The organism is Priestia sp. 40 (genome assembly GCF_049368575.1).
GTDB classification, from domain to species: Bacteria; Bacillota; Bacilli; order Bacillales; family Bacillaceae_H; genus Priestia; species Priestia zanthoxyli.
In genome coordinates this window covers 1-230686 of record NZ_JBMPZA010000017.1, presented here as the reverse complement: position 1 = coordinate 230686, position 230686 = coordinate 1, and the positions used below count along the sequence as shown (strand labels likewise).

The 230686-nt window shown below is 38.2% G+C and carries 227 protein-coding genes, 1 other RNA gene, 5 pseudogenes and 2 riboswitches (1 of these 235 cut by a window edge); of the genes and pseudogenes, 174 read left to right on the top strand and 59 right to left on the bottom strand.

What is annotated here, in order from left to right:
• Window positions 1-609: the 5' portion of a mechanosensitive ion channel family protein gene (locus ACO1DI_RS20900; protein ID WP_014461007.1), read on the bottom strand. It extends 255 nt beyond the left edge of the window; only the first 609 of its 864 coding nucleotides appear in the window; its start codon is at window positions 607-609; its stop codon lies beyond the left edge, outside the window.
• 356 nt (window positions 610-965) lie between these two features.
• Here ACO1DI_RS20900 and ACO1DI_RS20895 point away from each other — a divergent pair, with 356 nt between their 5' ends.
• The 7 genes from ACO1DI_RS20895 to ACO1DI_RS20865 all read left to right on the top strand — a co-directional run bounded on the left by ACO1DI_RS20895 (window position 966) and on the right by ACO1DI_RS20865 (window position 7903).
• The gene (locus tag ACO1DI_RS20895; protein WP_014461006.1) at window positions 966-1514 is read left to right on the top strand and encodes a peroxiredoxin; all 549 of its coding nucleotides are present in this window, start codon (window positions 966-968) and stop codon (window positions 1512-1514) included.
• A gap of 101 nt (window positions 1515-1615) precedes the next feature.
• The gene (locus ACO1DI_RS20890; protein ID WP_014461005.1) at window positions 1616-2062 is read left to right on the top strand and encodes a TlpA family protein disulfide reductase; all 447 of its coding nucleotides are present in this window, start codon (window positions 1616-1618) and stop codon (window positions 2060-2062) included.
• A 187-nt stretch (window positions 2063-2249) separates the two neighbouring features.
• On the top strand, window positions 2250-3146 hold the full coding sequence (gene gnd / locus ACO1DI_RS20885) for a phosphogluconate dehydrogenase (NAD(+)-dependent, decarboxylating) (protein ID WP_014461004.1): 897 nt from the start codon (window positions 2250-2252) through the stop codon (window positions 3144-3146).
• 129 nt (window positions 3147-3275) lie between these two features.
• Window positions 3276-3425: a hypothetical protein gene (locus ACO1DI_RS20880; RefSeq protein WP_423145601.1), complete on the top strand. Its 150-nt coding sequence runs from the start codon at window positions 3276-3278 to the stop codon at window positions 3423-3425.
• Window positions 3426-3533: 108 nt separating this feature from the next.
• Window positions 3534-5270 (top strand): ABC transporter ATP-binding protein, encoded by a 1737-nt coding sequence (locus tag ACO1DI_RS20875; RefSeq protein WP_423145588.1) that lies wholly within the window; start codon window positions 3534-3536, stop codon window positions 5268-5270.
• A gap of 15 nt (window positions 5271-5285) precedes the next feature.
• Window positions 5286-7091, top strand: a complete 1806-nt coding sequence (locus ACO1DI_RS20870; protein WP_371905475.1) for an ABC transporter ATP-binding protein — start codon at window positions 5286-5288, stop codon at window positions 7089-7091.
• 149 nt (window positions 7092-7240) lie between these two features.
• Entirely contained in the window at window positions 7241-7903 is a 663-nt protein-coding gene (locus ACO1DI_RS20865; protein ID WP_014461001.1) for a potassium channel family protein, read from the top strand.
• A 42-nt stretch (window positions 7904-7945) separates the two neighbouring features.
• Here the strand turns inward: ACO1DI_RS20865 and rnjA are convergent, their stop codons facing one another.
• The gene (gene rnjA / locus ACO1DI_RS20860; protein WP_013056048.1) at window positions 7946-9613 is read right to left on the bottom strand and encodes a ribonuclease J1; all 1668 of its coding nucleotides are present in this window, start codon (window positions 9611-9613) and stop codon (window positions 7946-7948) included.
• A 5-nt stretch (window positions 9614-9618) separates the two neighbouring features.
• A complete protein-coding gene (locus ACO1DI_RS20855; RefSeq protein ID WP_013082289.1) occupies window positions 9619-9828 on the bottom strand; it encodes a DNA-dependent RNA polymerase subunit epsilon in 210 nt (69 codons plus the stop codon).
• A gap of 549 nt (window positions 9829-10377) precedes the next feature.
• Between ACO1DI_RS20855 and ACO1DI_RS20850 the strand changes: the two genes are divergently transcribed.
• Window positions 10378-11160 (top strand): Cof-type HAD-IIB family hydrolase, encoded by a 783-nt coding sequence (locus tag ACO1DI_RS20850; RefSeq protein ID WP_042992243.1) that lies wholly within the window; start codon window positions 10378-10380, stop codon window positions 11158-11160.
• A gap of 29 nt (window positions 11161-11189) precedes the next feature.
• Here ACO1DI_RS20850 and def read toward each other — a convergent pair whose 3' ends face one another.
• Window positions 11190-11744, bottom strand: a complete 555-nt coding sequence (gene def / locus ACO1DI_RS20845) for a peptide deformylase (protein ID WP_013056051.1) — start codon at window positions 11742-11744, stop codon at window positions 11190-11192.
• A gap of 174 nt (window positions 11745-11918) precedes the next feature.
• Window positions 11919-12029 carry a YjcZ family sporulation protein gene (locus ACO1DI_RS20840; protein ID WP_016763434.1) on the bottom strand — a complete coding sequence of 37 codons (111 nt, stop codon included), beginning with the start codon at window positions 12027-12029 and terminating at the stop codon, window positions 11919-11921.
• A gap of 169 nt (window positions 12030-12198) precedes the next feature.
• Between ACO1DI_RS20840 and ACO1DI_RS20835 the strand changes: the two genes are divergently transcribed.
• The 6 genes from ACO1DI_RS20835 to ACO1DI_RS20810 all read left to right on the top strand — a co-directional run bounded on the left by ACO1DI_RS20835 (window position 12199) and on the right by ACO1DI_RS20810 (window position 18844).
• On the top strand, window positions 12199-12864 hold the full coding sequence (locus tag ACO1DI_RS20835; RefSeq protein ID WP_182421722.1) for a YkyA family protein: 666 nt from the start codon (window positions 12199-12201) through the stop codon (window positions 12862-12864).
• Window positions 12865-13444: 580 nt separating this feature from the next.
• The gene (gene pdhA, locus ACO1DI_RS20830; RefSeq protein WP_013056054.1) at window positions 13445-14560 is read left to right on the top strand and encodes a pyruvate dehydrogenase (acetyl-transferring) E1 component subunit alpha; all 1116 of its coding nucleotides are present in this window, start codon (window positions 13445-13447) and stop codon (window positions 14558-14560) included.
• Window positions 14561-14563: 3 nt separating this feature from the next.
• Window positions 14564-15541 (top strand): alpha-ketoacid dehydrogenase subunit beta, encoded by a 978-nt coding sequence (locus tag ACO1DI_RS20825; protein ID WP_013056055.1) that lies wholly within the window; start codon window positions 14564-14566, stop codon window positions 15539-15541.
• Between the two features lie 102 nt (window positions 15542-15643).
• A complete protein-coding gene (locus tag ACO1DI_RS20820) occupies window positions 15644-16945 on the top strand; it encodes a dihydrolipoamide acetyltransferase family protein (RefSeq protein ID WP_099330765.1) in 1302 nt (433 codons plus the stop codon).
• A 3-nt stretch (window positions 16946-16948) separates the two neighbouring features.
• Window positions 16949-18361 carry a dihydrolipoyl dehydrogenase gene (gene lpdA / locus ACO1DI_RS20815; RefSeq protein WP_013082295.1) on the top strand — a complete coding sequence of 471 codons (1413 nt, stop codon included), beginning with the start codon at window positions 16949-16951 and terminating at the stop codon, window positions 18359-18361.
• Window positions 18362-18601: 240 nt separating this feature from the next.
• Complete coding sequence (locus ACO1DI_RS20810; protein WP_014460997.1) at window positions 18602-18844, top strand: hypothetical protein; 243 nt, start codon at window positions 18602-18604, stop codon at window positions 18842-18844.
• Window positions 18845-18887: 43 nt separating this feature from the next.
• Here ACO1DI_RS20810 and ACO1DI_RS20805 read toward each other — a convergent pair whose 3' ends face one another.
• A complete protein-coding gene (locus tag ACO1DI_RS20805; RefSeq protein WP_115653368.1) occupies window positions 18888-20408 on the bottom strand; it encodes a glycine betaine uptake BCCT transporter in 1521 nt (506 codons plus the stop codon).
• Window positions 20409-20801: 393 nt separating this feature from the next.
• Between ACO1DI_RS20805 and ACO1DI_RS20800 the strand changes: the two genes are divergently transcribed.
• Window positions 20802-20927 (top strand): GapA-binding peptide SR1P, encoded by a 126-nt coding sequence (locus tag ACO1DI_RS20800; protein WP_013056059.1) that lies wholly within the window; start codon window positions 20802-20804, stop codon window positions 20925-20927.
• Between the two features lie 37 nt (window positions 20928-20964).
• Here ACO1DI_RS20800 and ACO1DI_RS20795 read toward each other — a convergent pair whose 3' ends face one another.
• Window positions 20965-22440, bottom strand: a complete 1476-nt coding sequence (locus tag ACO1DI_RS20795) for an aminotransferase class I/II-fold pyridoxal phosphate-dependent enzyme (protein WP_028414107.1) — start codon at window positions 22438-22440, stop codon at window positions 20965-20967.
• A gap of 531 nt (window positions 22441-22971) precedes the next feature.
• Here ACO1DI_RS20795 and ACO1DI_RS20790 point away from each other — a divergent pair.
• Complete coding sequence (locus ACO1DI_RS20790; RefSeq protein ID WP_014460994.1) at window positions 22972-23241, top strand: UPF0223 family protein; 270 nt, start codon at window positions 22972-22974, stop codon at window positions 23239-23241.
• Between the two features lie 48 nt (window positions 23242-23289).
• Here the strand turns inward: ACO1DI_RS20790 and ACO1DI_RS20785 are convergent, their stop codons facing one another.
• Complete coding sequence (locus ACO1DI_RS20785; RefSeq protein ID WP_014460993.1) at window positions 23290-23925, bottom strand: YktB family protein; 636 nt, start codon at window positions 23923-23925, stop codon at window positions 23290-23292.
• Between the two features lie 267 nt (window positions 23926-24192).
• Between ACO1DI_RS20785 and ACO1DI_RS20780 the strand changes: the two genes are divergently transcribed.
• Window positions 24193-24378: a hypothetical protein gene (locus ACO1DI_RS20780; protein WP_013056063.1), complete on the top strand. Its 186-nt coding sequence runs from the start codon at window positions 24193-24195 to the stop codon at window positions 24376-24378.
• Between the two features lie 195 nt (window positions 24379-24573).
• On the top strand, window positions 24574-25380 hold the full coding sequence (locus ACO1DI_RS20775; protein ID WP_014460992.1) for an inositol monophosphatase family protein: 807 nt from the start codon (window positions 24574-24576) through the stop codon (window positions 25378-25380).
• Window positions 25381-25488: 108 nt separating this feature from the next.
• On the opposite strand, the gene ACO1DI_RS20770 is transcribed toward ACO1DI_RS20775, so the two are convergent.
• Window positions 25489-25674, bottom strand: coding sequence for a YlaF family protein (locus ACO1DI_RS20770; protein ID WP_014460991.1), 186 nt, complete (start codon window positions 25672-25674; stop codon window positions 25489-25491).
• 113 nt (window positions 25675-25787) lie between these two features.
• Here ACO1DI_RS20770 and typA point away from each other — a divergent pair, with 113 nt between their 5' ends.
• Both typA and ACO1DI_RS20760 read left to right on the top strand, forming a co-directional pair.
• Complete coding sequence (typA, locus tag ACO1DI_RS20765; protein ID WP_423145587.1) at window positions 25788-27626, top strand: translational GTPase TypA; 1839 nt, start codon at window positions 25788-25790, stop codon at window positions 27624-27626.
• A 160-nt stretch (window positions 27627-27786) separates the two neighbouring features.
• Window positions 27787-28104, top strand: coding sequence for a YlaH-like family protein (locus tag ACO1DI_RS20760; RefSeq protein ID WP_013056067.1), 318 nt, complete (start codon window positions 27787-27789; stop codon window positions 28102-28104).
• Window positions 28105-28130: 26 nt separating this feature from the next.
• On the opposite strand, the gene ACO1DI_RS20755 is transcribed toward ACO1DI_RS20760, so the two are convergent.
• Both ACO1DI_RS20755 and ACO1DI_RS20750 read right to left on the bottom strand, forming a co-directional pair.
• Entirely contained in the window at window positions 28131-28565 is a 435-nt protein-coding gene (locus ACO1DI_RS20755) for a hypothetical protein (protein ID WP_423145586.1), read from the bottom strand.
• A gap of 1 nt (window position 28566) precedes the next feature.
• Complete coding sequence (locus ACO1DI_RS20750; protein WP_013056069.1) at window positions 28567-28767, bottom strand: YlaI family protein; 201 nt, start codon at window positions 28765-28767, stop codon at window positions 28567-28569.
• Window positions 28768-28952: 185 nt separating this feature from the next.
• On the opposite strand from ACO1DI_RS20750, the gene ACO1DI_RS20745 reads away from it, so the two are divergent.
• Window positions 28953-29408, top strand: coding sequence for a pyridoxamine 5'-phosphate oxidase family protein (locus ACO1DI_RS20745; protein WP_042992242.1), 456 nt, complete (start codon window positions 28953-28955; stop codon window positions 29406-29408).
• 26 nt (window positions 29409-29434) lie between these two features.
• Here ACO1DI_RS20745 and ACO1DI_RS20740 read toward each other — a convergent pair whose 3' ends face one another.
• A complete protein-coding gene (locus ACO1DI_RS20740) occupies window positions 29435-30034 on the bottom strand; it encodes a YhcN/YlaJ family sporulation lipoprotein (protein ID WP_013056071.1) in 600 nt (199 codons plus the stop codon).
• A gap of 216 nt (window positions 30035-30250) precedes the next feature.
• Between ACO1DI_RS20740 and ACO1DI_RS20735 the strand changes: the two genes are divergently transcribed.
• Window positions 30251-31579: a PhoH family protein gene (locus ACO1DI_RS20735; RefSeq protein ID WP_013056072.1), complete on the top strand. Its 1329-nt coding sequence runs from the start codon at window positions 30251-30253 to the stop codon at window positions 31577-31579.
• 37 nt (window positions 31580-31616) lie between these two features.
• On the opposite strand, the gene ACO1DI_RS20730 is transcribed toward ACO1DI_RS20735, so the two are convergent.
• Entirely contained in the window at window positions 31617-32117 is a 501-nt protein-coding gene (locus ACO1DI_RS20730; protein ID WP_014460988.1) for a hypothetical protein, read from the bottom strand.
• Between the two features lie 281 nt (window positions 32118-32398).
• Here ACO1DI_RS20730 and ACO1DI_RS20725 point away from each other — a divergent pair, with 281 nt between their 5' ends.
• The 3 genes from ACO1DI_RS20725 (at window position 32399) to pyc (ending at window position 37582) form a co-directional block, all read left to right on the top strand.
• The gene (locus tag ACO1DI_RS20725; protein WP_370506486.1) at window positions 32399-32665 is read left to right on the top strand and encodes a YlaN family protein; all 267 of its coding nucleotides are present in this window, start codon (window positions 32399-32401) and stop codon (window positions 32663-32665) included.
• Between the two features lie 143 nt (window positions 32666-32808).
• Window positions 32809-33999, top strand: coding sequence for an FtsW/RodA/SpoVE family cell cycle protein (locus ACO1DI_RS20720; protein ID WP_423145585.1), 1191 nt, complete (start codon window positions 32809-32811; stop codon window positions 33997-33999).
• A 133-nt stretch (window positions 34000-34132) separates the two neighbouring features.
• Window positions 34133-37582, top strand: coding sequence for a pyruvate carboxylase (pyc, locus tag ACO1DI_RS20715; protein ID WP_371905476.1), 3450 nt, complete (start codon window positions 34133-34135; stop codon window positions 37580-37582).
• A 39-nt stretch (window positions 37583-37621) separates the two neighbouring features.
• Here pyc and ACO1DI_RS20710 read toward each other — a convergent pair whose 3' ends face one another.
• Window positions 37622-38524 carry a COX15/CtaA family protein gene (locus tag ACO1DI_RS20710; RefSeq protein WP_116073409.1) on the bottom strand — a complete coding sequence of 301 codons (903 nt, stop codon included), beginning with the start codon at window positions 38522-38524 and terminating at the stop codon, window positions 37622-37624.
• A 504-nt stretch (window positions 38525-39028) separates the two neighbouring features.
• Between ACO1DI_RS20710 and cyoE the strand changes: the two genes are divergently transcribed.
• From cyoE to ctaG, 6 genes are all read left to right on the top strand, one after another.
• The gene (gene cyoE / locus ACO1DI_RS20705) at window positions 39029-39967 is read left to right on the top strand and encodes a heme o synthase (protein ID WP_014460983.1); all 939 of its coding nucleotides are present in this window, start codon (window positions 39029-39031) and stop codon (window positions 39965-39967) included.
• A 137-nt stretch (window positions 39968-40104) separates the two neighbouring features.
• Window positions 40105-41160: a cytochrome c oxidase subunit II gene (coxB, locus tag ACO1DI_RS20700; protein WP_013056079.1), complete on the top strand. Its 1056-nt coding sequence runs from the start codon at window positions 40105-40107 to the stop codon at window positions 41158-41160.
• Between the two features lie 34 nt (window positions 41161-41194).
• A complete protein-coding gene (gene ctaD / locus ACO1DI_RS20695; protein WP_013082312.1) occupies window positions 41195-43060 on the top strand; it encodes a cytochrome c oxidase subunit I in 1866 nt (621 codons plus the stop codon).
• Window positions 43060-43680 carry a cytochrome c oxidase subunit III gene (gene ctaE, locus ACO1DI_RS20690; protein WP_013056081.1) on the top strand — a complete coding sequence of 207 codons (621 nt, stop codon included), beginning with the start codon at window positions 43060-43062 and terminating at the stop codon, window positions 43678-43680. Before ctaD ends, ctaE begins: the two co-directional genes overlap by 1 nt.
• Before the next feature lie 4 nt (window positions 43681-43684).
• Window positions 43685-44017 (top strand): cytochrome c oxidase subunit IVB, encoded by a 333-nt coding sequence (gene ctaF / locus ACO1DI_RS20685; RefSeq protein ID WP_014460982.1) that lies wholly within the window; start codon window positions 43685-43687, stop codon window positions 44015-44017.
• A gap of 57 nt (window positions 44018-44074) precedes the next feature.
• A complete protein-coding gene (gene ctaG / locus ACO1DI_RS20680; protein ID WP_080564795.1) occupies window positions 44075-45013 on the top strand; it encodes a cytochrome c oxidase assembly factor CtaG in 939 nt (312 codons plus the stop codon).
• A gap of 36 nt (window positions 45014-45049) precedes the next feature.
• Here the strand turns inward: ctaG and ACO1DI_RS20675 are convergent, their stop codons facing one another.
• On the bottom strand, window positions 45050-45409 hold the full coding sequence (locus ACO1DI_RS20675; RefSeq protein WP_013056084.1) for a YugN family protein: 360 nt from the start codon (window positions 45407-45409) through the stop codon (window positions 45050-45052).
• 185 nt (window positions 45410-45594) lie between these two features.
• Between ACO1DI_RS20675 and ACO1DI_RS20670 the strand changes: the two genes are divergently transcribed.
• From ACO1DI_RS20670 to ACO1DI_RS20655, 4 genes are all read left to right on the top strand, one after another.
• Entirely contained in the window at window positions 45595-46014 is a 420-nt protein-coding gene (locus tag ACO1DI_RS20670) for a CBS domain-containing protein (protein ID WP_013056085.1), read from the top strand.
• A 190-nt stretch (window positions 46015-46204) separates the two neighbouring features.
• Window positions 46205-47221: a CAP domain-containing protein gene (locus ACO1DI_RS20665; RefSeq protein WP_226701090.1), complete on the top strand. Its 1017-nt coding sequence runs from the start codon at window positions 46205-46207 to the stop codon at window positions 47219-47221.
• 84 nt (window positions 47222-47305) lie between these two features.
• The gene (locus ACO1DI_RS20660) at window positions 47306-48082 is read left to right on the top strand and encodes a sporulation protein YpjB (RefSeq protein WP_116737325.1); all 777 of its coding nucleotides are present in this window, start codon (window positions 47306-47308) and stop codon (window positions 48080-48082) included.
• Between the two features lie 64 nt (window positions 48083-48146).
• On the top strand, window positions 48147-48824 hold the full coding sequence (locus ACO1DI_RS20655; protein WP_014460978.1) for a zinc metallopeptidase: 678 nt from the start codon (window positions 48147-48149) through the stop codon (window positions 48822-48824).
• A gap of 30 nt (window positions 48825-48854) precedes the next feature.
• Here the strand turns inward: ACO1DI_RS20655 and ACO1DI_RS20650 are convergent, their stop codons facing one another.
• Entirely contained in the window at window positions 48855-49721 is an 867-nt protein-coding gene (locus ACO1DI_RS20650) for a YitT family protein (protein ID WP_013082317.1), read from the bottom strand.
• A gap of 312 nt (window positions 49722-50033) precedes the next feature.
• On the opposite strand from ACO1DI_RS20650, the gene ACO1DI_RS20645 reads away from it, so the two are divergent.
• From ACO1DI_RS20645 to ACO1DI_RS20555, 19 genes are all read left to right on the top strand, one after another.
• Window positions 50034-50363, top strand: coding sequence for a nucleotide pyrophosphohydrolase (locus tag ACO1DI_RS20645; protein ID WP_013056090.1), 330 nt, complete (start codon window positions 50034-50036; stop codon window positions 50361-50363).
• Window positions 50364-50376: 13 nt separating this feature from the next.
• The gene (dapB, locus tag ACO1DI_RS20640) at window positions 50377-51177 is read left to right on the top strand and encodes a 4-hydroxy-tetrahydrodipicolinate reductase (protein WP_013056091.1); all 801 of its coding nucleotides are present in this window, start codon (window positions 50377-50379) and stop codon (window positions 51175-51177) included.
• 12 nt (window positions 51178-51189) lie between these two features.
• Window positions 51190-51588 (top strand): methylglyoxal synthase, encoded by a 399-nt coding sequence (gene mgsA, locus ACO1DI_RS20635; protein ID WP_013056092.1) that lies wholly within the window; start codon window positions 51190-51192, stop codon window positions 51586-51588.
• A gap of 10 nt (window positions 51589-51598) precedes the next feature.
• The gene (gene bshB1, locus ACO1DI_RS20630) at window positions 51599-52309 is read left to right on the top strand and encodes a bacillithiol biosynthesis deacetylase BshB1 (protein WP_371905477.1); all 711 of its coding nucleotides are present in this window, start codon (window positions 51599-51601) and stop codon (window positions 52307-52309) included.
• Window positions 52310-53437, top strand: coding sequence for an N-acetyl-alpha-D-glucosaminyl L-malate synthase BshA (bshA, locus tag ACO1DI_RS20625; RefSeq protein WP_013056094.1), 1128 nt, complete (start codon window positions 52310-52312; stop codon window positions 53435-53437). It begins immediately after the preceding gene.
• 15 nt (window positions 53438-53452) lie between these two features.
• A complete protein-coding gene (locus ACO1DI_RS20620) occupies window positions 53453-54646 on the top strand; it encodes a CCA tRNA nucleotidyltransferase (protein ID WP_014460976.1) in 1194 nt (397 codons plus the stop codon).
• A complete protein-coding gene (locus ACO1DI_RS20615; RefSeq protein WP_013056096.1) occupies window positions 54631-55620 on the top strand; it encodes a bifunctional biotin--[acetyl-CoA-carboxylase] synthetase/biotin operon repressor in 990 nt (329 codons plus the stop codon). Before ACO1DI_RS20620 ends, ACO1DI_RS20615 begins: the two co-directional genes overlap by 16 nt.
• Before the next feature lie 272 nt (window positions 55621-55892).
• Window positions 55893-56726: a 3-methyl-2-oxobutanoate hydroxymethyltransferase gene (panB, locus tag ACO1DI_RS20610; protein ID WP_014460974.1), complete on the top strand. Its 834-nt coding sequence runs from the start codon at window positions 55893-55895 to the stop codon at window positions 56724-56726.
• A gap of 1 nt (window position 56727) precedes the next feature.
• A complete protein-coding gene (gene panC, locus ACO1DI_RS20605; RefSeq protein WP_014460973.1) occupies window positions 56728-57585 on the top strand; it encodes a pantoate--beta-alanine ligase in 858 nt (285 codons plus the stop codon).
• On the top strand, window positions 57586-57969 hold the full coding sequence (panD, locus tag ACO1DI_RS20600) for an aspartate 1-decarboxylase (protein WP_014460972.1): 384 nt from the start codon (window positions 57586-57588) through the stop codon (window positions 57967-57969).
• Between the two features lie 202 nt (window positions 57970-58171).
• Window positions 58172-60973, top strand: coding sequence for an ATP-dependent DNA helicase DinG (dinG, locus tag ACO1DI_RS20595; RefSeq protein ID WP_014460971.1), 2802 nt, complete (start codon window positions 58172-58174; stop codon window positions 60971-60973).
• An 89-nt stretch (window positions 60974-61062) separates the two neighbouring features.
• Complete coding sequence (locus tag ACO1DI_RS20590; RefSeq protein ID WP_226701093.1) at window positions 61063-61860, top strand: hydrolase; 798 nt, start codon at window positions 61063-61065, stop codon at window positions 61858-61860.
• A gap of 188 nt (window positions 61861-62048) precedes the next feature.
• Window positions 62049-62219 (top strand): YpmA family protein, encoded by a 171-nt coding sequence (locus ACO1DI_RS20585; protein ID WP_013056102.1) that lies wholly within the window; start codon window positions 62049-62051, stop codon window positions 62217-62219.
• Between the two features lie 11 nt (window positions 62220-62230).
• Window positions 62231-62719, top strand: coding sequence for a DUF5590 domain-containing protein (locus ACO1DI_RS20580; protein ID WP_013056103.1), 489 nt, complete (start codon window positions 62231-62233; stop codon window positions 62717-62719).
• A gap of 133 nt (window positions 62720-62852) precedes the next feature.
• Window positions 62853-64037: a pyridoxal phosphate-dependent aminotransferase gene (locus ACO1DI_RS20575; protein WP_014460969.1), complete on the top strand. Its 1185-nt coding sequence runs from the start codon at window positions 62853-62855 to the stop codon at window positions 64035-64037.
• A 154-nt stretch (window positions 64038-64191) separates the two neighbouring features.
• Window positions 64192-65484, top strand: a complete 1293-nt coding sequence (gene asnS, locus ACO1DI_RS20570; protein WP_042992237.1) for an asparagine--tRNA ligase — start codon at window positions 64192-64194, stop codon at window positions 65482-65484.
• Window positions 65485-65819: 335 nt separating this feature from the next.
• Window positions 65820-66527, top strand: coding sequence for a DnaD domain-containing protein (locus ACO1DI_RS20565; RefSeq protein ID WP_115653375.1), 708 nt, complete (start codon window positions 65820-65822; stop codon window positions 66525-66527).
• A gap of 140 nt (window positions 66528-66667) precedes the next feature.
• Window positions 66668-67339, top strand: coding sequence for an endonuclease III (nth, locus tag ACO1DI_RS20560; RefSeq protein ID WP_014460966.1), 672 nt, complete (start codon window positions 66668-66670; stop codon window positions 67337-67339).
• A complete protein-coding gene (locus ACO1DI_RS20555; RefSeq protein WP_115653376.1) occupies window positions 67326-67826 on the top strand; it encodes a YpoC family protein in 501 nt (166 codons plus the stop codon). The genes nth and ACO1DI_RS20555 overlap by 14 nt, the downstream gene beginning before the upstream one ends.
• A gap of 35 nt (window positions 67827-67861) precedes the next feature.
• On the opposite strand, the gene ACO1DI_RS20550 is transcribed toward ACO1DI_RS20555, so the two are convergent.
• The gene (locus ACO1DI_RS20550) at window positions 67862-70684 is read right to left on the bottom strand and encodes a transglycosylase domain-containing protein (protein ID WP_140450323.1); all 2823 of its coding nucleotides are present in this window, start codon (window positions 70682-70684) and stop codon (window positions 67862-67864) included.
• A gap of 63 nt (window positions 70685-70747) precedes the next feature.
• Complete coding sequence (recU, locus tag ACO1DI_RS20545) at window positions 70748-71347, bottom strand: Holliday junction resolvase RecU (RefSeq protein ID WP_014460963.1); 600 nt, start codon at window positions 71345-71347, stop codon at window positions 70748-70750.
• A gap of 73 nt (window positions 71348-71420) precedes the next feature.
• Here recU and ACO1DI_RS20540 point away from each other — a divergent pair, with 73 nt between their 5' ends.
• On the top strand, window positions 71421-72416 hold the full coding sequence (locus ACO1DI_RS20540) for a DUF2515 family protein (RefSeq protein ID WP_209368603.1): 996 nt from the start codon (window positions 71421-71423) through the stop codon (window positions 72414-72416).
• 11 nt (window positions 72417-72427) lie between these two features.
• Here the strand turns inward: ACO1DI_RS20540 and ACO1DI_RS20535 are convergent, their stop codons facing one another.
• A complete protein-coding gene (locus ACO1DI_RS20535; protein WP_016763465.1) occupies window positions 72428-72529 on the bottom strand; it encodes a hypothetical protein in 102 nt (33 codons plus the stop codon).
• A gap of 227 nt (window positions 72530-72756) precedes the next feature.
• Here ACO1DI_RS20535 and ACO1DI_RS20530 point away from each other — a divergent pair, with 227 nt between their 5' ends.
• From ACO1DI_RS20530 to ACO1DI_RS20520, 3 genes and pseudogenes are all read left to right on the top strand, one after another.
• Window positions 72757-73011: a hypothetical protein gene (locus tag ACO1DI_RS20530; protein WP_014460961.1), complete on the top strand. Its 255-nt coding sequence runs from the start codon at window positions 72757-72759 to the stop codon at window positions 73009-73011.
• Window positions 73012-73056: 45 nt separating this feature from the next.
• Window positions 73057-73407: a YppE family protein gene (locus tag ACO1DI_RS20525; protein ID WP_013056113.1), complete on the top strand. Its 351-nt coding sequence runs from the start codon at window positions 73057-73059 to the stop codon at window positions 73405-73407.
• Window positions 73408-73575: 168 nt separating this feature from the next.
• Window positions 73576-73833 (top strand): annotated as a pseudogene (locus ACO1DI_RS20520) (hypothetical protein).
• On the opposite strand, the gene ACO1DI_RS20515 reads toward ACO1DI_RS20520, so the two are convergent.
• Both ACO1DI_RS20515 and ACO1DI_RS20510 read right to left on the bottom strand, forming a co-directional pair.
• Window positions 73805-73975 carry a hypothetical protein gene (locus ACO1DI_RS20515; protein ID WP_013056114.1) on the bottom strand — a complete coding sequence of 57 codons (171 nt, stop codon included), beginning with the start codon at window positions 73973-73975 and terminating at the stop codon, window positions 73805-73807. The pseudogene ACO1DI_RS20520 and the gene ACO1DI_RS20515 overlap by 29 nt on opposite strands.
• 125 nt (window positions 73976-74100) lie before the next feature.
• Entirely contained in the window at window positions 74101-74295 is a 195-nt protein-coding gene (locus tag ACO1DI_RS20510; protein WP_013056115.1) for a YppF family protein, read from the bottom strand.
• A gap of 230 nt (window positions 74296-74525) precedes the next feature.
• On the opposite strand from ACO1DI_RS20510, the gene ACO1DI_RS20505 reads away from it, so the two are divergent.
• Window positions 74526-74939 (top strand): YppG family protein, encoded by a 414-nt coding sequence (locus tag ACO1DI_RS20505; protein ID WP_028414073.1) that lies wholly within the window; start codon window positions 74526-74528, stop codon window positions 74937-74939.
• 28 nt (window positions 74940-74967) lie between these two features.
• Here ACO1DI_RS20505 and ACO1DI_RS20500 read toward each other — a convergent pair whose 3' ends face one another.
• Both ACO1DI_RS20500 and ACO1DI_RS20495 read right to left on the bottom strand, forming a co-directional pair.
• The gene (locus ACO1DI_RS20500; protein ID WP_014460958.1) at window positions 74968-75117 is read right to left on the bottom strand and encodes a hypothetical protein; all 150 of its coding nucleotides are present in this window, start codon (window positions 75115-75117) and stop codon (window positions 74968-74970) included.
• Between the two features lie 146 nt (window positions 75118-75263).
• Window positions 75264-75677, bottom strand: coding sequence for a CotG/ExsB N-terminal domain-containing protein (locus tag ACO1DI_RS20495; protein ID WP_243557190.1), 414 nt, complete (start codon window positions 75675-75677; stop codon window positions 75264-75266).
• Between the two features lie 168 nt (window positions 75678-75845).
• On the opposite strand from ACO1DI_RS20495, the gene ACO1DI_RS20490 reads away from it, so the two are divergent.
• From ACO1DI_RS20490 to ACO1DI_RS20465, 6 genes are all read left to right on the top strand, one after another.
• Window positions 75846-76934 carry a CotH kinase family protein gene (locus ACO1DI_RS20490; protein ID WP_243557539.1) on the top strand — a complete coding sequence of 363 codons (1089 nt, stop codon included), beginning with the start codon at window positions 75846-75848 and terminating at the stop codon, window positions 76932-76934.
• Between the two features lie 229 nt (window positions 76935-77163).
• Window positions 77164-77871 carry a hypothetical protein gene (locus tag ACO1DI_RS20485; protein WP_423145599.1) on the top strand — a complete coding sequence of 236 codons (708 nt, stop codon included), beginning with the start codon at window positions 77164-77166 and terminating at the stop codon, window positions 77869-77871.
• 136 nt (window positions 77872-78007) lie between these two features.
• Window positions 78008-78313, top strand: coding sequence for a hypothetical protein (locus tag ACO1DI_RS20480; protein ID WP_423145584.1), 306 nt, complete (start codon window positions 78008-78010; stop codon window positions 78311-78313).
• Between the two features lie 41 nt (window positions 78314-78354).
• Complete coding sequence (locus tag ACO1DI_RS20475; RefSeq protein WP_243557186.1) at window positions 78355-79017, top strand: DUF2642 domain-containing protein; 663 nt, start codon at window positions 78355-78357, stop codon at window positions 79015-79017.
• Between the two features lie 166 nt (window positions 79018-79183).
• Window positions 79184-79301: riboswitch (SAM riboswitch) on the top strand.
• A 70-nt stretch (window positions 79302-79371) separates the two neighbouring features.
• Window positions 79372-80517: a trans-sulfuration enzyme family protein gene (locus tag ACO1DI_RS20470; protein ID WP_014460953.1), complete on the top strand. Its 1146-nt coding sequence runs from the start codon at window positions 79372-79374 to the stop codon at window positions 80515-80517.
• Complete coding sequence (locus ACO1DI_RS20465) at window positions 80501-81682, top strand: trans-sulfuration enzyme family protein (RefSeq protein WP_014460952.1); 1182 nt, start codon at window positions 80501-80503, stop codon at window positions 81680-81682. Before ACO1DI_RS20470 ends, ACO1DI_RS20465 begins: the two co-directional genes overlap by 17 nt.
• Before the next feature lie 35 nt (window positions 81683-81717).
• On the opposite strand, the gene ACO1DI_RS20460 is transcribed toward ACO1DI_RS20465, so the two are convergent.
• The 4 genes from ACO1DI_RS20460 to ACO1DI_RS20445 all read right to left on the bottom strand — a co-directional run bounded on the left by ACO1DI_RS20460 (window position 81718) and on the right by ACO1DI_RS20445 (window position 85206).
• The gene (locus tag ACO1DI_RS20460; RefSeq protein WP_243557183.1) at window positions 81718-81984 is read right to left on the bottom strand and encodes a hypothetical protein; all 267 of its coding nucleotides are present in this window, start codon (window positions 81982-81984) and stop codon (window positions 81718-81720) included.
• 62 nt (window positions 81985-82046) lie between these two features.
• A complete protein-coding gene (locus tag ACO1DI_RS20455; protein ID WP_014460950.1) occupies window positions 82047-82706 on the bottom strand; it encodes an SIMPL domain-containing protein in 660 nt (219 codons plus the stop codon).
• A gap of 183 nt (window positions 82707-82889) precedes the next feature.
• Window positions 82890-84368 (bottom strand): sodium/proline symporter PutP, encoded by a 1479-nt coding sequence (gene putP / locus ACO1DI_RS20450; protein WP_042992235.1) that lies wholly within the window; start codon window positions 84366-84368, stop codon window positions 82890-82892.
• Window positions 84369-84660: 292 nt separating this feature from the next.
• Window positions 84661-85206, bottom strand: coding sequence for a YhcN/YlaJ family sporulation lipoprotein (locus ACO1DI_RS20445; protein WP_014460948.1), 546 nt, complete (start codon window positions 85204-85206; stop codon window positions 84661-84663).
• Window positions 85207-85317: 111 nt separating this feature from the next.
• Between ACO1DI_RS20445 and ACO1DI_RS20440 the strand changes: the two genes are divergently transcribed.
• Entirely contained in the window at window positions 85318-85485 is a 168-nt protein-coding gene (locus tag ACO1DI_RS20440) for a hypothetical protein (RefSeq protein ID WP_243557181.1), read from the top strand.
• Between the two features lie 291 nt (window positions 85486-85776).
• Entirely contained in the window at window positions 85777-85980 is a 204-nt protein-coding gene (locus ACO1DI_RS20435; RefSeq protein ID WP_013056130.1) for a cold-shock protein, read from the top strand.
• 387 nt (window positions 85981-86367) lie between these two features.
• Here ACO1DI_RS20435 and ACO1DI_RS20430 read toward each other — a convergent pair whose 3' ends face one another.
• The 3 genes from ACO1DI_RS20430 to ACO1DI_RS20420 form a co-directional block, all read right to left on the bottom strand.
• The gene (locus ACO1DI_RS20430; RefSeq protein WP_423145583.1) at window positions 86368-86742 is read right to left on the bottom strand and encodes a DUF6509 family protein; all 375 of its coding nucleotides are present in this window, start codon (window positions 86740-86742) and stop codon (window positions 86368-86370) included.
• A 97-nt stretch (window positions 86743-86839) separates the two neighbouring features.
• Entirely contained in the window at window positions 86840-88315 is a 1476-nt protein-coding gene (locus ACO1DI_RS20425; RefSeq protein WP_423145582.1) for a diguanylate cyclase domain-containing protein, read from the bottom strand.
• A 185-nt stretch (window positions 88316-88500) separates the two neighbouring features.
• Complete coding sequence (locus tag ACO1DI_RS20420) at window positions 88501-88752, bottom strand: hypothetical protein (RefSeq protein ID WP_013056134.1); 252 nt, start codon at window positions 88750-88752, stop codon at window positions 88501-88503.
• A 121-nt stretch (window positions 88753-88873) separates the two neighbouring features.
• Here ACO1DI_RS20420 and ACO1DI_RS20415 point away from each other — a divergent pair, with 121 nt between their 5' ends.
• The 13 genes from ACO1DI_RS20415 (at window position 88874) to ACO1DI_RS20355 (ending at window position 101684) form a co-directional block, all read left to right on the top strand.
• Window positions 88874-91144, top strand: a complete 2271-nt coding sequence (locus tag ACO1DI_RS20415) for a DEAD/DEAH box helicase (protein WP_042992234.1) — start codon at window positions 88874-88876, stop codon at window positions 91142-91144.
• Window positions 91145-91148: 4 nt separating this feature from the next.
• Window positions 91149-92399, top strand: a complete 1251-nt coding sequence (locus ACO1DI_RS20410) for a ribonuclease H-like domain-containing protein (protein ID WP_182421180.1) — start codon at window positions 91149-91151, stop codon at window positions 92397-92399.
• A 346-nt stretch (window positions 92400-92745) separates the two neighbouring features.
• On the top strand, window positions 92746-93243 hold the full coding sequence (locus ACO1DI_RS20405; RefSeq protein WP_182421179.1) for a spore coat protein: 498 nt from the start codon (window positions 92746-92748) through the stop codon (window positions 93241-93243).
• Window positions 93244-93306: 63 nt separating this feature from the next.
• Window positions 93307-93858 (top strand): DUF1273 domain-containing protein, encoded by a 552-nt coding sequence (locus ACO1DI_RS20400; RefSeq protein ID WP_243557177.1) that lies wholly within the window; start codon window positions 93307-93309, stop codon window positions 93856-93858.
• Window positions 93859-93962: 104 nt separating this feature from the next.
• Window positions 93963-94295 (top strand): cell division regulator GpsB, encoded by a 333-nt coding sequence (gene gpsB, locus ACO1DI_RS20395; protein WP_013056140.1) that lies wholly within the window; start codon window positions 93963-93965, stop codon window positions 94293-94295.
• Window positions 94296-94358: 63 nt separating this feature from the next.
• Window positions 94359-94747: RNase P RNA component class B (rnpB, locus tag ACO1DI_RS20390), an RNA gene on the top strand.
• A 248-nt stretch (window positions 94748-94995) separates the two neighbouring features.
• Window positions 94996-95340, top strand: coding sequence for a hypothetical protein (locus tag ACO1DI_RS20385; protein ID WP_014460940.1), 345 nt, complete (start codon window positions 94996-94998; stop codon window positions 95338-95340).
• 36 nt (window positions 95341-95376) lie between these two features.
• Entirely contained in the window at window positions 95377-96003 is a 627-nt protein-coding gene (locus tag ACO1DI_RS20380; protein ID WP_013056142.1) for a PspA/IM30 family protein, read from the top strand.
• Between the two features lie 135 nt (window positions 96004-96138).
• A complete protein-coding gene (gene liaF, locus ACO1DI_RS20375; RefSeq protein WP_221779496.1) occupies window positions 96139-96867 on the top strand; it encodes a cell wall-active antibiotics response protein LiaF in 729 nt (242 codons plus the stop codon).
• The gene (locus ACO1DI_RS20370) at window positions 96864-97910 is read left to right on the top strand and encodes a sensor histidine kinase (RefSeq protein WP_116737266.1); all 1047 of its coding nucleotides are present in this window, start codon (window positions 96864-96866) and stop codon (window positions 97908-97910) included. Before liaF ends, ACO1DI_RS20370 begins: the two co-directional genes overlap by 4 nt.
• The gene (locus ACO1DI_RS20365; protein ID WP_014460936.1) at window positions 97903-98529 is read left to right on the top strand and encodes a response regulator; all 627 of its coding nucleotides are present in this window, start codon (window positions 97903-97905) and stop codon (window positions 98527-98529) included. Before ACO1DI_RS20370 ends, ACO1DI_RS20365 begins: the two co-directional genes overlap by 8 nt.
• 132 nt (window positions 98530-98661) lie before the next feature.
• Window positions 98662-100329 carry a glycoside hydrolase family 13 protein gene (locus ACO1DI_RS20360; RefSeq protein WP_371905480.1) on the top strand — a complete coding sequence of 556 codons (1668 nt, stop codon included), beginning with the start codon at window positions 98662-98664 and terminating at the stop codon, window positions 100327-100329.
• 209 nt (window positions 100330-100538) lie between these two features.
• Window positions 100539-101684 (top strand): THUMP domain-containing class I SAM-dependent RNA methyltransferase, encoded by a 1146-nt coding sequence (locus ACO1DI_RS20355; protein WP_014460934.1) that lies wholly within the window; start codon window positions 100539-100541, stop codon window positions 101682-101684.
• 41 nt (window positions 101685-101725) lie between these two features.
• Here ACO1DI_RS20355 and ACO1DI_RS20350 read toward each other — a convergent pair whose 3' ends face one another.
• Entirely contained in the window at window positions 101726-101854 is a 129-nt protein-coding gene (locus ACO1DI_RS20350; protein ID WP_013056148.1) for a hypothetical protein, read from the bottom strand.
• Between the two features lie 159 nt (window positions 101855-102013).
• Between ACO1DI_RS20350 and ACO1DI_RS20345 the strand changes: the two genes are divergently transcribed.
• Window positions 102014-102508 carry a hypothetical protein gene (locus tag ACO1DI_RS20345; protein WP_014460933.1) on the top strand — a complete coding sequence of 165 codons (495 nt, stop codon included), beginning with the start codon at window positions 102014-102016 and terminating at the stop codon, window positions 102506-102508.
• A gap of 34 nt (window positions 102509-102542) precedes the next feature.
• Here ACO1DI_RS20345 and ACO1DI_RS20340 read toward each other — a convergent pair whose 3' ends face one another.
• The 4 genes from ACO1DI_RS20340 to ACO1DI_RS20325 are packed head-to-tail and all read right to left on the bottom strand — an operon-like array spanning window position 102543 to window position 106682.
• Complete coding sequence (locus tag ACO1DI_RS20340; RefSeq protein WP_371905481.1) at window positions 102543-103355, bottom strand: carbohydrate ABC transporter permease; 813 nt, start codon at window positions 103353-103355, stop codon at window positions 102543-102545.
• Window positions 103356-103369: 14 nt separating this feature from the next.
• On the bottom strand, window positions 103370-104323 hold the full coding sequence (locus tag ACO1DI_RS20335; protein WP_423145581.1) for a carbohydrate ABC transporter permease: 954 nt from the start codon (window positions 104321-104323) through the stop codon (window positions 103370-103372).
• Window positions 104307-105554, bottom strand: coding sequence for an ABC transporter substrate-binding protein (locus tag ACO1DI_RS20330; RefSeq protein WP_116737262.1), 1248 nt, complete (start codon window positions 105552-105554; stop codon window positions 104307-104309). Before ACO1DI_RS20330 ends, ACO1DI_RS20335 begins: the two co-directional genes overlap by 17 nt.
• Window positions 105555-105590: 36 nt before the next feature.
• Complete coding sequence (locus ACO1DI_RS20325) at window positions 105591-106682, bottom strand: ABC transporter ATP-binding protein (protein ID WP_116737261.1); 1092 nt, start codon at window positions 106680-106682, stop codon at window positions 105591-105593.
• A 331-nt stretch (window positions 106683-107013) separates the two neighbouring features.
• On the opposite strand from ACO1DI_RS20325, the gene ACO1DI_RS20320 reads away from it, so the two are divergent.
• The 5 genes from ACO1DI_RS20320 to ACO1DI_RS20300 all read left to right on the top strand — a co-directional run bounded on the left by ACO1DI_RS20320 (window position 107014) and on the right by ACO1DI_RS20300 (window position 113206).
• On the top strand, window positions 107014-107193 hold the full coding sequence (locus tag ACO1DI_RS20320) for a hypothetical protein (protein ID WP_013056154.1): 180 nt from the start codon (window positions 107014-107016) through the stop codon (window positions 107191-107193).
• A 224-nt stretch (window positions 107194-107417) separates the two neighbouring features.
• Entirely contained in the window at window positions 107418-109355 is a 1938-nt protein-coding gene (locus tag ACO1DI_RS20315) for an ATP-dependent DNA helicase (RefSeq protein WP_182421177.1), read from the top strand.
• Between the two features lie 125 nt (window positions 109356-109480).
• On the top strand, window positions 109481-110998 hold the full coding sequence (locus ACO1DI_RS20310) for a carboxypeptidase M32 (RefSeq protein ID WP_371905482.1): 1518 nt from the start codon (window positions 109481-109483) through the stop codon (window positions 110996-110998).
• A gap of 97 nt (window positions 110999-111095) precedes the next feature.
• Window positions 111096-111197: riboswitch (purine riboswitch) on the top strand.
• Window positions 111198-111300: 103 nt separating this feature from the next.
• Window positions 111301-111894 carry a xanthine phosphoribosyltransferase gene (locus ACO1DI_RS20305; protein WP_115653390.1) on the top strand — a complete coding sequence of 198 codons (594 nt, stop codon included), beginning with the start codon at window positions 111301-111303 and terminating at the stop codon, window positions 111892-111894.
• Between the two features lies 1 nt (window position 111895).
• Window positions 111896-113206, top strand: coding sequence for a nucleobase:cation symporter-2 family protein (locus ACO1DI_RS20300; protein ID WP_209368629.1), 1311 nt, complete (start codon window positions 111896-111898; stop codon window positions 113204-113206).
• A 107-nt stretch (window positions 113207-113313) separates the two neighbouring features.
• Here the strand turns inward: ACO1DI_RS20300 and ACO1DI_RS20295 are convergent.
• Window positions 113314-114173: pseudogene (locus ACO1DI_RS20295) on the bottom strand (LysR family transcriptional regulator).
• 130 nt (window positions 114174-114303) lie between these two features.
• Between ACO1DI_RS20295 and ACO1DI_RS20290 the strand changes: the two are divergent.
• The 10 genes from ACO1DI_RS20290 to ACO1DI_RS20245 all read left to right on the top strand — a co-directional run bounded on the left by ACO1DI_RS20290 (window position 114304) and on the right by ACO1DI_RS20245 (window position 124917).
• Window positions 114304-115728, top strand: coding sequence for an NAD-dependent succinate-semialdehyde dehydrogenase (locus tag ACO1DI_RS20290; protein WP_140451004.1), 1425 nt, complete (start codon window positions 114304-114306; stop codon window positions 115726-115728).
• 390 nt (window positions 115729-116118) lie between these two features.
• Window positions 116119-116661 (top strand): GNAT family N-acetyltransferase, encoded by a 543-nt coding sequence (locus tag ACO1DI_RS20285; RefSeq protein WP_013056162.1) that lies wholly within the window; start codon window positions 116119-116121, stop codon window positions 116659-116661.
• Between the two features lie 223 nt (window positions 116662-116884).
• Window positions 116885-117970 (top strand): type III polyketide synthase, encoded by a 1086-nt coding sequence (locus ACO1DI_RS20280; protein ID WP_014460919.1) that lies wholly within the window; start codon window positions 116885-116887, stop codon window positions 117968-117970.
• A gap of 5 nt (window positions 117971-117975) precedes the next feature.
• A complete protein-coding gene (locus tag ACO1DI_RS20275) occupies window positions 117976-118533 on the top strand; it encodes an isoprenylcysteine carboxyl methyltransferase family protein (protein ID WP_226555803.1) in 558 nt (185 codons plus the stop codon).
• Between the two features lie 384 nt (window positions 118534-118917).
• Window positions 118918-122535 carry a dynamin family protein gene (locus ACO1DI_RS20270; RefSeq protein ID WP_371905483.1) on the top strand — a complete coding sequence of 1206 codons (3618 nt, stop codon included), beginning with the start codon at window positions 118918-118920 and terminating at the stop codon, window positions 122533-122535.
• Window positions 122536-122540: 5 nt separating this feature from the next.
• On the top strand, window positions 122541-123314 hold the full coding sequence (locus ACO1DI_RS20265; protein WP_014460916.1) for a nucleotidyltransferase domain-containing protein: 774 nt from the start codon (window positions 122541-122543) through the stop codon (window positions 123312-123314).
• The gene (locus ACO1DI_RS20260; RefSeq protein WP_013082381.1) at window positions 123311-123568 is read left to right on the top strand and encodes a DUF2533 family protein; all 258 of its coding nucleotides are present in this window, start codon (window positions 123311-123313) and stop codon (window positions 123566-123568) included. Before ACO1DI_RS20265 ends, ACO1DI_RS20260 begins: the two co-directional genes overlap by 4 nt.
• A 105-nt stretch (window positions 123569-123673) precedes the next feature.
• On the top strand, window positions 123674-123988 hold the full coding sequence (locus ACO1DI_RS20255) for a hypothetical protein (protein WP_013056168.1): 315 nt from the start codon (window positions 123674-123676) through the stop codon (window positions 123986-123988).
• Between the two features lie 130 nt (window positions 123989-124118).
• The gene (locus ACO1DI_RS20250) at window positions 124119-124580 is read left to right on the top strand and encodes a divergent PAP2 family protein (protein WP_013056169.1); all 462 of its coding nucleotides are present in this window, start codon (window positions 124119-124121) and stop codon (window positions 124578-124580) included.
• Window positions 124581-124641: 61 nt separating this feature from the next.
• A complete protein-coding gene (locus ACO1DI_RS20245; protein WP_014460914.1) occupies window positions 124642-124917 on the top strand; it encodes a DUF6123 family protein in 276 nt (91 codons plus the stop codon).
• A gap of 6 nt (window positions 124918-124923) precedes the next feature.
• Here the strand turns inward: ACO1DI_RS20245 and ACO1DI_RS20240 are convergent, their stop codons facing one another.
• A complete protein-coding gene (locus ACO1DI_RS20240) occupies window positions 124924-125322 on the bottom strand; it encodes a reverse transcriptase-like protein (RefSeq protein ID WP_033578453.1) in 399 nt (132 codons plus the stop codon).
• 219 nt (window positions 125323-125541) lie between these two features.
• On the opposite strand from ACO1DI_RS20240, the gene ACO1DI_RS20235 reads away from it, so the two are divergent.
• The 3 genes from ACO1DI_RS20235 to ACO1DI_RS20225 are packed head-to-tail and all read left to right on the top strand — an operon-like array spanning window position 125542 to window position 126736.
• Window positions 125542-126195 (top strand): ribonuclease H family protein, encoded by a 654-nt coding sequence (locus tag ACO1DI_RS20235; protein WP_423145598.1) that lies wholly within the window; start codon window positions 125542-125544, stop codon window positions 126193-126195.
• A gap of 29 nt (window positions 126196-126224) precedes the next feature.
• Entirely contained in the window at window positions 126225-126407 is a 183-nt protein-coding gene (locus tag ACO1DI_RS20230) for a zinc-finger domain-containing protein (RefSeq protein WP_013056173.1), read from the top strand.
• 56 nt (window positions 126408-126463) lie between these two features.
• On the top strand, window positions 126464-126736 hold the full coding sequence (locus ACO1DI_RS20225; RefSeq protein WP_014460911.1) for a DUF2564 family protein: 273 nt from the start codon (window positions 126464-126466) through the stop codon (window positions 126734-126736).
• 59 nt (window positions 126737-126795) lie between these two features.
• Here ACO1DI_RS20225 and cspD read toward each other — a convergent pair whose 3' ends face one another.
• Window positions 126796-126999, bottom strand: a complete 204-nt coding sequence (gene cspD / locus ACO1DI_RS20220; RefSeq protein ID WP_209368631.1) for a cold-shock protein CspD — start codon at window positions 126997-126999, stop codon at window positions 126796-126798.
• 277 nt (window positions 127000-127276) lie between these two features.
• On the opposite strand from cspD, the gene ACO1DI_RS20215 reads away from it, so the two are divergent.
• The 3 genes from ACO1DI_RS20215 to ACO1DI_RS20205 all read left to right on the top strand — a co-directional run bounded on the left by ACO1DI_RS20215 (window position 127277) and on the right by ACO1DI_RS20205 (window position 133481).
• Window positions 127277-127564 carry a hypothetical protein gene (locus tag ACO1DI_RS20215; protein ID WP_013056176.1) on the top strand — a complete coding sequence of 96 codons (288 nt, stop codon included), beginning with the start codon at window positions 127277-127279 and terminating at the stop codon, window positions 127562-127564.
• A 302-nt stretch (window positions 127565-127866) separates the two neighbouring features.
• Window positions 127867-129108 (top strand): MFS transporter, encoded by a 1242-nt coding sequence (locus ACO1DI_RS20210; RefSeq protein WP_115653393.1) that lies wholly within the window; start codon window positions 127867-127869, stop codon window positions 129106-129108.
• A 167-nt stretch (window positions 129109-129275) separates the two neighbouring features.
• On the top strand, window positions 129276-133481 hold the full coding sequence (locus tag ACO1DI_RS20205) for a tetratricopeptide repeat protein (RefSeq protein WP_226555800.1): 4206 nt from the start codon (window positions 129276-129278) through the stop codon (window positions 133479-133481).
• A gap of 31 nt (window positions 133482-133512) precedes the next feature.
• Here ACO1DI_RS20205 and ACO1DI_RS20200 read toward each other — a convergent pair whose 3' ends face one another.
• Window positions 133513-134808 carry a purine/pyrimidine permease gene (locus ACO1DI_RS20200; protein ID WP_115653395.1) on the bottom strand — a complete coding sequence of 432 codons (1296 nt, stop codon included), beginning with the start codon at window positions 134806-134808 and terminating at the stop codon, window positions 133513-133515.
• Between the two features lie 252 nt (window positions 134809-135060).
• Between ACO1DI_RS20200 and ACO1DI_RS20195 the strand changes: the two genes are divergently transcribed.
• The 12 genes from ACO1DI_RS20195 (at window position 135061) to ACO1DI_RS20140 (ending at window position 148590) form a co-directional block, all read left to right on the top strand.
• Window positions 135061-135885, top strand: coding sequence for a M55 family metallopeptidase (locus ACO1DI_RS20195; protein ID WP_371905485.1), 825 nt, complete (start codon window positions 135061-135063; stop codon window positions 135883-135885).
• A 14-nt stretch (window positions 135886-135899) separates the two neighbouring features.
• A complete protein-coding gene (locus ACO1DI_RS20190; RefSeq protein ID WP_014460904.1) occupies window positions 135900-136829 on the top strand; it encodes an ABC transporter permease in 930 nt (309 codons plus the stop codon).
• Window position 136830: 1 nt separating this feature from the next.
• On the top strand, window positions 136831-137769 hold the full coding sequence (locus ACO1DI_RS20185; protein WP_115653396.1) for an ABC transporter permease: 939 nt from the start codon (window positions 136831-136833) through the stop codon (window positions 137767-137769).
• A 4-nt stretch (window positions 137770-137773) separates the two neighbouring features.
• Window positions 137774-138772 (top strand): ABC transporter ATP-binding protein, encoded by a 999-nt coding sequence (locus ACO1DI_RS20180; protein ID WP_155017147.1) that lies wholly within the window; start codon window positions 137774-137776, stop codon window positions 138770-138772.
• 23 nt (window positions 138773-138795) lie between these two features.
• On the top strand, window positions 138796-140439 hold the full coding sequence (locus tag ACO1DI_RS20175) for a peptide ABC transporter substrate-binding protein (protein WP_182421173.1): 1644 nt from the start codon (window positions 138796-138798) through the stop codon (window positions 140437-140439).
• 88 nt (window positions 140440-140527) lie between these two features.
• Window positions 140528-141472 carry a S66 peptidase family protein gene (locus ACO1DI_RS20170; RefSeq protein WP_014460900.1) on the top strand — a complete coding sequence of 315 codons (945 nt, stop codon included), beginning with the start codon at window positions 140528-140530 and terminating at the stop codon, window positions 141470-141472.
• Between the two features lie 31 nt (window positions 141473-141503).
• On the top strand, window positions 141504-142409 hold the full coding sequence (locus ACO1DI_RS20165; RefSeq protein ID WP_014460899.1) for a C40 family peptidase: 906 nt from the start codon (window positions 141504-141506) through the stop codon (window positions 142407-142409).
• Between the two features lie 12 nt (window positions 142410-142421).
• Window positions 142422-143429, top strand: coding sequence for an ABC transporter ATP-binding protein (locus ACO1DI_RS20160; RefSeq protein ID WP_014460898.1), 1008 nt, complete (start codon window positions 142422-142424; stop codon window positions 143427-143429).
• Window positions 143429-144205, top strand: coding sequence for a serine hydrolase (locus tag ACO1DI_RS20155; RefSeq protein WP_423145580.1), 777 nt, complete (start codon window positions 143429-143431; stop codon window positions 144203-144205). The genes ACO1DI_RS20160 and ACO1DI_RS20155 overlap by 1 nt, the downstream gene beginning before the upstream one ends.
• Before the next feature lie 341 nt (window positions 144206-144546).
• Complete coding sequence (locus tag ACO1DI_RS20150; RefSeq protein ID WP_013056190.1) at window positions 144547-145098, top strand: hypothetical protein; 552 nt, start codon at window positions 144547-144549, stop codon at window positions 145096-145098.
• A 109-nt stretch (window positions 145099-145207) separates the two neighbouring features.
• Window positions 145208-145735, top strand: a complete 528-nt coding sequence (locus tag ACO1DI_RS20145; RefSeq protein ID WP_014460896.1) for a GNAT family N-acetyltransferase — start codon at window positions 145208-145210, stop codon at window positions 145733-145735.
• Window positions 145736-145821: 86 nt separating this feature from the next.
• Complete coding sequence (locus tag ACO1DI_RS20140) at window positions 145822-148590, top strand: bifunctional diguanylate cyclase/phosphodiesterase (protein WP_182421172.1); 2769 nt, start codon at window positions 145822-145824, stop codon at window positions 148588-148590.
• A gap of 38 nt (window positions 148591-148628) precedes the next feature.
• On the opposite strand, the gene ACO1DI_RS20135 is transcribed toward ACO1DI_RS20140, so the two are convergent.
• Window positions 148629-149465, bottom strand: a complete 837-nt coding sequence (locus ACO1DI_RS20135) for a TIGR03943 family putative permease subunit (protein ID WP_209368642.1) — start codon at window positions 149463-149465, stop codon at window positions 148629-148631.
• A 16-nt stretch (window positions 149466-149481) separates the two neighbouring features.
• Window positions 149482-150351, bottom strand: a complete 870-nt coding sequence (locus ACO1DI_RS20130) for a permease (RefSeq protein ID WP_423145579.1) — start codon at window positions 150349-150351, stop codon at window positions 149482-149484.
• A 259-nt stretch (window positions 150352-150610) separates the two neighbouring features.
• Here ACO1DI_RS20130 and ACO1DI_RS20125 point away from each other — a divergent pair, with 259 nt between their 5' ends.
• The 4 genes from ACO1DI_RS20125 (at window position 150611) to ACO1DI_RS20110 (ending at window position 154440) form a co-directional block, all read left to right on the top strand.
• Entirely contained in the window at window positions 150611-151561 is a 951-nt protein-coding gene (locus ACO1DI_RS20125) for an ABC transporter substrate-binding protein (RefSeq protein ID WP_182421170.1), read from the top strand.
• Window positions 151562-151651: 90 nt separating this feature from the next.
• A complete protein-coding gene (locus ACO1DI_RS20120) occupies window positions 151652-152659 on the top strand; it encodes a FecCD family ABC transporter permease (protein WP_014460890.1) in 1008 nt (335 codons plus the stop codon).
• Complete coding sequence (locus ACO1DI_RS20115) at window positions 152656-153636, top strand: FecCD family ABC transporter permease (RefSeq protein ID WP_014460889.1); 981 nt, start codon at window positions 152656-152658, stop codon at window positions 153634-153636. Before ACO1DI_RS20120 ends, ACO1DI_RS20115 begins: the two co-directional genes overlap by 4 nt.
• Before the next feature lie 18 nt (window positions 153637-153654).
• Entirely contained in the window at window positions 153655-154440 is a 786-nt protein-coding gene (locus ACO1DI_RS20110; RefSeq protein WP_028414009.1) for an ABC transporter ATP-binding protein, read from the top strand.
• 29 nt (window positions 154441-154469) lie between these two features.
• On the opposite strand, the gene ACO1DI_RS20105 is transcribed toward ACO1DI_RS20110, so the two are convergent.
• On the bottom strand, window positions 154470-154769 hold the full coding sequence (locus ACO1DI_RS20105; protein WP_014460887.1) for a hypothetical protein: 300 nt from the start codon (window positions 154767-154769) through the stop codon (window positions 154470-154472).
• Between the two features lie 88 nt (window positions 154770-154857).
• Window positions 154858-155409, bottom strand: a complete 552-nt coding sequence (locus ACO1DI_RS20100; RefSeq protein WP_115653404.1) for a TVP38/TMEM64 family protein — start codon at window positions 155407-155409, stop codon at window positions 154858-154860.
• A gap of 494 nt (window positions 155410-155903) precedes the next feature.
• Here ACO1DI_RS20100 and ACO1DI_RS20095 point away from each other — a divergent pair, with 494 nt between their 5' ends.
• The 3 genes from ACO1DI_RS20095 (at window position 155904) to ACO1DI_RS20085 (ending at window position 157084) form a co-directional block, all read left to right on the top strand.
• Window positions 155904-156221 carry a hypothetical protein gene (locus ACO1DI_RS20095; RefSeq protein WP_182421169.1) on the top strand — a complete coding sequence of 106 codons (318 nt, stop codon included), beginning with the start codon at window positions 155904-155906 and terminating at the stop codon, window positions 156219-156221.
• A 29-nt stretch (window positions 156222-156250) separates the two neighbouring features.
• A complete protein-coding gene (locus ACO1DI_RS20090; RefSeq protein WP_182421168.1) occupies window positions 156251-156433 on the top strand; it encodes a hypothetical protein in 183 nt (60 codons plus the stop codon).
• Between the two features lie 126 nt (window positions 156434-156559).
• Window positions 156560-157084, top strand: a complete 525-nt coding sequence (locus ACO1DI_RS20085; protein WP_182421167.1) for a cupin domain-containing protein — start codon at window positions 156560-156562, stop codon at window positions 157082-157084.
• 33 nt (window positions 157085-157117) lie between these two features.
• Here ACO1DI_RS20085 and ACO1DI_RS20080 read toward each other — a convergent pair whose 3' ends face one another.
• From ACO1DI_RS20080 to ACO1DI_RS20070, 3 genes are all read right to left on the bottom strand, one after another.
• Entirely contained in the window at window positions 157118-157720 is a 603-nt protein-coding gene (locus ACO1DI_RS20080; protein WP_013056197.1) for a response regulator transcription factor, read from the bottom strand.
• Window positions 157717-158859, bottom strand: a complete 1143-nt coding sequence (locus ACO1DI_RS20075; protein WP_014460883.1) for a sensor histidine kinase — start codon at window positions 158857-158859, stop codon at window positions 157717-157719. Before ACO1DI_RS20075 ends, ACO1DI_RS20080 begins: the two co-directional genes overlap by 4 nt.
• 117 nt (window positions 158860-158976) lie before the next feature.
• Window positions 158977-160020, bottom strand: a complete 1044-nt coding sequence (locus ACO1DI_RS20070) for a fatty acid desaturase (RefSeq protein WP_140450541.1) — start codon at window positions 160018-160020, stop codon at window positions 158977-158979.
• A 222-nt stretch (window positions 160021-160242) separates the two neighbouring features.
• Between ACO1DI_RS20070 and ACO1DI_RS20065 the strand changes: the two genes are divergently transcribed.
• The 9 genes from ACO1DI_RS20065 to ACO1DI_RS20025 all read left to right on the top strand — a co-directional run bounded on the left by ACO1DI_RS20065 (window position 160243) and on the right by ACO1DI_RS20025 (window position 169732).
• Window positions 160243-160638, top strand: coding sequence for a DUF2809 domain-containing protein (locus tag ACO1DI_RS20065; protein WP_014460881.1), 396 nt, complete (start codon window positions 160243-160245; stop codon window positions 160636-160638).
• Between the two features lie 156 nt (window positions 160639-160794).
• Window positions 160795-161349 (top strand): hypothetical protein, encoded by a 555-nt coding sequence (locus ACO1DI_RS20060; protein WP_014460880.1) that lies wholly within the window; start codon window positions 160795-160797, stop codon window positions 161347-161349.
• A gap of 262 nt (window positions 161350-161611) precedes the next feature.
• Window positions 161612-163114, top strand: coding sequence for a cardiolipin synthase (gene cls, locus ACO1DI_RS20055; RefSeq protein WP_115653408.1), 1503 nt, complete (start codon window positions 161612-161614; stop codon window positions 163112-163114).
• 35 nt (window positions 163115-163149) lie between these two features.
• On the top strand, window positions 163150-164004 hold the full coding sequence (locus ACO1DI_RS20050) for a DUF1206 domain-containing protein (RefSeq protein ID WP_014460878.1): 855 nt from the start codon (window positions 163150-163152) through the stop codon (window positions 164002-164004).
• Window positions 164005-164089: 85 nt separating this feature from the next.
• On the top strand, window positions 164090-164311 hold the full coding sequence (locus tag ACO1DI_RS20045; protein WP_014460877.1) for a spore germination protein: 222 nt from the start codon (window positions 164090-164092) through the stop codon (window positions 164309-164311).
• 244 nt (window positions 164312-164555) lie between these two features.
• Window positions 164556-165974, top strand: a complete 1419-nt coding sequence (locus tag ACO1DI_RS20040; RefSeq protein ID WP_423145578.1) for a LysM peptidoglycan-binding domain-containing protein — start codon at window positions 164556-164558, stop codon at window positions 165972-165974.
• Window positions 165975-166261: 287 nt separating this feature from the next.
• Entirely contained in the window at window positions 166262-167464 is a 1203-nt protein-coding gene (locus ACO1DI_RS20035) for a macrolide family glycosyltransferase (RefSeq protein WP_014460875.1), read from the top strand.
• Between the two features lie 44 nt (window positions 167465-167508).
• Window positions 167509-168417, top strand: a complete 909-nt coding sequence (gene galU, locus ACO1DI_RS20030; protein ID WP_208732560.1) for a UTP--glucose-1-phosphate uridylyltransferase GalU — start codon at window positions 167509-167511, stop codon at window positions 168415-168417.
• 100 nt (window positions 168418-168517) lie between these two features.
• Complete coding sequence (locus ACO1DI_RS20025; protein WP_182421163.1) at window positions 168518-169732, top strand: sugar efflux transporter; 1215 nt, start codon at window positions 168518-168520, stop codon at window positions 169730-169732.
• 31 nt (window positions 169733-169763) lie between these two features.
• On the opposite strand, the gene ACO1DI_RS20020 is transcribed toward ACO1DI_RS20025, so the two are convergent.
• Complete coding sequence (locus tag ACO1DI_RS20020) at window positions 169764-169895, bottom strand: hypothetical protein (RefSeq protein ID WP_423145600.1); 132 nt, start codon at window positions 169893-169895, stop codon at window positions 169764-169766.
• Between the two features lie 116 nt (window positions 169896-170011).
• Window positions 170012-171236 (bottom strand): annotated as a pseudogene (locus ACO1DI_RS20015) (MFS transporter).
• Between the two features lie 419 nt (window positions 171237-171655).
• Between ACO1DI_RS20015 and ACO1DI_RS20010 the strand changes: the two are divergent.
• The 6 genes from ACO1DI_RS20010 (at window position 171656) to ACO1DI_RS19985 (ending at window position 177156) form a co-directional block, all read left to right on the top strand.
• Window positions 171656-172027: a thiol-disulfide oxidoreductase DCC family protein gene (locus tag ACO1DI_RS20010; protein WP_014460871.1), complete on the top strand. Its 372-nt coding sequence runs from the start codon at window positions 171656-171658 to the stop codon at window positions 172025-172027.
• 147 nt (window positions 172028-172174) lie between these two features.
• Complete coding sequence (locus tag ACO1DI_RS20005; RefSeq protein ID WP_182421161.1) at window positions 172175-173095, top strand: oxidoreductase; 921 nt, start codon at window positions 172175-172177, stop codon at window positions 173093-173095.
• 180 nt (window positions 173096-173275) lie between these two features.
• A complete protein-coding gene (locus ACO1DI_RS20000) occupies window positions 173276-174256 on the top strand; it encodes a DUF3231 family protein (protein WP_423145577.1) in 981 nt (326 codons plus the stop codon).
• A 200-nt stretch (window positions 174257-174456) separates the two neighbouring features.
• Window positions 174457-175197 (top strand): DsbA family oxidoreductase, encoded by a 741-nt coding sequence (locus ACO1DI_RS19995; protein ID WP_116737187.1) that lies wholly within the window; start codon window positions 174457-174459, stop codon window positions 175195-175197.
• 199 nt (window positions 175198-175396) lie between these two features.
• Window positions 175397-176356 (top strand): S8 family peptidase, encoded by a 960-nt coding sequence (locus ACO1DI_RS19990; RefSeq protein WP_116737185.1) that lies wholly within the window; start codon window positions 175397-175399, stop codon window positions 176354-176356.
• Entirely contained in the window at window positions 176353-177156 is an 804-nt protein-coding gene (locus ACO1DI_RS19985; RefSeq protein WP_014460865.1) for an endonuclease I family protein, read from the top strand. The genes ACO1DI_RS19990 and ACO1DI_RS19985 overlap by 4 nt, the downstream gene beginning before the upstream one ends.
• A 49-nt stretch (window positions 177157-177205) precedes the next feature.
• On the opposite strand, the gene ACO1DI_RS19980 is transcribed toward ACO1DI_RS19985, so the two are convergent.
• Complete coding sequence (locus ACO1DI_RS19980; RefSeq protein WP_014460864.1) at window positions 177206-177667, bottom strand: MarR family winged helix-turn-helix transcriptional regulator; 462 nt, start codon at window positions 177665-177667, stop codon at window positions 177206-177208.
• A gap of 279 nt (window positions 177668-177946) precedes the next feature.
• Here ACO1DI_RS19980 and ACO1DI_RS19975 point away from each other — a divergent pair, with 279 nt between their 5' ends.
• The 4 genes from ACO1DI_RS19975 (at window position 177947) to ACO1DI_RS19960 (ending at window position 180978) form a co-directional block, all read left to right on the top strand.
• Window positions 177947-178585, top strand: a complete 639-nt coding sequence (locus ACO1DI_RS19975) for an HlyD family efflux transporter periplasmic adaptor subunit (protein WP_316909823.1) — start codon at window positions 177947-177949, stop codon at window positions 178583-178585.
• A gap of 33 nt (window positions 178586-178618) precedes the next feature.
• On the top strand, window positions 178619-180244 hold the full coding sequence (locus ACO1DI_RS19970) for a DHA2 family efflux MFS transporter permease subunit (RefSeq protein WP_045291503.1): 1626 nt from the start codon (window positions 178619-178621) through the stop codon (window positions 180242-180244).
• Between the two features lie 62 nt (window positions 180245-180306).
• Entirely contained in the window at window positions 180307-180735 is a 429-nt protein-coding gene (locus tag ACO1DI_RS19965; protein WP_115653416.1) for a MarR family winged helix-turn-helix transcriptional regulator, read from the top strand.
• Window positions 180736-180780: 45 nt separating this feature from the next.
• Window positions 180781-180978, top strand: a complete 198-nt coding sequence (locus ACO1DI_RS19960) for a helix-turn-helix domain-containing protein (protein WP_014460860.1) — start codon at window positions 180781-180783, stop codon at window positions 180976-180978.
• A gap of 25 nt (window positions 180979-181003) precedes the next feature.
• Here the strand turns inward: ACO1DI_RS19960 and ytzI are convergent, their stop codons facing one another.
• Entirely contained in the window at window positions 181004-181141 is a 138-nt protein-coding gene (gene ytzI, locus ACO1DI_RS19955) for a YtzI protein (RefSeq protein ID WP_423145576.1), read from the bottom strand.
• Window positions 181142-181269: 128 nt separating this feature from the next.
• Between ytzI and ACO1DI_RS19950 the strand changes: the two genes are divergently transcribed.
• Window positions 181270-181431 carry a YfhD family protein gene (locus tag ACO1DI_RS19950; protein WP_074894520.1) on the top strand — a complete coding sequence of 54 codons (162 nt, stop codon included), beginning with the start codon at window positions 181270-181272 and terminating at the stop codon, window positions 181429-181431.
• A 38-nt stretch (window positions 181432-181469) separates the two neighbouring features.
• On the opposite strand, the gene ACO1DI_RS19945 is transcribed toward ACO1DI_RS19950, so the two are convergent.
• The 4 genes from ACO1DI_RS19945 to ACO1DI_RS19930 form a co-directional block, all read right to left on the bottom strand.
• Window positions 181470-182477, bottom strand: coding sequence for a FecCD family ABC transporter permease (locus ACO1DI_RS19945; RefSeq protein ID WP_423145575.1), 1008 nt, complete (start codon window positions 182475-182477; stop codon window positions 181470-181472).
• Complete coding sequence (locus ACO1DI_RS19940) at window positions 182474-183484, bottom strand: FecCD family ABC transporter permease (RefSeq protein WP_047751335.1); 1011 nt, start codon at window positions 183482-183484, stop codon at window positions 182474-182476. The genes ACO1DI_RS19945 and ACO1DI_RS19940 overlap by 4 nt, the downstream gene beginning before the upstream one ends.
• 81 nt (window positions 183485-183565) lie before the next feature.
• Complete coding sequence (locus ACO1DI_RS19935; RefSeq protein WP_182421158.1) at window positions 183566-184489, bottom strand: iron-hydroxamate ABC transporter substrate-binding protein; 924 nt, start codon at window positions 184487-184489, stop codon at window positions 183566-183568.
• A complete protein-coding gene (locus ACO1DI_RS19930; RefSeq protein WP_115653420.1) occupies window positions 184490-185284 on the bottom strand; it encodes an ABC transporter ATP-binding protein in 795 nt (264 codons plus the stop codon).
• A 189-nt stretch (window positions 185285-185473) separates the two neighbouring features.
• Here ACO1DI_RS19930 and ACO1DI_RS19925 point away from each other — a divergent pair, with 189 nt between their 5' ends.
• The 6 genes from ACO1DI_RS19925 (at window position 185474) to ACO1DI_RS19900 (ending at window position 191193) form a co-directional block, all read left to right on the top strand.
• Window positions 185474-186523 carry an NAD(P)/FAD-dependent oxidoreductase gene (locus ACO1DI_RS19925; protein WP_115653421.1) on the top strand — a complete coding sequence of 350 codons (1050 nt, stop codon included), beginning with the start codon at window positions 185474-185476 and terminating at the stop codon, window positions 186521-186523.
• A 153-nt stretch (window positions 186524-186676) separates the two neighbouring features.
• Window positions 186677-187864 carry a methionine gamma-lyase gene (gene megL, locus ACO1DI_RS19920; RefSeq protein WP_328575182.1) on the top strand — a complete coding sequence of 396 codons (1188 nt, stop codon included), beginning with the start codon at window positions 186677-186679 and terminating at the stop codon, window positions 187862-187864.
• A 212-nt stretch (window positions 187865-188076) separates the two neighbouring features.
• Window positions 188077-189321: a Bcr/CflA family efflux MFS transporter gene (locus tag ACO1DI_RS19915; RefSeq protein ID WP_115653423.1), complete on the top strand. Its 1245-nt coding sequence runs from the start codon at window positions 188077-188079 to the stop codon at window positions 189319-189321.
• Window positions 189322-189438: 117 nt separating this feature from the next.
• Window positions 189439-190281 carry an aldo/keto reductase gene (locus tag ACO1DI_RS19910; protein ID WP_115653424.1) on the top strand — a complete coding sequence of 281 codons (843 nt, stop codon included), beginning with the start codon at window positions 189439-189441 and terminating at the stop codon, window positions 190279-190281.
• Between the two features lie 139 nt (window positions 190282-190420).
• Window positions 190421-190906, top strand: coding sequence for a PaaI family thioesterase (locus ACO1DI_RS19905; RefSeq protein WP_014460850.1), 486 nt, complete (start codon window positions 190421-190423; stop codon window positions 190904-190906).
• Window positions 190907-190944: 38 nt separating this feature from the next.
• Window positions 190945-191193, top strand: a complete 249-nt coding sequence (locus ACO1DI_RS19900; RefSeq protein WP_013056242.1) for a hypothetical protein — start codon at window positions 190945-190947, stop codon at window positions 191191-191193.
• A gap of 152 nt (window positions 191194-191345) precedes the next feature.
• Here the strand turns inward: ACO1DI_RS19900 and zwf are convergent, their stop codons facing one another.
• On the bottom strand, window positions 191346-192860 hold the full coding sequence (gene zwf, locus ACO1DI_RS19895; protein WP_243557146.1) for a glucose-6-phosphate dehydrogenase: 1515 nt from the start codon (window positions 192858-192860) through the stop codon (window positions 191346-191348).
• A 164-nt stretch (window positions 192861-193024) separates the two neighbouring features.
• Between zwf and ACO1DI_RS19890 the strand changes: the two genes are divergently transcribed.
• The 11 genes and pseudogenes from ACO1DI_RS19890 to ACO1DI_RS19840 all read left to right on the top strand — a co-directional run bounded on the left by ACO1DI_RS19890 (window position 193025) and on the right by ACO1DI_RS19840 (window position 207853).
• Window positions 193025-193390: a winged helix-turn-helix transcriptional regulator gene (locus tag ACO1DI_RS19890; protein ID WP_014460848.1), complete on the top strand. Its 366-nt coding sequence runs from the start codon at window positions 193025-193027 to the stop codon at window positions 193388-193390.
• Between the two features lie 203 nt (window positions 193391-193593).
• The gene (gene hxlA / locus ACO1DI_RS19885) at window positions 193594-194235 is read left to right on the top strand and encodes a 3-hexulose-6-phosphate synthase (RefSeq protein WP_014460847.1); all 642 of its coding nucleotides are present in this window, start codon (window positions 193594-193596) and stop codon (window positions 194233-194235) included.
• Between the two features lie 363 nt (window positions 194236-194598).
• A complete protein-coding gene (locus ACO1DI_RS19880; RefSeq protein WP_042992560.1) occupies window positions 194599-197022 on the top strand; it encodes a GcvT family protein in 2424 nt (807 codons plus the stop codon).
• A 30-nt stretch (window positions 197023-197052) separates the two neighbouring features.
• Entirely contained in the window at window positions 197053-198213 is a 1161-nt protein-coding gene (gene solA / locus ACO1DI_RS19875; protein WP_042992221.1) for an N-methyl-L-tryptophan oxidase, read from the top strand.
• Between the two features lie 66 nt (window positions 198214-198279).
• A complete protein-coding gene (locus ACO1DI_RS19870) occupies window positions 198280-199428 on the top strand; it encodes an aromatic ring-hydroxylating oxygenase subunit alpha (RefSeq protein ID WP_423145574.1) in 1149 nt (382 codons plus the stop codon).
• 81 nt (window positions 199429-199509) lie between these two features.
• Window positions 199510-200763 (top strand): quaternary amine ABC transporter ATP-binding protein, encoded by a 1254-nt coding sequence (locus ACO1DI_RS19865; protein WP_423145573.1) that lies wholly within the window; start codon window positions 199510-199512, stop codon window positions 200761-200763.
• 2 nt (window positions 200764-200765) lie between these two features.
• A complete protein-coding gene (locus ACO1DI_RS19860) occupies window positions 200766-201629 on the top strand; it encodes an ABC transporter permease (RefSeq protein WP_115653430.1) in 864 nt (287 codons plus the stop codon).
• Between the two features lie 21 nt (window positions 201630-201650).
• Window positions 201651-202532 (top strand): glycine betaine ABC transporter substrate-binding protein, encoded by an 882-nt coding sequence (locus ACO1DI_RS19855; RefSeq protein WP_182421149.1) that lies wholly within the window; start codon window positions 201651-201653, stop codon window positions 202530-202532.
• 146 nt (window positions 202533-202678) lie between these two features.
• A pseudogene (locus tag ACO1DI_RS19850) lies at window positions 202679-203729 on the top strand (pyruvate kinase).
• 496 nt (window positions 203730-204225) lie between these two features.
• Complete coding sequence (locus ACO1DI_RS19845; RefSeq protein WP_423145572.1) at window positions 204226-206979, top strand: CHASE3 domain-containing protein; 2754 nt, start codon at window positions 204226-204228, stop codon at window positions 206977-206979.
• Between the two features lie 18 nt (window positions 206980-206997).
• Window positions 206998-207853 (top strand): annotated as a pseudogene (locus ACO1DI_RS19840) (CheR family methyltransferase).
• A 28-nt stretch (window positions 207854-207881) separates the two neighbouring features.
• On the opposite strand, the gene ACO1DI_RS19835 reads toward ACO1DI_RS19840, so the two are convergent.
• Window positions 207882-209024 carry a SpoIIE family protein phosphatase gene (locus ACO1DI_RS19835; RefSeq protein WP_115653435.1) on the bottom strand — a complete coding sequence of 381 codons (1143 nt, stop codon included), beginning with the start codon at window positions 209022-209024 and terminating at the stop codon, window positions 207882-207884.
• A gap of 186 nt (window positions 209025-209210) precedes the next feature.
• Window positions 209211-209825 (bottom strand): LysE family translocator, encoded by a 615-nt coding sequence (locus tag ACO1DI_RS19830; protein WP_014460836.1) that lies wholly within the window; start codon window positions 209823-209825, stop codon window positions 209211-209213.
• A gap of 305 nt (window positions 209826-210130) precedes the next feature.
• Between ACO1DI_RS19830 and ACO1DI_RS19825 the strand changes: the two genes are divergently transcribed.
• The 15 genes from ACO1DI_RS19825 to ACO1DI_RS19755 all read left to right on the top strand — a co-directional run bounded on the left by ACO1DI_RS19825 (window position 210131) and on the right by ACO1DI_RS19755 (window position 229269).
• Window positions 210131-211504 (top strand): amino acid permease, encoded by a 1374-nt coding sequence (locus ACO1DI_RS19825; protein WP_014460835.1) that lies wholly within the window; start codon window positions 210131-210133, stop codon window positions 211502-211504.
• A gap of 172 nt (window positions 211505-211676) precedes the next feature.
• Complete coding sequence (locus ACO1DI_RS19820; RefSeq protein ID WP_014460834.1) at window positions 211677-212369, top strand: Crp/Fnr family transcriptional regulator; 693 nt, start codon at window positions 211677-211679, stop codon at window positions 212367-212369.
• 36 nt (window positions 212370-212405) lie between these two features.
• Window positions 212406-213122 (top strand): YjjG family noncanonical pyrimidine nucleotidase, encoded by a 717-nt coding sequence (locus tag ACO1DI_RS19815; RefSeq protein WP_116737154.1) that lies wholly within the window; start codon window positions 212406-212408, stop codon window positions 213120-213122.
• Between the two features lie 219 nt (window positions 213123-213341).
• The gene (ggt, locus tag ACO1DI_RS19810) at window positions 213342-215030 is read left to right on the top strand and encodes a gamma-glutamyltransferase (protein ID WP_423145571.1); all 1689 of its coding nucleotides are present in this window, start codon (window positions 213342-213344) and stop codon (window positions 215028-215030) included.
• 586 nt (window positions 215031-215616) lie between these two features.
• Complete coding sequence (locus ACO1DI_RS19805) at window positions 215617-217071, top strand: glycoside hydrolase family 68 protein (protein WP_014460830.1); 1455 nt, start codon at window positions 215617-215619, stop codon at window positions 217069-217071.
• 96 nt (window positions 217072-217167) lie between these two features.
• Window positions 217168-218733, top strand: coding sequence for a glycoside hydrolase family 32 protein (locus tag ACO1DI_RS19800; RefSeq protein ID WP_423145570.1), 1566 nt, complete (start codon window positions 217168-217170; stop codon window positions 218731-218733).
• A gap of 107 nt (window positions 218734-218840) precedes the next feature.
• Entirely contained in the window at window positions 218841-219275 is a 435-nt protein-coding gene (locus tag ACO1DI_RS19795; RefSeq protein ID WP_013056263.1) for a ferritin-like domain-containing protein, read from the top strand.
• Between the two features lie 302 nt (window positions 219276-219577).
• A complete protein-coding gene (locus ACO1DI_RS19790) occupies window positions 219578-221038 on the top strand; it encodes an MDR family MFS transporter (protein WP_423145569.1) in 1461 nt (486 codons plus the stop codon).
• A gap of 466 nt (window positions 221039-221504) precedes the next feature.
• Window positions 221505-222695: a glycine C-acetyltransferase gene (locus ACO1DI_RS19785; protein WP_423145568.1), complete on the top strand. Its 1191-nt coding sequence runs from the start codon at window positions 221505-221507 to the stop codon at window positions 222693-222695.
• Window positions 222696-222719: 24 nt separating this feature from the next.
• Window positions 222720-223679 carry an L-threonine 3-dehydrogenase gene (locus ACO1DI_RS19780; protein ID WP_014460826.1) on the top strand — a complete coding sequence of 320 codons (960 nt, stop codon included), beginning with the start codon at window positions 222720-222722 and terminating at the stop codon, window positions 223677-223679.
• 210 nt (window positions 223680-223889) lie between these two features.
• Window positions 223890-224354: a hut operon transcriptional regulator HutP gene (hutP, locus tag ACO1DI_RS19775; RefSeq protein ID WP_115653441.1), complete on the top strand. Its 465-nt coding sequence runs from the start codon at window positions 223890-223892 to the stop codon at window positions 224352-224354.
• Between the two features lie 355 nt (window positions 224355-224709).
• Window positions 224710-225930 (top strand): MFS transporter, encoded by a 1221-nt coding sequence (locus ACO1DI_RS19770; protein ID WP_423145567.1) that lies wholly within the window; start codon window positions 224710-224712, stop codon window positions 225928-225930.
• 267 nt (window positions 225931-226197) lie between these two features.
• Window positions 226198-226863 carry a type 1 glutamine amidotransferase domain-containing protein gene (locus tag ACO1DI_RS19765; protein ID WP_014460823.1) on the top strand — a complete coding sequence of 222 codons (666 nt, stop codon included), beginning with the start codon at window positions 226198-226200 and terminating at the stop codon, window positions 226861-226863.
• Window positions 226864-227067: 204 nt separating this feature from the next.
• On the top strand, window positions 227068-227358 hold the full coding sequence (locus ACO1DI_RS19760) for a putative quinol monooxygenase (protein ID WP_423145566.1): 291 nt from the start codon (window positions 227068-227070) through the stop codon (window positions 227356-227358).
• A 471-nt stretch (window positions 227359-227829) separates the two neighbouring features.
• The gene (locus tag ACO1DI_RS19755) at window positions 227830-229269 is read left to right on the top strand and encodes an aldehyde dehydrogenase family protein (protein WP_226555773.1); all 1440 of its coding nucleotides are present in this window, start codon (window positions 227830-227832) and stop codon (window positions 229267-229269) included.
• A gap of 143 nt (window positions 229270-229412) precedes the next feature.
• Here ACO1DI_RS19755 and ACO1DI_RS19750 read toward each other — a convergent pair whose 3' ends face one another.
• Window positions 229413-229649 (bottom strand): hypothetical protein, encoded by a 237-nt coding sequence (locus ACO1DI_RS19750; protein WP_014460820.1) that lies wholly within the window; start codon window positions 229647-229649, stop codon window positions 229413-229415.
• Between the two features lie 170 nt (window positions 229650-229819).
• Between ACO1DI_RS19750 and ACO1DI_RS19745 the strand changes: the two genes are divergently transcribed.
• Window positions 229820-230446 carry a LysE family transporter gene (locus ACO1DI_RS19745; RefSeq protein WP_014460819.1) on the top strand — a complete coding sequence of 209 codons (627 nt, stop codon included), beginning with the start codon at window positions 229820-229822 and terminating at the stop codon, window positions 230444-230446.
• A 35-nt stretch (window positions 230447-230481) separates the two neighbouring features.
• Here the strand turns inward: ACO1DI_RS19745 and ACO1DI_RS19740 are convergent.
• Window positions 230482-230686 (bottom strand): hypothetical protein (locus tag ACO1DI_RS19740; protein WP_423145565.1); only part of this gene is annotated, 205 nt, incomplete at its 5' end.

Genomic DNA, 230686 nt, shown 5'->3' with positions numbered 1-230686 from the left:
GCATACTTTTTCTAGTACTGAAATAGCTTTGTCAATATCATCATCATACGAAATACCAATATCAATCAACGCGCGCATATTGCCTCGGGAATGATTGCTTAAACTTGTAATTTCACGGTTAGGCACATAGTGTAGAGTTCCGTCAAATCCGCGAATTTGAGTAGTACGAAGACCTACTGATTCGACAATTCCTGAAAAACTTCCGGTTGTTACATAGTCGTCAACATCAAGCTGTTTTTCAAGAAGTAAAAAGAAACCTGTTACAACGTCGCTAACCAGTCCTTGAGCACCGAACCCGATTGCTAGACCCACAACTCCGGCACCAGCTAATAAAGCTGTCGCATGGATATTTACTGCTTCAAGCAGCATGACGACAAAAATAAAAATAAGTACATATGAAAACACATTAACGGTTAAACTTTTGAGTGTGAGCATACGTCCGCGCGTAGTATTTTCACGCTCACTCATTTTTTCAAAGGAACGTTCAATAACTTTTTTACCAATTGCTCGTACCAGTAAAAATACAATGGTAATGGCAATGAGTTTTAACACAATAACTCCAGCATTGGTAAGAAGCTGTTCCCAGTTGATGTCTTGCATCTTAAACATTAGTTGTTCATCCTTCCTATGTTCTGTTTCAATATTAATAAGTGGGAATTTATTCTGTGGAAAAGATTTTGTAAGAGTATGAGCACATTTGTTTATTCCCGATATTAGACATGCTAAACTGAGAAGGTAAATAAATGCAACCCTTTTATAGCATTTTTTTGCTGAAGTCAGGGTTTAATTTGCCCTAAAGGCGGGCATAACAACTATGTTACCATTATAAGATGTTGTTTAAATTCATTCTTAATTAATATTGACTAAAAAAACAATATCCATTATAATGAAAACCGTTATAACAGTACATAAGTGAGAATGTTTTATACATTTTCTCATTTAATAATTATTTGGAGGGATCATGTATGCCAGAACGTATGGTAGGTAAACAAGCTCCACGCTTTGAAATGGAAGCTGTATTATCAAACAAAGAATTCGGTAAAGTTAGCTTAGAAGAAAATATTAAAAATGACAAATGGACAGTATTATTCTTCTATCCAATGGACTTTACATTTGTATGTCCAACAGAAATCACTGCACTTTCTGACCGTTATGATGAGTTTGAAGATCTTGACGCAGAAGTAATCGGTGTTTCTACAGACACAATCCATACACACTTAGCTTGGATCAACACTGATCGTAAAGATAATGGTTTAGGTGATCTTAAATATCCATTAGCAGCTGATACAAATCACGTTGTTTCTCGTGAGTACGGCGTTTTAATTGAAGAAGAAGGTGTAGCACTTCGCGGTTTATTCATCATCAGCCCAGAAGGCGAATTACAATATTCAGTTGTAAACCACAACAATATTGGCCGTGACGTTGATGAAACTTTACGTGTTCTTCAAGCGTTACAAACTGGCGGACTTTGCCCAGCGAACTGGAAACCAGGTCAAGCTACTTTAAACGCGTAAGCACAACGTTTAAAAGGTCTAACGTCCACGTTAGGCCTTTTTTCATCGGATAATAGAGAACGTATAGTTAATAATAGTAAAAACAAGGGAGGCTTTTATTCATGAAATTACGTCAGCCAATGCCTGAGTTAACGGGCGCTACAGAATGGTTAAACGGAGAGGTAACAAAAGAGCAGCTAATCGGCGAAAAGCCAACGCTTATTCATTTTTGGTCAGTAAGCTGTCATCTATGTAAAGAAGCAATGCCTCAAGTAAATGAATTCCGCGACCAATACAAAGATCAATTAAACGTAGTAGCTGTTCATATGCCGCGTTCTGAAGACGATTTAGATTTAGAAAAAATTAAAGAAGTAGCAGCAGAACATGATATTACGCAGCCAATTTTTGTCGACAGTGAGCATAAATTGACGGATGCATTTGAAAATCAATATGTACCGGCATATTATGTATTTGACAAAACAGGTCAGCTACGCCACTTCCAAGCTGGCGGAAGCGGTATGAAAATGCTTGAAAAACGCGTGAATCGTGTATTAGGCGAGAACGAATAAATACAGGCAGTTGTAACAGGTGAAAAGCATTCGATGCTTAGTAGAACTTGCATCGAATGTTTTTCTTTTTTGTGTGTAGGAAGTAACTGATAAAGGAAATATAAAAATGTGGATTTTTTCTTGTGAGTTTACACCATACTAACACTAACAACATGATACGAAACTTACTATTGGAGGTAATTTACATATGAAATTAGGTATGATTGGCTTAGGAAAAATGGGAGCAAACTTAGTATTGAATTTACTAGATCATAACCATTCTGTGGTAGCATTTGATGTGAACAACGAAGCCGTACAGAAAGTATCAGAAAAGGGAGCAGAAGGCGCTTCTTCCATTAAGGAATTAGTAAGCAAATTAGAAAAACCACGCATTGCTTGGGTAATGGTTCCGGCTGGAGAGCTAACAGAAAAAGTAATTTCTGAGCTTCAAGAACTACTTGAAGAAGGAGATATGATCATTGAAGGCGGTAATTCCAAGTATAAAGATTCTGTACGACGTGCTGCAGCTTCTGCTGAAAAAGGAATTCACTACTTTGATGTTGGAACAAGCGGCGGAATGGAAGGTGCCCGAAACGGTGCTTGTATGATGATTGGGGGAGATAAAGAAGCATTTGCTACAATCGAACCTATTTTCCGCGACATCAACGTAGAAAACGGCTATCTTTATTCAGGCGCAGCAGGAAGCGGTCACTTCTTGAAAATGGTTCATAACGGAATTGAGTACGGCATGATGCAAGCAATTGCTGAAGGCTTTGATGTGTTAGAGAAAAGTGAATTTGACTATGACTATGAAGCTGTAGCCCGCGTATGGAACAACGGCTCTGTTATTCGCTCATGGCTAATCGAATTAATGGAACGTGCATTTTCAAAAGATGCAAAACTTGACAGTATTAAAGGCGTTATGCATTCTTCCGGTGAAGGAAAATGGACGGTTGAATCAGCTTTAGATTTACAAGTGCCAACGCCAGTTATTGCTCTATCTTTAATGATGCGCTATCGCTCGCTTGAAGATGATACGTTTACAGGTAAAGTAGTTGCCGCTCTTCGCAATGAGTTCGGCGGACATGCAGTGGAAAAACAATAAAAAAAGAGTCTGGGACAAAAGTATTTTAGACGAAGTGAAAAACGAACCATTGTTCAACATGTTTGATTAGTGGTTCGTTTTTTTGTTTGGGTGAATAGTTTCGTCTATTTAGATCTTTCTAGCAGTTGATTGGAGGGAGTGCAAGAAGAAGACTCCGGCGAAAAGCGAAGTCTTGCACGGAAATCAACTGCGGTATCACAAGCAGTTCAACTGATATATTTCATTTGCTCGTCTTTAGATTGGATTCATTTAATTATATCCCAACCTCTTTTTTTATGACTATTTACCTTTTTTTGAAAAAATATTTAAAAATTATGGTAATTTATTTCGGGAACCGATATATTTAAATATGTGTGCCGCATTTTAGTTAAAGGAAGGACGGGGTATATGGAAACGTTTAAAAAACTAAAAGATTTTTATTTGCCGTACCGAATGTACTTTTTTTATTCTGCTATTTGTTTGTTATTTGTAACCTCCATCACTGTGATTTACCCTATTGTGTTGCAATATACGATTGATCATATCGTGTTAGGAAAACAATATCAGCTAGTCGATAATGTAGCATTTATTTTTATTGGACTGATGATCATCAAGGGAATCTTTACATATATTCAGCAATATTACGGCGACTTATTTGGAATTAAGTCCGTGTATACTCTTCGCAATAAACTTTACCGCAAACTTCAGTATTTACCGTTTTCTTACTATGACAATGCTAAAACAGGGGACTTGATGTCCAGGTTGACAGCTGATGTAGAAGGATTTCGTTTTTTTCTATCTTTTGGCTTCTCAGAATTAATTCGCTTCGTTATTTTACTTACTGCCAGCTTTTCCGTTATGTTCTATTACTCTATTTCACTCACTCTTGTCACAATCTTCCTGCTGCCTTTTTTGGGGGTAGCTGTTTATTGTTTTGATAAACGCGTTCATCCAGCGTTTCGCTTAATTCGTCAATCGTTTGGGGAACTTAATACAAATGTTCAAGAAAATATAAGCGGCATACAAACGGTCAAGTCATTATCAAGAGAGAAATTTCAAACCTCTAAATTTAATGATTCCAACGGAGTTTATAAAAATCGAAACATTGAAACAGCCAATGTTTGGGCAACTTATTTCCCCTTAATGGAGTTTATAGGAAACTTATCTATTGTTGGTCTCCTTGCGTACGGAGGAGCGCTTGTTATGAACGGAAGCGTACGTCCGGGGGAGCTTGTTGCTTTCTTTAGCTTAACCTCTTATTTAATGTGGCCGATTATGAATCTAGGTTTTGTTATCAATATGTTTTCACAATCTAAAGCTTCAGGTGAAAGGCTGCTAGAAATTTTAGAAGAAGAAGAAAAAGTCCATGAGCATTGCGGAAGTTTTTCTATTAATGGAACGGTGGAGTTTCAGCATGTTAGCTTATCCTATCCAAATGAGGATAAAAAATCCCTTGAGAACATATCGTTTTCTGCTTCTAAAGGAAAAGTTGTAGGTTTAATTGGAGCAACTGGAGCCGGCAAAACAAGCTTAACACAGCTGCTCACGAGGTTTTACGAACCGACTTCAGGACAAATTTTAGTTAATCATCGTCCGATTAAAGAGTATCCGCTCCCTGTTCTTCGGAAAGAAATTGGCTTTGTACTTCAAGAAACGTTTTTGTTCTCAAGCAGCATAGGAACCAACATCTCCTATGGCGTGCCGGGTATTTCCAGAGAAGACATTGTTGATGCTGCAAAACGAGCGCAGGCGCATGACTTTATTATGGAACTTCCGGATGGATATGACACGATGCTGGGAGAGAGAGGACTGGGGTTATCAGGCGGACAAAAGCAGCGCATTGCGATTGCACGAGCGCTTATCTTAAACCCTAGTATCTTAGTATTAGATGATGCGACAAGTGCCGTTGATATGAAAACAGAAAGAGAAATTCAATTGGCTTTAAAAGAAGTGATGAAAAATCGTACGACGTTTATTATCGCACACCGCCTTTCTTCTTTGCGACATGCCGATGAAATTTTGGTTTTACATGAAGGTCAAATAAAAGAGAGAGGAAGCCATAAAATGCTCATTCAAAAGCAAGGGATTTATAAAAATATTTATGACATTCAATATGAAAGCAATACGTCGGTGATGAACGTATAACAAGGGAGGAATAGAATGGAAGCCGAAAAAAATAAAGTTGTGCGAGAGCGCTTTTATTATCAAACAGATCAAATCATTGATAAGATGTTTAACTGGAAGCAAATGGCCCGCTTGTTTCGTTATCTTCATCCATATCGAAAAAACTTGCTTCCTTTCTCGTTTCTTATGGTCATTATCACGACGATTATTAGACTCGCTATTCCTATTTTGATAGGTGTCTACACGCTTGATCACGCTGTAAAAGATAAGAATAGCACGCTGCTCATGCAGTTAGTTTTCATAATCTTTAGCTTGTATGTCCTATCTTATATTGCGAATGTCTTTCGAATTAAATGGATGAACCAGCTTGGGCAGCACGTTATATATGATTTAAGAAAACATTTATTTACGCATGTTCAAGGGCTGTCGCACCGGTTTTTTGATACGCGTTCAGGAGGCTCTATTCTTGTAAGGATTATGAATGATATTAATTCTCTTCAAGATTTATTTACCAACGGGGTAGTTAACCTGTTTATGGACCTCTTATTGTTAGTTGGCATTGTGGTTATATTATTTTCTCTCAGTCCTACTTTAACATGTGCTGTTTTAGTCATTTTACCGATTATGTTCTTCATTTCTACAAAGTTGAGAAGAAAAATTCGCCGGTCGTGGCAAGTTGTTCGTATGAAACAGTCCGTATTAAATTCACATTTAAATGAGAGTATTCAAGGCATTCGCGTCACCCAATCATTTGCTCAAGAACAAGAAAACATGCTGTTTTTTGAGCGCATAAACAGTGAAAACTACGAGAGTTGGAGGCAGGCTACTCGAAAAAATGCCATGTTTCGACCGTTTGTAGAACTCACAAATGCTGTCGGAACGGCTATTTTAATTTGGTTCGGTGCTGTACTTATTCAAGATGAACGGCTAACAATTGGTATTTTTGTATCATTTGCTTTTTATCTTGGAATGTTTTGGGAACCGATTTCTCGTTTAGGGCAAGTGTATAATCAATTATTAATGGGAATGGCTTCATCCGAGCGTATTTTTGAATTTTTAGATGAAAAACCTCTCGTCGCAGATTTGGAAACCGCTACGTCTTTAGAGGATATGAAGGGAAAAGTTGAGTTCAAGCACGTTTCATTTTCTTATGATGGGAAGCGGAAAGCTTTAAACAACGTATCAATTGAAATAAAAGAAGGCCAGACGGTTGCTTTAGTGGGGCATACTGGATCTGGAAAAACGTCCATTGCTAATTTAATCACACGTTTTTATGATGTGAACGAAGGGCAGATTTTAATTGATAATATGCCTATTCAAAATATTACGTTAGCGAGTTTACGAGCGCAAATTAGTATTGTGCTGCAAGAAACCTTTATTTTTTCAGGAACCATTATGGAAAACATTCGGTTTGGAAAACCGAATGCTACTGATGATGAAGTGATTAAGGCCGCAGAAGCGGTAGGGGCTGGTGATTTTATAAAGCGTCTGAAAAAAGGCTATGATACGGAAGTAGAAGAGCGAGGAAACGTCTTATCCGTAGGAGAGTGTCAACTGATTTCATTTGCTCGAACGCTGTTGGCTGATCCTCGTATTATCATTTTAGATGAAGCGACAGCAAGCATCGATACAGAAACAGAAGTGAAGATTCAACAAGCGCTTAAAACGCTGTTAAAAAACAGAACTGCCATCATGATTGCTCATCGGTTATCTACTATACGAGAGGCAGATAACATCATTGTATTAGATCACGGAAGCATTATTGAAACAGGCAATCACGGGGAACTAATGCTACAAAAAGGCGTATATTATTACCTTGTCCAAACCCATGCTACAGCTTAAAAAACAGAAGGAGCTGATCCTTCTGTTTTTCTGTGAGAAATAGTAAAGAGATATAAGCGTTGTTAACGGGAAAATGAGGTTGATAAAAAAGAATTGTGGTAAAATAACGGTAGTTCAGATTTTTTCCTGTACATAATGGAGGAATTTAAATGAAAAAAGAATTTGCAGTCATCGGATTAGGTAGATTTGGAGGAAGTATTTGTAAAACATTAAGCGATCAAGGAATGGAAGTTCTGGCGATTGATATTGATGAAGAAAAGGTAAATGAGTATGCTAACGTTGCTTCTCACGCAGTAGTAGGCGATTCAATGGATGAAGGGGTTCTAAAAAGTTTAGGAATTCGTAATTTTGATCATGTTATCGTAGCTATTGGTGATAATATTCAGGCGAGTATTTTGACGACCCTTATTTTAAAAGAGCTGGGCGTTGAAAAAATAACGGTAAAAGCGCAAAATGATTATCATGCCAAAGTATTATCAAAAATTGGCGCCAATTTTATCGTGCATCCCGAACGAGATATGGGACGAAGAATTGCCAATAACATGATTTCAAACAGCGTGCTAGATTATTTAGAGCTATCTGAAGAACACAGCATTGTCGAATTAGTAGCAAGCAAAAAAATGGCTGGCAATACGCTGATTGAGTTAGACATTCGTGCAAAATATGGAATTAACATTGTAGCCATTAAGCGCGATCGAGATATCATCGTCTCTCCTCAAGCGTCCGAAACGATTCAAGAAGGGGACGTGTTGATTGTTATTGGAGCAGATGCAGATATCAACCGCTTCGAAAATAAATTTGCCAGTGCCTAATAAAAAAGAGCGGATGCAATTGCATCCGCTCTTTTTCTTTTATTAAACCTCCATAATGATTGGTAAAATCATTGGACGGCGCTTTGTTTTTTCGTAAAGGAATGGAGCCAATGTGTCTGTGATTTCATTTTTAATTTCAGACCATTGTGACGTACGACGTTCCATTACTTTGTTCAAGTGTTTTGTAATAAGAGATTGTGCATCATTAATTAAGTCGCCAGATTCGCGCATATAAACAAAACCACGAGAGATAATGTCTGGACCAGCAGCGATCTTGAAGTCTTTCATATTGATGCTTACAACCACAATAACAAGACCTTCTTCAGATAAAATGCGGCGGTCACGAAGTACGATATTTCCAATGTCACCAATTCCGCTTCCGTCAATATATACAGAGCCTGAAGGGATTTTGCCGGCTACTGAAGCTTCGCTGTCGCTTAAAGCTAGCACCTCTCCATTATCCATAATGAAGCAGTTTTCTTCAGGAACTCCACAGTCTGTTGCAAGTTTGATGTGCATCTTCTGCATGCGATACTCACCGTGAATTGGCATAAAGTATTTTGGTTTCATCAAACGAAGCATTAATTTTTGCTCTTCCTGTCCGCCGTGTCCAGAAGTATGGATATCGTTTAGAGCACCGTGAATAACCTCTGCTCCTGCACGGAATAGCATATCAATTGTTTTGCTAACACTTACTGTATTTCCTGGAATAGGTGAAGATGAGAATACAACCGTATCTCCAGGGATAATTTGAATTTGGCGGTGAGTACCATTTGCAATTCTAGATAGCGCTGCCATCGGTTCACCTTGGCTGCCTGTACATAAAATAGTCACGCGGTTAGCTGGAATTCGGTTAATTTGAGAAGGCTCAATGAACGTATCTTTTGGACATGAAATATATCCAAGTTGTTGGCCAATCTCAATAGCTGCTTCCATACTGCGTCCGAATACAGCAACTTTACGGTTATGCAATACGGCTGCTTCCACTACTTGCTGTAAGCGGTGAATATTTGAAGCAAACGTTGCAAAAATAATACGGCCGTCTACTTTACGGAAAATGTCATGAATGCTGTCACCTACGCGGCGCTCAGACATCGTAAAGTTAGGAATTTCACTGTTTGTACTGTCTGAAAGCAAGCATAGAACGCCTTCTTTACCGATTTCAGCCATTTTTGTTAAGTTAGCCGGTTCGCCCACTGGTGTAAAATCAAACTTGAAATCTCCTGTATGTACGATTTGTCCGTTTGGTGTTTTTACCACAATTCCGTAAGAATCAGGAATACTGTGAGTTGTGCGGAAGAACGTTACCGATGTTTTGCGGAATTTAATTACGTCATCTTCAGTAATTTCATGAAGCTGAGCTGTACGAAGCAACCCATGCTCGTCTAATTTATTGCGAAGAAGCCCAAGGGCTAATTTCCCTGCATAAATAGGAATGTTTAATTCTCTTAATAAGTAAGGAATTCCGCCGATGTGATCTTCATGACCGTGTGTAACGAAAAGGCCACGGATTTTATCTGCATTTTTTACCAAATAACTGTAGTCAGGAATAACGTAGTCAATTCCTAAAAGCTCATCTTCAGGGAATTTAATTCCTGCATCAATAAGAATAATTTCATCTTGAAACTGTACGGCATACGTATTTTTACCGATTTCGCCTAGTCCACCCAGGGCGAAAACTGCCGTTTGATTATTTTTTACAAATTTCATTTTCATCATATCTCCAATACTTTAAAATCTTCATGCTGTTGTTCATATTCTAGATAGTCTCCAGTCACTGCTTGAACAAACTCAATATTAATTGAACGCGCTTTTAACTTTTGACGAACGTCACGCTCAGAATCTGCGTTCACATACACTGTTTTTGTATTTTCACGTACAGCTACTTCACTCATTTTTTCTTGAAAATAAACTTTAAAAATCATAACAAAAATCTCTCCTTAATTCCGAAATTCAAATAACTTATTTTATTATATTATAAAATGTGTATGTATTTCATGTATTTTCTAAAGAAACTTGCTTTCACTACATTTTAGTCATCTAAATATAACAAGTCAATTAATTATAGAATAATATTAATAGGAAACGGATACAAGACTATATTTTCCGGGCGTATAAAAAATAAGGGCTATTCCATTGTACGATGCAGACACACACTCTGCAAATTTTACAACAGAAAGCCCTAAAAAAATCGATTATGCCATCGTTTTTTTACGCAATAATTCATTCCAGCGTTTTAGCAGCCTTTTTCGAAAATCTTTTAACATGATTTTTCAGCTCCTTTGTTTTTTTGCGATACCTGCCTGTCTCTCTCTGTACTTTTATTATATGATGAAAAGGGAGAGGTTTCTCGTGGTTAAATATGGAAAAAATGTAAATAAGAACGTCCATTTATAGAGAAACGAGCGCTTGTTTGATATAATTGGAAAGGCTTAACAAAGAGATAAAAAATTATAAAAAATAAGGTGATAAACGTGGAACGAAAGATTATTTTTTTTGATATTGATGGAACGTTATTGGATCATGATAAAAAACTGCCTGCTTCTACAAAAAAAGCTGTCCAGCTGTTAAAAGAGCAGGGGCATGAAGTGGCAATTGCAACTGGAAGGGCTCCTTTTATGTTTAAAGATCTGCGTGAAGAGTTGGATATTCAAACATATATTAGCTTTAATGGTCAGTACATTGTTTTAAATGGAGAAGTTCTTTACAAAAACCCGTTAAATAAAGAAGAGCTTCAGGATTTAACGGCTTTTGCTGTTGAGCATGATCATCCTGTCGTATACATGGATCATGAAGATATGAAATCAAACATTGAATTTCATGATTATATCGAATCCAGCATCAGCACGCTGAAAATTGGATTTACCCACCCTCACCACGATCCTGCTTATTTCAAAGGACGTGAAATTTATCAATCCCTCTTATTCTGTACAGCGGGAGAAGAAGCTCCTTATGAAGAAAAATTTAAGAAATTTGACTTTATTCGCTGGCATGAATTTTCAACTGATGTTCTCCCAAAAGGTGGATCAAAAGCGCGAGGAATTGAGACCATGATTGAAAAGCTTGGCTTTGACAAAAAAGATGTATATGCATTCGGAGACGGCTTAAACGATATCGAAATGCTTGAGTTTGTAGGAAATGGCGTAGCGATGGGAAATGCGGAAGAAGTCGTGAAAGAAGTTGCTGATCTTGTTACAAAAGATGTAGCAGAAGATGGTATTCTCCACGGATTAGAGCTAGTAGGATTATTAAAGTAAGAAAAAACGCGAGCGCTAGCTCGCGTTTTTTAGCGTTCATATGGAAAAGCATTTTCAGGTTCTTGAAATGGATTTTCTTTATTGATGTAATCATAAAACATAATTCCGTCTAAATGATCAATTTCGTGCTGAAATACGACAGCAGGAAGGCCTTTTAAACGAATTTTCACTTCTTCGCCTTCAAGCGTTGTGCCTTTTACTGTGATACGTGCATATCGAGGAACAAATCCTGGGATATCTTGATCGACAGACAAGCAGCCTTCACCGCCTGTAAGGTATGTCTTTTCTACTGAGTGGCTAATGATCTTAGGGTTAAATAATGCATAGCTGTATAGCTTGCCTTTTTCATCCGTAACGTGAACCCCAATCATTCGTTTTGATACATTAATTTGAGGAGCGGCAAGCCCGATACCAGATCGCAGGCCATATTTAGCAGCAATCTCAGGATCTTGGCTGTTTTTTACATATTCTAATAAGCTATGTAAAATCTTTTTGTCTTCTTCAGAAGCAGGTAACGGTACTTCTTTTGCTACTTCTCGCAGCGTTGGGTGTCCGTCTTGAATAATATCGTTCATTGTAATCAACTTTCACATCTCCCTAGGCTATTTTATAGGTATAAAGTGTACCAAATCCGTATAAAAAAGTCATTACCTCGACCTTAACCACATAAATGTTTCTACTAATTATATGTATCAAACATATGGAAAAACATGCACAAGAAAAAATAAAAGCGGCCGTTAGCCGCTTTTATTGTATAATTACCAGCCGCCACAGCTGCAGCCGATAATAACTAATAAAATGAACAGTACGATTAATAACACAAAACCTTTATTAGAACCGCCGCAGCCATATCCACCATAACCCAACATAATGTAACCTCCCGTAGTTATCAATCCCAAGGTAAAAAGTAATAAACTCCCTTTTTTTCACGATTGGGTTAGTATAATATATTAAAAGGTGGAAAAAGGGTGTAGATAAATTGCTAATTTCCTACAAAAATTGTATAATGACCCATGAATAAGGGAGGATTTACCAGATATGAAATGCGTCGGAAGATATATAGTTATCGGCATTGCTGCTATGTCACTAGCAGGCTGTGCAGAAGGCTCATCGCCTGAGCTTGAGGTATATAATGGATTAGAAAAAGTGGTAGCACAAGAAAAGCAATTTGCTGATCAGCAAAAACCGTTAGCTGATTTAGAACAGCAAGAAAATGCGATATACGACCAAATTATTGAGCTAGGGATTAAAGATAAAAAGAAAATAAAAAATAAAGCACAAAAAGCGCAGCAGTTATTAGATGAGCGTGAAAATAAATTACAAAAAGAAGAAAAAAGCATCAGCGCTTCGCAAAAACAGTTTGAAGCGACAGAGCCAAAGATCCAAAAGCTAGAGGATGGCAAAGCAAAAGAAGAGGCGCTTGAACTATCTTCGTTAATGAAGAAGCGTTATAAGGCCTACCAATCCTTACATGATGCCTACCTTCATTCCATTGAATTAGATCGTCAGCTATATACGCTCTTTGAAAAAGATAATGTGAAATTAGAGAATCTTGAAACACAAATCGCTTCGATCAATGCTACTTATAAAGAAGTTGAAAAGAAAAAAGAAACGTTTAACACATTAACAGCTGACTATAACAAAGCCAAAGAAGATTTTTATAACAAAACGAAGTTAAAGGTGAAAAATAACGAGGATAAATAAGAAGGCCTGTGAAGTTTACAGGTCTTTTTTTTGGCTGAAAAGGAAGGTTTTCTGAAATAAAGAAAGAGTTTCGACATGATTCAAGTAAAAATTACAAAAGGTTATTGTTTTAAAAAATCGTTTATTTGTGGCAAGATAGGAGATGTGCAGACGTAAAAAAAGAGAAGGTTATTATAAAACATATAATACAGTTTGTGTCTGTGTAATAGTACAGCATGTCTTTTTTATGTGTTTTATTTCACAAACTAAAAAAGCGTAATTTCTTGATGTAAATGCATTGACGAACTGTTTTAGTGTATTGTAAACTAGGTAGCGTAGTAAGTGTTGTATTAATCATTTTTGCAAAATAATTAATACAGTTTAACGAAACGCTCGTTTCGCTTAAACTTTCCTTTTACGTAAATGTTTGCACAGAATTCGCTGGGGAATACATAGAAATGTTAAGGATTAGCGAATTCAAAAAGCTACTCGACAAAATATGACTTTTACTTGTCCATTTGGGACATTCTAAAAGCGTGTATGTTTGTTTGATTAGTAAAATGAATTTATACGGCTTAAATGAAAGGAAGAGGTGACTTAGATGGCTGCTAAAACTAAAAAGGCTATTATTGATGTATCAAAGCAACTTGATAAAATCGCTGAGCAGTACCAAACGTTCCAAATTCTTAATGAAGAGGGCGAAGTAGTAAATAAATCAGCGTTGCCAGATTTATCTGACGAAAAATTAAAAGAGTTAATGACTCGCATGGTATACACACGTATTCTTGATCAACGTTCAATTTCATTGAACCGTCAAGGTCGTTTAGGTTTCTATGCACCAACTGCTGGGCAAGAAGCTTCTCAAATCGCTTCACATTTCGCATTAGAAAAAGAAGACTTCATTTTACCTGGGTACCGTGATGTGCCTCAGTTAATTTGGCATGGTCTTCCACTATATCAAGCGTTCTTATTCTCTCGTGGTCATTTCCACGGTAACCAAGCGCCAGAAGGTGTAGATGTACTTTCTCCACAAATCATCATCGGTGCACAAATCGTGCAAACTGCTGGTGTGGCACTAGGTCTTAAAAAGCGCGGTAAAAAAGCAGTAGCAATCACTTATACAGGTGACGGCGGAGCTTCACAAGGTGACTTCTACGAAGGTATGAACTTCGCAGGTGCATTCAAAGCTCCAGCAATCTTTGTTGTACAAAACAACCGCTTTGCAATTTCAACACCAGTTGAAAAGCAATCTGCAGCACGTACAATCGCTCAAAAAGCAGCGGCTGTTGGTATCCCAGGCGTTCAAGTAGACGGTATGGATGCACTAGCAGTATACGTTGCAGTAAGCGAAGCTCGTGAGCGTGCAGTAAACGGTGAAGGTCCAACTTTAATTGAAACATTAACTTACCGTTATGGTCCACATACAATGGCTGGTGACGATCCAACTCGTTATCGTACAGCTGAGCTTGACACTGAGTGGGAAAAGAAAGATCCACTTGTTCGCTTCCGTAAATTCTTAGAAGCTAAAGGCATCTGGAATGAAGAAGAAGAAAACAAAGTAATCGAGCAAGCTAAAGAAGATATCAAACAAGCTATTAAGAAGGCTGACGATTATCCAAAACAAAAAGTTACAGATTTAATGGAAATCATGTACGAAACTATGCCTTCAAACTTACAAGAGCAATATGAAATCTACAAAGAGAAGGAGTCGAAGTAAGCCATGGCGCAAATGACAATGATTCAAGCGATTACTGATGCGTTACGCACAGAAATGAAAAACGACGAAAACGTATTAGTTTTTGGTGAAGACGTTGGCGTAAACGGTGGAGTATTCCGTGCGACTGAAGGTCTTCAACAAGAATTCGGCGAAGATCGCGTATTCGATACGCCATTAGCTGAATCTGGTATCGGTGGTCTTGCTGTGGGTCTATCGACTCAAGGTTTCCGTCCGGTTCCTGAAATTCAATTCTTTGGTTTCGTATACGAAGTACTTGATTCTGTATCAGGTCAAGCTGCACGTATGCGCTACCGTTCTGGCGGCCGCTGGAATGCACCAATCACATTCCGTTCACCATTTGGTGGAGGCGTTCATACACCAGAACTTCACGCTGATAGCTTAGAAGGTATCGTAGCATCTCAACCTGGTCTAAAAGTTGTAATTCCTTCAACTCCATACGATGCAAAAGGTCTTTTAATTTCATCAATCCGTGATAACGATCCGGTTGTATACTTAGAGCACATGAAGCTTTACCGTTCATTCCGTCAAGAAGTACCTGAAGAATCATACACAATTGACTTAGGTACAGCTGATGTGAAACGTGAAGGTACAGACGTAACGCTTATCGCTTACGGTGCAATGGTACACTCATCATTAAAAGCAGCTGAAGAACTAGAAAAAGAAGGTATCTCTGCTGAAGTAGTGGACTTACGTACAGTTCAACCTTTAGATATCGATACAATTCTTGCATCAGTTGAAAAAACTGGTCGCGTAGTAGTAGTTCAAGAAGCTCAAAAACAAGCTGGTATCGCAGCTAACGTTGTAGCTGAAATTAACGATCGTGCAATCTTAAGCTTAGAAGCACCAGTATTACGTGTAACAGCACCGGATACTGTGTTCCCATTCTCTCAAGCTGAGGGCGTATGGTTACCAGACCACAAAGATATCGTTGAAACAGCTAAGAAAGTACTTGAATTTTAATTAGCATTTTACTGTGATAGAAATCAGCTTTGTGCTGATTTCTGTCTTAGATAAAATAAACACTAACAAATTGAACGCAACTAACTAGGAGGGTGAAGACACGTGGCATTTGAATTTAAACTGCCGGATATCGGTGAAGGTATCCACGAAGGTGAAATTGTAAAATGGTTCGTAAAAGCTGGAGATGAAATTGATGAGGATGATGTACTAGCAGAAGTACAAAATGACAAAGCTGTTGTTGAAATCCCATCTCCTGTAAAAGGTAAAGTATTAGAAGTAAAAGTTGACGAAGGTACAGTAGCTACTGTAGGACAAGTTATCGTTACTTTTGATGCTCCTGGATACGAAGACTTAAAATTCAAAGGTGACGATCATGATGATGCACCAGCAGAAGAAGCTAAAGAAGAAGCTTCAACTCAAGAAGTGACTGAAGAAGCAACAGCTCCTGCAGCACAAGCTGATGTTGATCCTAACCGTAAAGTAATTGCTATGCCTTCAGTGCGCAAATATGCTCGTGAAAAAGGTATAGACATTAAAGCTGTTCCTGGTTCAGGTAAAAACGGACGTATTGTTAAAGATGACATCGATAGCTTCTTATCTGGTGGTTCTACAGCTACAGCAACTGCTGAAGCTCCAGCTAAAGAGGAAACTGCTTCAGCTGAACCAAAAGCAGCAGCAGCACAAGCTATTCCTGAAGGCGACCTACCAGAAACTCGCGAGAAAATGAGCGGTATCCGTCGTGCAATCGCAAAAGCTATGGTTAACTCTAAACACACTGCTCCACACGTAACATTAATGGATGAAATCGATGTAACAGCTCTTGTTGCTCATCGTAAAAAATTCAAAACAGTTGCAGCAGATCAAGGTATTAAATTAACATTCTTACCTTACGTGGTAAAAGCGTTAACTTCAGCACTTAAGAAGTTCCCAGCTCTTAACACTTCAATTGATGATTCTACAGATGAAGTAATTCAAAAACATTACTACAACATCGGTATCGCTGCTGACACTGAAAAAGGTCTTTTAGTACCAGTTGTGAAAAATGCTGATCGTAAATCTGTATTCGAAATTTCGGATCAAATTAACGACCTTGCTGGAAAAGCACGTGATGGTAAATTAGCTCCTGCTGAAATGAAAGGCGCTTCTTGTACAATCACAAATATCGGTTCTGCTGGTGGACAATGGTTTACTCCAGTTATCAACCATCCAGAAGTTGCAATTCTAGGTATCGGACGTATCGCTGAAAAACCAGTTGTACGCGACGGTGAAATTGTAATTGCTCCAGTATTAGCATTATCACTAAGCTTTGACCACCGTATTATCGATGGCGCAACAGCTCAAAACGCTCTTAACCAAATCAAGCGTTTATTAAATGATCCAGAATTATTATTAATGGAGGCGTAATAAATGGTAGTAGGAGATTTCCCAATCGAAACTGATACTCTTGTCATTGGTGCTGGCCCTGGTGGCTATGTTGCAGCAATTCGTGCAGCTCAATTAGGTCAAAAAGTTACAATCGTAGAAAAAGGTAATCTTGGAGGCGTATGCTTAAACGTTGGTTGTATTCCTTCAAAAGCATTAATCGCTGCAGGTCACCGTTTTGAACACGCTAAACATTCTGAAGACATGGGGATTATCGCTGAGAATGTAACAGTTGATTTCTCTAAAGTTCAAGAATTCAAAAACGGCGTTGTAAACAAACTTACTGGCGGTGTTGAAGGCCTTCTTAAAGGTAACAAAGTTGACATCGTAAAAGGTGAAGCTTACTTCGTTGACAGCGAAACTGTACGTGTAATGGATGAAAATTCTGCACAAACGTACAAATTCAAAAATGCTATCCTTGCAACTGGTTCTCGTCCAATCGAGATCCCTGGATTCAAATTCTCTGAGCGCGTAATCAACTCTACAGGTGCATTAGCGCTTAAAGAAGTTCCTAAAAAATTAGTTGTAATCGGCGGAGGTTACATCGGTACTGAGCTTGGTACTGCTTTTGCTAACTTCGGTACAGAAGTTACATTTGTAGAAGCTGCTGATGAAATCTTAGCTGGTTTTGAAAAACAAATGAGTTCACTTGTTAAACGTAACCTTAAGAAAAAAGGAAACGTTGAAATCTATACAAAAGCAATGGCTAAAGGTGTTGAAGAAACTGCTGACGGCGTACAAGTTACGTTTGAAGTAGGCGGAGAGTCAAAAGTGATCGATGCTGACTACGTATTAGTTACTGTAGGCCGTCGTCCTAACACTGATGAGCTTGGTCTTGAGCAAGTTGGCGTTAAAATGACTGACCGTGGTCTTATCGAAATCGATAACCAAACTCGTACATCTGTAAGCAACATCTTTGCAATTGGTGATATCGTAACTGGACCACCACTTGCACACAAAGCTTCTTACGAAGGTAAAATCGCAGCTGAAGTAATCGCGGGCGAACCTGCTGAAATTGACTACTTAGGAATTCCAGCAGTTGTATTCTCTGAGCCTGAGCTTGCATCTGTAGGTTATACTGAAGCACAAGCGAAAGAAGAAGGATTAGCTGTTAAAGCTTCTAAATTCCCATTTGCTGCTAACGGACGTGCGCTTGCACTTAACGCTGCAGAAGGCTTCTTAAAGCTTATCACTCGTAAAGAAGACGGAGTAGTTGTTGGTGCTCAAATCGCTGGACCTAGCGCATCTGACATGATCGCTGAGCTTGGTCTTGCTATCGAAGCTGGCGTAACAGCTGAAGATATCGCATTAACAATTCACGCTCACCCAACATTAGGTGAAATCACAATGGAAGCTGCTGAAGTAGCTATTGGAAGCCCAATTCACATTGTAAAATAATGAAAAAGCTGATGCATATGCATCAGCTTTTTTTTTGAAGAAAACAGTTTTCATAAAGTATCAGATGCTTGTCAGACAGTTTTTGTTGCTAATGGGTATACTCCTTTAGAAGAAACGTGTAAAAAGCGCTGAGGCAGTCTTAAATGAGCTCTAGATGCATACATATGAAGTGGGACGTGCTTTCCTTATAGATAAAAAATTGCTCTTTTGGATAACGAATGAAAAGGCGGCGAAGGAGCTATGAAGACGTATTTCGTTTGGAGCTTACACATTGTTATTTGGATGGGGTATTCACTGGTTGAATTGTTATCAAAACGTGATCAATTGACATCTAAAATTATTTTATTTTTAGTATTTGCTTATTTAGCTTACGGTATAGCAGAAATGAACGTTAAATCTAAAAGACTGGCACTTATGATGACAGGCACAACGTCAGCTGTCTGCTTGACATGTTATCAACTAATTTTATTTTGCATGGCATAACATAAAAAAAGGGTTCGCTTATATAAGCAAACCCTTTTTTATGTTACACAGATTTTTTTTCTTTTTTCAATGCAGCTTCTTCTTTAAATGCCTTCATTAATGAGAAGACCGTTAGCACCAGAACAATTGAGAATGGAAGTGCTGCTATAATCGCAGCTGTTTGGAGCGCATCCAAACCACCTGTCCAAAGCAGAATAATTGCTGTTAACGATTGAATTAAGCCCCATGTAAGTTTAATAGAGCCTGAAGGATTTAAATCACCATTTGTTGTCTGCATTCCTAAAACAAATGTAGCTGAGTCAGCTGATGTAATGAAGAATGTAGCAATTAAGCAAATAGCGACAATGGACATGAACGTACCAAATGGAAACTGTTCAAGTACATAGAATAAAGCAACTTCTGTTCCCTTATTGTTGATAACATCCATAACAGGAAGATCCTTAAAAAAGTCTAAGTAGACCCCAGAACCTCCGAATACAGCAAACCATAATCCACCAAATACGGTCGGAACAGCTAGTACACCAATTAAAAATTCTCGAATAGTTCTACCTCGTGAAATACGAGCAATGAACGTACCAACGAACGGTGCCCAAGCGATCCACCATGCCCAGTAGAAAATTGTCCAATCTTGAACCCAGGTGCTGTTATCAAACGGGCTCAATCGAAAACTCATCGACGGCAAGTTTTGAATGTAGCTTCCAATTGTTGTAACGAATAAGTCCATAATGAAGTTGGTTGGACCTGCAAATAACAAGAATAGCATTAACAGAATAGCTAAAACGATATTAATGTTACTCAAATACTTAATACCTTTGTTCAGACCCGTCTGTGCTGACAGCATGAACAAGAACGTCACGATAATAATAACAATTAATTGAGTCGTGAAATTATTATCAATACTTGGCGACAAGTAAGAGGCTCCACCGGTAATTTGAATAGCGCCCAGTCCTAGAGATGTTGCCACCCCAAAAACAGTTGCAAATACGGCGATGACGTTTATGGTCGTTCCAAGAGGTCCATCAACACGTTTTCCTAATAGTGGACGTAAAATATTACTGATTATGAACGGGTAACCTTTTCTAAATTGAAAATATGCAAGGGCCAATGCAAGAACGGAATAAATAGCCCAAGGATGTAAACCCCAGTGGAAAAACGAATAACGTAGAGCTGCACGAGCTGATTCTGCTGTACCGCCTTCACCAGAAGGTGGAGTATGAAAATGATTGATTGGTTCTGAAACACCCCAGAATACAAGTCCAATTCCCATACCAGCACTAAATAACATGGCAAACCACGAGACATAGCCATACTGAGGCTTTTCGTCAGGTTTACCTAGTTTAATGTTTCCGTACTTTGAAAAAATTAAGTACAGCGTAAAAACTAAGAATAATGTAGCTGCTAATAAGTAATACCAGCCAAATTTCTCGATGATAAAACTATGTATTGCCGATGTGACAGGTGTAAGCGCTGCGCTTCCTAGCACAGATTCCGGAATAACACCCCATACGATAAATACTGCAGCAATAATAACCGAAATGATAAAAACGGGAGTTAGTTTTTTCATCGATTATCACTCCTTTCCTATTCTATTTTACATAACATAGTTTCTCATATAACCTTTTTAGCTATACATGAAACCACATGGTTATACATTCTAGTAAAGTTTGTATGAAATGTCTACCCTATTAGTAAGAAAAAACATCAAGAGCCCAAATTCTTATTTTTCGTAATTATTTTAAAGTGCTGAAATAGATTTGAAATTAGACATTGTTTTTTCATATAAATAGAGATGATGCTATGCGTTCAGCTTTTTGAAAACAAACATAATATTTATGAGAAAAATATTTTTAATGTGACATACTAATTAGTTGTTGACATATTTAATGTGACATAATAATATAATATCAAGAGTTGTAAAACGCTTACAAAAAAAGATGGTTAAAGGGGAGTTTACAAAATGGGAACAATCGTATGTCAAACATGTAACTGCACAATTGATCATTTCGAAGATGAGAAAGTGACGCGATTATACTCAACATGTAAAAGCGGAGAATGTCAAAAAGCAGATGAAGACTTAGATTAATTTAATAAAAAAAAGGTGCGGAACTTCGCACCTTTTTTTATTGAATTGCTTTATGTTCTTTAATGACACGAAATGTTTTTAATTCAAAATCTTCCGGACCTTGCACTGGTAAACCTGCCTCTAAGTTTGTTTCAATGTAGGTTAAATTTTCCTCAGTGATGATTTCCCCAGGAATAAAAATAGGAATACCAGGAGGATAGACCATCACAAATTCTGCAATAATACGACCTGCCGACTCATGAAAAGGTACCACTTCGGTTTCCGCGTAAAAAGCATCACGAGGTGTTAAAGCCAATACAGGAATATCAGGTAATAAAATAGCCGGTTTTGCCGTTGTCTCAGAAAGATTATGGAACTTTGCAGATAACTCACGCAGAGCTGTGACCAGACGTGAAAGATCTTCTTCTGTATCTCCAGGCGTGATAATGCATAGAATATTATAAAGGTCAGACATTTCAACTTCGATATTATGAGCTTCACGCATCCATTTTTCTACGTCATAGCCCGTAATTCCTAAATCTGAAACAGAAATAATTAATTTAGTAGGGTCTAAATCATACGTAGCTTTTGTGCCTAAAATTTCTCTGCCTATACATCGGATGTGCTCAATTGTATTAATTTCTTTTCGTGCTTTTTCAGCAAGAGAAATTGCACGTTCAGCCAGCTCTTTTCCTTCTGTTGCTAAACGTTTTCGTGCAACATCTAAAGAAGCCAGCAGCAGATAAGATGTTGATGTTGTTGTCAGCATGCTTAAAATAGACTGTACACGTTTTGGAGAAATTAAGCCTTCGCGTATGTTTAGAATTGAACTTTGCGTCATAGAGCCGCCTAATTTATGCACGCTTGTTGCTGCCATATCTGCACCGGCCTGCATAGCAGACAGAGGCAAATCATCATGGAAGTGAATATGAACGCCGTGAGCTTCATCAACAAGTACAGGTACTTGATACGAGTGGGCAATTTCTACGATTTTACGAAGGTCTCCCGAAATTCCAAAATAAGTTGGATTGATAACAAGCACTGCTTTTGCTTCAGGATGCTGCTTTAAGGCTTTTTCTACAGAGTCCGATGTAATACCGTGAGAAATGCCAAGATTTTCGTCAATTTCAGGGTGAATAAAAATAGGCGTAGCTCCTGAAAAAACAATCGCACTCATAACAGATTTATGCACGTTTCTAGGAACGATAATTTTATCTCCAGGCCCACATGTCGCCATAACCATTGCCATAATTGCTCCGCTCGTTCCTTGAACAGAGAAAAAAGTATGGTCAGCACCAAATGCTTCTGCAGCTAAATCCTGCGCTTGTTTGATAATGCCTTTTGGTTGGTGAAGGTCATCAAGAGGACCGATATTAATTAAATCAATGGATAAAGCATCATCGCCAATAAATGAGCGGAATTCAGGATCCATTCCATTTCCTTTTTTATGTCCAGGGATATGGAATTGTGTTGGGTTTTTCTTAGCGTGATTAACCAATCCAGTAAATAATGGAGTTGAAAATTGAGAAGACAACTTTGCTATACACCTCTTTTATTATAAATTGTCAGTCCCTCTAAGCAAAGCTTAGAGGGACTTTGATTGTTTTTTATCAAATTACAGCATTCAATTTTATATACCAAAAACTAGTGGCTGTTGAATTCTGCATATTAAAATATCAGATCTTTTTTCCTATAAAAGAAATTCAACAGAAATTCTACTCGGCAGTTTTCTTGATTTTAACCATTATATAAATGAATGAAACGTGTATGTTTACTACTGCTTGATAATATAAATACAATTTTTAGTTAAAAAAATACAAGTAATTGTAAACTGCTTATTACTCATTATTTTATAGTTCTTTATGTTTTGAAAATCCCCATAAAACAAAAGAATTATAGCACTTATTAACCCATTTGCAAAGATATTTTAAAGAGAAAATAAAAAGAAAAAAAAGGAGAAATTCTTTTATGTGAAAAGAGAATAAATTTTGTGTACATTATAGATTGTGATAAAGTTAAGAATATAGATATACATAGATTGAAGAAATAAATGGAGTGATGAGAAGTGGAATATCAATACCCTATCTCCCTTGATTGGAGTACAGAAGAAATTATTGATGTAGTGAAATTTTTTGAAAGCATTGAACGTGCTTATGAAAAAGGTATTGAGCGTGATAACCTAATGGCAGTCTATCGCCGATTTAAAGAAATTGTGCCAAGTAAAGCAGAAGAAAAAACAATCTGTAACGATTTTGAAGACCAAAGCAAATACTCTTCTTATCGAACGATTCAAAAAGCAAAGGCTGCTTCTTCTGGAGACATTATAAAAATGTAAAAAATGGAGCCAAGCTTGGCTCCATTTTTTTATATCAATTCGTTAAAATTATGCATATGCTTTTTTAGTTAGTTCATATAATGGAGTTACCGTATGAAATGTTTGTTCAATACGAGCTATCCATTCTTCGCCGTTCATTGCAATCGCTTCTTCTTTTGGAATGGTAATGCCGCATAGGATCTCAGCTTTTTTAACCGTCTCTAGACGTTCAAACAAACTCTCTAAGTCTTCAGAAGATAAGTCGCCCATTTTTTCACTATCAGGTTTTGTATGATCTTTCGACCAAACAAACGAGGCTGGGATATCTTGACGAATCTCCTCAATGTTTTGTTTTAGCAGCTTTCCAAATTGCTCTTTAATAGGTGATTCGTAAATGACGGCGAACCACACAAAGACGTGTGTTTCCCAAAGGCCAATTTGAAAATGAGGGAGCTTTTTATACCCGCGTTTACTGTTAGCAAAGGCTACCCACGTATCTGCTGGCGGGTTAACTGTTCTTCGTGCATGTTTGGCAATGTGTACGAACATTTCATCTCCACAAAGTGAAGAAAGAGTAGGAGCAAAATGATTGCTCAATTGTTCAAATTTTGGACGTATCGTTGTCTTGATGGCTTCCATACGCGCATCAAGCCCCTCGATACGGAATACGTTAAAGTCATCTTGTGAAAATCCTGAGAATGCCATGTGAAACCTCCGTTTTTTAGTGAATATGTATAGCTGCTGTGCATCTATGCAAGTAAGTATGATTTACGCGAAGATTCTACCACATGAAAAGCATAAACACCAATTAATTCGCATATGCTTGTCAAAACGTGTCTATCATTTTTTTATAGGTAATCACACAATTTAGTTACATGAGATTAGGTTTCGACATAGACTATATCAATCAAAATATCTGAAAATTTAGTTTTCTATAAGCGGGTTCAATAATTTGAGAGGGGTGTTTGAAACATGAAACAAGTGGTGAATATGTATAAGAAGAATGATGGACAAAAAAGATTAGGTGTAATTCGTTTGGAGTTAGATTACGAGTTAGCGACGTTATATGAAGCCATGATGGAGAATAATGAGGAACAAAAACAAAAATGCAAGCGAAAGCTCGAGAAACTTCGTGAAGAAATGATATCTCTTCAGTAGCAGATACGGGAATAAAATAGAACAAATAAGGGTAAACTGTAAAAAAGGATTAAACTGAATGAGCAGATTCATAAGTGGTAACAGAGCACGTGGGAGAAGAAGCGGTAGTTCTTCTCCCACGTGCTCTGTTAATTGACATCTTGCAGAGGTTTTTTTAAGCTTAAATAAGAGACGTATTTTTGAGGGGGAATTGAGATGACGCAACGCTGGAAAGAAATTGATACATACGTTAAAGAGTGGCTAAAAGAAGCTGGACAAAAAATTCAACAGTCGTTTAGTAAAGAACTTCTCATTCAAACGAAATCGAATCCAAATGATTTAGTAACAAATATGGATAAAGAAATTGAACAGTTTTTTATCTCAAAAATCAATGAAACCTTTCCGGAACATCATATTCTCGGAGAAGAAGGATATGGGGAAGAGCTTGAATCAGAAGAAGGAACGATTTGGATTATCGATCCCATCGACGGTACGATGAACTTTGTTCATCAGCAGCGAAATTTTGCTATTTCCATCGGTATATTCGAAAATGGTGTAGGACAAGCAGGTTATATTTATGATGTTATTCATAATGAGCTGTATCATGCTTTAAAAGGACAGGGCGCGTTTATGAATGACATCCAATTGCCGAAACTTGAACCTGTACCAGTTGAAGAAGCTATTATTAGCTTAAATGCAACATGGGTGACTGAGAACCGCCGTATTGATCCTTCCGTATTAAGTCCACTTGTACGTAAAGTAAGAGGGACCCGTTCATATGGATCCGCAGCTATTGAGCTTGCTTACGTAGCTGCTGGACGCTTGGATGGATACATTACTTTACGTTTGGCCCCATGGGACTTTGCTGCCGGTAAAGTATTGATTGAGGAAGTTGGAGGAGTTATGACGGATTTAGAAGGAAAGCCGTTAGAGATTCTTGAAAAAAGCAGTGTATTTGTAAGCAAACCAACATTACATGACGAAATCTTTCGTACGTATCTTGAAGGAAAGTGGAATAAATAAGATAGAAGTGAAGGCTTACGTGTAGTTAAAGAATTTTGTGATGAAAAAACGTCATGAACCATTTTGATGTTGCAAATGGCCATGACGCTTTCAATCATCGCAAAAAAATTACAGCTGCCCTTTTTCTCGCATTTTTTTCTTAGTCGTAAAGCCAAGGCCCATTACAACAATTAAAGCTGCGATAGCTAAAATGACCCCGAGAGCGCTTCCTTCTCCGATAAATACGCCAATTGACATAATTGCCGCAGTTGCGATGAATGCATATAAAACAAATACCCACTTAATGTTTCTCATGTTGATTCCTCCCATTTGTAACGGATATTTATAGTGTACAACAAAATCATTCTGCAATTCTAGAGTTAGTGTGATATAATAGCTTAGTTATTACAAGCATAGGAGTGAAATGCGTGAACATTCGTAAAGATTTACGTAATATTGCCATTATTGCCCATGTAGACCATGGGAAAACAACGTTAGTAGATAAATTATTACATCAGTCCGGAACTTTCCGTACTAATGAGCATGTTGAAGAACGTGCGATGGATTCAAATGACCTTGAGCGTGAGCGTGGAATTACAATTTTAGCGAAAAACACAGCTATTAATTATAAAGATACGCGTATCAACATTATGGATACGCCAGGACATGCTGACTTCGGTGGAGAAGTTGAGCGTATTATGAAAATGGTAGACGGTGTTCTACTTGTAGTAGACGCATATGAAGGATGTATGCCTCAAACTCGCTTTGTATTGAAAAAAGCATTAGAGCAAAACTTAACGCCGATTGTTGTTGTTAACAAAATTGACCGTGACTTTGCTCGCCCAACTGAAGTAGTTGATGAAGTAATTGACTTATTTATTGAGCTAGGTGCAAGCGAGGAACAAATTGAGTTCCCTGTTGTTTATGCTTCAGCAATCAACGGAACAGCTAGCACGAACCCTGAAAAGCAAGATGAGAACATGTCATCTCTATTTGACTCAATCATTGAGCACATTCCAGCACCAGTAGACAATAGCGACGAACCACTTCAATTCCAAGTGGCAATGCTTGACTACAATGACTATCTTGGTCGTATCGGTGTAGGTCGCGTATTCCGTGGAACAATGAAAGTAGGCCAGCAAGTTGCATTAATGAAGCTTGATGGTACGGTAAAACAATTCCGCGTAACAAAATTATTCGGTTTCCTAGGCTTAAAGCGTGTTGAAATTGAAGAAGCAAAAGCAGGAGACCTGATCGCTGTATCAGGAATGGAAGACATCAACGTAGGTGAAACCGTATGTCCGTTTGACCACCAAGATGCACTGCCAATTTTACGTATTGATGAACCTACTTTACAAATGACGTTCTTAGTAAACAATTCACCGTTTGCTGGTCGTGAAGGTAAATTTGTTACATCTCGTAAAATTGAAGAGCGCTTAATGTCTGAACTTGAGACGGATGTAAGTTTACGCGTGGAAAATACTGATTCACCGGATGTATGGGTTGTTTCAGGACGTGGAGAACTTCATTTATCTATTTTAATTGAAAATATGCGTCGCGAAGGATATGAGATTCAAGTATCAAAACCTGAAGTAATCGTTCGTGAAATTGATGGCGTTCGCTGTGAGCCAGTTGAACGTGTTCAAATCGACGTACCTGAAGAACATACTGGTTCTATTATGGAATCAATGGGTGCTCGTAAAGGTGAAATGGTTGATATGATTAACAACGGCAGTGGTCAAGTTCGTCTGATCTTTATGGTTCCTGCACGTGGTTTAATCGGTTATACAACTGAGTTCTTATCGTTAACTCGTGGTTTCGGTATCATTAACCATTCATTTGATAGCTACCAACCAATGCAGCAAGGTCAAGTTGGAGGTTGCCGTCAAGGTGTGCTTGTTTCTATGGAAAGCGGTAAATCATCTACTTATGGAATCCAAGGTGTAGAAGACCGCGGTACAATTTTCGTTGAGCCAGGTACAGAAGTATACGAAGGTATGATTGTAGGAGAACACACTCGTGAAAATGATATCGTTGTTAACATCTGTAAAATGAAGCAAATGACGAATATGCGTTCTGCTAATAAAGATCAAACAACAGGTATGAAAAAACCTCGTATTATGTCTTTAGAACAATCACTTGAATATTTAAACGAAGATGAATATTGTGAAATCACACCAGAATCTATTCGTCTACGTAAAAAAATTCTTGATAAAAATGAACGTGAAAAAGCAGCGAAAAAGAAAAAATACGCTGACACGAAATAATAAAAAAAGTAAGTCGTTAGCTCTATTTGCTAGCGGCTTGTTTTTTATCAATTATATCAGAATTTTCTATTTATTGAAAGCGTTTTATAAAGAAGGGATTTGGAAAGGAAAAAGGTGGCTTATATCGAATAATGTAAAGTAAGGAATAGGGGGAAGAATTATGGATGTAAAAGAACACCTTTCATTTTTTGCTGCTTTGTATCAAGTAGATGAACATGCAAAAATAGGAATGTGGCTGTTATACTTTACTATTTTAGGGCTATCTGTTCTCGTGTACAAACTCGGGTTTGCAAAGAAGCTGCCGCTTTTAAAATCTGTGGTTATTTACCTATTTTTAGCTTTTGGATGTACGATCTTAACGTTTTTAGGCATTTTTTTACCTGTAGCTGAAGGGCTTGTGGTTGCAGCGCTTGTATTAATTATTTATAAGATACGGCTGTATCAGGCTAAAAAACAAAACTCCACGTTGGGCTCATAAAAGACTACATAAAGAGACGCTTGTAGCTACAAGCGTCTCTTTAATATGATATAGGCGAAGACAAGAGCGGCTGCGAAAATTAAATGGCCCGCTGTCCAATAAAAAATCGCTACTGCATCATCCACCGCAGGCGTAGGCTTGAGCGCAAGCAGCGTTAACGGAAAATACAAAGGAATGGTTGGAAGTGTTAACAAAAAGGAACACAATACGATTTTTCGAATAGACATATTATTTAATTTACTTACTATGTAAACAAAAATGATTCCAATTGCAACGGCAATGAGCAAATGAAAAACAAACTCTACCCATTCAGGCCATTGAATAGGGCCAATGATAGGAATAAAATCAACATTTAATAAAAGGGTATAAACTTGTTTGCCGGTTAGCCATTCTATCCATTTTAAACACAACCCAAGGATAATCCCGCTTAACATGCCGATACTTATTCCTAATCGGAGCACCTTACCAATCCTCCTCTGTCTTTTTCGACTCATATAGCTTAAAGTTACCAGTAGCTATGCGTTCTTTTGTTCGTTTTTCAATCCGTTCAGAACATTCATTGCACATATATGTATGGATAGGACGGTTGCGCAGTCGTTTTGCCACGAGCGTTTCATCCTCAATTGTTTCAATTTTATCGCACATGACACATTGTACTCTCATTTCTATCACCTCAACTTCTCTATACATCATTCTAGCCGAAAATTCTTGTTTTATAAAGTTTTTTTGCGGTGCTATCTCTCAGTAGAAAAGGAACGATAGGAAAACATTCCTAAAGAAGCAGGTAATTTTGCTTGTTAGCTCGAAGATAGTAACTAGTAAGTACATAAACAGTAGGAGGGATGAAAATGGCCAACGAAGTCGAGACTCAATTAGTAGATGCATTATACGATGAGCTACAGACAGAGAGATTTGCAACCATTTCAACTATTGATTTTGAAACAAACGGTCCAAATGTTAGTGCCATTTCGTGGTTAGTAGCTCCGACTAAACAAAAAATTCGATTTGCCGTAGATGTCAAATCGAGGATTGTAGAAAACATTAAACATACGAATAAAGCAGTGGTAAATATTCTTGCTAATGAATCATGCTACTCCATCAGCGGAATAACTGAGGTAGTGCAAGAAAAGTTAGAAGGAGTAGCTTTAAAGCTGACGCTAATTGAACTAGATATTAATGAAGTAAGAGATGTCATGTTTTATGGCTCTAAGATTTCAGTAAATCCTTCATATGAAAAGACCTATGATCCAGTAGCAGCTGCTAAACTCGATAAGCAAGTAATTGAAGCGATAAAAAAAGCTTAGCAGCAGCCTGCCGCTAAGCGACTTTCTTATTCATTTTTTTGAAGATGATTATTAGATTGTTTTTCCTGCTCATTCTTTAAGTTTTGCTCTTGTTTATTATTTAATTTTTGATTGTTAGTATCTGTTGAACTAGGGTTTCGACGGATTTCTTCTGCAAATTCAGGCATCACTCGGTTTACAATGGCTGCTAATTCATCTAAAAATCCTGTAACCGGCCGACCTTTGCGAATTTCATTTCCAATTTGTTTTAGCCGAGCGACCGTATCAGGATCTGCAATAACAACAGAATTAGCACCGTATGGATCAGCTTTCAGACCTTCGGCAACTGTGTATTTGATTGAACTTACTTCTGAACGATCAATATCTTTACCGACGTCAATCCCTACGATTGCATACTTGCCGAGCACAATGGCAGTAGCATCATTTACATTCGGAACGCTTGAAGCCAGTTCAACTAAATGCGCTGATATTTCATTAGCAGTACGCTTGTGAGAGCGTTCAGGAGATGAATTTTTGACCTGTACAATTCGATCTGTTTTTTGCCCCTCTTCAACGTCTGCTTGGTTATTGTTGCAGCCGGTTAGTGTAATAAAACATAAGCTAATGGATAGAAAAAATTTGTTCATGTGGGAGACTCCTCCTTATGAATGACTCATTTTTTGTAGTAATTTGTATTTAGTTTCTAATAGTTCTTCTATCTTTATACACGTGTTCATATATTTAAAGAAAATGGTCCGTCCATTTAAGGTCACTTCACACATGTGCGTTACATAGTATATAAATGGATGGGTGCCTTGTTTCACTCCTTACAGGAAAAACAATCGGAGTAGGAGGCTGAATTATTGGGAAAAATTTATGTATTAGATACGAATGTTTTATTACAAGATCCGCATTCAATTTTTTCATTTGATGATAACGAAGTGGTGATTCCGGCCGTTGTGCTAGAAGAAGTTGACTCCAAGAAAAGAAATATGGATGAAGTCGGACGAAATGCAAGGCAGGTATCCAAACTCATTGATAACTTGAGACAACATGGAAAGTTATATGAGAAAATCCCTTTAGAAAATGGGGGCCATTTGCGAATTGAACTCAATCATCGCTCTTTTCAACAGCTTCAAGAAATCTTTGTGGAAAAAACAAATGATAATCGAATTTTAGCTGTTGCTAAAAATCTATCTCTTGAAGAGGAAACAAAAGAAGATGGACGTGAAGTGATACTAGTGAGTAAAGATGTGTTGGTACGTGTGAAGGCCGACGCAATCGGCTTAAGAGCAGAAGATTTTTTAAGTGATCGAGTAGTGGAATTCAATAGTATTTATACAGGCTTTTCAGAAGTCTATATTGCAAAAGAACTGCTGAGTCAATTTTACGAAAAAGGAGAGCTGCTAACGTCTCAAATCGCGAACCACTCCTTTTTTGCAAATCAATTCTTAGTGATGAAAGATGCATTTGGGGGATCCGGATCAGCCATCGGCATTGTCGATCAAACAACAACGAAAGTAAAAAAGCTTTTATTTGAATATGATCATATCTGGGGAATTAAACCTCGAAATGTTCAGCAAATTATGGCTTTAGAACTTCTTCTTAGAGACGACGTTCAACTGGTCACGTTAATTGGAAAGGCAGGTACGGGTAAAACGCTGCTTGCTTTAGCTTCAGGACTTATGCAGACGGAAGATCTAGGGTGTTTTAAAAAGCTACTTGTAGCTCGTCCAATTGTTCCTTTAGGGAAAGATATTGGATTCTTACCAGGAGAAAAGCAGGAGAAGCTTCGTCCATGGATGCAGCCAATTTATGATAACCTAGAGTACTTATTCAACACTAAAAAACCTGGAGAACTGGATGCGATTCTAGCGGGGCTCAGTTCAATAGAAGTGGAAGCCTTGACGTATATAAGAGGCCGAAGCATTCCCGAGCAGTTCATTATTATTGATGAAGCGCAAAATTTAACGAAGCATGAAATTAAAACAATTTTAACAAGGGTAGGGGAAAAGAGTAAAATTGTCCTTATGGGAGATCCGGCTCAAATTGATCATCCTTATTTAGATGAGTATAACAACGGATTAACGTACGTAGTTGAAAAGTTTAAAGAGCAAAAAGTATCGGGCCACGTTCGGTTAATCAAAGGAGAGCGCTCCGGGCTAGCACAATTAGCAGCTGATATTCTTTAAAAAAAGTGGGGTTCCTTTTGGAACCCCACTTTTTTTATTATGTAACGATGATTTCTTCCACATATTTAATAGGGTTATTTCGGTTAGATCCGTCAGGTAAATAGACATAGATAGGCCCGTCTTCTCTAAGAGGCTTTCCATCTTGGCTGAAACCAAAGATTAGTTTTTGCGCTTCTTCTAATGAAAAAGAAATCAGCGCGTCTTTTGTTTTAAATGAAACGTTGGTAGCGTCTTCAGTAGGTGAAGCGTTTGCTAGAAAAGGTGCAAATAAAATGCCAAATGTTCCATTTACTAGCTCCTGTTTTTTGAATTTCTTTTCGGTTTTTAACGTAGGAGGAAAGACGGCTCCTTCTTGAATTTCACGGTCCCAATGCTTCGAAACAGCCTTTGTGTACGCTTCTGTCTCGTCTTTTTGCTCCGGTGGATGTTCAAAGAAAACGTCCATATCGAGCTTGCGGTCATCGAAAATCCACACGCTTGGGTCGAGTGTCAGCGTATATTTTACTTTTCCTTTTAACATAATAATTGAATTCATCATAAATGCCCCCTTGCTAAAAGTATAAGCGCTTTCTACTTATTTGTCACTTTGATGAAAAAATTTAGTTGAGAGTGATTCTCGTATGCTATAATGTAAGAGTCAACGAAAGTGCGAAATTTCCTACATCTATGGTAACGATTTTGAGAAAGTAACAGTATAAAAAAGACGGCCAGCCTCACGGACATGTTTATCCTTGCTTTTTTGGAGCATAGCCTTTAAAATTGAGAGATAGATTAGGTAATCGCTCGCGAACGGAGGGATTGAGTTTGACGCCTGAGACAATGATAGATCATCGTGAAAAAGCGTATGCGTTGTTAAAAGCTGATGCAGATAAGATTTTGCAATTAATTCAAGTTCAAATGGATAACTTAACAATGCCACAATGTCCTCTTTATGAAGAGGTTTTAGATACACAAATGTTTGGTTTATCAAGAGAAATTGATTTTGCAGTTCGTCTTGGTTTAATTGATGAACGTGTTGGAAAAACATTGCTAGACCGCCTCGAGCGTGAACTTTCTGCACTGCATGAAGCGTTTACAAAAAAATAAAAATCACGCGATCGAAACTCAAACTATATACAAACGTAGTTTGAGTTTTTTATTACAGGTGGTTGAAATTTCCTAATTTACTCAAATTTGTACATAAAAGATGAAACGAAACAGAAACACGTCATTTTTAAAGGAAGAGGGTTATGGTAAAAAAAATATTTAGGCATTTTGACTATTCAATTGTAATTCCAGTGCTGCTTCTTTGTGCGGTTGGACTAGTTATGGTTTACAGTTCAAGTATGATTGTAAGTATTACAAGATATCATACGTCAAGTGATTTCTTTTACAACAGACAAAAAATGTGGCTTGCTTTTACGCTTGTATTGTTCATTTTAACAATGCTAACACCTTACAAGCTGTATCCTAAAATACTGCCTTATGCGATTCTGGGCATTTTTGTACTGCTTTTGCTTGTGTTTGTAATGGGGCATACGAGTAACAATGCGCAGAGTTGGCTGCAGCTTGGCGGAGCAAACATGCAGCCGGCTGAGTATGCCAAGCTTGTTGTCATTCTATACTTATCGTATGTTTTATCTAAAAGGCAAGAGTATATTGACAACATCAAAAAAGCTTTTTTTGGACCTATGGGTCTTGTATTTCTAATATTAGGCTTTGTAGCGATTCAGCCTGACCTTGGAACGGGATCAATTATTTTTGCTATTGCCGTTACCATTATGCTATGTTCGGGAATCTCTAAAAAAACCTTCTTCCGCATGCTAGCGCTAGGTATCATTTTGCTGACGGTCATTATTACCATTGGTTTTTTTACAGGTCAGTTTACTGCCAATCGAATTGGCCGTTTTACCGGTGCATCAGATCCGTTTGCTAATGCTCAAGGAACCGGTTATCAGTTGGTTAATTCATATTTAGCAATAGGTACAGGAGGCTTAAAAGGCCTTGGTTTAGGAGAAAGTGTACAAAAGTATGGTTATCTTCCCGAGCCCCATACCGATTTTATTATGGCTATTATTGCAGAAGAATTAGGATTCTTTGGAGTTATGCTCGTGCTGGGCCTTTTAGGCCTCTTAATTTTCAGGATTTTAATGCTGGCTAAAAAATCTCAGGATCCGTTTGCTAGCATGATTTGTATTGGAGTAGCGAGTATGATAGGTATTCAAACAGGCATTAACCTTGGAGGGCTTACGGGACTCATTCCGATTACCGGCGTCACGCTTCCGTTTATCAGTTACGGAGGGTCTTCGCTACTAACGCTGATGGTATCTATGGGAATTATTGTAAATATTTCGTTTTTCGTAAATTATCAAAATAAAAAACAGAAAAATACGGAAAATATTGTGCTACATCCGAACAATACATCAACAACAAGCGATTGATTTTCGTAAAAAAATTGTGTAAAAAAAGCAAAAATTTATTGGAATTTTATTATTTTCCATTGATTTTTGCTTTTCTTTTATACAATTTTGCTATATATTGAAGTTTATACGAAATTGAGAGGAGATTAGCAACATGAGTTTTGTAACTAAAAAAATCAAAAAAGTATTAGTAGCAAACCGAGGAGAAATTGCGATTCGTGTATTTCGAGCATGTACTGAACTGAATATTCGGACTGTTGCAATTTATTCGAAGGAAGACGCAGGTTCTTATCACCGTTACAAAGCGGATGAAGCCTATTTAGTAGGAGCGGAGAAAAAGCCGATTGATGCTTATTTAGATATAGAAGGCATCATTGACATTGCTAAGTCTCATGATGTAGATGCTATTCACCCTGGCTATGGTTTTTTGTCAGAAAATATCCAATTTGCAAAACGTTGCGAAGAAGAAGGCATTATTTTCATTGGCCCAAAATCCAAGCATCTTGATATGTTTGGCGATAAAGTAAAAGCACGTCATCAGGCTATTCAAGCAGATATTCCCGTTATTCCTGGTACGGATGGTCCTATTGATTCAATTGACGAAGCAAAAGAATTTGCTAATCAGCATGGATATCCTCTAATGATCAAAGCAGCTTTGGGCGGAGGGGGTCGAGGCATGCGTATCGTTCGCGATGCAGACAGCCTGAATGAATCTTATGATCGTGCCAAATCAGAAGCAAAAGCGGCTTTTGGTAATGATGAAGTGTACGTCGAGAAACTAGTTGAAAATCCAAAACATATTGAAGTGCAAATTTTAGGTGATGAACAAGGAAATGTTGTGCACCTTTACGAACGCGACTGTTCAGTGCAGCGTCGTCACCAAAAAGTAGTAGAAGTAGCACCAAGTGTTTCTATAGATGAAGACTTACGTCTCCGCATTTGTGAAGCAGCTGTGCAGCTGATGGAAAAAGTGCAGTACATAAATGCTGGTACAGTAGAATTTTTAGTATCAGGAAACGATTTTTATTTTATTGAAGTAAATCCACGTGTTCAAGTAGAGCACACAATTACTGAAATGATTACAGGTATTGATATCGTTCAATCGCAAATTTTAATTGCAGACGGTTACGCACTTCACAGCAAGGAAGTGTCTATTCCTGCACAAGATCAAATTCACGTACATGGATATGCAATTCAATCTCGTGTAACGACAGAAGACCCGTTAAATAACTTTATGCCGGATACGGGTAAGATTATGGCTTATCGTTCTGGTGGCGGTTTTGGCGTACGTTTAGATACGGGAAACAGCTTCCAAGGTGCTGTGATTACGCCGTATTATGATTCACTGTTAGTAAAAGTAACAACGTGGGCTTTAACATTCGATCAAGCCGCATCAAAAATGGTCCGGAACTTAAAAGAGTTTCGTATTCGTGGAATTAAAACCAATATTCCGTTTCTTGAAAATGTAGTAAAGCATGATAAGTTCTTAACAGGCGCTTATGATACATCCTTTATTGATACAACGCCTGAACTTTTTGTCTTCCCTAAGCGAAAAGACCGAGGAACTAAAATGCTTACATACATTGGGAATGTTACGGTAAACGGATTCCCGGGTGTATCGGAAAAGAAAAAGCCGATCTTTACGAAACCGCGTGTTCCTAATGTCGATATAAAACAACCAATTCCAAACGGAACAAAGCAGATTTTAGATGAAAAAGGCGCTGAAGGGCTAGTAAATTGGGTGAAAGAACGCAAGGAAGTGCTATTAACGGATACAACTTTCCGTGATGGCCATCAGTCTCTTTTAGCAACGCGTATTCGTACAAACGACTTAAAACAAGTAGCTAACCCAACTGCACGCTTGCTTCCAGATTTATTTTCTATGGAAATGTGGGGAGGAGCAACGTTTGATGTCGCTTATCGATTCTTAAAAGAAGATCCGTGGGATCGCTTGCTTACTTTACGTCAACAAGCGCCAAACGTTCTTTTCCAAATGCTTCTTCGCGCGTCAAATGCGGTTGGATATAAAAACTATCCTGATAATGTAATTAAGGAATTTGTTGAAAAATCAGCTTATGCAGGTATTGATGTTTTCCGTATCTTCGACAGCTTAAACTGGGTGCAAGGAATGACTCTTGCAATTGACTCTGTTCGTCAAACAGGAAAGATTGCAGAAGCAGCGATGTGTTATACAGGTGATATTTTAGATCCGACGCGCCGTAAGTATGATTTGGATTACTACAAGAACTTAGCAAAAGAGCTTGAGCAGTCTGGAGCACATATTCTGGGCATCAAAGATATGGCGGGTCTTTTAAAACCACAGGCAGCTTATGATTTAGTATCGGCTCTAAAAGAAACGGTTGATATTCCAATCCACCTTCATACGCATGATACAAGCGGAAACGGTGTATACACGTATGCAAAAGCAATTGAAGCAGGTGTAGACATTGTAGACGTAGCCGTAAGCTCAATGGCAGGCTTAACGTCTCAGCCAAGTGCTAACTCTCTTTATTACGCATTAGAAGGTGCGGATCGCAGACCAAATCTGGATATTAAAAATCTAGAAGAGCTTTCTTACTATTGGGAAGACGTGCGAAAATATTACCAAGACTTTGAAAGCGGCATGAACGCTCCTCATACGGAAGTGTACGAGCATGAAATGCCAGGCGGTCAATATAGCAACTTACAGCAACAAGCAAAAGCAGTTGGTTTAGGAAACCGCTGGGATGAAGTAAAAGATATGTATTCACGCGTGAATTTGTTATTTGGTGATATTGTAAAAGTTACGCCATCATCAAAAGTAGTTGGAGATATGGCATTGTTTATGGTTCAAAACAACTTGACAGAAGAAACGCTGTTTGAGCGCGGTGAAACGCTTGACTTCCCGGATTCAGTTATTGAATTGTTTGCAGGGTATTTAGGGCAGCCTCACGGGGGATTCCCTAAAGAGCTTCAGCGCATTATTTTAAAAGGCAGAAAACCTATTACAGTTCGTCCTGGAGAACTGTTAGAAGATGTCGATTTCGATGCAGTGAAAGAAAAGCTGTTTAAAGACTTAAATCGTCAAGTAACGAGTTTTGATGCCATTGCTTATGCGCTATATCCAAAAGTATTTATGGATTATCACAAAGCAGTCGAACAATACGGGGACATTTCTGTTCTTGATACACCGACTTTCCTATACGGCATGCGCTTAGGAGAAGAGGTGGAAATTGAGATTGAAAAAGGAAAAACCTTAATTGTTCGTCTTGTATCCATTGGAGAACCGCAGGCAGACGGTACGCGAACGGTATACTTTGAATTGAACGGTCAGCCTCGTGAAGTCGTGATTAAAGACGAAAGTGTCAAAACAACTGTTACGGCAAAACAAAAAGCTGACCAAGGAAATCCGGCCCACATCGGCGCTTCAATGCCTGGAACCGTTATTCGAGTAGTAGTAGAAAAAGGCGATAAAGTCTCAAAAGGTGATCACTTAATGATCACAGAAGCAATGAAAATGGAAACAACCGTGCAAGCACCATTTGACGGCGTGATTAAACAAGTACACGTGTCGAATGGAGATGGCATCCAGCCGGGAGATTTATTAATTGAATTAGAAGGCTAATCAAAAAAGGTACGAGCTCTGAGCTCGTACCTTTTTTGATTAATTATGTGTATGACGCGTTGCAAGTAAGGTTAAGTAGCTTAATACACCGAATAGGAAAGAGATAATTAAAGAATGAGCAAGCGCGAGCTCTAGCTGCAGACGTGTGACGACAACAAGCATACCCGAAACCGCCTGAAAAATAACTAGAATGAGAGCAGCTAACCATCCGTAAAAAATATTTTTTTGATGGCGATAATATTTAACTGCATGAATAAAGGCAGCTAAAATCCATACAAACGTTAAAACAGCAGCGAATCGATGTCCCATTTGAATCCACTGATTCAAATCAACAGGTAGCCAACCGTTTCCGTTTGAACAAAATGGGACGTCTGGACAAGCTAAGCTAGCTTCTTTATGGCGAACAAGCGCACCCGTGTACACAACGGCATATGTGTACAAGATAACCCCGTAAATATGTTTTTTCATTTTAGAGCCTAGCTGTATATTAGTTGCATCGAGCTTTTGATCCACTTCAAAGATAATAAGTGTTAACAGCAGCACAGAAGCAAACGAAATAAGAGAAATACCAAAATGAAGAGCAAGCACTGCATCTGATTGCCCCCACATAACGGCAGCGGCCCCAATTAATGCTTGCAGTACTAGGAAGAAAAAAGAGATAAACGCTAAAGGTCTAACTTCTTTTATATGTCCTAGTGAAATCCATGCCCATACGCATAAAGCGAGCACAAGAAAGCCCGACACGCCAGAAACTAAACGGTGGCTTAATTCAACAACGGTTTCAAATGTTAAAGGGTCAGGAATGAGCTGTCCATTACACAAAGGCCAAGAATCTCCGCACCCGTCTGCTGAACCAGTTTTCGTCACAAGGGCACCGCCAAGTAGAATAAGCAACATGGCCATGCTCGTCACAACGGATAAAAATTTTAATCCAAGTCGCACAATAATCACCATCCTAAAAGCAAAGTAAGTAATATAACGAGCTAAACAATTTATCCTAATCTTTTTGTATATTAAACATAAATTTCATTTATTCTCCATAAACTTGATTGAATTTGTTATAATGGTAGAAAGTGTAAGGTTTGTTCATAAGTTTGACTCTGCAGATATGTAAAAGGTACCGTACAGAAAACTATTTTACTTGCACAAATATCTTTTAACAAGTGACAGGGACATGCATTTAGCTCATGACAAAAAAAATCCATATTTTTTTCATAAATTCTTCACAAAGTAACGGCAAAATATGGTTTAATAAACATGAGAAATAGATATTTCTCTACTATTTTATCGTTTACATGTGAAGCTTTTAAGTAGCTTTGGTGAAAGGAATATGACTTCTTTGTGAACAAAGAGGAGATTTTTGTAAAAATATGTTGAAAACGCCTTCATTTATAGACTCTTTATTTACTAGATAAAAGTCTGTGGATGAGCAAAGGAGGAAGCGCCATGGAAGATTCAAAAATGGTGGAAGATTCAACGCTTTCTGCATCGCCTAACACAGCTCATGTAAGCGAAAATAGTTCCATTTGGTCAGATTTTTTAGCTACGATTAAAATCGGAATAGTCAACTCAAATTTCATCACCACCTTTACTGGTTTTTGGCTAGCTCTTTTCTTCAACGAACAACACTTCTTAGAAAACCTGGATAAAGCATTTTTTACTTTAATAGGTTCTTCACTTATCATCGCCGGTTCATGCAGTTTGAACAATTACATAGATCGTGACATTGACCCTCTAATGGAACGAACAAAGGGACGACCTACAGTGACAGGGAGTTTTACACCTTTGACGGTCCTTGGGATTGGAATCGGTTTGACGTTAACCGGCTTGCTTATGCTACTAGTTGTTTCTTCCGTAGCCGCTCTCATCGGATTAGCAGGAATACTTACATATGTAGTTCTTTACACCATGTGGTCCAAAAGACTATACACAATTAATACAGTAATCGGAAGTATATCAGGCGCTGTCCCGCCTTTAATTGGATGGGCCGCTATCGATCCCAATTTACACGTAGTGGCTTGGGTGTTATTTTTAATCATGTTTATTTGGCAGCCGCCTCATTTTCTAGCTCTTGCGATGCGAAGATGTGAAGAATACCGAGCAGCGGGGATCCCTATGTTGCCTGTTGTACATGGTTTTGAACTTACAAAACGACAGATTCTCATTTGGATTGCTTGTTTGTTGCCATTACCTCTTTATTTATACGAATTAGGCACTCCATTTCTAATTTTGGCCACTGTTTTAAACATAGGATGGCTATTTTTAGGATTTGCTCAATACAATAAACAAGAAGACACAAAGTGGGCTAGCATGATGTTTGTCTACTCACTAAACTATTTAACTATTTTATTTGTCTCAATGATTGTCGCAACGCTTTTTGCCTAGATAAAATCTTTCACTGAATGCGACACTGCACAAGGGGGATTTCTTCTACATGTAGAATTCATTATAGAAGGAATAAGTTTTATGCTCAAGAGGGCATAGATGAAATCACGTCAATGAAAGAGAGGTTGGGGAATGGTATGAAAAAATGGCGATTGAACTTTCGTGTTTTGTCGTTATTTACGCTGCTTGCATTCGTGTTATCGGCCTGTGGAAAACCGTTTTTGTCAACACTTAAGCCTGCAGGTGAGGTAGCTGAAGAACAATATTCGCTTATGCTGCTTAGTACAGCCATCATGGTTTTAGTTATTATTGTTGTCACCATTATCTTTATATTTGTTATTCTGCGCTTTCGTCGTCGCAAGGGCGAAGAAAACGTGATTCCAAAGCAAGTAGAGGGGAGCAGAAAGTTAGAAATTATATGGACAGTGATTCCTATCTTGCTGCTGATTATTTTGACTGTTCCAACGGTCATCTCAACATTTAAGCTAGCGGACGTAAAAGGAATGAAGGACAAAGATGCTGTCGTAGTAAATGTGCGTGCTAACTTGTACTGGTGGGAATTTGAGTATCCTAATCAAAAAATTATTACATCGCAAGATCTAGTTGTTCCAACGGATAAAAAAGTCTACTTTAATATTAAAGCTTCTGACGTCAAGCACTCATTCTGGATTCCTTCAGTTGGAGGAAAGCTCGATGCTAACACAGAAAATGATAATAAATTCTGGCTAGTGTTTGATTCTAAAAAATCGAAGGAAGCTAACGGGGTTTTCTACGGAAAATGTGCTGAGCTTTGCGGTCCATCTCATTCTCTTATGGACTTTAAAGTACGGGCTGTATCAAGCGGTGAATTTGATACGTGGGCAAAAGATTTGAAAAAGGCAAAGCCTGACGTAGAAACAGCATCCGCAAAAGCTGGTCAAGAGGTCTTTAATGAAAGCTGTATCGGATGTCATGCTGTTGACGTCAAAGACAATCGTCCAGAGCAAGCTCGTCAAGCACCAAACTTAGCCGGTTTTTCTGAACGTGAGCGTGTAGCTGGAGTGCTTCCTCACAACAAGGAAAATATCAAAAAATGGTTAAAAGACCCTGAAAAAGTTAAGCCGGGTAATAAGATGAGTGGTACATATCCTGACTTAACAGATGAACAAGTGAATGAGCTAGCAGACTATTTAATGAGTTTAAAAGAAAAATAAACGTCCAGTCGTTTTTAAAAGGGGAGGTTTAGCGATGAGTACACTCAGTCAAAAGAAGGGTGTAGGTGGAACAATTTGGGACTTTATGACAACCGTTGACCATAAGAAAATCGCCATTCTTTATTTAATTGCCGGCGGTATCTTTTTTCTAGTCGGAGGAGTGGAAGCACTATTTATACGTATTCAGCTGGCTATACCAAGCAATGACTTTGTCAGTGCAGGAACGTATAATGAAATTTTAACAATGCATGGAACAACGATGATTTTCTTAGCCGCCATGCCGCTTCTTTTTGCCATGATGAATGCAGTTGTTCCGCTGCAAATCGGAGCTCGAGATGTAGCATTTCCATTTTTAAATTTGTTAGGTTTTTGGTTGTTTGCCTTTGGGGGACTCTTTTTAAATCTAAGCTGGTTTTTAGGAGGAGCACCTGATGCAGGTTGGACATCATATGCTTCGCTGTCTATTGCATCGCCTGGTCACGGAATTGATTTTTATGCGATAGGTTTGCAGATTTCCGGAGCCGGGACATTGATTTCAGGTATCAACTTTCTCGTAACAATCATTAATATGAGGGCACCAGGTATGACTTATATGCGTATGCCGCTGTTTACGTGGACGACGTTTGTTGCATCAGCTCTTATTTTGTTTGCGTTTCCAGCACTGACGGTTGGATTGTTTTTAATGATTTTTGACCGCTTGTTCGGTGGAAACTTTTTTGACGCCACAATGGGTGGAAACACCATTATCTGGGAACATCTTTTCTGGATATTCGGTCATCCGGAAGTATATATTTTAATTCTTCCAGCGTTTGGTGTTTTCTCGGAAATTTTACCTACTTTTTCAAGAAAGAGATTATTCGGATACTCGTCGATGGTTTTTGCTACCGTATTAATCGGATTTTTAGGGTTCATGGTGTGGGCTCACCACATGTTTACAACCGGACTTGGGCCGATTGCAAATGCCATTTTTGCTGTCGCTACGATGGCCATCGCCGTTCCAACTGGAATTAAGATTTTTAACTGGCTGTTTACGCTTTGGGGAGGAAGTATTGAATTTACGTCTCCGATGCTGTATGCGGTCGCCTTTATTCCATCATTTGTTATCGGGGGAGTAACAGGAGTTATGGCAGCTGTAGCACCTGCAGATTATCAATTTCAAGATTCTTATTTTATCGTTGCTCACTTCCATTACGTTATCGTAGGCGGTGTCGTATACGCTATATTAGCAGGTGTCACATACTGGTGGCCAAAAATGTTTGGGAAGATGTTAGATGAAAAGTTAAGTAAAGCAACGTTCTGGCTCTTTTTAATTGGTTTCCACTTAACGTTCTTTATTCAGCATTTCTTAGGTCTAATGGGGATGCCTCGCCGCGTATGGACGTTCTTGCCTAATCAAGGTCTCGACCTTGGGAATGCAATCAGTTCATCAGGAGCTGCTTTCATGGCGGTTGCTACGCTCATTTTACTTGTTAATATTATAAAAACAACTGCCAAAGGACAAAAGGTAGGAGGAGACCCTTGGGGAGACGGACGTACATTAGAATGGGCTATTTCATCTCCGCCTCCAGAGTATAACTTTAAACAAACGCCCCTTGTACGCGGGTTAGATGCATATTGGATTGAAAAAATGGCAGGAAATAAAGAAATGACGCCAGCCGAACCTCTTGGTGATATTCATATGCCAAACTCGTCGTTTATTCCATTTATGATATCGCTTGGAATGTTTATTGCAGGGATTGGCTTTTTGTATCGAAATGATCACGCGTGGGGAGATATTGTAGGGATTATCGGAATGATCGTCATGTTTTTATCAATGTTCTTCCGTTCATGGATTGATGATCACGGCTTTCATATTCACAAAGAAGACTTAGTTGATGATGACAAGGAGGCGAAGATGTAATGGAGACTGAACAAAAGCTAACTGCTGAAACTTTCCCTGCTTCGCCTGAAAAAGCAACGCTTGAAGGGAAAAATAAATTTACTGGCTTTTGGCTCTTTTTAGGCGGAGAGACGGTTTTGTTTGCTTCACTTTTTGCTACCTATTTAGCTTTACGTAATTCAACGATGTCAGGACCTAAGCCAGAAGAATTGTTTGATATTAAGCTTGTTTTTGCAGCCACAATGATTTTATTAACAAGTTCACTAACCAGCGTATATGCTATGTATCATATGAAAAATTTTGAATTTAAAAAGATGCAGCTATGGTTAGGCGTTACGTGGCTTTTAGGTTTAGCGTTTTTAGGGCTAGAAATTTATGAGTTCAGGCATTATGTTCATGAAGGACATACGTTTACAAGCAGCGCATTCGGTTCTTCTTTCTACGCGCTGGTTGGGACACACGGAGCTCACGTAACGTTCGGATTGCTTTGGATTGGTTCTTTGATGATTCGAAATGCGAAGCGGGGGCTAAACTTATATAACGCTCCTAAATATTATGTCGCAAGTTTATATTGGCACTTTATCGATGTTGTGTGGGTCTTTATTTTCACAGTTGTATATTTAATGGGAATGGTGGGATAAGCTGATGACGACAAATCAATCAAACTCAGATAACCCAAGGCTCAATTTAGAGTATCGTAAAAAAAGAAACGCAGAAGATATGAAGATGCAAGTTATCTCTTTTGCGATGATGTTGTTTTTAACACTAATTGCTTTTTTTGCGGTTTATCAAGAGTTTAGCGGATGGTACATTATGCCGGTGATTGTGCTCTTGGCGGTTGTTCAAGTCATCTTTCAACTTTATTATTTCATGCATATGAACCACAAAGGACATACCATACCAGCATTTTTCTTGTATTCAGGCGTATTGGTAGCTCTTTTAACCATTTTAGCTTTTGTAACCATTATTTGGTGGTAAAGAAAAGGGCTGGCATGCGCCAGTCCTTTTCATCATCTGTAGAAGGAGGAATAGATGTTGATTAACAATTTGCAGATGTTTGGTTTTGAAGCACTTTGGAGTCCTTACTATTTTTTAACCATTTGTCTGGTGACCGTCTTATATTTTTTCATCGTTGGTAGATGGAGAGGGAATTTTATAGGAGCGGTGGCCGTAGAGAGAAAAACAAAAGCGTATTTTGTTATCAGCATGGTTCTTTTATATATATGTAAAGGAGGACCTGTAGATTTACTAGGGCATTTTATGTTTAGTGCTCATATGACGCAAATGGCAATTGTTTACTTGGTGATTCCTCCGCTTTTTATTTTAGGAATTCCGCCGTGGTTAGCTCGTTCTGTTATTTATGTAAGAGGGGTTAAACCTGTTTTTAAATTTTTTACAAAGCCCTTAATTGCTCTACTATTATTTAATGGGTTATTTTCTTTGTATCATATTCCGCTGCTTTTTGATGTTATTAAAACGGATATGACGCTCCACGGAATCGTGAGTGTTGTATTATTTATCGCTGCTTTTTGTATGTGGTGGCCACTCGTTAATCAGCTAGAAGAAGAACAAACGCTAAGTTCTTTAAAAAAGCTTGGATACATTTTTGCAGATGGCGTACTCCTTACTCCAGCGTGCGCGCTGATTATTTTTGCAAATCATTCTTTGTATGCGACGTATACAGACTCAAGCGCTTGGGTACAAGCTCTTTCCCTTTGTGTACCGCCTTCTATGATTGCAAGTTTGGGGCAGCTTGCTCCCGAGATGTTTAATACGCTGCCGCCCGTGGAAGATCAGCAGCTAGGCGGCGTCATTATGAAGATCATTCAAGAAATTGTGTATGGAACGGTTTTAGGCTTTATTTTTTTTCAGTGGGCTCGAAAAGAACGAGAGAAAGATACGTACATGCCTGATTTTACTGAGCCTCAAGATATAAAACCAAAGGAATTTCCGTCTACTCCTCCTTTGAATTAAAAAAAGCGCAGTCTGATTACTGCGCTTTTTCTAATTCTATAGCTGAACGGTTTCAAGCTGTGATTTGATTTGTGTTAATATCTTTTCACACTGTTCTACAAGGGATGGCGGAAAATATTCGCCGTCTCCATATTCTACACCGTGAGGATAATAATGTTTGCCTAGTAGAGGTGTCATAAGATGAATAACAGCATGCCTGCCCCCTACGTCGCCTGAAATAGCATGTCCTTGGACTCGCAAATAGAAGGTATCTCGCTGAAACTCGAATTTTCGATCGTACGTGACGCGTTCATAATCCCATTGTCCGGCGCGGACCAGACCAAATTGATGCATAATCTCATCTAATAAATCTAAATCAACCTTTAATGAATCAAATTTTGCATATTCAAATTTCATATGAACTCCCTCCCAAAACAGATATACCCCAATTAAATCATAAGCTGAATGGATAAAACTTGCAATATCTAATAAGGAAAAATGTAAACGTTATCTATTTTTATTTAAACGTTTTAAATGCGAAAGTTTACTAAAAAGTTGGTCACACTATAAAACGAGCACACGATGTAAAGGAGGATAAAACAATGAAAACTGTACAAGAGGTAATGACAGCTGATACGGAAACATGCACCACGCTTGATAACGTATATGAAGTAGCAGTGAAAATGAAGGAATGGAATGTAGGAGCAATTCCAATTGTTGATAGAGATCAGCTAGTAGGAATGATTACAGATCGAGACTTAGTTATAAAAGGCATTGCAGAAAAGAAGCCGAATTCAAGTAAAGTAACGGATGTTATGAGTGAAGAGCTTATAACTATTACAGCGGAAGCCTCTGTAGAAGAAGCTTCTAAGCTTATGGCTCAACATCAAATCCGTCGTCTTCCCGTTGTGGAAAATCAAAAGTTAGTAGGGATTGTATCGCTAGGTGATTTATCAACGTTTCGCTATGCAAATGAACGTGCAGGAGAAGCGCTCTCAGACATTTCACAACAAACGCATTAAAAAGCGAAAGCCAACTGTTTGCAGTATATTCGTAAATAGTTGGCTTTTTCTTTTGTTTCCTCCATACCGATAGCTATTTTTTTTTGAATGCATGTATAATAGAGATAAAAATAAGTTAAACAGGTAAAGAAAACAGGTGTAAGGAGAGGAAGAAAAGCTGAAAAAAGTTATTTTTATTCTCGTATTAATAGTGGCATTTGTATACGCGGAGGATTATTTACCTCAGCTAGAGAAATATCTAACGGGTCAAAATACTGAGCAAAACCAAACGGATTCCAAAAGTCAGCCCACCCAAGAAGTGGCTTCTTATGAAAAACAAAGTGAAAATATGATGAGGCTCATTGGAGATCATTCAGAACAGTTAATTGGAATGCTTGGAGAGCCGGATCGTATTGATTCTTCTGCATATGGCTATGACTGGTGGATTTACAAAAAGAATCGTCAAACGTATGCGCAGGTAGGAGTAGAAAATAATCAAGTCGTATCTGTATACGTCATTGGCTCAAAAACCAATACAGATCCTTTTGAGATTGGTGAGAAGCGAGAGGAAGTAGAAAAAAGAGTTTCACTTTCATCCGAACTCACGCTTCAAAAAGGCGGAAATGAATACCGATTTCGTCTGAGTGAAGAGGATATGAAAATGCGTCCCATTATTAAATATGGAGATGTATACGTCCAACTATATTTTGATCAGTTCCTTAATACAATCTCAAGTATTCGAATTATGGACATGGACACGCTATTAAAACAGCGTCCGTACGAAATTGTTTACCGCGGCGAGCTTCCCACAGCTCCGTCATTGACATCGGAGGAATGGAAAAGTGTCCAAGAAGGAGAAGAGCAGCAAATTATTGATATTACAAATGTAATTCGAGACCGGTTTCAGCTGTCGCCTTTAGCTTGGGACGAAGCCACTGCCGGAGTAGCTTATTTACACAGCAAAGAAATGAGCGACTTAAACTATTTCTCTCACGTTTCACCAGCACAAGGCGATTTAGGCAACCGTCTGCAAAAAGGTGATGTAGTATACCGTATCGCGGGCGAAAATATTGCCTCGAATTATCAGGATGGAATCGCTGCGGTTGAAGGGTGGCTTAATAGTGAGGGACATCGTAAGGCTTTACTCAATAAAGAGTTTACGCGTCTTGGTGTAGGTGTATATGAGAAATATTATACGCAAAACTTTATCACTCCGATGAATGAATAGTAAGATTAAAACTTCCTTTTGAAAATAGGTCTACTCTTGTCCTCTTTCTCATAAGTTTTAGTAGAGGTTAGAGGAGGGACGAGAATGAAAGGAAGAATAGTAGGAATATTGCTCGTACTTTTCTTTGCATATACGACTACTGTACATGCAGCTGAAGGGCAGTGGGAAAAGCTTGATAACTTATCTGATCAAACGCTATCGCTTGTAGAGCAAAAGGAGTATAAAGCAGCCCAACATTTGTTCAGAAATTTTTCGAATGAATTTACCAGTCTCAATACAGCTTCTTTGGGCGTATCGGCCGAAGATATACGTATTTTAACTCTTTGTTATGAACAGGTAGAAAGGTCTCTTTTATCTTCTGATTCCAGTGATGAAGAACGTCTTCAAAAAGCTACTCAATTTCGATTATTAGTCGATGCGCTGCACAGCAAGCATCAGCCTATGTGGACTGAACTCGAAGGCAGTATGCTAGCAACATTTAAAGAGATGCGAAATGAAGCGGTAAAAGGAGAACAAGCGGCTTATGAAGCGCAGCTTAAGCAATTTTTAAAGGAATATGATATGATCTTACCGAGCGCACAGGTAGACGTGTCGTCTCCCTACGTACAGCGTGTGAGCGCGGACGTTCACTTTTTACAAAGTGAAGGAACGCTAAGTGAGATTAACGATGAGCAGTTTAACCAAATGGAACAAAACTTAAAAGATTTTTTTGAACAAGTAAAAGAAAATCGTACAGACCCGTCTTTTATTTGGGTTACAATCACCACTGGAAGTATTATTATTGCTACACTTTTTTATGTAGGAGCGCGAAAATATTTCGCTGACCAGAAAAGAAAGTCAGCTAGAGGGCGTAATGATTGACGTAAAAGCGCAGAATTGTCTAAAATAAAAGAGTAGTCAAACACATAATGAAAGGTGTGGGTAAATGAGCTTTTTGATTTATTTTCTCATTATTATCCTTGTGCCAATTTGGGCACAGTTTAAGGTGAGAAGTGCTTACAAAAAATATTCAAAAGTAAGCAACTCATCAGGAATGACAGGCGCAGAAGTAGCAAGAAAAATTTTGGATGAAAACGGCTTGTACAACGTTCACGTAGAGCCTGTAGGCGGATTTTTATCGGATCACTACGATCCTCGCTCAAAAGTTATTCGTTTATCAGAAGACAACTATTACGGAACGTCTGTCGCAGGCGCTGCCGTTGCGGCTCACGAAGTGGGACACGCGATTCAAGACAAAGAAAACTATTCGTTTTTACGTCTTCGCCACTCGCTTGTACCGGTGGCAAGCCTTGGATCAAACGCTTCTTGGATTTTAATTATGATTGGAATTATCGCGTCGATTAAGCCGTTGCTATTGTTAGGTATTATCTTCATGGCAGCAGCGGTCGTATTCCAAGTTGTAACACTGCCTGTTGAATTTAACGCTTCAAGCCGAGCGATGACGCAAATTGTCTCAGTCGGTGCGATTCGAAATGACGAAGAGCGCGAGACGCGCAAAGTGCTTAACGCAGCGGCTTTAACATACGTAGCAGCCGCAGCAGTAGCAGTTCTTGAGTTGGTTCGTTTAATCATGATTTATACAGGAATGAATAACGACGACTAATAAAAAAAATACCGCATTAGCGGTATTTTTTTATCTTTCAAGCGGTTTTTTATTTTCATCAAGGGTAAATCCTTCGCCTAAGACATCATGAACATCCGTAACTGCAACGAATGCGTGTGGATCTACAGAAGTAATAACTTGCTTTAAACGGAAAATTTCATTTTTACTAACTACGCAGTATAGCACGTTGGTATCTTGCTTAGAAAAAGAACCTTGGCCTTTTAAAATCGTCACGCCTCGATCCATTTCTTTCATAATTTTATCCGATATGGCTTCGTTATGATTTGAAATGATCGTTGCTCCTTTGGCGGCATACGCGCCGTCTTGCATAAAGTCAATAACCCGTGCAGCGACAAAGACTGCAACAAGTGTGTACATAGCTTCTCGATAGGATAAATAAATGAGAGATGCACTAATCACAATAAAGTCAAAAAGAAACATCGTTTTCCCCATATTCCACCCGATATATTTTTGAACAACACGTGCGATGATATCGACTCCTCCTGTTGTTCCTCCAAACCTGAAAATAATACCAAGACCCACTCCAATAAAAACACCGGCAAAAAGAGCTGCTAGAGTCATATCATGACGCAGGGGCATATTCACCGGGAAGCGCTGGAATATCCATAAAAATAGCGATAAGCTGACGACTCCGAGCATGGTATAAATAAAGGCTGTTCTCCCTAATAGTTTCCACCCTACAAAAAACAAAGGAATATTTAACACTAAGTTAGAATAAGAGGGATCAATGTTAAATAAGAAAAATAAAAGCAGGGTAATGCCCGTGAATCCACCTTCAGCTAAATTGTTTTGCATGTTAAAATTAACAAGTCCAAACGCAAATATGGCAGCACCAAGCAGTATAAAAATAATATTTTTTAATCTGAGACCTTTCATACTTACAAACCTCCTATGACCGTTTTTGCACTACCTTATCATAAAGGAATATATTTCATTTCGTAAATAACTATCGAAAAGATTTTTGAAAATAGTAAAAAGTGATGATGTTTCTTCTAGTGCTATGTATTAGTAGTATCCTCAATTCGTAAAATATAGACAGATTTTTGAGAATTAAGGGAAACGTGAGGAATATTGCGAAAGAGCATCTGACAAAGGCTTGATAAGAAGAAGTAATTACACTAAATAATTTGAAGTAAAGATGTTATAATAGTAAGCTGAGTGTACTTCTAAAAGAGGTGAAATAAAAAGATGTCAAAAAAAACGATGGAGCAAATGCAGCAAGAAGTTGATGCATATATTAGCCAATTTAAAGAAGGATATTTTAGTCCTCTTGCTATGCTTGCGCGAATGTCGGAAGAAGTGGGCGAATTATCGCGCGAAATTAACCACTATTATGGTGAAAAGCCGAAGAAAACGACTGAAGCAGAACGTACGGTCGAAGAAGAAATGGGCGACATTTTATTTGTATTAATTTGCTTTGCAAATTCATTAAATATTGATTTACAAGAAGCGCATGATCGCGTTATGAATAAATTTAATACGCGTGACAAAGATCGCTGGACGAAAAAAGAAGACTAAGGAGAGAAAAAGAATGGACAAAATTCGAATTGTACTTGCAGGACCAAGAGGTCGTATGGGAAAAGAAGCTGTATTATTAATAGAAGAAACAGAGCATTTTGAATTAGTAGCAGCGGTAGATCGTATCAATGAAGGAAAATACATAAGTGATATTGAAGGAATGCCAAATGTACAAGCGCCAATCTACACGGATATTGAAAAATGTTTTCAAGACGTTAAGGCAGATGTTTTAGTTGATTTGACAACACCTGAAATTGGGCGCGTTCATACTAAAACAGCTCTAACCTATGGAGTAAGACCTGTTGTAGGAACAACTGGCTTTTCAGAAGAAGATTTAAAAGAATTAAAGCAGCTTGCTGAAGAGAAGGAACTTGGCTGTATCATTGCACCTAATTTTGCGATTGGCGCTATTTTAATGATGAAGTTTTCACAAATGGCAGCTAAATACTTTGATGATGTTGAGATTATTGAAATGCATCACGATCAAAAGTTAGATGCACCATCAGGAACAGGCTTAAAAACAGCGGAGCTTATCAGTGAAGTTCGTGAAGCAAAAAAACAAGGACATCCTGAAGAAAAAGAATTACTAGAGGGCGCACGCGGTGCAGATTATGAAGGGATCCGCCTACATAGCGTACGTTTGCCAGGACTGATTGCTCACCAAGAAGTGATGTTCGGAGGATTTGGACAAACATTAAAAATCCGTCATGATTCATACAACCGTGCTTCTTTTATGTCAGGTGTGAAGCTAGCTGTTGACACAGTTATGAACGTAGACACACTTGTATATGGGTTAGAAAATATTATTGACTAAGGAGCGAGAAAAATGAAAATCGCCTTAATTGCACATGATAAAAAGAAAAATGATATGGTACAATTCACAACAGCCTATCAAGCGATTTTACAGGAACATTCGCTGTTCGCAACAGGAACAACAGGAACACGTATTTCAGAAGCAACAGGTTTGAAGGTTCACCGCTTTCAATCAGGACCGCTTGGAGGAGATCAGGAGATAGGAGCTTTAATTGCTCAAAATGAAATGGATATGGTTATTTTTTTCCGCGATCCGTTAACAGCTCAGCCTCATGAACCTGATATTTCAGCTCTGATGCGTCTATGTGACGTCTATGCGGTACCTCTTGCAACGAATATGGGAACAGCAGAGATTTTAATTCATGGACTTGAACGAGGCGATTTGCATTGGCGTTCAATTATAAAAAAATAGGGTGAAGATAATGAAAGAAACAATAGATATCCTTGCCTTTGGTGCTCATGCCGATGATGTAGAAATCGGCATGGGTGGAACCATTGCAAGAATGAGTGAACAAGGTTTGAAGGTAGTTATTTGCGATTTGACGCAAGCTGAACTCTCTTCAAATGGAACGGTTGAAATTCGAAAACAAGAAGCGTCCAAAGCGGCTGATGTCTTAGGTGTTCATGAGCGAATTCATCTGAATTTGCCAGACAGAGGTTTGGTTTTAAAAGCAGAGTATATAGCTGAAATTGCATCAGTCATTCGCACGTATCAACCAAGGATTATATTTGCTCCTTATTTTGAAGATCGTCATCCTGATCATGGAAATTGTGCAAAGCTTGTAGAAGAGGCCATGTTTTCAGCTGGCGTTAAAAATTACATCGATAGTAAGAAGCAAAAAGCTCATCGTGCTGAGTCCCTTTATTTCTATATGATAAATGGATTTCATAAGCCAGATTTTATCGTAGATGTATCAAGCGCGTTTCAAAAGAAAGTAGCTAGTCTAGAGGCTTATAAAAGTCAATTTATAAAAACAGCAGATACGTTTGATACGCCGCTGGTAAACGGATATATTGAAACGGTAGAGAGCAGAGAGCGATTATTTGGCAAAGAAGTCGGGGTAGCATACGGTGAAGGTTTTTTATCTAAAAAACCGATTTTGATGTACGACGATTTAGTAGGTGGAAAATAAATGAAGTTAAAAATTGGTATTACATGTTATGCTTCCGTTGGAGGTTCAGGAGTGGTAGCAACGGAGCTAGGGAAGCTGCTGGCTGAAAAGGGGCACGAAATTCATTTTATTTCCTCTAGCATGCCTTTTAGATTGACGAAAGTATATCCAAATATTTATTTTCACGAAGTAGATGTAAATCAGTACTCCGTCTTTAAATACCCTCCGTATGATCTTGCTTTATCCAGTAAAATGGCTGAAGTGGCTAAAAGAGAAAAGCTTGATATTATTCATACGCACTATGCAATCCCCCATGCCGTTTGCGGGATTTTAGCTAAACAAATGGTGGAGCACGAAGTGAAAATTGTGACGACTCTTCATGGGACAGATATTACGGTTCTAGGAGAGGATCCATCGTTAAAAGATTTAATTAAATTTGGAATTGAGAAATCAGATGCAGTGACGGCTGTATCTCAGTCACTTGTTGATCAAACTCACCATTTAATTAGTCCAGATAAAGAAATTGAAACGATGTATAATTTTATTGATGAACGAGTTTATCATAAAAAAGAAGTTCAGTATTTGAAAGCGGAGTATGGCATATTAGAAAATGAAAAAGTCGTTATTCATATTTCAAACTTTCGTCAAGTCAAACGAGTTACAGATATAGTCAAAACATTTGCTATTATTAATAAAAAGCTTCAGTCTAAGCTGCTGCTTGTAGGAGACGGCCCTGAAATGACGGTTGTGTCTCAATTAGTAAGAGAGCTAAATCTTCAAGATTCTGTATTATTTCTTGGGAAACAAGAAAATGTAGCAGAATTATATTCGATTAGCGATTTAAAACTGTTATTATCTGAAAAAGAAAGCTTTGGGCTTGTACTTTTAGAAGCTATGGCTTGTGGTGTTCCATGCATCGGAACAAATATAGGCGGAATTCCTGAAGTAATTGAACACGAAAAAACAGGATATATCTGCGAAGTGGGAGACGTCGAAGAGGCAGCGAGCAAAGCAATTCAGCTACTTGAAAATGAACAGCTGCATCACCAAATGAGGGAAGCGTCTCTAAGCGCAGTTAATCATAAATTTCATTCAACAGAGATTGTGAGTCAATATGAAAAACTTTATTATAAATTGGTACAGGGTTGAAGAATGGAGGAAGTTATGAAAGAACCGTTCATTCATCCGCTTTATATTATTGAAAAACTGGAGACAGCCGGTTACGAAGCGTATTTTGTTGGAGGAGCGGTCCGGGATCTCATTTTAAATCGGACGATTGGAGATATTGATATTGCTACGTCAGCTAGGCCTGAACAAGTGATGGAACTCTTTCCTAAGACGATTCATGTAGGAATCGAGCATGGTACGGTTGTCGTTGTCCATGAGAACGAGACCTATGAGGTAACCACTTTTCGCTCTGAGGGAGAATATGATGATTTTCGTCGTCCCTCGTCCGTTACGTTTATTTCGTCTCTGATAGAAGATTTGCAGCGTCGCGATTTTACAATTAATGCAATGGCTATGAATGCAAAAGGAGAAATCATTGATCCATTTAATGGAAGAGAAGATTTACGAAACCAGTTAATTCGTACTGTCGGAAATGCTAAAGAACGCTTTCATGAAGATGCTCTTCGTATGATGAGAGCCGTTCGCTTTGTCAGTCAGCTGGCGTTTTCGCTTTCTGATCAAACTAAAAGAGCCATTCAGCAATACGGTGAACTGCTGAGGCATGTTTCTATTGAACGCATTACAGTTGAATTCGAAAAAATGCTGAGCGGAAAGCGTCCGTCTTTAGCATTAGCACTTGTAGCAGATACGGAGCTGTATCGCTACTTGCCCCAATTGAATGTAGATCCGCAAAAATTCCGATCTGTTTGTGCACACGATTGGATGATGCTTCAGAGAGTATCGGAGTCATGGACACTTCTGGTACATCTACTCGACATTCAAGACAAGCAGGCATTTTTTAAAAGCTGGAAATTATCTAATAAGCAAATTAAAGATATTCAGCTTCAGTCTATTGGTCTTCGAGACGTTTTGGAAAATGGATGGTCAAAACGCATCATGTATACAATTGGAGAGCAGGCCAGCGTAAGTGTGAATCGTATTCTACAACTTCTTCGAAGCAATGAGTATATGAATGAACATGAGCTTCTTTACATCTATAGCGAGCTGCCTATTCATTCTTTAAAAGATTTAGATATAAATGGTCAAGATCTTTTAGTTTGGACAGGTAAAAAAGGTGGTCCATGGGTGTCTCAACTGTTAAAAGAAATTGAGGAGAAAGTTCTATACAATGAGTTAAGGAACACGAAATCTTCAATAAGAAAGTGGGTGCAGTCTTGCAGTCAGATATAAGAAGAACGCTGCTTGAAATGTTTACGAACGCAGATGGGGACTATGTGTCCGGCCAAAAGATCAGCGATTTATTAGGCTGTTCAAGAACAGCTGTATGGAAGCATATCGAAGAACTGCGAAAAGACGGCTATGAACTTGAAGCTGTTCGTAAAAAAGGCTATCGCATTGTTGGGAAGCCAAACAAAGTAAGCAGCAACGAGCTTTTATTAGGGCTCCAAACAACAAAAATCGGTCAGTATATTCATTATGAGGAAAGCGTGCATTCTACTCAAAAAATTGCTCATCGAATTGCTCAAGAAGGAGCTAAAGAAGGAACGGTCGTAGTTGCTGAAGAGCAAACGGCAGGGAGAGGAAGACTTGATAGAGCGTGGTATTCCCCAAAATATACTGGTGCCTGGATGAGTATTATACTGCGTCCTTCTATCCCTCCGCAGCAGGCTCCTCAGCTGACTCTACTATCAGCAGTGGCTGTCGTACAGGCCATTCAAGAAGTGACGAACCTTTCTCCAGACATTAAATGGCCTAATGATGTTTTATTAAACGGGAAGAAGCTAGTTGGGATTTTAACAGAAATGCAGGCAGATTTTGACCGGATTCATTCGGTCATCATTGGGATCGGCATCAATGTGAATCAGCAGGAAACGGATTTTAATGAACAAATCAAACACATTGCCACATCTTTACGTATTGAAAAAGGTGAAGAAATTAATCGTGCAGCTTTGATGCAAGCGTTTTTCTTAAAGTTAGAAACCCTTTATGAAGAATACTTAAAAAATGGCTTTGGTTTAATTAAAGTTCTTTGGGAAACTTATGCAATCAGTATTGGCAAGCGAATTATAGCGCGCACGATGACAGCCAACATTGAAGGCTTTGCAAAAGGTATAACAGATGAAGGCGTTTTATTGATTGAAGATGATGAAGGAGTTATACACCGAATCCATTCTGCAGATATTGAGCTCTCTGCTAAAAAATAGTAGAAAAATAAAGAAATTTTTATTATAATACGAGTATCAAGGTAGTATCGCAAGAACTTCACTTGATACTCGTTTGTTTATTTTTAATACGACAATAAATCTGCCTTGATCCATTAAGGACTAGGACAGAGGGATGACGCGTAGGTAAGCACATTAGGTAAAGTGTGCTTTTTATAGATGAAGTCTGTCAAAGTCCTTCTTCCTTTTATAGGTAGAAGGGCTTTTTGTGTGCAGACGTGCGCTCATCTCCTCTGAGAAGGAGGAGAAAGTTAGTGAAAACAAAATTAGATTTTTTACGTATGAAACAAAACAATGAACCAATTGTGATGCTGACTGCGTACGATTATCCGTCAGCTAAGTACGCTGAGGAAGCAGGCGTAGACATGATTTTAGTAGGCGATTCTCTAGGAATGGTCGTTTTAGGATATGACTCTACGATTCCTGTAACGGTAGATGATATGATTCATCATACAAAAGCGGTTAAAAGAGGAGCTGCTGATACATTTATCGTCACCGACATGCCATTTATGTCCTATCACGTGTCGAAAGAAGACACGATGAGAAATGCTGCTCGCATTATGCAGGAAAGCGGAGCTCATGCTTTAAAAGTAGAAGGAGCAAACGATGTTCTCTATACAATTTCAGAATTGACGCAAGCTGGTATTCCGGTTGTTGCACATCTCGGGTTAACACCTCAGTCTGTCGGTGTTCTGGGCGGTTATAAAGTGCAAGGGAAAGAAGCGAAAGAAGCAAAACAGCTAATCCAAGACGCGATCAAGTGTGAGCAGGCGGGAGCTATTGCTGTTGTATTAGAGTGTGTTCCTAAACAAGTAGCAAAACAAGTAGCTGAACGCTTAAGCATTCCTACAATCGGAATCGGAGCAGGAGCTGACACGGATGGTCAAGTACTTGTATACCACGATGTATTAACGTACGGTGTAGAGCGTGTGCCCAAATTTGTTCAGTCATTTGCGAAAATAAATGAGCCTATTTCACAAGGGCTTTCACAGTATGTAAGTGAAGTGAAAAAAAGAGAGTTTCCGAAAGAAGCACATACTTTTTCAATGAAAGAAGAGCAGTTAACGGCACTGTACGGAGGGAAATAAGATGAAAGTCATTACAACAATTAAAGACATGCAGCAGGAGATGAAAAAAGAAAAGCAGCTTGGACATTCAATTGGATTTGTCCCGACGATGGGCTATTTGCATGAAGGCCACGCTACTTTGCTTGGAGCAGCTCGCACAGAAAATGAAGTAGTGGTGCTAAGTATTTTTGTGAACCCGACTCAATTTGGACCAAATGAAGATTTTGATACGTATCCAAGAGATTTTGAACGCGACGAGCGCGTGGCAAAAGAAGCTAACGTCGACTATTTATTTTATCCTTCAGTAGAGGAAATGTATAAGTCAAGCCGTTCAGTTGCTATAACCGTGACAGATCGTGTAGACGTATTGTGTGGACAGAAGCGCCTCGGTCATTTTGATGGAGTAGCCACGGTACTAACAAAGCTTTTTCACATTGTAACCCCAGATCGTGCATACTTTGGTAAAAAAGATGCGCAGCAAGTTGCTGTAGTAGATGGCTTAATTGAAGACTTTAATTTCCCCGTGGAGCTTAGAGCAGTAGACACGGTGAGAGAAGCAGACGGATTAGCTAAAAGTTCTCGTAACGTATATTTAACAGATAAAGAAAGAGAAGAGGCACCTGTTTTATTTAAGAGTTTACAAACCGCTCTGCAGCTTCTTGAAAGCGGAGAGAAGCATGTAGAAATCCTTAAACAGACCATTCGAAAAGAAATTGAGCAACATACGAGCGGTAAAGTGGATTATATCGATGTTTATACGTATCCAGAGCTAAAAACGATTAAGCAAGCCGCTGGCAAAATCATTATTGCTTTAGCTGTTCAATTCTCTAAAGCCCGTTTAATTGATAATGTAATTGTAGACGTACAGGGGGATAACTAAATGTTTCGCACGATGATGAATGCCAAAATACACAGAGCACATGTAACTGAAGCCAACTTAAATTATGTTGGGAGCATCACCATTGATCAAGATATCATTGACGCAGTGGGAATCGCAGCAAATGAAAAAGTCCAAATTGTAAACAATAATAACGGAGCTCGCTTGGAAACGTACGTGATTCCCGGCGAACGCGGGAGCGGTGTAGTTTGTTTAAATGGGGCTGCTGCAAGACTCGTGCAGCCTGGAGATATCATCATCATTATCTCTTATGCGCTCGTAGCAAATGAAGAAGTAGCTCACCATCATCCAACCGTAGCGATTATGAATGAGCAGAATAAAATCCAACAATTGCTTAAACAAGAACCAGCTGGTACAATTCTATAAGAACAGTCCCCCTTTATGAGGGGGATTTTTATTTGAATACATACGCTAGTAAGTGAACGGTATAAACCTCTATACACACTAAAGTAAAACTTCTATGTATGAAAGCCTCTCTGTTTTTCACGAGAAGGAGTTGCGCTTTTAAAGCATATAGAGCAGGCTTTCACTTTATACTATAAAAAGACAGACTTGCGAGGTGTTGACCGTGAATAAACGCTTTGTTGTGGTAGATCTTGAAACGACGGGACATTCTCCAAAACAAGGAGATAAAATGATTCAATTTGCTGCTGTCATAGTAGAAGACGGCAAAATTGTTGAACGTTTTTCTAGTTTTTTAAATCCGGGTATGGATATTCCGCCTTTTATTACACAACTAACTAACATTCAAAATGATATGGTGAAAGATGCGCCTTTATTTGAAGAAATTTCACCTAAAATTATAGAATTGCTAGATGATGCTTATTTTGTTGCACATAATGTGGCATTTGATTTAACTTTTTTACAAGAAGAACTCTATCAGTGCGGAAGGGAGACGCTTTATAATTCAACCGTAGATACCGTCGAACTGGCCCGGATTCTGCTGCCTACAGTTGATGGGTACAAACTTAGCCAATTAGCTGAGTATTTACATATTGAACATGAGAACCCTCATCAAGCAGATAGTGATGCAGAAGTAACGGCACGTATTTTACTGTTACTAATTGAAAAATTAAAAAAGCTACCTCTAACAACCTTAAAGCAGCTGTATGCGCTAAGCTTGCACTTTAAAAGTGAAATTGGAGAACTGATTCAACAAGTTATAGATGATAAAAGTTATGCCGAGGATGATTCTTATGAATTTATACATGGCATTGCGCTAAACAAATATCAGCCGCATTCAGCTAATGAAAAGCAGCACTCTCATACGTACGAAATATTTGAAACTGAAAAGCAAAAGCTATTCCATCAGGCTCTGCCATTGTTTGAAGAACGAAAAGGTCAGTGGGAGATGATGAACTTTGTACAAGAGTGCTTTGCAGGTAATGAGCATGCTTTAATTGAAGCCGGGACTGGTATTGGTAAAACCTACGCTTATTTAGTTCCTGCCGTGTTTTATGCTTCTGTTCATCATCAACCAGTCATTATATCAACTAACACGGTAACGCTTCAGCAGCAAATCATTGAAAAAGATGTGCCCATTCTAGAAAAGATTGTTCCGTTTCCTGTTACAGCAGCTGTTTTAAAAGGAAGAGAACACTACATTAGTATAAGAAAATTTATTCAGCTCTTAAAAGAGCGAAATAATAATTACGATGCGATCCTCACAAAAGCGAAGCTGCTTATTTGGCTGACGGAAACGGAAACGGGCGACAGCGATGAAATAAACCTGCCTTCTGGCGGCAAACTTTTTTGGGAACAGCTAAATGAAAGCAATCCGTCTCCAAGTGACTTTAAGCATCCTTGGAAACTTTATTCTTTTTATGAACGAGCGCAGAACAGAGCGCAAAATGCCCATATAGTAGTGACAAATCATCGCTTGCTGTTGATGGATGTGATGAGTAATCATGAGCTGCTGCCTGAGTATGAACAGATTATTATTGACGAGGCTCATCACTTAGAAGACATTGCCGGAGAAGAGCTGGGAGAGCGGTTAGATTATTTTGCGGTTCATGCGCTATTAAACCGAATCGGAACTATTCAAGATAAAGGGCTGTTAAAAAAAGTTCATCATACGTTTGTGAAATATAGCATCGAGCTTAACACTGAATTTCTTCAAGACCTGTTTGTGCAGCTTCATTCTGAGTGCGATGACTTATTTCGTTTGATTCATTCTTTTGTCCAAAAAAGAATCGGCAATCAGCAGGGCGAGATTGGAAGAAGCAGCTATCGATATAAAGTGGAAAAAGAGCATGGGCATTACTGGACGGCTATTCAAGAAGCAGCTTCGCGCATTCGTTTTTTAATTCACGATCTTTTTACATGGAATGATGGGGCAAGACATTCCTTTGACGAACTATATGACAAAGTCACAAAAAATGAACAGTCGTCTCTTCATGAATTTCAAACGGCTGTTAAAGGATTTGAGCACATATCTCAGCAAATAGAAAAGCTTTTGTTCAAACAGCAGAGTCATCACGTAACGTGGTTTGAGATTGAACCAAAAGGAGCAGCGAATGCTACGTATATCTATAGTCAGCCTACTTCCATTGCCGATACGCTGGCTGATGAATTTTTCGCCAAGAAACAAAGTGTTATTTTAACATCGGCTACATTGACGGTGAATGGAACATTTGATTATTTAATTCAAGAGCTAGGGTTATATGACTTTCAGCCTGCTCAACTCATTCTCCCTTCCGAGTTTGATTATGAGAAGCAAGCTAGAGTCTATATTCCTCAAGATATGCCTGCTGTTAACGAAGTATCATTATATGAGTATAGCGCTATGATGGCAGAAAGTATTCTTGACGTAGCTAAAGTAACAAATGGTCGTATGCTGGTGCTTTTTACTTCATATGACATGTTGAAAGCTACGTATGGTTATTTAAAAGAGTTAAACGATCTTGAAGAGTTTGTACTGCTCGGCCAAGGAGTCACAACTAGAAATCGTAATAGACTGTTAAAAGACTTCAGCCAGTTTGAGCATTCCATCCTTTTAGGTACAAACAGCCTGTGGGAAGGAATTGATCTGCCAGGAGATTTATTATCATGTCTCGTAATTGTGAGACTTCCTTTTTCATCTCCTAATCAACCTCTGTTGACAGCTAAATTTGAGCAGATGAAAAAAGAAGGGAAAAGTCCTTTTATGAATTATTCACTTCCTCAGGCCGTTATCCGTTTTAAACAAGGGTTTGGGCGGTTAATTCGTTCAAAAAGTGACCGAGGAGCTATATTTATTTTTGATAACCGTATTACGCGAACAGCATATGGATATCATTTCCTTCACTCACTTCCAAAAGTCCAGGTTGTTCAAAAAACGTTTTCGAATATCTTACTGGACTACAAAGAATGGTGGAATGAAAAGACTTGAGCATACGCTTAAGTCTTTTTTTTATGCATACTGTTTCTTCACTTGAGAGACGATAGTAATATACTACGATAAGCAAATGAGGACAGTGTATGATTAAAATATTGATAAGTGCTGTACTGTTTTTTAGTTTTATGAACTGTTCGGCTTCAGCAGCCGTCATTAAAAACGTAGATTTTGGTTTGCAAGCTGATGAAGTAGTGATCACCTTTCTACCTCTTTCAGCTGGAGAAGCGAGTCTGATTCAAGACGGAAGCGGTGAGAACATTTTGATAAATACCGGGAATGCATCTTCCTATCCCGAGCTAAAGAAGTGGTTGAAGCGATATAAAGTGAAAAAAATCAACCAATTAGTGATTACAAAACAGCAAAAGTACTATGATTCAAATGTTCAGCGAGCTGTGAATGATTATCATATAGAGCGCATTATTGTCCCGGCTCAGTACCAGGCGAAATTTCAAACAGAGAAGTGGAAAGAAAATGATTTATTTCAGTTAACAGATAATATACACGTTGATGTCTTGCATGCATCGAAGCAAAAAACAGCGGCTATGGATCTATTATTTACGATTGGAGAACATCGGATTCTATATGCAATGAGCAGCTCAGATGAAATAGAAGAAAAATTTTTACGCATTCCTCTTACCCATGTAGATGTATTGAAAATTCCTAATTTTGGAGAGGGAACGTTTTTTTCGAATACATTTTTGAAGCAATTAGATACACAGCTTGCCGTTGCGTTTACGAAACCAGGCCGTTCCTATTCCCCTCGACTGCTTTCAAATTTAACAGCTGAATGGATTGAATTATATGACGTAAAAGAAGGGAGCGCTTACTCTATTAAAATGTCACTAAAATCCTATGATGTGATGAAATTTTCTGTAAAATAAACAAATTTCCTTTTGCAAAAAGAGGTAAATTCCTTATAATATTATATATGTTTACTTATTTATTCGGTTTTTACGCAAAACGTACGGACGGGATCGATGAGTGAAAAAGATGACGATGGTTTTTGATACCTGTTATAATACGGATATCGTCATTTTTGCGTCGTGATAGACGAGCTAGGAGGTTTACAATGGAAAGTAGGATTGAAGTATTATCAACTGTCCGCGTGGAAAATTCCTCGGATTTATATAAAATTGTTGATAGTTTGAATCGCACGTTGAAAAAGCAAGATTTGATGTTCGGATTAGCGTTAGACGAAGAAGATCAAAGCAAAGCTGTATTTACAATTTATCGTACATAAGTAGGGATTTTATGAAAAAGTTAATTATTGTAGCGGTAGCTGCTGTGCTTTTAATTATCGGGGGCATTTCTTTTAGCATTTATCACTCGTCCGTGAAGGATGTGCAGTCTGCCGAGGAAAAAGCAGCATCCCAAGCAAAAAAAGAATTTAATTTGAAATCTGTCACAAGCACCCAGCCATATTTCGGCAATCATGCATTTTATGTAGTAGAAGGTACAAACCGAAGCAATCAAAAGGTAATTGCTTGGATGCCTAAAAGCAAAAAACAAACAGCAGTTTTAAAGAAAGCAAGCAGCGGGATCACAAAAGAAAAAGCCATTTCCATTGTGAAAAATGATAAAAACCCGCAGGAAATTAAGTCGGTGCGCCTAGGCATTGAAAATAAAAAGCCGCTGTGGGAAGTAACATATGTGGATAAAGATAAGAAACATTTAACATACTATTATCTTGATTTCTCTAGCGGTGAATTTATAAAACGATACAGCTTATCTCAATCGTAAATCGTTTATACCATATGAAATGTCATATGTGTCATAATATAAGATTTTAGCGCTTTATGAAAATGAAGCCAATTTTTTATCTATAATCAGCCCCCGGGCTGATTATAGCTTTAGTTCATAGGGGGAGATTTTAGTGAAGTTAGCAAAACGTGTATCAGCATTAACGCCATCATCAACATTAGCGATTACAGCAAAAGCGAAAGAATTGAAAGCGGCTGGTCATGATGTGATTGGACTTGGAGCAGGGGAACCTGATTTTAATACGCCGCAGCACATTTTAGAAGCGGCTGTCACAGCAATGAATGATGGTCAGACAAAATATACGCCAGCAGGCGGCCTTGCACCATTAAAAGAAGCGGTAATTGAAAAATTCAAACGCGACCAAGGCCTGACGTATTCACCTTCTGAAATTATTGTTTGTACAGGTGCTAAGCACGCACTGTATACGTTATTTCAAGTTCTGTTAGACGAAGGTGACGAAGTGATTATCCCAACTCCTTACTGGGTAAGTTATCCTGAGCAAGTAAAGTTAGCAGAAGGTACACCAGTATTCGTTGAAGGTTCTGAAAATAACGAATTTAAAATCACACCTGAACAATTAGAAGCGGCTATTACTGCTAAAACCAAAGCTGTTATTATCAATTCACCAAGCAACCCAACAGGTATGATTTACACAAGAGAAGAGCTTCAAGCTTTAGGAGAAGTTTGCTTGAAGCACGATATTTTTATCGTATCAGATGAAATTTATGAAAAGCTTGTATATGGTCAAAATGAACATGTATCGATTGCACAGCTTTCACCAGCGTTAAAAGAAAAAACAATTATCATTAACGGTGTTTCTAAGTCACATTCCATGACGGGCTGGCGCATTGGATATGCAGCTGGTGATGCTACAGTTATTAAAGCGATGACAAACCTAGCGAGTCACAGCACGTCAAATCCAACATCTATTGCTCAATATGCAACAATTGCTGCTTACAACGGCACTCAGGAGCCGGTGGAAATGATGCGACAAGCTTTTGAAGAGCGTCTAAACGTGATTCATGAAAAACTGATTAACATTCCAGGGTTCTCATGCTTAAAACCACAGGGTGCTTTCTACTTATTCCCTAATGCAATTGAAGCTGCAAAATTAACTGGCTTTGATACAGTTGATGCTTGGGTAGAAGCTATTTTAGAAGAAGAGAAGGTAGCCCTAGTTCCTGGATCAGGATTCGGTTCACCTGAAAACGTACGTCTTTCTTATGCTACATCACTAGATCTGCTAGAAAAGGCATTGGAACGAATTCAATCATTCATGACTCGTCATATAAAATAAAAAGATTATATTTAAAAACAAAAGAGCCTTTTAGCACAAATCACACGTGTTAGAAGGCTCTTTTTGTTTGTTACTTGTTATTATGTTTGTCGAAATGTATAATAGGATGGCATACATAATTACGAAATGTAAGTTTTTTGGAGGGATATTAATCGTGAAAATTACGATTTCAGAAGCAAGCAAGCATGTAGGAAAAGAAGTAACAATTGGTGCTTGGTTAGCGAATAAACGTTCAAGTGGTAAAATTGCCTTTTTACAGCTGCGCGATGGATCAGGATTCATGCAAGGGGTAGTTGTAAAAGCTGAAGTAGAAGAAGAAACTTTTAAATTAGCTAAATCTATGACGCAAGAATCATCACTATATGTAACAGGTGTGGTACGTGAAGATGAGCGCTCACCGTTTGGCTATGAGTTAACAGTTACAAGCCTTGAAGTTATTCATGAAGCTGTTGATTATCCAATTACGCCAAAAGAACATGGAACAGAGTTCTTAATGGATAACCGTCATTTATGGCTGCGTTCTAAACGTCAACATGCTGTTATGAAGGTTCGTAACGAAATTATTCGTGCAACGTATGAATTCTTTAACGAAAACGGGTTTACAAAAGTAGATCCTCCAATCCTAACAGGAAGTGCTCCTGAAGGAACAACAGAATTATTCCACACGAAATATTTTGACGAAGATGCATACCTTTCTCAAAGTGGACAGCTTTATATGGAAGCAGCAGCAATGGCGCTTGGAAAAGTATTTTCATTCGGTCCAACGTTCCGCGCTGAAAAATCTAAAACACGTCGTCATTTAATTGAGTTTTGGATGATTGAACCAGAAATGGCTTTCTACCAATTCGAAGATAACTTGAAAGTACAGGAAGAATACGTATCTCATGTTGTACAGTCTGTTTTAGCAAACTGTAAGTTAGAGTTAAATGTACTAGGTCGTGATACATCTAAGTTAGAACAAATTAAAGCGCCATTCCCTCGTATTTCGTACGATGATGCTCTTAAATTCTTACATGAAAAAGGATTTACAGACATTCAGTGGGGAGATGACTTTGGAGCACCTCATGAAACGGCTATCGCAGAAAGCTATGACAAGCCGGTATTCATTACGCACTATCCGACGTCATTAAAACCGTTTTATATGCAGCCAGATCCAACAAATGAAGACGTAGTATTATGTGCAGACTTAATTGCACCAGAAGGCTACGGAGAAATCATTGGAGGCTCTGAACGTATTCATGATCAAGAGCTTTTAGCTCAGCGTGTAGAAGAGCACAAATTAGATACTGAAACGTATAAGTGGTATTTAGAGCTTCGTAAGTATGGCTCAGTTCCACATTCAGGATTTGGTTTAGGCCTTGAGCGTACGGTAGCATGGATTAGCGGCGTAGAACACGTTCGTGAAACGATTCCATTCCCACGCTTATTAAACCGTTTATATCCGTAAGGAAGTGAAAAAAGTATTCTGACTCTTGTAGTCAGGATACTTTTTTAGCTTTTTTATAAATCATAAAAAGAAAAGAAAAAAGAGGCTTTTACTTATATCATAAGGAAACAAAGGCAAACATAGAAAAGAGTCTAACTTAAAAGGGAGTTGCAATTCTCGGAAAAATAAGTTAGTGTAATATTCTTGGAAGGAAGTCATCGTTCGTATATATTTTATATGTGCAGAGCAATGGTACGGTTTCAGCGGAAAGTTTTACATAGAAGCTTTTTTAGCTTCGAATAATTATTACTTTGACTATAAACTTCATGATATACTAACTACTGAGGTGTTCGGATATGAAAAAAGAAACGTTAATTGAATGGTTTGAACAAGGCACAGTTTCAATTCCGAAGCTGCTGTTTAATCACTATAGCGATTTGGGAATGAACGAAACGGAATTCATGACGTTAATGCATATTTATGTTTCCATTGAAGGCGGTGAAGGTTTCCCGACACCTAACGAATTGGCGGCAAAAATGAGTATTTCAAGTGCTGTCTGTATGGATACGCTGCGAGCATTAATTCAGCGCGGCTTTTTATCTATTGAGCAAGATCAACAGCAAAACGCCCTTATTTGTGAACGTTATTCATTAAAACCGCTTTGGGAAAAGCTTATTCATCATATGATGCAAGAAACAAGAGAAGTAGAAAAAAGCGAAGAAGAACAAGAAGAGCTTAATTTATATACAATGTTTGAAAAAGAGTTCGGCAGAGCATTGTCTCCGTTTGAATGCGAAACGCTAGCGATGTGGATTGATCAAGATCATCATGATCCCATTATTATTAAAGCGGCACTAAGAGAGTCGGTGATGTCTGGAAAATTAAACTTCCGGTATATTGATCGTATTTTATTTGAATGGAAGAAAAATGGTATTCGGACCATTGATCAAGCCCGCAAGCACAGCCAAAAATTTCGTCAAAATCAACAGCCCAAAAAACTATCTTCTGTTAACCCTTCTCAGTCTACATCAGCCATTCCTTTTTTTAACTGGCTAGAGCAATGACAGAATAAAAAGCTGCTTCAAGATTCAAGTAATTGAATCTTAAAGCAGCTTTTTTAAAAGAATATGGACAAAAGTAGCATTTAACAGGAACCCTATTGTAAAATAGGAGGGAACTACCTGTAAGAAGAAGGAGAACTAGTATGTTAACGTTAAAACAAATCAGACAGTGCCTAGATGCTATGGCGGAAATGTTTCCTGACGCTCACTGTGAGTTAAATCATCGGAATCCCTTTGATTTAGTCATTGCTGTAGCGCTATCTGCTCAGTGCACAGATGCTTTAGTCAACCGCGTAACAGCGGATTTATTCAAGAAATATCAAACGCCTGAAGACTATTTAGCCGTTTCGTTAGAAGAGCTGCAGCAAGATATTAGATCAATCGGCTTATATAGAAATAAAGCTAAAAATATTCAAAAGCTCTGCCGTATGCTCATTGATGAATACGGAGGAGAAGTTCCAAGAGATCGTGATGAGCTGACCAATCTTCCAGGAGTAGGGCGTAAGACGGCTAATGTTGTTGTATCCGTAGCTTTTGGAGTACCGTCAATAGCAGTAGATACGCATGTAGAACGTGTAAGTAAACGCCTTGGGATTTGCAGGTGGAAAGATTCCGTTTTGGAAGTGGAAAAAACGCTGATGAGAAAAATTCCGAAAGATGAATGGTCTGTTACGCATCATCGACTTATCTTTTTTGGACGCTATCACTGTAAAGCACAGTCTCCTCAATGTCATGTCTGCCCGCTTCTTGATCTGTGCCGAGAAGGAAAGAAACGAATGAAAGGAAAAGAGAAGAAGACAGATGTTATCGATTGAAGTGCCGTCACATTTCATATGCGAACCATTCTATTCAAAAGAAGATCGGGTTCTTGAAGTGGATGAAAAAAATGGAAGAAATTATTTTGCTTATGATATTTTATACGATGTACATAAAGAAACGAAAACACCTTGGAGGGATGTTCAAAAGAACATACGGCCATTTTTTGAAAAGTGGGAAACTCAAAGAGAAGAACTGTATACGCTTTTTTCTCAGCGAAAAGCAAAAGAAGCAGCGCCTTGTATGAAACAAGCTGCTGCTATGTATATTAGTTTACTGTTTTGGATTAATGGACAGCCCGTTCGGCGTTTAAATCGGCTGCAAGAAGACATAGCAGACTTAACCTATAAGCCTATTAACTGTGCTGAGAGGCTTCTGTTTTTGCTGCAGCGAGTTTCTTCTTATCAAGCGTATATTCAGCTGACAGAATTATTTAATGAGCTGCGTAAGCAGTATGCAAAAATGCTTATTCTTCACAAGAAATAAAGCCCCTACACGTGTAGGGGCTTTTTACTGCTACGTTAATTTTCAGTTGTTGGCTCTTGCTGTGGTGTAGCAGGTGTTGACGGCGTCGATGGTGTAGCAGGTGTTGATGGTGTTTGACTTCCTGAGTCATTTCCACCGTTGTCTGCTGGAGGAGTTGTTGTGCCTCCGTTATTATTGTTGTTGCCGTTATTACCATTGTTAGCATTACCGCTATCATTATTGTTATTATCGGTATTGCCGCTATTGTTGCCGCCGTTATTGTTACCATTATTGCTGTTTTGGTTATCATCCGGCTGAGTAGATGAATCGTCACCTTGATCAGAGCCGTTGTTTTGATCATTGTTGCTATTGTCTTCATTTTGATTATCGTCCGTTGTTCCGTCATCTTCAGGCTTAGTAGAATCATCTTCGGTAGCTTGATCTGATGAATCAGGGACTTTTACAGAAGAACTAGCGCTTTGGCCCGTATTTGTTGTTACGGTGAAACTATACGTTGCGCCTGGTGCTGGGCTGGAAATTGTTTTTCCACCGGCTCCTGCGCCAGATGCGAGTTGTTCAGAACCGCTAGGAGATGACATTGTGACTGTAAAGGTTGTATCACTGGCTGCATTTGACGCTGACCAGTTAACTGAAATTGCTCCTCCGCTATACGAAGCAGTAATTTTTGGCTTCACATCTTTTTTATTGTCTTTTTTGTCCTCTTTTTTATCTTCTTTCTTTTCTTCTTTTTCTTTTTCTTTCTTCACAAACGTTTGAGATACTTTTGTCGGTGCAGTACCGCGTACAAAGTATTCTTTCGTAATTAAGCTCGAAGGAGTAGAGCCGCTTGGGCGTTTTAAGTCTTTGCTCGTTGGTTTTTCCACGGAACGTTCAACTACGCTGTCCGGCTGCTTGAAACTTCCTTTAGGTTTGCCTTCAGAAATATGAGTAATAACATGCTTAAAGATATTTTTTGCCATGCCTGTTTCATTAGCACTTAAAATATAGCCGTCTTTAGCAGTTTCATAGCCTGTCCATACGGAAATCGTATAGTTTGGCGTAAACCCATTAAACCAAACGTCTTTTTCACCAGCGTCTGGAATATTGTATCGTTGCTTTTCTGCAGCACTAAAGTTCGAAGTTCCTGTTTTACCCGCAATTTCTAGTCCTGGTGTACGAACGGCACGAGCTGTACCATAAGATTCGTTTACAACAGATTTCATCATGTCCGTCATCATAAATGCCGTGTAATCTTGCATTGCGCGTTTTGATTTTGGCGTTAAATCAATTTCTGTTCCATCTGGGAATTTTACCTTCGTCACTGTATGAGGTGCATTGTACATACCTTCATTTGCAAAAGCACTATAGGCTCCAGCCATTTGTAGAGGTGTAACACCCGTACGGAAGCCTCCGATAGAATAAGATTCAGAATAAGCTTCGCCGTCTTCTTCGTCTAATTTTAGCCCAAGGCCCGTAGCAAACTCTTTTGCTTTGTCTGCCCCGGTTGCTTGAAACGCTTTTAAAGCAGGGATGTTCAGTGAGCGTCCTAAAGCTTCACGCGCTGAAACCCACCCTTTATAATTGCGTCCAAAATTTCGGATTGGCGTGCCGTTTGAATAATGATATTCTTCATCTTTTATCGGTTGTCCAGTGGACCACTTTAAGTTCTCAATCGCTGGGCCGTAATCTAAGATCGGCTTAATTGTTGAGCCGGGCTGGCGTCTCATATTTGTTGCAAAGTTTAAGCCGCCTGACACACGATTACGTCCGCCTCCAATTGCTTGAATACCGCCTGTTTCGTTGTCTACAACGACAAGACCTGCTTGGAATTTATCGTTCGGGAAGTTGACTACTTTGTTATTCATCACATCATCCACATAGTCCTGAGCATTAGTGTCAAGCGTTGTATAAATTTCTAAGCCCGCAGAAAATGGATCCGCGTCTGTTTTCTTTTTTACTTCTTCGATTACTTGATCAATAAATACATCGTACTTAGATGTTGATTCAGTTTGTTTAGCTAAGTGAGCCTGTACATCTACTTGTTTTGCTTTATCGGCCTCGGCTTGTGTAATGAAGCCGTTTTTAGCCATTAAGTTTAATACTGTGTTACGGCGTTTAGTAGCATTCTCTGGGTTTGTAACTGGGTTATAAGTAGTTGGCGCTTTTGGTAAGCCTGCCAACATAGCAGCTTCATCAAGAGTTAAATCTTTTACGCTTTTAACTCCGTAAAATTTCTCAGCTGCTCGTTCAATACCGTATACTTCACCTGATGCGAAATATATTTTGTTTAAATACATTTCAAGAATTTGTTGCTTCGAATATTTGCGCTCAAGCTGGTAAGCTAACCACATTTCTTGTACTTTACGTTTAACCGTCTTCTTTGGTGATAAGAATGAATTCTTTACCACTTGCTGAGTAATCGTACTACCGCCCTCAGCACCGAAGCCGTTTTTAAAGTTCGCCATTAATGCTCCGCCAATACGGTAAAAGTCGACGCCGTGATGTTTATAAAAACGAACGTCTTCCGTAGCGATAAATGCGTTTTTGACGACTTGAGGGATTTCATCGTATTGCACATATGTACGTTTTTGAGCTCCAATTTCTTTTACAACTGTCTTTCCATCGTTTGCATATACTTTAGATGAAAAAGAGTTTTTTAATACCGAGTCATCAACTTTTGGAGCATCGCTTATCATAGCAAAAAAAGTTCCCACTCCGGCAATGAGCCCGATGATTCCTATTAGTAAAACTGCGGCGACAATTTTACGAAATAGGCCTCCTTTTTTCTTCTTTTTCGGTTTTCCTTGAGATTTACCTTCTGGTTTGTTGTCATTCATAGCTCTTCGTCGTTCTTCACGAGAGCGATAATTATCTGACATAAAAACTCCTACCTTTCAACGCATTGTAAGAGAATGATTTCCGTAAACATATATATCATACTCTTAAAAGTATAATTTATCTATAGTTTTTATGTAATCGATTCTCGGATGGTAACCAAGTTCGATGAAATGTCCTTTTTTTTCAATATCTGCCTTAGGGATTGATTTTCGTCCATCTTTTTTCATGGCATCCCAATAAGGAAAAAGGAACTGTGCTTCGAACAAGTATATTTCTTGTAAAGTAGAGAACATTAATATAACGAAACAAATCCCGTTTTGTTTCACAATTTGCTTCATATGTTCAATTTGATGTTCATGAAAATTACGCAGTGGAAATGAGGTTTTATTTCTCGTTTCTTTTGCTTCAAAGTCAAGGTGTTTTCCTTTATAGACTCCATTATAGTCTGTAGTAGAAGCCTGTTTAAAATAAGCTTCTTTGATAACAGCGGCACTTCTCTTCGGATAGTCTACTTTTACAATTTGAACAGGGGTTGGTTTTTTGTGAACAATGGCTATTCCTTTTGAAACATAGTATTCGTTTGTTTCGTTTAAATCGTCCTCCAGCGTCATACCACGATTGCTATAGCTAGCTTCTAGCTTTTTAGGGGAAGGACTGCTGGTATTCAATGGCTTATAGGCCTTTCCGTTAGGATAGCGAATCATAACCATCACTCCTTTAGTGTAAATCTATTAAACAAACAAATTCTATTATACCAAATCCTACAAATAAAAATAGATGAAAGAAGATGAAGAGATGTCACTCAATAGTTCGGAACAAGCGCTGTTGACGGCGATTAAAAAAACCACAGACAAGCTGAATATTGATAATATATCAAGAACCCAGGCTTATGCAACTTTTTATCATAGATATCCTGAAGTAAAGTGGGCATTTCTCGCAAGTATGGTATCACGCAATGCAGGGTGGAATATGTGTGATTTGCAAGGAGAACCAATGAAAAAAGCGTTATCAAAGCAAACGCGCGATTTATTATTTTTGACGTATGAAAGAGCAAATTGGCTTATTTTTAAAGATGCCTTCCCGCAATTACTATTGTATGCTGTTTCGCGTAAAAAAAATGTCTCTTACGTTCATTTACTTCCCTATTTAAACGTTTCATCTTTTATCGAAGAGAAGTGGAGACAATTTATGCAGAGGCCTTGTGAACTGCAGCTTATCCATGCGTTAATTGTGAATGAGCAGCATGTTATTCAAAAGCCCGTTATTGAACAGCCTTTTTATCAAGATAGAGTGTTTAAAAGTACGCTGTTTTTTTTTCAAGATATATTCCACTTTAGTTCCGTCCTTTTTCCTACTACAAAAGGGGAATTATACGGTTGTTCTGTTCATGATTTTACAAAAGTAAATAATCGGATTGATTTAGGAAAGAAATTAGCGGCTTTATTATTTCATGAAAAGTATTATCCCTTGTTTTATGAATTTTCTTTGAAAACAAAGCATACGGGTTCGAGATACGATTATGAGCAGTATTATGTGAATGAAACCAGTTGCCGTACACCTGCTCTTCGAATGGTATATCCGGCTATGAAACATCATGAAAAGAAGAGAGAAAAGTGGTTTTTAACGAAAAAAGAGGAACGAAAGCTCATGAAAAAGCCACCTTTTCCAAAGAAGGTTCATTTTACAAAGTGGTATCTCCAAAAGCAAAAGCAGCTGTATATATTAATGAAAGTAGCGCAAGTATTTAATGTAAATAAAAACGGTCACAAGTGACCGTTTTGTTTTTAAGTAGAAGGCTGGTTAGGACCGTTTAACTTTTTAGGATCACCGTAGGTTTTTGTTTCAGGCTTATTTTTAGGCTGTGATTTTTGCTGTTTGTTGGCCATATCTAGGCACCTCCTATCATGTTGTAATAAACGTTCAGCAGCGGCATGTATCTGCTTAGCTGAAATGTCTATACTAGTGTTTTCAATATGCTCACTTTCGATTCACCATAAATGAAAATGTCGAAAACATCTTTCTTTGACGAATAGAAACTAGTTTTGTCATGTGTGAAGGGACAATGAAGAAAAGAGAGAATACGTTATGCAAAGGAAAATTTGGAGGGATGGCGATGAAACAAAGTATGGTTAAAACAAGCGAAATGATGACTTTATTAGATAGCTTACTAGAGCAAGTAGATCTAGTGGATAAAACGATGTCTACATCTATAAATGAAGCATTTACACATTGTGAAGAAACATATATGGAACAAGTTCATCGCATTGACCAATCACTGCAAGAAATTGAAGTAGCTGTGTACGAAAGCATGCCTTCCGAAACAGAATGGAGTAGAACCCGAAGAGAAATGGTTCTTCATACAGTATAAAGATTGTTTATGTTACAATAGTCATCATAGAGGTGACGAGTAACGATGAATGAAGATGTGAAAAAAAGTACGGAGATCATGTTTCAATATAATGAAGTAGCTGTAGAACGATTAGCGTCTATTCAACAGGAAGAAAATTATGAAGTGAAATTTTTTGAAGAAGTAAAGCCTTATGGAGATATTTTCTTCAAAGAACTTGATGAATGGGCTAGTCTCGTAACGGAATGGCTGAAGAAAGAGCGACCAAAATATATTCATGTTAATCAAGTAGAGACGTTAAAAGAAAATTTACAAAACGTTGTACTACAGTCATTTTATCCCGAGACGCGAGAAAAGCGATTTAAAAAGATGTATCACTCAAATAAGTATGTGCTCGAGTCGATATTGAATAATTAATCCCGGCCTTCCGTTAAGATCTACAAGGTGGGGATTTTCTATGTATGAGATGGTAACAAAAGTATTTTACTCGAAGTGAAAAACGAACTATCGATCATTTTTTTTTGATTCGTAGTTCGTTTTTTTGATGATCAGCATAGCTTTCATCTGTTTCGTTCCTTCGAGTAGTTGATTGGAGGGCAAGGCGAAGACTCCTGCGGGAAAAGCGGAACAGATGAGACCCCGCAGGAGCGCAAGCGACGAGGAGGCTCAGCGGCCGCCCGCGGAAAGCGAAGCCTTGCACAGAGATCAACTGCGGTGTTATAAGCGGTTCAGCTCATGTATCCCATTTGTTCGTTTCTAGATTGGATTCATTTTGTTATGTTCCAGCCTCTTTTTATCATGATCAATCAAAAAGTTAATCAAAATCTTTTTGAGATTGGATAGAAACAGCTGGGTGATCTTGTGAAGCGACTGTATCGATATGATAATCAACTTTTTCGGTATGTTTAGAAGCAACGGCGTTATTTGTTTTAGTTACTGCACTTTGTCCCTGCTTTTTATGATCAAAATGTTTTCCACGACTCATGAGATAGACCTCCTTTATTGAATACTATGGTAAAGCTTTTATAGTATAAACAAGTCAAAAAAGAAGTATGTGTCCACTTTATAGGAAACAAAGAAACCACCGATTTCTCGGTGGTAGTAAAAAAATTAATCATCTTGTGCACTAAAATCGGGCTTAGTAGCTCCAATTTGTTCGAGTTCACGTACAGCGGCTTTGTAATTCATAGGAGTTAAAAAACCTTTTAAATACTGCTGCTGAGCAAAATCGAGTAATTCATTACTTGACTGCGGCTCATATTGTTTCACCGCAATAAAAGCTTCTTGAAGTTCGTTCACATACATGTAAATTCCCTCCTAATCCCCATTTGTGCCACTACGTATAGGTAGTATCACTTGTTCTTATCGTACCATATATTTAAATAATCTCGTTTTTTTGAAAAATTTAAACTTTCGACAGAAACCTACATATTTTTGAATGTGTTCTCCAAAAGTACAAGTAGACGAACGTCACCTCTTATTTCTGCATACATACTATATATTATGTAATATTAAAAAGGAGGTATTGATTTTGCATGTATACAAGTAAGCACTATCCGTATTATGAGCAACATCAACCAGAACGTTTTGATTTAAGTCAGGTACATCCATTTCCACAGTATCATCAGCAGCCATGGACGGAAGCTTATATGCCGCAACATCCGTACGCTCAGCAGCAAATGCCTTTTGGCCCTCAGCAAATTCCTTATATGAACGGAATGTACCAACAGCCTATGTACAATAATGCAGGTGCGCCTTTTAATCCATACCCTAAAGGTCAGCAGCAAAAGCCTCAGCCATCTCAATTTCAGTCATTAATGTCTCAGTTTAAATCGAGTGATGGCAATTACGATATGAACAAGATGATGAATACTGCTGGACAGATGATGGGTGCCATGAACCAATTAACATCCTTAGTAAAAGGATTTTCCGGGATTTTCAAAGTATAAGGACTAGAAGGTGTTTTCTAGTCCTTGCTTATTGTTTTTTCTTTTGATTTTTCAAATAGGTTTCTCCAAGAAGTGAAAATACTTCGTTGTAAGTTAATCCAGACTGAGCATTTAAACGTTTGACTTCTTCGACATCTGTTGTTGATGAAGTTGAAATTTGATGTTTGTTTTTTTTCATAAAACCTCTCCTTTTCTATGTAAAATGAATAACGCTCCATCTTAGTATATTTCCAAATGTTCCTCTTCTATAAGTGGAAAAAAACGCCCAAGACACCCATGGTTCTTCGGCGTTTTTTTTTCAATAAAGATGAGTGTTTAGGGAAATTAAGAACGGCGAGAACGACGAGTGCGGCGAGTAGAACGACGAGTGCGGCGAGTAGAACGACGAGTGCGGCGAGTAGAACGACGAGAACGGCGAGTAGAACGACGAGTGCGGCGAGTAGAACGACGAGAACGGCGAGTAGAACGGCGAGAACGGCGAGTAGAACGACGAGTGCGGCGAGTAGAACGGCGAGAACGGCGAGTAGAACGACGAGAGCGACGAGTAGAACGGCGAGTGCCGCGAGAAGAGCGACGAGTACCGCGAGTAGAACGGCGGCTACTGCGGCCAGTGCTACGAGAAGAGCGACGCTTTCTTGTTAGTGGACCAGCAGTTGGCTCTTGAAACATAAAAGATTTCAGTTCTGTACATTCTAGGGCTTCAGCAGCTTCTTTAATTTTTTCAGGTGTAATATGCAATACAAAAACCTCCTTGACAATTGGACTAGGTCTTGCATTAATAGAATACGCGCTAATGCTTGTCCTTGATATGAGTCAAAAGTGGAGTTTGCGCAAATAGTTGATGCTGCGGGGTATCATGGAGAATTTACCCTTCATATACTTTAATAATTGAAGAAAGGTGGTCGAATCATGAATCAAAAAGAAATCCCTCAATACGCTCTGTTTGTAAATGTAAAAGATTTAAAGGAAATGCAAAAAGATATTTGGTCAGAAGAAGCGGTTCAGGCAACGATGAAGTTTAACAAAAAACGCTACGATATTGATTTGCTGCTAAGAGGCTCCCACATTCGAAAGATGAAGAAAAAGTCATATTATATTGAATTTTATTCTCCAAAAATATTTCAGCGCGCCAAAGAAATACACCTAAACGCCGAATACAAAGATCCATCGCTTATGCGCAACAAATTGTCCCTCGATTTTTTCTCCTCTTTAGACGTTTTATCTCCTCACTCTCAGTTTGTCACTCTTAAAATTAATGGGAAAAATGAAGGAATATATCTTCAGCTCGAATCGGTAGATGAACTATTTTTGAAAAAAAGAAATTTAGCGGATGGATCCATATTTTATGCAGTGGACGGAGATGCTAATTTTTCTTTGATGAGCGATTTGGATAAAAGGCCGAAAACAACTTTGTTATCTGGATATGAAAATAAAGCAGTGAGAGAAGGGGATGAGGAAAAATTAGAAAAGTTTATATTTAATCTTAATACGTGGACAAATACAGAATTCGAACAGAATATTGAGAAGTACTTGAACGTCGACCGCTACTTATCTTGGTTAGTCGGTATTATTTGTATGCAGAATTACGACGGTTTTGTCCATAACTATGCCTTCTATCTAAATCATGAAAGCGGGCGCTTTGAACTGATTCCATGGGATTATGATGCAACTTGGGGAAGAGATGTAAATGGAAAAGTAATGGAAGGAGACTATGTCCGCGCACAAGGATTTAATACGCTTACAGCTCGCTTACTGGCGGTGAACAGCATTAAAAAGCGATATATTCAAAAAATGAACAATGTTCTAAATAATCAATTTACAATAGAATACATGAAACCAATCATTTATCAACTGCATGAGTATATTGCTCCTTATGTATTAAAAGATCCTTACGTAAAAGATAACTTGGAGCAATTTTATAAAGAACCCGAATTTATGCTGTCTTTTATAAAAGAACGAACAGCGTATATTAAAAATAACCTTTTGACTCTTTAAAAAGAGATAGATTTATAGGTAATTTATAGGCAACAGTGGATTTTGTTAATAATAGGCAAATGCAGGAAATCAATAGCTGTACATGATACGTATATATACAGTATGAATGACCAATAAGGATAACTAATAAGGAGGAAAAACAATGAGTAACTATTACTACGGCCAAGAACAAGGGCAAAATCAAAATCCGAGCCAAAAATCAAGCCAAAAACGCAGTCGAAATATACAAATGCCTGATAAAGGCTATTCTTCTCACTTCAAACCCCTAAAAGGAAGAGTGGTGACCGTTTATCGTGGAGGACCTGAATCTAAAACGGGTTATTTGGTTGACGTGCAATCAGATTATTTAATCTTAGCAGTAGAAAGCAACAATAACAATAATGGTGAAAATAACAACCAAAACAACCAAAACAACCAAAACAACCAAAACAACCAAAATAATAATCAACAAGAATATACACTTGTATATTATCACTTAGCGCATGTAAAAAGTATTACTGAAGATACTATGTCAAATTCGGCACAAACGTTTACAGGAATTAGTGCAGACTTAGAATTATATCGAGGAAAAACTTTTGCTGGAACTTTATCATTAATGAAAACTAAATATGTGCAGGTTAATCAAGGTGGACCTGAGAAAAAAGCAGGTCAGCTTCTTGATGTCTTAGGTTCATTTGAATCTGCTTATATAGTATTACTCACAGAGGATGACGGTATCATCTATATTAACACTGACCACGTTAAGAGTGTAAGTGAATATCAAAACAACAATGGAGATCAAACTACTCAATCTGTAAATGAACTCTCCGTGAGTCAAGAACCAGAATATATGAAATCCAAGAGTTTCAACGATCTGTTTGCACACCTTTCTCATAAATGGGTATCAATCAATAATGGAGGACCTGAAGCGGTAGAGGGCGTGTTAGTACAAAGTTGAAACGGCACATTTACACTTGTTCAGAACAATCAAGTATTACGCTTACAGCCAAGACACGTTAAAACCATTTGTGTAGGAGCAAAAGGAGCTTTTAAGCAAAACGACAACAATCAAAATAACGAGCAAACAGAAGAAAATGGAGAAACTGAAGCTGCAGAATCTACAGAAGAACGTACAGGAGGCCGTACGGGAGGCCGTACAGGAGGCCGTACAGGAGACCGTACAGGAAGACGTACAGGAGGTCGCACAGGAGACCGCACAGGAGACCGCACAGGAGACCGTACAGGAAGACGTACAGGACGTCGTACAGGAGGTCGCACAGACGATCGCTCTCGAGGACGCCGTACGGGTTCACGCTCTTCAGCACCGGCCGAGAAAGTTATTAAAACGAAAAATTATCGTTGGAAAGCATGATGAAATGGAACATAAAAGGTGCTTATAAAGCACCTTTTCTATCATATAAGAAAAAGGAGGAGAATCAGAATGAGTATGAATAATTATATCAATAAAATTGTAGAGTTAGATATTTCAGGTAAAACGACATTTGTTGGCAGACTTATTGATCTTGGATTAGATATTATGGTTTTGTATAATGGACATGATTATTTGTATATTCCTCTTTTACACATGCATCGTTTGCGGGAAGTATCGGAAGAAGACTATACGGTTTTACGTGAAATAGAAGAGAACTTAATAGAAGAAAGTCAGCGGATTTCTTATCGTAATATTTTACAGCAGGCAAAAGGGAAGTTTATTGAAATTTATGTAACAGGAGGGAAATCATTGCACGGCTATATCACAAGCGTGCTGAATGATTATCTTGTGTTTTATTCTCCAGTGTATAAAAATGTCTTTGTTTCTCTGCATCATTTGAAATGGCTTACCCCTTACAGTAATGAGTTAACCCCTTATTCTTTAAGTGACAAAGAGCTCCCAGTAAGGCCTGCCTCTGCACCTTTTGTCAGAAATTTTGAAGAGCAGCTTAAAAAATATGAAAATCAACTGGTCGTATTAGATTTAGGGGATCAATCAGAAAAGATTGGCGTACTTAAAGAAGTTTCTAATAATATTGTTGAACTGATTACGGCAAATGGAGAAAGTATGTATTGGAAGTTAGCTCACGTAAAATCTGTGCACTTGCCTTAGAAAAAGAGACCTCGCTGTCGTCTCTTTTTTTATGTCCTTATCAGGACAAGTATATTGAATAAACAAATAAGATGATTTAAATTTTTTAGAAAATTATGTTGACAATAAAGAAAATCTTTATTAAAGTTAGTAACAACAAACGTTAACCACCAACAATTATATAGAACTCTTATCAAGAGTGGCGGAGGGACTGGCCCTGCGATGCCCGGCAACCATCAAATGAAACATTCATTTGAACGGTGCTAATTCCTGTGGAACATCAGTATTGTTCTAACAGATGAGAGAAATCGTGTATAAACGAACACTCTTTCATCTGTGAAGAGTGTTTTTATTTTGAGTTAAGGAGAGAAATAGATGAAAATTGAAACTTTATTAGTTCGTTCAGGAGTAGGTCGTGACCCTTCAACAGGTTCTATTACAACACCCATTTACCAAGCATCAACATTTGCTCATCCTGCTTTAGGGCAAAGTACAGGATTTGACTATGCACGTACGGCAAACCCTACTCGTACAGCATTGGAAGAAGCAATTGCTGCTTTAGAAAAAGGAGAGGTAGGAGTAGCATTCGCTTCAGGAATGGCGGGTGTAATGTCAGTTTTAGCACTATTTAAAAACGGAGATCATTTAATTGTATCAGAGGATTTATATGGAGGAACGTACCGAGTACTAAATGAAATCTTTTCAGAGCAAGGAATTACTGTTTCGTACGTCAACACAGCCCATCTCGAGCAAGTAAAAGATGCGCTTCGTCCCAACACGAAAGCTTTATTTATTGAAACACCTACAAATCCAATGATGCACGTGACTGATTTGCCAGAAGCAATTGCGTTAGCTAAACAGCATGATTTGCTTACTATCGTTGACAATACCTTCATGTCCCCTTACTATCAGCGTCCTTTAGAGCTTGGAGCAGATATTGTGATACATAGTGCAAGTAAATACATTGGGGGCCATAATGATGTAGTTGCTGGTCTTGTAGTGGCTCGATGTAGTAGCTTAGGAGAGAAAATTCGTTTTTATCAAAATGCAGCTGGGGCAATCTTAGGTCCACAGGATAGCTGGTTGTTATTACGCGGTGTTAAGACGCTAGCGCTTCGGATGGAAAAGCATAACGAAAACGCACTGAAAATTGCAAATTGGCTTACTGCTCACGATCTCGTGGAAAAAGTGTATTACCCTGGTCTTGAAACACATCCAGGCTATGAAATCATGAAGAAACAAGCAACTGGATTTGGAGGCATGATTTCTTTTGCTGTCTCACACCCTGACATCGTGTCAGTACTTTTAGAAAATGTCAAAGTTATTACATTTGCAGAAAGCTTAGGAGGCGTGGAAAGTTTAATGACATTCCCAGCTCGTCAAACACACGCTGATATTCCGGAAGAAATTAGAAATCGTGTCGGAGTAACAAACTGTTTACTGCGATTATCAGTTGGAATTGAGCACGCAGATGATTTAATTAAAGATTTGAAGGAGGCATTTGATGCATACCAACAATAATAAACATAGATTTGGTACGAACTTAATTCATGCAAATACAGGAATTGACGGTCATTTTGGAGCGGTTAACGTACCTATTTATCAGGTATCTACATTTAACCAAGAAGATGAGACGAACAACGGCCGTTATGACTATTCTCGTTCAGGAAATCCAACTCGTGAGGCTTTAGAAAATACCATTGCTCAGCTAGAAAATGGGTACGCTGGTTTTGCTTTTTCATCAGGTATGGCTGCTATCTCATCGGTGTTATCTATTTTTGAATCAGGGGATGAAATTTTAGTTTCACACGATACGTACGGCGGAACATATCGTGTATTAACACGATTATTTTCAAAGTTTGGTATCAAAACAACTTTTGTTGATACAACGAAGGTTGAGAAAGTAGAAGAAGCTATTACAAAAGATACGAAGGCTATTTATATCGAAAGCCCTTCAAATCCATTTTTACAGGTAACCGATATTAAAGCAGTAGCAAGTTTGGCGAAGGAGCGCAATCTTCTTACAATTGTGGATAACACGTTTTTAACACCTTATCTACAGCAGCCGATTGACCTTGGTGTAAATATTGTGATTCATAGTGCTACAAAATATATCAGCGGCCACAGTGACGTCATTGGCGGTTTAGTTGTAGTAAGCGATGAAAAGCTAGCAGAAGAAGTCAAGTTTGTACAAAATGCTTTTGGTGCTATCTTGGGGCCACAGGATTGTTTTTTACTGCTTCGAGGAATTAAGACATTAAAAGTTCGTTTAGATCAGCAGTTAAAAACAGCACTGCAGTTTGCCAAGTGGCTTGAAGAACAATCACTAGTGAGCCGTGTATACTACCCGGGCTTAAAAAGTCATCCAGACCACAAACTGATTTCAGAACAAGCAAATGGATACGGAGCTATGATTTCCTTCCAAGTACAGGATGAAAAAGTAGCACGACATATTTTGCAAGGAGTCAAATTGGCTTCAATTGGCGTAAGTCTAGGTGCAGTTGAATCCATTCTAACGCATCCTGCAACAATGTCTCATGCAAGTATCCCAAAAGAAGTACGGGAAGAAAAAGGAATTACTGATTCACTTCTTCGCCTTTCAGTAGGGTTAGAGGAATTCGAGGATTTGAAGCAAGACTTTAACGCTGTTTTTCAAAGCTTAGAAGAAAAAGCGTTAATTAAATAAAAAAAGGACTTCCATCAAGGAAGTCCTTTTTCTTGTTATATACAGCTATCTAAAAGGTTTGTGTATAGGGACGCAAGCGCAACTTTTTCATCAGAGGAAAGACTGCTGTTTAGAATTCTTTTTATGCCAAGATGATATTTCACATACGGTGTTTGCCGGACGCGCGGATGAGTCATTTCATCTCTTAAATCTTTCAGAATGGCTTCGCGAAGCTGATCTTCACTTGTCATGGATTGTTTAGAAGCGAACGAACGGTTCAACCATAGGGTTTGATAAGCTGCTAGTAAATGTTCAGAAGTCATTGTGCAAAGAGCTCCTTTAGATTAGTTTCTTCATTATAATAATCTATAGTTTACCATAAGTATTAATACGTGTACGTAACTTTTACAGAAGCAGATACAGTCAAGGACTGAGCTTGAATAGGGGGAGAGGCTGCTAATAACTTAGGCGAGGATCCAGATGACTGATAGACGGGGCCTTCTTCGATTAAAATGGGAGTTTGGTTAATAGGGAGCTGCAGCGTGTTGGCAATGGTAAAGGCCTTTTCTTTAGCGTTAAGCAAAGCTTTACTTATCGCTTCTTGTTCATATTTATCATCATTTGTAACGTGGAATTGAAGATCTTGCGCTACGTTGGCTCCGCTTGAAAACGTAGCGTTATAAACATCGCCAGCTTGTTTTACATCCTGTACTCTTACTCTAAACAAATGCTGTACTTCGTATCCTGTAAGAGTCGATTTTCCATCGCTGTAATCATATTTAGGATTTATGGTGAATGAAGCTGTTTCAATTTGTTGGTCATTGATTCCAAGTTTTTTTATCTCTTGCAGCAGAGTATTTGAAACAGCTGAATTTTCTTTTAAGGCTTCTTGAACGTCTCGGTTTTCAGTGCGCGTTCCAATCGTCATGGAAATTTCATTTGGAATGGCTGAAGCACTTCCTTCACCAATTACTTTAATTTCTCTATTTTGTGTATCTACGCGCATTTGTTGTGTAGGTTCATAAGGGAAATAAGAATGTTGCATACAAAAACCTCCTTTATTAATCTTTAATATATATATGATAAGGAAGAGAGATTAAAAACAAAAAGAGATTGAGATATAACTAAATCAATTCAATCTACGTTCACTATCACAACCAAAAGCTCCGAACGATGAATCGTCCGGAGCTTCCTTCAATTGAAATATGTTTGTCCATCCTCTTTTTGTTTACTTCGATTCTTTTATTAAAATTTCTTTCATTTCAACAAATTGCTGTTGAACATCGCTTGATGGTTTCTTTGTTAGGAAACTTACAATAATGACAGCTAATAAACTTAAAAAGAACCCTGGAATCATTTCGTAAAGAGTATCCTTCAACGGAGTATTTACCCAAATTAATACCGTGACAGCACCTACAATCATTCCTGCAAGTGCTCCCCATCGAGTCATACGCTTCCAGTATAGACTTAGTAAAATAGCAGGACCAAATGCAGAACCAAATCCAGCCCAAGCATATCCGACAAGTCCTAAAATCGTATCACTAGGTTTTAAAGAAAGTAAAATACCAATAATTGCAACACCTAAAACGGCAGCTCTTCCGACTGTTACAAGCTCTTTGTCAGAGGCTTTGCGTCGGAAAAATGTTTTATAAAAATCTTCTGTAACAGAGCTTGCCGTTACAAGCAGCTGAGAAGAAATCGTACTCATAATTGCCGCTAGTAGAGCTGCATATAAAAATCCAGTAATTAACGGGTTAAAAAGTATATCTGCAAATTTAATAAAAATAGTTTCAGGATCTGCTAGTTTCATACCCGTTTTTTCTACATATGCAATTCCAACAAGTCCTGTCAGCATAGCACCAATAATAGAAATAATCATCCAGCTCATTCCAATACGACGTGCGGGTTTTAACTCTTTAACAGAAGAGATAGCCATAAAGCGAACGATAATATGAGGCTGTCCGAAATAGCCAAGTCCCCAGGCCAAGAAAGATATAATACCTAAAACGGTTGTACCTTTAAAAATGTCCAGGTATGCTGGATTAATGTTCTGTACAATATCCATTGTTGTGTTAACGCCTCCAACATTGGTGAAAGCTACAATGGGTACTAAAACTAAGGCAAGAAACATAATAACACCTTGAACAAAATCTGTTAAACTAACAGCTAAAAATCCACCGAAAAGAGTGTAGGCAATAACAACAGATGCTGTTACAAATAAGCCAATTTGATAATTCACACCAAATGCCGATTCGAACAATCGTCCGCCTGATACCATACCAGCTGAAGTGTAAAGAGTGAAGAAAATAAAGATAACAATCGCTGATACTGTTCGAAGAATCTTGGCGTGGTCGCCAAAACGATTTTCAAAAAAGTCTGGAATTGTAATAGAGTCGTTCGCTACTTCCGTATAAGTGCGAAGACGCGGAGCGAGGATTAAATAATTTAAATAAGCACCAATAGATAAACCTACTGCAAGCCATAAACTTGAAAGGCCTGTCACATACATGGATCCTGGAAGCCCCATTAACATCCATCCACTCATATCTGAAGCGCCAGCTGAAAGCGCAGTAACGGCCGGACCTAGTCCGCGTCCGCCTAGCATGTAACCCGATACGTCTTGAGTTGTTTTTGTGTAGGCATACCATCCTATTCCAAGCATTCCTACAAAATAAATGCCCAGTGAAATATAAACACCAATATCCACCAAATCTCCCCTTTATGCATTTTTTATGCATGAAACGAGCACTGCTCGCCATGCAAACATCTTATGGTTTCTAAAACTAACAAACTTTTCCCTTACTATCAACCCACAAAACCGTAAATTACCTAAGTCTAAAATCCCCTAAACCTTTATATTACAGAAATGAAAACGTTTTCAAAATAAAGTAAAATAAAAATATTCAGAAATTTATAAGAGCAATTTTTATGCAATATTTTATGCAAAAAATAAAATAAAAAGAGCATTTCGTAAAATGCTCTTTTGTCATTCATGTATATTAGCGTGAATTCGGGAATACGCGGCGAACCACTTCTGAAAACTCGTCAAACAGTCCAGAGACTGGTTTGCCGGTTTGAAGCTTGTCTACATATCCGTTCATACGGTTTACAAAGTCAGGGTTTGTTGATACAAACACTCGATGAACACTGCCGTCAGCTTTTCTCACTTCATGTGCAATCTTATGCTCCATATCTTTTGTGAGATTACCTTCTTTGTTATCGTCTAATACAGCTGCTACGTAAGCTGTATGATCGGTTACGATTACGTTAGCATCTTTTACGTTTTTTAACGCTACGATACGATCAGCTGCCACATCGGCTACTCTCATTCCGCCGGACTGATTGTACTGTTCTTTTTCATTACGCTGTACGTCTTGCGTATCGTTTACATCATTCATTTTCGTTTTATTGTTTCCATTTTCATATGTGACGTTGCGGACTGTATTATCGTCAATGACGCCATCTTTACCTTGATCTGCTGTGCTGCAGCCGAATAAAGAAAGGGTCGTCATGCAGCCTACAACAAACAAAAACGATTTCTTCATGATAGTATCACTCCTTATAAGTTTTAACCTTTCTTATAATTTGTTAAAAACGTGTGAAGCATACATGAAAAATATAAAAAAGCCTATACTATCGAAAAAGGAGGAATATGTATGAGTGGAATCCAACAAAGCATATTTGTGCTTCATACAAAAGAAGAAAACCATGAAGAAACAACAACGTTTGCGTTAACTTCAGAAGAAGCTAAGCTGTTATTTGAGACCCTGCAAAATAAGCGAAAAGAAATTGTCGACGTCCATATTGATAACATGTTGACGTAAGGAAGATAATATTTTGCAAAACGGCTGAGCCGTATGCTAAGACTAAGAATGGCCCAATATTTGCATTCTACATATAGGTATAGTATAATGTAAACGCAACCAAATTTAATAAATGTAATGAATACTACGTTTGACCATACACTCGAATTAGATTTAGTGAAAATTCACTTGTTATAAAGGAGATCTACTTCGCGTAGGTCTCTTTTATAATATGTGAATTTTTTATTTACGGTATAAATGTAAATATAGAGTAACATATTAAAATTTTTACATTTTTGGAGGTTTTTTTACATGGCTACTACAGGTACAGTAAAATGGTTTAACAGTGAAAAGGGCTTCGGTTTTATCGAAGTACCAGGCGAAAATGACGTATTCGTTCATTTTTCAGCTATCCAATCTGAAGGCTTCAAAACATTAGAAGAAGGCCAAAAAGTTGAATTTGAAATCGTTGAAGGCCAACGTGGACCTCAAGCGGAGAATGTTGTAAAATTATAATTCAACGCTACATATGAAAGCTGCCAACAGGCAGCTTTTTTTTGTGCAAATTCGTTTTATTTGTATGATTAAGAAAATAGATTAAAGTAGGGGAGAAGGAAAGGTATGAATTCATTTCATTGCTGTGCCACATGTCAACATTTTCAAAGCATTAAATTGGATAAGGGAATGAAGTATCAATGCAAAAGACTAGGCTATGACACCCGTCCTTCTTATCAGTTTACATGCTGGGAACCAAAAGAAGTAGTTAAAAAACTAATGGAAAAACGAAGTAGATGAAAGCTATGTTTACCATGACAGAAAAAAACAAGAACTGTTAATCAGTGATTTTGATTAATCGTTCTTGTTTAACTTTAACTAGAATACTTTTGTCCAAGCCTCTTTTAATTATTCCTCGTTATTTGTATCTTCCTCTGAAGGTAAATGTTTCCCACAAAACTCTTTGACAGCTGCTGCTTCTTCTTCTTCAAGGTCGAAGTCTAATACTTTATTTGTTGAAACTTCGTAGAAATGAGTTTGGGCAATAGAAGTGTTATCTTCGCCTTTAATATATACTACGCGTAGTGCAAGGTCGCTGCCGGTATATAGTTCATCCTCTTCTTCTACCTCAATGTATAAATGAAATTCATAGCGTTCACCTAGAAGGAGACCAAATGGATCCTGCAATTGTTCAGCTGTATATTCTTTAATTGTAAACATATGTACGTCCTTTCCGTATATCAGTAAAATACTTGCATCATCTATTATAGTTTTTCTTTGCAAAGAAAGAAAGTGCACGCGTAATTCATGCACGGATTTATTCCTTGATCATTCTATTTAGCGAATCTACTTGATGCGATGGCGCAAGGACTTCGATGATTTACTTAAAGGCGGAAGAAACGCGCGTATGTTTTTGCTTATACATAGCAGCATCTGCTTTTTGAATTAATGTATCTAGGTTGGTGTCGTCTGAAGGCGCACATATAATAAACCCGTAACTCGCAGACAGTGTATATGGCTTATTAAATTCTTTCTTTTTATCTTCTAGCTGTTCATTAATATTTTGCCACAGCTCGTGTACGTATTCTTCCGTTTGTTCAGGAGCAATTAATAAAAACTCGTCACCTCCGTAGCGAAAGAGCGTATCATTCTTGCTAATATAGCCACCAATTGATTCTGCTATTGTTTTAATAAGCCAGTCGCCTTCTCTATGACCGTATTGATCATTTACTAGTTTTAAAGAATTAATATCGATAAAACATAATAGAAAAGATGTATGATTGGTTTTAGCTCTCAGCAGTTCCAGCTGCAGTTTTTCCATTCCGCTTCTTCGATTTAAAATTCCGGTTAGCATATCAGTTGAAGCGTGCAAGCTCAATTCATGCTCAACCGCTTTTAAATCGGTTATATCGGTAATACCGGCGAGTATGCAGCTTTCGCTTTGATACTCTAGTAATTCATAATTGATCATAACCCACTTAGAATCTCCATGTTCACGTGCTTCTAGGATGTAGTTTTTTACATATTTCTCTTGTTGAAGACGTTTTAAAATCTCCTTTCGATCTTCATCGGTAGGGTAGATTATAAATCCATCTATTTGGTCAAGATCTTGAGAAGCAAGATTGTAAAAATGAACAGCTTTATTGTTAATGAGCAGCACTTTGTGGTCGGATAATCTCGTTAATAGTAAAGGATAGGGATTAATTTTGAACAGCGTAAAAAAATTACGTTCGCTTTCTTTTAGCTGTAAATGATTCATATATTCTTTGTGACGGTATGTATAAAGAATGTATGAAATAAGTAAAGCGATAGCAACTGCTGCCGTTGTATTGATCTGCTTTGAAATAAGAGAAAAAGAATCCGGTACATATCGTGACAAGCCGTATAATAAAAAAAGATGGTTAGGAATAAAAATAATGCACAGCTGTTTTAATTTCATAGGACATAAAACAGCTGTGGAAATCAAAAGCATCATATATACGTCTACGCGACCTGTGAAAAGCTGACTGTTAATAGTAGAAAGTGCTGCAGCAAATACGTAATAAAATATATAGCCATATACAATGGTGCTTAAGTAGTTAGCAAACCGCTCTTTTCTCTTACTAACATAATAGAAAAATAAATAAAGAGAAGAGAGAGTAAAACTAGTGAAATGAATACCAATTAGTGTATGTCTAAACTGAGATGTCCCCGCATGTTGAAGTAAAGAAAATCCTATATAAATATAAATAGGGTAGGAAACTACAAGAGCAAGTGAAACTAGCTTGACTCTCTGTTGAAGCATTTCTGCATTCGTTTTATCGAACATTTTACCTTCATTAACTTCTCTTCCTGAAGGAAAACGAAATTTCTTCAAAAAGGAGAAAGGTAAAAGCGAAAGAAGAAATGACATGACCATCATCTCCATATCTTTTTTAGGTATTTTAGCATGTTTGTATAAGAAAAGACATGAATTTTTTAGATGAAAATGTCTGCTTTTCCATCGAGAAAAAGCATTAAGAGTTATATGATTAAAGGTGAGGCCAAAGAGCCTCACCTTTTTTATTGAAGTTTATTCGATTCAGCATGCCGTACAAACATGGTTTCATCTTCTACTAATCCGCAAGCTCCGCACTGAATGCGTTTTTGCGGTCCATTATAAGCAGCGTGAAAGGCATCGAGCGTATCGTTTGTGTATTCTTCTACAACGTCTCCGCTTCTTGGATCCATTTTTACAGGTTTAGCATTTTGTTCAATGATATTAAAGCGCGTTCGGTTTGTTTTGCAGCTAGGGCAAAGATAAGGGCTTCCCATTTTTAACATCTCCTTGAAAAATTTACTGTATTAATACCATGTCCGAATCCACCAAAAACATACAAAAACTTATGGTTTTCTATCGAACGTTCATTCGTTAAAATAGAAGCAGGTGATGAAAATGAGAATACGAAAAAACTTACAAGAAGTAATGGATATCTTACAAACCAATCCATCGTATCAGCAAAATATCGTTCATTGGCATACAATCGAAGAGAAAGAAGCTAAAACTGCGCCATTTCCAGCTTCTTTGCATACGAAACTGCGGCAAGCACTTGAGAACCGAGGAATTGGTTCGCTTTATACGCATCAAAAAACAGCGTTTGATTTGGCGACAGCTAAGAAGAATGTTGTGGCTGTGACGCCGACAGCATCGGGGAAAACATTGTGCTACAACTTGCCGGTACTCCAGAGTATTGTGGAGAATGATCAGGCTAGAGCTCTTTATTTGTTTCCAACAAAAGCGCTTGCCCAAGATCAAAAAAGTGAATTAAATGAAATCATTGAAGAAATGGAAGTACCAATCAATAGCTACACGTATGATGGAGATACTCCGGCAAATATCCGTCAAAAGGTGAGAAAAGCAGGTCATATTGTTATTACGAATCCAGACATGCTTCATTCAGCTATTTTACCTCATCATACTAAATGGGTATCACTGTTTGAAAACCTGAAGTACATTGTGATTGATGAACTTCATACGTACCGCGGTGTTTTTGGAAGCCACGTAGCCAACGTTATACGCCGGTTAAAGCGAATTTGCCGCTACTATGGAAGCAATCCTATCTTTATTTGTACATCAGCGACCATCGCTAACCCAAAAGAACTTGCTGAACATTTAACGGGAGCTCATGTTATGTTAGTAGATAACAACGGAGCGCCTAGCGGTCGCAAGCATTTTATTTTTTATAACCCGCCTATTGTGAATAAACCGTTAAACATTAGAAGAAGTGCTACGCTTGAAGTGCGAAATATTGCAGGAGAGTTTTTGAAAAATAAAATTCAAACGATTGTATTTGCACGAAGCCGAGTACGAGTGGAAATTATTTTAACGTATCTGCAGGAGCTCGTAAAAAACCAGCTTCAAAATAAGTCTATTCAAGGGTACCGCGGAGGATATTTGCCGAAGCAGCGACGCGAAATAGAAAGAGGACTTCGAGAGGGCAGTATTTACGGGGTAGTCAGTACGAATGCTTTAGAGCTAGGAGTGGATATCGGGCAGCTGCAGGTGTGTGTGATGACAGGTTATCCAGGCACGGTTGCAAGTGCTTGGCAGCAAGCAGGACGAGCAGGGAGACGTCATGGAGAAGCCGTCATTGTGATGGTCGCAAGTTCAAGTCCGCTTGATCAGTATATGATTCAGCATCCGGATTACTTTTTTAGCAGAAATCCAGAAACAGCTCGAATTAATCCTGATAATCTTGTTATTTTAGTCGATCATTTAAAATGTGCGTCCTATGAGCTACCGTTTAAGCAGGGAGAAACATTTGATGGGGTAGAAATTGAAGACGTGCTGGAGTTTTTGCAAGAAGAGCGAGTGATTCATTTTAGCGGAGACAAATGGTACTGGATGAATGATTCGTTCCCAGCTCATAATATCAGTCTGCGCTCCGCATCCCAAGAAAATGTTGTCATCATTGATCAATCGGACGTTGCAAATGTGAAAGTAATTGGAGAAATGGATCGCTTTAGTGCCATGACGCTTCTTCATGATGAGGCGATTTACTTGCATCAAGGCATTCAGTATCAAGTAGAATACTTGGACTGGGATGAGAAAAAAGCGTATGTTCGTGAAGTCGATGTAGACTATTTCACCGATGCAAACTTAGCGGTTAACTTAAAGGTTCTAGAAGCTGATAAAGAGCGACTGGAAGGAACATATTCAATCGGTTATGGCGATGTAATGGTCAGCGCCATGGCTACGATATTTAAAAAAATAAAGTTTGAGACGCATGAAAACATAGGGTCAGGTCCCATTTCACTTCCGGAAGAAGAGCTTCATACAAATGCCGTGTGGCTAAGCTTTGAAAAAGAACAGTTTTACGAATCTGAAGAACGATTGGAACAAGCGCTCATTTCTGTGGCAAATGCCCTTCAGTCAATTGCACCGCTTATGGTGATGTGCGATCCGTCTGATTTACATGTAGTTCCTCAGATAAAAGCGGTGCACAACGAACAGCCGACTATCTTCTTATATGATCGATACCCGGGAGGCATTGGGCTAAGTGATAAAGTATACGAACAAATGAATGATGTGCTAAATCAAGCCAATCAATTAATTGTAAATTGTTCTTGCGAAAGCGGCTGTCCCTCTTGTATCGGTATGGAAGCACAGGGAGAACACGCAAAAGGCGATGCGCTCGTGCTGCTACAACAACTGCAAAGTAGGTGAACTCTTGTCTTTTAAAAATAAATTAAACCGTATGAAAAAGCATCTTCATGTTACAGAAGCAAAGCCGCCGGTTGAAAGTAACCCGCAGCCACCTAAAAGCGAGTCTATTCCCTATGAGCAGGAATGGGAGGGAAATCACGCTGTGCCTTACTTTGCCGAAGACAGCTACTGTATGATTAGAGAAGTGGTTTACCCGCTCGACTACAAGCATGGACATTATGAATTTAATGAGCTGAAAAAAGTAGTGGAAGTATGGAATCGGTCTACAGTTGCTCATCCGCTTTCATCAAAAGGCCACACTTATTCAGATTTATTTTTCTTTGATACGGAAACGACAGGGCTTAGTACAGGTACGGGAACGACTATCTTTTTGCTAGGGTATGCAAGGGTGCTAAAAGATTCTGTCGTTTTTCGTCAGCATATATTAACGGAGCCAAGTGGAGAAGTAGCATTTTACGAAAGTTTTTTAAAAGAAGTAGACTATACGACGCTTGTGACTTATAATGGGAAATCTTTCGATTGGCCTCACGTGAAGACTCGCCATACGCTATTGAGAGATCATTTGCCCAAGCTGCCTAAGTTCGGTCACTTTGATTTACTGCATGCGTCAAGAAGGCTGTGGAAACACAAAATGAATTCGGTTAAGCTTGCGAATGTCGAAAAAGAAATACTTGGAATTGAACGAGTTGATGATATTCCAGGTTTTTTAGCTCCCATGATTTATTTTGATTTTATTGAAACGAAAAATCCAAGAGGCTTATTCGACATTATGAAACATAATGAACATGATATTTTATCGCTTATTACCTTATACATTCATTTATCAAAGCATCTCCTTACTAGTGAGGAGTTTACAGAAAAAGAAACATACGAAGTAGCAAGGTGGTATGAGCAATTAGGGGAGAACAAGCACGCTTTCTCTCTTTATCAGGGCGTAGCGGAAAAAGAAAAAGAAGAGCATGAAAAAGCTCAGCTAGCGATGGCTTATCATTATAAAAAAGAGAAGAGTTGGAAAGAGGCAGTGGACATGTTTGAACCCTTGGTTCAAACATGTGAAGGTGACGTCGCTATAGAAGCATTGGTTGAGCTAGCTAAAATTTATGAGCATCGTCTCAAAGATGTTCATCAAGCACTTCTATATACTGAGCTAGCCTCGGAGAAGTGGAATCAACTCAGAGGAATGACTAAAAAAACGTCGAAGGAAGCGCTTGAAAAAAGACTTCTTAGACTAAAAAATAAATCAGCTAAAGCATAGACTTCAGCTGATTTATTTTAAAAAATTCAGAATTATTATTCTTTTGTTTTTGTGGAGGTTTTATATTGTTCTATTTTTCAGTCATTGATAAAATTAGTCAATGTAAGACGTATTCTTACAGCTTAAAAACAGAACTTTGGTGAGATGGAGAGAGGCCTCATGAAAAATGTGATTTTAGTATCATTTTTCGCATTAATTTGTTTAACAGTAATTGTCTTAAGCAGTTTGAAAAATTCGTATAACTCCTTTATGTAGGTCAAAAATAGGTGTTTGTCTTAGTACATGTACACTGCCCTTCACATATTGTAATAGTGTAATAACTAAACAGTGAAAGGGGAAAAAGGATATGTATCCAAGACCAACAAAATGTATGCCACCAATTGTGCATCCAACAAAATGCTGCACGCAGTTTACTTCTCAGGAGGTAGTTGTACCTCACATTCATCCAAGTCATAATACATTGGTGAACCATACAAACGTGAAGCACGTGCATTACTTCCCGCAAACGCAATCTGTTGTAAATGAAACTTCAAACCAACAGTTTTTTGGCGGCGCGCAGCAATATCCAACTCAAGTAGGAGGAGCAGGCTATCCAGGTCAAATGGGAGGCTACCCGGGTCAAGTAGCAGGTGCTGGTTATCCAGGTCAAATGGGAGGCTATCCAGGCCAAGTAGCAGGTGCTGGTTATCCAGGTCAAATGGGAGGCTATCCAGGTCAAGTGGCAGGAGCAGGCTACCCAGGTCAAGTAGCAGGTGCTAGTTATCCGGGACACAAAGGTTGCGGCCAAGGAAGCTGTCATACAAAAGGCGCGCATCAAGGACCTAATTCAGGGTATTTTAGATAATGTACGTTAATAGGAGCTGATTACATCAGTTCCTATTCTATTTTGTTACAAAGGAGTTATATAATGAAGGTGCTAACGGTTACTGGTTATAAGCCATTCGAACTTGGAATTTTTAATGAAAAACATCAAGGCATTACATACATAAAAAAAGCGCTCCATAAAAAATTACAGGAATTAGTAGAGGATGGATTAGAATGGGTATTGATTAGTGGCCAGCTAGGAGTAGAAATTTGGGCAGCAGAAGTGGTATTTGATCTGCAGCTCGATTATCCCGAGCTTCAGTTAGCTATTTTAACCCCATTTTTGGAGCAAGAAGAAAAATGGAATGAAGTCAATAAAGAATTGTATGAATTTGTCTTAAGTCAAGCAGATTATGTAGATAGCATTACAAAAAAGAAATATGAAAGTCCAGCACAGTTTCGGTTGAAAAATCAATTTTTAGTAGAAAAAAGTGAAGGTATTTGTTTAGTTTACGACGAAGAGCACGAAGGAAGTCCTAAATATATGTTAGAAACGGCTAAAAAACGAGCTGAACGAGAAGAATACCCTATTATAATGGTGACGTCTCACGACTTACAGGATATCGTGGATGAAGAAAAATTTTCGTCTTTTTGACGTCACTTGGCGAAACATTTTAAAAGATAAATTGACATTTGAAGCTATTTTTGAAAAAATGAATTATAATAAAGATAAGGTTTATCGTATTCGAGGTGATAGAGATGTTAGCTGATAAAATCCGTTTAACGGCCAAAGAAATTTTAGAAAAAGAATTTAAAACAGGCATGAGAGGCTATAATCAAGAAGAAGTAGATAAGTATCTAGATTCTGTGATTAAAGATTATGAAGCATTTCATGAAGAAATTGAAGCATTACAAACTGAAAATTTACGCTTAAAAAAGCAAGTAGAAGAGTTATCTAAAAAGCCGCAACAACCTTCGTTTACCCCGCCTCCGGCTCAACAGCAGCAGCAAGCGGGTACGACAAACTTTGATATTTTAAAACGTTTGTCGAACTTAGAAAAACATGTGTTTGGAAGTAAATTATACGAATAACCTAAAAATAGGAGTTGCATTCAACTCCTATTTTTATTATACTAAGGAAAGTCGTTATCAATAACGTTCGGGTAATTGCTGCATCACATATGAGGATGTAGAGGAAAGTCCATGCTCGCACAGACTGCGATGTCTGTAGTGTTCGTGCCTAGCGAAGTCATAAGCTAGGGTAGCTGTTAAAAGCTAACGGCGGGGAAAAAGCCTAAGTCTTTTTAAGATATGGTTTGACTACTCTGAAAGTGCCACAGTGACGAAGTCTTATCAGAAATGGTAAGAGTGGAACGAGGTAAACCCCTCGAGCGAGAAACCCAAATAATGGTAGGGGAACTTTCTGGAAGGAACTGAACGGAAGGAAGGACAAAATGGTTACATTTTGTAGATAGATAATTGCCACCGGAGTACGAGGTAGCTAGCCGCTTGCAGTACAATGGTACAAAACATGGCTTACAGAACGTTATTGAAAAGCAATCGACACTTGTTGTTATACACTATATTTTAATCCAACCCAGCTCTTCGTATAACGGAAGAGCTTTTTTTATGTCAAAATGACAGCTTATCATAAGCTGTCATTTTTTTTGTACAATCAGACTGAGCTTGTTGTCAGCCTCAGGTCTTAGGAGAAAATAAAGCTCTAGCTCGTTTTGAAAAAACGTCATAATCCTTAAACTAAGTATATAGATAAGCGAAAGGAGGAAACAAAATGAAAAAAGTTGGTTTGTTTTTGATTGGAGCGGTAGCTGCTATCGTTCTTCTTGCAAATGCTGGTCCTATGGTAGGACTTGCACTTGGCTTGGTTATTTTGTACGTAGCATTTAAAGGGTTTGTTAAAGCAGAGACCCCCTTTAAAAAATGGCTCTGGGGGTTTATTGGTGTTGTCGTACTCTTAACAACCGTTTCAAACCTTCCGGCCCTTGCTGGTATCATCGCAGCAGTAGTACTTTACATTGTATATAAAAAGTGGAACAGCAGCAGCCCTATAAAAACGGAAAAAGAAGATCCGTTTAAGCACTTTGAACGTCAGTGGGCTGACTTAAATCAAAAATAATAAAATTTCACTTTATTATCTAAGGAGATGAACAAAATGAGAAACTTATTTACTCGAATGAAAGAAACGATTTCTGCAGACCTTCATCAATTACTAGATCACAAAGAACAAAAAAATCCAATTGCTGCGTTAAATCACTATTTGCGTCAATGCGAGCAGGAGACCGAAAAGGTAAGGCAGCTTGTTGAGCGACAGCACACGTTAAAAGAACAGTTTAATCGCGAATACCATCTGGCCCTTGACATGATGAAAAAACGTCATGAGCAAGCACAAGTGGCACAAGCGGCTGAAGAAGCGGAATTACATGAATTTATTTTAAAAGAGCATGCTCACTACGAAGAGAGAGCAAAGCGTGTAAAAGAATCTTATGAAGATGCATCCAAGCAGTTAGAAGAGCTTGAACAAAAGTATGAAGAAATGAAGCATAAGGTAAAAGATATGCATATTCGCCGTATGGAACTAATGGGGCGCGAAAATATTGCTCGTGCGCACCATCGTATGAATTCAGTAATGAAAACAGAAGCATCTTATACGTCCTACAGCCAGTTTGACGAAATGGAAACATATATTGACCAGCTTGAAAATCAAATTAATACAAATTACTATAGACAAACGGTAGACAGCAAGATTGCTGAATTAGAAAAAAGAGTAAAATCATCGTAAAAAATCAGTGTTTCTGCATAAAACATGGTATTCTAAAAAAGGCGTAGGTTTCTGCGTCTTTTTAAGGTGAGAGAATAGCTACCTGCAGCATCCAAAGAACGCTATGTCATCTACGAGGAGAAAGGAGAGAGAGCTGTGCAAAGCGTAAACAAAACAGAATCTCTTATGTTCATTTTTATCTGCAGTTTATTTGTCCTGTTTATTGAAATTATGTTTTTTCACAGCGGCTTGATCTTTTCTGTATTAATTGCCGGTGCGTTCATGTATATTGGGCGAAAAAAAATGAGAAGAAAACTAGGGCGCATTTTATTTTGGATTGGCGTTATTGGACTTGTGTTGAATATATTTAATACGGTTGCCTTTAAGTTTTTAGTTATTGCTCTTTTTCTGTATTTTTTACTTAGATTTATTCAATCAAGAAAGCATCCGGTTGAATTCAGACCAACTGACGAATTTACACAGCAGCCAAACCAAAGTTTGGTGCAGGTCCGGCCGGTTTTGACGAATAAACTTCTTGGCAGTCAAAGAACCGAAGATTCCGTATACGAATGGGATGATATTAATATTCAAAGCGTATGGGGAGACATTGTGATTGATTTAAGCAATACTGTTCTGCCAAAAGGCGATGCGGTTATCTTTATTCGACAAGTGTTTGGAAATATTAAAGTGCTCATTCCTTACGAAACGGAAGTATCTGTGAATCATTCTAAACTAGCAGGAAACGTAACGGTTTTTGGTCATCAGCGCGGCTTTTCGTTCAATGAAAATTTGTCTATCAAAACAGAGGAATTTGATCAATCTGCTCATAGGGTGAAGATTGTTACAACTGTTGTGATTGGAGATTTAGAGGTGCAAAGGATATGAGTATTCTTCAACGGCAGTTATTATGGGGGATTTTCTTAAGTTTTTTTGTATTTGTATCCGTGCTCCTTACCGTGTTTTTTGCATATCCTGTTTTTCAACTTAGCGACTTATGGAAAACAAGCGTATTTGGCATGCCTTTTGTGCTGTTTTCCTTCAGTTTAAGCCTTACGATTGGAAGCGTGATTGGAGGAATTATGGGGTTTATGTGGAGACAGCAGTGGACATATGTTGAAAATCGATTATATGAAATAGAAAATGGCCAACGGCATATGTCGGCAAATGAATCGCTTATTCAAGAAACGTCTCGAATTATAAGCCGTTTAAACAAAGTAGATCATAAAATGATTCTTCAAGCACAGCAATCTCAAAAGATGGCAACGGAAAAAGTAGAAAATCAGCAAAAACAAGTGCAAGAAATTGTTTCTCAGGAACGAAATCGGCTTGCTAGAGAACTGCATGACTCCGTTAGTCAGCAGCTATTTGCTGCTTCGATGCTTATGTCCGCTATTACGGAATCCAATCTTACGCTACAAGACTCTGAAGCTAAGCAATTAAAGATGGTTGAAAAAATGATTAATCAATCACAGCTTGAAATGAGGGCTTTGCTTCTTCATCTTCGTCCTGCAGCATTAAAAGGAAAATCGCTACAGGCTGGAATGAAAGAATTGATGAATGAGCTTGCTCAAAAAGTACCGCTTGAATTAAATTGGAAAATAGAGGGGTTTGAACTTGATAAAGGCATTGAAGACCACTTGTTTAGAATTTTGCAAGAATCCGTATCAAATACGCTGCGTCATGCAAATGCAACAGCTTTAGATGTGCTGCTGATTAAACGTGACTTTTCCATTATTTTACGTATTGTTGATAACGGAGTTGGTTTTGATGTAGAAAAGGAAAAAGTCGGATCGTACGGCCTGCAAAATATGTATGAACGCGCAGTTGAAATTGGAGGCATATTAAAAATTATTAGTTTGCCCGACAAAGGAACAAAGCTAGAAGTAAAAGTACCGTTAGTAGAAAGAGAGGAGAAGCAAAATGATTAATGTACTGTTAGTGGATGACCATGAAATGGTTCGTATTGGCGTAGGAGCGTATTTGTCGGCTCAGCCAGACATTCATGTGATAGCTGAAGCAGCAAATGGCCAACAGGCCGTTGAATTAGGGCTTCAGCTGCGCCCGGATATTATTTTAATGGATTTAGTTATGGAAGAAATGGACGGGATTGAAGCAACAAAACAACTTATTAAGCAGTGGCCAGAAGCGAAAGTGATTATCGTCACTAGCTTTCTAGATGACGAAAAAGTATATCCCGCTCTAGAGGCAGGGGCAACAAGCTACTTATTAAAAACGTCTAAAGCAGGAGAAATTGCAGCTGCTATTCGCCGTACATATGAGGGGCAATCTGTATTAGAGCCTGAAGTAACCGGTAAAATGATGTCTAAAATGAGAAAACCGTCTTTACCTCATGAAGAACTGACAGCTCGTGAAATGGAAATTTTGCTTTTAATGACACAGGGAAAAACAAATCAAGAGATTGCAGATGAATTATTTATTGCGCTAAAGACGGTAAAAACACATGTGAGCAATTTATTAAGTAAGCTGGATGTACAGGACCGGACTCAAGCTGTCATCTATGCCTTTAAACACAAATTAGCGCAGTGAGAATCGTTATTCAAAAGAGAATAACGATTTTTTTTGTGAAAAACCTATTTTTTTGCATGTATTCATTATAAAATAGCGATATGCGTAAATGCGAACGCTTACGTAAAAGCACTATTTTGAGGGGTTGAGCACATGGAAAAGAAATGGTGGAAAGAAGCTGTTGCGTATCAAATCTACCCGCGAAGCTTCATGGATTCAAATGGCGATGGAATTGGTGACATTCAAGGGGTTATTTCAAAATTAGACTATTTATCTGATCTTGGAATTGATGTCATTTGGATTTGCCCGATTTATCAGTCTCCTAACGATGATAATGGCTACGATATCAGTGATTATAAAGATATTATGAAAGATTTCGGAACAATGGAAGACTTTGATGAGCTGCTAGATGAAGTTCACCATCGCGGAATGAAGCTGATTATGGATTTAGTTATTAATCATACTTCAGATGAACACCCTTGGTTTTTAGAATCTAGGTCTTCTAAAGAGAATCCATATCGTGATTATTATATTTGGCACGAAGGTAAAGATGGAAAAGAGCCAAACAACTGGGAATCTATTTTTAGCGGATCGGCTTGGGAGCTTGATGAAAAGACAAAAGAATATTACATGCACGTATTTTCTAAAAAACAGCCTGATTTAAACTGGGAAAACGAAAAAGTACGTCATGAACTTTATGAAATGGTTAACTGGTGGTTAGATAAAGGAATTGACGGCTTTCGTGTAGATGCTATTTCGCATATTAAAAAAGTGGCCGGCTTCCCAGATCTACCGAACCCTGAAAAGCTAGATTATGTGCCATCGTTTGAGGGGCATATGAATCGACCGGGAATTCAAGAACATTTAAAAGAGCTAAAAGAAAATACGTTTGCCAAATACGATATTATGACGGTTGGAGAGGCAAATGGTGTAACATCGGACAGCGCAGATGAGTGGGTAGCTGAAGATGGCGGAAACTTCAATATGATTTTTCAGTTCGAGCATATGGGACTGTGGGATAAAGGTGAAGAAAAACCGCTTGATTTAATCGAGTTAAAAACGATTTTAACTAATTGGCAAAATGGTTTAGAAAAAATCAACGGCTGGAACGCTTTATATTTAGAAAATCATGACCAAATTCGTTCTGTAAATAAATTCGGCAGCACAGCTTACCGAGTGGAAAGTGCAAAGTGCTTAGCTGCACTATACTTTTTAATGAAAGGAACACCGTTTATTTATCAAGGACAAGAACTTGGAATGACCAATGTTAAGTTCGATTCTATTGACGATTATGATGATGTTGGTATGATTAACTACTACCGTATTCAGCGTGAAAAAGGCGATTCACATGACGAGATTATGAAAGTTATTTGGGAAACAGGCCGCGATAATTCAAGAACGCCAATGCAGTGGAACACAGAAAGAAATGCAGGATTTTCTACTGGTACCCCTTGGATGAAGGTAAATCCAAATTACGTAGATATTAACGTAGAAGAGCAGAAAAGTGATAAGGATTCGGTACTGAATTTTTACAAACAGCTCATTAAAATTAGAAAACAGCATGATGTGCTGGTGTATGGAACTTATAAGCTGCTCGCAGAAGAAGATTCTGCTATTTACGCGTATACGCGAACATTAGAAGGTGAAACCGCTGTTGTTATCTGTAATATGTCACCGAATAATCAAACGTTCGAGTTTCCTTCACAGAGCTCATTTGCAAACAGAGAAGTGCTGATTCATAATTATCCGTTGGATACAAACGAAACGCTTGAAAAATGTACGCTGCGTCCATATGAAACACGTGTATACTTACTTTCATAAACAAGTTGAGCAACCGATTGCGCAATTATAAAATGAAAATCTTTTAAAAACACATTTATATGCGACATAGGTGAAGAAACTGCTGGCTCTATCAAGAGCCAGCAGTTTTTGCATTTTAATAAAAAGACGGAGAAAGCTTTGACTACGGCGCATGTATATGGTACTTTTACACTTAGTGTAGATAATTAGAAACAAAATGAGGTTGAAAAATGGCGAAATATAAAATTATTGCAACAGCAGCAATGGGAATTGAAGCACTGGTCGCTAAAGAAGTGCGTGCTTTAGGATATGAATGTGAAGTAGACAATGGCAAGGTTATCTTTGAAGGAGACGAGCTCGCAATTGCTCGCTGCAATTTATGGCTTCGTACAGCAGATCGAATTAAAGTGCAGGTTGGACAGTTCAAAGCTCGTACGTTTGATGAGCTTTTTGAACAAACAAAAGCATTAAACTGGGGTGATTATTTACCGGTCGATGCACAGTTTCCTGTGTCGGGAAAATCGGTTAAATCTAAATTGTTCAGTGTATCAGATTGTCAAAGCATCGTGAAAAAAGCTATTGTTGACAGCATGAAAAAACATTATAACAAAACAACAGGCTGGCTCGAAGAAACGGGCTCAACGTTTAAAATTGAAGTAGCGCTATTAAAAGATGTTGCTACATTAACAATTGACGCAAGCGGTGCGGGACTTCATAAGCGCGGTTACCGCGTTGGGCAAGGGGAAGCTCCTTTAAAAGAAACGCTGGCAGCGGCTCTAATTATGCTAACGCCGTGGAATGCGAATCGTCCGTTTGTCGATGTTTTTTGCGGTTCTGGTACAATTGCTATCGAAGCAGCGCTTATAGGTCAAAATATTGCACCAGGATTTAATCGTGACTTCTTATCAGAAGAATGGCCATGGATGTCAGCAAATATTTGGGACAAAGCGCGCGAAGAAGCAGAAGACTTAGCGAACTACGACCAAGTGCTAGATATTGCTGGTCATGATATTGACCATCGTATGGTAAAAGTAGCGGAGCAAAATGCATTTGAAGCTGGACTTGGAGATTTAATTCAATTTAAGCAAATGCAAGTGCGCGATTTTACGACGCCGAAAGAATATGGAATCATTATTGGTAATCCTCCGTACGGCGAACGTTTAAGCGATCGTCCTTCTGTTGAAAAAATGTACGCTGAAATGGGCGAAGCGTTCTCTAAGCTTGATACGTGGTCGATTTATATGCTTACATCTCATGAACAGTTTGAGCAGTACTACGGTAAAAAAGCGACGAAAAAACGCAAATTATTTAACGGATTTATTAAAACAGATTACTATCAGTACTGGGGACCTCGTCCTCCACGCAACGACCAATAATAAAAAGCCAAGCGGTGTAAAAACCGCTTGGCTTTTTTACGTTATTTCTTTTTTAAACCGCGATAAGCTAGCATTCCAAACATGCCTATCCCGAGCACGACAATTAATAAAATAAACCAAAACGTGGCATTAAGCAGGTATTTATATAGTCCGTCATAATAATCATGCATGTACTCACCCCATTATGTTTTTTTATAGTATGGGCGAGTAGCAGGGCAATATATGTATTCATTTCTTTTCAATAGCAGGCTTAAAACGAGAAATGATTAGCTTATTTCTAACATATTTACGAAAGGGAAATCTCATACTAAAACCTAAGAGGTGATAAAATGAGAAAAAATCGATCAGCACGGATTTTTGGCGGGATGATGCTTCTTTCATGGTTAACCATCCCTTTTATAGGACGACAGCATATTAAGCGTTATTTATCATCTACTATGTTTATTTCCTTTTTGATTATGGTTGAAAGCTATATTGCTGAAAAAAAGAAGTGGTGGATATTCCCTAATCCTCCTCATCCATATCTAACAGGTGAAGCTGCTTTACTTTTAGGTCCATTTTTAGCAGGTTCTTTATGGATTAAAAAGTTCACATATGGCCATTTTGGAAGGTATATGTTATTGAATGCAATCGTAGATACATTTTTTGTTTATCCTTTTCAACGAGCTATGAGCCGTGCAAAGCTTTTTAGGGTAGGCACATTTAAAGAGTACCATTTGCTAGGTATCTTTCTGTTGAAAGCTGCTTTAATGTACATTTACCAACATATGGTAGTAGAGAAACCGAAACCTCAGCGTGCTTTAAAAAATAATCCTATAGAATAAAGGCGCAGGCAGGGAATCGTGATTTTCTTGCCTGCTATTTTAATGCTCCAGATGTCATTCCTGAAATGAAATGTTTTTGCAAAAACACGTACGCAATCAATAATGGAATAGAAGAAAGAACGACTGCTGAAAACAGCATAGGGTAATTAGTCAGAAATTCCCCTTGAAAGTCCAATAGTGCAATAGGCAGCGTTTTTACTTCTTTAGATTTTAATAATAGCAAAGGGAATAACAGATCATTCCACACAATCACAAACGAAAAAATTCCTACTGTAGCCATTGATGGTATTGAGAGTCGAAGAGCGATTTTTGAATATATTTTCCACTCTGACGCTCCGTCCATGCGAGCAGCTTCGAATAGTTCCCTTGGCAAAGTTTTCATAAACCCCGTGATAATAAGCACACCGATGGGAAGCAAAAAACTTATGGAGACGATAATGACGCCTGTTAGCGTATTGACGAGCCCAAGCTTATTCATCAGTAAAAAGACAGGAATCATATTGACTTGAGTAGGGACGATCATTCCGCAAACAAAAAAGCCGTATACAATCCATCCAAGCTTTTGAGGTAGCTGAATAATGGCGTAAGCAATCATGCTTGAAAACCATAGAATAAAAAACGTGCTAAACACGGTAACAATCACGCTGTTTTTAATATAGCCAAAGATGGGTTCATTGACGAGCAGCTGTTTATAATTTTCAATATTCCAGCCTGCTGGTAATCCGATTGGGTTGCTGTAAAGTTCAGGCGTTGTTTTAAAGGTTGTTAATAGAACCAAGCTTAAGGGCAACAGAATGATTAAACCGTATATCCCTAAAATCAGTTGTCTGAATGGATTTTGTTTCATAAAAGAATCTCCTTTTACATTTTGGTCAAGCGAAGTACGCGAAATTGAAGAAACGTTAAAAGAGCAATTACAATCATAAATACAACGGAAATGGGAGAGGCATAGCCGAAACGAAAATTAATAAAAGCTTCGTGATAAAGAAGTGTCGAAAGAATTTCAGTTGAGTTGGAGGGACCTCCATTTGTCATTGCAATGATTAAATCAAATGCTTTAAAACTTTGTATGGTCGTATACGCCACAACCATTGTCGTAGCTGGAGCTAAAAGAGGCCACGTAATGCGCTTGAATTTTTGCCATCTTGTTGCTCCATCAATACTAGCAGCCTCATATAACTCACTGGGAATAGCTTGAATTCCAGCTACAAAAATAATAAGCATTTGACCAGTATGTGCCCAAAATTGTACAAAAGCCAAGCTGTAAATGGCAATATGTCCATTTCCAATCCAAGACTGGGTCCAATGCTCAAGGCCTATTTTACTTAAAAATAGGTTAACTCCTCCAATGTTGGGGTCATACATAAAGTTCCACGTGAACGCAATCGACACGGACGAAATAATCGTCGGTACAAAAAAGAGTGAGCGATAAAATGTATTCCATGCAGAATTTTTATAAAGTAAGAGTGCAAAGCCTAAGCTCAATAACGTTTGAAAGATCAGCACGCCAATTGTGAACTTTAAGTTGTTTGTAAGAGACTGTGTAAAAATAGCATCGTTTGTTAAAATTTCTTTGAAGTTTTGAAACCCTACAAATGAGAATTCAGAAGACAATCCATTCCAATCAGTTGTGCTTAAAAATAACGCAGAAAGCGTTGGCAATGCAAAGAAAACAGTATATATGACAAAACCAGGAAGTAAAAATAACCATAGATGTTTGCTTTTAGAGATATTTTTAAATGAAAAGAGAGGAAAAGAGAACGAAGGGGTTCTCTTTTCTTCTTCTTGAATAGACGTATTAGTTTTTAGCGACACGTTCTACCTCTCCTTGTGCTTTTTCAGCAGCTTTTTTCGCTGACATACCGGATAGTACGTCCTGTACAGATGTTTCAACAGCTTTTGATACGCGCTCATTTAAAATGGTGAATCGAGGTTGGAAGACCGTTTTTTTGTCTTTCCACTTTGCGCTTTCTTTGAGTTCAGGTGAATCATATTTCACGTCTTTGACCGTTAATAACTGGCCAGTAGCATTTGCGTACTCAGAAGAAACCTTTGGATCTGCAAGGAAAGTTAAAAATTTCTTAGCAGCTTCTTTGTGTTTTGATTTTTCAGCAACACCTAATAAGAATGTTGTGGTATGAACCCCTTCGTATTTTGCTTTATCTTGATCCACTGTAATCGGTGCAAGCAAACCTTGATCAATCTTTGGATTTTGCTGTTTGACTGTAGCCATCATATAAGAACCTTGAGCAAGCATTGCGCCTTTTTCCTGAGCAAAAAGTGCTGCAGCACTTTCTTTTTTCGTACCAAGAGCATCTTTTTGGAAGTATCCTTTGTCATTTAATTCTTTAATTTGAGATAGTGTTTTGACAAACCATTCATCAGTTAGCTTGCGCTTGCCCGTTTCTACTTCGTGAAGGGCGTTGTTTGTAGGTTCGTTATTCATAATCATTGGGTTAATAAATTGAGAAGGACTTACGTCTCCTGAAAATAAAATCGGCGTGTACCCATTTTTCTTTAATGTTTCAGCTGTTTTTAAAAAGCTATTCCAGTCTTTAGGAACATCTAAGTTTAGTTTTTTAAAAATGCCTTTGTTATAGACAGGGATGTTATAGACCAGCTGATAAGGAAGAGCATATTGCGTACTATCCGCTTTACCCGCTTGGATTAGCTTTTCGTCAAATTTGCTCAGTAAGTTTTGGTCGTCCAGCTTTGCAAAACCGTTTGCTTTGCGAATCGTTTCAAATTGACTTCCTGGAAAACTAGCGAATACATCGATGCCTTCTCCAGATAGTAGAGATCCTTGAATTTGTGATTGATATGAATCAGAAGGAAAGACGGTCATCTCTACATGAATATTTGGGTTTTTCTTTTCAAATTGCTCAATGATAGAATCAAAGGCCTTCGTATCTTCTCCTCGCCAATGCGTAAAGTTAATGGTTACTTTTTTAGAAGAATCGCTGCTGTCGCCGCTTGTTGAACTGTTTTTACCGCAGCCCGCGATGATTACGGTGAGCATTGCTAACAAAATTAATAATTTTTTCATTTTAGTTCCCCCATTTATAGAATTCTCTTTAGATAGTTATTGGTCAATTTTGATACGGTTGGTAGATGCTTGGTCAAAGAAATGAGCATGATTCATTTGAAAATGAAACGGAAAGTGCTGATGAACTTGAATATGTTCATCCCCAGGGATTTTAGCCACAAAGAGCTGCTCTCCTAAACTGCTGTATAGTATGTACTCTGCTCCTAATAACTCAGACACATCTACCGGTAATGAAATATGAGGAGCATAAGAAGAAGCGCGCGTAATATGCTCGGGTCGAATTCCTACAGTAATGAATTGATTATTGTAGCCTTTTTCATGTAACGAATGCATTTGATTTTCTGTCAGTTGAAACTCATGTTCACTGATGTGCAGTTTGCTGTTCACTACTTTTCCTGTGAAAAAGTTCATTCCCGGTGAGCCTATAAAACTGGCTACAAACGTATTCTCTGGAGCATTATACACTTGCATAGGTGAACCTATTTGCTGAATTTTTCCGTCTTTCATAACTACGATTCTGCTTGCCATCGTCATGGCTTCTGTTTGATCGTGCGTTACATAAATAATGGTCGTCTGCAGCCTCTGATGAAGCTTACTGATTTCAGCACGCATTTGTACGCGAAGCTTCGCATCAAGATTAGACAAAGGCTCATCCATTAAAAAAATTTGGGCATTCCGTACAATGGCTCTTCCTAAAGCCACCCGCTGACGCTGACCTCCTGATAATGCTTTTGGCTTGCGTTTTAAATAGGGTTCTAAGTCCAAGATACGAGCCGCTTCACGAACGCGCTCATCAATTTCTTGTTTAGGGACTTTGCGGAGCTGTAAGCCAAATGCCATGTTGTCGTAAACAGTTAAATGAGGGTAAAGCGCGTAGTTTTGAAACACCATTGCAATATCCCGGTCCTTAGAAGGTAAATCGTTTGCACGATCTCCATTAATAAGCAAATCTCCTTCTGTTATCGATTCGAGGCCGGCGATCATTCGAAGGGTAGTGGATTTACCGCACCCTGAAGGTCCTACAAATACAATAAATTCTTTGTCTTGAATATGAAGATTGAAATTATCAACTGCAAGACTATCTTTTCCGTATTTTTTATACACATGCTGTAACTGCAGTTCTGCCATTTTTTCTCCTTTCAGCAGGCTTTTAAAAAATAAAAGCCTCTAATTGCACAGACGGATTGTACGTGTATCTGGCAATTAGAGGCTATCGGTTGACCGGTAAGCCTGTAGTATGTAGTTTTGAGTAATTGAATCTGTAAGTAATTTTAAAATATATTATTCCTATATGTCAAGTGAGAATTAAAATATTTTAATAAGTTCGATTATTTTTTTAAATGAAAGAATCCATTTATTAAGCCAGAGATGCTGGTTTTGAGAATAAAATAAACAGCTGGTGTATAGAATGATAGTATTCACTTTTATAGTAAGCACTACAGAGAGAGGATGTTTATAAATGGATAGAAACACGCAGTTCACTATGATTCGTCAAGCGTTGGAAAACAGCTATCATTTAATGCAGCAGGGAATAGAAGTTAGCGGAGAGACGCTTACTCAGTTGGAACAAGCAAAAGCCGAGTATGAAGCGGCCTTTTTATTGTCTCAGTCCACGGATTCCAAATTCCGCTGTAATTAATTTTTTAATAGCACTTATTCCGTTTGCGTTCTATACACCCAGCTTTTATATAAAAAGGTTCTGTCCTTACAGGCAGAACTTTTTTATGTTCAGCTCTTTTTATTGACATTTTAGATAAAGTAGTCAATAATTAAGTTTTGCTTACATGAGAAATTTACTAGATAAAAAGAAGTGAAGCTAATTTTTATTGATAGATATTTACATAAATAAAGGAGTCAGTATCGATGATGAGAGAGCGGTTGCCTTTTACAATTGAGCGGGATGAAAACTTTTTTGACAAATTAAATGAATGGATAGGTGATGTTTTTTATGATCATCTTCCAGAGGCGGGGTTAGAACTTCGGGATGAACAAATTTTTATGGCTTTTCAAATCGAACGAGCTTTTAAAGAAAAAAATGTAATCTTTGCAGAAGCAGGTGTAGGAACAGGGAAAACCATTGTGTATTTACTGTACGCTATTTGTTATGCAAGGTATATTGGCAAGCCGGCTATTATTGCCTGTGCGGATGAAACATTAATTGAACAGTTAGTAAAAGCCGAAGGAGACATTGCCAAGCTCTCTGGTATTTTAGATATTAACATGGATGTTCGCCTAGCAAAATCTCAAGATCAGTATCTGTGTTTAAAGAAATTAGATGCTGTGACAGCACGAACAGATAATGAAAACATTGAAGAAATTTACGATACGCTTCCTGATTTTGTTCATGATCATAGCGGTATGCAGTCGTTCTATCACTACGGAGACCGTAAAGAATATCCTCATTTAACGGATGAGGAATGGAATCAAATTAACTGGGATACGTTTCAAGACTGCTCTTCCTGTGAGCAGCGTCATAGATGCGGCTTAACGCTTTCACGTGAGCACTATAGAAAAGCGCATGACTTGATTATTTGCTCTCACGATTTTTACATGGAGCACATTTGGACATATGAAGCCCGCAAGCGTGAAGGACAGCTTCCGCTTCTTCCTGAAAGCAGCTGTGTTGTATTTGATGAAGGCCATCTGCTGGAATTTGCTGCACAAAAGGCTTTAACGTATCGCATTCAAGAAGATACGTTAGAAAACTTGTTAACGCGTCTGTTAGAAAATGACGTGCGAGAAGAATTTGCTGTGAAGATCGAGCACGCTATCGATGTGTATGCAATGTTTTTCGACCGTTTAAGTGAAGCAAGCACAGAAATCGTTGGTTCTAGCCGTAAAGAAGTAGCCCGCACAAACGGATTACAAAGTGTAGGAAAAGAACTTTTATCGCTGCTTGAGCATATCGGAAACGAGCTTGTGTTTGAGAGTGAGACTTATACAGTAGACGAATATACGCTGCGAATTGTAGATGAGTACCTAGATCAAATTGATTATTCGCTACGCTTATTTATGGACAACGAAAATGCCATCTACTGGGTGGAAGAAAACAACTGGCAGCTGACGTTGGTTATTATGCCGCAAGCAGTAAAAGACGTCTTAAAAGAACGAGTATTTGCGAAGAAAATACCGTATATTTTCACTTCTGCCACTCTTTCAGATAACCAATCGTTCGATTATTTAGCATATAGCTTAGGAATTGCAAAGCCGCTTTCTTTTTCCGTTGAATCGCCATTTGATTATGATGAGCAAATGAACATTGCGGTAAAAAATGTTTCAGATGATCAAGAAGAAGCGTTTGCTGAAAAATTTGCCTTTGCTGTCACTCAGCTCGAAAAAACGAACGGACGAGCACTTTTATTGTTTAACAGCAAAGAAGAATTAGAGATGTTCAAAGAAGTTTCCAAAGAGTTAGATCAGTACACGTTTTTATTTGAAGGCGATCAAGAGATCAGTAAATTAGTATCTCAGTTCCAAAGAGAAGAAGAAACGATTTTATGCGCTGTTCATTTGTGGGAAGGGTTGGATATTCCTGGACCTTCGCTATCTAATGTAATTATTTGGTCTCTGCCGTATCCGCCAAATGATCCGGTCTTTGAAGCAAAGCGCAATCAAGTAGTTGATCCATTTTGGGATGCAGATATGCCGTATATGCTTCTTCGCTTAAAGCAAGGAGTTGGAAGACTGATTCGCTCTCATAACGATAAGGGTCTAATTACGATCTTTATGCCAAAAAGCACAGATTCAAAAGTGCGTTCAATCATTGAACAAAATGTCCCAACGAAAATAGAAAACGTATAAAAAAGCGCGGTTGTAGCCGCGCTTTTTTATATGTATTAATAGATTGAATATTCAGTTATATACACGCCGTTACTATTATGATAAAATAATTTATGGTGAAATAAGGAAAGTAAGGAGGAAAAACAATGAGAGAAGACATACAGAAAATTGAGAAACAGTTTTATGAATACATGAATAAAATTAAAAGTTATCACGAGGCAATCGGAGTGATGTACTGGGATTTGAGGACGGGTGCTCCAAAAAAAGGGGCGGATCAGCGTTCTGAAGTGATTGGCATGATGTCATCAGAAGCGTTCAATCTTTCTGTTTCTGATGAAATGGCAGGTTTTATTGAGAAATTAACGAACCCTGAGTCGCAGCCTTACATAAACGATATTACGAAAAAAGCAGTGGAAGAATGTAAAAAAGAATATGACTTAAATAAAAAAATTCCTCCACATGAATATAAAGAATACGTTACATTAACTTCAAAAGCTGAGTCGGTTTGGGAAGACGCAAAAGAAAAAACAGATTTTGCTTTATTTCAACCGTACCTCGAAAAAATTGTAGCGTTCAATCAGAAGTTTGTGGATTATTGGGGGTATGAAGGGAACAAATATAACCGTTTACTGGATCTTTTTGAACCGGGGATGACGGTTGAAATTTTAGACGAGGTGTTTGGAAAGCTACGGGAGCATATTGTGCCTCTTGTTCAGCGAATCGCCGGGTCAAATACAAAGCCAAATACGGAATTTTTATTCCGTACTTTCCCAAAAGAAGCGCAAAAGCAATTTAGTCTAGACGTGTTAAAAACACTTGGCTATGATTTTGAAGCGGGGCGCCTTGATGAAACAGTTCATCCTTTTGCTACTGGCTTAAACCCGGGAGATGTGCGCATCACGACTAAATATGCCGAAAACGATTTTCGAACGGCTATTTTTGGAACAATTCACGAATGCGGCCATGCTTTATATGAGCAGAATATTTCAAAGGATCTTGTCGGTACAGTTCTATGTGAAGGTACTTCAATGGGAATTCACGAATCACAGTCGCTGTTTTTTGAGCAGTTTGTCGGTAAAAATAAGGCATTTTGGCAGCATAATTACGACGTACTAAAACAGCATGCGCCGGGGCAATTTGACGATGTAGGTTTAGAAGATTTTTACCGAGGAGTAAATGAGGCAAAACCGTCGCTTATTCGTATTGAAGCAGATGAGTTAACGTACCCTCTTCATATTATGATTCGTTACGAAATTGAAAAAGGATTGATAAACGGGGAGTATAAAGTTGAGGATTTACCGGAAATTTGGAATGAGAAATACGAAGAATATTTAGGAGTTCGTCCAAGTCACGACGGAGAAGGCGTGCTTCAGGACGTACACTGGGCCGGAGGAAGCTTTGGGTACTTCCCTTCCTACGCTCTTGGCTATATGTACGCAGCGCAGTTTAAGCATACCATGTTAAAAGATCTGCCTAATTATGATGAACTCCTCGAAAAAGGAGAAATTTCGCCGATCACAAATTGGCTAACAGAACACATTCATCAGTACGGAAAAATGAAAAAGCCTCTTGAAATTTTAAACGATGTAACGGGAGAAGGCTTAAATGTAGATTATTTAATTCAGTATCTAGAAAAGAAATATGGAGAAATTTATCACGTATAAAAGGCGCTATAAACGAATATTATGTTTTGTATCACAAGTAAATGTTCGAAAATATCATTTTTAGATATTTTCAAATAAAAGATTTGCTGATATAATACAATTAACTCAATAACGCACTCATATAATGACGAGAATATGGCTCGTAAGTATCTACCAAACTACCGTAAATAGTTTGACTATGGGTGAGCGATGAAGTTTGTTTTTCACTTTTGTGCGTAAAAGCTCAAAGACATTGCTCTACTCATATACGAGTGCAGCTATGTTTTTGAGCTTTTTTAATACAAACGTTGGAGGAACGAACTATGAAAGCTTTGCAAAACAAAATTTTAACAGATGGTATCGTATTATCGGACACGGTTTTAAAAGTAGACACATTTTTAAACCACCAAATGGATCCTGTATTGATGAAAGAAATTGGAGAAGAATTTGCTTTGCGTTTTGAAAATGCAGGAATTACGAAGATTTTAACGATTGAATCATCAGGCATTGCTCCAGCGATTATGACCGCATTGAGGCTAAACGTTGAGATGGTGTTTGCTAGAAAAAGAAAGTCTTTAACACTTCAAGACGGACTCATTACATCAAAAGTATATTCATTTACAAAAAAAGAAGAAAATGAAATTTCAGTTGCTGATAAATTTATTCAAGAAGATGACGTGATTTTAATTATTGATGACTTTTTAGCGAACGGCCAAGCTGCATTCGGCTTGATGGATATCGTACAAAAAGCAGGTGCTAAAGTAGGCGGCATTGGTATTGTTATTGAAAAAGCGTTTCAAGATGGAGGAAAACAAATTCGTAAATCAGGCGTTAAAGTAGAATCATTAGCGCGCATTCAGTCTTTATCAAATGGTAAAGTTACATTTGTTGAAGATAAACCAACAGTGGAGGTTTAAGATGAATAAAGGAAAAGTCTTTTCACTTGGTTTGCAGCATGTTTTAGCTATGTACGGAGGGGCAATTGTTGTTCCGCTTATTGTTGGAGGAGCCATTGGCTTGACACAGCAGCAGCTTACGTATTTAGTGGCGATTGACTTATTTATGTGCGGTGTGGCAACGCTACTCCAAGTATGGAAAAATCGTTTTTTTGGAATTGGTCTTCCAGTTGTATTAGGGTGTACGTTTACTGCCGTAGGACCTATGATTTCAATTGGAGGTTCTTACGGCGTTTCCTCCATATATGGTTCTATTATCGTCGCTGGTTTACTCATTGTCCTTCTTTCTGCTTTTTTAGGTAAATTGGTTAAGTTTTTCCCTCCTTTAGTTACAGGTTCCGTTGTAACGATCATTGGAATTACGTTAATTCCTGTAGCGATTAAAGATTTAGCCGGAGGAGAAGGAAGTAAAGATTTTGGCAGCTTGAGCAATTTAGGTTTAGGTTTTGGCGTTTTGCTATTAATTATTGTTCTGTATCGATTTACAAACGGATTTATGCGCTCCGTCTCTGTGTTATTAGGATTAGTTGTTGGAACAATTGCAGCGTCTTTTATGGGAAAAGTCGATTTTTCCGGCGTAAAAGAAGAAGCGTGGGTTCATATGCCACATGTGCTGTACTTTGGGATGCCAACTTTTAATATTATGGCCATTCTGACAATGTTCCTTGTTTTACTTGTTGGCATTGTCGAGTCAACAGGCGTTTATTTTGCCGTTAGTGATATTTGTAAAAAAGAAGTGGATGAAAAAGATTTATCTAAAGGCTATCGTGCAGAAGGATTGGCCATTTTATTAGGCGGATTTTTTAACGCATTTCCTTATACAGCGTATTCTCAAAATGTAGGACTTTTACAGTTGTCAGGTGTTCGCACAAGAAATGTTGTATTTGCAGCGAGTGGGATTTTAATCGTTTTGGGTTTCCTACCTAAAATCGCAGCCGTGACGACAGTTATCCCGAGCTCTGTACTTGGAGGAGCAATGGTAGCTATGTTTGGAATGGTAATCTCTTCAGGTATTAAAATCCTTAGTCAAGTTGATTTAGCAAAACAAGAAAACCTTCTTGTGATTGCATGTTCGGTTGGCATGGGTCTAGGGGTGACGGTTGTACCTGAACTCTTCAAAAACTTACCAGAGAGTCTTCAAGTTCTTACTGGAAGCGGTATTGTAATGGGGAGTTTTACAGCAATCTTTTTAAATATTGTCTTTAATATGATGAAATCACCACGTACGCAAGTTGCAGAAACAAAGTTAACAAATGAAGTAGTATCGAAATAAAAAGAGGCTAGGACAAAAGTATTTTAGTTGAAAAGATCCGAACGATTAATCGTTCGGATCTTTTCATTGTCATGGGGAACATAGGGCTAATTTGTTCATCTTTCCTCTTAAGAGCGTGTTTTGAAAAAAAGTGTATAAAGCATTTTTCCCACGTCAGGGTTTTTCGCCACTAATGAAATTTCTCTTTTGAATTTGAAGTCTGTAATGGGTAACGCTTTAATGTTTGAGCTTTGTAAATGGCGCATAAAAATTTCAGGGAGAATTGAAATACCTAAATTAGCTGAAATAAATCCCATAATGCTTTGAGCAAATTCAATTTCATTGGCAATGGGAATTTTTAAGTTATGACGATTGTACGCTTTTCTACTAGTGTCCGAACATCGCACCCTGGGGGGAGAACTACAATGGGTTCTTCTTTGAAATCTTCAAATGATACGTTTTCTTTTTCTGCTAACGGGTGCTGATCATTCACAAATAAATAAAAGTCTTCTTTGAATAATAGTTTTGACCAGTAAGTATGTTGAACCTCTCGATCATCAAATAAAGCCCCGTCAATTTGATTGCTTTCTAAATGCTCTAACAAATCATAATAGTGATGCGAGGTTTTTATATCAATATGACGATTGTGGTCTTTAGCAGAAGCCAGTTGATAAGGTAAGTAAAAAGCAGCCATACTCTGCCACGTTCCGATAGTTAAATCACAAGCTTCTTGCGTAGACACTAATTTTTTTTGAAGAGCATGAACGCTTGATAGTATGGATTCACCTTCTTGTAAAAGAATTTCACCTGCTGAGGTTAATTCTACTCCTGTAGCGGAGCGAATAAATAATGTTACTCCTAAATCTTCTTCTAGTTTTCTCATTTGCTTACTGAGCGCGGGCTGCGTCATATGCAGCTGTTCGCTTGCTTTGCTTAAGCTTTTTGTTTTGGCTGTTTCAATAAAAGACTCAAGCCATTCTGTTTTCATATTTATCACCTATAACCTTTTGTTATACCCATAGTATAGAAGGGAAGTTCTCATAAATCAATGAGGATGCTAGTGTATATAGTGTAGTTAACACAGCACAAAGAAATTCACACAACTAGGAGGATGAATGATGTATCCAAACAAACTATATATTAACGGTGAATGGACAACAACAGAAGAGAAAATTGATGTGATTAATCCAGCAACAAAAGAAGTTATAGGACAAATTCCAAAGGCAGGCGCAAAGGAAGCAGCACTTGCCGCTGATGCAGCGGCTGCAGCTTTTAAAACATGGTCGAAAAGAACCGCTCAAGAGCGCAGTTCTATTTTAATGAGATGGCATCAACTAATTGAAAATCATAAAGATGAACTAGCAGAAATTATGACAACGGAACAAGGCAAACCATTTGCAGAAGCAAAAGGTGAAGTGCAGTATGGCAATGATTATATTGCTTGGTTTGCTGAAGAAGGAAAGCGTGTATACGGTGAAACGATTCCAGCTCATCATACGCATAAACGCATTACGGTTAAAAAACAGCCTGTTGGCGTTGTAGCAGCTATTACGCCATGGAACTTCCCTGCAGCCATGATTACGCGTAAAGTGGCCCCAGCTCTTGCAGCAGGATGTACAATTGTTTTAAAACCATCGGAAGAAACACCATTTACAGCATTTCGTTTAGTAGAGCTCGCAGAAGAAGCGGGCGTTCCCAAAGGTGTGATTAATGTTGTTACTGGAGATGCAGCAGCTATTGGCGACACATGGCAAAAAGACGGACGCATCCGAAAATTAACATTTACTGGTTCAACAGCGGTTGGTAAACATCTAATGCGCGGTGCTGCTGATACTGTGAAAAAATTATCGCTGGAATTAGGTGGTCACGCACCGTTTATCGTAACAGAGAATGCAGATTTAGACGCAGCTGTAAACGGCGTAATTGCTTCTAAGTTTGTCAACGCAGGTCAAACGTGCATCTGCACAAACCGCGTATATGTACAAGAATCCATTGCAGATGTTTTCGTTGAAAAATTTGCAGCAAAAGCGGCGGAATTAACAGTAGGAAATGGATTAGAAGAAGGTACACAAGTTGGACCGTTAATCAACAACAAAGCGGTTGAGAAAGTAAAAGCACAAATTGCGGATGCAAAAAGTAAAGGAGCTAAAGTTGTAGTTGGCGGACAAGCTATAACAACTAAAAACGGTTTCTTTATGGAGCCGACAATTATTACAAATGTAACTGATGACATGAATTGCATGTTTGAAGAAACGTTTGGACCATTGGCACCTGTAGCAACATTCAAAACAGTAGAAGAAGCGGTAGAACGAGCAAACAATAGCCCTTATGGTTTAGCCGCTTACGTATTTACAGAAAACATTAAAGAAGCAACGTTTGTATCTGAAGAATTAGAATATGGCATTGTAGGAGTAAATGATGGCTCTCCATCTGCAGCTCAAGCTCCATTCGGCGGCTTTAAAGAAAGTGGTCTTGGACGTGAAGGAAGTCATTACGGCATTGAAGATTATTTAGAAGTAAAATATATCTCAATGGGACTTTAATAAAAAGTAGGACAAAAATATTTTAGTCGAAGTGAAATACGAACTAGCAACTAATAATCAAAATTATTGGTTGTTAGTTCGTATTTTTTTGTTGTTAAGATGGACGTAGCTTTCATGTGTTTCGTTGTGTCCCAGCCTTTTTTTATGCACTTTTGTAAAGAAAATTTGGAATAATAGTTCTTTAACACAATTAATTGCATTTCTAGGATGTCTGTGCAAGAATAAATATTTCAAAAATGGTTTAGCTTTGTTTAAAGCGTGGGTAATACAACAAATGCACATGATTGCTTGTTAGATGAAATGAAAAGCAGAACTTTACCACTGATAAATTACGCAAGCTAGAACCAAAATAGTAGTACTGAATAGTGAAAAATATAGGAGTTGATATAGATGATTACAGCAGAGAAAAACATAGTGAAATTTAAAGCAAAAGACGGACGTGAAGTCACTATTCGTCCCGCACAGGCAAGCGATGCAGAGCATATTACAACCGCGGTAAGAGAAATTATTGAAGCTGGGGAATTTATTCAAAAAGATGAGCCGCGCACAGTCCAAGAAGAGCAAGATTTTATTGCATCAGTAGAAAAGAACAATCACATGTATGTTGTAGCTGAAGTCGAAGGTGAAGTGCTTGGAATTGCACGTGTTCTTAGAGGCGAAATTAAAATGAAGCGCCACACGGGGCTCTTCCGTACATGGCTTATTTCAAAAGCACAGGGAATGGGAATAGGAAAGCAATTTATGAATTATACGCTAAACTGGTGCAAAGAAAATAATCTTCATAAACTTTCTTTAACTGTGTTTGCTTCTAACAAAGTGGCATACGAATTGTATAAAAAGGTAGGATTTGAACAAGAAGGCGTTATGAAAGAACAAGCTTATTTCAACAATGAATATGTAGATGAAATCTATATGTCCATTTTCTTTTCATAAAAAATAAGCACTTATTTTCGTCAATCCATAAATTGTATCTGTACATTCAGATTATTTGCGCTATAATAAAAGTGCACAACAAACATACACTTCTTCAAAACGTAGACTTTCCTGAGTTACAGGAAAGTTTTTTTGTGTTTCGCCTCTATTCCACTAAAAAGAATTGAATAAATCCCCAGCTATTACAAATGTTAAATGTAACGCAATCAAAGAGGTGAAGAGTATGCCAAAGATTATCTCAGTTGGATTTGGAGTTCCCCCCTATGAATTAACTCAGCAAGACACGCTGCTATTTGCAAAAGAACTTTTTTCCGAATCGTTTAAAGATATTAATCGTCTGCTTACCGTTTTTCAAAATGGTCAAATTGAGAAACGTAATTTTGCCAAAGACTTATCTTGGTTTCAAGAAGACCATACGTTTGAAGAAAAAAATGATGCTTTTATAGAATCTGCTGTTGAATTAGGTACAAAAGCAATTGAAGACTGTTTAACAAATAAGAACTATGTAAGTACCCCTTTGCCGTGTGGAGAAATTGAGGCTATTTTTTATGTTTCAACAAGCGGTTTAGCTACGCCGAGCATTGAAGCTCGAATTATGAATAAGCTTGCTTTCTCAGACCATACAAAAAGAATTCCTATTTGGGGATTAGGGTGTGCTGGAGGCGCGTCTGGGCTTTCAAGAGCTTATGAGTATTGCAAAGCCTTTCCGCGTGCCAAAGTCCTTGTTTTATCCATTGAGCTTTGCAGTTTAACTTTTCAGCGAAATGATCGTTCAAAAAGCAACTTAATCGGTACATCTTTATTTGCAGATGGAGTAGCGGCTGCTTTAGTCGCAGGTGACGAAGCTGATACCACTTTTGCCCTTGCAAAAAGCTATCCTTACATTTTACATACACAATCGACGCTCATGCCCAATTCAGAAGATGTAATGGGGTGGGAGATTAAAAATGATGGACTATTTGTTGTCTTTTCAAAAGATATTCCCACGATTATCGATTCATGGTTAGGGGGAGAAGTTGAGTCATTTTTACAAACACAGCATTTGACCAGTCGGGATTTAAGGCATTTTGTTGCTCATCCTGGAGGAAAAAAAGTGCTTGAAGCATATGTATCAACGCTGTCGTTAAACGAAAATATGATTGCTGATTCCCTAGATGTACTTAAAAACCATGGAAACATGTCTTCGGCAACCGTTTTGTATGTGCTAGACCGCTTTATGAAGAAAGAAATTTCGAGTAAAGAATACGGTTTGTTAACAGCTCTTGGCCCTGGATTTAGTTCTGAAATGCTTCTATTAGAGTGGAGGTAAAGCGATTGTTTTTTTATAGCTTTTTTGTATTTATTATCTTACAGCGTCTATGTGAATTGGTTATTGCCAAAAGAAATGAAGCTTGGATGAAGAAGCAGGGAGCATACGAAGCTGGTCAAAGTCACTACAAATGGATGGTAAGCATGCATGCCGCTTTTTTTGCTGCTCTTTTTACGGAAGTGTATGTGTTAAACGATGGAATGTATCACTTTTCTTTTTTGTTGTTTAGCTTTTTTGTGCTTGTGCAACTTGCAAGAATATGGGCTATTTCTTCGTTAGGAAAGTATTGGAATACAAAAATTATCGTTTTGCCTAATGCGAAGGTTGTGCTAAGAGGTCCTTATCGTTTTATGAAGCACCCTAACTATACAGTAGTAGCGGCAGAATTGGTGTTAGTTCCGCTTATGTTTCAGACATACTGGACGTTAGCTATTTTTTCTGTTTTCAATTTGTGTATATTAGCCGTCAGAATTCCCTTAGAAGAGCAAGCGTTAACGAATGAAACAAATTACGGCGAAGTCATGCAAAACAGGGGACGTTTCTTTCCTGTAAAAAAACCTTAAAACTAATTGAAAATGATTATCTTTCATGATAAGATAAAACAAATGATAAAGATTATCAATTTCATCAAGTAGAAACGGTGGTGGACGTAATGGTTAGTCTTTTTGTGATCGGAGCACTTGCTACATATGTTGGCGTCACAACGTATGTAATGAAAAATATTGAAAAAGCCCAAAAGGCGTAACATACATGCGGTGAATAAAAAGTACGATGCAAAGCTGTCAAATTATTGACAGCTTTTTTTATTGTTTTTGTAACTAAAAATTCAGTTTTTTATGGGAAAACGCATGTGAATCAAGTAAAATAGAGAAAGAATAAGCAGAAATGAAGATGGATAGAGAACATTTAAATACAGTCTTGAATGAGGCAAAAGGGGTAGAGTAATAATGGGTAAAGTGAGTGTGAAACATCAAGAAAATCTCCGATTGGAAGCATCTCTTTTTCATTTACATAAGCAATTTCAAGCAGCTGGAGATGAACAGCAGGCAGCAAAAGCAATACAGCTGTTAAAAAAGTGGGTAAACGGCGAATTTGTTGTAGCATTTTGCGGACATTTTTCGGCTGGAAAATCGAGCATGATTAACGAATTAATGGGGCAAGCAATTTTGCCTGCAAGTCCTATTCCAACAAGCGCAAACTTAGTATCAGTAAAAGCTGGGGATGAGCATGCAACCGTTTATTACCGCAAACAGCCGCCGGTGCGTTATGAAGCACCTTATGAGTATGAGCAAATTAAGCAGTTTGCTGTCGATGGAGATGAAGTAGAGTCCATTCATTTATCGATAGATACAGATGCTATTCCTAAAAATGTTGTGGTGATGGACACCCCGGGAATTGATTCCACAGATGATGCGCATCGTGTATCGACCGAGTCAGCTCTTCACTTAGCGGACGTTATTTTCTACGTGATGGATTATAATCATGTGCAGGCAGAATTAAATCTTCAATTTGCAAAACAGCTGCAAGAAGCTAATAAAACGCTCTATTTAATTGTAAATCAAATCGACAAACACCAAGAAGATCAGCTAACATTTCAAGCATTTAAAGAATCTGTAGAAACGTCATTTTTAAAGTGGAATGTCAGACCAGAAGGAATCTTCTATACGTCGTTAAAAGAGCCAACCAACCGTCATAATGACCTTTCGTACGTAAAATCTCTATTACTTGCTATGATGACGGAAAAAGAAAACCGACATCAGCATATTCAACATGCGATGCAAATGGTAATTGACGATCACCTTGCCTTTATTGAAGACCAAGAAGAAGAAAAGTTAACGATTCATGACGAGCTGCGCCATAAGCTGACGCTTGAGAACCATGAAATGAATAAGCAGCAAAAAGAGCAGCTTCTCGAAAAAGAAGCTGAAATGAGGCGTGCTGAAAAGCAGCTAGCAGAAACGTACCAACAAGAAACAGGTAAGATACTAAGCAACGCCAATTTAACACCATATGAAATGAGAGAAAAAGCTAGGCTGTTTTTAGAAACGACAAAGCCTGATTTTAAAGTAGGTCTTTTATTTGCTAAGAAGAAGACCGAGGAAGTAAAAAAAGAGCGGCTGACGTTATTTTTTGATGATATGAAAGAACGAGCAGCTTCTCAGCTGCAGTGGCACTTGCAGCAATATGTGCAAGAGCTGGTGAAAAATCAAAATCTTACAGACCCGGATCTTATACGTCAGGTTCAGCAGTTTGAAATTCCGTTAGAGCCGCATGATTTAATTGAAACGGTAAAGGCAGGAGCTACGATTAATGGTGATTATGTTTTAACGTATGCAAAAGATGTAGCTGATCATATTAAGAAAAAAGCGACACGATTATTATACGAGCTTTATGCGCAAATCGAACAGAGCAAAATCGAGCAAGATGAAGTAAAGCGTGAAAAAATTTATCAACACTTGCAGGAATGTGAAGCATTTGAAGAAGCGTATACATCTCTTCAGGAAATGAAAGCAAAATTGGCACGTAAAAAAGCGTTGCTTCAATCTTTACAGCAAACTGATGATGACCTAACGGCAGAAGATACGAACGAGTTGTCATATATGTTACAAGAAGAATATGAAACGGGCATCATGAAAGCTGAAGAAAAGCGTGAAGCTGTGAGTGAGCAGAAGTTAGTTTCACAGCCTGAGGAAGCTGTGCATGAAACAGGAACAGAAAAGGTTCTTCAAGATGTATCAGCTGTTCTCGAACAGCTCCGTTCATTTGGAAAGTTAGACCGCTTTATTAACAGGCTTCAAGAAAAGCGTAAAAAGCTATCAAATCAAACGTTTACCGTAGCTTTATTCGGAGCATTCAGTGCCGGTAAGTCATCTTTTGCTAATGCGTTGATTGGAGAAAGATTACTTCCAGTATCTCCGAACCCAACAACAGCAACCATCAATAAAATTATGCCTCCAACAGAAAAACGGCCGCATAAAACAGCTGTTGTGCAAATGAAAACAAACGAGCAGATGATCCAAGATTTAAATGGTGCGCTTAAGCTGTTTCATCATGAAGTAGAAACAATTGACGAAGCGCTAACGATTATTCCGACCCTGCAGGCAACAGAAGAGCTGCAGCTGCATTTGTCGTTTTTACAGGCAGTAGAAAAAGGCTACGGCGAAGTTAAGCAGCATATCGGTTCAGAAGTAGTAGTGGATACAGAAGGATTTCATGATTATGTAGCCAAAGAAGAAAAAGCGTGTTTTGTTCAATTTATTAACCTGTATTATGACTGTGAATTTACTCGCTTAGGCATTACGCTCGTTGATACACCCGGAGCTGATTCAATCAATGCGAGACACACGGGAGTAGCGTTTGAGTATATCAAAAATGCAGATGCCATTTTATTTGTAACGTATTATAATCATGCGTTTTCAAAAGCTGACCGCGAATTTCTTATTCAGCTGGGCCGTGTAAAAGATGTATTTGCGCTTGATAAAATGTTTTTCTTAGTAAATGCAGCGGACCTAGCCAGCTCGGATACAGAGCTACAGTTAGTACAGACGTACGTAAAAGAGCAGCTTGAACAGTATGGTATACGCTTTCCGCGCTTATACCCGGTATCGAGCTTGCAGGCTTTGCAAAACCACGAGGATAAAATGTTTTTGCCATTCAAAAATGCGTTTTATCGCTTCATAAATTATGAATTACCAGAGCTTGCTATCCAAAGTGTCTATGCAGATTTCGAACAAATTTTAGCAGTTGCCAATGAAATGAAACAGGTGCAAACAAAATCAGAAGTGGATAAAAAGCGATATATTCAATCTCTTCACATAAAAAATGAGCAGGTAGCAGCAAAACTGCATGAAATTCATTTTGAATATGAACAGCAGCAGTTTGACCGAGAATTAGAAGAGCTCTTATTTTATGTAAAAAAACGTCTGTTTGTGAGGTACGATGACTTCTTTAAAGAAGCTTTCAGTCCGGCAAACTTAAGAGATGATCGAGGTGAAAAGCAAAAGCAGCTGCGCCTGTGTTTGCAGGAGTTGTTAACGTCTATTTCCTTCGACGCAACGCAAGAAGTGCGTGCGACCACTTTGCGAATCGAAAAATACATCGTAAAATTAATCGAAGACTGGCATCGAATGATCATTACAAAGCTGCAGCGCTATGAACCGACGTTTACTCCAACGTTGAACTCGTTAGAGCCTCCAAATGGCAGTGAAGTTGTGACAAGTCATCAATTTGATGAGAATGAATCGTATCAAAAAGAGCTTTCACTGTATAAAAACAATAAAAGCTTTTTTGAAAAAAATGAGAAAGCAAAGCTTCACGCTGCTTTACTAGAACGTATTAAGCCAGACGTCAATCACTACATTGCGAAAGAAGAAGCCGCTCTTCATTCACACTATACCCATTTAGTGAATCAGTACGTTTTAGCGCATAAACAGTCTGTATCTGAAGAATGGTATGATTATTACAAACAGCTGCAAGCAGCCGTGTCTGAAGAACTTCCAATTCAAGAATTGGTAAGTACAATGACTGTGCTAGAACATGTATTGGAGGAAAGAAAGGGTCATTAATTTTTATGTCTACACACATAAATAAACGTTTACAGGAAATTGAAAAAGAATATAATGTGGAAATTTTGTTTGCATGTGAATCAGGCAGCCGTGCTTACGGACTCGACACGTTAGCGAGTGATTATGACGTCCGCTTTATATATAAGTATAAAGCATCACGCTATCTTCATCTCACTAGACCTCAAGAGGTCATTAATGTAGCAGAAGGCAATTGTGATATGCAAGGGTGGGATTTGTACAAAACCATTTATTTGTTTACAAAATCAAACCCTTCGCTTTATGAGTGGCTATGGTCGCCTTTTGTTTATTATCAGAAGCCATCGTTTGCTGAGCCACTTCGACAAATGATGGCTCAATCATATTCCTTAAAAGCATTGGGATATCATTATTTTAAAATTTTAACGATAAATAGTAAAAGAAATCTGACATCTTCTGTTACAATAGAGGATATAAAAGTGATGCTCCAACTGATTCGTGCATTTTTATCACTGAAAGTAGTAGTAAAGCAGCGCAGTTTCCCTGTCATTTTATTTGCCGATTTATGTAAGCAGGCAAATCTCGACAATAGGCAACAATCCATCATTGAGCAGTTTGTACAATGCAAGATAAGCGGGAAAGTTGCTTTTAATGAAAAGATGAAAAACTTTTTGGACAGCATGAAGAAAGAAGCTGCAGCGATAGAAAAAAGCCTAAAAGAATTACCGGAAAAGCAAATCAGTTATGAGGACATTAACTTATTTTTACTAACTCAGCATCATATAATGGAGGAAAGAACATGAGTGTACATAAAGAAATTTCAGCCCATTCTAAAAAACAGCACGAATTAGTACGTGCTTTTGCCAGCTTAGAAGCTCGACGCGAGCAAGCTATTGAAGCAGCTGTGCTTCTTTGCAAAGAAGGGAAGCCCTTTTCTGTAGACGGTATTAATGCTGTAACAGCGGAAATTAATGAGCTATCTCAAAAATATACCATCATTCCAGGCCGTAAAGTAGTGACAGAAGAAATGGTTAAAGAGTACGTAGCAAGAATATAAACGTGCTAAGCTCTGGTGTTTTTACCTTAATTTGAACAGGATATGACGTGCCGCTTGATCCATACTAATAGTGTACCAACGAGGTACAAATAGGAGGAGATAGCGATGGGTCGTCAAAAATTAGGTAATAAAAATGCGCAAGCGAATAACAATGCAAAGCATAATTATAACCAAGAGTTCTCTTCTGAGTTTAAAGCAAATCAGGCTCAAAAAGCAAAGCGTGCAAAAAGTGCAAATGACACTTATGCTGGGGAGTTTGCTTCTGAGTTCAACGTGCAACAAAACCAAAATAATTCTGTTAACAAGAAGTTAGAAGCTAATAAAAGTGCAAATAATCAATATGGACAAGAATTCGGCTCTTATGCTGAAGTTGAATCTGCCAAAATGAATAATGCTGCACAAAAAAAGCGTAAAAAATAACAGAACTGTTTCTAAAAACGCCGGGATTAGTCTGCTCTGTCAGCAGATTAGCCCGGCGTTTTTTGTTGGGCAATATTTGCTTGGGTACAAGATGTCAATCCATCGCAAACTATAGATGAGGTGAAGCAATATGAATAAAGGAATTGTCATTGCTCTTTCATCAATCGGTTTAGCACAAGCTTTAAAAATCCCAATTAAAAAGTATCAAACAGGAAAATGGGATATGCGGATGATTGCTGCGTCGGGTGGAATGCCAAGCTCTCATTCAGCCGGCGTATCTTCTTTGGCTACCTATGTAGCATTAAAAAGAGGTGTTTCTACAATTGACTTTGCGTTAGCATCTGTTTTTGGAATTATTGTGATGTACGATGCACAAGGAATTCGAAGGCAGACTGGCGAAATTACTATTAAAGTGAATACGTTAGATGAAGAAATTGAAAAGCTTGCGGGTCTTCCAGACGGAGGCTTTCACGATTTGACGGAACAGCGCTTGAAAGAAATGCTTGGGCATCAGCCCGAAGAAGTGATTGGCGGAGCCATTTTAGGAGTAGCACTTGGAGCAATTGGCTACTTTTTAGAAGGGAAATCATAGTCAAATAGCCAAAAGTAAGCTAAGATAAAGAAGAACCTTTGCAAAAGGATGGGACGAAAAAGTGACAAAAACAGCTCAAACCGTTGAAGAGTATCTTCTTTATCTTGAAGAAAAAGGCTTTCATTTAGCAGAAGATGCACGTGGATTTATTTCATTTGGTCAGCAGTATACGCGTGCAGCTGACGAGATGGTCATATTTACAATTGAATGGACACTAAAAGTACAAAAAGAATTTGACGGCAGTTTTTTTGTATCGCTCCTCGAGAATTTGACATCAAATCGTATTAGAAATCAAAAACAAGCCATTCAATATTTAAAGTCATCAGGTATGATTTAAGCAGGATTACATTCCTGCTTCTTTTTGATTAATGGCTTGTCTGGCCAGCTGATCAGCACCTGCATTTTGAGAGCTAGGGATCCACTTTATAAAAAATAAATCAAATTGACTGGACAATTTGAGGGCTTCTTCCAGTAAAGGAGCAAACGCTTTATTCTTAACGTATTCTTGGTTCATTGCGCGGTCTACTAGCTGAGAGTCCGTTCGAAAAGATACGCTCGTATACTTTTTTTCTAAACAAATTTTTAATGCATGAAGAAGTGCATGGTACTCTGCTTCATGATTCGTCATTGTCCCAAGAGCAATAGCGTAACGATGATGTTCACCATTTCCTTTAATTAAAATACCAGCTCCAGAAGGACCAGGGTTGCCAGCAGTGGCTCCGTCTATATAAACTTCAATCATCATACAGCCTCCTTGTTAAAACAATATAAGCTTAAACCATGTTTTTTCATCAATAGTATTGTATCATAAGTACTTCAGCTATTTTATATTAGCACGTATAAACGCTAAAATCCGCTTATTAGGTAAGAAAACTGTCATGAAAAGACATAATAGAAGATAAAATACAAAAAAGCAGAAAAAGTGTTGAATTCAAAATTGCTGATGAAAGGAATGCTCGTTATGAATTTCCAAATTGAATGGCATTATAAATCCTCGAAACATAAACAGTTAATTTTCACATCCGATTTTACAGATGCGAATGAGGCGCTAATGATTGTGGGTGATTTAGAAAAAACAGGTCGAACGAAGGAAATTTTTCTACTTGATGAGCAGCAGCAAAAATGGACTGTAAAAGAAGCGAAAAAGCTCTTACAGGAAGTACAGACAGAGCCTCACGATATTGTGGCATATTTTGACGGAGGCTATGAGCATGATACGCTCTTAGCGGGGCTTGGGGTTGTGATTTATTTGAAACAGAACAACAACTCTTACCGAATACGACGCAACTCAAGGTTGCAAGAGATTGAATCAAATAATGAGGCAGAGTATGCTGCTTTTTATTATTTAATACAAGAGCTTGAGGAACTTGGTGTTCATCATATACCGGTAACGTTTAGAGGTGACTCTCAGGTTGTATTAAATCAGCTGGCTGGGGAGTGGCCCTGTTTCGAAGAAGAGTTTAATCGGTACTTAGATCGAATAGAAGATAAAATGCAGGAACTTGGTATCCGACCCGTATATGAGCCTATTTCAAGGAAGGAAAATGAAGAGGCTGACCAGCTTGCTACTCAAGCTCTTCAAGGGATACCAATTGCTAGCAGGAAGCAAGTGTAACACACAGAACGAAATGGAGATGAACGAGAGTGGAACGTAAACAATTATTAGAAGAAGTAACGGAGTTATTGGATTACTACTGTAGTGATTGTTTTGTAAAAAAAACGTTTAATAAAGAAAAGGGCAAAACATACGCTCAAACGTTTTGTATTAAAGAGTGTACCGTAGGAGAAAAAATTAAGCAGTATGGAGATTTGCTGACTAAAAAGTAAGCGTGTATAATTTGCCGGCAGCAGCTTCATTCTATCCATATGGAGGTGTTCTTTCAATGGATAAGTTTTCAAATGAAGAAGTAACAACAGGATATAATGATTTAAAGCAAGTAGAAGTGTCTATTCAATCTGCTCAAAAGATGATTGGGACAGCTACGATGAGTATGAGTCCTCAGCAGCTTGAAGAGGCAACGAATGCGCTTAATGATGCAAAAGCACAGCTTCAATCTGCCAAAGCTCATGGCACAGGAGTAGACGAGCAATTTTTTCAGCAATGCATGCAGTCTATTCAAACATGTGAACAGCAGCTTACTGAGGCCAAACGCTAGGTATAACAAAAAAGAGACTCGGAAAAGAGTCTCTTTTACTATAAAATAAAAAGATCTATTTATGATAGCTTAGTGACATTAGCGGCTTGCGGGCCTCTATTGCCTTCTACAATTTCAAAAGATACCTCTTGTCCTTCTTCTAAGGATTTATAACCTTCGCCTTGGATGGCAGAAAAATGTACAAATACGTCGCTGCCGCCTTCAACTTCAATAAAGCCATAGCCTTTTTCATTGTTGAACCATTTTACTTTACCATTTTGCATAACTTGAATCCCCCTAGTACTGTGCAGCCTCATGCTGCTGAAACTCGAATTATCATTTCCAATAGAGGTAAATGATTGTTTATATTATATAATAATAAGAAATAAAGTTTCAATATTAAAATTTAATTTTTCTGAAAATTAAATTTTTATTTAACGTGGATACAGTACAACTATAACTAAAAAAATTTCTTATGAGATGAAAAATAACTGAAAATTTAGTTTATAATAAGAGTATAGTCAGCATAATTTTAACGCGGTGATAAGGAGTGGGTCGTGTATGTATCGTACACAAGTAAATGGAAAAGAAATCATTTTGTTATTTTCAACGCTCGAAGCAGCAAAGAGCCGCAGCAACCTAGAGAAAGAGCAAATTTATAAGCGCGTATTGCATTTAAATGAGCAGCTGCTAATGTTTCAAAATGGAACAAGCTTCACCATTGGCGATCCGTTAGGATTAATTGTAGCTCAAGTGAAAAAAAGTGATTTGACAACCATATATATCGAACATATCATTGATAAACAGTTTATGTATGATGGAGATGGTCATCGAGGTGAAGTAGTGTAACAAGATGACACCTATATATGAAGAAGCGTACGTAGATACTCGTACGCTTCTTCATATATAGGATTAAAAATATGTGATTTTACAAGTATTAACAGGGATAAATCACAAAGTTCAATAAATTAAAGAAGAACAGTGAAACCATGAATAGCAATCACCTTTTTAGCTAAAAAATATAGATACACATCATCTTATGTAATGAGATAGTTAAGCTTTAAAATCAATGAACACGAGAGGTTTTATAAAGCTTAAATTGAAAAACGTGTGATTGTGACGTTAATTAGAAGTAAGGTTTGGAGGACGCTATGGAAAGTAGAAAAAAATTGGATTTACTTGCTCTTGCTTCTGTGCCACTTATCATGACCCTCGGAAATTCAATGTTAATTCCGGTATTGCCGGTGATTGAAAAACGTCTACAGATAAGCTCGTTGCAGGTATCCATGATCATCACGGTCTACTCAATTTTCGCTATTTTTTTAATCCCGATTGCTGGTTATTTATCAGATCGATTTGGCCGCAAGAAAATTATTATTCCCAGTTTGCTGCTTGCTGCAGTAGGAGGGGCTTTAACAGGCTGGGCTTCATGGCAAATGGCCAATCCTTTCTGGGTTATTTTAATTGGCCGCGCGATTCAAGGAATAGGTTCAGCAGGAGCTATGCCTGTTGTGATGCCTTGTGTAGGAGATATGTTCAAAGACGAGCAAGAAATTACAAAAGGGCTAGGTTTAATTGAAACAGCTAATACGTTTGGGAAAGTACTAAGCCCAATACTGGGAGCTTTTTTAGCGGCTATGATTTGGTTTCTTCCTTTTTGGTTCATTCCTATTCTTTGCCTTATTTCGATTTTTTTGGTTATTTTTTTAGTGAAAGTTCCGAAAAATGATAGTTCTTCTGAATCTGAACAAAAAAAGAAAAGTATTACGCAGTTTTTGAAGGATTTGAAGAAGACGCTCAAAGAAAATATTGGATGGCTTATGGCTATTTTTATTTTAGGTGCCATTATTATGCTTGTATTATTCGGTGTTTTATTTTACCTATCGACCATACTAGAGGAGCGTTATCATATTGTGAATACAAAAAAAGGTTTAGTAATGGCTATTCCTTTGCTCGCTTTGTCTATTTCTTCTTTTGTGGCCGGGAAAAAAGTTGGAAACAATAAAATCGTTATGAAGTGGTCTGCTTTTTTTGGCTTTTTATTGTTAACATGTTCTTTCATCATTTTATTTTTTAATACGTCTCTTTTTAGTATTTTACTCACTTTAGTGCTTGGTGGAATTGGAATTGGAGCAGCTCTTCCCAGTCTTGATGCGCTTATTACAGAAGGAATTGAAAAGGAAGAGAGAGGAACCATTACGTCTCTTTACAGTTCGATGCGCTTTGTCGGAGTAGCAGCTGGGCCTCCTCTTTATACATTGCTTATGAAGTGGTCGGACATGGCTGTGTTCCAAACGTCTCTAGGGATTAGTGCAGTAGGTGCCATTTTAGTTTTAAAAGCTATCAAACCAAAACCTGAAGGCGGCGTAAAACTGAAGAAAGCTGAAGTGTGACTTTACGGAGCTGTCTTATGATAAAAGACAGCTTTTTGCTATTTAAAGACCCGTCAATATGCTTAAATTTATATTGTGTCTAGAAAAAATCCTTGAAATTTCTTATACTTCAATTTATAGACAGCAGATGCAATAGTTCTTATTTTATTGAATAAGGTGGTTTTGAATTGAGTATAAATTATCAGAAATTAAAAAGCATGGTGGATCATTATCAAATATTTGATCTTGTAGCGTATATAACAGAAGAAGTACAAAGCCTTCAACCAAAGAGCCTTGCGGGAATTGTGAAAGAATGGTTAACAAACTTACAAACGGAAGAAGAGCTGTACGAGCTTATCCGCTTTTGTGATGAAGCTTTATTAAATCGTTTAAGCCGAATGTTAACGACATATGGCTATCGTCGATTTGGCTCGATTCGAATGGTGACTCTTTATTGCGATGATCTCCTGCGCGAAGGCAAGATACTCGACGCTGATGATAGACTTTCTTTATTAATTTCTCAGCTGGATACGGAATCAGTGAAAGAGGAACAGCTTGAGAAAATCTATTTTTTAAAGGTAAGAATTCTTTTAGAAATGAAACAAGTGGATGAAGCTTCTAAGTGGATGAAACAAGTAACGTCACATAATCAAAAGGGTATGGCTGACAGATGGGGATATTTTTATTTGCAGCTCAACGACAGAATAAAAGCTGAATCCTGCTTAAAAGAAGGAACAGCATATAAGGAGAATGGAGATTTTTGCTATGCAATGCTCGCAGACTTATATGCGTATGAAGGGAAGCACGAACAATCGCTTGAAACAATTAACGAGGCTATTGGCCGCTATCCACAGCTTCCGTCCTTATATATGGATAAAGTGATGCGATTAAAAGATTTAAAAGAGTATTCTCTTTTGCTTGAAACGATTGAATTTATCGACTCAAAGTTACCCTATCACGATTATCAAGATTTTTTTACGCTGCTGCGCGCTGATATTTATTTTGAACAGCAGCAGCAATCTCAGCTTACGCATCTGCTCTCGACCAAGCGATGTTTAAAAGATTCACCTTATCAAAAATTAATCGGAAAGCATACAGACGATAAATCCAGTACAATCAAGCTTCCTATTGTACCAATTGTTCAAAAAGATAATTATTGCGTGCCAGCCAGTATGAGTATGATGTTAAGGCTTTTACATACCGAAAAAACACAGGATGAGATTGGAACTCGTATTTACGGAGGGTTAGGCTCCAAATTATCAACTGCGGTGAGCTACTTTGAATCTCTTGGCTTTGCAGCGATGTTTTTTACCGGCACAGTTGAACAGTTTAAAGAGCTATTAGACAAAGGGCTGCCTATTTTGGTCAGTCTGGAATTTGAACAAGCTTCCCACGTTCAAGTTGTATTTGGCTATGATGACGAACTTGAACTTTTTCATGTACAAGATGCTAATTTTCTAAGTCCAACTTATGTAGAATATAAAAATTTCGATCAGCATTACGCTAATTCGGGGTTTTTATCAATTGTTGCTTCTAAAACGGCAGCGAATCTCGCTTCACTTTCTAAAGAGCAAGATGTGTTTATTCGTCAGCTGTATGACTTAATCGAACTAGTTGAAGCGGATGAAGAGGCACACATTAACGATCTCGTTTCTTTATTAAAAGCAAACGAGCATGTTCCATTTGCCGCTATTTACAGTATGAAGCATTTGTACAGAAAAGAGCATGAAGCCTATATTCGTACGTGTATTAATCATGTGTTAGAGAAATATAGCAATCATGATTATCTTAAGCTTCACGCCGCATATGCCTTTTTTAAACTTGACGACAGTAAGGGAGCATCTTCCTTGTTACACCACATAGATAACAAAAAGCATAGCTCTTTTTATCACTATCTTAAAGGGAGAATTGCGCTGGATGAAGAGAAATATGATGAGGCTGTTGAAGCACTGCGCAGCTCACTGCAATTAGACGTAGAGCAGCATTTGAACTGGAGCTATTTAGCACTTGCATATATGTACAAAGGAAACCTCGAAAAGGCTTTTGAATGCTCGACTATTTCCTTAAATATGTATGGCGATGAATCTTATACACAAATCAATCACGGACTTATTTTAATGGAGAAAGAAAGATACGCGGAAGCCAGAAATCTTTTCGACGCATTATTAAAAGAAAACCCAAAAGATGCGCACAGCTGGTTTGAAAGAGCCCGTTGTGATGAACATTTAAAAAAGTTTCGTAAAGCTTACCGGGGATTTCAAGTAGCTAAACAGCTTTTGCCGACTGTTCCTTATCCATACCTTTCGATAGCTGATTTGCTACAATATCAACTAGAAAAAACGGACGAAGCTGAAAGCTATCTCAAAGAAGGCATGAAGCATCTTCCGAGCGACATGACAATTCGAGGAAGACTAGGCGATTTATACGTCGCGAATCAAAGGTACGAAGAAGCTATTGCTCTGTATAAAGAAGGCTTAAAAATAGAAGAAGATGCCCTTATGTATTTGGGCTTATCTTATGCGTATCTAGAAACAGGGGAACATTTAACGGCCGTTGATACGCTCACGCTTATTGCGCAGAAGTTTTCATCGAACAGCGACGTCCTGTTGGATGCAGGCAGCATGCTTTTAGATGCAGCAAAACAACAGGAGCTAGACAACCAAACGATAGAGTTTGGATTTGCTCTTTATGAAGAAGGAATTCATTTTGCTCAAACAGCGTTAGGTGAAGTGTTAGAGGCATATACGAGTTATTTAGAAGACACGGCTTTACTGACTCGTGGAATTAAGTTTTTAACCGCAGAACATCAAGATCACCCTAATGAGATTTTGTACATGTGCTATTTAGGCATATTATACGAACAAGCCAAGCAGCTAACAAAAAGTGAGAAACTTTATCAACAAGCGCTTCATATCAAGCAAGATGCTTTGCCATATTATCGGTTAGGTGAAATATATCAATCAATGAATCGCATTGCTGAAGCAAAAGAGGCCTTCCAAAAATGCTTAACTCTTGATAAAACATTTGAAGCCGCTTGTATGAAACTTGCCGAAATGGCTTGTGAAGAACAAAATCGTACGGCTGAAAGGAATTGGCTGCTTCAATGGATACAGCTGAATCCTATGGAAGTAAACGTTGAGCACGCAGCTTCACTTTGTGAAACAGAGAAAGAGTATGGAGAGCTGTTAGAGGTATTAAAAAGCGTAGCGGAAGTTGTGCTGCCTCAATGGCTCGCTGACAGCCATGCTCATGTGTATCGCCTAAAAGGAGACATTTCACAGGCTGAAACGTATCTAGAGAAGGCCCTTGAACTGGATCCACAGAATTCTGCTATTCGCCATCATCAGGCAAAATGGCTCATCATGGAGCAGAGATATGAAGAAGCTAGAAAAATTCTTGCAGAGCTACTAAGTGAGGATCCGGAAGATTACGCTCTATTTCAAACGTTCATGTCTAGCTTTCCAAATGGAAAAAAACTGTCTGGGCTTACGGCAGATTTAAAAAAGATAAAAATGGAAAAACAAAGAAAAAGCATGCTGTTTAAAAACGCAGCCGAGGCTTTAAATGAGTATGCCGATTCGATCGTAGAAGAGCAGCAAGGATCTATCTTCAAACGAAGCTTAGCAAAGTTCAAAGCAAAAGCAAAAACGGTTACGCTGCTTGGCTTAACGATTGAACTGTATGAACTTGCTATAAAAACGGATCGGAATAATAAAGAAGCTGTGCATGCATTTGCGGCTTTTTACGAAGAGAAAGGATTGATTGAAGATAGCATCACCGTGCTGAAAAAATCGCTGCATCAAAGCTGGGATTTTGATGTTGCCTATCATTTAGCCAATATACTTGTTAATATCCATGAAAATGAACAGGCTGCACATGAAGCGCTAAACTTAGTGCAAAAACTTCTTGAACAGCAGCCATATCATATAGATTTGCAGATATACCGAGCATTTATTTTGAGTAGCCTTGAAGAGGTAGAAAAATCGGAGGCAGCTTTTCAAGAATTACTTCAGCAGGAGATTTATCAGCCTGACATATATGCAGGACTAGCAAAACTGTATAATAAAACGGAACGTTATCATGAAACTGTTCAGCTTCTTCAAAAAGCAATTGAACAGCGTCAAGAGTATGAAGGAATGTATACCGATTTAGGTATCGCGTATCATTTAGAAGGTGAAACGGAAGCAGCAGCTTCGCTTATGATAACCAGAGTAGAAAGTGGAGACGAAGATCTTTTTGTTCGCTATAACTTGGCATGCTATCTAGCTGTTCTTGGAAAAACCGCTTCTGCTCAGGAAGAGTTGGATTATGTTTTAGCACACGATGAAACGGGAGAATTTTATGAAATGGCTATGGAAGACGATGAACTAAAAGGATTAACGGTAAGAAGGTAAAAAAAAGAAGCTGGGTTTCAGCTTCTTTTTTTTACCCCTCTTTTGCACCTTGTCTTTTCAAAGAAAGTGATTCGGAAATTTCCAGTACAAGAATGATAATGGTGCCAAGAACTAATCCGTTGCTTAAAAACGTAGTAACTAAAGGAGGCAGTGTTGAAAAAGCTTGAGAAGGCAAAAACATCACCCCTATCCCCGACAGCAACGCAATACCGGCTTTTTTCATTGCTTTTTCGGGCTGTTTGGCATGCTTGAATTCTCCAATTCCAAGAGCCATCATCCCTGTAAAAACAGGAAAGATTGCCGCGTATCCAACGGCAGGAGGAAGAGCGGACATAATGGACGTTAAAGGAGTAAAGATACTCAGAAAAAGCAAAAGACACGATGCTACAATAAAAGGAACGCGGCTATAAAGATTTGTAGCTGAAATGAATCCACCGGAACCTGAAATAGGAACGGCACCGACACCTGAAAACAATCCTCCAAGCAGCTGACTTATACCCGAAACCATCCCAGAACGCTTAATATTGTCTTTTTCAACTTTTTCTCCTTTGTGTTTATAAACAGACTCAACAACACGAATAGAAGCGAGCATGTTTGTAATTAAAATGAGCGTCACAAAAAAAGCAGTAACAACCATATTCCATTCAACGCGAGGAGCTCCAAATACAAACACTTTAGGTATGTAAAATAACTGCGCTTGAAATTCGATCGGTTTAGCTAAACCCAGCAGTGCAAATACTCCCCAGCCCACACCGATACTAATAATAATGCTGAGCTTATTTAACGTCCGGTGCGATAGTAAATAAAAAGTCAGCAGCAAAATCGCAGCTGAAGTCAGCGCAATTGGAAGTTTAATAGCTGAATTTGTTTCTGTAATGCCAAACATTCCTTTTAAAAAGGAACCGCTGAGCTGCGTCACTAATAAAATTAAATATGTACCGGTAACTGTCGGGGTAAAGTATTTTGCTAGTTTATCAATGAGACCAAGCAGGCTCATCAAAATAGCAATTATTCCGCTTATAAGAAGGGTGAACTGCAGCACGCGGAGCGTTTCAGAGTGAGAACCAAACAGAACGGTTCCAAGGCTCGCATACAGAGAAAAGACGCCCCACCAAACGCCAGCTGGCCCTTCCATGATTGGGTATTTATGCCCTATAAACACCTGCAAGAGCCCGGATAAAGCTAAAATAAATAACGTTCGCTGTAAAAATTGAATAGAATCCGCTGCGTTTAAATGAAACTGAGAAGCAATTACAATAGGAACAATCATACTATTAGAAATCATAAATAAAAACCATTGTAGTGAAGCAATGGAAACTCGAAACATTCTTAACACCTCAATTAATGCCGACGAGCGGCTGAATGAACCAACAGGCTGCTCTATTATTTTACCATGGGATTTCCAATTTGTAAGCGATATCTTGTTAAAAGGACGATGGATAAAGTGTCAAAAAATTCAATATATTGTTGTAAAAAGAAGAAAGATAATTTATAATTTTCTTACAATTATAAATTATAAACATAAGAATAATTTATAATGCACTGACTAACAGTCAAGAAAGGAGGAGGAATAAGACAAATGAAACTATACCTGTCGGTTGATATGGAAGGAATTACGGGACTCATCGATCACACAAATGTTCTGCGACAGAAAGAAAATTATGAAAGAAGCCGCAAAATAATGACGGATGAAGCAAATGCAGTAATTTATGCAGGGTTTAGAGAACAGTGCTCAGAAGTTGTGGTAAATGACAGTCATTCGAGTATGAATAATCTCCTTGTTGAACAGCTTCATCCAGAAACTCAGCTTATTTCAGGAAGCGTAAAGCCATATTCAATGGTACAGGGATTAGATCAGACTTTTGATGGTGCTATGTTTCTAGGGTATCATGCTAAAGCATCCATGCCTGGTGTCATGTCTCATTCGATGATATTTGGTGCTCGCAATATGTACATAGATGATACGAATATTGGAGAGTTAGGCTTCAACGCATACGTCGCAGGCTATTACGGCGTGCCAGTTTTAATGGTAGTCGGTGATGACCAAACGGCGCTGGAAGCACAGCAGCTTATTCCAAACGTGACGACTGCTATCGTCAAACAGGCCATTTCACGTTCTGCAGCCAAAACATTAACCCCTAAGAAAGCAGAACAATTACTTCAAGAAAAAACAGCCGCAGCTATTCAACACAAACACCTTGTCAAACCTTTAATTCCACCTAAACATCCAACCTTACGAATAGAATTTGCAAACTACGGTCAAGCAGAGTGGGCGCATTTAATGCCGGGCACAGAAATTGAACCTGGAACGACGACCGTTCGGTTTCAAGCAAAAGATATTTTAGAAGCTTATCAGGCCATGCTTGTTATGACTGAATTAGCTACGCGCACAACATTCTGTTAGAAGGTGGGATAAAGGTGAAAAGTTATATTTTAAAGCGATTTTTATCCATGCTTGTTACGCTGTGGGTAATTGTGACCTTAACCTTCTTTTTAATGCATTCGATTCCTGGATCTCCATTTAATGAAGAACGAGCGACAAGCGATGCAGTTCAAAAAAACTTGGAATCATTTTATCACTTAGATGAGCCCCTAGCTGTGCAATACGTTCTTTATTTGAAATCCATTGTGACCTTTGACTTTGGTCCTTCCATTAAACAGCCGTCTCAAACAGTTAACGACCTTCTAGGAAGAGGGTTTCCCGTGTCATTTGAACTTGGAATGGTGACGTTAATTCTTGCAGTGATTTCCGGTATTACACTAGGCATTATCGCTGCTCTTAGAAGGAATGGAATAATTGATTACATTGCGATGAGCATAGCAGTTATCGGATTGTCGGTTCCAAATTTTGTTATGGCCACGTTGTTAATTCAACAGCTTTCTGTTAATTTTAAAATTTTACCTGCCGCTACGTGGACGAGCCCTTTACATATGATTCTTCCGACTCTAGCTCTTGCCACAGGTCCTATGGCTATTATTGCACGTTTGACTCGCTCAAGCATGATAGAAGTACTGACTCAAGATTATATTCGAACAGCGCGTGCAAAAGGGCTTTCGCCAGTGAAAATTGTATTTAAACACGCGCTTAGAAATGCTTTAATGCCTGTTATAACAGTTCTTGGAACGATTGCAGCCAGCGTATTAACCGGCACATTTGTTATTGAACAAATCTTTGCTATTCCTGGCATGGGAAAATATTTTGTGGACAGTATTAATACGAGAGACTACCCCGTAATTATGGGCACTACGGTCTTTTACAGTTCGATTCTCATCATTATGCTTTTTTTAGTAGACATTGCTTACGGAATACTTGATCCACGAATCAAACTGTATAAGAAGGAGGGATAACGTGCTGGAAAAACAGGAGTATAAGCAAATTCCTGATGAATGGTTTACCCCAAAGAAAAAAAACAAGTCTGAAGCCGAAGCAGTTGTAAGGCCGAGCCTTTCTTATTGGCATGATGCATGGCGCAGGCTTGTAAAAAACAAGTTGGCTATGCTGGGTCTCTTTTTTTTAGTCATTCTCGTTGTGATGGCTATATTCGGTCCTATGTTTTCACCGCACAGCGTAACGAAAGCTTCTTTTACAGAGCAAAACCTTCCTCCTTCAGCTAGTCATTGGTTTGGAACTGATGACTTAGGCAGAGATATGTACACTCGGACATGGTACGGGGCTAGAATCTCTTTATTTGTAGGACTGATGGCAGCGCTTATTGATTTTATCATCGGTGTCATTTACGGAGGGTTCTCAGGCTATAAAGGCGGAAAAACAGATAATGTCATGATGCGCGTAATTGAAATTTTATACGGTCTTCCTTATCTATTAGTGGTGATTTTACTGATGGTAGTCATGGGCCCGGGGCTTTCTACGATCATTGTGGCACTTTCCGTTACAGGTTGGATCGGGATGGCGAGAATTGTACGGGGGCAAGTATTGCAAATAAAAAACTATGAGTACGTGCTTGCATCCAAAACGTTTGGAACAAAAACTAGCCGTATCATTAAGCGGAACCTGCTTCCAAATACGATGGGACCGATTATCGTTCAAATGACACTAACCGTGCCAACTGCCATTTTTGCTGAAGCTTTTTTAAGCTTTTTAGGGCTGGGTGTACAGGCTCCTTATGCCAGCTGGGGAGTAATGGCAAACGATGGTTTATCAACGATTCTATCAGGCTATTGGTGGCGTTTGTTTTTTCCCGCTTTTTTTATTTCTCTTACCATGTTTGCTTTTAATGTCCTTGGAGACGGACTGCAAGATGCACTTGATCCGAAATTAAGGAGGTAAGCAAATGGAAAAAATGATCCAAATCAAAGACTTACACGTACAGTTTTCAACTTACGGAGGGCAAGTTCAAGCTGTAAGAGGCGTTAGTTTTGATTTACATAAAGGAGAAACACTAGCGATTGTAGGAGAGTCAGGGTGCGGAAAAAGCGTAACATCTCAAAGTATTATGAGGTTAATTCCGACACCTCCGGGCAGGATCACAAGCGGCTCTATTTTATTTAAAGGCCAGGATTTGACGAAACTATCAGAAAAGAAAATGCGAGACATTCGAGGCGCTGATATTTCGATGATTTTTCAGGATCCTATGACTGCGCTTAACCCAACTCTTCGCGTAGGTGAGCAAATTGCAGAAAATATTATGCAACATGAAAACATCTCAAAAGAAAAAGCCAAAGAAAAAGCATTTGAAATGCTGGAGCTAGTCGGAATTCCAAATCCTAAAGAACGCCTAAAGCAATATCCTCATGAATTTAGCGGGGGAATGAGACAGCGTATTGTCATTGCAATGGCCCTTGTATGCAATCCCGAAGTGCTAATTGCTGATGAACCTACCACAGCTCTGGACGTCACGATACAAGCACAGATTTTAGAATTGTTTAAGGATATTCAGCAGAAAACGGATGTCTCCATTGTTTTAATTACCCATGATTTAGGTGTAGTCGCTCAGGTAGCTGACCGTGTTGCCGTAATGTATGCAGGAAAGATTGTAGAAATTGGAACGAGAAGAGACATCTTTTATACGCCGCAGCATCCGTATACAAAAGGATTGCTGCGTTCAGTTCCTCGGTTAGATTTATACGAAAGTGAGCTTGTGCCTATTGCAGGATCACCTCCCGATTTATTTGCACCTCCATCCGGATGTTCGTTCGCACCTCGCTGTCCTTACGTAATGGAAGTGTGTGATCGCATGTATCCTGTATCGACAAAGCTGAAAGAAAGTCACCAAGTGCACTGCTGGCTTCAAGATGAGAGAGCCCAAAAATTTGTAACAACTATAAGCTAGATTTATAGAGGAATAGAGAACTTATGAAAGAGGGGGAAACAATGAAAAAAATAGGGTCTTTACTAATGATGTGTGTACTTATATTTGCACTTGCTGCCTGTACGGCCACAAAAGATTCAGGCGCGGAGCCAGAAAAGAAGAGCAGTACAGCAAAAGAAGACGGTAAGGTCCTTTATATGAATAATGGCGCAGAACCTACGTCTTTTGATCCACCTATTGGATTTGATTCATATTCATGGAATATGCTTAATAACTTAATGGAAGGGCTGACTCGTTTAGGAAAAAGCGATGAGCCTGAAGGAGCAATGGCCGAGAAATGGGATATTTCTGACGATAAAAAAGTCTATACGTTTCATTTACGAAAAGATGCTAAATGGTCAAATGGAGATGACGTAAAAGCAAGTGATTTTGTGTTTGCGTGGAAGAGGCTGTTAGATCCTAAGACTGGTTCTCCAGCGGCATTTTTAGGCTATTTCATTCAAGGTGGAGAAGAATTTAATACGGGTAAAGGCAGTGCTGATCAAGTAGGAGTCAAAGCGCTAGATGACAAAACCTTTGAAGTTACGCTTAAAAGTCCGCAAGCCTATTTCTTAAGTGTAGTTTCCAATCCAGCGTTCTTCCCGATCAATGAAAAAGTAGCGACAAAGAACCCCAAATGGTTTGCAGAAGCAGATTCTTTTGTTGCTAATGGTCCCTTTAAATTAACTCAATGGAAGCATAACAGTAATCTAGTCATGGAAAGAAACGATCAGTATTGGGATGCTAAAAATGTAAAGCTCGATAAGGTAAAATGGGCAATTGTTGAAAATACAAACACAGAATACCAAATGTATCAAAATGGAGAACTAGATGTTTCTGAAATTCCATCGGATTTAAGTGAAAAGCTGCTGAAAGATGGAGATGTTCATATCGAAGACCAAGCGGGAACTTACTTCTATCGCTTTAACTTAGATAAAGAGCCCTTTCAAAACAAAAATATCCGTAAAGCATTTGCAATGGCTGTAGATCAAGATCAAATTGTTAATTTTGTTACAAAGAATAAGGAAAAACCAGCTCGCGGGTTCGTATCTTACGGATTTAAAGATACAGATGGAAAGGATTTCCGTAAAACGGGCGGAGACTTATTAAAAACAGATGGCAAAGAAGCAAAAGCACTTCTGAAAAAAGGAATGAAAGAAGAAGGATATAAAAAGCTGCCAGCTATTACGCTAACATACAGTACAGACGATACGCATAAAAAAATAGCAGAAGCACTGCAGCAAATGTTCAAAGAAAATCTAGGCGTAGATGTGAAGCTTGCCAATATGGAATGGAATGTTTTCCAAGAAGAACAAAAAGCGTTAAAGTTTCAGCTGTCACGAAGTTCATTTTTAGCTGATTATGCAGATCCAATTAACTTTTTAGAGAGCTTCCAGACGGGTCATTCAATGAACCGTACAGCTTGGAGCAATAAAGAATATGATGAGTTAATTAAACAAGCTATGAACGAAACAGATAATAAAAAACGTTTTGAGCTTATGTATAAAGCAGAAGATATTTTATTTGATGAGATGCCGATCATTCCTATTCATTTCTACAACTATGTGTTTTTAATCAAAGATAACGTATCTGGAATTGTTCGTCATCCTGTTGGCTATTTAGATTTGAAGTGGGCGGATAAACAGTAAAGTGGAACTTTTCGTCAGAGGGGATTTCAATTCCCTTCTGACCCAAGTTTCACTTTCTTCATTTCTTTACCCAAAAGGAGTGTAACAAATGATAAAACCAAAACGATTACAAAAAGGTGATACAGTAGCTGTTATTGCACCTGCTAGTCCGCCTAATCAGCATAATCTAAAAAAAGGAATAGAATATTTAAAGGAAATAGGATTAAACGTAGTAACAGGCGCGCATTTATATAAAAAAAACGGGTACTTAGCAGGGACTGATGAACAGCGAGCAGCCGATATACATGCGATGTTTGCCAATAAGCAAGTAAAGGCAATTATCTGTGCATGCGGCGGGTACGGGACTGCTAGGCTTGCCTCGCAATTAAACTACGATTTAATTAAGCGAAACCCAAAGATTTTTTGGGGATATAGCGATATTACGTTTTTACATACGGCTATTCATCAGCGCACAGGTTTGGTTACCTTTCATGGGCCCATGCTTTCATCAGATATCGGAAAAGAAGATGTTCATATAGAGACGAAGCAAGCTTTTTATCAATTATTTTCTCACCGTTCTTTGTGCTACACGGATCAAATTAGTCCGCTCGACACTATTTGTGAAGGAGAAGCAACTGGACAGCTAATAGGTGGAAATCTAACTTTACTCGTAAGCACGCTTGGCACACCATTTGAACTAGATACAAAGAATCGAATTTTATTTATTGAAGATATTGATGAAGAGCCGTATGAAATTGACCGCATGATGACACAGCTGTATATGGCCAATAAACTGCAGGATGCAGCGGGAATTATTATCGGAGATTTTCATAACTGCTATCCTAAAAAACGTAAGGAGTCGCTTTCATTAGAAGAGGCATTAACAAGTTACCTGACTTCTTTAAAAAAGCCTGTTATGAGAGGGTTTCGCATCGGGCATTGCTCTCCTCAAACAGCTGTGGCGATTGGAAACTATGCCACGATGTCGACTTATGAACGAATGGTTGAATTTGAATCCGGTATTACATTACCAAAAGATAAAGTCGAACGCTGAAGGTTAAACCTGCAGGGAGGATAAATAAGTGATGGATAAAAAAGCGTATTACGTTTGTGTAGCTGTGGCGACTGTTTGGACTTCCTATGACTCTAGCAGAGAAATAGATGACAATGCAATAAGTTTCCCAGTAAAACTGGATAAATGGCTAGAACAATTAACGTATACACGTCGGTTGGAGCTTTGTGAGAAAAATTTAGTTCAAACGCAGCTATTACTAGGAGAAGAAGTGTATGTAACAGAAATGAAAGGTAAATGGGCAAAAATCGTTATTCCTTCTCAGTTTTCTTCTAAAGATGAAAGAGGATATCCCGGGTGGGTTCCTTTCCACCAACTGATTTCTCAAGCTGAATATTTTCCATTGAATAAACCAACGGCAGTGGTATCAGCAGCGATTGCGACACTGCATCTAGCGGAAGGAGCCTTGCAAATTAGTTATCAAACGCACCTGCCTCTTTTAAAAGAAGATAAAGAATGGCTAGAAGTTCAAACGCCGGTTGGCAGTGGGAGAATAAAACGTCAAGATGCTGTTGTAATAGAGGATAGAAACCGTAAAGTAAAAGGAACTGGGGATATGATTATTGCAGCAGGAGAACAGTTTTTGAATCTTCCATATTTATGGGGTGGCATGAGTGCTTGGGGATATGATTGTTCCGGGTTTGCCTATGCTACTCATAAAGCAAACGGATATCTTATTCCGAGAGACGCCACCGATCAAGCAAGGCAAGGAAAAGAAGTAGGATTAGACTCTATTCAAGCTGGAGATTTATTGTTTTTCGCTTATGAAAAAGGGAACGGGTCTATCCACCATGTTGGTATTTATTACGGTAAAGGAAAAATGCTTCATTCACCTAAAACGGGTAAAACCGTCGAACTGATCGAATTAAAAGGAACTATTTATGAAGAAGAGCTGTGTGCAGCCCGGCGCTATTATTAGGAGGTGGCAGTTATGACAACGAAGCATTTGTTAGAAATAAAGCAGCTGAGCAAATATTTTTCAATTACGAATAAGCAGGTTTTGAAAGCAGTAGACGGCGTGTCCTTTCATATTTCAAAAGGAGAAACCTTTGGACTTGTTGGTGAATCCGGCTGCGGAAAATCAACTGCCGGGCGCACAATCATTGGGTTGTATAACCGTACATCGGGAGAGGTGCTTTATAAAGGAAAAAACGTGCATGAGCTATCAGAGAAAGAAAAATTTGCTTTTCACCGTAATATGCAAATGATTTTTCAAGATCCATATGCTTCACTAAATCCTCGTTCTACCGTAAAGGAGATTATCTCAGAACCAATGGAGGTTCACGGACTTTATTCGAATAAAAAAGAAATGCTGAACCGGGTGTATGAGCTGCTAGAAGATGTGGGGCTAAATCGTGATCATGCCAATCGCTATCCTCATGAGTTCAGCGGCGGGCAGCGCCAGCGTATAGGAATTGCGAGAGCTTTAGCACTAAATCCAGAGTGCATTATTGCAGACGAACCTATTTCTGCTTTAGATGTGTCTGTACAGGCTCAGGTAGTTAATTTATTAAAAAAACTCCAAAAAGAAAAAGGGTTAACTTATTTATTTATTGCACATGACTTGTCGATGGTAAAGCATATAAGCAGTCGTATTGGAGTTATGTACTTAGGGCATTTAGTAGAATTAACCACAAGTTCGGAGCTGTATCAAAAACCGCTTCACCCATACACTCAAGCTCTACTATCAGCTATCCCTATCCCTGATCCTGACGTTGAGGATAATCGGAAGCGAATTGTTCTTAAAGGAGAATTGCCAAGTCCCATTAACCCTCCCTCTGGCTGCGTGTTTAATACGCGCTGTCCTCTTGCAGTAGCAGCCTGTAAGACTCAAAAACCAGAGTGGCAGGAAGTTGAAGACAATCACTTTGTAGCCTGTCACTTATACAATCAAAAGATAATGAGTAACAACTATATTGAAACAGCTGCGACAAAATGATGGAAAAAGCAAGGATGAAAATAGAAGATGCAGTTACTACATGGAAGCGGAGTAATAATGGACTTATACGCATTCATATTGAAGGAAAAGAATCCATACAGATTAATTCTTTTATCCAACAACGAGCAGCAAGTACAATCAAGCTGCTTCTTGCAATAGAAGCGTTTCGTCAAATTGATGCGGGCATCTTGACTTTAACATCTGTCATTCAAAGAACGGAAAAAAACACGGTTGGCGGAGCAGGTGTACTTAGAGCTCTTCCGCGGTTAACATATATTAAAGTGGAAGAGCTGCTTACCCTTATGATAATTGTTTCTGACAACACAGCTACAAATGAGCTCATTTCTTTAGTAGGATTTGAAAAAATTAACGAATGTGCTAAAAATCTAGGATTAAAGAAAACTGTTTTAAACCGCTATATGATGGACGAAATCGCTGTTAAAAAAGGGATTGATAATTATACGTGTGCCTCTGACGTAGTAAAGTGTTTAAGGGAAATATATGAAGGAAACCTTTTGCAAAAATCTAGTCGCGAAAAAATAATGAGAATGTTAGAAATGCAGCAGTTTCAGCATAAGCTTCCAGCACGTATAGGATCAGCGTTTCAAGCTGCGAATAAGACTGGAGAACTACAGGGAGCAGAACATGATAGTGCTATTCTCATGCGAGGTAACGAACCGTATTATGCCGTTGTTTTGATAGATGGACTAAGTGACAATGAACAGGGAAGGAGATTGATTGCTGATATTGGATACCTTCTGTTATCTAACATCTAAAAATCTGTTGACCATATACTTCAATAAGCGAGATTGGTTTGCTCCCTTTTATTTAATGTCTTCTATCAAAGAAAAACTCACATTTACTAATAATAAATGCTTGTCTTCTCAGATTTTGGCGAGACCGTTGTTTGCTGTGCTGGATTTGTGCTAGTAATAGATAAACATGTTCTTTTTCATAAAATTTTATGAAAAAATAATGATAAATCATTCATCCTATACCAACTTATTCATATTTTTTATATAATAGAATAATAGTATATATTTTAAACGAATAGTGAATGTCTATGCAAAGCAGCAAGGAGCATGAAATTATTCGATTCATAAATGGTGGTGTATGTATGGCAAACGAACATGTAATGATAGATATTATAAAAGCATTTAAACGCAATTCAACTGAATCTATTGCCATGGATTTAATTAAGGAAGTGCGAGGGACATTTAGTCCATTACCTAAATATATAGCGGATTTAATTGATGAGCTGAGAAAATTAAATTTAAAAGACGAAGTGATCAGTGTAATCTTGTATCAATCTGTATATGTGGCAGATCATCAATTTAATATTAAAGATACCATTACCAATCGTCAGTTTGTAAAAGATACGATTGAAATGGGCAGAAGATGGGTGCATCAGTACGGCCGAATTGAAACAGTAGAAGAAGCAATTCACATTGCAGAGCAAGTATCTACAAAAGAGGACTTGCCTCATCATTTGCAAACAGCAACAATTGACGAAAAAATTACGCTTGAGGTGCAGCTTGATCATCAAACGTATGAAATGTTAAAAAATATAGCGGTTTATTATGATCATCATTCCTATGAACAGTCAATGACTGTAGCAATTAATCGTTTATATACGCAGCTGCGCGATGCACAATCAAAAAATAGTTAAATGTCAAATCTCACATGTTCTGTGCACCATGTGAGATTTTTTAAGAGGTGAAAGAGGCGCAGATGAAAATGTCTTGCTCCATCGTTCATCAAAAGGAGGGAGAACATTGATGAGGGTATATTTATCTCCTCTTCAAAAAAAAGATGCTTCTAAAGTTTTTGCATATTGGTCGGATGAAGAGGTTACTAGATATATGAATATTGAGCCCTTTACGACGCTTTATCAGGCGGAAAGCATGATTGCACTTCTCCAAAGTTTGACGAAAGAAGGGAAAGCAACACGCTATGCAATTCGATTAAAGACTTCCGATGAGATCATTGGAACCTGCGGTTTAAACCGTATTGATTATGTTAAAAAGCAAGCAGAGATTGGGTATGATTTAGGCAGACCTTTTTGGAAAAAAGGCCTCATGACAGAAGCGCTCTGCCTTTTGCTAGAAAAAGCTTTTGAAGAGTTTCACATACAAGAAATTGAAGCAAAAGTTGATCCTAATAATAAAGATTCAATTACTCTTTTAAAAAAATTCTCGTTTCAACTAGAAGAGGCGTATGAATCAGATGATTGCACTTGTTTATACACCGTCAACAAGAAAAAAGTGAGCGCAATATTGTCAGGACATTCAAAAGGTAAGAAGTAAATCAAACAGAAGTTCTTTTGAAATAGTAAATATTTTTAGGCCTTAACCGATAACAAAGAAAAGAACGAATTGAAGGAAGGTCATGAATGAATCATCATACACATTTACTAGAAGGGACGTACAATGAGTTACTTGTTACACTCTCTTTCCTTATCGCTATTACTGCGGCGTACGCTTCTTTTGGGTTAGCTAATCGTGTAAAAATTTCCCGGGCAAAATTTATTCAGTTTTGGTTAATCAGCGGGGCATTTACATTGGGAATAGGCATTTGGTCCATGCATTTTATCGCTATGCTTGCTTTTCACTTGCCCGTAGATGTTTCATATAATTTATGGTTTGTTCTTCTCTCAATCTTGGGAGCGATAACGGGATGTTATATAGGCCTCTACCTCATTCACACACAAAAGAAAAGTATAAAAGCACTTATCATTGCAGGGAGCGTTATGGGAGCTGGAATTGTTGTTATGCACTATTCCGGCATGATGGCTATGGAGCCAATTATGATTTCATATGATCCATTTATCGTTTTTCTCTCTATTCTTATTGCTGTTGCTGCTTCTAATACAGCTTTGTGGCTTGGTTTTTACTCAAAGCTAAATGAAGGGAAGCTTACCGTTTTTGCTAAGCTTATTTGTTCTACTATTATGGGTATTGCTATTGCTGGTATGCACTATACGGGCATGCAGGCAGCTTCTTTTTCAGGAATGTCAATGTCTGAACAATCAAACGGTTTTGCCTTAAACCCAATATATTTATCCGCCGTTATTATTTTTTTTATTGTATGCCTATTTACGGCTGTATTTTTAACCATTTTCATGGATCGACGCGTACAAAAACAAGAAGTTTTAAAATGGGCTTTTTTTGAATCTGCCCTGGATGCTATTTTGGTGATCGATGAAAAAAAACATATTTTATCGCTCAATTATGCAGCGGAAACGCTTTTCTCTCTTAAAGCATCAGATGTAATCGGGAGTCATGTTGTTAAGCTGCTGCCATTCTATAAATTTTCTTCTCTACAAGACGGACGAACTGAGCACTCCCTTTTGATAAGTAATAGAGAAGTTACGGTTGAAATAACGGTGATGGCGGTAGGGATTGAAGAAACGGTTGAGTATATGCTGTATATCCGCAACATGACGCAAGAGCGCGAAGCAGAAAAAACGTTGATTGAAGCAAAAAATCGCTATGAAAACTTGTTTTACTCCTCTCCATTGGCAATTATGGTTCATCGGGAAGAAGAGGTCGTGTCTGTTAATGATGCTATGATTCAGCTTTTAGGAGTAACGGAAGACCAGCTCGTTGGTAAATCGTTATATGATTTCTTTTCAGCTGAACAAGTTCCTGATATTAAAAAAGGATTAAAGACAGTAAAGGATAGAAAAGATGAGCCAAGACCTCCATTAGCTCAGTTGAAAATGTTTAATGCGTTAGGTAAGGAACTCTTTTTAGAAGTGAAATCTACGCTCATTCAAATTAATGGAGAGACGCTTTTTCAGACAGTAACTAGAGATGTAACGGAGCAGAAAAAAGCTCAAGAATCGCTTCAATATATGGCTTTTCACGATATGCTAACAGATTTACCAAATCGAAGTATGTTTTCAAGCATTGTAGAGAAATCCATTGATTCAGCAGCTGCTTCAGGAAAAAAGCTTCATTTCTTATTTTTAGACCTCGATCGTTTCAAACAGGTAAATGACACGCTTGGTCATCATGCTGGAGATCAGCTTATGCTTCAGGTGGTCGATCGAATGAAAAGCTGCTTAAGAAACCAAGATGTGCTTTCGCGCTTTGGAGGAGATGAGTTTTTAGTTTTACTGTATGATAGGACGGATGAAGAAGTAAAAAAAATCTGTCAATCATTAAATGACTGCTTATCCACTCCTTTTGTAGTGCTATCGAGAGATGTTTATTTAGGGGTAAGCATCGGAGTTAGTTTGTATCCTAAAGATGGAAATTCGCTTGAAGTGCTAGTTCGCCATGCTGATTTAGCGATGTACGAAGTCAAAAAACAAGGGCGTAATCATTATCTGTTTTATCAAAAAGAAATGCAAGTTCATACTACGCGACGAATGAGAATTGAAGATGGTTTACGCAAGGCTTTTGAGCTGGGCGAAATGGAGCTTCACTATCAGCCGAAAGTCAATATTCAAAGTGGCCATATTGTTGGAGTGGAGGCTTTGATCCGGTGGACTCATGCCGAGATGGGCGTCATTTCTCCTGCAGAATTTATTCCGATTGCTGAAGAAACAGGCGTTATTGTTACACTGACGAAATGGGTATTAAAAAAAGCGTGCCATCAAAATAAGCATTGGCAGCTTCAAGGACTTCCTCCCTTAAAAATGAGTGTGAACATATCAAGCGTGGATTTTGGTACAACTGATTTTGTTGAATATGTGTTAGGTGTCTTGCGTGAAGTAGAGTTAGAATCACGATATTTAGAACTTGAAATTACGGAAAGTGTAACGATGAAGCATGTTGAGCAAACAATTGAAAAGCTACAAATCTTAAAAGATGCAGGGGTATTTATTTCGATTGATGATTTTGGCTCAGGATATTCCTCGTTCAGCTATATTCAGAAGCTGCCTATTCATACGCTGAAAATTGATCGGTCTTTTATTAAAGATTTAGATCCTAATACAACGGAAGTGTCGATTGTCAGAGCCATTATTACACTAGCCAAAAGTTTGCAGCTATCCGTTGTAGCAGAAGGTGTAGAAGAAGTTGAACAAGTAGAACTTCTTCATAAAGAAAAATGTGATGAAGTGCAGGGATACTATTTCTCCAAACCGATTTCAGCGGAAGAATTTTATGAGAAATTTCATAAAATCGAAGAGAAAATGGAATTCGTTCATTAATGTAAAAAGCCGTTCTTATTTAGAAGAACGGCTTTTTATTATTGGTTATTTCGATATACATAAGGGTCTTTTGGAGACTGCTCACGCTTTACTTTTGTTACTTTCACAACAGGGATGGTTTTTTTGAACGGCTGGTAATACATTGTACTAATTTTTCCTGTAACCGTTGCCCAGTCATCATTTTTAAAAGTAACATCATCTGGAAACTCAATAAGCATTCCAAACACCCCTGAATCTGCAATACAATGAATGATACCAAAGCGAAAGAGAAAATATTGATTCTTTTTTAATTCTTTCGTTTGATACATAAATCCTTTAAAAGAAATGGTTTTGTCAGTGAATTCACCAGGATATCGGTAAATAGTCTCCATTGCATTTAAAAATTCCTCATCTTCTAAGTTGATATTTTCTCGTTTAGAAAACTTTTTAAGATCACGATGAATCATTTTGTCATAGGCTTCTTCTCCGTAAAAAGAACTTGTGTCAGGCTGTAAAAATTGATGAGAAGAATAAGGATCTTTTTTGTCATAAATAGGAAAATGAAACCCTTTAGCTTCAACAATATTAGAATCAAGGGTTGCGACAGGTAAAAATAAGACCGTGAGTACAGGTAAAATATAAATTGGGTACCATGCTCTTCGTTTCCATTTGCCATCTTGATGATCATGGACGCATCCACAGCTACAATCATCATCATGTTTTTTAGGACCTATCATGTAAAAGATTAATTCTGCAATGGTCAAGAACCAAAGGACAAAGATGGTGCAAAATGAAATCCAGGAATATTTCATATTGATATATTTTGAGATATCCCCAGTTGCATGAAGGTGCATGAAGATGAATGTAAACCCTATTAAAATTAAAATACGAATCATGCCAAATCCCTCCTTACTAATGAACAATTAAAATCGAAACAATAAGTACTAAAATGAAGACATACGCCAAAAGCGTAAAGACAAATTTAGTCTTAAACTGGCTTAGCATCATCAGCGTATTCTTGATATCAAACATTGGACCGAATACCAAGAATGAAACAATAGCACTATCTGTAAACGTACTGCGAAACGAGGAAGCGATAAACGCATCTGCAGAGGAACAAAGCGATAATACGTAGGCAAGTCCCATCATTACCGCATTTGATGAAACATTTCCTTGTCCCAATGAAAGTAAAGTAGAGGTCTTCACGAACGTTTGCATGCCGGCTGCAATTAATCCGCCAATAATTAAAAATTTCCCAACAGAAAAAAACTCATCAATAGTATGACGAATCGATTGTGAAACTTTCTCACTCATTTTCTTGGGGGAAGTATGCAAATGAACCTCACGTTTTGTCTGAGGTGCTTTGAATTGAACACTTAAAATAAGACCTACAAGTAAGGAAACAATAAAAGCTACTCCTGCCCAATAAAATACTATTTTCCAATCATTTCCGAAAGCTACAAAGGTAGAAAATAAAACAACAGGATTAATAATAGGGCCTGTTAACATAAAAGGAATGGCAGCATAAAGGGGAACCCCTTTTGCCATTAAACGTCTAGTAATAGGAACAATTCCACATTCACAGGCTGGAAAAAGAGCTCCAATCACACTAGCTAATATGACAGCACCTATTTTATTTTGAGGAATAACTCGAGCCATCATTTCATCCGTTACAAAAATTTGAATAATTCCTGAAATGATCACACCTAATAATACAAAAGGAAGAGCTTCAATAAGAATACTAATAAATATAGTATTCATTTGTAATAGAGACGAATTCATTATTTTCACTCCAAAATTAAGTTTATCTAAAATGTATTAGTGCAATAAAGTTGTATTTGGTCAACTTGTACATAGTGTATCGTAAAAAGGGAAGGGAATAAAGCTTTTTCAAAAAGAAGTGAAAGGATTTTTTTGTTATTTATTCAAAATATGTCCCGTATTACGAGAAAACTATTGACTCATCTTGAATTAACAGATAACATTGATGATAATGATTATCAGCGTCATCAAGAGTATATACATAGGAGGAAGCATTAAAATGAAGCAAGTTAAAAAGACTAGACTTCTCAGTATAGCTACTATTGTTGCTATTTTATTTGTTCTAGCAGGATGCGGGTCAAACCAAAATTCTTCAAAAGAAAATTCAGATAATAACCAAAAGGTGTCTGTTCAGCATGAGCTTGGAAAAACGAAAGTTCCTAAAAATCCTAAAAAAGTAGTTGTTCTTGAACTATCCTTTGTGGATGCTCTGCAAGGTTTAGGAATGAAGCCAATAGGGATTGCAGACGACAACAAAAAAGATATGATTAAAAAACTTGTAGGTGGAAAGATTGACTATACTTCAGTAGGAACACGTCAACAGCCGAATTTAGAAGTAATTAGTTCCCTGCAGCCGGACTTAATCATCGCCGATGTGCAGCGTCATAAAGCAATTTATAAAGAATTAAACAAAATTGCACCTACAATCGAATTAAAAAGCCGTGAATCTACATATGAAGAAAATATAGACTCATTTAAAACAATTGCAAAAGCAGTAGGAAAAGAAAAAAAAGCAGAGCAGCGATTAAATGAGCATGAAGAAACGATTTCAAAATTAAAAAATGAGTTAAAAGAAGAAAGTGGTCAGACAGTCTTACCAGCAGTTGTCAGAGATACTTCTTTCCAAGCGCATACGTCTTCTTCTTATGACGGAGAGTTTCTTGAAAAGCTAGGGTTGAAGAACGCTGTGCAGAACAAAGAAGCATATGCTGAAATGAATTTAGAACAGTTGTCAGACATTAATCCAGATATTTTAATCCTAGCAAATAATGAAGGCAAACTTGTAACGGATGAATGGAAAACAAATCCTCTTTGGGAAAATTTAAAAGCTGTTAAAAATGATAAAGTGTTTGTAGTAGACCGTGATTTATGGACAAGATTCCGAGGGGTAATTTCAGCTGAGGCAATTGGAAAAGATACGGTTAAGTTACTAAACAATAAGCAGCAGTAATATAACGGAATCTGACAAAGAGGCGAGAATAGTTATTCTATTCTTGCTTCTATTTGTTTAGAAAAGAAAACTGTAGAAAGTGTGTTGGAAATGACAAATCTTGTCCAAAAGCAAAAAATAAATAAATACATTGTGTTGGTAGCTAGTGTTTGCTTGTTAATCATCGGAATGATTTTACATGTCGCTGTGGGATCCTCTGCAGTTAGTTTTACAGAAGTAATTAAAGCAATTTTTGCTCCTGATGACTCTAAGCAGACAACGATCGTACAGACGCTCAGGTTGCCAAGAGCCGTGCTGGCAGCTCTTATTGGAGCCAGCTTGGCAGCTGCTGGAGCATTGATGCAAGCTATTACACGAAATTCGCTTGCTTCACCCCAAGTGTTTGGGGTAAATGCAGGTGCTTCATTAGCGATTGTAATAGCTTTTATTCTATTTCCTGATCTTACCTCTCAATCAACTGTTTATATTGCCTTTTTAGGAGCAGCTTTAGGAGGAATAACGGTTTATTTGTTCGCATCGGGCGGAAAGACAACTCATGTGAAACTAGCACTTGCCGGAATGGCCGTGCATTTATTTTTATCGTCGCTTACTCAAGGAGTGATTGTGTTAAATGAACAAGCTACGGACGTTTTGTATTGGCTTGTAGGTTCTATTAACGGGAAAGACTGGACTCATGTAAAAATTTTGTTACCTTGGTCATTTCTAGGTCTTCTTCTAGCTTTTGTATCATCTCGTTCTATATCGATTCTAGTGTTAGGAGAGAATATGGCAACGGGTTTAGGCGAAAAGGTAAAATGGATTCGCTTTTTTGCAGGTATACTGGTCATTATGCTTGCAGGTGCATCTGTTGCCGTTGCGGGGCCAATTGGGTTCGTAGGTCTCATTGTACCTCACATAGCTAGAAAATTAGTAGGAGGAGACTACCAGCGAATCCTGCCATTTTCAGCTCTATTAGGAGCCATTTTGCTTGTCTATGCCGATGTACTTTCTCGTTTCATTGCCTATCCTTTTGAGTCGCCAGTAGGGATTGTAACAGCTCTTATCGGAGCTCCTTTCTTTTTATATCTTGCTAGAAAAGGGAGGAATATTAAGCAATGAAAAGAAAACACCCTTATCAAATATTAAGTATCTTATTGCTATGTTTAATAATCACGGTTGTAATTAGCTTAGGAGTAGGAGCCGTTTATATTTCCCCTGCAGAAATCTTTCAGCAAATAGTAGGTAGTTCCCAAGGTAGTTCCTTTATTTTAACAAATTATCGCATTCCACGTACCCTCATTGCTATTGTGGTCGGTGCGGCTTTAGCGGTAGCAGGAGCTATTTTGCAAGGGATATTAAAAAACCCGCTTGCTTCTCCTGATGTTATCGGTGTAACAAAAGGAGCAGGGCTATTCGCCGTTTTTATCTTAATTGTATTTCCAGCTGCTTCTATGCTTCTGCTGCCGCTTTCAGCTTTTTTAGGAGCATCGGTCATCGCCGTTATACTCATGGTGTTTTCCTATTCTCAAGGAGCTAAAACTCATACGCTGGCTTTAGTGGGTGTAGCTTTAGGAGCTATTTGCCAGGCTGGAATTCAGTATTTTATGATTAAGTTTCCAGATGACGTGAATACAACTCTTCTTTGGCTTACAGGAAGTTTATGGGGAAGAGGCTGGAGTGAGCTTTTGATGTTAATTCCTTGCGTCGTACTTGTTCCTTTTATTATTATATTTGCATCTAAGCTCGATATTTTAAACTTAGGAGATGAGATTGCAGTTGGCCTAGGAGAGCGAACAAAGTACGTTCGTTATACACTATTGAGTATGGCTGTGATATTAACCGGTTTATCTGTAGCTGTAGTTGGGTCAATTGGATTTATTGGTTTAATCGCTCCTCATATTAGTAGGAGGTTAGTAGGGAGTCGGTCGAAGTTCTTGTTACCAGTTTCAGCAGCAGTAGGTGCTTTATTCCTGCTAATTGCTGACAGTCTCGGAAGAGGGGTTGTGCCGCCCATTGAAATTCCAGCTGGAATCGTAACATCCGTTATTGGTGCCCCTTATTTTCTATATTTACTGCGGCGTGAACAGAAAAATTAGGAGAAAGGAGGAAGAGTAATGACAAAGTTAACTGCGGAAAAACTTTCGCTATCATATGATTCAACTTCAGTTATTCGCGATATTGACCTTCACATTCCAGAAGGAAAGATAAGCATAATCATTGGATCAAATGGCTGCGGAAAATCAACAATCCTTCGTTCATTGGCGCGTCTATTAAAGCCGACAGAAGGAAATATTTATTTAAACGGAAAAGATATTCATCAACATTCATCAAAAGAAGTAGCAAAAAAACTGGCTATTTTGCCTCAAGCTCCTGAAGCTCCTGAAGATTTAACAGTAAAAGAGCTATGCTATTATGGTCGTCACCCTCATAAAGGCTTATTTGCTCGCTATTCTGCTGAAGATCATCAAATTGTAGAGGAGGCTTTACAGGCAACTAAACTGTCTAATTTAAGTCATCGCACACTGGATGCGCTCTCTGGAGGACAGCGTCAAAGGGCCTGGATTGCAATGGCATTAGCACAGGGTACGGAGCTTCTGCTTTTGGACGAGCCTACCACATATTTAGATTTAGCTCATCAGATTGAAGTGCTTGAACTTCTTCGTTTCTTAAACCAAAAGAGAAATTGTACAATTGTGATGGTCTTGCACGATTTAAACCAAGCAGCTCGCTATGCAGATCATTTAATCAGTATTTCAAACGGTCAGATTTACAAAGAAGGTTCTCCTGCTCAAGTATTTACAGAAGAAATGATAAGAGATGTGTTTAATTTATCATCAACTATCATTCAAAATCCGGTTGATGGTTCACCTCTATGTATACCAACTGGAATCATAAAATAAACTGCACTTAAAAAAACAGGGTACTATTTTCACATAGTACGCTGTTTTACATTTAAGGTCAGAGCTAACAGTTTATACAGTGCATAGATTCCAAGGTACGCTCCGGTTAATAAAAAAGCTGAATTTAAAAAAATTGCATGAATGCTCGTCATAAAAACAGTATGATTCTTTAAGATACGATAGATAGAAGCAGCGGCTATATTTCCAAATACTAGCGCTGAAAGAAGGGCTAACGTATTAAAAACTAGTTCTGCTCCTTTCCACTTTAGTGAGAAAAAAAGCATGATAATAGGAACAATAATACTTCCAGAAACCAACAGAAAAATCAATGGACCATCTCCAATGCGTTATCTTATTACAGTTACATAAGATAATGTTTTTGCTTATTTTTAGATAGTCTTCCCTTTTTATAGTCTGTTAAGCTTTTTTCTTCCATTTTTTACTTATATAAAAAAGTAAAATGATGGATAAAATTGCTAAAATGATTTTACCTTGCATCGATCCTTGTGAAATATGATAAACCGAATAAACTTCAATAAAAAGCGCTGGAATTTTTCCAAGTGCGCTAGCAGAAATGAATACCGCAAAGGAGCCTTTTCCTACAGCGCTGAAGAATGTAATGAGACCTGATGGAACAAAGGGAAGTAATCGTAAAGAAAGAATTAATATAAAACTCTCTTTCCCTTGTACGCGCAGCAGCTTTAGCCACTTGGAGTGAGAAGGTGTTTTTGTATGAACAAGTGTACGGAAACCTTTCCGATACAGCCAAAAAGAGAGAGCTACACCTAAAACTTCTCCAATAAAAGAAAGTAAAAATCCATTCCAAAAACCAAATAATTTTACGTTTACGAACGTAAGGGGTGCGCTTGGAAATACGCCAGTAATACTAATAAGAATGTTCAAGGCAATGCTAATAAGCTCTGCTGCTTCTAAATGTTCAAGCAGAAATGTTTGAAGATAGTCAGTCATGGTTATACTCCCATTTATGTTTTACCTGTAGGGCTATTTTAGTTGTTTTTCTACTATTATATAATTTTTGGCATGAAATAAGTAGGTAAGCAGTTTATAAAAAACGAAACAGGGTAACTACTTACTAATGAAAGATGATTTACTGATTTGAAGGGATGGACAACTCATGTTGAAATTTTTGCTTGTTATTGTAGTCGTATTATTAATTATTATGATTTTTAAACGCTTTATCCGAAAATAGAAATGCTAACTAAGCAGCTCGTGAGATCTTTCTCACGAGCTCTTTTACGGAGCTATTCAGTAGCTCAACAATACACTTTTTACCTGTGATGAATATCACTGCAGCTAGAGAAATGAAGGGGTAAGATAGAAATGGGAGGGAGGTATATGGAATTATTAGTCTATCTCAGCGCTTATTTATCAGGGGGAGCTATCGCATTATGGCTAATTAATGCAGCATTTAATGGATTATTAAAATAACAGAGGGAGAGAAAATGAACGATTCTAAAGGTATATTTAACGATAAAGAAAGAAAGCTTGCTCGCTATTTGGAGACGTACACAACCGAGCAGATTTTAAACGAAGCAGGCATGTCTTCGTCTGCTGCGCTATATGAGTTGAAAAAAATAAGATTACCGCGGGCAGTTGCTAATACGATTGTTTATTACGTACTGGCAACAAATAATCAAAAGCTGGTTATGTACAAACTGCTAATGTTAGCTGGCGTTTGTAAAAAGCTAGGCATTCAAGATGCACAGGCAGCCCTCACTTTTATCAAAAAATATTACGTTTGTCATCACCATTTACACTAAAAAGTACATCTATCTGAGGGGGAAAAAAGATGAATATTGTCCCGTTTAAGCAGCGTTCATCTGCAAAAAATGATCAAGGCAGAGAACAGCCGTTTCATTGTTTTATTGAGGGAGATCGATTTCAGTTAGATTTGTATATGACATATTTATTTCATCGCTGCCATTCTAGCAGGTATAGATATAGCCGTGCTAACAGAAAGGGTAGGATGTAATGATAAGATACAAGTGGTAAGCGGCTTCATTTTCCTAATGGAATAATGAAGCCGTTTGTTGTGTTAGAAAGAATGATTTACTATGATGTAGTTAATGATAAAAGAAAAAGGAAGGGAAGGAACGTAATGGATTTACATAAGTGGGAATATTGGATTTCAAAGCTCGAGCTGCAGCCTCATCCAGAAGGAGGGTTTTATAAACAAACCTATCGCTCCAATGATGAAATCTCTGATAAAGAAGTGTCATCGCAGTTTGATGATAAACGATTTCTATATACGAGTATTTACTTCTTATTAAGGTCTCAAGATGTATCACATTTCCACCGGCTGCAATCAGATGAACTATGGTACTATCATGGGGGAAGCCCTTTAACCATTCATATTATCTATCGTGACGGAACCTATCAAGAAGTAAAACTAGGTATAAACTTAGAAAATGGAGAAGTTCCTCAATTTTTAGTTCCAAGAGATACCATTTTTGGTTCCACTGTGGCAAATGAGAATACGTTTTCTCTCGTTGGATGCATGGTCGCACCAGGTTTTGATTTCCGTGACTTTGAATTATTCACAAAACAGCAGCTGCTTGATGAATTCCCCGAGCATGTTGTGATCATCGACAAATTAGGGTACGATAGATTGCCAAATGATTAAAAAGCATGCATCTCGGTTTGATGCATGCTTTTTTCATTTGAACCAGCCTTTTTCCTTAAAGCGAGTAATGGCTTCAATGCGGTTCTTTACTTCGAGTTTGTCCAGAATGGTAGAAATATAATTGCGCACCGTTCCAGTCTTAATAGATAGTTCGTCAGCAATTTCCTTTGTGTTTTTTCCATCAGCTACTAGAGCTAATACTTCTTTCTCTCTAGCTGTAAGAGGACTGGTAGATTCACTATATAAGTCATCCACTAATTCGGGGGCATAGAGGCGTCTGCCTGCCATCACGCTTCGAATTGAATTTGCGAGTTCTTCACTTGGACTGTCTTTTAGCAAATATCCGCTCACGCCTGCTTTCAAAGCTCTTTGAAAATAGCCAGAGCGAGCGAACGTTGTCAAAATGATGACTTTGCAGTTTAAATCTTTCAGTTCCTCTGCAGCTTCAAGCCCAGTTTTAAGAGGCATCTCGATATCCATTACGCATATATCTGGCTGGTGCTGCTTAGCAAGTGATACTGCTTGTTCCCCATTTGAAGCTTTTCCGACAACTTCCATGTCATCTTCTAAATTTAACAAAGAGCCTAAAGCCCCTAACATCATTTGCTGATCTTCGGCAATGACAATTCGAATCATAATTGTTCCTCCTTAATATGTTTGACGATGTTTGGAACTGTAATATGAATAATCGTCCCCCCTTGACTGGAGATATCAAGATGGCCGTTTACAAACTCCAGCCGTTCTTTCATTCCTAAAAGACCGTTTCCTTTCCAGCAGGTTTTTTTCGTATTAATACCAACTCCATTGTCTTCTACCGTTATGCCTACTTCTTTTGCAGACTGATGTAAAGTAATCGTGCAAACAGTGGCTTGGCTATGCTTGACCACATTGGTTACGGCTTCTTTTAAGCACATGCTAAGAATATTTTCAATGAGTAAAGACACGTTCTCTAATGAAATAGCCTCGTCTCCTACAAACTTAATTTCGGCAGCTTCTAAAAGCTCTTGAACGCGTTTTAGTTCTTCACTAAGGCGGATTCCACGCATTTGAGAAACCATTTTTCTCACTTCATTAAGAGCCGTGCGCGCTGTTTGCTGGACATCTTTTAATTCTGATTTTGCTTTTTCAGGATCTTTTGCAATAAGTTTTCTTGCTAAATCACTTTTTAGACCGATAAGAGACAGCTTTTGTCCTAACGTATCGTGCAAATCGCGAGCTATCCGCTGGCGTTCTTCCTGTTTTACAAGCTCAGAAATACGTTTATTTGCATCTTCAAGCTGTTCTTCCAGACGGTCTCGCTTCTTCCGATTATAAATGCTAAATGGCAGTACAATCACACTGATGGAAATTACAAAAATGAAAGGCAGCTGTTTTAAAAAGATCTCTTCTTGCATAACAACGTTAAAGTTTACCGAAATAACGGTGCTAATTAAATGAACAGCATACAAAGTAAAGAAAGCGAGCCGTTTTTGGATATTTCCAATAAAATAAGCGATAAAAAAAGCAAAGTAAAAGGCAAAGTAAATATAATTAAAAATAGTTGTTAGGGCTAAGGAGATAACGATTAACAAAGCCGTCCATACGTAAACGGACTTGTCTGTTGAAACAAATGCAAAACGATAGAAAATAAAAAATAAGATGGTGAGTAACGAACCAACAATAATGTGATTCATGGATGAAGACTGTAAGATAAAATAAAATGGTAAAATGGCAAATACCGTCCATATGTAAGGAGATAGCCCAGTGATTTTTTGGAAAAACGTATATTTTTTCATAAAGAACCTCGTTTACTTGTTAAAATACACTATTAGTTTACCACAAAGTAGAATGAAATAAGTTTCGACGGATAGATAAAACAGTCAAGCTTTTGAAAGCTTGACTGTTTTGTTTTATTAAAGTTCTGCTTTTGTTCGAGATGAAATTCTGCTTGCTTTTGGTGCAGCTGAGCGTGTTTTTATTTCTTTAAAGCTCACAAACATTTTGTTTTCTTCATCCCATAGACGGAATCGAAGAGAGCGAAGGCTTGTTGCGAGTGTAATGGTTGGTACATTTTGAAGAGGCTGTGTGTGTTGATGAACAGCTTCAAGCTTATAGTTGGGCACTCTTGGGCTTAAATGATGTACATGGTGAAACCCGATATTGCCTGTCAGCCATTGCAATAGTTTTGGAAGCTTGTAAAATGAACTTCCTTCAACGGCTGCTTTTACATAATCCCAGTGCTCATCTTCTTCAAAATAAGAGTCTTCAAACTGATGCTGTACATAAAACAGCCAAATTCCAATTGAACCTGAAATGAAGAAAATCGGTCCTTGAATTAATAGGAACGCCTGCCAACCTACCAACCAGCAGGTCGCTGCTGCTAATGCAACGATCAATACATTTGTAAGATACGTATTCATTCTTTCTTTTTTCTTCGCATTTTTTCGATTAAATCGGTTTGTAATCAAAAATACATATATAGGTCCCACGCCGAACATAATGAACGGGTTGCGATAGATACGGTAAGCGATTTTTTTCCAAATAGAAGCTTCTTTATATTCTGTTACGGTTAACACCCAAATGTCACCCGTACCTCTTTTATCTAAGTTGCTGCTTGTTGCATGGTGAATTGCATGGCTATGTCCCCATTGACTGTAAGGAAACATCGTTAAGACACCGGTAATTGTTCCGAGAATTTTATTGTGTTGTCTACTCTTAAAGAAAGAGTAGTGACAACAGTCATGAAAAATAATGAATATTCTTACTAAAAACCCTGCTGCGATAACAGTTAGCGGAAATGCTAAAAAATAAGAAATTGAAAGGCTCTCATAAGCGAGAAACCATAGTGTGAAAAAAGGTAAAAAAGTATTAATCAATTGTCTTATGCTGTCTTTCATTACTGCTTTTTCAAAGGGTGCAACTTGTTTTCGTAAATTCTTTTGTTTTTGTATAGTCATATGAAATTCCTTTCATCACCGTATATTATCCTCAGTATAAAGGGATTTTTCTGACTATTTAAGACATACGTGTCATATAGAAACCATGACACTTGTCATATATACGTAGGGGGAAGCTGTAAAAAATGAAAAAAAGCGGTATTTAACAGTCTGCGGTTCTGATAAAATTATACAGTGAAGGCTTATTGTTACGGAGCATTTAAGAAGAAAAAGGAGTTTGAAATGAATAAAAGAAATAGATGGGTATATCTGCTTCTAGCTATTGTTATCATGGGAGCAGGTCTTTTATCAAGAAAACTTACTCCGTATCTTCCTCACATCGTAAATATATATGCGGGAGATTCGTTATGGGCCTTAATGATTTTTGTCAGTGCGGGTTTTTTGTTTCCTACATGGAAGACAAAAATGATTGGTATGTTTGCTATAGTGTTTTGTTACTTCATTGAATTTACACAGCTGTATCACGCTCCGTGGATTGATGACATAAGAAAGACTGCGCTAGGAGGGCTCATTCTGGGGTATGGCTTCTTGTGGAGCGATATACTAGCCTATTCGATTGGAGTCGCGGTAGGAATGAGCTGGGAGTATTATAGATATCGGTTTAAAAGAGCCGCCTAGCAAATACGGTTCAATGAATCTTAGAACTCAGCTGAGGATGGAATAGACCGTAGGGTTATGAAGCAGGATGTATATACATAAAAATAAACTTATGCATAAAATTTTTATTTAAAACCTATTATCTATTCGTTGAACGAGAGGAAGAGAGGGGATTATTTGAATTTAATAGCCTGGATGATTATTGCATGTGAAATCGCTTTTTGGGTAGTCATCATTTTAGGATTAGCAACAAGGTATACGTTTAAAAAACAAAAGCTCAGTTTTTTTATTTTAGCTCTAACACCTGTTGTTGATTTTTTTCTTCTGATTGTGACGAGCGTAGACCTTTACGGAGGTGCTACAGCGACTTATGCTCACGCTATTGCAGCCGTGTATATTGGAATTTCGATCGCTTTTGGAAAAAGTATGATTCAATGGGCAGACGAACGTTTTCAATATTATGTGATGAAAAACGGAGAGAAACCTCGTAGGCGCTACGGAAAAGAATATGCAAAGCATTATTTTAAGTCATGGATACAGCACCTTGTTGCTTACGCTATTGGGGCAGCTCTTTTAGCGGCGATGATGTATATAGTACCAAATGGAAAAACCAACGTGCTGCAAAATGTAGTGGAGTTGTGGACAGTTATTGTAGGAATTGATTTCTTATTATCTCTTTCTAATTTCGTTTGGCCTAAAAAAGAAAAAGAGTCCGGTTATACCAACTCATAAAAAGTCATCGTCATGCGTGAAAAACCAGTGAAAAAACCTCCCTGTAAGGAGGTTTTTTGTTTTACCATCCAGGGTATAGGTATATAAATGATGCTTGTCTGAGTTAGTTCAGTTTAGTTGCTTAAGCGGCTAAACTGCTTTTTGTGCAAATATATGTACATTTTATGTGGCATGCATGATAAGAATTCTGTGTATTCCATATACTACCTCATATGAAAGATAGACAAGTGATACAATACAGTTTGTTTTTAGGAGAGCTTTTATGAAAAAACGCCGGTTGGACTTTATTTTTTTATTTATTATTTTACTTTCAATTTATGCTTTCTTTTTTACCTCTATTGATGTTCATTGGAAGTATGCCTTAGTTGGATTATATGGTGTCATCATTTTTATTTGTATGTATTCACTTATGCTTGAAAATCGAACGCCTGAAAGTACGTTGGTTTGGATGTATGTTCTCTTTTTCTTCCCTGTTGCAGGCTTTTTCTTTTATTTGTATTCAGGACAGCTCTATTTAAAGGGGCATATGTTTAAAAAAAAGCGTATGCATAACCGAGAGATGCTTAGAAAGATGGCAGATAAAGAAACGACGCCTGATCTATCGCCGCTCCAATCTCATCAGCGTTACTTTGCTCAGTACCTTCAATGTGTATCTTTGACGAAGATGAATGTTTATACAAAAACCTATGTGCTTAAAAATGGACAAGAAACGTTTAACGAAATCAAAAAGCATTTGCAGTCAGCAAAACATTTTATTCATATGGAGTACTACATGTTTCACTCAGATTCGTTAGGAAAAGAAATCATTGATATTTTAATAAAAAAAGCAAATGAAGGTGTAGAAGTGCGCTTTACATTCGATACAATGGGAAGCTTTACACTATCGGGTTCAGATATTAAGCGAATGAAAAAAGCGAATGTTAAAGTGCATGCGTTCTTACCTATTAAGTATGGATTTTTTAATCAAAAATTCAACTTTCGAAACCACCGTAAAATAGTTGTAATTGACGGGGAAGTAGGTTTTGTAGGAGGGCTGAATGTAGGCGATGAGTATTTAGGGAAAAATAAAAAAATCGGTTTTTGGCGAGATACCCACCTGATGTTAAAAGGTGAATCTGTTCAAACCTTGCACTCGATTTTTATGTTTGACTGGGAATATGTTTCGGGGGAATGCTTAATTAACAATGAATCATATACAAAACCTCATCGTGTTGAAGGAGAAGGGTTCGTTCAGGTAGTGGCGACGGGGCCAGATACGCAGGAAAATATGAGCGACTATTATTATACGATGATTACAAGCGCGACGAAGTCAATTTGGATTTCTACCCCATATTTTGTTCCAAACGAAGCTATAAGAACTGCTCTTCGTATTGCGGCTAGAAAAGGTGTAGAAGTACGAATTATGGTGCCGGAAATTAATGATGGCTTTCTGACTCAATATGGAACGAGATCATATTTTGCTGAACTTCTTCGCTGTGGAATTGAAGTATATTCGTATCAAAAAGGGTTTTTGCATCAAAAAATCGTGATTATAGATGGAGATATGGCTTCAGTAGGTACTGCAAATATGGATATGAGGAGCTTTCATCTTAACTTTGAAGTTAATGCATTTTTAATTGACGGAGAGACAATTCAAACGCTCATCAAAAACTATGAAGAAGATATGGAAGACAGTCATTTGATCAAGCCAGTAGCATTTTACAAGCGAAGCTTAGTAGAACGTTCGAAAGAATCATTTGCGCGCTTATTTTCAGGTGTTTTATAAAATAAAGTTTGTTTTCAAAAAGCAGGAGGAAACGTATGGGTGAATCTCCATTTGTTAAAAAAGATACGTTTGGTCGAAAGTTGCATCGCTTAAAAGAACGTACTAAACCATTTGTCGTGCGTTTTTCACGGTTTGGTCATGTGGCTCAAGGTGTGGTCTATTTTATCATCGGTATATTAGCGATTCAGACAGCTTTCGGATTAAAAGGCGATTTGGTTACTTCTCAAGGAGCCCTACACACAATTGCAAAGCAGCCATTTGGATTTTTAATTTTAATTGTTTTGGCAGTAGGTTTAAGTGGATATGCGTTTTGGCAAATCATTTCTGCTATTTTTGATCCTCACCACGTTGGGCATGGGGTAAAAGGCGTTTTTACTCGTTTAGGCTATTTAGTTGTAGCTACGTTTTATATTAGCCTTTGTGTGAGCTCGGTAAAAATTTTGCTTCATGCTCACGTTCATACGTCAGGTAAGCATTATCAAACGGTATCTGCCAAGCTTTTATCCTACCCATTTGGGCAAACCATCATTGCGCTTACAGGTATTGGCGTTATCATCTTTGGTATAGGACAAGTATATTGGGCTCTTTCAGGACGCTTCTTAAAAAAACTAAAGAAAAACGAAATGTCAAAAGAAGAGTGGCGATGGAGCGGGCATATTGGAAAAGCAGGTATTATTGCTCGAAGTATCGTCTTTGGCATTATTGGCTTCTTTCTTATTCGCACGGCTCTTCAAGCGGATCCAGACGAAACGAAAGGGTTAGATGGAGCCCTTGCTGAAGTGGCGCAGCGTCCTTTTGGGTCTGTACTGCTGGCTATTGTATCAATCGGGCTTATGGCATACGGGGTATATATGTTTGCAGAATCAAGGTATAAACGCATTGATCCTTAATAAAATTAAAAAGATGAAAAAGCTACTTTTTGGTCTTCTCCTCATATCCTATAGCAGATAGATAATGAACAGGGGGGAGAGGCAGATGCCATCGGTAGTAGGAGCGGTCAATATCTCAAATGTATTGGTTTCATCTTCAGTGGAGTTTGGTGATTGTCTGGCTATTAAGCCAAAAAGCACAGCTTTTACAACAGTCGGTTCTGGTAGCGCGAACACGGGGAATTTTATGAATATTACAAGCAGTGCCAGTACCGCTAATACAATTGATATGGATATTAATGATCAAAACGTAGTGGGAAATGCATAAGAAGTGAAAGCTTATCACCATAGGGCGGTAAGCTTTTTTATTTGAACTTTACGTATACCGAGACGTCTCTTTACCACAATGTACCTCTAGGATTCTATCTTATAGGAGTAGTAAACTAGACAGGTGATGTCAAAAAGTGGGGAGGCGAGATGATAAAATGAAGAAAATATGTATGAGCCTACTTATTCTCTGTCTTTTCAGTGGAGGATTGGCCCCAATAAGTAAAGGAGACGCTGCTTCTTCAGTGGGTACTGTCAAAGGTGATAATGTAAACGTGTATCGTTCTCCATCTTTACATTCTTCGGTTGTTCAGACAGTGAAAAAAGGAGAAGAATTTCCTGCTATTTCATCTGAAGCGGGAGATGCAGCTCAAGTTATCACCCATAAAGTAGTGCCAGGAAATACACTATGGCTACTAGCTAAACAATATGGTGTAACAGTCAGCGAGCTAATAAAACAAAATCAGCTAAAAACGACGGAGCTAACTCCGGGGCAAACGCTGAAAATACCACCAAAAGGCTTGTTACATAAAGTAGTATCAGGAGATACGCTTTGGAAAATCTCTGTAAAGTACGGTGTAAAAGCGAATGAATTAACAAAGTTAAATCAGCTATCATCAACAAATATTGAGCCGGGACAAACGCTTGTTATTCCTGATTACTATGTGCAAGTACAGCTTTTGGAAGGGAAAAAGGGCTGGATCAAAAAATCTGATTTAGTACAGCAAAAGCATCAGCCTGTAGTTATGGGATGGAGCTTTAATGAAAAAACAGCAGGCTATGCAGAATCGATGAAACAAAAGAACTTAGACGTTGTTTCACCGCGCTGGTTTACGCTAACGCGGAGTGACAAAGTTGTTTCATCTTCTATAAATCCATCGTATGTTCAAACGGCTCACAAAAACGGCAAAAAAGTCTGGCCGCTCATCGGTAACAATTTCGATGATGTGCTGACAAGTGACGTCCTAAGCAATAAAGCAAAGCGGCAAAAGCTTGTATCGTCAGTCGAAAGTTCGCTTGTGAAAACAAACAGTGACGGTATTAACGTTGACTTTGAAAATATTAATATCAAAAACAAACAAGATTTTGTTTTATTTATTAAAGAATTAAAAGCAGCGTTAAAGCCTCATGGTATGACCGTTTCAGTAGACGTAACACGAGAAAATAATGATCCGTTTTGGTCAGGAAGCTTTGATCGAAAACAGATTGGTCAAGTGGCAGATTACGTCATTATGATGGGTTATGAAGAACACTGGGGAGGAAGTCAGGTTCCAGGGTCTGTGGCTTCGCTGCCTTGGGTGAAAGAAGGAACAGAACTTCTTATGAAAGATGTACCTGCACACAAAATCCTGCTGGGAGTTCCTTTTTATACGCGAGAATGGAAAACGGATCTATCGACCAAAAAAGTTGTCACAAAAGACTTAACGATGAAAGAAGCCGAAGCAATTATCTCTTCTAAAAAGTTAACTAAAAAATGGGACAGCCAAGCCTCTCAGTACTATGTAGAATACACCGAAAATGGTACGAAGCATCAAATATGGCTCGAAGACAAAGCATCTATGCAGCGCCGGGTTAAATTAATTAATGACTATCATTTAGGTGGAGCGGCAGCTTGGTATATTGGTTCAGAAACATCAGATATATGGGAGTTATATAACTTCTAAATAAAAAACACACCTCATGCTTAATGTAGCTAGGTGTGTTTTTTATTTGCATCATAATGAAGCGCATACATCTATTTACAAACGAGATAAATTTTACAATATTTGTTTTTCTTGAGTTAATTTATAACTATATTCCAAAATGAGCCTATTTAACCTTTTTTTAGTTGAAAACGCTTAATGACTTTACGATAAAGGTAATTTATAGTAAATTCAGTTTCTATACAATAAATTTACTAAATGAATAATTAAGTTATTTAATTATTAACTAAGTGAAAGGAATGAGTGTTATGGGAAATGTATTAGTAATAGGCTTTCCAGGTGAAGGACATGTGAACCCTTCTTTAGGAATTGTAAAAGAATTGATGGCTCAAGGGGAAAAGGTCGTCTATTACGGCATTGAAGACTATGCTGAAAAAATTCGAAAATCAGGCGCGGAATTTCGTGAATACGAAGATTTTCGTCCAAGTCTTGATATGAGCAACCGGATGACCAAAGAAGAGTCTTATGACCGCTATGAAATAATGAATTTGTTTTTAAATGAATCTGAAAATATTATTACTAAAATTATGAGTGAAACGAAACATGAAACATATGATTATGTACTTTATGATTATCACCTTTTAGCAGGTTCCGCTGTGGCTGACCTTCTTCAGCTTCCAAAAGTTTCTCTTTGTACGACGTTTGCGTTAAATAAGGAGTTAGCAACTTGTATGATGCCAAGTGGTCAAACAGAACCTGACCAATCTTCCTTTTATCCTCAATTCGAAAAATCATTAAATAAGTTCAACAGCCAATATAATACTGATTTAAAAGATTCCATGGACATTATGTCGAATCCAGGGGATATTACGTTAGTATTTACGTCAGAATTCTTTCAACCATACGTATCTGAATTTACGAGTGAGTACAAGTTTATTGGTCCTTCAATTGTTAAACGACTAGATATTGAAGATCCTTCTTACTTACAAAATGAAAATGAAAAAATTATTTTTGTTTCTATGGGAACTATTTTTAATCAGCAGCTAGAAATCTATGACTTATGTATAGAAGCATTAAAAGACTTTGAGGGTAAAGTTATTTTATCTATTGGTAAAAATACAAAACCTGAAGAATTAGCACACATTCCAGAAAACTTCGTTGTGAAACAATACGTACCGCAGCTAGAAATTTTAAAACGTGCGGATTTATTTATTACTCACGGCGGAATGAACAGCAGCAGTGAAGGATTATACTACGATACACCGCTTGTCGTTATTCCAATGGCAGTGGATCAATTTATGGTGGGCGATCGCGTGCAGGAGTTAGGAGCAGGTGTAAAATTAGATAAAAATAATGTATCTGCTGAGCTCATCAAAAATACAGTTAACGACGTTTTAACTACTCACACATATAAACAGCATGCACAACAAATTGGAGAATCACTTCGCTCAGCGGGAGGATACAAGCAAGGAGTGAAAGAAATTTTCAAGATGGTGCCTGTTAAAGCGTAATAGATGTAAGACAGCTAGATAACTAACAGAGAGGAGTAAATCATATGCAGTCTATCAAAAAAGCAGTTATACCAGCAGCAGGGTTAGGTACTCGTTTTTTACCTGTTACAAAATCTATCCCAAAAGAAATGCTTCCAATTGTAAATAAGCCCGTAATTCAATTTATTGTAGAAGAAGCCTTAGAATCAGGAATCGAAGATATTTTAATTGTTACAGGAAACGGGAAACAAGCAATTGAAAATCATTTTGATCATAATATTCAACTAGAACACTTGCTTCATCAAAAAGGAAAGACCGAACTATTGGAGGAAATGGAGCATATCTCTGAACTAGCGAATATTCATTACGTTCGTCAAAAAGAAATGAAGGGCCTTGGCCATGCGATTGGCTGTGCTCGACAGTTTATTGGAAACGAACCGTTTGCAGTTTTACTTGGAGATGACTTAACAGACCCAGACCAGCCTTGTTTAAAACAGCTGATTGACCAGTATAACCAAACGGGATCGTCGATTATCGGCGTACAGCGCGTAGAGGAAAAATCCGTTCACCGTTACGGGATTATAGATCCAAAAGCAAATAAAAGCCGATTATACGAAGTGAATGGTTTTGTAGAAAAACCATCAGTCGAAGAAGCTCCGTCTAATTTGGGGATTATTGGACGTTATGTATTTACACCTGACATTTTTGATTACCTTGAAACGCAGGAAGCTGGAAAAGGTGGGGAAATTCAGCTAACGGATGCTATTCAGCGTATGAATATAGACCGTTCTATTTATGCTTACGAATTCGAAGGCGAACGTTATGATGCAGGGGAAAAATTAGATTTTATTTTTACGACTCTTGCTTTTGCGTTAAAAGATGAAGAATTAAAAGCACCTCTTTTAACTAAATTCAAAGAGCTGATCAACAAGGAAGAACAAAAAGAAAAAATTGCTGTACAAATTGGAAAATAACCTTTTACACACCTTTCTTCTACTTTTTCTTGAAGAAAGGTGCATTTTTTTATAGAAATTAAACGTTTGACAGCTGGATAGAAAGGATTGAAATGAGTTTATGTCGAAAGCAGAAAATTCGTTTGTATCAGGTATAAAGATTGTATTTACAGACAGGGATTTTCGAACGATTTTTATTTCATTATTTATTATCGGGTTGTCTGTTGGCGGCTTTATGCCGTATTTAACGGTTTGGGCAACAAATACATTGCATGCCACTTCGTTTCAAGCAGGGTTTTTATTTGTCCCGATGAGCATTATTGGTTTGATCGTCTCGTTTTATTTAGCTTCTTTATCAGACAAATGGGGAAAACGAAAGCCATTTATTATTTGGGCGTTATTGATCGGAACCATTTCAAGAGTTCCGTTAGCGTTTACGCATTCCTATGCAATAGCACTCATTTTACTTGCTATAGGAGGATTTAATGCGTTTTCCTTTTTCTTTGCTCTGCTGAATGATTTTATTGTTAAAAAGGAAGAAAGTAAGTCGAAGGCAGGTACGATTACTGGTACCGTGCGAATGGCTTTTTCACAAGGCTATATTTTTGGGCCTATGCTTGGTGCTTTAATCATTGACCACGGAGGGTATACTCTTTTATTTTTATTATCAGGGTTGTTATCCCTCGCAACTTTAGTGTGGGTTCTTTTTGCGCTTAAAGAAGAAAACAGTATACCTCAAACTTCAGCTCATGCATCTTCAAAAGCGCCAGCTGGTATACCTTCTGTATTGATAGCTGTATTCGTAGCAGCTCTTTTCATTTTTGCGGGGGACTCCGGTCGTTCTATGTATTTGCCGCTGTATGTAACAGATACATTAAAGCAATCCGTTTCGATTGTAGGTATTCTCTTTACCGTAACATCTGTTTTTGAGCTAGTATTTATGCCATTAGGAGGCTATTTTTCTGATAAGATTGGCGTTAAACGATTCTTTATTATTGGAATAGCTTGCCAAGTGCTTTATTTTATTTTAACGAGTCTTCATCTACCGCTGAGTGGATTAATTGCGCTTCAAGTATTTTATGCTTTTATTCTATCCGCTACAATGGGAGTAGGAATGGTGTATGCTCAGTCACTAGCCCCGCGTCAAATTGGACTAGCCACAACGGCATATATGACGGCTATACAAACATCAGCAGTTGTCAGTAGCTTAGCTATGGGGTCACTAGTTAACGTGATTCGGTTGCCTTCTACCTTTTACATTTTAGCTGTTTTTGCGGTTATTTCAGGTGTGATGTTTCTATTTATGAAGCAAAAATCAGCTGAGGAAATGACTTAAAAAGTTGAGAAGAAGTTGAGGTTTTACCGAATTAATCCAATATAAAGACGAACAAATAGTATGCATGAGCTGGACTGCTTGTGACACCGCAGTTGATTTCCGTGCAAGTCTTCGCTTTCCGCGGATGGCCGATGAGCCTCCTCGTCGCTTGCGCTCCAATCAACTGCTAGAAGGACCTAAACAAATGACCCATACGTTCACCATAATAAAAAAACGAACCATTAATCAATGGTTCGTTTTTTTACTTTCTCTAAAATACTTTTGCCCCAGCCTCTTTTTTTATGATGCTGTTTCTTGAATTTGTTTGCTGCGATTTTTATTTAAAATTTTTCGGTAGCGGTAATTAACAAAAGCCGCCGCCGCCATGCCTACTACTGAAAGCATCGCATCAAAAATAAAGATGATCGAAATATGTCCTGTTTTAGACATGAGCCCTGTTGCTAAAGGCAATAAAATTGCAGCTAATCCAGCAGCGGTCGCTACAATTCCCGTAACCGTTCCTTTTTTGTTCCAGAAAAGCTCGGTCATAACGGTAATCGCTAATTGAAAGACCCCAGCCGTAGAAAATCCCATGAAAAAAGCAGCTGCAATTGCAATAGCAGGTACTTTAACAAATAGAAGCGTAAGTACAGCTATAAGGGTAATCATCGGGTAAACGAGAATAACCGTTACAGGACGAAGCACTTTGCTTAATAATACGGCTAATACTAAAACAGAGATTAAAGCTCCGATGCTATAGTAGCTTAAAAGGCGAACCGAGCTGCTTTCAGCCATACCTAATACTTGTTGACCATAAGTAGGAAGCCAAATTTGAGCCACTGTAAACAGCGCTGTAGAAGTAAATCCAATCACAATAAGAGCAATTCCTTCTTGCTTCATATTAGGAGGAGAGACGAATTTATTTTCTTCCGCACTTTCTTGTTGAACTGTATTCTGTTCGCGTTTATGATTGGGAAAAGGCAGTTTGAACATAAAGATCATATTTAGTAAATAAATAAGAGCCGGAAGGAAAAAAGCATAACCATAAAACAAATCACGATCTGCAAAAAAGGCAATCATAAACGGAAGAAGTGCCGCTCCAGCTGATATAAATGCTTTTACAAGAACACTGGCTGAACCTGAAGATTTAGGAAAAACTTCAATTAAAGCAGGGTATGTTCCAGCGTCCATAGCAGAGTTTGCAATACCAGCAATAATGGCAAAGATAAAGGCTGTTGGATAATTTGGCGATAATGGAATGCCGATTAAGAAAATAGCCATCGTCAGAGACGAAACAAGAATCAAAGGTTTTCGTCCGACTTTATCAGACAAGATGCCTGATAGAGAATACGAAAGCAATTTTCCAATTCCGATAGCCGAAATAATATAGCTGATTCCAGCACCGTCGGTATTTAATTGTTTTTGTCAAAAATGACATATTTGATGCAAGCATGATATTGACCATGCCAAGTAGAAAATAGTTAATATACATACCTGAAGCTGACAGCATGTACTTATTTTTCATCGTTTACACATCCTTACGTAAAAAAGCTTATATGAAATGGATAAAAGTAATCACCCGTTCCTCCTTTTTTCTTCGTTATTTATAAACCTACTTCCATGATAAGTTTATGAAGACATTACCTTTACCTTTTATCATTGGATTTATTCAGTTCTTTTTAGTGTGCGACTGAATGGGTGCATCTAGTGCTTCAAATCAATATGAAATCTATTCTAACATGTTTTTAGCGCTTTAAACCAAAAAAGTGATATTTTATAAAAAAATCCTGTCTTCTTTCACGGCTTCACAAAAGAAACCCCACAAAAAATGTTCGCTTTAAAGCCAGGCTATACAAGAAATGCCTCCTAATGATGGTTATTAAAAATGAGAAAAGGGTATTTATAAACTAAGGAAAAAGAAATAAGGGAAGAAAGGTGGAAACAATGAAGCACAAAGTATTTTTTGATGCGGAATGTCCTTTATGTTACAACGTAAAAAAAATAATTAAAGCGCTGGACTGGACGAACCAAATCCAGTGGATTCCAGTTCAATACATTGAACGAACGGAGTATAGCTACTTAAAAGAAGAAGGAAGAGACTTATATGATCAAATTCATATGGTCACCAAAAAAGGGGAAGTATTAGCAGGATTTGAAACGGTCAGACGGCTTTTAGCTGTTTTGCCTCTTACATTCCCAATAGGTGTGCTTCTGCATTTACCATTGATGAAAAAAGCGTTTAGTCCGCTATATAAATGGATCTCCACAAACAGGTACGACTGGTTTGGACGCTACGATTCACCGCGGACCACATAAACATACAAAAGGGACAAGCTTTGAAAAAGCTTGTCCCTTTTGTTTTGAAGACATTATAATTTATACATATTTTAATTTTTAAAAAACGTATGTGACCGAGACGCGTAAATTCTAGAAAAAAAGCTATAGCTGAAAGGGAGAACTTATATGACAACAAAATGGACAGCTGAACGGATGCCCGATTTAAAGGGGAAAACAGCCCTTATAACGGGAGGAAACAGCGGTATTGGGTTTGAAGCTGCAAAGGCTCTAGCAGCTCGCGGAGCAGAAATCATTCTTGCTGTGCGTAATGATGAGAAAGGGAAAGAAGCTAAGAAGAGAATTAAAGGGGACAACGAGAATGCTAAAGTGACTATTATGTCATTAGATCTCAGTGACTTGAGCTCTATTCGGGATTTTGCCAATCAATTTCTTCAACAATACTTGTCTTTGGATCTTCTCATTAATAATGCAGGCGTGATGGTGCCACCTCACAGCAAAACGAAAGACGGATTTGAACTGCAGTTTGGCTGTAATCATTTAGGGCATTTTGCACTTACGGGTTTGCTGCTTCCTTTACTAATGGCCACTCCACATTCACGTGTCGTAACTGTAAGCAGTATAGCCGCTAATTCTGGAGAAATCTATTTTGATAATCTCGATGGAGAAAAAGGCTACAGTCCAATGAAGTTCTATAGACAAAGCAAACTCGCCAACCTATTGTTTGCCAAAGAATTGCAAACTCGCTTAGAAGCAGCCGGATCAACGACAATTAGTGCCGCTGTACATCCAGGTATTTCTAATACAAACCTATTATCACGCGGTTCAGGTAAAGAACCAAACGGCTTGTTGAAATTTTTAGTCAAGCTATTTAGTCAATCTGCAGAAATGGGCGCGCTGCCTACTCTTTATGCAGCTACTGAATCAATAGAAGGCGGTACATATATTGGGCCAGACGGAAAAGATGCTAAAAAAGGATATCCTGTAAAAGATATGATGGGAGACGTTTTATTTAAACCGGACGTAGCGGAAAAACTATGGAGCGTATCTGAGGACTTAACAGGTGTTGAGTACTCGTTTCGTGCTTAAGATAAAAAACAGTTCTGTAAGTGCGGAGCTGTTTTTTTGTTGCTCAAAAGCTATAGGTCAGGGGATTAAATAAAAAAAAGAATGTTGGATAGCATAATGATAAGTAAACGTACAATGAGTATGTTCTCTTTTGAGAGATAAAAGCACTCAACAAAGCTGAAGAAGCGGAGGGAAGTAACAGTGCCTGATAAACCTAGTATTACCTCAAGTGAAATTGGAACGCTGTGGATGACATATCAGCAGAAAACGTTAATCATTTGCTTGTTGGATTATATGATTGAACATGCAGACGATGAAGATGCTAAAACAATTATGACGGACTTGCGTGAACAGCTCATTATATACATACGAAAGATAAAAACAATATTTGAAAAAGAAGGAGCCGTAGTGCCAACCGGGCTTTCATCTCAAGACGTAAACGTACAGGCTCCAAAACTATTTACTAATGGATTTGATATTATGTTTCTTCGTGTTATTAAAGAAATTAGTATGGGGATGTATACATTAAGTTTAGGTAAGGCCTACAGAGAAGATGTGGTGAAATTTTATCAAGATTTAACAAAGATTACGCAAGAGTGCTACGATTCCTGTACGCAGTACTTATTGAGAAAAGGAATTTTATCACGCCCACCCTATATTCCAATGCCAACTACCGTTGAGTTTGTTTCGGATAGAAAATATCTAAGCGGCTTAAATGTATTTGCGGACAAAAGAGTATTAAATACGATGGAGCTAGCGCAGATTTATCATGGAGTCGAAACAAACATTGTCGGGATGAAGTTAATGAAGGCTTTTTCTCAAACGGCGAAAGATGCCGAAGTGAAAAAGCATTTTTTGAAAGGAAAAGAGCTCAGTAAAAAGATTATTACGCGCCTAGAAGAAATAATTATACAAGACGATATTTCACCTTCTGTTGCCTCAACAGGAAGCATAACGACTTCTGAAACGCCTGCTTTTTCTGATCGTTTGATGCTGATATGCGATATTTTACTTAGTAATTTTAGCATTGGAAGTCAGGCATTTGGAGCAGCATTTAGTTTTCGAAGAGATATTGTGGCTAAAATGATGCTGATAGGAGAAGATGCGTTTCAATATGCAAGCGAAGCGACGGAAATTATGATTAAAAAAGGCTGGCTTGAAGTTCCACCAAGCATTAATTAGCTAATATGGAAATACGTATTTACATGATGCTCTTCTAAAAGCAATGAATTTAAAATAGGTGAGATAAAAACACCGTGTTGATTGAATACACTTAGTATGTAAATCAACACGGTGTTTTTGCTTTGTTTGAGCAAGTTATGATGGAATTTCTTCAAAGGTATGCTACGATAAGAATTATCTTGAATTGAAGAGGTGTCACGATGAAAATAGAAGTTTGGTCAGATTTTGTCTGTCCTTTTTGTTATATTGGAAAGCGTCGATTAGAGCAAGCGCTTCAGCAATTTGCACACAAAGATGATGTGCAGGTTGAATTTAAAAGCTTCGAGCTAGATCCAAATGCCCCAGTTAATACTGGTAAAACGATTAATGAAGCTCTTGCTGCTAAGTATGGAATGACCATTGAACAAGCAAAGCAAGCAAATGAAGGTATCGGACAGCAGGCAGCTGGTGTGGGATTATCCTTTAATTTTGACGATATGAAGCCAACTAATACATTTGACGCTCATCGTTTAGCTAAATTTGCAAAAGCTCAAGGAAAAGAAGCAGCCATGACAGAAAAGCTTCTTTATGCATATTTTACTGAGTCAAAACATTTAGGTGAAGAAGAGACGCTGGTTGCTGTTGCAGAAGATGCAGGTCTTGACCGAGAAGAAGCACGTCAAATTCTTACGGATAAAAACGCATATGCAAATGAAGTGCGCAGTGATGAAGCAACGGCTCAGCAATATGGCATTAGCGGTGTTCCGTATTTTGTTATTAATCAAAAATATGCGATTTCAGGTGCACAGCCAGTCGAGACATTTGTAGGGGCTCTCCAACAAGTATGGGAAGAAGAAAATCCGACTCCCACTTTGAAGAGTCTTTCTCCAGAAGGCGCAGATGATGCCTTTTGTGCAGATGGTCAATGTGCCGTTCCTGATTCCTCTAAAAACCAACAATAAATAAAAAGCAGAGGCGGAAATTTCGCTTCTGCTTTTTGTTTATTTTAAAAAAAATTACAAAAACACAAACGTGTGTTCTGTTTTTGTGTTATAATAAGTTTAGAAGCAACAAACCTCGATGAGTGAACTCCAAAAATAAGCGATTAAAAGTGATCCCACCATGAACTAGCTTCCATTTAATCCTGCAGGGGGAATCTAAATGAAGAACAAAGTGCGCATTATCCCATTTCAAGTAGTTGAACAATTGAATCAATTTAATGAAGTCCCAGAAGGAGTCGCTCTAATTGGAGCAGAGGAAGTATGGAAGCAAACAAAGGGACGGGGAATAACCGTAGCGGTTTTGGATACTGGCTGTGAGGTTACACACCCAGATTTGCAGGAACGAATTATTGGAGGAAGAAATTTCACGCACGATGATCAACAAAATCCTGATGTTTATCAAGACTATAATGGTCATGGTACTCACGTAGCAGGCACAATTGCAGCAGCTCATAATGGAAATGGTGTTGTAGGAGTGGCGCCGGAGGTGAATTTACTTATCCTGAAAGTACTTGATGGGAATGGTTCAGGTCAATATGAGTGGATTATCGAAGGTATTACCTACGCCATTCAGCAAAAAGTAGATATCATTTCAATGTCACTTGGAGGTCCGGCCGATGTGCCTGAGCTACATGAAGCGATTCAAGATGCTGTTGATCAGAATATTTTAGTTGTCTGCGCAGCGGGAAATGAAGGAGATGGAGAAAGCTCCACAGATGAGTTTGCGTACCCAGGCTCATATAATGAAGTGATTAGCGTAGGAGCGGTTGATTTAGAGAAACGTTCTTCGATATTTTCCAACTCGAACAACGAAGTAGACGTAGTGGCTCCGGGAGAGAGGATCGTATCAACTTACTTGAATGGAAAGTATGCCGCACTGAGCGGAACTTCTATGGCAACGCCTCACGTAGCGGGAGCTTTGGCATTGATAAAAGTTCTTTCAAATGAAACGTTTGGAAGAGAACTTACAGAACCAGAGCTTTACGCACAGTTAATCAGAAGAACGCTTCCATTAAATGAATCACCAAGAGAAGTAGGAAACGGGTTTGTGCACTTGACTATTGTTGAAAAGCTGTTGCGTGAAGTTCAACGTCAAATGACTTCAGAGGTGATGGGATGAGAAGCAGTTTAGATATATTAATGGTGGAAAAACAGCAGGCAAAAGCCCTTTATCAGCAATACGTAAACAATCGAAGCTATTATGATGAAAAGACGGATGAAGAGAGTAAAAATCTTTATTATCGAGGTACTCTTTTTGAAAGAGAAGCCATGCAAGCTTTGTTAACGGAAACGCATCAGCATTTGCTAAGTTATTCCCCCCATAAATATGTATATCCATGGGTCGATCTACAGGAGAATGGAGAGCTGAAGAGTCTGTATTCAGGAAAAGGAATGGATCCTTTAGAAACGATACAAAAAGATATTGATGCACTTCAGTCGCTTACTAACTCATCTGTTTCAAACAATGATATACTGCTAAACTGTGAGCACGTTGTCCCGCAGTCCTGGTTTGGAAAACAAGAGCCTATGAGAGGCGATTTACATCATTTATTTGCGTGTGAGCCTTCTTGTAACAGTCGAAGAGGTAATTCTTCTTATATTGACTTCCCGGATTATACACCGGAAGTTAAGCAATCAGATGTGAAAGAAGGATGCGGCAAAGCAGAAAAAGGTAAGTTTGAACCCGAATATGGAAAAGGAATTGTGGCTCGAGCTACGCTTTATTTTTTAATTCGCTATCATAATAAAATTGACTCTTCGCGAGTAGATCTTCCTCTTTTACTAAAATGGCATGAAGAATTTAATGTTTCACTTTATGAAAAACATCGCAATGCAGCAATCTTTGAATTGCAAGGCAATCGAAATCCTTTTATCGATTTTCCTGACAAAGCAGCTGCCCTAATAAATTCTGCTTTCTAAAATAACAAAGAGCTTCGCTTCAATTCGAAGCGGAGCTCTTTTGGATAATCTAATATGAAAATCCATATTTATCACTTAAAAGGGCATCCATTTTATTTAATAAGCGAAAATATTCTTCTTGTTCTTCTACAGTTAGAGCTGCTAGCATATCTTTTAAAAATACATTTCGCTTCTCTGTAATCATTGAAACAAGCTTTTTTGATTCATCGGTCAATGAAACCCACACCACTCTCCGGTCTTTTTCGTCTCGCACGCGCTGAATGAGAGATTCTTCTTCCAATTGATTTAATAAGCTAGTTGTAGCGCCCGAGGTTAAGTGAAGTTTATTTGAAATATCTGCTACCATATACTTTGTGCCGCTGGCAATGTAGTTTAAGATATAAAACTTAGTGGGTGTTAAGTGATAAGGCTGTGTTTTTAATGTTTCTTCGACTAAATGTCGCATATATTGAAAAAAAGATGTGTTAATTTGGTAAAGGTGCTCAATTTTTGATTCTAAATTGTTATCCATGCTAGCTTCCATCTCCTTGTACACTACGGACATATATAAACTAACTCTAAAATAAAATGAAACGATTGTAAAGGATGGCAATGATTATCTTTAACCATCGTTATTATTTTTAAATTAATATCTTTACGAAAAAATATCTTTATGATAAAGTTATTTAGGTGGTTAACCAAATAGATGATTATAAAGAAACATATCTCCTAATAGATGGAGATAATATCTTTATGAAAAAGCTATATAAAAAAGTAATTTTATTAGTGAAGTATTAAGGAGGAGTAATGAATGTCTAGAAGTCGCTTAATGGTAACAAATTTTATTGGAATCATCGTTATTTTAGCTTTATTAATTGGAGGAGGATATTATTACGTTCAAAAATCGAACTATATTACAACGGATAACGCTAAAGTATCTGGAGATGTATACAATGTAGTTGCACCTGCAGCAGGTAAAGTAGCAAGCTGGACAGTGGAAGAAGGAAATGATGTATCAAAAGATGCTGAAATTGCTAAGATTCAAGCTGAAAAAGGCTCTGTAGCTGCTACAGTACCAGCAGATGGGAAAATTATTCAAACAAATGTAAAAGAAAATCAAATGGTTCAAGCTGGACAGCAAATTGCAACCGAAGTAGATATGAAAGACCTATTTATCGTAGCAAATATTAAAGAAGATCAGCTTAAGGATATTAAAGAAGGCGACGATGTAGATGTAACGGTAGACGGAGATAGCAGTGCAAAAATCGACGGCAAAGTCGAAGAAATTGGATATGCAACCAATTCACTTTCATCTTTAACATCCAACTCAAGCTCAGATGGAAACTACACAAAAGTGTCTCAAACGGTTCCTGTAAAAATTTCTATTTCTAATTATTCAGAGCATGTAATACCAGGTATGAACGCCGAAGTGAAAATTTCGAAAGACTAATTCTTACTACAACAGTTCAAGAAAGGAGGAAATATGATGACAGCCAGTATAGAAAACACAAGTGATGGATCCATCAAAAAGCATATTCCGCTATTGATTGTGTTAATGCTTGGTTTGTTTCTTGCGATATTAAACCAAACGTTACTGAACGTAGCCATCCCGCATTTGATTACTGAGTTTGGCGTAACGGCAAATACAGCTCAGTGGTTGTTAACAGGATATATGCTTGTGAACGGGGCGTTAATTCCGCTTTCAGCTTTTTTAATTGAACGATTTGGTGTGCGTCGCTTGTTCTTATTTGCAATGTTTTGTTTTACAGTAGGGTCATTGATTTGCGGAATTGCACCTACATTTTCGATTATGCTTACAGGCCGTTTAATTCAAGCTATTGGCGGAGGTGTCTTATCACCTCTTGTTATGACCATTATTGTATTTATTTTCCCTCCCCACATGCGAGGAAAAGGGATGGGGATTTTTGGTTTAGCCATGATGTTCGCACCGGCTATCGGACCAACGTTATCTGGATGGGTTATTCAAAACTACGACTGGCACATCCTTTTTAACGGCATGGTACCATTAGGTGCCATTGTATTAATTATTGCTTTCTTTCAATTAAAAGACATTCAGCCTCCAAAGGATGTAAAAGTTCACATGCCTTCTGTTGTGACATCACTTGCAGGTATGGGATTATTGCTTTACGGATTCAGTGAAGCTGGAAATGATGGCTGGACGGATTCAGTTGTTCTTTCTACAATCATTGGCGGGGCAGTTCTTTTAATTATATTTGTTCTTCAACAAATTAAATCTGAAAAGCCGCTATTGGATATGCGTGTGTTTAAATATAATATTTTTTCACTATCAAATATAATTAGTATTGCGATTACAATCAGTATGTACGCAGGTATGTTCTTGCTTCCAATTTACTTGCAAAATATCCGCGGATATTCTGCTTTTGATTCAGGACTGCTGTTGCTTCCTGGCGCACTTGTTATGCTGGTTATGTCGCCGATTTCAGGTACATTGTTTGATAAAGTGGGACCTCGTCCGCTAGCAATCGTTGGTATGCTCATTACATCTATTTCAACGTTTGAATTTACGAAGCTGACGATGGATACACCATTTAATCATATTTTAGCGATTTATATTATCCGTTCGTTCGGTATGTCACTGTTAATGATGCCAATTATGACAGCGGGTTTAAATCAGCTTCCGCAGCGACTAAGCAGTCACGGAACGTCAATGTCTAATACGCTTCGTCAAGTAAGTGGTTCAATTGGTATTAGTTTAATGACGACCATTTTTACGAACCGTACAACGTATCACGTAAATGAAATCAGCAGTTCCATGAATACGTCTGATCCATTCTTTATGAACAGTTTTCATTTATTTGTACAAAAAGTAGCTGCTACTTTGCATTTATCACAAGATCAGGCTCAGCAGCAAGCGCTGACAATTTTATCTGGAAAAATGACGCAGCAAGGTACGATTCAAGGTATTAACGATGCCTTTTACTGGGCAACAGCGATTTCTGTTATCGGTTTAATTTTAAGTTTCTTCCTTCGTGATGTACGTAAAGATAAAGTAGTCGAAGAAAAGAAATCAGAAGCTCAAGAGGAAGATATTCGTATGCTTCCAGCTCCGAAAAGTATAAATTCATAAGGAGCTATAGAAATCTAAAGTTCATCATAAAACATGTTGGAGAGAAAGGGGGCAGTGAGCGGATGGATTCATTGACATTTGGTGAAGAAATTCAAAGAATTTCAGTATCTTTAAACAAAAAAGTAATGACAAATGTAAAAAGCCTTTTACAGCATTACGGAATTACCCCTTTTCAATATCATATTTTACTGATTGTTGAACGTGCAGATACAATCCCTGTCACCAAAGTGGCAGACGAGATAAAGGCGAGCCCAAGCGTTATTACAGCATCGATTACACGTTTGTATGAACTGAATCTTGTGGAGCGCTACCATTCAAAAAGAGATCGGCGTAAAGTTATGGTCGAGCTTACAAACAAAGGGAAACAAGTGATTCAAGCTGCTGAAAAAGACATGCAGCAAGGGGTTGAAAAACTGTTTGCTTGCTATAAAGAAGAAGAACAGCAGCAATTTCTCACGCTCTGTCGGCAGCTAGATGAACATGTGACTTGAACTTGAGCAGAAAAAAGTATATTGAGTTAAGCGGAGTGAGTGTAAATGAATAAAGAAACGGTAAAAAACATTCGGAAAAACTACAATATGAATCAGCGAAACTTCGCTCAAGCAGTGAACTGCAGTTTTTCTTTAATTGCACTGGTTGAAGTGGGTAAGCGAAGAGTAACAAAAAACTTGGAAGACAAAATTAAGCAAGCATTTCAATTGAACGATCATGATTTAAAATCACTGCAAGGGTAATACAAAAAGTAGGTGTGAAACGAGCTCACCTACTTTTTTTGTCTTGTTTTTTTGTAAGTGGATCTACCGTATGTTTGTAATCATAAGCTTTCGAAGTGGTAACCACGCACAGCAGTAAAATAACAAATACAATGATAATAGAGAGCGTAATAATGATGACCATATAACACGTCCTTTCTTTTTCTTATTATGTATGCCTTCGGTCTTATTGGTAAAATTCCTTCTTTCTCCACATAGTGCAGAAACGACAAACGCATACTATTAACAGTCTAGAATAAAGGAGTGTTCATAATGAATGAAAAAGAGTTGAAAAAACAATTAAAAAAGGTAGCGGATTATCCTGCATCTAAAGCAGATGGAGTAGATGAAGAGTTTTCTCGTGAATTAGCAGACCAAGACGATTTAGAAGCACAGGCTAGAGCGAACGCTGCAGATGAAAGACAAAAAAAATAATAACTAGACGCGCTTCTTCTAAGAAGCGCGTCTGTTTATTATTTTTTTAAAAGCAAATAAACAAAGTAAGGAGCACCGATTACGGCGGCAATAATTCCTGCCGGTATACCGTTAGGATCGGCAATGTTATGTCCTATTGTATCTGCAATCAGCAAAAGCCAGCCGCCTAGTAAAATGGCAACGGGAATAAAAAGCTGGTTCCTCGGTCCGACTAAGCCTTTGGCAATATGAGGAGCAAGAAGCCCAATAAAGGCCACGCCGCCTGTAACTGAAACTGCTGCTGCCGCTAATGCAACCGCGGCTAGAAGCAATGTTATACGCTCTTTCTCCATAGCGATACCGACTCCAATAGCTGCAGCTTCATTTAAGTTAAAAATGTTTAATGAATTTGCTTTGTACAATATAAAAGGAATCAAGACAAGAAGCCAAGGTAGAAGTGCCCATATAAAAGGCCAGTCTGACCCCCAAATGTTTCCTGCGATCCATTTAGCAATAAAATCAACTTTAGCACGATCAGCTGATGACATAATCACCACCATCATTCCAGAAAGAGCCATCGAAAAACCTACGCCTGTTAAAATAAGCTTCACATGCTGCAGCCCTTGGCTTTTACTATATGAACAAAGGTAGATAAGACCAGCTGTAAACAAGGCGCCGATGAACCCTACTAACGGAAGAGCATACACGAAAGAGCCAGCTTCAATTGGAAAAAATAAAAAGAATACGGCAATTGCGACGCCTGCTCCTGAATTAATTCCTATAATTCCAGGTTCCGCTAAGTCATTGCGCGTAACACCTTGTAAGATAGCGCCTGATAAAGCTAGAGCCATTCCTGCTAAAAGAGTAATGATAATTCGCGGAAGTCGAATTGAAAAAAGAACGAACTCATCTGCAAAATTCCCTTTGCCAAAAAGAGTAGGAAACACTTTATTATAAGGAAGGGGTGCATCACCAAGCCCCATTCCTATTACAATCGTTCCAAGAATCAAAACAGTGAGGAGCATCATAATTATTCGTTGTTTTCTAATAAGCGCTGGGTGAATCATGAGAATGCTTTTCCTCCTTTACGAACAATGACTAAAAAGAAAGGTAAGCCAATCATCGATACAACTGCTGCTATCGGTGTTTCATAAGGCGCACTTACGGTTCGGCCCAACGTATCAGCGAGAAGCATAAACGCTGCGCCAGTGACAGCGGACATAGGGATAATATAACGATAGTCGGTTCCTACAATTCCTCGTACAATATGAGGAATCATCAAGCCGATAAACACCATGTTTCCCACTAGCGCAACAGAAGCACCTGCAAGAAGAACCATGACAACAAATAAAATGGTTTTGACCTTTGTTGTTTGCTGACCTAACCCCACAGCGACTTCTTCATTTAAGCTTAAAATAGTAAGCTGCCGAGAAAGCAAAAGGGCAATGAATATACCGCCGAGGATAAAAGGAACAATGATTTGAAGCTGTTCCCAAGAAGTGCCTACCATTCCGCCAGCAGTCCACATCGATACATCTTTTGAAATTTTAAAATAAATACCGACTCCTTCTCCAATCGCATAAAGAAATGCTGAAACGGCAGCTCCGGCGAGTACAATTCGAAGCGGAGAGAAACCGCCTCTTTTTATAGCAGCAATTCCAAACACCAAAATTGCGCCAACCGCAGCTCCGATAAAGCAAGCAATCGTAATACCTAAATAATTTACAGAAGGGATAAAGGCAATTGTTACAGCTAAAGCTGCATTTGCGCCAGAAGTTAAGCCTAAAAGCCCTGGATCTGCAAGAGGGTTTCTTGTCATACCTTGCATAATCGCTCCTGATACTGATAAAGCAGCGCCAACAAAAACAGCGGCGATTTCACGAGGTAAACGAATATCTCGAATGATCGAAATCTGTTCGTTTACACTGCTTGATGAAAGTGCTAACCACACATCTTTTATCGATATGTCAGCAGCGCCAAAAACCATTGAAGAAACAAACATTATGATGAATACGAGCAGCATACCTATTAATTTATATAAAAAAGGAATGAAACGCTGATTGTCTTTTTTCATAAAACACCCATCTTTTCATGTAAGAATAAATTTAGTAAAACAAAGCAAGAGGAATTCTAAAAAGAATTCCTCTTGAATGAATTACTTGCCAAGAAATTTTTGAGTAAAGAAATCTAGTTGATAATCTAATGTGATTGGATCATTAAAATAAAATTCTTTTGCATTTGCTTCAAATACGTGATTATTCTTTACAGCAGGAATATTTTTGTACGTATCTGTTTTCTCAAATGATGTATCTCCATCTTGGTTTTTGCTGAAGATTAAATAATCTCCGGCATATTCAGGAAGAACTTCTGGCGAAATCGCATAGTATCCATCTTTCAAAGCCATTTTCTTGACTTTCTCCGGCATTTTTAATTTCATTTCCTTATAAAGAATCTCCGTTCCGCGTCCCCAGTTATCCCCAAACACATACAACTGCTTGTCAAAGTTTTCAACAACTGAAACCGTGCTATCTTCGCCAATTTTAGCTTTGATGTCAGAGCCAGCTTTTGCTGCACGCTTTTTGAAATCGTTTACCCATGATTGTGCTTCTTTTTCTTTATTTAATAGTTTTCCGATTTCTACATGCTGAGTAAGGTAATCTACTTTATCGTATGTATACGTAACGGTAGGAGCAATTTTTTTTAATTTATCAACGTTTTTTGTAGTAGATAAGCCAATAATTAGGTCAGGCTTTAATTCAATGATCTTTTCTAAATTTTCATCTGATACTTCTTCAACGCCTTTTAATTTCTTTTCAAAGCGGGGATTCATTTTAGACCATGAATCAACTCCGACAATATTGACACCTAACGACATGACGTTACCTGCGTAGGAACCTAACACTACAACACGTTTCGGGTTAGCAGGAACTTTGACAGGGCCGTCTTCAGATTGATATGTGATCGTCTTGGATTCGCTGTTTCCTTTACTTGAATCATTTTTGCTTTCAGTTGAACCGTTGCTGCAGGCACTAATAAGTAGTACGAATATAAGCATGAATGGAAGCAATAATTTTTTCATTTAGTTATCTCCTCTTAATAAGTTATACGTGATGCACATTGGTTTATTTGTTCTCGGATCTCGTCCGATTTCAGCGTCGATATGAAACACTTTTTTTAGAACGTCCTGCGTAATGACTTCTTCACACTTTCCGGCTTTGACAATTTCTCCATCTTTTAAAGCGATAATATAATCTGCAAAGCGAGCGGCTTGATTTAAATCATGAAGCACCATTACAACTGTACGTTCCTGCTCTTTGTTTAACTTTTGAAGAAGCTCAAGCACTTCTAACTGATGAGCCATATCCAAGTAGGTAGTAGGCTCATCGAGGAATATAATATCGGTTTCTTGAGCTAAAGCCATTGCAATCCACACTCGCTGACGCTGACCGCCCGAAAGAGAGTCAACGAGCCGGAATTTATAATCTTTTGTTCCGGTTACTTCAAGCGCCCAGTCAATCGTTTGATAGTCTTCTTTCGACAGACGTCCAAAACCTTTTTGATAGGGGAATCGCCCATAAGATACGAGTTCTCCCACAGTTAGGCCTTTAGCACTTTCTGGTGTTTGAGGGAGAATAGCCATTTTTTTAGCAAGTGCTTTTGTATGTTCTGTTGAAATATTTTCACCATCTAAAATAACGGAACCGGATTGATGAGAAATAATGCGGGTGATGGCTTTTAAAAGCGTTGATTTGCCGCATCCGTTTGAACCAATAATTGTGGTAATCTTTTTGTCTGGAATGTTAACGCTTAAATTCTTTACTATTAGACGTTCACCATAACTAATATGTAATTTCTCTGTATATAGGCGAACCATATCTGACCCTCCGTTTGCATTTAATACAACAAATACTTGATAATGATTATCAGTATCGTTTACTTTACATACTATAATTCGAACGTTTCCGGATGTCAATAGTTATTTTTATTGTCAAAACGTTGAAGAAGATGTATATTTAAATGAGAATGATAATCAATAACAATTGATTACGAGGAGTGAACGTGCATGATACACAATGAACTTTTTGATGTGACAATTATAGGCGGGGGACCGGCTGGCCTTTATTCTGCCTTTTATAGCGGTCTAAGGGAAATGAAAACAAAGCTGATTGAATATCAGCCAAAACTAGGTGGAAAACTTCACGTTTATCCTGAAAAAATGATTTGGGATGTAGGGGGCCAAACTCCTATTTCCGGTGCGGAGCTTATTGAACAGCTTGTTGAACAAGGGCTGACGTTTGATCCGACTGTTGTTTTAAATGAGAAGATTGAAGCTATTTCTCGCTTGAAAGATGGTATTTTCCAGCTGACGAGTTCTTCAGGTGAACATCATTACTCTAAAACCATTATCCTTGCTGTCGGAGGAGGTATTTTAAATCCGCAAAAGCTCAAAATTGAAGGAGCAGAACGATTTGAAATATCAAACTTAAACTATACGGTTAAATCTCTGCAGCATTTTAAAAATAAAACGGTGATCGTTTCCGGGGGAGGCAATTCAGCCATTGATTGGGCAAATGAGCTAGAGCCCGTTGCTAAAAAAGTATATATTACGTACCGAAACAGTGAACTAAACGGTCATGAAGCACAAGTGAGACAATTAATAAACAGTTCGGCTCGGTGTCTGCTTAACACATCTATTACAAAATTAGTGGCTGATGCGACGCATGAATTTATTGAAAAAGTTGAGCTGACTAATCATCAAAGCGGTGAGGTTTCTTATTTATCGATTGACGAAGTTATCATTAATCACGGTTATGAAAGAGATACAGAGCTGTTAAAAAACAGCGAACTACATATCAAAACCATTGATGACTATTACGTTGCAGGTAATGCAGCAAGCGAAACATCTGTAGAAGGCGTATATGCAGCTGGAGATATTCTCATGCACGAAGGAAAAGTCCATTTGATTACCGGTGCTTTTCAAGATGCTGCTAATGCCGTAAACAAAGCAAAACAATTCGTTCAGCCCTCTGCTGCTAAGACAGCTATGGTTTCTTCTCATAATGAAGTATTCAAAAAGCGTAATTCAGCACTAATTAAACAAATGATGAAGTAAAGCGAGGTGCAGTGTGCATATCGCTTCTTTCTCTACGCTGTAATTATCTAAATGGAGAGGCAGGGAACGAAAAAAGAAAAGAGAAATATAATAAAAGAAAACGCTTACATTATTTAAATGACACAGCGCTTGTTTGCATAAGGGGGAAGTCGTATGAACGAAAAAGAGAAATATCAGTTTGAAACAAAAGCCATTCACGCAGGGTACGAATCAAAACATCATTTTGATAGTTTAGCTCCGCCCATTTATCAAACCTCTACATTTACATTTTCATCTCTAGAACAAGGTGCAAACCGATTTAGCGGAGCAGAAAATGGTTATGTATATTCCCGGTTATCTAATCCAACCATCACCATTTTAGAAGAGCGTATGGCACAGCTTGAAGAAGGCGAAGCCGCTTTGGCATTTGGATCGGGAATGGCTGCAGTATCGGCTGTATTGATTGGACTTACAAAAGCAGGCGATCATATTTTATGTTCTAAAGGAGTGTATGGATGCACGTTTGGTTTACTGGAAATGCTTGAGGAAAAATATCAAATCCATCATTCTTTTTCCAACTTGGAAACTGAGGAAGAAATTCTTGCTGCTATCAAAGAAGATACAGCATGTATTTATATTGAAACACCGATTAACCCCACTATGACTTTAGTAGATTTAGAGTTAGTTACTTCTATTGCTAAACAAAAAGGAATTCCCGTGGTAGTAGACAATACCTTTTCAACTCCTTATTTGCAGCAGCCGCTGAAGCTTGGATGCGACTTAGTCATTCATAGCGCAACAAAATTTATTGGTGGACACGGAGATGTTGTCGCGGGAATTGTAGTAGGGAACGAAGAGGTTATTTCCGTACTGCGCAAAACGACGCAAAAAGATATCGGAGGCATTCTTTCACCGTTTGATGCTTGGCTGTTACTCCGAGGCTTAAAAACGCTGGCCGTTCGAATGGATCGTCACTGTGAAAATGCTGAACATATCGCAAAACAATTAAGTCTTCATCCCAAGGTAAAAGCCGTTTATTATCCAGGTGATAAAAAGAGCACTGCTTATTCTCTCATGCAAAAGCAAATGAAAAAAGGAGGGGGGCTTCTCTCTTTTGAGGTGAAAGGAGGTTATGAAGAAACCGTAAAAGTGGTCAATCAGCTTAAGCTCATTTCCATTGCAGTAAGTCTTGGAGACGCTGAAACACTTATTCAGCATCCTGCCTCTATGACGCATGCAGTTGTGCCAGAAGAAGCTCGGAAAGAAATGGGAATTTCAAACGAACTCCTTCGTTTATCAGTTGGACTGGAAGCTTGGGAAGATATTATGAGAGATTTACAGCAGGCATTAGATAGTATATAACAAACGTTCAAACAGCGGTTGAAGTATCTTAAGGATATTTCAACCGTTGTTTTTGAATATCAACCGCATGTCATCACTCATACATCCTTTTTTGCGAGTGGAACTTTACCTACATCTTTAGACAAATGTCCTAGACAGAAGAGATGCCTTTCAATAGACTAAAGGTTATCTGTAAAAATACAATATTTAGGTAAGGAAGGTGCTCTGCTATTATGCTTCATAATCCAACTGGAAAAAAACGTCTAGGATTGGCGTTTCTTCTCAGTACGCTTGCGATATTAGGTCCGCTTAATATCGATATGTATTTACCAAGTTTTCCTGCTATTGCTGATCATTTAGATGCGCGGGCTTCACTTGTACAGCTTAGCTTAACATCGTGTTTACTAGGACTTGCTATTGGTCAAATTGTGATTGGTCCAATAAGTGATGCGAAAGGAAGAAAACGACCTTTACTCATCGCGATCTCCTTATTTATGGTATCGTCGTTGCTCTGTGCCTTGGCCCCTACTATCACAGCTTTAGTCATCGCACGCTTTTTACAGGGGTTTACGGCTTCGGCAGGAGTTGTTCTGTCTCGCGCGATTGTCAGAGACGTTTTTAGCGGAAGAGAGCTTACAAAGTTTTTTGCTCTGTTAATGGTTATCAATGCCTTTGCGCCAATGATAGCACCAATGGCCGGAGGTGCTATTTTACTTCTGCCTTTTGCAAGCTGGCATACTATTTTCTTGTTTTTAAGCTTAATAGGCCTTTTAATTGTTTTAACAATCTCAATACGTTTAAAAGAAACTTTGCCAATTGAAAATAGAACGCCAAGTTCAATTGGTCATTCCGTTCGCACAATGGGCAGTTTATTACAAGACCGTTCTTTTATTGGGTATGCCCTAATTGTTGGACTGGTTCACGGAGGAAGCTTTGCTTATGTATCAGGCACTCCATTTGTCTATCAAGGGATATACCATGTTTCTCCGCAAGTTTTTAGCATTTTGTTTGGCATTAACGGCTTGGCCATTGTGACTGGAAGCTTTATTATTGGGCGCTTTAGCGGAATTCTTCATGAAAGAAGCCTGCTTCGCATTGCCGTGATTACGGCTGTAAGTGCTACTAGCGTACTTCTTATCATGACCATGCTTAAAGGACCGCTTGCTACGATTGTTATTCCCATTTTTATTTACATGATCTCTATAGGAATGACGATCACAGGTTCGGTGACATTGGCCATGAAAAATCAAGGACATAGAGCAGGGAGTGCGAGTGCCGTGTTAGGCATGCTTCCACTAACTTTAGGATCAATTGTTTCTCCTTTAGTAGGTATTAACGAAACAACAGCAATTCCCATGGCTGCTATTTTATTTAGTACGGCGCTTTTGGGTTTTGTAGCTTTCTTTACGTTAACTAAAAACAAGAAAGAAGCAGAAAAGTGCGAAGTTAACGAGTTTAAAACGGAGGTTTCTCCGTAATCACTTTTTTGATTGTTTGAAAGCATCACTCCTTTGTGAAAATGAGTGGTGCAAATTTATTCAAGTATTGGATAATATATGCTAACCTTAGGGCATGATCGAAAGGAGTGGATAATAATGAGTAAAGTAATTCCTGAAATAACGCTTAGTGATGGGGTAACCTTGCCTGCTATAGGTTTTGGTACATACAAACTTAACGGAAATGAAGGAGTCAACGCTATAACGAGTGCAATTGATGTAGGGTATCGTCTAATTGATACGGCTTATAATTACGAAAATGAAGGCACCGTGGGCCAAGCGCTTCGAAGAACACCGGTTTCTAGACAAGAACTGTTCGTTACGTCTAAACTCCCCGGGCGATACCATACGTATGACAAAGCAATTCCTACCATCCAAGAATCTTTATATCGCGCGAATTTAGACTATTATGATTTGTATCTTATTCATTGGCCTAATCCTAAACAAGATCATTATGTAGAAGCTTGGCAAGCATTAATTGATGCGAAGCGCTGGGGCTTAATTCGTTCAATTGGTGTTTGCAATTTTCTTCCCGAGCATATTGAGCGCTTGGAAAAAGAGACCGGCATTTTACCAAGCATCAATCAAATAGAACTGCATCCTTTTTTTAATCAACATCAATATCGAAATTGGTATCAGGAGAAAAACATTCAAATTGAATCTTGGAGTCCGCTAGGGCGAGCAAGTGCTGTTTTAGAAAATGAAACAATTAAACAAATCGCCGACCGTCATAATAAGACAGTTTCACAAGTAATTTTGCGATGGCATTATCAGCTAGGGGCGATTTCAATTCCAAAATCGTCATCTCGCAAGCGGCAGCTTGAAAACATATCCATTTTTTCATTTTCTTTAGATGAAACTGAGATGAATATGATTTCAGAATTGAACCACGAGGATGGAAGACTTAATAACCAAGACCCCGCTGCTTATGAAGAATTTTAACTATAAAGCCTCACTTATTTTTTAAGTAAGGCTTTTCTTCTATGATTTTTAGTTATTTAAGCTTGAAAATAGTCCGTTTAGTTCTAACGATTGTAGGAGAAAATGTGTTAAAATATTCCGAAAAAAGGAGTGGTGAACCATGGAAAAAGTAGTAAAAGCGATTCAAGACGAATATCCGGATGATTTTGCATGGTGTTACGGCTGCGGCCGATTAAATCAGGACGGCTATCATTTTCGGACAGGATGGCTAGGAGAAAAAACCATTACCCTTTATACACCTAAGGCCGAACATACAGCCATACCAGGATTTGTTTATGGCGGACTTCTTGCATCACTGATTGATTGTCATGGAACAGGCTCTGCATCTCTTGCTCTATACCGTAAAAATGGCCATGAAATAGGAGATTCAGCAGAGCCCCCGCGGTTTGTTACCGGTTCTCTCCACGTAGATTTTAAAAAACCAACGCCACAGGGTGAAGTACTAAAAGCAATAGGAACGGTTGAAGAAATTCACCCGAAGAAATGGAGAGTTAAAACAGAAGTATACGCGAGTGACATCATTGTTGCGACCGGAGAAGTTGTGGCAGTTGTTATGCCAAGTACGTTTAAACGAAAAGAAGACTAAAAAATGCAAAACAGTTACATAAAAAGGGAGGAAAAGGTATGGGTAAATGTAATTTGGACCACTCGGTAGAAGATGTACAGCAGAAGTTTAACTCGCAGTCACAATGGCTGCCAGAAGATATTCGCTCGTTGTTTCATGAGTTTCTCGTACGAAATCCTTCGCAAACAACATTAAACGAGATGTTTCATTTGCTGAAGAAATATGATTTGGTTGATGAACAAGAAAGAAAAGAGCGAGATCGAAAAATCAAATGGCTGATATTAAATAAAGAAGAGACGAACAACTAGAAGCAACTACATACAGTAAACCTACGCTTACGACCACAATGAAAAAATCCGAACGAGTTGAATTCTCCATCAAGAATCTCGCTTCATCGTTCGGATCTTTCTTCAAATAAAATACTTTTACCCCAGCCTCTTTTTAACGAGATTAAAAGTAATCACCACCACTTAAACCCGTCGTCTTCTAACAAACGATTTGAAGCTGCTGGTCCCATCGTACCCGCAGGATAAAAATGAAGAGGAAAGCGTTCATCATTAAAAACTTCTAAAATAGGTTGCACCCATTTCCAAGATAATTCAACTTCTTCCCAATGAGCAAAAAACGTGGAGTCTCCCTGTAAAGCATCAAATAACAGCAGTTCATAAGCTTCGGGTACTTCTTTTTGATTTGTTGAGAAATTGATGAAAATAGGTTCGACCTTATCGCTATTCAAAGGATTTTTGCTGTTTAATTGCAGCGAGATACCTTCATTTGGGCTGATTTCGACAACTAAAAGGTTAGGAATGGCTTCTTCGGCTGTATAAAGATTCTTTAAAGAATTTTTAAATTCAATGACGATACGCGTGCATTTTTTACTCATTCTTTTTCCTGTGCGAAGATAGAAAGGCACTCCTTTCCAGAGCTCATGATCAATCCATATCCGCGCTGCTATAAACGTGTCATTAACGGAAGAAGCATTGATGCCGGGCTCTTCTTTATATCCTATAACTGAACGATCTTGGATTTTTCCCGCTTCGTATTGACCTCTTATGACGTTCGAATGGATAAACTCTTTTTGTAGAGGGCGAAGGCTTTTCATAATTATTATCTTTCGTTGGCGAGTTTTTGCGATGTTAAGCGTCTTTGGCAGCTGCATGGCAGTCATCATAAGCATTTGAAGCATATGATTTTGGAACATATCCCTAATTGCACCGGACTGATCATAGTAATGCGCTCTTTCTTCTACACCAACTGTTTCACTAGCTGTAATTTGAACATTTGCAACGTAGTGATGATTCCATAGTGCTTGTAAAATAGGGTTTGCAGATGCTAAAGCTTCCAAGTTTTGTATCATCGGTTTTCCCAGATAGTGGTCAATACGATAAATCTCTTCTTCATTGAACGTTTCAGTAAGCTTTTGGTTTAACACTTGAGCAGATTGTAAATCGTGTCCGAAAGGCTTTTCGATAATAAGACGTTTCCAGCCTTTTGTAGATCCTAATCCGCCGCTATTTATATTTGAAGCAATAACATCTATAAATTCAGGAGCCACAGATAAATAGAAAAGACGATTTTCAGGAATATTTAATTTTGCTTCGCCTTCTTGAATGGCCTGAAGCAACTGGTCATATCCATCACTATTGGTAACATCCATTTTATGATAGCGAACTGTCTTAAGAAATTTTTTTATCTTGGATTCACCTTTTCTAAAGCGCCTCGAAAAAGTTTTTACTGATTCTTCTACATATATTTGAAAGGCATCATCAGACCAGTTGTTTCTACCAGTACCAACAATAGAAAAGAAAGAAGGAAGCTTTTCATCTAAAAATAAATTATATAACGCAGGAAAAATTTTTCTTTTAGCCAAATCTCCTGTTGCTCCAAATAAGATAAAGGTCATGGAATCCACTTCTAACGCTTGTGGTGAATGAGACTTGAGACAATTATCACGTGAACGAGCTACACTGTCCAATTGATCTCCTCCTTTATTTTAACGGTCTATTGCAGTGAATATAGTCTTTTACCATCTTTACAGATTACAGTATAGCAGGTACAATTTTCCTTTATAAGTAGACACTTTATTTTCATATAGTGTCTAAAACTATACTATTACGCATAAAAAGGGAGGAAAAAGGATTGAGCAGACTTTTTAGCAAAACGTTTAACTGTGAAAAGGAATTAACGTTGACGATTATTGGAGGCAAGTGGAAAATGTTAATTATGTGGCATCTAGGAAAAGAAGGGACAAAACGATTTGGTGAGTTAAAGTCCATGATGCCGGGAATTACTCAGCGAATGTTAGTAAGTCAGCTGCGAGAATTAGAAGAAGATCAAATCGTTCACCGAAAAGTCTATCCGGTTGTACCTCCAAAAGTTGAATATTCTTTGACTGAACACGGGAGAAGTCTGATGCCCATTCTTGAAAGCATGGACGAGTGGGGAAAAAATTATATGGAAACCTTTATAGAACCTGAAATGAATAATTCCACACATATGGGATAAAATCTTTTCTTGAGAAGGTTATAAAAATGTCTTTATTATTCAGAATTTTCTAAATTAAATATAAGTGATAAGATGCACAGAAGTATCCATAGTATATTTTTAGTGACTATATGTTTTAAAAGTGCCTACTTTTTTTTTGAAAGTAACGGTTTTACAATGAATTCATGCTAGACAACCCCATTTAATGAAGGAGTGAAGTAGGTATGGAACTTCAATTAGCATTGGATCTTGTAAATATTTCAGAGGCAAAAGAAGTAGTTCAAGAGGTTCAAGAGTATATCGATATTGTAGAAATTGGTACTCCAGTTGTGATTAACGAAGGGCTAAAAGCAGTCAAAGAAATCAAGGAAGCATTTCCGTCTTTAAAGGTATTAGCTGATTTGAAAATTATGGATGCAGGTGCTTATGAAGTCATGAAAGCTTCTGAAGCGGGTGCTAGTATTATTACCATACTTGGCGCTACTGACGATTCGACTATAAAAGGCGCTGTAGAAGAGGCCAAAAAACAAGGAACACAAATTCTTGTTGATATGATTAATGTAAAAAATCTTGAACAACGTGCAAAAGAAGTAGATGCACTAGGTGTGGACTATATTTGTGTACACACGGGATATGATCTTCAAGCCGAAGGCGAGACTCCGTTTGAGCAGCTTCAAACGATTAAACGCGTTGTGAAAAATGCAAAAACAGCGGTGGCAGGAGGCATTAAACTGAATACACTTCCAGAAGTTGTGCAGTCACAGCCTGATCTTGTGATTGTCGGCGGGGGTATTACAAGTGAAAAAAACAAAAGAAACGTTGCAGAAGAAATGAAAAAAGTAGTCAAACAAGCAACTTTGGTCTAAAAATAAGCAAAAGTATTTAAGCGTTCAAAATCAATTGATCGGTAAATGGTTTAAAAAGAAGATAGCTAAGTTATTTTAGCTATCTTCTTTCCGTCATTTTTAGTATAACCATTCATTCATAAGAGCCATTTTGACAGATAGATAGTTTCTTTAAAATTCGTTATTCGAAAGAAAGAAACGGCGATTTTTCTGGGATTTTAAAGTTAAGAAAGCGTTATCCGAACATTAGCGGAAGAAAGTGCAGAAAAAATCTATGTCACATTTTTTAACAAAATACTTTGAAAATTAAGAAAATTAAAAATATAATTAACTATCGACAATATTTAACACCTTCAAATTAAAAGAGGAGGGAGATATGAAGTGATGGAACATAAGAAAATAGTAGTGATAGGAGCTGGAATTGTCGGGTGCAGCATTGCCTACTATTTAAGTAAAATGGGGCAACGAAACATAACAGTGATTGAGCAAGGCCCTTTGCTTGAAACAGGAGGATCTACTTCTCACGCTCCAGGGCTTGTATTTCAGCTTAGCTTTTCAAAAATCCTGACAACACTAGCTTCTCAAACAGTCGAAACCTTCAAAGAGTTGAGTACAGATGAACAGCGCTCTTTTTATCCTGTCGGCAGTTTAGAAGTTGCCCGTACACCAGAGCGATTAGAAGATCTAAAGAGAAAGGCTGGTGTTGCCAGCTCTTGGGGAATAGAAGCTTTTCTTCTTTCACCGCAGGAATGTGCGGAAAAAAATTCGCTCATTTGTCCTGACCGTATTTGCGGAGGTCTTTATGTTCCGTCAGATGGTATTGCTAAGCCTTTGCATGCCGTTGATAAAATGACCCGTTTTTCTAAAGAGTGCGGCGTAGAGTTTTACGGTCATACAGAAGTAACAGATATTGACGTGACAAATGGTCAAGTAAAAGCAGTGTACACAAGCGCTGGAAAGTTTGAAGCAGATGTAATCGTATGCTGTGCTGGATTTTGGGGACCACGCATCGGAGAAATGATCGGTGTAACGATCCCGCTTCAGCCGATGGCTCATCAATATGTGTTTACAAATGATTTACTTGAATTGAACGGAGAAACGGAAGAAGCCGCAACTCCTCTTATTCGAGATCAAGATAATTCCATTTATTTTCGTCAAGTAGAGAAAGGGCTTGGGATTGGATCATATCAGCATGAGCCGTTTCCAGTCGAACTCAGTGATATTACAAAATACGGAGAAACAAAAGAAATGCCTTCTGTTAAACCTTTTACACCAAAAGATTTTGAAAAACCGTGGGAAGATGCAATGGAATTAATTCCGGCATTAAAACAAGCGGGAATAAAAAAAGGAATGAACGGCATTTTTTCCTTCACTCCTGATGGTATGCCGCTGCTTGGTGAATCACAAACGGTACAGGGATTTTGGGTAGCAGAAGCTATATGGGTAACGCACTCTGCAGGTGTCGCAAAACAAATGGCTGAATGGATCATGAATGGTGCGCCGACTGTGGATTTAGAGCTATGCGATATTAATCGTTTCGATACGTGTGCATGCAGCCCTGCTTATTACAAACAGCGGTCTATTGAAGAGTATGAAAAGGTTTATAGTATTCACCATCCATTTATGCAGCGAAAAGTATCGCGGAACATGCGCGTAAGTCCATTTTATATGCGTCAACAAGAACTGAAGGCTTATTTTAATGAAAAAGCAGGATGGGAGCAGCCCCAGTGGTATGAAGCTAACTACCCGCTTATATCTACTTATGAAAAGATGATGGTAATAAGAAATGGATGGGCTGCTGAATATTGGTCACCAATTATTGAAGCTGAACATTTGCATACTCGTCAGCACGCAGCGCTTTACGATACAACAGCAGCAAAGAAAAGGTTAGAAATTAAAGGAGAAGGAGCTCTCCAGTTTTTACAGAAGCTAACGACAGGAAATATAGACATTGCAGTAGGTCAAAGCATACGTACGTGTATGTTGCATGAGCGAGGTGGCATAAAAGATCAAATAACGGTTATTCGCAAAAATATATCCACTTTCTTGATTGTTTGTACGGGAGCTGTAGAAGCAAGCTGGATTCAAAAACACGTGCTTCAAAACGGTCAAGTTGTTTTTCAAGATGTAACGTCAGGGACATGCAGTGTAGCTTTAATCGGTCCTAAAGCTACAGGAGTAATGAAATCCGCAGTTCAGCGTTCAGACCTTGGCGGCGCTTGGATTCAAGGGCAAGCAAAAACGCTGTTTATCGAAAATATTTCAGTTCTTGTTCTGCGTGATTCCTACGGGGGAATGGAGAGCTGGGAGTTGATTACAACTTCCGATCAAGGCCTAAATTTATGGGATTTATTAATGGGAAAAGGACAGCCTTATCAGCTAATTGCCGCGGGAGACCGGGCTCTTGAAAACCTTCGAATTGAATCTTTTTCGTTAAAGAGTGGGAAAGACTTTTGGAGCGAACATCATCCACATGAAGTCGACCTTCATGAAATGGTTGATTTAACAAAACCAGTTTTTATTGGGAAAGAGGCATTGCTTGATCGTCAGCGAAAAGATTCTGAAACAGTATTAGCGACGCTCGTATTAGATGATCCTTCAGCGATAGTAATGGGATATGAACCGGTCTTTTATGGAGAAACGGCCCTCGGATTTGTGACAAGTGCTGGCTATTCATACAGCTTAGGCAAAGGAATTGTACACACCTTATTATCTCAAGCTGTAAATGAAGAAATGGTTTTAGAAGTTGAATACTTTGGTCAGCGTTATAAAGCAGCAATGATGACACACTCCCCAGCGGTAGTTTAATTGATCAATCGAAAGGCAGGAGGAATGCAGATGTCAACACATTATGATGTCATTATTATCGGATTAGGAGCTATGGGGAGTACGGCTGCTTATCAGCTCGCCAAAAAAGGGCAGCGGGTATTGGGGTTAGAACAATACGGTCCTGCTCATGATCTAGGATCGAGTCACGGCGGTTCTAGAATTATTCGGCAGTCGTATTTTGAGGACCCTGCTTATGTTCCATTGTTGCTTCGCGCCTACGAATTGTGGAATGAAATTGAAAGAGAAAGCGGTCAAGAAATTCTTACGGTTACCGGTGGACTTATGATGGGACCTCCTGATAGCTTGACGGTTTCTGGAAGCATCGAAAGCTCTAAACAGTGGAATCTTGCGTATGAGATTCTAGAAGCAAAGGATATTTACAAACGGTTTCCGGTATTTACACCTTCACCTGCTACGGTTGCTCTATATGAAGAAAAAGCTGGATTCGTTAGGCCGGAAGCAAGCGTATATACTCACCTTCTTCAAGCAGAAAAATACGGAGCTGAGCTTCATTTTTTTGAAGAAGTGGTGTCGTGGGAAGCCCATCCTTCTGGTGAAGGCGTGCGTGTTGTAACAGCTAATGGAATATATGAAGCTGGAAAAATCATTATTTCTGCAGGCGCCTGGGCACCCGATTTATTACGGGAATTAGGTGTTAGCTTACAAGTAGAGCGTCATGTGCAAATGTTTTTTGAACCAACACAAGGAATAGACGTTTTTTCAGTGGGAAAACAGCCGATTTATATTTGGGAAGCAGATGATTATGTACAGTTGTATGGTTTCCCTTCTTTTGGATTAAAGGCTGAAGGAGCAAAAGTGGCGTTTTTCCGAAAAGGAACGGCGTGTACGCCGGAAACGATTGATCGAAATGTATATGAAGATGAAGTGAACATGATGCGGCACTATCTAGCTCAAGGTCTTCCGCAGCTCAACGGTCGGTTTTTACAAGGGAAAACGTGCATGTATACCAATACACCAGATGAACATTTTGTCATTTCGCTGCATCCTGAATATCCTCAAGTAGCAATTGCAGCGGGATTTTCCGGACATGGTTTTAAGTTTGCAAGCGTAGTAGGAGAGATTTTAGCAGATTTAGTGACAGAGGGAAAAACCAATCACCCAATTGATTTGTTTGCTCCGCAGCGATTTGCGGCGAACAAAATAGTATAAATCGTCGTCAGCTCTTGCGAATGGTTCTATTTAAATGTTTCTAAAGAAGCGAAGGAGGAATAGCAGATGGTTATGGAACATGGTTTAGTAAATGATAATGGGAGACTTGAGCCCACGTTGAAAGGAGAGCTGTATACATCTTCGGACATTTTTAAGTTAGAAAAAGATCATATATTTTCTAAATCATGGAGTTTAGTTGCATTTGAATACGAAATAGCAGAACCAGGACAATATATTACAACGAGAGTTGAAGGCGAAAATATTTTAATTACTAGAGGAAAAGACCATATACTGCGAGGATTTTTAAACGTATGTCGGCATCGAGGAGCTAAGCTGTGCAGCCAAGCATCCGGTAAAGCAGGGGTCATTCGCTGTCCGTATCATTCGTGGAGCTATAGCTTAGATGGTGATTTAGTAGGTGTTCCTAACACAAGCCACTGTCGAGAAGAACTCGTGCATAACGAAAGTTACGGACTAACATCCGTTCACATTGAAGTGTGGCACGGCATGGTTTGGGTTAATTTATCAGACAATCCGATATCTGTTGAATATCAGCTAGACGCACAAATTTTTGATCGTTTTGGAGAGCTTTATACGTTTGCTAGGTATGAAATTCAAAATTTAAAATCCGCTCATCGTGAAGAGTATGAAGTTGAGGCAAACTGGAAGCTTATTGTAGAAAACTTTCAAGAGTGTTATCACTGTTCCTCTATTCACCCTGAGCTTACGGCAACGCTGCCTGAATTTCGTTCGGGAGTCGGCACTCAAAATTCAGTAGGGGGTGGAGCTAAGCTTGGAAATGAATTAGAAGCTTTTTCAATTAGCGGGAAAGGAAGCCGTCCCATGTTAAAAGGGTTGCTTCCTGAAGATGACCGCACGTATTTTGGCATTACAGTTCTGCCGCTCGTATTTATCAATTTAACACCGGATCACGTTATTATTCATCGTATTATTCCAATTAGTGCAGAAAAGTCCAAAGTGATTTGCGAATGGTTATTCGACCCGGAAGAAATGGCTAAGCTTAATTTCAATCCAAAAGATGCCGTGGAATTATTTCATCGCGTTAATTTACAAGACTTTGAAGCGTGTGAATGGTGTCAAGAAAACATGAGCTCAAAATCTTATAAAGAAGGAGGAATTTTAGTACCTATCGAACAGCATGTTTCTCATTTTTACAACTATGTATTAGAAGCAATCGGTATGAAGGTCGAATAATAAATAGAAGCGGTCTGACACATTATCTCGGTGTGTCAGACCATCTCTAACAATCTACTTTAAAAATAAGGGGGAAATAAATTGAGTACAAACTCTAAACTAACAGAACCCATTATCCGTGTTACCGATGTTTCAAAAGTATTTGGCAGCCAAAAAGAACAGGCTCTTAAGCTGAGAGAGTCGGGGCAAAGCAAATATGAAGTTGAACAAGCTACTAAGACAACCGTTGCTATTTATAATGCTCATTTCGAAGTGAAAAAGGGAGAAACCTTTGTGCTAATTGGATTATCAGGAAGCGGTAAATCTACTTTGCTTCGATGCCTGAACGGGCTTGTAGAACCAACAGAAGGGACAGTATATCTAGAAAATACAGATATTTCTCATATGCCAAAAAGACAGCTTCAGCAAGTCCGGAGAAATAAAATTGGGATGGTCTTTCAAAATGTGGGCCTCCTTCCCAACCGCACCGTGATTGACAACATTACGTTCGGTCTAGAGATTCAAGGTGTAGCAGCAAGCGAAAGGGAAAAGCGAGGGAAAGAGGCGCTTGAAATGGTGGGATTAAATGGACAAGCTTATAAAAGAATTTATGAATTATCAGGAGGTATGCAGCAGCGGGTTGGATTAGCGAGAGCTCTTGCTTCTGAACAGGAGATTTTGCTGATGGATGAGCCTTTTTCGGCGTTAGACCCTCTCATTCGAAGAGATATGCAAAAGCTATTTCTTGATATTCAAGGAGAAGTACAAAAAACAGTTATCTTTGTAACGCATGATCTAGATGAAGCATTAACTTTAGGGCACCGGGCTGCCGTAATGAAAGACGGAGAGATTGTACAGCTTGGAACCGCTGAAGATATTTTAAGTCAACCGGCAACCCATTATGTAAAACTGCTTGTTCAAGACGTTAATTACGGCAAAATTCGCCTTGCTAAAGACGCTGTTATTCCGGTAGAAACGGCTGCCTACGAGTATGAATCACCACAAGTCATATTGAGAAGAATGAGAACCAATCATTTATCTACGATTTTTGTTCTTGATAGTTCTGACCGCTTATTAGGTATGATGAGCATCTATATAGTGATGGAGCTTATTGAAGCTCATAAGCATGATTTAAAAGGAAAAGCATTGACACAGCCGCATTGCGTCAATCCTGATATGTCTTTACAAGAAATGATTCCTCTATTTACCGACAGTCATTCCCCTGTAGTCATTGTTGATAATCATCACCGTCTACAAGGTATGATTTCCCCGAGCACTCTTATTGCAAATCTCACTGAACGTACTGCAGTGACCGAGCAGCAAGACGTTAAATCATATCAAGTGGAGGTTCGATAAATATGATGGTGAATGCTGCGATGATTCCTCGTATTCCTTTAGATAAATGGGCAAATTCATTTGTTGATTACATGATTGATAGTTTTTCAGGTGTATTTACTGGAATCAACCAGATAATGACCAGTTTAATCAGCAGCCTTGAATGGGCATTGACAGCCTCTCCTCCGCTAGTAACTGTCATTGTTTTTGTTCTATTAGCGCTATGGTTAACAGATTGGAAGATAGCTGTATTTACGTGTTTTGGTTTACTTCTTATTATTAGCTTGAATTTATGGGAAGCATCGATGCTGACCTTATCTCTCGTTTTAGCTTCTACTATTATCTCACTTTTATTCGGCGTTCCTTTAGGTATATTATCGCACCGCTTTAACAAATTGGGAGCAGTCATAAAACCGATTCTTGATATTATGCAAACAATGCCTGCTTTTGTTTATTTAATTCCGTCCGTACTTTTATTCGGATTAGGGAATGTTACAGCTCTTATTGCTACGTTTATTTTCGCAATGCCGCCTGCCGTTCGTCTGACGCTGCTTGGGCTTCAGCAGGTTCCACACACCACTTTAGAAGCGGCAGAAGCTTTTGGAGCAACGGAATGGCAAAAATTAATCAAAGTACAGCTGCCGCTGGCTTTGCCTATGATTATGTCGGGTGTAAACCAAGTTATTATGTTATCTCTTTCTATGGTTGTTATTTCTTCAATGGTAGGTGCGGGAGGCTTAGGTGCGGAGGTATTGCGAAGCATCAGTATGCTGGATGTAGGCTTAGGGTTTATCGGTGGGATTGCGGTTGTTATTATTGCCGTTATTTTAGATCGTTTAACACATCTTTCTACTCAAAAAAGCCGAGATATTCAATCAAGTAAATAAAATGGATAAAGGTGGGAGTATATGAAACATTCAAAAAAAATTTCTTTTATTATGCTAACAATCGTCATCATGCTGCTTGTCTCTGCATGCGGCAATAGTAATACGGCAAGCGGAACGACGACTAAAAAAGAAATTACAATTGGATACATACCATGGGACGAAGCCGTAGCTGTTACGTTTTTATGGAAGGAATTATTAGAGGAAAAAGGCTATAAAGTCAAAGCAGTTCAAAGCGATGTAGCTCCGCTTTTCTCAGGAGTTGCTCAAGGAAATATTGATTTGTTTTTAGATGTATGGATGCCTACCACCCACAGTTCTTATATGAAAAGATTCGGAAAGCAAGTAGCCGTTCTCGGCACTTGGTATGACCAAGCAGATAGCGGATTAGCCGTTCCCGACTACGTAGACGCGCAGTCGATAGCTGATTTGAAAAATAAGAAAAAGGAGTTTAACGGAAAGATTATTAGTATTGAACCAGGATCTGGAATAAACGGTCTTACTAAAGATCATGCGATGCCAAGCTATGGGTTAACAGACTGGAATTTAGTAGAAAGTAGCACAGCCGCTATGCTATCAGAATTGGATAAAGCAATTGCTAGTAAAGAGCCCGTTGTTGTTACGTTGTGGCGACCGCACTGGGCTTTTGAAAAGTATAATCTCAGATACTTAAAAGATCCGAAAAATACGATGAATCCGACAGGACCTGAAAAAATACAGTCAATCAGTAAAAAGACCTTTAAAGAAGATTATCCAGAAGCTGCAAAGTGGCTAAAAGATTTTTCTATTAGCTCTGATCAATTGGCATCGTTGGAATCAGAAGTTAACAGTGCGAACGATGAAACAAAAGGCGTAAAAAACTGGATTTCTAAAAATGAAAAAGTGGTTGAAAGCTGGGTACAATAAAGAATAGAAAGAAAATAAAAGAGCTGTCTCATAAGTGGAGTTATTGACTTAGAGACGGCTTTTTTGTGGGAATATAACTATTTTCATATGAAGCTTATCTCTTTCATTGAAGTGGGCATCCTATGTTAAAAGGATGGTGAAAGGCGATGGCAATCGATCGAATCTGTACAATTGGGCCTGCTAGTAATAAAAAAGGTGTACTAGCGAAACTGTTAGAAAAAGGAATGACAATAGCTCGGCTGAACCTATCTCATGGGTCGCATGAAAGCCACAAGAAAATTATAGATACGATAAGGTCTTTAGATCCCTCTATTCAAATTCTAGGAGATTTGCAAGGTCCTAAAATTAGACTTGGAGTGATAAAACTAAAAGAAGTGGTTTTAAAAGAAGGAACCTCTTTTGTTTTATATACAGAGGAGGTATCAGGAAATGAAAAAGGAGCGAGCGTTGATTACAAGGGTATCGTGCAGGATGTTCAAAAAGGAAGCAAAATCTTAATGAATGACGGCCAAGTAGAGCTAATTGTTGAAAAAGTAGAAGAAGATAAACTTGTCACAAAAGTAAAAAAAAGGCGCTATTTCTTCACATAAAGGGGTGAATTTACCAGCTACTCGCGTGCGTTTACCAGCCATTACTGAAAAAGATAAACAAGATATCAGATTCTTGGTGGAAGAAAAAGTAGATTTTCTTGCTTGTTCATTCGTAAGAACCCCTGAGCATTTAAAAGAAATTAAACATTATATCCATTTAAAACATCCAAATATCCCAAAGCTAATTGCAAAAGTGGAAACGATGGAAGCTATAGAAAATTTTCAGAGGATATGTGAAGAAGGAGACGGAATTATGATTGCACGAGGTGATTTAGGAGTAGAGCTTCCATATGAATGGATTCCCTTACTGCAAAAAATATTAATTCATGAATGCCGCTTGCACGATAAATACGTGATCACAGCGACACAAATGCTTCAATCAATGGTAGACAGCAAGATTCCTACAAGAGCTGAAGTGACAGATGTGTTTCAGGCGGTGTTTGACGGAACGAATGCAGTGATGCTTTCTGCTGAAACAGCAGCTGGAAAATATCCGATTGAAAGCATAGAAACTCTTTATAAAATATCTTATTTTGCTGAAACTATTTTAAATAAAAACGCCCCTAGCCTCTCAGAGTTTTTAACCATGTTAAAGAGCTCGAGATAAAAAGTGTAGCAAGTAAATATGTAAATTAAAAAAATATATTTAAATTAAAAAAAGTGGCATTGCTTTCTACTGTCCAAGTACAATTTAAATAATGAATGCTTTACGTTTCGCATGTAAGTATTTATTTATACCTATGTTGTCATAATTTATGTGATTCCCCAAAGCATAAATTACTTTTCATTACCTTATTGTGTACAAATATATTATGAGACAAGCCCATGCCTGTACAGGCATGGGCTTGTCTTTATATGGCGTTTTAAAACGTCAATTTCTAATTGGGGAATTAATCTTCACCTCTTGCACAATAAATATTCTTCTGTACAAAAATAGAGTGTATAATAGGAATGTTGACTTGGTAGAGAAAAGAGAGAAGTCCTATCAAACAAAGGAAGATGAAGTGGAGAGTGTATACTGAAAGCGAAATTCCCCGGCAGTAAAAATAAACATGTTTTTCAAATGCTTCTAGAGGAATATCTAGAATGAAAGTAGGAACATTATGGAAAAGAAAATGAGGTTTGGCATCAAATCCAAAATTATTATTGGATATTTAATTGTTATTGTCTGTTTATTTATTGCATTTATTGTTTTAAATAGTCAAATTTCATCTTTGCAAAAAGAGCGAAATTTTATCATTGATCATGATATTGAAGTCCATGATCTGACCAACCGAATTGAAAAGCACCTGCTTGATATGGAAACCGGACAAAGAGGCTATATTATTACAGGAGAAGCGAGTTACTTAGAACCTTATAACAGCGCAGCAACAAGTTGGGAAAAAGATTACAATGCGCTGTATCAGCTTCTAAATAATAATCCAAATCAGCAGGAAAAACTGGAGAAGATTAAAGGAAGTATTCAAGACTGGATTGAAGCTGCTGGTGAACCGACCATTGCATTAAAAAAAGAAAATAATACAAAAGAGCTTCAGCAATTTTTTGAGAAAGATCCTGGGCGCCAGTATATGGACGATATACGCAGTCAGTTTACTTCTTTTAGAAATGTAGAGAAAAAATCGACTGAAACAAGAGCAACAGAGTTAGACGAGAAAAATCAAAAAATAAAAATTGGACTTTATGGCTTGCTGTTATTTGTTACGCTTATCTCACTTGTTATCGCTATTGTTTTGTCTAATTCCATTGTGAATACAATTAAAGAAGTTACGCAAACGATCAAACGAATTACGGCTTCAAAAGGCGAGTTAAAAGGAAGAATTAAAGTTAGGTCTAATGATGAAATTAAAGATTTAGGGCTAGCCACGAACGCGTTGTTAGAAAATATTGAAGAGCGAAACTGGCTTCAAACGAACATTGCTCACGCTGTAACGATGTACCAAGGCATAGCCTCCGTAGACAAGCTTGCGGAAAAATTTCTCTTTACGGTTTCAGAAATGACACAAGCTTCTTTCGGAGCATTTTATGTTCGAGAGGAAAATGATAAAGGAAACTTATTCGTCAAACAAGCTGCTTTTGCAGATAGAAAAGGCGACGCGGGAAGAGAGAGCTTTTTGATAGGCGAAGGGCTCATTGGACAAGCTGCTTTAGAAAAAAGAACCTTTGTCATAAACGATGTACCTGACACGTACCAGCTCATTACTTCAGGATTAGGAGACGTAAAACCTAAGAGTATTTTTATTGTACCCGTCTTGTTTGAAGATGAAGTAATTGCTGTTATCGAGCTTGCATCGCTGCACGAATTTACAGTTTTAGAGCAAGAACTTATTAGTCAAGTGATTGAAACGTTTGGTCTCACTATCAATGGTGTAATCAGACGTATGGAAATTGCTCGTCTATTAAAAGAATCTCAGGCGATGACAGAAGAGCTCCAGGCTCAGTCTGAAGAACTTCAAACACAATCAGAAGAACTGCAAATGCAGTCTGAAGAGCTGCGTATGATTAATGAACAGCTAGAAGAAAGAACAAAAGATGCAGAAGAAAAATCGTTTGAATTAGAGGCTGCAAAAGAAGATTTAGAAGAAAAAGCGCATCAGTTGGAGTTGAATTCACAGTATAAATCTGAATTTCTTGCTAATATGTCGCATGAGCTTCGAACACCGCTTAACAGCATTCTTATTCTGTCTGAAATGCTTGAGGAAAACGCAGCCAAAACGCTATCTGAAGATGAAGAAGAATACGCTCGTATTATTCATTCTTCAGGAAAAGACTTGTTGGCATTAATCAACGATATCTTGGATTTATCAAAAGTAGAGTCTGGAAAACTAGATGTCTTGCTTGCTGAGATGAATATGAGTGAGCTTCCAGATCAAATCGAGCGTAATTTCAGCCACGTTGCTGAACAGAAAAACGTACAATTGAAAATTAATAAAGCACAAGATGTACCGGACATCATTCACACAGATGAAAAGAGATTCCAACAAATTGTGAAAAATCTTTTATCAAATGCATTTAAATTTACGGAATCGGGATCTGTCACAGTATCCATTCAACGAGTAGCTGACCATCGTCTTACAACAGCTATGCGTACAGTTGATACGGATTGCTGGCTAGAAATAGCTGTAGCTGATACAGGGATTGGTATACCAAAAGAAAAGCATCAGCTTATCTTTGAAGCGTTTCAGCAGGCAGATGGAGCTACGGTCCGCAAGTACGGAGGAACGGGACTTGGCTTATCTATTTGCAGTGAGTTTGCAAAATTATTGGGCGGCTGGATTTCTCTAAGCAGTGAAGTAGGAAAAGGAAGTACGTTTACGCTATATCTTCCTAGCCTCTCTAATGGTCTTATTGACTATGAAAAAGTGAATTTTGCATATGAAGAAGTAGCGGTATCTGTAGAAGAAGCTGAACCTGAAGCAGAAATAACTGAAATTGATCATCCTGTACAACCAGTTGAACCTTCATTGCAAGATGATGAAAATGTGTTTCAAGATAAGCGAGTGCTCATCGTAGATGATGACCAGCGCAACATCTTTGCCTTAAAAACTGCGCTAGCTAAACAAGGTATGACCATTATTACGGCTCATAATGGAATAGAATGTCTTGAAATGATGGAGAATAGTGAACCATTTGATCTCATTTTAATGGATATTATGATGCCGCAAATGGACGGATATGAAGCCATGCAGAAAATCAGAGGAGAGCTAAAGCTTGTTGATTTGCCTATTATTGCATTAACCGCTAAAGCGATGAAAAACGATCGTGAAAAATGTTTGGAAGCTGGAGCTTCAGATTATATCAGTAAACCTTTAGATTTAAATCAGCTGTTCTCCGTTATGCGTGTATGGCTAGTAAATTAAGCGGGGTATGAAACATAAATGGATATGAAGCACCTAGATTTAAGTGAAGACTTAGTTATGAATAAAAAAACAGATTTGGAGATCGAATTTACTGCTGACGGCTATTTATCGATTAACAGGATTCGATTTCAGACAGTACGCTAAATCTTCTATCTGTCGCCGAGTCTATAATCGAATGAAAATTGAACGTATTCCAACCGTGTCTCGATTGTTAGAAAAAGCGATTCACGAAGAAGAATTTATGAATCAGCTTTTAAATGATTTTTCGATAAATGTAACAGAGATGTTTCGCGATCCAAGCTTTTTTAAAGCATTTCGCACAAAAGTGATTCCGGTATTAAAGGATTATCCGGAAATTCGCATTTGGCACGCTGGCTGTGCCACGGGTGAAGAGGTATTTTCTATGGCGATTCTTTTAGAAGAAGAAGGGTTAATGGAGAAGGCGGTCATTTACGCAACGGATATGAACGAAGATGTATTAGAAAAAGCAAAACAAGGCGCCTTTTCTTTACGTAAAATGAAGTCATATACAAAAAATTATATTCAAGCCGGTGGAAAGAATGCCTTCTCGGAATATTATCAAACGGATCATCACTATGCATATTTTCATCCGTCTCTGCTAAAAAATATTATCTTTGCTCAGCATAACTTAGTCACGGATCAGTCATTTAATGAATTTCACGTCATCATTTGCCGAAACGTCCTTATTTATTTTACAGCTCAGCTGCAAAATCAAGTGTATAATTTATTTTCAGAAAGCCTGTGTGCAAAAGGATTTCTTGGGCTTGGCGATAAAGAAACGCTTCGCTTTGCTGAAGGAGCAGCTTCTTATATCGAGTTTGCAGGGAACGAGCGCATCTATCAAAAGCAATAAAAAAAGACCTCATTTGTGAGGTCTTTTTTTATTGTGCTTGTGCTTGAATCATAAGCACGCACATGTCATCAGGCTGATTTAACTTTTGTTCTTCTGAAAAAATTTCATTCATAAATGCCTGCGGATTTGTCCATTGTTGTTCAGTAAGTTTTTGAAGACGAAGAGCAGATTCATTTTCGCAAGGGCCCATCGATTCAAGAGCTCCGTCTGTAAATAGCAAAATTTGCACATCGTTCTCAAAGCTGACAACAGATTTCTGAACGTCCATTTCTTCAAAAAATCCTACAGGGCAGCTTCCTCGTTGAAGAGGAACGAGCGTATGTTCATCCACTAACATATAACCTTCTGGGTGCCCGGCATTCACATATTCTACTGTCTTAGCTTCCGTATCGATCACTAAATAAATAGCAGTGAAATAGTAAGGGATTTCATCTTTTTCGCTGTGCAATAATTCCATGTAGCGATTTAGCTCTGTAATAACCTGCTCAGGGTCTACGAGGGACTTGATAGCTTCTCTGAGCACAGACGAAATAAACATACAAACAAGTGAGGCAGAGATGCCGTGCCCCATCATATCAAAAAGAATAATTCCGTACCGGTGCTCGTCAATTTTGTGCCAATAGTACATATCACCCGCTAATTTAAAAGAAGGGTAATATGAAACTTCCATTTGAATATCCTTCTCTCGTAAAGGGGGACTGAGTAAGTTTTGCTGTACGTGCGTAGCTAAATCTAACTCAGTTTGAATTTTCTTTTCATGTTCCGTGTGCCAGTCAATTTCTGCTTTAAGACGTAAGGCTACGCGCATACGAGCCAGCAGTTCCACTTTATTAATCGGCTTTGTGACGTAGTCTGTCCCGCCGGCGTCTAGAGCTTCTACTAACTTGCTGCTGTCTTCTAGGGCTGTGACAAAGATGATTGGAATATGTTTTAAGCGTTCTACCTGTTGAATTCGCCTGCAGGCTTCGATTCCATCAATTTCGGGCATCATAATATCAAGTAAAATCAAATCGACCGAATTCGTTTTTGAGTTCTCATCGTCCAGGTTAAGATAGTCAAAAAGGGCATGGGCAGACGTCAGAGACACACAGTTATCGTAGCCAGCGCCTTTTAAAATTTTTTCAATCACAAATAGATTGACTTGGTTGTCATCTACTAGAAGAATGGTCATACTTTATTTCCCCTTATTATGTTTGAAGACTAATGATTGAGTATGTAGTTTTCAAGCATTTTTTATACTTTTTCTGTTTTTCTATTTATCTATTATACAGAAAACAAAGCGTTTAGGGTATTTTTTAAGATTATTCTTTTCTATTAAAAAAGTCACTTGTCCCCAGAAAAGGAGACAAATGACTTTTTATAGCAACTTGTATAACGCAAATATCCCGAAAGTCAGTACAACCGCTCCCGAAATACGATTTACCCAGATCAAGCTGTTATTCGTAAACTTCGACCGGGCAAGACTAATAGCAAAACTGAGCGAAAGCCACCAGCAGGCCGATCCTAAAAATACGCCTGCAACCATTGTCAACGCAGAAGCAACATCAAATGCTGATTTACTAATGCCTACACCAGAAAACACGCCAATAAAAAATAAGATCGTCATTGGATTCGTAACCGTTAAAAAAAGAACGGATGTATAAGAACGAAGCAAACCTTCTCCTTTAGCAGCAGCAGCGTGCTCTGCAGGCTGAGAACGAAAAGTTTGTACACCTAAATAACATAAAAATAATCCCCCAATCAGCTGAAGCCAAATCTTTTGGGTTAGTAAAAAGGTTGTAATGAACGTTAAGCCAAACGCAGCGATGCATCCATATACAGCGTCTGCTGTAGCTGCTCCCAGCCCGGATACAAATCCGTGTAACCGCCCTTTAGATAACGTTCGATTAATGCATAAAATACCGATGGGACCGACCGGAGCAGCGACGGAAAACCCAATCACTAACCCCTTGAGAAAATAAAATAAGTTCATCTTTTATGTTGCTCCTAAGAAGTTTTTCTTTAGTATAGTACAAAAGCAATCATGAATGAAGGAAATTTTGATAAAGTTTTTAACGCATGTATTTAGTCTGGTCGGGTACACCATAATAGGGTGATAGAAAAAAACATCATTAGTGAATTTGTTTTAATCATTAAAAAGTTCAAAAAGTAAACTATTTTACAAAGAAAATTAAATGTAGTAAAATAGTTTACTGTTACATACATAGAAAGATCTACCATTAAAAAATAGACTATAAAAAGTATTATTAGTAACAAGATGAAGAGAGGTTAGTCATCATGAGTAATCTGTTTGCAAAAAAAGACATTAACAAGCTGTTAGATGAAAATGCAGCAAAAGAATCAACTAAAACGTTAGGTTTATTCGATGTTATTTTGATGGGAGTAGGAGCAACTATTGGGACAGGAGTTCTGGTTATAGCAGGGCTAGTTGCCGCCAGGGATGCAGGACCCTCGGTGTCCATTTCCTTTGTTATTTCTGCAATAGCCTGTATTCTTGTTGCACTGTGCTATGCAGAATTTGGTTCAGCTGTTCCAAGTTCGGGAGGCGCATATACATACGTATATGTTTCACTAGGGAAATTTGTAGCGCATTTAATAGGATGGTCCATCGTAGGCTGCTATACGGTGTCTTTAGCGTCTGTAGCAGGCGGATGGTCATCTTATGTGAATAATGTGCTTACTGAGTTTGGTATTAGACTTCCTGAATCGTTAACCGCCATACCGAGCGACGGAGGTATCATTAACCTTCCGGCAGTATTTATTGTGCTGTGCATGTCGTTTTTATTAACGAGAGGGGTAAAAGAAAGTAAAAAAATAAATAACTTAATGGTTTTAATTAAAATAGGCATTGTTCTTTTATTTGTAGCCGTCGGCGTCTTTTTTATTAATACAAATAACTGGCATCCATTTACTCCTTTTGGTGTGAAAGGAATCTTTGCAGGCGCCGCTTCTGTCTTTTTCGCTTATAACGGATTTGATGCTATTTCTACGTCGGCAGAAGAAGTGAAAAATCCGCAAAGAAACTTGCCGCTAGGTATTTTGATTGCACTAAGTGTTTGTGCAGTCATTTATGTAGTCATTGCGTTAGTATTAACAGGGATGGTTTCTTACAAAGAGCTAAACGTAGGCGATGCGTTGTCATATGCACTCAATAGTGTTGGGCAAGAATGGGCAGCTCTTATTTTGTCTATAGGAGCCGTTATTGGTATTATGGCCGTCGTGTTTGCTTATTTGTTTGTTGTGCCTCGCGTACTGATGTCAATGAGTCATGATGGATTATTGCCGTCCCTTTTTGCGAAAGTAAACCGAAAGAACAGTGAACCTGTCATATCGACATGGCTTGTCGGGGCGTTAGGGGCGATTGTAGCTGGTTTTATTGATTTAAAACAGCTGGCGGATTTAGCAAATATGCTGGCGATTGTTACGTTTGCTGCCGTTTCATTCTCGATTTTGGCTCTTCGAAGAAGTCAGCCTAACCTAAAGCGAGGTTTCAAAGTACCTTTTGTACCGTTTATTCCAATTCTCGCTATTCTTTGCTGTATCTTTCTTATGTTTAACTTATCAGCGAAAACGTGGATGTATTCAATCGGCTGGATGCTGATTGGTGTCTTTGTTTATGTTGGTTACGGCAGAAATAAAAAGAGCGTTTAACAAAAAAGACTCTAAGCGAACGTGCTAGAGTCTTTTTTATTTATATATTTTTCTTAAAAGTAATCTATGAACATAACGTAAAAATTAAAATTTCATTTGGGACATATGTCCTTTTTATTGTAGGAAGTGTTATTGTTTAATAAAAAGAAACCGTTATGTTGGAGAGGGAAGCATGAGAGAAATTACGAGTCAAAAACAGCTGCTGGAGTATATAACTACTTATAAATTAGAGTCGGTTTTCAAGGGAAAGTTACTACCGCATTTGTCACTGTATGATGTCGAGGCAGGAGAACGTCTTTGTTCTCAAGGAGACGCGTCTCACTGTTTGTACATATTGGTGAAAGGTAAGGTTAAAGTTTATACCATATCGCCCGAAGGCAAGACGCTTGTTCTTTCCTTTAAACAGCCCCTTGAAGTAATAGGCGATATTGAGTATGTACAAGATGTTGATATTATGAATACGGTTGAAGCCGTTTCAGCTTTAGTTGTGATAGGTATACCATACAAACGATTAAAACAGCATGCGAGCGATGATCCACAGCTGCTGACGTTTTTACTGGAAATGCTCACAAAAAAGTTTTGCGCAAAATCGAACTCGCTAAGCTTTAATTTAATGTACCCAGTTGAAGTGCGGCTGGCTAGCTACTTGCTCTCTATTTTTTGTGAAGAATCACATTTGGTTATGAATCAAAAAACAGAAAGCCTAAAAGATATAGCTAATTTAATCGGAACGACTTACCGGCATTTAAATCGTGTTCTTCAGAAATTTGTAGCGCAAGGAGTTATTGAAAAAAAGAAAGGTTCCATTATTCTTAAAGATAAAGAAAAACTGAGCTGTCTAGCAAACGACAATATATACGAATAGAAAAAGCAATAGATTAGTTGAAGGGGAGAGAGAAGAATGAAAACATACCGAACGCTGCTATTTGACATTGATAATACGCTTTTAGATTTTAATGCAGCCGAAGAGCAGGCTTTACAGCTTCTTTTTGCTAACCACGATATTCCGCTGACTGAGGAAAGTAAAAAACGTTATAGTTTGATAAACCATGGGTTATGGACAGCTTTTGAAGAAAATAAAATAAGCCGTGAGCAAGTTGTAAATACTCGCTTTTCTACTCTATGTAAAGAATATGGAATAGAGAAAGACGGAAAGCTGCTTGAAGCAGAGTACCGAACGTATTTGAACAATGGCCATCAGCTAATTGACGGAGCAATTGAGGTAATTAAAAACCTTAGCTGTCACTATGAGTTATATGTTGTTACAAATGGCGTATCGGCTACGCAATATAAGCGCCTTCAGGACTCAGGTCTATATCCTTATTTTAAAGAAGTATTTGTTTCAGAAGATACGGGCTTTCAAAAACCTATGAAGGAATATTTTGATTATGTTTTTTCACGTATAAAAGAGCTATCCGTACATGAAACATTAATTGTTGGAGATTCTTTGAGTGCAGATATTCAAGGCGGGCAGCTGGCGGGTATTGATACGTGCTGGTTTAATCCTCAGGAAAAAAAGAATGATACAAATTGGAATTCAACCTATGAAATAGGAAGGCTTCAAGAGCTTTATGCCCTGCTGAACGTAAATAATGAAATAGCTTCGGTACAAGTGTAAAAGTGTATAAACGTTAGAAAACGCAAAAAGTGCTAACCTTTTCTTTAAACAAAAAGGGTTGGCGCTTTTTCTATTTTATGGATTTCAAAGGTTTAAAATACGCTAGGGATATCGGTCTAGGTAAAGTAATCCATACAAATTTAAACAGTTTTATCCCAAAAGCAATAGGGTATTTTACCAATATCCCAGATAAAGTAAGTAACTAGGAGGTCGTAAAAGATGATTAATGGAAAAAGTTTATCTCGTTCAGGAAAGAGTTCATATAGAAGAGAAACAGCGGTTGGAAAAACAGGAATGGTAGCCAGTGCTCATCCAATTGCAACAGACGCCGGAGAACAGGTGCTAAGAGCTGGCGGCAACGCAATTGATGCAGCAATTGCCGTTCAGTTTGGGCTCAACGTCGGAGAACCGATGATGACCGGTATTGGAGGCAGCGGCTTTTTTATGGTGTACCACAATGAAAGCAAAACAACTAAAATTTTTGACGGGCATTCTCAGGCTCCTAAAGCAGCTTATCCTGAAATGTTCCTTGATGAAAATAAAGAAGTTATTCCGTTTAGAAAGCGTTCTACTCATGCAACGGCAATTGGGATTCCGGGGATTTTAAAGGCGATGGAAGCAGCTCGTAAAGAGTATGGAACAAAACCCCTTGCAGAATTGATTGAACCGGCTGCCAAAGCAGCAGAAGCAGGTGTGGAAACAAACTGGGTTCTTGGAGATATTTTAAAAACATATGCCTACCGACTAGGAGAACATGCTAAGCAGCTATATTCTCCAAACGGCAAGCCGATACAAGAAGGAGATATGATTAATAAAAAAGATCTTGCTAAAACATTTCGCATTCTTCAAAAAAAAGGCATCGAATCTTTTTATGAAGGTGAAATTGCAGAAGCCATTATTTCAACGATCAAAGAGCACGGCGGTTTTATGGAACTGTCGGATTTGAAAGAATACCAGATTAAGATCGATGAGCCCGTGTGGGGAGATTATAAAGGATACCGAATTGCTTCTTCCAACATGCCTAGTGCAGGAGGAACTACCGTGCTGCAAATTTTAAAGCTATTAGAGAACTTTGATGTATCTCAATATGACGTAAAATCGTGGGAAAAGTATTATTTGTTTGCAGAAGCTATGCGTATTGCCTTTTCAGATAAAATTGCATTCTCTGGGGATCCAGCCTATAGTGACATTCCATTAAAAGGGCTTTTAAATAAAGAATATATAAAGAAACGTCAAAAATTAATTAATTGGAAACATAAAAATGAAAAAGTTGATTTCGGCAATCCGTGGGATTATGAGAAAGGTCAAAAAGTGAACGTTGTGCGTCAGCCTTATGAACCTGAACGTGAGCTTAGTGAAACAACTCACTTCACGGTAGTTGACCGCTGGGGGAATATTGTCGCTTGTACATCAACTGTGGAACATCCTTTTGGTACAGGAATTATGGTTAAAGACCACGGATTTTTACTCAACAACGAGCTTACTGATTTCGATGCTATTCCCGGAGGGTTAAATCAAGCCGATGCAGGAAAGCGTCCGGTTAGCTGTAAAAGTCCAACGATTGTTTTTAAAGACAGTGAACCCGTACTCACTCTAGGGTCTCCAGGTGGACCAACCATTGTAGGATCTGTGTTTCAAACGCTTATTAATGTTTTAGACTATGGAATGAATATAAAAGAAGCAATTGAAGAGCCAAGAATTTTTAATAGTACAGGATCACTTATCGGTTGGGAAGCCGGAGTGGATATGAATGCCAAAGGAGAACTAGAAGCCATGGGATTTAATTTTGGAGATGAGCCGTTCCCAATCGGAAACGTTCAAGGTATTCAAATTGATAAAGAAAACGGCCGTTTATTTGGAGCAGCTGATTCCAGCCGTGAAGGAAAAGCGACTGGCTTAGACTCTTAATAGTTAAAAAATGCATTGTACGCTCTCCCCTTTGTAAAAAGGGAGAGCGTATAATGCATTAAAAAAGATAAAAATGAGTAGGTAAAAAGAAGGAAAATTTTTTTCTGAAAACATACTTTAGACCTTTATTATTATCAGCCTAATCTTCAGAAAGGAAAAAGAATAGAACGTTTTCATGTCCGGCTAATAAAAAAGGTACTAATTTTTCAAGAGATTGAGGAAAACGAAATGGTCGGAAAGTATAAAAAACGGAATAGCGTTTTCAATGCTGGGAAGATAAAGCGTTTAATCATGTAGAAAGTATAAAACGCAACGTCTGGAAATCGTGGTTTGAAATGTAAAAAAAGCCGTACACCTTTGTTGGAAAAACGGTTACATAAAAAAGGCCCTTACACGTAAACTTTGGTCCTAGTTACAGCTCAATGAAAAAGATGAAAATGAGAAATAGCTACATTTGGCATGTTTGACTTTCGTCATTTATCCAAGTAATCTTTTGGTTGAACGGAACCGGTTCTGTTTTCGAATTTTTAATAGCTAATTGAATTAATAAATTTATATTCTTTACTAACACAAAAGGAGAAAACATATGAAAATGAAACGAGTTGCTAAGCATACAACTGCTGCTACATTGGCTGCAGCCCTACTAGTAGGCGGGGGATATCAAACATTTGCTAAAGGAAATGACAGCAAAGACTTTAATAATAGCTACGGAATTTCCCATATTACTCGCGATAATATGGTGAAAATTCCACAGCAGCAAAATAGTGATCAGTTTAAAGTTCCTGCTTTTGATGAATCAACTATTAAAAACATTGCTTCTGCTAAGGGAAAAGATGCTTCGGGAAATACAATTGACTTAGATGTATGGGACAGCTGGCCATTACAAAATGCTGACGGAACAGTGGCGACTTATCATGGATATCAAATTGTGTTTGCCTTAGCAGGTGATCCAAAAGATTCTAATGACACGTCTGTTTATATTTTTTATAAAAAAGCTGGAGACAAATCTATTGACAGCTGGAAAAACGCTGGAAGAGTGTTTAAAGACAGCGATAAATTCGTACCGAATGACCCGCATCTTAAAAATCAAACACAAGAATGGTCTGGTTCTGCCACGTTAACAAAAGATGGTAAAGTTCGTTTATTCTACACTGATTATTCAGGTAAACAATACGGAAAACAAACGTTAACGACAGCTCAAGTAAACATGTCACAGCCAAACGATAATACGTTAAAAGTTGATGGAGTAGAAGATTACAAGTCAATCTTTGACGGTGACGGAAAGATTTATCAAACGGTTCAGCAGTTTATTGATGAAGGCGGTTATGACACAGGGGATAACCATACGCTAAGAGATCCTCATTACATAGAAGACAACGGACATAAGTACCTTGTTTTCGAAGCTAACACTGGAACAGAAGATGGCTATCAAGGCGAAGACTCTCTATATAACAGAGCATACTACGGAGGAAACAATCCTTTCTTCCAATCTGAAAAGAAAAAGCTTCTTGAAGGATCTAATAAAGAAAAAGCTTCTTTAGCAAACGGAGCTTTGGGCATTATTGAGCTAAATGATGACTATACGCTTAAAAAAGTAATGAAGCCGCTTATTACATCAAACACAGTTACAGACGAAATTGAACGTGCAAACATTTTCAAAAAAGATGGAAAATGGTACTTGTTCACTGATTCTCGCGGATCTAAAATGACGATTGATGGAATCGGACAAGATGATGTGTATATGCTAGGCTATGTTTCAAATACGTTAACAGGAAAATATAAGCCTTTAAATGATACGGGATTAGTTCTTCATATGGATTTAGATCCTAATGATAAAACATTTACGTATTCTCACTTTGCTGTACCTCAAACAAAAGGCGATAATGTCGTTATTACAAGCTACATGACAAATAGAGGCTTTTATGAAGACAACCACTCTACATTTGCACCAAGCTTCTTAGTAAATATTGACGGTTCAAAAACATCTGTTGTAAAAGATAGCGTTCTTGAGCAAGGCCAGTTAACAGTGGATGAAGACTAAGCGCTTTGCAATAGCAACAAAAGAAAATGGTGATTACAATCACCATTTTCTTTTGTTTTATTGGATGTAGACAAAAAAGAGAAAGGCGGGGTTTGTTTGAAGAAAAAAGGTGCTTATAAATGGATAACGCTTGCCGTTCTTTTAGTTATAATAGCCGGACTCATTATAGCAGGCGTATCCAAAAAAGAGGATACAAAAGATCAAGGAAAAGAAAAAGGGAATAAAAGTGAATCCACTTATCGCCCGGTGTATCACTTTAGCGCGCCTGATAAATGGAAAAATGATCCTCAAAAGCCTATTTATTTTGACGGGGAGTATCATTACTATTACTTATACAATCATGATTACCCTAAAGGGAACGGGACGGAATGGCGACATGCAACGTCTAAAGATTTGGTTCACTGGAAAGATGAAGGAGTAGCTATTCCAAAGTATACAAATAAAAATGGCGATATATGGTCCGGATCCGTTGTAGAAGATAAAGAGAATACAGCAGGCTTTGGTAAAGGCGCAATTGTAGCGATTATGACCCAGCCTTCTGCTGATGGACAAAAGCAAGAACAGTATCTATGGTATAGTACCGATAGAGGAAAAACCTTTAAATCATATAGCAAAAATCCTATCATGCCTAATCCAGGCACCAAAGATTTTAGAGATCCCAAAGTCATATGGGATAATGAACATGACAAGTGGGTTCTCGTCATGTCAGAAGGTGAAAAAATCGGATTTTATGAATCTTCTAATCTAAAGGATTGGACGTATACGGGAGGATTTGTAACTAAAGATATTGGCATTACCGAATGTCCAGATCTTTTTCAAATGAAGGCAGATGACGGGACAGTTAAGTGGGTTCTCGGGACAAGTGCAAATGGAAAAGAAAGCGGAAAGCCAAACACCTATGCTTATTGGACAGGAAATTACGATGGAACAACATTCACTCCCGATATGGAGGAGCCGCAATGGCTCGATCATGGCTTTGATTGGTACGGAGCAGTCACGTTTGAAGACGGTAAAAATAAAGGTTCCTTAGAAAAACGCTACGCTTTTGCATGGATGAACAACTGGGATTATCCGGATAAGACGCCAACGATGAAAGAAGGGTTTAACGGCTTCGATTCAGTAACCCGTGAAATTACGCTTTCAAAACAAGACGACGATCAGTACAGCCTGTTATCAAAGCCTGTCGAAGAATTAAATCAGCTAACTGATTCAACAAACTCTCTTGAACAAGTAGAAGTAAACGGAGAGAAAAAGTTAAAGATAAAAGGTGAAGCTTATCAGCTTGATACAGATATTTCATGGTCAGATGCAGAAAATGTAGGCTTACGACTTCGAGAGTCCGCAGATCAAAAGCGGCACATTGATGTGGGCATTTTTGCAGAAGATAACGTCTCATATGTGAACAGAAGCTATAGCAATCAGCCTGATCACAGCAAAAAGTATGTGGAAAGCCGTGATTACTTTGATGCAGGCAAGAAAAATGTTCATTTGAAGATATTGGTAGATAAAACAAGCATTGAAGTCTTTGTTGATGATGGGAAAACCGTGCATTCTAGCGAGGTTTTTCCGCGATACAACGACCAAGGAATTACGCTTTTTTCTCAAGGAGGAACGTCTCTCTTTAAAAATATAGAAATCAAACATCTTCGCTCCATTCAGTAATTTCCTTACTTTTAAAAAGCAGGAGCAGAATATCGCCTTATTGTGGTTTAGGACTAGGCAGAAAGGGTACATGTCTACTAACAGCAAATGAAAGGGTGTTTATTCAAATGGAAGAGAAAATGAGACAGCTAATAGAGGGACTTAATACCGATTTAGCGGGTGAATATTCGGCGGTTATTCAGTACACTTACTATGCGTCTACAGTAACCGGCCTAGAATATCAAATTTTAAAACCTTTCTTTGAAGGAGAAATTCCTGACGAGCAAGGACACGCCCTTTATTTATCAGAAAAAATCAAAAACCTTGGCGGTGAGCCGACAACAAAGCCGGCTGAGGTGAAGCACGTTTCAAACGTGACGGAAATGCTTAAAGAAGCGAGCAAGGCTGAAAAAGAAACTATCCAGCGCTACGAAGAGCGTAAAAAACAAGCAGAAGAGTTAGGGTTAACAGAGCTTGTTGTCAAACTTGAGGATATGATTGCAGATGAAACAAATCATATGGAAGAAATGGAACGTTTATTAAAAGACCCCCGATTAAGTTGATTATACAAAATACGTAAAAGCATCCCGTACCAGGTGTTACGGGGTGCTTTTTTGTAATTGAAAAAGGAAATTAAACATCATGTACGCATGTTTCTATTAATGAGAGGAAAGTCATATTTTTGAAATTATCTATCGCTTTGAAAAAATTTATAGTAAAATAATTATTTGGCTGCATATGGCAGCAACTATATGCGGGGCATCACATACATATAAAGGCTAAAAGGGTATCCGTATATTGAAACCGCTTTTATCTTCTTCAAGAAAAAAACACGGTATGCCCGCAGTTGTAAGGAGAGAAAAAAATGAGGAAACGAATCATGACAGCGCTGCTGCTTGTCACTGTTTTAGCTGCAATGGAAGGAACCATTGTCAGTACGGCTGTTCCAAGAATTACAAGTGATTTGTTGGGCATTGAGCTAGTTAGCTGGGTATATGCCATTTATATGCTGACAACCGCTGTATCTACACCTATATACGGAAAGTTAGCAGATTTATTCGGCCGCAAAAAAGTTATGCTTGTGGGAATTATTATTTTCTTAATCGGATCGATACTTTGCGGACTTAGCTTTTCGATGCAGCAATTAATTGTCTATAGAGCAATCCAAGGTCTTGGCGCCGGGGTCGTTATGCCGCTTACAATGATTATTATTGGCGACTTGTATGAAGAAGCAAAAGAAAGAGCCAAAGCGCAAGGATGGATTAGCGCAGTTTGGGGAGTTGCTGGAGTTCTCGGTCCTCTTCTTGGGGGATTTTTAGTCGATACGCTGTCTTGGCGCTATATTTTCTTTTTAAATATACCGTTTGGACTAATGGCTTTTTTTGTTCTTTTAGTAAACTATAAAGAAGAAGTGGTAAAAGAAAAACGCTATATCGATTACATTGGAGCGGTGACGTTTTCAGTGGGAACCATTGCGTTTTTATACGCGCTTTTAACCGGAAGTCAGCATCAAAACTGGGGAGATCCAACCATTATAGGATTATTTGTTCTAGCTGTTCTGACATTCATTGGCTTTATTTATATCGAAAAGAAATCGCCCGAACCGCTTATCCCGCTTGAACTGTTTTCCATTCGAAGTGTATCTGTTATAAACTTATTAACACTTCTTGTTGGATCAGTAGTTATCAGTATTACGGTCTACCTTCCAATTTGGAGTCAAGGGGTGCTGGGGAAAAGTGCAACTGCTGCAGGTTTTGTACTAATGCCTATGCCAGTATGCTGGACGATTGGTTCACTGCTTTCAGGGAATTTAGTGGGGCGTCTTAAAACGCACTCCATTCTTACGCTGGGCACGGGAATCGTAAGTACAGCATGTTTTATGCTGTTTTTAGTCTCCACCCACTCACCCGTATTTTTAATTTATGTAGCCGTTGGGGTCCTTGGGTTAGGAATGGGTATTATTACGCCTATTTTTATGCTAGTTATTCAATCAGCGGTTCCAGCTAGCAAAAGAGGAGTAGCAGTGGCTCTTAATACGTTTACAAATACATTTAGTCAAACGCTAGGTTCCGCAGTGTTTGGTACAATTTTTAACTTAGTGACGCTTTCACAAGCAAAGAAATTAGGGCAAGAAAATTTGAATGCTTCGTTTGAGACAGGCGGGGTACCACCAGAAGAACTGTCAAAGCTGCATGAAATTCTTGCATCAGGTGTTCACATTATTTACAGCGGAACGTTTTTAGCAGCCTTACTAAGCTTTGTTGTTTCATGCTTGCTAGTAAAAACGAGACATGAAAAAATAAAGAATGTATCTGTACAAAAGTAACGGAAGAGACTGTTATAAAAGTATTTTAATTGAAGGACAATCCGAACGAGTCTGATTGATTAAGGACCAAACTCGTTCGGATTTTTTTATTGGTAGGTGAATGTAGGTGCTTTTAGCTGTCGAATTAGTTATGTATCAGTCTCTTTTTTAAAAGAATTATCAAAGAGAGAAAAGAAAAAAGATATTGTCTAATAACGTTCGGGAAAAATCGTTAACAGAAGGACGGATTTTTATTATTGCCGAAAATTTCTTATTTTTTGTTTTTTTAGTATGGACATTTACTTGGTTGTTGATTATTATAAATTCTATAAGTATTGAATTTTAAGCGCTTTCAAAAGAAACATTTGTCTTTCTCAGGAATACACTTGAATTTTAACTCATATACTGTAAGTGCTTAGATTAATCTTTTAATGGGGAAAAGGGAAATTTATAAGACGTGTTGAACAACAATGAGGAGGTATGGAAGATGACAAGTAGAGGTTTAAAAGAATTCTTGAATAATAATTTAGAAGATTTAAAAGATAAAGGGCTGTACAACGTTATCAATCCGGTAGAGGGATCAAACGGGCCTGTTATTCAAATTGAGGGGAAACAACTAATTAATTTATCTTCCAACAACTATTTGGGGCTTGCTACAGATGAAAGGCTTATTAGTGCGTGCAACAAAGCGACTGAAAAATATGGAGTGGGGGCTGGAGCTGTCCGGACGATTAATGGAACTCTAGATATTCATATTGAGCTAGAGGAAAAGCTTGCCGAGTTTAAGCATACGGAAGCAGCTATAGCTTACCAATCTGGCTTTAACTGCAATATGGCAGCTATCTCTGCGGTTATGGATAAACATGACGCGATTTTATCAGATGAGCTGAATCACGCTTCAATTATTGACGGATGCCGATTGTCAAAAGCAAAAATTATTCCTTACAAGCATTCGGATATGGAAGATCTTCGTGCAAAAGCAGGCGAAGCACAAAAGTCCGGTGCCTATAATAAAATAATGGTAATTACCGACGGTGTATTCTCAATGGATGGAGACATTGCTAAGCTTCCGGAAATTGTAGAAATCGCAGAGGAATTTGATTTAATCACATACGTAGATGATGCTCACGGGTCGGGCGTATTAGGTAACGGTATGGGCACAGTCAAACATTTTGGCTTATCTGAAAAAGTAGACTTCCAGATTGGAACATTGTCAAAAGCGATTGGAGCTGTAGGCGGATACGTAGCCGGAAAAAAAGACTTAATTGACTGGTTAAAAGTAAGAAGCCGTCCGTTTTTGTTCTCGACTGCTATTACACCAGGCACGGCTGCTGCATGTATTAAAGCGATTGAAATCTTAAGCACAAGTACAGAGCTGCAGGATCAAATGTGGGAAAACAGCCGTTATTTAAAGCAAGGATTAAAAGAGCTGGGCTTTGATACCGGTGCAAGTGAAACACCTATTACTCCGTGCATTATAGGAGACGAAAATCAAACGCAGATTTTTAGTGAGAGATTAATAGAAGAAGGGGTATACGCTAAATCAATTGTTTTCCCTACCGTTCCAAGAGGAACAGGACGCGTTCGCAATATGCCAACGGCTGCTCATACAAAAGAAATGTTAGATGAAGCACTTCGTATCTACAAAAAAGTAGGCAAGGAAATGAAATTAATCTAAACAGTACATGAGGAGGATATTGAGATGAAAAAAGTATTAATAACGGGGTCTCTAGGACAAATCGGTTCTGAATTAACAATGAAAATGAGAAAGATGTACGGTTCAGAGAATATTATTGCCACTGATATTCGTAAGACGACGAGCGATGTTGTGACTTCAGGTCCATTCGAGATTTTAGACGTAACAGATCAGACTGCGTTATTTACAATTGCCCAAAAGCATAAAGTCGATACCATTATTCACTTGGCTGCGCTGTTATCAGCGACAGCCGAGCAAAAGCCGCTTCTGGCGTGGAATCTAAATATGGGCGGATTAGTAAACGCGCTGGAAGTAGCGCGCGAGCTTCAGTGCCAATTTTTTACTCCAAGTTCAATTGGCGCGTTTGGTCCAACGACTCCAAAAGACTGGACGCCGCAGGATACAATTCAACGTCCTACCACGATGTATGGTGTTAATAAAGTAGCGGGTGAATTACTTTGCGATTACTACCACCATAAATTCGGAGTAGATACACGAGGGCTACGTTTTCCAGGCTTAATTTCATACGTAACGCCTCCAGGTGGAGGTACGACGGACTACGCTGTTGAAATCTACTATGAAGCCGTTAAGCACAAGCGCTATACATCTTATATTGACAAAGGCACCTATATGGATATGATGTATATGCCCGATGCATTAAATGCCGTTATCCAACTAATGGAAGCAGACGGTTCTAAGCTGAAGCACCGAAATTCATTTAACGTTTCTGCCATGAGCTTTGATCCAGAACAAATGGCGACTGAAATCAGAAAAACGATTCCTGAATTTGTGCTGAATTACCAAGTAGATCCTGTTCGACAAGCAATTGCTGAAAGCTGGCCTAACCATATAGATTCCAGCTGTGCGGTAGAAGAGTGGGGGTTTAAAGCAGAATATAACCTAGAAAAAATGACGAGAGAGATGCTGGGAAAGTTAAAAGTTGAATCACAGCTTGTCTTAACGTAAGTAGAGAAAAATGATTTCTTTCTTGAAAACAAAGTAAGCGCTTACTAAAAGGTGGGGTACTTGTTTATGCAAGTTCTCCTTCGTAACAGTGGTGGAGAGTACACATAGATTCTCTGCCTCTTTAAGTGAGCGCTCGTTCGTTGAATAATCAACACCCTTTCAGGTACCATCTGTTAAAATAATAAGGGGATAGAAGGGAGGGAATGACAGTTGAGCAATAAATTTCAACAAGTCAATGATTTTTCAATGGGAAGATTAACATCTTTACTCGTTCTTTTACATAATACGGAACTAGCTGAAGGTATTGAAAAGGAAATAAGAGAGAGAGGATATAGCTATACAGTTGGAAAAGTCGGAGCGATGGAGCTGTCTAAAGTTGTGGCAGCAATTGAAACGAGTGCCAAGACAAACAAAATTATTAATGCCCAGTCGTACCGGGAAGTCCACGCTCTTTATCATGCTATACTTGAAGCCATTCAAGGAGTTAGTCGAGGAACGCTTCAGCTGGGTGATATTTTACGAACGGTAGGACTCACATTTTCAATCGTGCGCGGAAAAATTGAGTTCTCAGGAACGAACGACGAATGGATTAGCGTTTGTGTGTATGGAACGATAGGTGCGCCGAAAAAAGGCTTTGAACATGATACGTTAGGTTTTGGTTTTAACCACATTTGAAAAAATAATGAACGAAATAGTATGTATGTAAAAAGTGAAAGATGTACATAGCTGCTTTAAAGAAGATGTTTTTCTTATTGAAAGGTTCTGTGCGGCGTGTTAACATAAGGATTAATATAATAACTGCCTTTAAGACGGTCCAGAGAGGCCGAAAAGGACGGATAACCTGTTTACTGCTTCTATGCCTATCTGTGCCCTTTTGCCCTCTGCGACAAAAGGGCTTTTATGCGTTACGTACCTCTTTTAAACGAAGTCCAGAGAGGCTTCAAAAGAGAATGGACATATGTTATTTATCCATTCCTTCAAAAAAGAAAGAGCGTTGATACAGAAAGAATACAGTGGAGGGTGGAACAACATGAATTATCGTAACAAGACAGTTGTAGCATCAGTAGCAGGTTTGACGTTAGAAGGGATGGACATTATGTTTATCTCGTTTGCTATGTCAATGATTATTGCTGAATTTCACATTGGTTTAGCAACAGGCGGACTTATTTCTTCTATTACAAATATAGGAATGCTCATAGGCGGCGTAATCTTCGGAATTTTAGCAGACAAATTTGGAAGAGTGCGGGTTTTTACCTACACGGTTCTTCTATTTGCAGTCGGAACGGCATTAACAGGTTTTGCAGCAAATGTTGAACAAGTGTATGCCTCACGATTTATTGCCGGAATTGGGGCTGGAGGAGAGTACGGAATTGGTATGGCTCTTGTAGCAGAAGCGTGGCCGAAACATAAGCAAGGAAGAGCTTCATCTTATGTTAGTATTGGCGCACAATTTGGAGTTATTCTTGCGGCGCTTTTAAGTTCTCTGATCCTGCCGGTTTTCGGATGGAGAGCGCTGTTCTTTGTCGGAATCATCCCCGTCATTTTTGCTTTTATCGTACGAAAAAATTTAAACGAATCTCCTGAGTGGCTAAAAGCTCAAAAAGAGAAAACAGCCGTTGTTAAAAATAATGGCAAGCTTCGTCAATTATTTGCTACGTCTAGAACGGCGATGACGACTATTTCGCTGGCAGTGATGGCTACAGTTCAAATTGCAGGCTATAACGGACTCATGATATGGCTTCCGTCTATGCTTCAGCAATCACAAGGCCTCTCTGTTTCAAGTTCAGCTCTTTGGACAATCAGTACAGCCGTTGGAATGATTATAGGCATGCTAACATTTGGTCAATTTATGGATCGTTTTGGTTCGAAACGTACTTTTGGAATCTTTCTTCTCGCTTCAGCTTGTGCGGTATTTTTATACTCGTATGCCGAAGGAAGTGCAGGGCTGCTTATAGGAGGAGCTGTAGTCGGATTTTTCTCAAACGGAATGTTCGCAGGATACGGAGCCTTGATCAGCAGTCACTATTCAGTAGAGGTTCGCAGTACTGCAACGAACACCATTTTTAACTTCGGGCGAGCGCTCGGAGGGTTGTCACCCATCTTTGTCGGTTATCTTTTGCAAAACTATGATATGACGGTAGCGATGACGTACTTGGCGGGGCTGTACTGTATTTCGTTTGTTTTTATGGTAAGTCTTAAAAAAACGGGAGAAAAGAAAGTGAAACAAATGAACGCTCAATCTGCTCTTTAAAATAAAAGATAAATTCTATGCTTTTCTGGAAAAAAACCGCGCTTACTCAAAAGGGCGGTTTTTTTGAGTGCATAAAAAATAAGTTCAGGTGTTATATGATTGTTTCTTTTACAGATGCTTTATTAACAAAGGCGTCCACAGTATCTATAAAAATATTTATGTATAAGCAGATATTTTCTAATTTGTATTATAGCAATTCCTCTCTTACAATATGGTGTGTAAGGCGGAAACAGAAAATACTATCTTTATTTACAGGAGGACGTTACTATGTCTAAACATATATTAATGGTCGTAACAACGGCTGACAAAATGAAAGAAAATCATTCAACAGGCCTTTGGCTTTCAGAATTTGGTGAAGCGTACGTAGAGTTCGAAAAAGCTGGATTTACTATTACTGTAGCAAGTCCTCTAGGAGGAAAAGCGCCGGTGGATGCTCGCAGCCTTGAAGGAGAGACTTCTCAAGAAATCTTAAATACAGCTAAGCATCTAGAGAATACCCTAAAACTTGATGCAATTACAGATAGTGCTAAATTCGATGCTGTTTTCTTACCAGGCGGTCACGGCACAATGTTTGATCTGCCAGATAATCAAACGCTCCACGCTTTAATTCGTGAACTATACGAAGGAGACAAAGTAGTAGCCGCTGTATGCCACGGACCCGCAGGTTTAGTAGGTGTTACATTATCAGATGAAAAGCCGTTGGTTGAAGGAAAAGATGTTGCTGCGTTTACAGATGATGAAGAACGTGAAACAACATTGGATCGCTTCATGCCGTTTCTTTTGGAAACACGTCTGCGTGAACTTGGTGCAAATGTAGTAACTGCTCCAAACTGGACAGATAATGTACAAGCAGATGGCAACCTAATAACAGGTCAAAATCCTCAGTCAACAATCAGCGTAGCAAAAGCAGTCGTGAAACAATTATTGAAATAAGATGTAAAAAAGCCTGTAGGCTATAAGCCTACAGGCTTTTTTATCAACAGCATCAAGAAAGACTGCTGTTGATAACATGGATGTTTTGCTGTCTTGGACTAGAGAAATCAATCATCATACAAAAAATATGATGGTCAGTGTAATAAATACAAAAAGAGGGAAGCTTTTTATGGGAAATATTTTTTAAAGAAATGAGGAAAAACGATGTCAGAAATTATTATTAACGCCATTTTGAAAGCCAAGCCAGGAAAAGAAGAAGAGCTTCGATCAGAGTTAGTAAAAGTTATTGAACCATCAAGAGGAGAAAAAGGATGTATTCAATACACTCTCCACCAGGATACAGACAAAGCAGGTACATTTGTTTTTTATGAGAAATGGAAAAGCAAAGAAGATATTGAAGCTCACATTGAAACACCTCACTATCAACAATACAGACAGCAAACAGAACCGTTAATTGAAAGCAGAGTGGTACATTGTTTGCAAGAAGTACGTTAATACAAAAGAGGGGAAAACAAAAGTGTTTTAGTTAAAGGAAGGTCCGAACGAGTTTGATTCTTGATGAAGAATCAAACTCGTTCGGATTTTTTTGATGTAGGTTTCATTTAGTGAGACCATGCAGGAGCGTAAGCGATGAGGGGGCTCATCGACACCCTTGGAAAGCGAAGGCTTGCACGAAAATCAACAGTGGTATAACAAATAATCCACTACCTTATCCCATTTGTTCATCTTTAAATTGGTTTGATTTCGTTAGGACTCAATCTCTGTTTGTTATAAAAAACTAAAAAGCTGCAGAGGAAAAAAATTCAGCTGCCAAAAGCCGATTGGAAAAGGGATAAGGCAGTGAAAGAAACAAAAAATAATAGAAGCGGTGTTTGAGAAGCAGACAGGCGGGTAGATAAAAACTAGATGACATAGTTCAACAATTAACAAACTAAAAGTAACAAACTAAAAGGAGAGATCAAATCAATGCGTACAAACTTAAAACACTTTATTAACGGAGAATGGGTTGGATCAACAGGAAACGAAACGTCAGATGTGATCAATCCTGCTACTGAAAAATCAATTGGTAAAATTAGCTTAGGTACAAAAGAAGATCTAGATAAAGCCGTGGCAGCAGCTAAAGCAGCTCTTCCCACATTTTCAAAAACAACAAAAGAAGAGCGAATCAAAATGCTTCGCAATATTGCAAAAGGATATGAAAAGCGTAAACAGGAACTTATCGAAGTTATGACTGAAGAGCTTGGCGCTCCTTTAAAGATTTCAGAAGAAGTTCACTATGAAATGGGACTTAGCCACTTTAAAGAAGCAGCTAATGCACTTGAAGATTACACATTTGAAGAAGATCATGGAAGCTACAAGGTCGTGAAAGAGTCTATTGGAGTAAGCGGACTTATTACACCATGGAACTTCCCAACAAATCAGACGTCTACTAAAATTGCAGGAGCTATCGCAGCAGGAAGCCCGATGGTATTAAAACCATCAGAACTTACACCGTATGCAGCGATGATATTAGCAGAGATCATTGATGAAGCTGGCGTACCAAAAGGTGCCTTTAACCTTGTAAACGGAACGGGAAGCACAATCGGTGACGGTATTAGTTCTCACCCGGACATTGATTTTGTATCATTCACAGGATCAGGTGCTGTAGGCGAGAAAATTATGCAAAACGCGGCTAAAACAATCAAAAAAGTAGCGCTTGAGCTAGGCGGGAAATCACCGCTAGTTGTATTAGAGGATGCGGATGTAGAAGAAGCGGCTAAAATAGCAGTTTCACACATTGCAATGAATACTGGGCAAGTATGTACGGCAGCAACACGTATTATCATTCCTGCCTCTATGAAGGAAAAATTTGAAGAAGCAGTGAAGAAGGTTCTGCCATCATTCCCAGTTGGTGATCCGTTAGATAAAGACAACGTAACTGGACCGCTCGTAGCGGAAAAACAGTGGGATCGCGTACAGGATTATATTAAAAAAGGAATGGACGAAGGTGCAAAACTTCTTACTGGCGGAACGGGCAAACCAGACGGCTTAGAGACAGGATATTTTGTTAAACCGACAGTCTTTACTGACGTTTCAAATGATATGGTTATTGCACAAGAAGAAATCTTTGGACCTGTAACAGCTATTATTACGTATGATGATCTAGAGCAAGCTCTTGAAATTGCAAATGATACAATTTATGGACTTGCAGGCTATGCGGTCGGAAAAGACCAAGAAACACTTGATTATGTTGCTAAAAATATTAGAGCTGGTCAAATCATCGTCAACGATGCCGAGCAAGACAGAGCTGCGCCATTCGGCGGATTCAAACAATCTGGTATTGGACGCGAGTGGGGAGCATTTGGCATTGAAGAATATCTAGAGCCAAAAGCGATCATGGGCGTTAAAGTTCCGGCAAAAGTATAATTAATGTAAAAAAAGAAAGGAGTTTTTCTCCTTTCTTTTTTTTAGGATAAAGGATTAAAAGCTCTAAGAACACAGTGTGTTCTTAGAGCTTTTTCAGATTTGTTTATCTGAAAGTGAGAAAACAGTTATGTTTATTACTCTTATTAAAAATTTTGCTGAATAGCCTGCTGCGCTTCGCGTAAATGTCTTAAGTGCTCTTCCATTCGTCTTAATTCTTTATCACCAGACGCCGCTTCTTTTTGTTCATTAATTTGCTGCTGAACGATATTCAAATGCATTTGAGCATTTTGAAAATTAGCTCCATTCAAATTCATCTGTCCTTGATAAACAGCCTGCTCAGCTAATTGTAGTGCCTCTTTAATATGAGTGTATGAATTCATGCCTCTCATCCTTCTGTATAGTATTTACAGTTAACATGCGCTGCTTTTTCGTCGCTATACAAAAGGATTTAGAAATAAAATAAAAATTACGTAGTACAAGCTAAGCAGGCTGCATACATTTATCATAGTTCAATTTATAAAACCTCAGAAGCAGGGAGGGAGGGATACATGTGGGAGCTTTTTTTAGCTATGTATTATTAGGGCTATCGTTAGCCGCGCCAATCGGTCCCATCAACGCCGCTCAGCTTGATAAAGGAATCAAAAATGGCTTTTTACATGCTTGGTTCTTAGGGATAGGAGCAACATCGGTTGACGCTCTTTATATGCTTGTAGTTTATTTCGGGTCCGTTCATTTTTTAAGCAGCGATTTTATGAAAACGTTTCTTTTTTCGTTTGGATGCTTCGTATTAATTTATACCGGTATTGAAGGGGTAATGAGCGCAGGGAAAATTACACAGCATAGAAACGCAAAAGGAGATTCGGTCGTAAAGTGTTTTTTTTCAGGTTTTTTACTTTCATTAACAAACCCGCTTACTATTCTTTTTTGGCTCGGTATTTATGGCTCTGTTTTAGCCAAAACAGCTAATACATACGAAACAGAACAGCTTATTTTATACAGCTGTGCTATTTTTACAGGGATTTTATGCTGGGATATTGCTATGGCAGCTTTAGCAAGCACTTTTCGAAGGTATTTAGCAGCGACGTTTTTGACCGCTGTTTCCGTTATATCCGGCCTTTCTCTAATAGGATTTGGTATATATTTCGGCTGGCAAGCTGTACAGCAATTCATTATTTAAAAGAGGAGAAAGCAGAACTGAATTTAAAGCGTTTTCTATCTGCTGAAAAATAGTAGAAAGGTGCCTCTTTTTACGCATAAATTTTTCAAACTATCACACACTACATCGAAGTGTAGGCTTAGTATTGAAGCGGCGCACGAAAAACGCGAAAGCGTTTCACGATAAATGCGAAAACGCAGTCCCTCAGCTTCGTAAGTAGGGTTAATATCGGCTTCAATAACTGAACCAAGTACAGGCACA

What these genes read in the sequence shown, in the direction of transcription:
- ACO1DI_RS19880 (WP_042992560.1), top strand. Translation starts at nt 194,599, where the DNA reads ATGGAACATAAGAAAATAGTAGTGATAGGAGCTGGAATTGTCGGGTGC.
- ACO1DI_RS19940 (WP_047751335.1), bottom strand. Translation starts at nt 183,484, where the DNA reads ATGAAAAAAGACAATCAGCGTTTCATTCCTTTTTTATATAAATTAATA.
- ACO1DI_RS20500 (WP_014460958.1), bottom strand. Translation starts at nt 75,117, where the DNA reads ATGAAAAAAAACAAACATCAAATTTCAACTTCATCAACAACAGATGTC.
- ACO1DI_RS20165 (WP_014460899.1), top strand. Translation starts at nt 141,504, where the DNA reads ATGGATAAAAAAGCGTATTACGTTTGTGTAGCTGTGGCGACTGTTTGG.
- ACO1DI_RS20380 (WP_013056142.1), top strand. Translation starts at nt 95,377, where the DNA reads ATGAGAAACTTATTTACTCGAATGAAAGAAACGATTTCTGCAGACCTT.
- ACO1DI_RS19795 (WP_013056263.1), top strand. Translation starts at nt 218,841, where the DNA reads ATGGAAGAGAAAATGAGACAGCTAATAGAGGGACTTAATACCGATTTA.
- ACO1DI_RS20465 (WP_014460952.1), top strand. Translation starts at nt 80,501, where the DNA reads ATGCATACCAACAATAATAAACATAGATTTGGTACGAACTTAATTCAT.
- ACO1DI_RS20110 (WP_028414009.1), top strand. Translation starts at nt 153,655, where the DNA reads ATGACAAAGTTAACTGCGGAAAAACTTTCGCTATCATATGATTCAACT.
- ACO1DI_RS20645 (WP_013056090.1), top strand. Translation starts at nt 50,034, where the DNA reads ATGTCAAAAAAAACGATGGAGCAAATGCAGCAAGAAGTTGATGCATAT.
- ACO1DI_RS19930 (WP_115653420.1), bottom strand. Translation starts at nt 185,284, where the DNA reads ATGGTTCGCCTATATACAGAGAAATTACATATTAGTTATGGTGAACGT.
- ACO1DI_RS19905 (WP_014460850.1), top strand. Translation starts at nt 190,421, where the DNA reads ATGGAAAAAGTAGTAAAAGCGATTCAAGACGAATATCCGGATGATTTT.
- ACO1DI_RS20890 (WP_014461005.1), top strand. Translation starts at nt 1,616, where the DNA reads ATGAAATTACGTCAGCCAATGCCTGAGTTAACGGGCGCTACAGAATGG.
- ACO1DI_RS20650 (WP_013082317.1), bottom strand. Translation starts at nt 49,721, where the DNA reads ATGAAAGGTCTCAGATTAAAAAATATTATTTTTATACTGCTTGGTGCT.
- ACO1DI_RS20475 (WP_243557186.1), top strand. Translation starts at nt 78,355, where the DNA reads ATGAGTATGAATAATTATATCAATAAAATTGTAGAGTTAGATATTTCA.
- ACO1DI_RS20005 (WP_182421161.1), top strand. Translation starts at nt 172,175, where the DNA reads ATGACAACAAAATGGACAGCTGAACGGATGCCCGATTTAAAGGGGAAA.
- ACO1DI_RS19995 (WP_116737187.1), top strand. Translation starts at nt 174,457, where the DNA reads ATGAAAATAGAAGTTTGGTCAGATTTTGTCTGTCCTTTTTGTTATATT.
- mgsA (WP_013056092.1), top strand. Translation starts at nt 51,190, where the DNA reads ATGAAAATCGCCTTAATTGCACATGATAAAAAGAAAAATGATATGGTA.
- ACO1DI_RS20415 (WP_042992234.1), top strand. Translation starts at nt 88,874, where the DNA reads ATGAGAATACGAAAAAACTTACAAGAAGTAATGGATATCTTACAAACC.
- ACO1DI_RS20070 (WP_140450541.1), bottom strand. Translation starts at nt 160,020, where the DNA reads ATGACTATACAAAAACAAAAGAATTTACGAAAACAAGTTGCACCCTTT.
- ACO1DI_RS19925 (WP_115653421.1), top strand. Translation starts at nt 185,474, where the DNA reads ATGATACACAATGAACTTTTTGATGTGACAATTATAGGCGGGGGACCG.
- ACO1DI_RS20740 (WP_013056071.1), bottom strand. Translation starts at nt 30,034, where the DNA reads ATGAACAAATTTTTTCTATCCATTAGCTTATGTTTTATTACACTAACC.
- ACO1DI_RS20760 (WP_013056067.1), top strand. Translation starts at nt 27,787, where the DNA reads ATGGATGTAAAAGAACACCTTTCATTTTTTGCTGCTTTGTATCAAGTA.
- ACO1DI_RS19915 (WP_115653423.1), top strand. Translation starts at nt 188,077, where the DNA reads ATGCTTCATAATCCAACTGGAAAAAAACGTCTAGGATTGGCGTTTCTT.
- coxB (WP_013056079.1), top strand. Translation starts at nt 40,105, where the DNA reads ATGAAAAAATGGCGATTGAACTTTCGTGTTTTGTCGTTATTTACGCTG.
- ACO1DI_RS20300 (WP_209368629.1), top strand. Translation starts at nt 111,896, where the DNA reads ATGAATAAAGGAAAAGTCTTTTCACTTGGTTTGCAGCATGTTTTAGCT.
- ACO1DI_RS19980 (WP_014460864.1), bottom strand. Translation starts at nt 177,667, where the DNA reads ATGGATAACAATTTAGAATCAAAAATTGAGCACCTTTACCAAATTAAC.
- pyc (WP_371905476.1), top strand. Translation starts at nt 34,133, where the DNA reads ATGAGTTTTGTAACTAAAAAAATCAAAAAAGTATTAGTAGCAAACCGA.
- ACO1DI_RS20120 (WP_014460890.1), top strand. Translation starts at nt 151,652, where the DNA reads ATGACAAATCTTGTCCAAAAGCAAAAAATAAATAAATACATTGTGTTG.
- ACO1DI_RS20435 (WP_013056130.1), top strand. Translation starts at nt 85,777, where the DNA reads ATGGCTACTACAGGTACAGTAAAATGGTTTAACAGTGAAAAGGGCTTC.
- ACO1DI_RS20555 (WP_115653376.1), top strand. Translation starts at nt 67,326, where the DNA reads ATGTTATCGATTGAAGTGCCGTCACATTTCATATGCGAACCATTCTAT.
- ACO1DI_RS20255 (WP_013056168.1), top strand. Translation starts at nt 123,674, where the DNA reads ATGGGTCGTCAAAAATTAGGTAATAAAAATGCGCAAGCGAATAACAAT.
- ACO1DI_RS20540 (WP_209368603.1), top strand. Translation starts at nt 71,421, where the DNA reads ATGAAAGAAGATGAAGAGATGTCACTCAATAGTTCGGAACAAGCGCTG.
- ACO1DI_RS20535 (WP_016763465.1), bottom strand. Translation starts at nt 72,529, where the DNA reads ATGGCCAACAAACAGCAAAAATCACAGCCTAAAAATAAGCCTGAAACA.
- ACO1DI_RS20225 (WP_014460911.1), top strand. Translation starts at nt 126,464, where the DNA reads ATGGATAAGTTTTCAAATGAAGAAGTAACAACAGGATATAATGATTTA.
- ACO1DI_RS20035 (WP_014460875.1), top strand. Translation starts at nt 166,262, where the DNA reads ATGGGAAATGTATTAGTAATAGGCTTTCCAGGTGAAGGACATGTGAAC.
- ACO1DI_RS20620 (WP_014460976.1), top strand. Translation starts at nt 53,453, where the DNA reads ATGAAAGAACCGTTCATTCATCCGCTTTATATTATTGAAAAACTGGAG.
- ACO1DI_RS20240 (WP_033578453.1), bottom strand. Translation starts at nt 125,322, where the DNA reads ATGATTGAAGTTTATATAGACGGAGCCACTGCTGGCAACCCTGGTCCT.
- panC (WP_014460973.1), top strand. Translation starts at nt 56,728, where the DNA reads ATGAAAGTCATTACAACAATTAAAGACATGCAGCAGGAGATGAAAAAA.
- ACO1DI_RS20840 (WP_016763434.1), bottom strand. Translation starts at nt 12,029, where the DNA reads ATGTTGGGTTATGGTGGATATGGCTGCGGCGGTTCTAATAAAGGTTTT.
- ACO1DI_RS20800 (WP_013056059.1), top strand. Translation starts at nt 20,802, where the DNA reads ATGGGAACAATCGTATGTCAAACATGTAACTGCACAATTGATCATTTC.
- ACO1DI_RS20670 (WP_013056085.1), top strand. Translation starts at nt 45,595, where the DNA reads ATGAAAACTGTACAAGAGGTAATGACAGCTGATACGGAAACATGCACC.
- ACO1DI_RS20090 (WP_182421168.1), top strand. Translation starts at nt 156,251, where the DNA reads ATGAATATTGTCCCGTTTAAGCAGCGTTCATCTGCAAAAAATGATCAA.
- ACO1DI_RS20250 (WP_013056169.1), top strand. Translation starts at nt 124,119, where the DNA reads ATGAATAAAGGAATTGTCATTGCTCTTTCATCAATCGGTTTAGCACAA.
- ACO1DI_RS20485 (WP_423145599.1), top strand. Translation starts at nt 77,164, where the DNA reads ATGCCTGATAAAGGCTATTCTTCTCACTTCAAACCCCTAAAAGGAAGA.
- ACO1DI_RS20855 (WP_013082289.1), bottom strand. Translation starts at nt 9,828, where the DNA reads ATGATTTTTAAAGTTTATTTTCAAGAAAAAATGAGTGAAGTAGCTGTA.
- ACO1DI_RS19755 (WP_226555773.1), top strand. Translation starts at nt 227,830, where the DNA reads ATGCGTACAAACTTAAAACACTTTATTAACGGAGAATGGGTTGGATCA.
- ACO1DI_RS20215 (WP_013056176.1), top strand. Translation starts at nt 127,277, where the DNA reads ATGTATCGTACACAAGTAAATGGAAAAGAAATCATTTTGTTATTTTCA.
- ACO1DI_RS20305 (WP_115653390.1), top strand. Translation starts at nt 111,301, where the DNA reads ATGAAAGCTTTGCAAAACAAAATTTTAACAGATGGTATCGTATTATCG.
- ctaF (WP_014460982.1), top strand. Translation starts at nt 43,685, where the DNA reads ATGACGACAAATCAATCAAACTCAGATAACCCAAGGCTCAATTTAGAG.
- bshB1 (WP_371905477.1), top strand. Translation starts at nt 51,599, where the DNA reads ATGAAAGAAACAATAGATATCCTTGCCTTTGGTGCTCATGCCGATGAT.
- ACO1DI_RS20810 (WP_014460997.1), top strand. Translation starts at nt 18,602, where the DNA reads ATGAAGACGTATTTCGTTTGGAGCTTACACATTGTTATTTGGATGGGG.
- ACO1DI_RS19900 (WP_013056242.1), top strand. Translation starts at nt 190,945, where the DNA reads ATGGGTAAATGTAATTTGGACCACTCGGTAGAAGATGTACAGCAGAAG.
- ACO1DI_RS20870 (WP_371905475.1), top strand. Translation starts at nt 5,286, where the DNA reads ATGGAAGCCGAAAAAAATAAAGTTGTGCGAGAGCGCTTTTATTATCAA.
- ACO1DI_RS20805 (WP_115653368.1), bottom strand. Translation starts at nt 20,408, where the DNA reads ATGAAAAAACTAACTCCCGTTTTTATCATTTCGGTTATTATTGCTGCA.
- ACO1DI_RS20355 (WP_014460934.1), top strand. Translation starts at nt 100,539, where the DNA reads ATGGCGAAATATAAAATTATTGCAACAGCAGCAATGGGAATTGAAGCA.
- ACO1DI_RS20510 (WP_013056115.1), bottom strand. Translation starts at nt 74,295, where the DNA reads ATGTATGTGAACGAACTTCAAGAAGCTTTTATTGCGGTGAAACAATAT.
- ACO1DI_RS20480 (WP_423145584.1), top strand. Translation starts at nt 78,008, where the DNA reads ATGGAGAAACTGAAGCTGCAGAATCTACAGAAGAACGTACAGGAGGCC.
- ACO1DI_RS19825 (WP_014460835.1), top strand. Translation starts at nt 210,131, where the DNA reads ATGAGTAATCTGTTTGCAAAAAAAGACATTAACAAGCTGTTAGATGAA.
- ACO1DI_RS20195 (WP_371905485.1), top strand. Translation starts at nt 135,061, where the DNA reads ATGAAACTATACCTGTCGGTTGATATGGAAGGAATTACGGGACTCATC.
- lpdA (WP_013082295.1), top strand. Translation starts at nt 16,949, where the DNA reads ATGGTAGTAGGAGATTTCCCAATCGAAACTGATACTCTTGTCATTGGT.
- ggt (WP_423145571.1), top strand. Translation starts at nt 213,342, where the DNA reads ATGATTAATGGAAAAAGTTTATCTCGTTCAGGAAAGAGTTCATATAGA.
- ACO1DI_RS20150 (WP_013056190.1), top strand. Translation starts at nt 144,547, where the DNA reads ATGGCAAACGAACATGTAATGATAGATATTATAAAAGCATTTAAACGC.
- ACO1DI_RS20175 (WP_182421173.1), top strand. Translation starts at nt 138,796, where the DNA reads ATGAAAGAGGGGGAAACAATGAAAAAAATAGGGTCTTTACTAATGATG.
- ACO1DI_RS19960 (WP_014460860.1), top strand. Translation starts at nt 180,781, where the DNA reads ATGAATAAAGAAACGGTAAAAAACATTCGGAAAAACTACAATATGAAT.
- ACO1DI_RS20515 (WP_013056114.1), bottom strand. Translation starts at nt 73,975, where the DNA reads ATGAGTCGTGGAAAACATTTTGATCATAAAAAGCAGGGACAAAGTGCA.
- ACO1DI_RS20505 (WP_028414073.1), top strand. Translation starts at nt 74,526, where the DNA reads ATGTATACAAGTAAGCACTATCCGTATTATGAGCAACATCAACCAGAA.
- ACO1DI_RS20180 (WP_155017147.1), top strand. Translation starts at nt 137,774, where the DNA reads ATGGAAAAAATGATCCAAATCAAAGACTTACACGTACAGTTTTCAACT.
- ACO1DI_RS20590 (WP_226701093.1), top strand. Translation starts at nt 61,063, where the DNA reads ATGATTAAAATATTGATAAGTGCTGTACTGTTTTTTAGTTTTATGAAC.
- ACO1DI_RS20160 (WP_014460898.1), top strand. Translation starts at nt 142,422, where the DNA reads ATGACAACGAAGCATTTGTTAGAAATAAAGCAGCTGAGCAAATATTTT.
- ACO1DI_RS20730 (WP_014460988.1), bottom strand. Translation starts at nt 32,117, where the DNA reads ATGATGAATTCAATTATTATGTTAAAAGGAAAAGTAAAATATACGCTG.
- ctaE (WP_013056081.1), top strand. Translation starts at nt 43,060, where the DNA reads ATGGAGACTGAACAAAAGCTAACTGCTGAAACTTTCCCTGCTTCGCCT.
- ACO1DI_RS19975 (WP_316909823.1), top strand. Translation starts at nt 177,947, where the DNA reads ATGTCTAGAAGTCGCTTAATGGTAACAAATTTTATTGGAATCATCGTT.
- ACO1DI_RS20045 (WP_014460877.1), top strand. Translation starts at nt 164,090, where the DNA reads ATGCCATCGGTAGTAGGAGCGGTCAATATCTCAAATGTATTGGTTTCA.
- ACO1DI_RS19985 (WP_014460865.1), top strand. Translation starts at nt 176,353, where the DNA reads ATGAGAAGCAGTTTAGATATATTAATGGTGGAAAAACAGCAGGCAAAA.
- ACO1DI_RS20155 (WP_423145580.1), top strand. Translation starts at nt 143,429, where the DNA reads ATGGAAAAAGCAAGGATGAAAATAGAAGATGCAGTTACTACATGGAAG.
- ACO1DI_RS20345 (WP_014460933.1), top strand. Translation starts at nt 102,014, where the DNA reads ATGAGAAAAAATCGATCAGCACGGATTTTTGGCGGGATGATGCTTCTT.
- ACO1DI_RS20365 (WP_014460936.1), top strand. Translation starts at nt 97,903, where the DNA reads ATGATTAATGTACTGTTAGTGGATGACCATGAAATGGTTCGTATTGGC.
- ACO1DI_RS19790 (WP_423145569.1), top strand. Translation starts at nt 219,578, where the DNA reads ATGAGGAAACGAATCATGACAGCGCTGCTGCTTGTCACTGTTTTAGCT.
- ACO1DI_RS19990 (WP_116737185.1), top strand. Translation starts at nt 175,397, where the DNA reads ATGAAGAACAAAGTGCGCATTATCCCATTTCAAGTAGTTGAACAATTG.
- ACO1DI_RS19820 (WP_014460834.1), top strand. Translation starts at nt 211,677, where the DNA reads ATGAGAGAAATTACGAGTCAAAAACAGCTGCTGGAGTATATAACTACT.
- ACO1DI_RS20360 (WP_371905480.1), top strand. Translation starts at nt 98,662, where the DNA reads ATGGAAAAGAAATGGTGGAAAGAAGCTGTTGCGTATCAAATCTACCCG.
- ACO1DI_RS20280 (WP_014460919.1), top strand. Translation starts at nt 116,885, where the DNA reads ATGCCAAAGATTATCTCAGTTGGATTTGGAGTTCCCCCCTATGAATTA.
- ACO1DI_RS20660 (WP_116737325.1), top strand. Translation starts at nt 47,306, where the DNA reads ATGAAAGGAAGAATAGTAGGAATATTGCTCGTACTTTTCTTTGCATAT.
- ACO1DI_RS19935 (WP_182421158.1), bottom strand. Translation starts at nt 184,489, where the DNA reads ATGAAAAAATTATTGCTTCCATTCATGCTTATATTCGTACTACTTATT.
- ACO1DI_RS19870 (WP_423145574.1), top strand. Translation starts at nt 198,280, where the DNA reads ATGGTTATGGAACATGGTTTAGTAAATGATAATGGGAGACTTGAGCCC.
- bshA (WP_013056094.1), top strand. Translation starts at nt 52,310, where the DNA reads ATGAAGTTAAAAATTGGTATTACATGTTATGCTTCCGTTGGAGGTTCA.
- ACO1DI_RS19965 (WP_115653416.1), top strand. Translation starts at nt 180,307, where the DNA reads ATGGATTCATTGACATTTGGTGAAGAAATTCAAAGAATTTCAGTATCT.
- ACO1DI_RS20350 (WP_013056148.1), bottom strand. Translation starts at nt 101,854, where the DNA reads ATGCATGATTATTATGACGGACTATATAAATACCTGCTTAATGCCACG.
- ACO1DI_RS20750 (WP_013056069.1), bottom strand. Translation starts at nt 28,767, where the DNA reads ATGAGAGTACAATGTGTCATGTGCGATAAAATTGAAACAATTGAGGAT.
- ACO1DI_RS20050 (WP_014460878.1), top strand. Translation starts at nt 163,150, where the DNA reads ATGGGTGAATCTCCATTTGTTAAAAAAGATACGTTTGGTCGAAAGTTG.
- ACO1DI_RS19750 (WP_014460820.1), bottom strand. Translation starts at nt 229,649, where the DNA reads ATGAATTCATACACTCATATTAAAGAGGCACTACAATTAGCTGAGCAG.
- hxlA (WP_014460847.1), top strand. Translation starts at nt 193,594, where the DNA reads ATGGAACTTCAATTAGCATTGGATCTTGTAAATATTTCAGAGGCAAAA.
- recU (WP_014460963.1), bottom strand. Translation starts at nt 71,347, where the DNA reads ATGATTCGCTATCCTAACGGAAAGGCCTATAAGCCATTGAATACCAGC.
- ACO1DI_RS20065 (WP_014460881.1), top strand. Translation starts at nt 160,243, where the DNA reads ATGAATAAAAGAAATAGATGGGTATATCTGCTTCTAGCTATTGTTATC.
- ACO1DI_RS20085 (WP_182421167.1), top strand. Translation starts at nt 156,560, where the DNA reads ATGGATTTACATAAGTGGGAATATTGGATTTCAAAGCTCGAGCTGCAG.
- panD (WP_014460972.1), top strand. Translation starts at nt 57,586, where the DNA reads ATGTTTCGCACGATGATGAATGCCAAAATACACAGAGCACATGTAACT.
- ACO1DI_RS20200 (WP_115653395.1), bottom strand. Translation starts at nt 134,808, where the DNA reads ATGTTTCGAGTTTCCATTGCTTCACTACAATGGTTTTTATTTATGATT.
- ACO1DI_RS20170 (WP_014460900.1), top strand. Translation starts at nt 140,528, where the DNA reads ATGATAAAACCAAAACGATTACAAAAAGGTGATACAGTAGCTGTTATT.
- ACO1DI_RS20100 (WP_115653404.1), bottom strand. Translation starts at nt 155,409, where the DNA reads ATGACTGACTATCTTCAAACATTTCTGCTTGAACATTTAGAAGCAGCA.
- pdhA (WP_013056054.1), top strand. Translation starts at nt 13,445, where the DNA reads ATGGCTGCTAAAACTAAAAAGGCTATTATTGATGTATCAAAGCAACTT.
- ACO1DI_RS19780 (WP_014460826.1), top strand. Translation starts at nt 222,720, where the DNA reads ATGAAAAAAGTATTAATAACGGGGTCTCTAGGACAAATCGGTTCTGAA.
- ACO1DI_RS20320 (WP_013056154.1), top strand. Translation starts at nt 107,014, where the DNA reads ATGGATAGAAACACGCAGTTCACTATGATTCGTCAAGCGTTGGAAAAC.
- ACO1DI_RS20400 (WP_243557177.1), top strand. Translation starts at nt 93,307, where the DNA reads ATGAAGGTGCTAACGGTTACTGGTTATAAGCCATTCGAACTTGGAATT.
- ACO1DI_RS20260 (WP_013082381.1), top strand. Translation starts at nt 123,311, where the DNA reads ATGAGTGTACATAAAGAAATTTCAGCCCATTCTAAAAAACAGCACGAA.
- ACO1DI_RS19945 (WP_423145575.1), bottom strand. Translation starts at nt 182,477, where the DNA reads ATGATTCACCCAGCGCTTATTAGAAAACAACGAATAATTATGATGCTC.
- cspD (WP_209368631.1), bottom strand. Translation starts at nt 126,999, where the DNA reads ATGCAAAATGGTAAAGTAAAATGGTTCAACAATGAAAAAGGCTATGGC.
- ACO1DI_RS20875 (WP_423145588.1), top strand. Translation starts at nt 3,534, where the DNA reads ATGGAAACGTTTAAAAAACTAAAAGATTTTTATTTGCCGTACCGAATG.
- ACO1DI_RS20835 (WP_182421722.1), top strand. Translation starts at nt 12,199, where the DNA reads ATGAAATGCGTCGGAAGATATATAGTTATCGGCATTGCTGCTATGTCA.
- ACO1DI_RS20655 (WP_014460978.1), top strand. Translation starts at nt 48,147, where the DNA reads ATGAGCTTTTTGATTTATTTTCTCATTATTATCCTTGTGCCAATTTGG.
- ACO1DI_RS20825 (WP_013056055.1), top strand. Translation starts at nt 14,564, where the DNA reads ATGGCGCAAATGACAATGATTCAAGCGATTACTGATGCGTTACGCACA.
- galU (WP_208732560.1), top strand. Translation starts at nt 167,509, where the DNA reads ATGCAGTCTATCAAAAAAGCAGTTATACCAGCAGCAGGGTTAGGTACT.
- ytzI (WP_423145576.1), bottom strand. Translation starts at nt 181,141, where the DNA reads ATGGTCATCATTATTACGCTCTCTATTATCATTGTATTTGTTATTTTA.
- ACO1DI_RS19760 (WP_423145566.1), top strand. Translation starts at nt 227,068, where the DNA reads ATGTCAGAAATTATTATTAACGCCATTTTGAAAGCCAAGCCAGGAAAA.
- ACO1DI_RS20340 (WP_371905481.1), bottom strand. Translation starts at nt 103,355, where the DNA reads ATGAAACAAAATCCATTCAGACAACTGATTTTAGGGATATACGGTTTA.
- cyoE (WP_014460983.1), top strand. Translation starts at nt 39,029, where the DNA reads ATGGAAGATTCAAAAATGGTGGAAGATTCAACGCTTTCTGCATCGCCT.
- ACO1DI_RS19765 (WP_014460823.1), top strand. Translation starts at nt 226,198, where the DNA reads ATGTCTAAACATATATTAATGGTCGTAACAACGGCTGACAAAATGAAA.
- ACO1DI_RS19950 (WP_074894520.1), top strand. Translation starts at nt 181,270, where the DNA reads ATGAATGAAAAAGAGTTGAAAAAACAATTAAAAAAGGTAGCGGATTAT.
- ACO1DI_RS19830 (WP_014460836.1), bottom strand. Translation starts at nt 209,825, where the DNA reads ATGAACTTATTTTATTTTCTCAAGGGGTTAGTGATTGGGTTTTCCGTC.
- ACO1DI_RS20370 (WP_116737266.1), top strand. Translation starts at nt 96,864, where the DNA reads ATGAGTATTCTTCAACGGCAGTTATTATGGGGGATTTTCTTAAGTTTT.
- ACO1DI_RS19970 (WP_045291503.1), top strand. Translation starts at nt 178,619, where the DNA reads ATGATGACAGCCAGTATAGAAAACACAAGTGATGGATCCATCAAAAAG.
- megL (WP_328575182.1), top strand. Translation starts at nt 186,677, where the DNA reads ATGAACGAAAAAGAGAAATATCAGTTTGAAACAAAAGCCATTCACGCA.
- cls (WP_115653408.1), top strand. Translation starts at nt 161,612, where the DNA reads ATGAAAAAACGCCGGTTGGACTTTATTTTTTTATTTATTATTTTACTT.
- ACO1DI_RS20720 (WP_423145585.1), top strand. Translation starts at nt 32,809, where the DNA reads ATGGTAAAAAAAATATTTAGGCATTTTGACTATTCAATTGTAATTCCA.
- ACO1DI_RS20725 (WP_370506486.1), top strand. Translation starts at nt 32,399, where the DNA reads ATGATAGATCATCGTGAAAAAGCGTATGCGTTGTTAAAAGCTGATGCA.
- ACO1DI_RS20585 (WP_013056102.1), top strand. Translation starts at nt 62,049, where the DNA reads ATGGAAAGTAGGATTGAAGTATTATCAACTGTCCGCGTGGAAAATTCC.
- ACO1DI_RS20125 (WP_182421170.1), top strand. Translation starts at nt 150,611, where the DNA reads ATGAAGCAAGTTAAAAAGACTAGACTTCTCAGTATAGCTACTATTGTT.
- ACO1DI_RS20470 (WP_014460953.1), top strand. Translation starts at nt 79,372, where the DNA reads ATGAAAATTGAAACTTTATTAGTTCGTTCAGGAGTAGGTCGTGACCCT.
- ACO1DI_RS20130 (WP_423145579.1), bottom strand. Translation starts at nt 150,351, where the DNA reads ATGAATTCGTCTCTATTACAAATGAATACTATATTTATTAGTATTCTT.
- ACO1DI_RS20140 (WP_182421172.1), top strand. Translation starts at nt 145,822, where the DNA reads ATGAATCATCATACACATTTACTAGAAGGGACGTACAATGAGTTACTT.
- ACO1DI_RS20580 (WP_013056103.1), top strand. Translation starts at nt 62,231, where the DNA reads ATGAAAAAGTTAATTATTGTAGCGGTAGCTGCTGTGCTTTTAATTATC.
- ACO1DI_RS20785 (WP_014460993.1), bottom strand. Translation starts at nt 23,925, where the DNA reads ATGGCATTCTCAGGATTTTCACAAGATGACTTTAACGTATTCCGTATC.
- solA (WP_042992221.1), top strand. Translation starts at nt 197,053, where the DNA reads ATGTCAACACATTATGATGTCATTATTATCGGATTAGGAGCTATGGGG.
- ACO1DI_RS20525 (WP_013056113.1), top strand. Translation starts at nt 73,057, where the DNA reads ATGAATGAAGATGTGAAAAAAAGTACGGAGATCATGTTTCAATATAAT.
- ACO1DI_RS20095 (WP_182421169.1), top strand. Translation starts at nt 155,904, where the DNA reads ATGAACGATTCTAAAGGTATATTTAACGATAAAGAAAGAAAGCTTGCT.
- ACO1DI_RS19910 (WP_115653424.1), top strand. Translation starts at nt 189,439, where the DNA reads ATGAGTAAAGTAATTCCTGAAATAACGCTTAGTGATGGGGTAACCTTG.
- ACO1DI_RS19855 (WP_182421149.1), top strand. Translation starts at nt 201,651, where the DNA reads ATGAAACATTCAAAAAAAATTTCTTTTATTATGCTAACAATCGTCATC.
- ACO1DI_RS20770 (WP_014460991.1), bottom strand. Translation starts at nt 25,674, where the DNA reads ATGAGAAACATTAAGTGGGTATTTGTTTTATATGCATTCATCGCAACT.
- ACO1DI_RS19770 (WP_423145567.1), top strand. Translation starts at nt 224,710, where the DNA reads ATGAATTATCGTAACAAGACAGTTGTAGCATCAGTAGCAGGTTTGACG.
- ACO1DI_RS20775 (WP_014460992.1), top strand. Translation starts at nt 24,574, where the DNA reads ATGACGCAACGCTGGAAAGAAATTGATACATACGTTAAAGAGTGGCTA.
- gpsB (WP_013056140.1), top strand. Translation starts at nt 93,963, where the DNA reads ATGTTAGCTGATAAAATCCGTTTAACGGCCAAAGAAATTTTAGAAAAA.
- ACO1DI_RS20530 (WP_014460961.1), top strand. Translation starts at nt 72,757, where the DNA reads ATGAAACAAAGTATGGTTAAAACAAGCGAAATGATGACTTTATTAGAT.
- ACO1DI_RS20895 (WP_014461006.1), top strand. Translation starts at nt 966, where the DNA reads ATGCCAGAACGTATGGTAGGTAAACAAGCTCCACGCTTTGAAATGGAA.
- ctaD (WP_013082312.1), top strand. Translation starts at nt 41,195, where the DNA reads ATGAGTACACTCAGTCAAAAGAAGGGTGTAGGTGGAACAATTTGGGAC.
- ACO1DI_RS20780 (WP_013056063.1), top strand. Translation starts at nt 24,193, where the DNA reads ATGAAACAAGTGGTGAATATGTATAAGAAGAATGATGGACAAAAAAGA.
- ACO1DI_RS20405 (WP_182421179.1), top strand. Translation starts at nt 92,746, where the DNA reads ATGTATCCAAGACCAACAAAATGTATGCCACCAATTGTGCATCCAACA.
- ACO1DI_RS20460 (WP_243557183.1), bottom strand. Translation starts at nt 81,984, where the DNA reads ATGACTTCTGAACATTTACTAGCAGCTTATCAAACCCTATGGTTGAAC.
- ACO1DI_RS20290 (WP_140451004.1), top strand. Translation starts at nt 114,304, where the DNA reads ATGTATCCAAACAAACTATATATTAACGGTGAATGGACAACAACAGAA.
- ACO1DI_RS20080 (WP_013056197.1), bottom strand. Translation starts at nt 157,720, where the DNA reads ATGATTCGAATTGTCATTGCCGAAGATCAGCAAATGATGTTAGGGGCT.
- rnjA (WP_013056048.1), bottom strand. Translation starts at nt 9,613, where the DNA reads ATGAAATTTGTAAAAAATAATCAAACGGCAGTTTTCGCCCTGGGTGGA.
- ACO1DI_RS20745 (WP_042992242.1), top strand. Translation starts at nt 28,953, where the DNA reads ATGGCCAACGAAGTCGAGACTCAATTAGTAGATGCATTATACGATGAG.
- gnd (WP_014461004.1), top strand. Translation starts at nt 2,250, where the DNA reads ATGAAATTAGGTATGATTGGCTTAGGAAAAATGGGAGCAAACTTAGTA.
- ACO1DI_RS20010 (WP_014460871.1), top strand. Translation starts at nt 171,656, where the DNA reads ATGAAGCACAAAGTATTTTTTGATGCGGAATGTCCTTTATGTTACAAC.
- ACO1DI_RS20235 (WP_423145598.1), top strand. Translation starts at nt 125,542, where the DNA reads ATGAATTTCCAAATTGAATGGCATTATAAATCCTCGAAACATAAACAG.
- ACO1DI_RS20445 (WP_014460948.1), bottom strand. Translation starts at nt 85,206, where the DNA reads ATGAAGAAATCGTTTTTGTTTGTTGTAGGCTGCATGACGACCCTTTCT.
- ACO1DI_RS20075 (WP_014460883.1), bottom strand. Translation starts at nt 158,859, where the DNA reads ATGAAAAAATATACGTTTTTCCAAAAAATCACTGGGCTATCTCCTTAC.
- ACO1DI_RS19845 (WP_423145572.1), top strand. Translation starts at nt 204,226, where the DNA reads ATGGAAAAGAAAATGAGGTTTGGCATCAAATCCAAAATTATTATTGGA.
- ACO1DI_RS19785 (WP_423145568.1), top strand. Translation starts at nt 221,505, where the DNA reads ATGACAAGTAGAGGTTTAAAAGAATTCTTGAATAATAATTTAGAAGAT.
- ACO1DI_RS20270 (WP_371905483.1), top strand. Translation starts at nt 118,918, where the DNA reads ATGGGTAAAGTGAGTGTGAAACATCAAGAAAATCTCCGATTGGAAGCA.
- ACO1DI_RS20265 (WP_014460916.1), top strand. Translation starts at nt 122,541, where the DNA reads ATGTCTACACACATAAATAAACGTTTACAGGAAATTGAAAAAGAATAT.
- ACO1DI_RS20565 (WP_115653375.1), top strand. Translation starts at nt 65,820, where the DNA reads ATGAAAAAAGAAACGTTAATTGAATGGTTTGAACAAGGCACAGTTTCA.
- ACO1DI_RS20440 (WP_243557181.1), top strand. Translation starts at nt 85,318, where the DNA reads ATGAGTGGAATCCAACAAAGCATATTTGTGCTTCATACAAAAGAAGAA.
- ACO1DI_RS20315 (WP_182421177.1), top strand. Translation starts at nt 107,418, where the DNA reads ATGATGAGAGAGCGGTTGCCTTTTACAATTGAGCGGGATGAAAACTTT.
- ACO1DI_RS20550 (WP_140450323.1), bottom strand. Translation starts at nt 70,684, where the DNA reads ATGTCAGATAATTATCGCTCTCGTGAAGAACGACGAAGAGCTATGAAT.
- ACO1DI_RS20420 (WP_013056134.1), bottom strand. Translation starts at nt 88,752, where the DNA reads ATGGGAAGCCCTTATCTTTGCCCTAGCTGCAAAACAAACCGAACGCGC.
- ACO1DI_RS19860 (WP_115653430.1), top strand. Translation starts at nt 200,766, where the DNA reads ATGATGGTGAATGCTGCGATGATTCCTCGTATTCCTTTAGATAAATGG.
- ACO1DI_RS20025 (WP_182421163.1), top strand. Translation starts at nt 168,518, where the DNA reads ATGTCGAAAGCAGAAAATTCGTTTGTATCAGGTATAAAGATTGTATTT.
- ACO1DI_RS19805 (WP_014460830.1), top strand. Translation starts at nt 215,617, where the DNA reads ATGAAAATGAAACGAGTTGCTAAGCATACAACTGCTGCTACATTGGCT.
- ACO1DI_RS20675 (WP_013056084.1), bottom strand. Translation starts at nt 45,409, where the DNA reads ATGAAATTTGAATATGCAAAATTTGATTCATTAAAGGTTGATTTAGAT.
- ACO1DI_RS20325 (WP_116737261.1), bottom strand. Translation starts at nt 106,682, where the DNA reads ATGGCAGAACTGCAGTTACAGCATGTGTATAAAAAATACGGAAAAGAT.
- ACO1DI_RS20285 (WP_013056162.1), top strand. Translation starts at nt 116,119, where the DNA reads ATGATTACAGCAGAGAAAAACATAGTGAAATTTAAAGCAAAAGACGGA.
- ACO1DI_RS20310 (WP_371905482.1), top strand. Translation starts at nt 109,481, where the DNA reads ATGAGAGAAGACATACAGAAAATTGAGAAACAGTTTTATGAATACATG.
- ACO1DI_RS20145 (WP_014460896.1), top strand. Translation starts at nt 145,208, where the DNA reads ATGAGGGTATATTTATCTCCTCTTCAAAAAAAAGATGCTTCTAAAGTT.
- nth (WP_014460966.1), top strand. Translation starts at nt 66,668, where the DNA reads ATGTTAACGTTAAAACAAATCAGACAGTGCCTAGATGCTATGGCGGAA.
- ACO1DI_RS20865 (WP_014461001.1), top strand. Translation starts at nt 7,241, where the DNA reads ATGAAAAAAGAATTTGCAGTCATCGGATTAGGTAGATTTGGAGGAAGT.
- dapB (WP_013056091.1), top strand. Translation starts at nt 50,377, where the DNA reads ATGGACAAAATTCGAATTGTACTTGCAGGACCAAGAGGTCGTATGGGA.
- ACO1DI_RS20210 (WP_115653393.1), top strand. Translation starts at nt 127,867, where the DNA reads ATGGAAAGTAGAAAAAAATTGGATTTACTTGCTCTTGCTTCTGTGCCA.
- ACO1DI_RS20455 (WP_014460950.1), bottom strand. Translation starts at nt 82,706, where the DNA reads ATGCAACATTCTTATTTCCCTTATGAACCTACACAACAAATGCGCGTA.
- ACO1DI_RS20330 (WP_116737262.1), bottom strand. Translation starts at nt 105,554, where the DNA reads ATGAAAAAATTATTAATTTTGTTAGCAATGCTCACCGTAATCATCGCG.
- ACO1DI_RS19835 (WP_115653435.1), bottom strand. Translation starts at nt 209,024, where the DNA reads ATGACCATTCTTCTAGTAGATGACAACCAAGTCAATCTATTTGTGATT.
- ACO1DI_RS19815 (WP_116737154.1), top strand. Translation starts at nt 212,406, where the DNA reads ATGAAAACATACCGAACGCTGCTATTTGACATTGATAATACGCTTTTA.
- ACO1DI_RS20135 (WP_209368642.1), bottom strand. Translation starts at nt 149,465, where the DNA reads ATGATTCGTATTTTAATTTTAATAGGGTTTACATTCATCTTCATGCAC.
- ACO1DI_RS20115 (WP_014460889.1), top strand. Translation starts at nt 152,656, where the DNA reads ATGAAAAGAAAACACCCTTATCAAATATTAAGTATCTTATTGCTATGT.
- ACO1DI_RS20385 (WP_014460940.1), top strand. Translation starts at nt 94,996, where the DNA reads ATGAAAAAAGTTGGTTTGTTTTTGATTGGAGCGGTAGCTGCTATCGTT.